Below are 227952 nucleotides of genomic sequence, written 5' to 3' on the forward strand. Positions count from 1 at the left end.
TGGCATTCAGATCATAGACTTTGAACCTGGCGTGGACGAGCTGGTCATCCCCTGGGATTTTGATCCGCTGGATCCGCCCATTGTTGCCATCCAACCCGCCCTGGACGCGCCGGATCAGACAGAGGTACGCGTGGATGACCACCTGGTCGCGACGCTGGCTGCTGGTACCCAGATTGAAATGGCGGATATCATCTTGCAATCCACAACGGCGGGCACGCCACTGACGCAGATCTGAGCAACGCTCTGGGACTTAGCCTTTGCCAAATCCGCAAAATCGGATTATACGCGCCCATCCGCGGGATTCGTTTTGGATCCGGCGGTTTTCTCCATGGGCCTGTGCTGGACGACATCCCGGCCTGCGCCATTCACCTTTAACCCAAAAGGAGACCCCGATGTCGATCACTGCTGAAGAAAAAGCACGCGTCATGAAAGAATTCGGCACCAAGGACGGCGACACCGGTTCGCCTGAAGTCCAGGTTGCCATCCTGACCTCGCGCATCAACACGCTGACCGAACACTTCAAAACCCACAAAAAAGACAACCACGGTCGCCGTGGCCTTTTGAAGATGGTTGCGCAGCGTCGTAAGCTGTTGGACTACCTGAAAGGCAAAGAAGAGGCACGTTACGCTGACCTCATCAAACGCCTGGGCATCCGCCGCTAAGGTATTTTCGACCACAAGTCGAGCAGCCGCGTCCCCCGCATCAAACCGGGGGCGCGGTTTTTTTGTATGGCACATCTGGCGGCTTGAGCTTCGTCACAATATGTGCTTGTTACGATATAACATAGCACACAATGAGAGAAACAATGGCTGATACACGCTTGCCGGTGACAGTCCTGTCCGGATTTCTTGGCGCAGGAAAAACCACGCTGCTGAACCGTATCCTGAACAACCGCGAAGGGTTGCGGGTGGCAGTGATTGTGAACGATATGTCCGACGTCAATATTGATGCCGAACTGGTGCGGGCCGGGGGCGCGGACCTCAGCCGGACCGAAGAGACATTGGTTGAGATGTCCAACGGCTGCATCTGCTGCACCTTGCGCGATGACCTGCTGGATGAAGTCCGCCGTTTGGCCGAGGAAAAGCGGTTTGATTACCTGTTGATCGAATCCACCGGTATCGCCGAGCCGCTGCCGGTTGCCACCACCTTTGAATTCCGCGACGAAGACGGTGACAGCCTGGTTGACGTGGCGCGCCTGGACACCATGGTGACCGTGGTGGATGCGGTGAACTTGCTGCGTGACTTTGCCAGCCATGATCTGCTTGAAGACCGTGGCGAGACATTGGGCCCCGAGGATGACCGGACCCTGGTACATCTGCTGACAGATCAGCTGGAATTTGCGGATGTTGTGGTTTTGAACAAAGTGGATGACGCAGGCCCCACAAACACTGACGCGGCCCGCAAGATCATCCGCAGCCTGAACGCAGACGCCAAGATTATTGAGACGTCTTTTGCCAAGGTTGCGCCAGAAGAGATCCTGAACACCGGTCTCTTTGACTTTGAAAAGGCGCATGAACATCCCATGTGGGCCAAGGAGCTGTATGGCTTTGCTGATCACACGCCGGAAACCGAAGAATACGGCATTCAATCCTTCACATACCGTGCGCGTGCGCCATTTGATCCGGTGCGAATTCATAAGCTGCTGAACAGCCCGCTGGATGGGGTGATCCGCGCCAAAGGCCATTTCTGGGTTGCCACCCGTCCCAAATGGGTGGCCGAATTCTCGCTTGCCGGTGCATTGTCCAGCGTTGCGCCCCTGGGCACCTGGTGGGCCTCAGTATCCGAGGATCGCCGCCCCCCGCAAGCCGCGGAATACCTGGCAAATGTCTGGGAAGAACCATTTGGGGACCGCCGCCAGGAGCTGGTGTTTATTGGCGCGGGCATCGACTGGCCCAAGCTGGAGGCCGAGCTGGACGATTGTCTGATGGCAGAGGTCACGCCCAGCGATCTGGATTCGCTGGCCGATCTGCCGGATCCCTTCCCTGCGTGGCGTACCGCGCACGAAGCGGCGTAAGTGGCGCGGCACGGCAACCGAGGGGACACCGGCCTACGCAGCCGGGTCCGCCCAGGCGATCCCATGGAAGCGTTTGACCGGTTGCCGCCGGAGTTGAGAAAATGGATGACCGGGGCTAATTTGCCCTGGTCTCCGAAATCCTGCGATCGGATCTGGCAAAAGGCCAAAAAAAACGGCCTTCCGGTGGCTGAGCGATTGATCCTGCTGGACCAAATCGAAGCTGCCACCCTGCGCAAAGCCCGCAATTCTGTGGTCTGATCTGCGGGCCCGAAATTAATTTCAAAAAACCTGTCACAGTTCTGGGTACCCCACGCTCTTTATTTATGTCCCGTCGGATAAATCGGCGGTCATTGATATGGAGAGACAAGATGAAAACCTTTGACGTTCAATCTATTGGCATCGAAAAACCCGCCGCCGCTGTGTATGAGTTTATCGCCCGTCCGCAGAACCTGACCCAATGGACCAACGCTTTTGAGCGTGCCGACGAAACCTCGGCTGATCTGGTGACGCCGGCTGGTGCGGTCCCCATTCAGCTGAAGACCGTCGCCAACGCAGAGGCCGGTTCGGTCGACTGGCATATGACCTTCCCTGATGGATCCGTTGGCACCGCTTTTTCCCGCGTGACACCGGATGGCGCAGAAAAATCCATCTATACCTTTGTTTTGATGGCACCGCCTGTGCCGTTGGAAGCATTGGAGGGTGCGCTGCAGGAGCAAATGGGTATTCTGGCCAAGGAATTGGTGGATCTTAAAACACAGCTGGAAGCATGATCGTTTTTGATGAGCAGCAGATCAGAGAAGCGTGCGCGGGAAACCGCGCCGCTTTGGAGGCGATTGTACGCGCGGCCGAACGGCCCATTTTCAATCTGGCGCTGCGGATGCTGGCCAATCGCGCAGACGCCGAGGACGCCACCCAAGAAATCCTGATCAAGATCATCACCCACATCGGGGCTTTGCGTGACATCAATGCTGCCGGAGCCTGGGCAATGCAGATTGCCTGCCGGGATCTGATGGGCCGCCGCAAACGTGGCCGGGTTGAATCCATGCGCCTGACGTTTGAAGGGTTTACTGCCGATCTGGACCACGGGCGTCAGGATCTGGCCGACGGCACCCTGTCGCAGGCGGAAACAACCCTAGCGCTGGAAGAGGTCAAGGTCGGCTGCACCCTGGCGATGTTGACCTGTCTGCAACGGCCCGCCCGCATGGCCTATATCTTGGGCGAGATCTTTGAGATGACCGACCAGGAAGCCGCCCATGCGATGGATATCACCCCGGCTGCCTTTCGCCAGCGGCTGACACGGGCGCGCAAGGCGGTCACCGAATTTGTCACCCAAACCTGTGGGGTGGTGTCCGCTGAAAATCGCTGTCGCTGCGCTTCACGTATTACACCTGCATTGGCGCAGAAGAGGATCCACAAAGGGCAGTCTGAATTCGGATTGGACAAAACCCCGCGCCACACACCCAATCAGATATCGGCATATGTGCGTCAGTTGGAACAGGGGCGCGCGACCGCAGCGCTGATGCGCTCGAACCCGGATTTTCCAACAGAAGTTGGTGCGATGGTGTTGTCCCTGGTGGATGTGCAAGCGTCAGAGGGCAAATCTCTGCGCGCGCCTATATAAAAGGCTTCTTTGCAAATCTTCCAAATTCAGCTAATGACCGAGCATCTGAGACGATGTGCCCGGACCCTGGCACGCGAAAGAAAGATAAATGGGGTCGGCGGCAATGGGGCCGCCACGCAAACGGAAGACCCGGGATACGCCTGGGAGCGCTTCCAATTAGGATACGAAACGTATGTTCGACGTTACCAAAAAATCGATGCAGTGGGGCGAAGACACGCTGACACTGGAAACTGGCAAAATCGCACGTCAGGCCGACGGCACCGTGATCGCCACTTTGGGCGAAACCAGCGTTATGGCCAACGTGACCTTTGCCAAGGCACAAAAGCCCGGTCAGGATTTCTTTCCGCTAACCGTGCACTACCAAGAAAAATACTATGCCGCCGGTAAAGTTCCCGGTGGTTTCTTCAAGCGTGAAGCGCGTCCGACCGAAAAAGAGACGCTGACCGCGCGTCTGATCGACCGTCCGATCCGCCCGCTGTTTGTCCCTGGCTTCAAAAACGAAGTTCTGGTGATGTGTACCGTGCTGTCCCACGATCTGGTCAATGACCCGGATATCGTGGCGATGATCGCAGCTTCTGCCGCGCTGACCATTTCCGGCGCGCCGTTCCGTGGTCCGATTGCCGGTGCACGTGTGGGCTTTGTGGATGGTGAATATGTCCTGAACCCAACCGTGGATGACATGCAGGACCTGCGTCTGAACCCGGAACAGCGTCTGGATCTGGTTGTTGCCGGCACCAAAGACGCCGTGATGATGGTGGAATCGGAAGCTTACGAGCTGACCGAGGACGAAATGCTGGGTGCGGTGACCTTCGCACACGAGCAGCTCCAACCGGTCATCGACCTGATCATTGATCTGGCCGAAGAAAGCGCCAAAGAACCGTTTGAGTTCAAAGCGCCAGACTATTCGGAACTGTTCGAAGTGGTGAAAGCTGCAGGCGAAGAGAAAATGCGCGCAGCTTACGCGATCAGCGACAAGCAAGAGCGTGTTGCAGCGGTTTCTGCTCTGAAAGAAGAGATCATCGCAGGTCTCTCTGAGGAGCAGCAAGAAGACGAAAACCTCGGCTCCGCGCTCAAGAAGCTGGAATCCGGCGTTCTGCGTGGCGACGTTGTGAAAAACGGCCGCCGCATCGACGGTCGTGCCCTGGATCAGGTTCGCGCGATCGAGTGCGAAACCGGCCTGTTGCCGCGGACCCACGGTTCGGCTCTGTTCACACGTGGCGAGACCCAAGGTCTGGTTGTGACCACTTTGGGCACTGGCGACGATGAGCAGTTCATCGACAGCTTGCACGGCAACTTCAAATCGAATTTCCTGCTGCATTACAACTTCCCGCCCTATTCGGTTGGTGAAGTTGGCCGCGTGGGCTCCCCCGGTCGTCGTGAAATCGGTCACGGCAAACTGGCATGGCGTGCGCTGCAGGCTGTTCTGCCGGCACCGACCGACTTCCCTTACACCGTGCGTGTTGTCTCCGAGATCACCGAATCCAACGGCTCTTCCTCGATGGCATCCGTCTGTGGTGGCTCTCTGTCCATGATGGACGCGGGCGTTCCGCTGAAGGCACCGGTTGCTGGTGTTGCAATGGGTCTGGTTCTGGAAGACGACGGCTCATACGGCATTCTGACCGACATCCTGGGTGACGAAGACCACCTGGGCGACATGGACTTCAAAGTTGCGGGTACTGAAGCAGGCATCACCAGCTTGCAGATGGACATCAAGGTTGCAGGCATCACGCCTGAGATCATGAAGTCTGCATTGGCACAGGCGAAAGAAGGCCGGATGCACATCCTGGGTGAAATGGCGAAATCTCTGACCGAAGCGTCCGAGTTCTCCGCTCATGCGCCGCGTATCGAGACCATGAACATCCCGACCGACAAGATCCGTGAAGTCATCGGCTCTGGCGGTAAGGTGATCCGTGAGATCGTTGAAACCTCCGGTGCAAAAGTCGACATCAACGACGACGGCGTGATCAAGATTGCGTCTGCCAACGGCGAAGCGATCCAAAAAGCCTATGACATGATCTATTCGATCGTGGCTGAGCCCGAAGAAGGACAGATCTACACCGGTAAAGTTGTGAAGATCGTCGACTTTGGTGCCTTTGTGAACTTCTTTGGCAAGCGCGATGGTCTGGTGCACGTGTCCCAGATCCTGAACAAACGCCTGAACCACCCGTCCGACGTTCTGAAAGAAGGTCAGGAAGTGAAAGTCAAACTTCTGGGCTTTGACGATCGCGGCAAGGTGCGTCTGTCGATGAAAGTTGTCGATCAGGAAACCGGCGAAGAGATCGTCGAAAAGAAAGACGACGCAGAGTAATCTGCCTCTGCGATCAAGGCGCATCCCTTCTGGGGTGCGCTTCTTCTATTTCTGTCTTTCCGATTTCAGGACATGCGAAGCATTGTCTGGATCAGTGCAGACCGTTTGAAATTAGAATAGGACAGCCAATGAGCCCCTCTTGGTCCCTGTCGGATGTCACCGTCATCAGCGTGAGCTATAACAGCTCTGCTGTTCTGTCAGACATGATTGCATCGCTGCCCAAAGGCGTCAGAACCATCATCGTCGACAACAGCGGTCAGGACGCGAAAGCGTTGCGCCAACTCTGCCACTCGACCGGGGCATCGCTTCTGTCAAACGGAGCCAATTTGGGCTTTGGCGTCGCCTGCAACACAGGGGCAGAGGCGGCCACAACCGAGTTTTTGCTGTTCCAGAATCCCGATACACTTGTGGACCCTGGTGCAATTGAAGCGCTCCTGAAAACCGCAGCCCAGTACGACGAAAAAACCGTGCTCACGCCGCGTATTGCCAACAGCAAGGGGCGGCCGAATTTCAAACGTCGTTCCGTTCTGTTGCCACGCAGCGAATGGTTGCCCAGTGGCTGGCCCGCATCCGAACAAGAAGTGCCTGTGGTTTCAGGGGCTGCGATCTTTGTACGTCGAAGCCTGTTTCAGGACATCGCATTTGATCCCAATATTTTCATGTATCATGAAGACGATGACTGGTCGTTGCGGATCCGTGCCGCCGGAGGTCGTCTGATCTTTGTTCCAGAAGCCCACATGAGCCACCGCTCCGGCCATTCATCAGGGCGCAATCCTGATATTGCCAGGTTCAAAGCCTTCCAATTGGCTAAATCCAAAAGCTACGCTTTGCAAAAACACAACGTCCGCCTGCCCCGGGCCCGTACGATTGTGGAAGCCTATGTGCAGATGTTGAACCCGGTGAATCTGGTTAATGCACGACGTCGCGCCAGATGTCTGGGATTTCTGCACGGTGCGTTACACCCTGAAAAATCCTATGCCTCGCCCAAAGATCTTGTGAACCGTCGGCCACAATAAGCGCAGCTTAATTGGTTGCGCCCGTCGCGGGCGCAAACCTGTTCTTTGCCGCTGTGCTTACTCAGGCGCTTTGGTTTTGCGCAGGTAAGGGAAGATGGTTTCGAACTCGCCAAACTTCGCCTTTGCGTCTTCGTTGGAGACCGCAGGCGGAATGATGACGTCTTCGCCCGGCACCCAGTTGGCTGGAGTTGCAACACCTTTGCCAGACATCTGCAGACCGTCCAAGGCACGTAGGATCTCAGCAAAGTTACGGCCCACGGTCATCGGATAGGTCATCGACAGTTTCAGCTGCTTGTCCGGGCCGATGATGAACACAGACCGTACGGTGGCGCTGTCTGCAGGTGTGCGACCATCGGGCAGGTAAGCTTCGGCAGGCAGCATGTCAAAGGCTTTGGAGACTTCAAGACCCGCATCTGCGATGATCGGAAACGCGGCTGGCGCTTTGCCATAGGCTTCGATATCGCCTTTCCATTTGCGGTGATCTTCGGCGCTGTCGACTGAGACGCCGATCACTTTGGTGCCGCGTTTTTCCCATTCCTCAGACAGTTGTGCCACTGCCGAAAATTCAGTTGTGCAGACCGGGGTGAAGTCTTTTGGATGGCTGAACAGGATCGCCCAGCTGTCACCAATCCAATCGTGAAATGTGATGGTGCCCTGGTCGGTTTCAGCCGTGAAATTCGGGACGGTATCGTTAATGCGCAAGCCCATGTCGGGTCTCCCTTATGCGGAAAGTGCGAGGCGCTGGTCACCCCTCGCTCTTTAATGTTGTTTCCCCGCGCAGAATTGCAATCGCACAGCCGGAATACCAGATGAATTTATAGGAATTTTTGTTCCCTTCACACGGCACACCCAACAATTTGATCAAATCCCAAGAATACAACTTGTCTGGGTGCGGTCCGGATGACAGACTATTGCAAAACAGCGTTGAACCGGGAGTTTTCGACATGCTTGAGAAGCGCGATTTTTATATTAATGGTCAATGGGTTAGCCCGACTGAAGGGCGGGATCATCACGTAATTGACCCCTCTACCGAAGAAGCCTGCGCCGTGATTTCCCTTGGCGGGCAAGCCGATACGGATGCGGCAGTGGCCGCAGCCAAGGCCGCTTTGCCAGGTTGGATGGCGACCCCAGTGGCTGAGCGGATCGCCAAGGTTGAGACGCTGCTTGGCATTTATGAGCGCCGTTCCGAGGAGTTGGCGCAGGCAATGTCATTGGAGATGGGGGCGCCTCTGGATCTGTCACGCGGCTCTCAGGCGGGTGCGGGCAGCTGGCATTTGCAGAACTTTATCACAGCTGCCAAAAATTTCGAATTCGACCACCCGCTGGGGGATCATGCCCCCAATGACCGGATCATCCACGAGGCTGTGGGCGTTGCCGCCTTGATCACGCCCTGGAACTGGCCAATGAATCAGGTCACGCTTAAGGTGGGCGCAGCTGCGATTGCGGGCTGCACCATGGTGTTGAAGCCCTCAGAAGAAAGCCCGCTGAACGCCATTCTCTTTGCGGAGATGATGGATGAAGCAGGTTTCCCACCGGGTGTCTTTAACCTTGTGAACGGCGATGGTGTGGGGGTCGGCACCCAGCTGTCGGTGCATCCGGATGTGGATATGGTCTCTTTCACCGGATCAACCCGCGCGGGCACGGCGATCTCCAAAGCGGCTGCAGATACGCTGAAACGCGTGCATCTGGAGCTGGGTGGCAAGGGCGCCAATCTGCTGTTTGACGACGCAGATGACAAGGCGGTGAAGCGTGGCGTATTGCATATGATGCAGAACACCGGCCAAAGCTGTAATGCTCCAAGCCGTATGCTGGTTCAGCGTGGGATCTATGACCGGGTGGTGGAAGAGGCTGCACAGGTTGCTGAAACCGTCACTGTTGGCCCCGCATCGGAAGCAGGTCGCCACATCGGCCCGGTGGTTAACGAAGTGCAGTGGACCAAGATCCAGGCGCTGATCGAAAAAGGCATTGAAGAAGGCGCGCGGCTGGTTGCTGGTGGTCCGGGCCGTCCCGAGGGGTTTAACAAGGGGTTCTATGTGCGGCCCACCGTTTTTGCCGATGTGAACAACCAAATGACCATCGCGCGCGAAGAGATCTTTGGCCCGGTGCTGTCGATCCTACCCTTTGACACCGAAGAGGAAGCCGTCGCGATTGCCAATGACACGCCTTATGGTCTGACGAACTATGTGCAGACGCAAGACGCGGATCGCGCCAACCGTCTGGCCCGCCAGCTGCGGTCCGGCATGGTGGAGATGAACGGCAAATCCCGCAGCGCCGGTGCGCCCTTTGGCGGTATGAAACAGTCCGGCAATGGTCGTGAAGGTGGCGTCTGGGGGATCGAGGATTTCCTGGAAGTCAAATCCGTCAGCGGCTGGACCCCGGAATAATCCAGATATTGGAACCGCCCCTGATGTGTTTGGGGGCGGTGTCTTCAGAAATCCGCCTTGGCGCGGAAACGCAAGGATGCGCCGCTGTCAGGGTGTTTGATCCGCAGCTCCTCGGAATGGAGCATCATGCGCGGATGCTCCAATGCCGCATCACTGGCATACAACGGATCGCCTAGGATCGGATGCCCCAGTGACAACATATGCACCCGCAGCTGGTGGGATCGCCCTGTCTTGGGCGTAAGCCGCACGCGGGTTTCATCTTCTCCGTATTTTACCACTTTCCAATCGGTGATCGCAGGTTTTCCTGTCTCGTGACACACCATCTGCCGCGGGCGATTGGGCCAATCCACGATCAACGGCAGATCCACCGTGCCCGAACGGGGCTCTAAACAACCCGCCAGCCGCGCCACATAGGTCTTTTTGGTGGTGCGTTTTTCAAATTGCATCGACAGGTGACGCTGGGCATGGGCCGTCAGGCCAAATACCATCACCCCTGAGGTATCGCGGTCCAGCCGATGCACCAGCAGCGCCTCAGGAAAGACCGCCTGAATACGCGCGATCAGACAATCCGCAAGATGCTCCCCCCGCCCCGGCACGCTCAGAAGGCCTGCAGGTTTGTTCACCACCAGGATCTCGGCGTCGTGGTGCAGAATGTCCAAAGGATCCTGTGGCGGGTTATATGCGCTGGAAACTGTCATGGCCGTTGCCTAGCCTGCACCGCCCTCAAGGGCAAGGTTGGGGCTGACAGAATGGTGTCTTGCGTCACCAAGGCAAGCCCTCTCAAATAACACAGAAACCGCCGGAGCCCAGCCATGACCCGTCCCGATATCCATCTGTTTACCGCCGCAACCATGAATGGCTACAAGCCTGTGATTTTTCTGGAAGAGGCTGGGGTGCCTTATGATCTGACGGTGATTGATTTTGCCAAACAGGATCAGAAAACACCCGAGTTTCTGCGCCTGAACCCCAATGGGCGGATCCCGGCGATGGTTGATCGAAGCGCGGATGACTTTGCGGTTTTTGAGAGCGGCGCAATCCTGTGGTATCTGGCTGAGAAATACGATTGCTTCCTGCCCACCGACAGCCGCGCGCGGTCCGAGACCCTGCAATGGCTGATGTTCCAGATGGGTGGGGTGGGGCCGATGATGGGACAAGCCATGTATTTCCAACGCATTGCCGCGCCAAATGGCGAAGACAACCCCTTTGCCATCGCGCGCTATGTCGCCGAAAGCCGCCGCCTGCTGGAGGTGTTGAACACGCGGCTTCGGGGTCGCGAATGGCTGGCTGGGGACTCGATTTCGGTGGCGGATATGGCCATGTACCCCTGGGCGCGTGCCTATCCCTGGGCCAAGGTCTCAATCGACGCGCTGCCCCATCTGCAGGCCTGGTTTGAACGTATGGACGCACGTCCTGCTGTGCAAAAAGCACTGACCATCCCCCACGCCCGCCCGTTTTTCTGGGGTGCAGGTGATGAAGCAGAGTTTGCACGGCAAAACGCCAGCAACTTCTCCCAAGATGTGAAAAAGGGCTGATCCTCAGCCCGACTGCGTCCGCATTTGTCGGACCAAGGACACCGAATAAATCACCAGCGCGGCCCAGATCAGCGGGAACGCGATTTGGCGCGCTCGGTCAAACTCTTCCCCAAAGACCAAGACTGCCGTCAGGAAAATCATCGTGGGTGCGATGTATTGCAAGATGCCGATGGTCGAAAGGCGCAGCTGTTTGGCTCCATTGGCATAGAAAATCAACGGAACCGCTGTGACCACGCCACAGCCCATCAGTAACATCGTATCAGACCATGAAACTGCAAAATGGTTCTCTCCGGTGGCCACCAAATAGCCGAGGTAGCCCAGCGCAAACGGCGTCAACAAAAGCACTTCCATCATGAACCCCTGATTGGGTCCAATGGGCAGCGACTTTTTGAAGTAGGCGTAAAATCCCCAAGACAGAGTCAGCGCGACCGAGACCCAGGGCAATGATCCGGCTTGGATTGTCAGGACAACCACTGCAAAACTCGCAAGCGCAATAGCGATCCCCTGTGCTTTGGTCAGCCGTTCTCCCAGAAGGATGGCCCCCAAGGCGACACTAAACAATGGGTTTATGTAATACCCCAGCGCCGCGTCCAAGGCTTTGCCCGCGCCGATGGACCAGACATAAACGCCCCAATTGAACGAGATCAGCGCCGCCGTGACCATGCCCATTTTGAGGCTGCGGGGCGTGCGAAGAGCTGTCACCAAATCCTGGGTCCGGCGCAGGATCATCAACAGGGCGGCGGCGATCGGCAGGGACCACAGGATTCGATGCACAACAACTTCAGCCGGAGAAATATGCGCAACCAATTTCATATAAAGGGGCAGAAACCCCCAAAGAACATAGGCCGTCACCGCAAAGCCCAGGCCCGCCGGTGTATCCCGGTTATCTGAATTGGTCATATCGCGCTCCTCCAATCTGGGCTTAGATCAGAAGCGAGACGGTGCAAATTCACCGTTTGTGAGGGCGCGCATCACGAAAACTAATTGATGGCTGTGATGCGCGCCCTTGGGGTCAGACCTTTACCCGTTCGGATTTCGGGTCATACATCGGTTTCAACGAAGCTTCGGCGCGCACCCGCGTACCACAGATGTCGATCTCATAGGTTGAGGCCAGAACATCCGTCGCCTTTTCCCCGGCACAGGGCACATAACCAAGGCCCACAGCCGCCCCCAGCGTGTGCCCATAGTTACCAGAGGACAAGTAGCCGACGGTTTTGCCGTCCCGCAAAATCGGTTCATTGTGGAACAGCAAAGGCTCTGCCTCGGTCAGCTTGAACTGAAGCAACCGCGCCTCTGGTCCTGTTTCCTTGCGTTTGATAACAGCCTCCCGACCGATGAAGTCACAACCCTTGTCGACTTTCACCGCAAACCCAAGACCGGCATCCACAACATGGTCTTCGCAAGTGATGTCATGGCCAAAGTGGCGATAGCCCTTCTCGATCCGGCAACTGTCCATCATATGCATACCACAAAGCTTCAGCCCCATGTCCTGCCCTGCCGCATGCAGGGTTTCAAACACATGGCCCGCCATATCCGAGGACATATAGATCTCCCAACCCAGTTCCCCGACATAAGTCACCCGATGCGCACGGGCGAGGCCCATGCCGATCTCGATCTCTTGTGCGGTGCCAAAGGGGTTGGCCTCGTTCGAGAAGTCATTGGGGCTCACGGCCTGCAACAGCTTCCGGGCATTGGGGCCCATGATCGCCAGCGTGCCTTCCCCAGCGGTGACATCAGTGATCACCACGTTGAATGCGCCCTGATGACGCCGCATCCAAGTTTGGTCCGCGAGGCGGGTCGCTGCGGGGGTCACCACTAGATAGGCACATTCCGACAGACGCGTGACGGTGACATCCGCCTCGATCCCGCCGGTGGTGTTCAGGAACTGAGTATAGACAATCTTGCCCACCGGGCAGCTGTAGTCGCCGCCGCCAATGTAGTTCATAAACGCCTCGGCATCAGGCCCTTCGACGCGGATTTTGCCAAAGGACGACATGTCATACATGCCGACGTTTTCCCGGATCGCACGGTGTTCCGCGGCAGAATTTTCAAACCAGTTCTGACGCTTCCAGCTGTAGTGGTACTGCCGCTCTTGCCCTTCGTTGGCAAACCAGTTGGCCCGTTCCCAACCCGCCAATTCACCAAAAACAGCGCCTGCATCCTTGAGATGATGATGGAACGGCGAGCGACGCACGCCGCGCGCTGTGGCCTTTTGCCGATAGGGGAAGTGGTCGGCATACAACAGGCCCAAGGTCTCTTTTGACCGTTCAAACAGGTATTGTTTGTTACCTTGGAACGGCTGCATGCGGGAAATGTCCACATCACCAAGGTCAAAGGGTTTCTCGCCCGTGTCCATCCACTCCGCCAAGGCCTGTCCCGCGCCACCTGCGGATTGAATACCAATCGAGTTGAAGCCAGCCGCGACCCAGACATTGTCCATCTCGGGCGCAAGACCCAGGTGATAGGCGTCATCGGGGGTAAAGCTTTCGGGCCCGTTGAAGAAGGTGTGAATGCCGGCTTCGGCCAACATGGGAACGCGGTTCACAGCCTGTTCCAGGATCGGTTCAAAATGATCGAAATCCTCGGGCAGCTGGTCGAATTCGAAACTGTCCGGGATACCTTCCATGGCCCAGGGCTTGGCATTGGGCTCAAAGGCGCCCAACAGGATCTTGCCTGCGTCTTCTTTGTAATAGGCGCATTCGTCCGGCACACGCAGAACCGGCAACTGGCTGAGGCCGTCGATGTTTTCGGTCACGATATAGAAATGCTCACAGGCATGCAGCGGCACATTGACGCCCGCCATCCGGCCAACCTCGTGCCCCCACATGCCGGCACAATTCACCACCATGTCACATTCGATATGACCCGAGGCAGAGCCATCATCGGCGACCCAATCGACGCCGGTTACAGTGCGACCGGTTTTAGCGATCTCGGTGACCTTCACACGCTCCTGAATGCGCGCGCCACCTTGACGTGCGCCTTTGGCCAGAGCCAGCGCGATATTGGCCGGATCCCCCTGCCCGTCCAACGGAAGATAAACCGCGCCTTTGACATCCTCCAAGTTCACATGCGGATAAAGCTCTTTCACCCGCTCGTTTGAGATCTCTTCAACCTCAACCCCAAAGGCACGCGCCATGGCGGCCTGACGCAGGATCTCTTCGTGACGTTCTTCGGTCAGGGCAACGGTGATGGAACCGTTGCGTTTAAACCCTGTCGCAACGCCGGTTTCTTCTTCCAGTGCGCCATAAAGCTCCTGGCTGTACCGCGCCAGTTTGGTCATGTTCGCCGTGGCGCGCAGCTGCGCAATCAGGCCCGCCGCGTGCCAGGTGGTGCCACTGGTCAGCTGCTTGCGCTCCAACAGAACCACATCTTTCCAGCCCTTCTTGACCAGATGATACGCGACCGAACAGCCGATTACTCCGCCGCCAATAATGACCACGCGCGCTTTTTGGGGCAGATCCACCATATCCGTAACTCCAGTTGTCTTTTTCTTTGAATGCCTGAAAACCGTCAGGCAAAAGGCGTCAAAACCGTCAAAATTCGGGGTTATTCGGCGGCTGCCATACGTTTAGATTTCCGCAACGCGGCCGGGGTAACGCCAAAAAACCCCTTGTATAGAGACGAAAACCCATTGGGGAATCCGCAGGCCATCCCTACGTCGCGCACACACATCGAGGTATTCAACAACAGATTATTGGCCCGATGCATGCGGATCTTCCGGTAAAACTGATTGGGCGAAACACCAAGTCGAGCCTTGAACTTTCGTTCCAGCGAACGGGGTGAGATCCCGATTTGGGCAACCAGATCGGAAATCGGCACCGGCTCTTCGATGTTTTCCTGCATGATCTGGATCGAGTGGTCCAATTCCGGATCCCCCGTGCGCGCAATTGCGCCGCCGTTTACGGGCTGAAGCGTTCCTGGATCACGCACCGTGTCATGCAGAAGGATATTAGCCACGGTTGTCTGTGCGGCGGTTGAGATCAGCCTGCCAATCAGGCCCAACACCACATCGACCGTGGCCTCAAGCCCCGCACAGGTCACCACTTGGCCGGTGTCACTGGCAAATTGGCTCTGGGTTTCAAACACGCCGTGACGTTCGCGTAACAGCGTGGCGTTTTCCCAATGGGTGGTAAAGGTTCCGCTGTCTTCTTCTTGAATAAAACGGGCAGCGGCCTCGGCCAGCAGATAAGTTTTCGTCCCGGCATAGAAATACCGGCTGAGCACCCGACGCAGCGACAAGTCCGGCGCGTCTGGATCGGAATTCCCCAACACAAAGAGGAACTGCGCCGTAGGACGTTCTGGCACCTCTTCCGTCTCGACCATCACATCGCAGGGGTTGCGCCGCAGCCCACCTCCGACCGATAGGAAAGACCAAGTAAAGGCCTCATGCGCCAGGGTTCGATTACAGATCCTCAGCGTATCTGTAATGGCTGAGAGCTCGGACAGGACAAATCCGTCACATAGGATAATGTCAAAATGCCAGCTTTGTTGTGCATTCATAAGCTTCATGTCCGAGCTCCCGTTTGGTTTATGCGCGCAAGCGCTCGTTTTCCGGATCCCACAGTGGCGCGTCTTCTTGCACCACGGCTTTGCAGATCTCACCGAAGATGTTGATTTCCAGCTCGGTGCCGGGAACGGCCAACTCAGGACGCACAACACCCAGCGCGATCGACGCGTTTACCCGATAGCCATAGTTGCCCGACGTGGTTTCACCAACAACTTCGCCATCCTTGGTGATGGTCGACATATAGGGCGCATCCGAAGTGGGTGCGTCGACGATCAGGGTGACAAAAGCTTTCTTGCTGCCCGCGTCGGATTCGGCGGCCAGGGCGGCCTTACCCGGGAAGTCCTGTTCCTTGTTCAGGCGCACAAACCGGCCCAGACCCGCTTCGAACATGGTGTAATCGGTTGACAGGTCGCCTTTCCACGTGCGGTAGCCTTTCTCGATCCGCATGGAGTCTAGCGCGTACATGCCAAATGGGGCTGCACCTGCGTCGCGGATGGCCGTGTAAACCGCAGCCACGTTTTCCGTTGGCACATGAACTTCCCAGCCCAGCTCGCCCACAAACGACACACGTGCCATCAGCGCAGGCTGACCCGCAACCGTTGCGTTTTGCAGCGACAACCAGCCGGCCGACAGATCCGCATCCGAGATGCCAGCGAACAGCTCACGTGACTTTGGACCGGTCACCAGCAAGGTGGTGAAGTCTTTGGACACATCGGTCAGTTCCAGACCTGCAGGCAGGTTGCGCCACAGCAGTTCATAATCGTGCCATTGGGCCACAGCCGCTGTCATCAGGGTAAAGTCGTCGTCACCGTGACGGATACAGGACATCTCGGTTACGACACGACCGCGGCTGTCGGTAAAGTAGACCAGGTTCATGCGGCCAACTTTTGGCAGGGCGCCGGCAACTTGTGTGCGCAGCCATTCCGCAGCCCCTTCACCGCGAAGGGTGAAGCGCGAGAAACCACACATGTCGATGACACCAACGCCGTCGCGCACCGCTTCGACTTCACGCTTCACAGCGGCCGTCCAAGAGCCTTCGCGCGCCCATGTTTCGGTGCCCTCTTCCGAGGTGTCTTCGCCTTCGGCGGCAAACCAGCACGCACGCTCCCAACCGTTGAAAGCACCCATTTGTGCGCCATCTGCAATCATACGCTCGTGGTTGGGCGACAGTTTCTTGTTCCGGCCTGCGGGCCACTGATGGTGCGGGAAGTGCATGGCATATTCGTGGCCATAGGTCTCCAGCGCCTTAGCGTGACAGAAGTCAAAGTCCGCGTGGTCGGTATAGCGGCGGCTGTCCACGGCCCACATATCCCACTCGGTTTCGCCGTCGATGATCCATTCAGCCATACATTTACCGGCACCGCCGGCCTGCACGATACCAAAGGTAAAGCTGTGCGCTTCAAAGGCATTTTTCACACCCGGCATTGGGCCCATCAGCGGCAGACCATCCGGCGCATAGGGGATCGGGCCGTTGATGTTGCGGCCAACACCAGCGGTGCCCAGCTGCGGAACCCGCGCCATTGCGTCTTCGATGTACCATTCCAGGCGGTCCAGATCGTCGGGGTACAGCTGGAACGAGAAGTCATCAGGCATCGGATCGTCTTCGGTGACCCAATGCGCTTTACAATTGCGCTCATAGGGGCCGAGGTTCAGGCCGTGAGTGTCCTGACGCAAATAGTATGAGCTGTCCACGTCGCGCACCATCGGCAGGTGCTTGCCATCGTTGGCTTCGGAGAATTTCGCAACATCTTCGATGCGCTCGGTCAGGAAATACTGGTGCGACATGACAACCATGGGCACGTCACGACCGCCATAGGGCTTGAACCACTCACCAATGCGGGCGGCATAATAACCACCGCAGTTCACAACATATTCGGCGTGGATGTCACCTTTGTCGGTGTGCACGATCCAAGTGTTGTCTTCTTTTTGGGTCACGCCGGTGGCGGGGCAGAAACGCTGGATGTTAGCGCCGAGATCACGTGCGCCTTTGGCCATCGCCTGTGTCAGCTGAGAGGGGTCGATATCCCCATCGAGCGGATCCCACAGAACCGAGTCGAGATCATGGGTTTCCAGGAATGGATAATACTGCTTGGCCGCTTCAGGCTCCAACATGTCCATTTGCAGACCCTGGTAACGCGCCATGGATGCCACGCGTTCAAATTCTTTGGTCCGCTCTTTGGTGTGACCCAGACGCAGCGCACCGGTCACGTGATAATTGATGGGGTAATCAACATCTTCGGCCAGGGTACGGTACATTTCCAGCGAGTAGCGCTGCATGTTCATCACCGCCCAGGACGCCGAGAAGTTCGGACAGTTGCCCGCCGCGTGCCAGGTCGATCCTGCCGTCAGCTCGTTCTTTTCAAGAAGCACACAGTCGCTCCAGCCCGCCTTGGCCAGGTGGAAAAGTGTGGACACACCGATTGCGCCGCCGCCGATGATGACAACCCGGGCGGTTGTTGGAAAACTAGACATGTTCAGATCCCTTGAGGGTTTTGGTTATTTAGGGTGTTGCGGTAATCCGTCGGCGATTTCGTAGTAGTCGCTCTTTTCGTTGACAAAGATGTGCTTCTCGAGCTGGAGGCCGGTGGGTTTGGTCACCGAGCCCAGCGAAAAGCTGATCTGATCCTCGCCTGCGCCGTGCCAAAACAGAAACGAACCGCAGATCGGGCAAAAACCGCGTTTTGCGTGTACTGAGGCCTGAAACCACGTCACCGTACCGTTGATTGTCAACGCATCTTCATGCACCTGGGCTGATGCCCAGACGCCCCCGGATTGTTTGCTGCATTGCGCGCAATGGCACATGCTGGCAGAGGTGGGGGAGGCTTCGGTTTCATAAGTGACCTGGCCACAAAGGCAGCTGCCGGTGATCATCTTCGTCCTCGTTTCTTAGTTGCTTGGCGCATCAGTAGACTGGGGGCGCGATTACCCAAATGGCAACCGCTGGTTCTTCATAAGGGTTCTCCCATTGATAGGTATCGTGGCGAATGCGAAAACTGTCGCCCGGGCCGACATCGAATTCCTGCGCGCCAATGCGCAGTTTCAAACGCCCGGAAATCATATAGCCCACCTCTTGTGTTGGGCGTTTGGCTGGGATCTGCATGCGGGACCGGGGGGCAAAGGTGGAATGCACCATTTCAAAATCATCGGTCAGATCTGGCGACAGCAGCTCTTCGACAAGCCCTTCCTCTCCGGACCCCATAGGCCGCCGCGCCTCGGCGCGTACGATGAACCCCTGTTCATGGGATGGGGCCGCGGAATGGGCAAACAACATCGACACAGGAACGTTCAGGCACTTTGCGATCTGGCGTAGATCCGAAATGCTGGGCTCTGATTTGTCCCGCTCCACCTGGCTGAGCCAGCCCACCGAACGGCCCAGCGCTTCGGCCAAATCGGTGAGTGTCAAACCACGCGCTTTGCGCAACGCCCGAAGGTCGGCACCCAAAGTCTCGCTGGTGGGGGTTAAATCGTTCACTGGACTTCCCATGAAATTTTTCTCTCTTTTTTCACAGAGCCTGAGAGTCGTGAAATTTTCAAGGATTTTTTCACGTGCCAGATTAAAGAAAAGGGCGCGCTCCTTTAGAACGCGCCCAAAATGCACAACTTTTCAGCACCTATAGGACGTCAGACACGTTCAATCGCAATGGCCGTGCCTTCACCACCACCAATGCAAATAGCAGCGATTCCCCGTTTCAGACCGCGTTTTTCCAGCGCATTCAGCAGCGTGACGATGATCCGCGTGCCCGAAGCGCCAATGGGATGCCCCAACGCACAAGCGCCACCGTTCACATTTACACGATCACGCGGGATGCCCATTTCATGCATGAACGCCATAGGCACCACTGCAAAGGCCTCATTTACCTCCCACAGATCCACGTCCTCTTTCGTCCAACCAATGCGTTCCATCAGCTTTTGTGCGGCGGGAACCGGCGCGGTTGTGAACCAACCCGGCGCATGGGCGTGGCTTGCATGGCCGACAATGCGCGCCCGCACGTTCAGTCCCTGCGCCGCAGCCGCTGATTCGGAGGCCAAAACCAAAGCCGCTGCCCCATCCGAGATGGACGATGCATTTGCCGCCGTCACTGTCCCATCCTTGCGAAAGGCCGGGCGCAGTGTTGGAATCTTTTCAGGCCGGGCGCTTTGCGGTTGTTCATCGGTTTCAAAGACGGTTTCGCCCTTGCGGGACGCGACGGTGACGGATGTGATCTCACTGTCAAACGCGCCGTCTTCTTGGGCGCGCAAGGCATTGGACAGCGATTGCAGCGCATATTCGTCCTGCGCTTCGCGGGTAAACTGATATTTTTCAGCGCAATCCTCGGCAAAATGGCCCATGAGCTTACCCTTGTCATAGGCATCTTCCAGTCCATCCAGGAACATGTGGTCCTGGGTCTGCCCATGGCCAATGCGCGCACCACCCCGCATATTGGGCAAAAGATAAGGCGCGTTTGTCATGCTTTCCATACCACCGGCCAAAATGGTTGCAGTGTGCCCCAACGCGATCTGGTCACAGGCCATCATCGTGGCCTTCATACCCGAACCACACATTTTGTTCAGCGTTGTGGCTGGGACCTCCTCTCCCAACCCGCCTTGAAACGCAGCCTGCCGCGCAGGCGCCTGCCCTAAACCTGCAGATAAAACGCAGCCCATCAAAACTTCGTCAACACTTGTCGCTTTAGCATTGTACAAAGCAGCGGTAATCGCTGCGCCACCAAGATCGGGAGCAGAAACATCTGAAAACATGCCCTGAAACCCGCCCATTGGGGTGCGACTTGCACCTGCAATAACTACATTTTCCATTCAATCTCCTCCAATTTTAGGTGAAACTCTTACCCGATAGAAAGAAATGTCGGATAGGTTACACTGCGGAAACTACACTTACCCGGGGAACACAATGACACTCACCAGCACAATGATTGACGGCGCCCAGGTGGTAACTGTCAACGCTGAGCGTATTGATGCAGCAATGGCAATCCAATTTAAAGAGGACATGCGCAGCCAGACGGACAATGGACCTGAGCGTGTGATCCTTGACCTGTCTGAAGTCAAATTTATCGACTCCAGCGGTTTGGGCGCCATCGTCGCTGCGATGAAACAACTGGGCGGCGGCCGCAAGCTTGACCTGGCGGGTTTGACACCTGTGGTCGACAAAGTTTTCCGCCTGACCCGTATGGACACTGTGTTTAGCCTGTATCCCACGCTTGATGAAGCAACGGGTGGCATGACTGCCAACACCTGAACCGGCATTTAGTTTTGTCTCAAAGAGTACAATCAATGGAAGAAACTTTTGCCTTCTCCTTTACGGCCACCGAGTTGGAGGCCCGGACAGGGATCAGTTCAGTGGTTGACCAGTTGCGTGATTGTGGACTTCCCGAAGCGCGCATCGGCGAAGTGCAGATCGCGCTGGCAGAAGCTGTTAACAACGTGGTTGAACATGCCTATGCGGACAACACACCGGGTGATGTGAATATCAGGTGCCAGCTCGAAGATGAAAAGCTTTCCATCTATATTCGAGACGCAGGTGCGCCGCTGCCAAAAGGTCAACTTCCCGCCGGGAGAGCCCAGGCTTTGGATGGTCCGACCGAGGAACTGCCCGAAGGGGGATTCGGCTGGTTCCTTATTCGCGAGTTGACCAGCGACATCAAATACGAACGGAGCGACGGGCAGAATAACCTATTGCTGAGTTTCGAGATTCAGGTCCGCCCCGCATAGTTTAAAACGCCAAACCCACAGCCTTTTCCAAATACCGGGTGCCGAACCACAATAAATCCGCCACGACGCCTGCGGGTCGTACAGTCACACCTACAGATACGTGACCGTTTCAGAGCGCAAAACAACTTGCATATCCAATCCTCGAAATCCACGCTGAGCCCAGGTTTTGAACCTCAACGAGGAGAGGGATAATGCGCGATTTACACCTGCCGGGCCGATCCGCAGTTTGGGCGGAAAACGGCATGTGCGCCACATCTCACCCATTGGCGGCCCAATCTGCAATCGACATTTTGAAACAAGGCGGGAATGCCATGGATGCAGCCATTGCCGGGGCTGTACTGCTTGGCATTTGTGAGCCACAGATGACGGGGATCGGCGGCGATTGCTTTGTGCTTTATTCCCGTCCCGGCGAACAGAAGATCCGCGCGCTCAACGGATCCGGGCGTGCGCCCGCTGCGGCCTCTGCTGCGTCGCTGCGCGACCGCGAACTGTCTCAAGTGCCGCTGCGTGGCCCCGAGGCTGTAACCCTCCCCGGTGCAATGGATGCCTTTTGCCATCTGAGCGCCGCCGAAGGTCGGTTGGGATTGGACACTATCCTGGCCCCCGCGATCCACTATGCCGAGGCAGGTGTTCCCGTTGCCCCCCGCGTCGCCTTTGATTGGGCAAAGGACGCCGATGCCCTTCAGGGCGCGGCGCGGCGTCACTACCTGCTGCAAGGCGCTGTCCCAAAGGTTGGAGACATCTTCCGCGCGCCGGGTCAGGCCGAGGTTTTGCGACGCATTGCACGTGACGGGCGTCAGGCGTTTTATGACGGTGAAATCGCGGAAGATATGATCCAAGCATTGTCCGACCGAGGCGGTGTCCACACGATGGATGACTTTGCCAAAGTGGCCGCGGAAGCGACAATTCCCGTATCTGGCGCCTACCAAGGGGTCGATCTGGTGGAGCATCCGCCAAATGGTCAGGGTGCAACGGCGATTCTGCTGCTCAACATCCTCAAACATTTTGACATCGCCGCCATGGACCCCTGGGGTGCAGAGCGAGTGCATATCGAAGCCGAAGCCAGCAAACTGGCCTATGACGCGCGAGACCGTTTTATTGCCGACCCGGATCATACCAGCCGTCTGGACCATATGCTGGCCCTGGAAACTGCTGCAAAACTGGCAGCGTTGATCGATCCGAAATCCACAATCCCTTTACCTGCCACAGCCAGTGAGGCAGTGCATAAAGATACCGTTTACATCACCGTGGTTGACAAAGATCGCATGGTCGTCTCCCTGATCTATTCGATTTTCCACGGGTTTGGATCCGGGATTGCGTCCGAGAAATTTGGCATTCTGCTGCAAAACCGCGGAGCCGGTTTTTCGTTGCAAGCGGGCCATCCCAATGAGATGGCACCAAACAAACGCCCCATGCACACGATCATTCCAGGAATGCTGCGCAAAAACGGGCAAGTCATTATGCCGTTTGGCGTGATGGGCGGGGCGTATCAGCCCACGGGCCACGCGCGACTGGTCTCGAATCTTTACGACTTTGACCTGGATCCTCAGGCCGCATTGGATGCCCCTCGCGCCTTTGCCGACAAGGGCGTTTTGAAGGTTGAGCGCGGCTATGTCACTGCTGTTATACAACAACTGACAGATCTTGGTCATAAGGTGGAGATCCCCGACACGCCGTTGGGCGGCGGGCAAGCCATTCGCCTGCACGACACCGGTGTTTTGGAAGGGGCAAGTGATCCGCGCAAAGATGGCTGTGCCTTGGGATACTAAGAGAGCTGAAGCAATAAAAAGGGGCGCGCTGCGCCCCGATTGTGATTGCCTATATGTTCCCCAAAGGGGCTTAGTTCATCTGATAATGCAATGCATAAGCCGCGCCATCAAAGTTGCCAAACATGTCAGGCACATCCGGATGTTCCACCGGCTCACCAGAATAATCGGCAATTAGATTTTGCTCCGAAACATAAGCGACATAGAAGCTTTGGTCGTTTTCCGCCAACAAATGGTAGAATGGCTGTTCTTTGGATGGGCGGCTGCCCTCGGGAATCGCTTGATACCATTCTTCGGTGTTTGAAAACTCAGGGTCCACGTCAAACACCACACCTCTGAACGGGTGTTTGCGGTGTCGGACGATCTGTCCCAGACTGTATTTTGCGTGTGTACTCAACATTATTCTCTGCCTATTGCGCACCCGTTCTAACTTAAAAATTAAGTTTTTGTCCAACTTTTGCCACAATGATTCTGGGAAACAGTCTGTGAATGGCTGCAACACAGTACAGTTTTCAGGCCACCTCACAGCGCCGCGACCCGGTTGGAAAGGTGTTTCTATTGCCTGCAGATCCTGTAAAATATGGACCAAACAACAATAGGCAGGCAGATGAGCAGATTGATATGCGCCATGGTTTTGGTGCTGTTGGTGTCGGCGTGCGGCGGCGGCGGAAACACGCCACCGCGAAATTTGGACAACGCATGCAGCATCGTTTCGCAGAAACCAGAGTATTTGAAAGCGTTTAAAGCCACAGAACGCAAATGGGGCGTGCCCGTACACGTCCAGATGGCAACGATTCACCAGGAGAGTCGATTCCGTGCCAAGGCCCGCACCCCGCATCAGTTCATTCTGGGGGTGATTCCGGCTGGTCGGCAGTCCAGCGCTTATGGTTATAGTCAAGCTTTGGATGGCACCTGGGACGACTATCGCGACGCCACGGGGCGCAGATTCGCCCGGCGCGACCGGATTCGCGATGCGACCGATTTCATGGGCTGGTACATGAATCAGACCCAAAAGAAGAACGGCGTCTCTTTGTGGGATACGCGTAACCAGTATCTTGCTTATCACGAGGGTCACAGCGGCTATGCCCGCGGGTCCTACCGCAGCAAGACCTGGCTGTTGCGGGTCGCCAACAGGGTCGATGCCCGCGCGCAGGATTACCAAGCCCAATTGGCCACCTGCCGCCGCTTTCGATAAAACCGAAAAACCCGCCAGACCGGCGGGTTTTTTCTTCCTTGGCTCAGGGGTTAATTGTCGTTGTCCCGTTCAATTCTAAAGAGCTTTGAGCTGAGTTTGACCCCAGTTTCCAGCGCGCCGAGGATCACCGTGGTCTGGCCACCGGCATCATCGTTGACCACCCATTTGCGCAGCTGAACCGGCTCTCCGGTGAACATCATATCGATACTGCCGTATTCCGGATGTTCGGGATCTTGGGCCCGGACAATGGTTGCTGTGCCGTCAAAACTGTGGCGCACCACCATATTGGCGCGGCTCAGGTCCACATTGCGGGCCAGAATGACCGACAAAGGCGTGCGGCGCAGCGGATAGGTTTCGGGGGGCTGATTGGATTTCTTGTCCTGGATCATCACAGCGCCAGCGCCGGCCACCACGACACCCGCACCGGGGCCGTCGTATTCAAACCGCATCCGGCCTGGACGGTGCAGATACAGCTTGCCCGTGGACAGGCTGCCATCGTCGTTCACCTGGGTGAAATCGGCCTCAGCCGTTTTCAAATCATTGAGGTAACCTGAAATCTCATTCAGGCTCAGCTTGTCTGCTGCCCAGGCTGCCGGGGCGCAGGCCGCAAAAAGAAGTGCATATGCAAACTGTTTCATAGCCATAAAGATAAGCCTTAGCGCTGGAATTCAAAGGGGATCGGCTTATTCCTGCTCAGGCACCAGAATGTCTCGTTTGCCCACGTGATTTGCAGGCGTCACCAATCCGTTCTCTTCCATCTGCTCCACCAGGCGCGCGGCTTTGTTGTAGCCAATCGCCAGTTTCCGCTGGATGTATGAGGTCGAGCATTTGCGATCTTTGATCACAATGGCCACCGCCTGATCATAAAGCGCGTCTTCACCCCCAGTGTTGCCACCGGTATTCAGACCCAGAACCGCGTCAATATTGTCCGCTTTTTCGTCGTCAGGACCTTCGACAACACCGCCCACATAATCCGGCGGGCCGAATTGTTTGAGGTGGTTCACAACCTCTTCAACTTCCTCATCCGATACAAACGGACCGTGGCAACGGATGATTTTCGAACCACCCGCCATATAAAGCATATCGCCCATGCCCAAGAGCTGTTCGGCGCCCATTTCACCCAGAATGGTGCGGCTGTCGACTTTGGAGGTCACCTGGAAGGAAATCCGGGTGGGGAAGTTCGCCTTGATCGTGCCGGTAATCACATCAACCGACGGGCGCTGTGTCGCCATCACCAAGTGGATGCCCGAGGCCCGTGCCATCTGGGCCAGACGCTGAATGCAGGCTTCGATTTCCTTGCCCGCCACCATCATCAGGTCCGCCATCTCATCGACGATCACCACGATGTAAGGCAGCTTCTTGGGCTCGAACTCTTCGGTTTCAAACACCGGCTCACCGGTGTCATCGTCAAAACCGGTTTGCACGGTGCGGCTGAACATCTCACCTTTGGACAATGCGTCTTCGACACGGCCGTTAAAGCCCGCAATATTGCGCACACCCATTTTGGACATCTTGCGATAGCGGTCTTCCATCTCACCGACGACCCATTTCAGGGCAACAACCGCTTTTTTCGGATCGGTCACAACGGGGCTGAGCAGATGCGGAATACCGTCATAGACGCTGAGTTCCAGCATCTTGGGGTCGATCATGATCAGGCGGCACTCATCCGGTGTCAGCTTGTACAAGAGCGACAGGATCATTGTGTTGATCGCCACCGACTTACCAGAACCGGTGGTCCCCGCAATCAGCAGGTGGGGCATTTTCGCAAGGTTGGCGACAACTGCGCCACCACCGATATCCTTGCCCAAGGCCAAGGGTAGCGCGTGATTTCCGTCCCCGTAATCCCGGCTGGACAGGATTTCCCGGAAGCTTACCATCTCGCGGTTTTCATTCGGCAGTTCGATCCCAATAACCGAACGTCCCGGCACCGTTGACACACGCGCTGACAACGCCGACATCGAGCGTGCGATGTCATCGGCCAGACCAATCACCCGGCTTGCCTTAAGCCCCGGCGCAGGTTCCAGCTCATACATCGTTACCACAGGCCCCGGACGGACCGAGACGATCTCGCCCTTGACGCCATAATCGTCCAACACCGATTCCAGCATGCGCGCATTTTCTTCCAACGCCTCGTCGCTCAGAACATGGCGTTCAATGCTGGTCGGATTGGTCAAAAGGTTCAGCGGTGGCAGTTCAAAGTCATTGCCTGCCTCGTCAAAGGCCAAGCGCGGTTCGGCTTCAGCTTTGGCGCGGGTCGAGCGTTCGGGCAGTTTGGTGATGGGTTTTTCCACCACAACTTTGCGCGCGGGCTCGGCGCGGGGCAGTTCCACAATCTCGGCGGTTTGTCGGGGTGCCGGAATTTCTTCGATCTCTGGCTCTGGCGACGCGCTGAAAGGCTCATAAGGCACGTCATCCATGGCCAAAGGTTCTGCGAAATCCTCAGGCGCGGGGGGCATCGGCGGTGTGTCTGGCTCAAGCTCTGCCCCGGTGAGCGGCGGCTCAATCCGCGTCTCTGCCCCGCCTTGCGGGCTAAAGATCAAAGGTTCAGGGCGGCGGCCGCGGCCTTTGGTCAAAGGCAGGTTGGGGTCATCCTCAGGTTTAACATTTGCAGCCCGTCGGATCTGTACCGCCTTGGCAATCTTGGCCGAAATCCGTTCGTGGCCCGGCATATCATCCACTTCGACATCCGTCTCATGCTCCACCAATTCCGGTTCGGGCATGTCCATCGGCGGCTCTGATCTGCGGATCAAGCTGGGAACCCGCGAGAACAGACCGCCCTTGGCCGGAGGCTCTTCCACTTCGTCCCAATCATCATCCACATAGGGTTCGTCATCTACCACCGCCTCGGCTGCGGCCATTTCGGCGGCGTAAACATCCGCATCCCGGCTGGCTTTCTGCTCTTTGCGGCGGGTGTTATAGGCCATAGCGGCCTGCACGCTTGAGCTTGCACCACGGCCCAAAAGCGTGGCAACCGCGCCATAGGTCATGATGACGCCAATGACCAGAAAACGGCCCAGGCGACTGATTTCATGTCGTGTGAACCCCATTGTGAACGCTGCCAGAACAACCAGAAAAACAGCAAGGCCAAGCGACAGAAGTTTCACACCGATCATGGGTGCAATCGGCAACAGCAACAGCAGCATCGCCAGGAAGAAGTCACCCAGAAGCCCCCCCAGACCGCTGTCGTGGTTCTGACTCCAAACCGGCCCCGGCGGTAGGGTTGACGCGTAGATCGCCAGCACAATCGGCAACAGCAACGAGATCAGCATCCACGGGATTGCGCGCTCTTCGCCCCGGTGCATCACAAAACGCACGCCCCAGACCAGCGGCGTTGCTGCAATCGCCCAGGTGCCAAACCCCAGACCCAGATACAGGATATGCGCAATAGACGCGCCAAAACTGCCCAGCCAATTGCGGGCCGGTGCATCGGTTGACACATACCAATTCGGATCATCCGGCGTATAAGAGCCGATCATGGCGGCAACCAACAGGCCAAGCCCAATCAGCAACAGGCCAAACAGCTCTTTGCCCCGTTTTTCGACCGCCGCCTGCATATCACTGTCCAACAGCGGGTCCCGGCTTCTCGTTTGAAATGCCATGCCTACCTCGGCTCCTCATCTCTGGTTCTCCTGCTGTATCGCAGGTTTTTCGAACCTTGTTATTTTTATCAGCGCCCCGCCCGTCTTTTTTGCCTGTGTGGCGAACGGGGCGTGTTGTCTTATGTATAGAGACAGTCGCGCAGTCTCTTCAGCGCTTGTTTTGTCTCTTCAGCGGGCGCAACCAACGCCACGCGGATGTATTTCTCGCCAGGGTTCTGGCCTTTTTCACCTTGGGCAAAATACGCGCCGGGCATGACCCGGATCCCCGTCTCTTGCCACAGTTTCAGCGACGCCGCTTCACCATCTGCCACCGGCAGCCACAGGAAAAAGCCCGCCTCGGGCGCGGCATAACCGTCGACACCAGACAGAACCTCATCAGCGATTTTGTACTTTTCCTGATAGAGCCCGCGGTTCTCGACCACATGCGCCTCATCCGCCCAGACCCGTGCGGCTGCAGCCTGCAATGGCTCGGGCAGCGGCGCACCAGCATAAGAGCGCAGTTTTTTCACACGATTGATCGTATCCGGGCCACCCGCAATAAAACCAGACCGTAGCCCCGCTAGGTTCGACCGTTTAGACAGCGAGTTGAACAAGGTCACACGCTCTGGATCAACACCTGCCGCTTCGGCCACTGTCAGCCCGCCCACAGGGGCGGTGTCGCGGTAGATTTCCGAATAACATTCATCGGCAAAGACGCGGAAATCATACTTCTCAGCCAGGGCAAAGAGCTGTTTCCAATATTCTTCGTCCGCCACAGCCCCCTGCGGATTGGCCGGGGAACAGATATATGCCGCAACGGTGCGGTTCAGGATCTCGGGCGGCAGGCTTGCGTAATCCGGCAGATGGCCAGTTTCCTTGGTGGCGGGCACAAACACCGGCTCAGCCCCGATGGCAATCGTAGCCACCATATAGACCTGGTAAAACGGGTTCGGGATCAGAACAACCGGCCGCTCGCCATTTTTCTGTTCGGGGCACAAGGCCATCGTCGCGTTATATAGACCTTCGCGGGTGCCATTCAGCGCCATAACTTGGGTGCTGGGATCCGCCGCAACACCATAGCGGCGCTTGATCCAGTCGCTGATTGCACCACGCAGCGCGTCAGAGCCTTCGTTGGGTGGATAGCCCTGAAATCCAGCGGCGTTTTCCACAATGACATCCGTCACCCAGGCAGGAAAGTCATGCTTGGGCGCGCCAATGGTCATATGCACCACATCACCGCCGGGCGCGTGGTGGTCCAAAAGCTCCCGCAAACGCGGAAACGCATAGGTCGGCAGGTTGGAAAACCGCTCTGGATTAATCATTTCTAAAGGCCTCAGGTCCGGGATCATCTCGCCCCGTTCACGTCTAGGTTACAGAGGCGAGACCAAAAAATCCAGCGCCCATCGTTTCGGCACTGGAGTTGTGACATTCACGCCAGCGCAGCTTCAACCGCCGCCCCAACACGCAACAGCGCTTCTTCGCCATTGGGTTTGCCCAGGATCTGCAGACCACAGCTTGGCACACCTGTCGGCAGCGAAAGGCCGCTGAGCCCAAACAAATTGCCAATCCGCGTGTTGCGCAAGGCGAGAAGGTTCGATCTCACGTAATAGTCATGGTCCGAATTCAACCGCTCCACATTAGGTGGCATTATCGGAGAGGTCGGCATCAGCACGCCATCAAAGCCCGCGACAGTCGCATCCCATTTCCGGCGCAGCTCCCGCAGACGGTTCCAGGCCGCCACATAATCCGCCCCGGAAAACCCAGCCCCGGTACGGAACCGCTCCAGGATTTCCGCATACATCAAATGGGGCGCTGCCTCGATCTTGTCCTTCCACAGACCATACGCCTCAGTTGTGTAGAGGATCGCTGACATCGAGAGCGCTTCGGACACGGCAGGAAATTCAAAGGGCTCGATCACGGCCCCGGCGGCGCGCAGCTTGTCCAGAGCCGCAGCATAGGCGCCGGCCACCTCAGGCGCCATATCATCCTGAGCCACCGACAGAAGATCGGCAAAACGCATACCCGTCAGATCCACACCGTTCAGGTCCGGGATCTGCCCCTGCTCCAACAGCCCAAGAAACAGGCCTGCGTCCTCAACCGAGCGGGCAAGGGGACCGATGGTATCAAATTCGAGACACAGTGGAATAACACCTTCGAGTGTAATGCGCCCTGATGTGGTCTTAAGCCCGACCAGATCATTCCAGGCCGATGGGATCCGCACCGATCCGCCCGTGTCAGAGCCGATGCCGCAGACCGCCAACCCATAGGCCACCGAGGCTGCCGCCCCCGAGGACGAGCCGCCCGGCACCGCGTCAGCGTCGTTGACACAGGGCGGTGTCGCCTTCACCGGATTGAGGCCCAGACCGGAAAAGGCAAGCTCGCTCATATGGGTTTTGCCCAAACACACGCTGCCCAATGCGCTTGCGCGTTGCAACACAACCGCATCCGTTTCCGAGACCCGCCCTTTCAGGAGGTCTGAGCCAGATTCGGTCACATCCCCTGCGCTGTCAAAAAGGTCTTTCCAGCTGATCGGCACCCCATCCAGCGGCGACCGACGCAGACCCAGCTTGGCGCGCCCCTCTGCCGCTTTGGCCTCAGCCAACGCGCGGTCCGCTGTCACAACTGTATAGATCCTGTCGCGCAGCGGATGCGCCGCGATGGCGTCCAGATAGGTCTGCGTCAGGGCCAGCGGCGAAATCTCACCCGTGTCGATCCCACGCCCAAGGGCGCCTGCGGTCATAGTCAGCCAGTCGTTCATGTCATCAGCCTTTTTCTTGTGGGTCTTTCGGGGACGATCCGTCGCAAGCGTCACCATGGCTCATGGACAAATGCGAGAACAAGCGCATATTGCACATCATGACCAAGACAACCGATATCATCATCGTAGGTGGCGGATTAAATGGCCCCGCGTTGGCGTTGGCGCTGGCACAGACCGGCCACAGCGTAACCCTTGTGGATGCATTGCCCCAGGCATTGCGTCAGGATCAAAGTTTTGACGGGCGCGGATATGCTTTGGCGCTCGCCTCAAAAAAACTGTTGGAGCAGATCGGCATCTGGCCGGACGTTGCAAGCCACAGCCAGCCGATGAATGAAATCAAGGTCAGCGATGGCGCACCCGGGCGGGCACCATCGCCGTTTTTCTTGCATTTCGACCATACCGAGATCGAAGAAGGTCCGATGGGCTACATGGTCGAGGATCGGTTCTTGCGCCGCGCCCTGATCTCCGCAACCGAGGCGCATCCGCAAATCACCGTGATGAACGCATGCCGCGTTGTTGCACAGGATGTGACGGCGCAAGGCGTGACCGTTACGCTCGACAATGGTGACACGCTTGCGGCTGAGCTGTTGGTCGGAGCCGATGGGCGCGCGAGCGGCACGTGTCGACGGGCGGGTATCAAACGCACCGGTTGGGATTACGGGCAAACCGCGCTGGTCTGCGCGCTGGAACATGATCTGCCGCACGGGGGCATCGCCCATCAGCATTTCATGCCATCGGGACCTTTGGCCATTCTGCCGCTGCCGGGCAATCAATCCTCCATCGTCTGGAGCGAGAAAACCGCGCGCGCCCATGAGATCCACGCTATGGATGATGTCGGGTTTCTGGCGGCTTTGCGCCCCAGTTTCGGGGATTTTCTGGGTGAGATCCAGCTGGTTGGCCAACGCTTTACCTATCCGCTGAACCTCACAGTGGCGAACAGCTTTGTGGCACCCCGCATAGCGTTGATTGGTGATGCGGCCCATGGGATGCATCCTATTGCGGGTCAGGGTCTGAATGCGGGTTTGCGCGATGTAGGAGCCTTGGCCGAGGTTCTGACCGAAGCCAAACGGCGCGGTGAAAATATCGCAAGCCCGCTCGTACTTGAACGCTATCAACAATGGCGCCGTTTCGACACAGCCACGCTGGTGTCAGCGACAGATGTGTTCAACCGGCTGTTTTCAAATGACAACCCATTGCTGCGGCTGGGACGTGATTTGGGGATGGGACTGGTTAATTCTATGCCCGCTTTGCGCCGTGGATTTATGCGCGAAGCTGCTGGCTTGACCGGAGATCTGCCGCGCCTGTTACAAGGCAAACCTATTTAAAGGGAGGCGGAACCGGCGCGTCCTCACTCCAGCGGGCGCGCCTCATCCACCAGCATCACAGGGATTCCATTGCGGATCGGAAAGGCAAGGCCGGCAGCCTTAGACACCAGCTCTTGGGCTTCGGCGTCAAACTCCAACAACCCTTGCGTCTGCGGACACACCAGAACTTCCAACATACGGCGGTCAAAGGTAGGGGATGTGGTCTCGGTCATTGCAATGTCTCTTCGTGGGATCCGCCCAACAGGGCAAATTCAATCAATGTCGTCAAGGTTTCCCGCCTTGTGGCAAGGCAGGGCGCCTCAAGCAAGGCCTGTTTGTCCTCAAGATCGAAATCCAGCATCATCGACAAAGAGTTCACCAAAAGCTCCTCATCCGCATCTTTCAGCGCATCCCAATCCGCGGACAGGTTTCGGAAGTTTAAAAAACGCTCTAACAAGTCCAGAAACCGGGGGCGATCAAACCGCTCGTCCGGCGCGCAACGGCCCAAATCCTGATGAAAATCACCCCAGGTCACGCGGCAGCGCCGATAGGGAGTGAAACCGCTCACTTCCGCTTCGATGCGAAATCTGGAGACTCCGGACAGGGTGATCATGTATCGCCCATCCTCGGTTTCGGAAAATTGCGTCACCCGCCCGGCGCACCCAATCGTATGGAGCGTTTCACTATCGCCGCGGTGCGGGCAAGGTTGCACCATGCCGATCAGCCGTTCGCTGGTTTTAAGCGCATCATCCAGCATCTGCAGGTAACGCGGTTCGAAAATGTGCAATGGCAGTCGGGCCCGGGGCAGCAACAGCGCCCCGGGCAAAGGAAAGATGGCAAGTGTATCGGGAAGGTCAGCAGCCTGGATCATGATGCCATCAACAGTAGCGCGCCAAAGCGTTTAGGCAAATATCATCGAGCTCAATTTGCGCCGACCATTCAAAACAATCGGGTCATTGGGCTTGAGCGCATCAAAGATCGTGAACAGCTGCGTCTTGGCCGCGCCATCGTTCCAATCGCGATCCTGGCGGAACAATTCCAACAACGCGTCCACGGCTCCCTCGGCATCACCGGCGGCGTGCATGGCCTGGGCCAGGTCAAACCGCGCCTGATGATCTGCGGGATCCGCGTCAACGGCGGCCTGCAATTCGCCCAGTGGGCCAGAGTTTGCAGCCTGGCGCGCCAGCTCGATCTGTGCGCGGGCCGCTTCAATCTCAGCCGCCTCCGAAATCTCAGCTGGGGCGCCGTTCAATACCGCTTCGGCCTGCTCCACGTCGCCCAAGGCAATGTGGGCACGGGCAAGACCGGCATAAGCCGCAGCCGATTTGTCATCTTCGCCAATGACAGCAGCAAAAGTCTGCGCCGCATCTTCGACCGCGCCCTCTTCCAGCATCTGCTCGGCTGCCGCAATGGCATCACCCAGCCCGCCGTCCGCTGACCCGCCAGCTGACTCTGCCAGACGTTTGACAAAGGCTTCGATCTCGGATTGCGGTACAGCCCCTTGGAACATGTCAACCGGGCGGCCTTGGTAAAAGGCGACAACCGTGGGAATAGACTGCAGTGGCAGACCCTGTTGCGCCAACATGGCAGCCAGCTGCTGGTTTTCATCCACGTTGATCTTGGCCATCAAGACCGCGCCGTTTGCCTTGGTGACGGCGGCTTCCAGCATCGGACCCAGCGTCTTGCACGGACCACACCAGGGTGCCCAGAAATCAACAATCACTGGCGTGGCCATCGAGGCGTCAACCACATCCTGCATGAAGGTGGCCTCACCCACGTCCTTGATCAAGTCGGCGGCAGGGGCAGTCGTGCCAAGAATATCCATCATCTGCATGTTCTCCGTTTCGAGCTTGCCCCCTATATGAAAGCAGACGCGCCGGAAACCAAGGGGGAGTTGACCGATGCCGCAAACTTGGTCGAAAATTCTGCGCCTCAGCGCGCAAAGCATGGCAATGACGGATGAAAGCTGGAAACGCCATGCCAATCCTCTCAGCGTTTACAGCCGTATACCCATTCTGGCGCTGATGACCCTTGCAATCTTGTCCCGCCACTGGCTGGGATGGGGCGCGCTGGTTCCCCTTGCATTGGTGCTGTTGTGGACCTGGTGGAACCCACGGGCGTTTTCGGTGCCGACCTCAACCCGAAACTGGGCCTCGCGCGGAACATTTGGCGAGCGGGTGCTGCTCAATCACACCGAAATTCCAGTGCCCGCCCATCACATGGCATGGGCCAAAGCGCTGGGGACTTTGGCTGGGCTGGGCCTTATGCCCTGGATCTATGGCCTGTGGCAATTTGATCTGGGCTTTATTCTCTTCGGCCTCGCCCTCTCCATGGGTGCCAAACTCTGGTTCGTGGACCGGATGGTCTGGCTGTATCAGGATATGCGATCTGCGTCCGAAGAATACGCCGGTTGGGAGTACTGACGCGCCGCGCAGATGCGCGGCGCCTGGCCCAACGGGGGAGGGTGCATTTCAATGCATCCCGACACGGGCGGGAGCCCCTGCTCCCACGCCGTTCAGCTCAGCTCACAGATCAAACGTCGCAAACACCGGCGCATGGTCGCTTGGTTTTTCCCATCCGCGTGCGTCCCGCATGACCCGGCTGGAATGGCCGGCGGCGGCGATGTCCTTGGTGGCCCACACATGGTCCAACCGGCGTCCTTTGTCCGCCGCGTCCCAATCGCGCGCCCGATAGCTCCACCAGGAATACAAGCGCCCCTCGGGGATATCCTGCCGTGTGACATCAATCCATGCGCCTGCGTCCTGAACTTCGGCCAGATGCTCCACCTCGATCGGCGTGTGGCTGACCACTTTCAACAGCTTCTTATGGTCCCAGACATCATCTTCCCGCGGTGCAATGTTCAGATCGCCCACCAGGATCGATTTCTGCGGCGCATCCTTGTGGAACCAGTCGCGCATCTCGGTCAGATAGTCGAGTTTCTGGCCAAACTTCTCATTCTTGTCCCGATTGGGCTCATCCCCACCAGCCGGCACATAGAAGTTATGTATCACAACCCCGTTTTCCAGCTCGCCTGCAATATGGCGCGCATGGCCCAACGCGGCAAAATCCTCGCTGCCCGCTTCCTTAATCGGCAGACGCGACAGGATTGCGACGCCGTTGTATCCCTTTTGCCCCCGCGCCACCATGTGGCCATAGCCAAGGGCTGCGAAATCTTCGAGTGGGATTTTATCAACCGGCGATTTGGTCTCTTGCAAGCACAGCACATCCGGCCCTTCTTCCTGCAAAAGCTTCTGCACAATCGGTGATCTCAAACGGACCGAGTTGATGTTCCAGGTGGCCAGCGTAAATCCCATGACGGTTCCAATTCTCAAACAGATTTTCGCGGGATACTGCCCGCTGTTCGACCGCTGCGCCAGCCAAAGTGGTGAGAGGCACACAATAAAAATTTCGGCGTCAAAAAAAGCCGGGACAAAGCCCGGCCTATCAGTTGTAACGGTTCGCTGGCGTCTGCGTAAAAACGCCCTTTGTGGCCTTATGAGACCAGGCGATACCCACCGGATTCGGTCACCAGAAGGCGCGCATTGGATGGATCCGGCTCGATTTTCTGACGCAGGCGATAGATATGCGTCTCAAGCGTGTGGGTGGTCACACCGGCATTGTACCCCCAAACCTCATGCAAGAGCACATCGCGTGGCACCACACCGTCGGTGGAACGATAGAGGAATTTCAGGATGTTGGTTTCTTTCTCGGTCAGGCGGATCTTACGATCATCCTCGGTCACCAAGAGCTTCATCGCAGGCTTGAATGTATAGGGCCCAAGGACAAAAACCGCGTCCTCGGATTGTTCGTGCTGACGCAATTGTGCACGGATGCGGGCCAGAAGAACCGGGAATTTAAACGGTTTGGTCACATAATCGTTGGCGCCCGCGTCCAGACCCAGAATGGTATCTGCGTCACTGTCGTGACCGGTCAGCATCAGCACCGGAGCCTTGACCCCTTGTTTGCGCATTAGGCGACACAGCTCGCGGCCGTCCGTGTCTGGCAAACCCACGTCCAGAATAATCAAGTCGTACAGCGCTTCTTTGACGCGCTCCATTGCCGACTGACCGGAGTCTGCGTCAAATACGTCAAAGTCTTCAGTCATGATCAATTGTTCGCTCAGCGCCTCGCGCAGATCTTCATCGTCATCGACCAGTAGAATTTTCTTAAGTTGTGCCATTGGCGAACCTCCTTTTCGTTCACACATGCGCAGCTCGCCCGTGATCGGCAAGGTTTCTGTCACCTCTCTCACGTCGACGTGTCCAAGGTATGGGAAATATTTCACTTTCCTTGCAAATCATCGTAAGCACAACCAGCTAAGGATTCACTATTTGAGTACGGAGTAGGCGAATGAGTTTAACGCCAACCATGATCGAACTCGTGGCACGCGCCCGAGTCGATTTGCGCATGGGCCTGCCGATTGTGATCGAAAACGGGTCCGACACTGCGCTAGCGATTGCCGTGGAAAGCCTCTCGGAAGAGCGGCTTGGCGATCTGCGCGAGCTCGGTGACGTGACCCTTGCCCTGACAGCACGCCGTGCAGAAACACTCAAAGCGCGGGTTTATGACACCGATGTATGTCGTGTTCATGTGCCGGATTCTGTCTCTTGGTCGTGGATCCACGCGCTGGCTGATCCGGCGGATGACCTGAATTCCCCCATGAAAGGACCGCTCAGCAGTCTTCGGGGCGGCAATGCGCAATTTGCGCGCCTGGCGATAACACTCACAAAGTCTGCCCGGCTGTTGCCGTCGGCGCTGTTGGTCGACCTGCCAGATGGAGTCCGGTTTGCCGCAGAAAACGGCCTGACCCTAATCAACGACGGTCTGGCCGCGCCTTTGCTGGATCAAAGCTCTCCTTTGCATCCTGTAGCAGCGGCGCGCCTGCCAATCGAAGCCGCCGAAGCCGGTCGTTTGCATATTTTCCGCCCTGATGACGGCAACGAAGAGCACTATGCCATCGAAATTGGGCGACCTAGCCGGGAGGAACCGGTATTGACCCGCCTGCACTCCGCCTGTTTCACCGGCGACGTTCTGGGCTCGCTGAAATGCGATTGTGGCCCGCAGCTGCAGGGCGCGTTGACCCAGATGGGTCAAGAAGGCGCAGGCGTCCTGCTGTATTTAAACCAAGAAGGGCGCGGTATTGGCCTGACCAACAAGATGCGCGCCTACTCACTGCAGGACCAGGGTTTTGACACGGTTGAGGCCAATCACCGTCTTGGCTTTGAGGATGATGAACGTGATTTCCGCCTGGGGTCTTCGATCCTCAAGGAGATGGGGTTTTCTTCGGTTCGCCTGCTGACGAACAACCCAAGGAAGATTTCCATGATGGAGAGCACGGGAATTCAGGTGGCGGAACGCGTGCCGTTGAAGGTTGGTGAAAATCCGTTCAACACACAGTACCTGGCGACCAAGGCGCGCAAATCAGGACACATGCTGTGACCCCGCGCGACCTGGTCCTGACCCCAAAAGGGGTCCGTTTTTGGGGCCGACATTTCCCATGTTCGATTGGAAAGGGTGGGCTTACCAAGGCCAAACGCGAAGGCGACGGAGCCACGCCTGTGGGCGTCCACAACTTGGCTGGCATGCTCTATCGTCCTGATAGAATTGAAAAACCTGCAAACTGGGCAGAACCCATCGGCCCCGTGGATCTGTGGTCCGACGATGTAAACGACCCGCAGTACAATCATCTGGTCAAGGCCCCGCACAGCTTTAGCCACGAAATGATGCGCCGCGCAGATCCGCTTTATGATCTGGTTATTGTCACAGATTGGAATTGGCCATTTGCTGAGCCGGGTCAAGGATCAGCGATCTTTATCCATCAATGGCGCAGGCCAGGTTACGCAACCGAAGGCTGTGTCGCCTTTGCCCGTCAGGACCTGCATTGGATCGCAAAACGGGTGTCTGCAGACAGCCGATTGATCATTCCTCCGGCTTAACACGCGCGCCAAAAATGGCAGATCCGACGCGGACATGGGTTGCCCCCAGCGCGATTGCCTTTTCAAAGTCGCTGCTCATACCCATAGACAAACTGTCCAAGTCATTGCGTTTCGCGAGCTTTGCCAACAGAGCGAAATGCAGGCTGGCTTCCTCTTCGACGGGCGGGATACACATCAACCCTTTGACCGGCAGGTCCAATGCGCGGCACTCGGCGATAAACCCGTCCGCTTCTTTGGGTAAAATGCCAGCCTTTTGAGCCTCTTCTCCGGTATTGACCTGAATAAACAGATCAGGACAGTGACCCATTTCCTGCGCTAGGCGCGCCAGAGTCTTTGCAAGCTTTGGTCGGTCCACGGAATGGATGGCGTGAAACAGCTCCATCGCTTGGCGGGCTTTGTTGGTTTGAAGCGGTCCGATCAGATGCAGGTCGAGATTTTCGAAAGTCTTTGAAAAATCCGGCCACTTTCCTGCCGCTTCCTGCACGCGGTTTTCCCCAAAACAGCGGTGACCTTCTTCTAGCACCGCCTGCACGCGGTCATTGGGCTGAACTTTGGACACCGCAATCAGCTTTACGGATCCAGGCGCGCGGCCTGCGGCAGCCTCAGCGGTTTCGATACGAGATTTGATTTCAGCCAGCGACATCTGCTGCTCCTTGTTGGACCGGTTGCAGACAAACACGGTTTCGCTGGAAAAGAAAAGGGCGAGCTCGAAAGAGCCCGCCCAAATTCATGCGTATCGGTTCGACTTAGAAGTCGAAACGAACACCCAAGTCAGCAATGGTGTTGCCTTCGATGTCCTGACCAGCACCGCCGCGCAGGGAGACGCCGCCGCCCAGCTTGTGACGGAAACCGATGCCGTATGCGTCGTCGTTCGCGTCGTCGCCGCCGAAGGAAGATGCAAAGCGCAGTTCAGTTGCGGACGAGATGTCATAGGACAGGGACAGGCCGTAAACTACGTCATCAACCGCGTCGGAGTCACCAACCAGCAGGTTGTAGCCCAGAGCACCGAATTCGCCGTTGGCGTTAACCGCCCAGTAGCTTTCTTCCGCTGCGTTGTCACGGTCACCGTATGCGGCACCAATGGTGTGATCGCCGAAGGAGTAAGCAGCACCGATTTGGTAGTAGGAGCTATCACCGGTCGAGTCGTTTTCTTCGGTGTAAGACGCTGCAACGGTGAAGTCAGCTACAGAGTAGCGAACTTTTACGATGTTCTGGTCGATCGAATCTTCGCCGAAGCCTTGCTCGTCGATGCCGTTGCTGCCAAATGCGTTGTTGGTTTCAACCAGATCGGTCAGACCGATGCCGTGGCCAAAGATGTCGATAACGTCGCCGGAGTCGAAAACGTCGGATACGTTACCAACGTCCAAGCGGAAGCCGCCAGCGGATACTGCGAAGCCAGCCGCGCCTGGGCCTTCACCTTCTTGACCGCCTGTGGAGTTGTCGTTTGTTTCCAGCTGGAAACGACCTTCGAACTTAACACCAGAGTCGGTGGTTGTGCTTGCGCCAATGTTCAGGCGGAAGCGTGTCTCCAGACGGGTCTCTTTAGCTGTAGCAGAATCGGAGTTGCCTTCGTCATAAACGAGACCAAAACGGCCGTAGCCGCCGAAAGTTACTTCAGCTTCTGCTGCAGCCATACCTGCAGTTGCGATCAGCGCGGATGTCGCGAAGAGAATCTTTTTCATGATTTTCCCTCGGGTTTAGATTTCCTGCTCAAACCCGCACAGAACGCACGACCTTGAGTACGCACCCCGTTTCGCTCTTTTCAGAGGGCGTGCGCAACCGCGGCCTTAACTGACCACATCCATTCCCAAAAACATGATGCATCGATGTCACAGTCCATTACCCCGCGGGGCCAGAAGCCAAGCAGGTCAAAGAAAGATCTCTGTCATAATGAAATGCAGGTGATGAACCCAACTGGGGTTCTACTGTCGCTTAATACCGATTGCTATCAGACATAGCCAAGCGCAGTCGCAAAACCATCAACGCGTTTACTGTCTCTTCTCTCCTCGTCTTCCGAACTCTTCAACCTTCGTCGGCCGAACCTTCATTGAAACATGCAGGCTTTGACCAACGGTTCCTTTCAAAGGCCCCAACTTGCGTCACAACTTCGTGAGCGCAAATGTGGATATGTGAAATAGATTACACTCACTATTTAACACCGACAACTAAAAAGATCACAAACATGTCATAAAAAACAAGAGGCCCCATGCGGGGCCTCTATTTTTAGATTTTCCGTGAGGAAAACTTAGAAGTCGAAGCGAACGCCCAGATCTGCCAGGGTGTCGCCGTCGGTTTCTTGGCCAACACCGCCGCGCAGAGACACGCCGCCGCCCAAGCTGTGCTTGAAGCCGATACCGTAAACGGTGTCGTCTGCGTCAACACCGCTGTCTGCGATAACTGCAGTCAGAGTGGTCGCAGAAGAAATGTCGTAGGAACCGGACAGACCGATTGCAACTTCGTTAACCGCGTCGCTCTCACCAACGGTCAGGTTGTAGCCAACCGGACCCAGGTCGCCGGACAGGCCGATGATCCAGTAAGAAGTTTCAGCCGCGTCGTCACGCTCGCCATATACAACACCAGCTGCAACCGCACCGAAGTCGTAACCGAAGCCGATTTGGTAGTAGGAGTTGTCACCTGTAGAGTCGTTTTCTTCGGTGTAAGAAACCGCACCGGTGAAATCACCAACGCTGTAACGTGCTTTAACAACTTGCTGGTCGGTGTCGCCCGCGCCAAAGCCGTTTGCGTCGAAGCCACCAAATGCGTCAGCTTGTTCAACAAACGCGGTCAGACCAACGCCGTGACCGAAGAAATCAACAACGTCGCCGGAGTCCAGTACGTCAGAAGTCTGACCTACGTCCAGACGGAAGCCGCCGATGGATGCCCAGAACATTGCTGCGCCAGGACCGTCGCCGCCTGCGCCACCGGTGGAGTTTTCGTCAGACTGCAGACGAATACGGCCACCGAACTCAACGCCAGCGTCGGTTTCAGCAGTTGCGGTGATGTTGAAGCGGAAACGCTGCTCCAGGCGAGTTTCTTTTGCGGTGCCGGTTGCGCCTTCATCGTAGAACAGACCAAAACGGCCGTAACCACCAAAGCTAACTTCAGCAGCTGCAACGCCAGCGGTGGCGATCAGCGCGGTCGAAGCGAAGAGAATCTTTTTCATCTTTATCCCTCGAATTTAGATTTCAGATCCCAAACAGCACGTGCCGCGCTTGTCTGAGTACTGCTTTCCTATCGCAGTTTCATTTTTTTCGCACAACTCTGTGATCTAAGATTCAAAATCGAAGGATCCTCATTGGTGCATTGTTGCCACACGTGGTGGTTTGAGAGACACAACCACGGGATGGAATTTCTCATTCTCACAAACCTTCACGAGAAAGTGCTTTGCATCAAGTGTGATTTATAAGTGCGGAAATTGACTCGCACTGATTCCTAAATGGTGCCTCGATCTCATCTTCATTGCGTGTTCGAACGTGCATCAGCCCAAACCACCAGGTGTATGGGTCCGCCGGACAAGGGCATCCACGGCCTGGACCTGCGAACTCATGCTGAGCATGTGCAGGAATATAAAGAATAGGCTTGTTGCGTTGAGCTCTGTTGTCTAGGACTGTTTCGGACCGCAATGAGGAACGGAAACTGCCAAATATGCGTTGGTTTTGGAACATCACTCTGATCACCGCTGTGACTGTCACGGCTGGCTGTGGCGCTTTTGGACGCGGCGCTGATCGCGATACACCTCGTCAGGAACCCTCTGACCTCTTCTTAGATGAAGACCGTCTCGCTGAAGAAGGTCTACCGAGCGCCAACCGAACGACGCTGTTTGATGCGTTTGGGCCGACCAAGACGGAACAGACTGTCCAAGTGAACCGTTATCTGTGGGCCGCATCGCTGGAAGTCCTGGACTTTTTGCCGATTCAATCCGTGGATCCGTTCACTGGCGTTATCCTTACAAACTATGGCACCCCTCCGGGTGGTGGGCAGTCTTATCGCGCGACCGTTCATATTAAGGACCCCGCTTTGGACGCGCGATCGCTGAATGTTGGCCTGCAAACCCGGAACGGGCGTGCGGTCAATCCGGCAACCGCCCGCGCAGTGGAAGACGCAATTTTGTCCCGCGCACGCCAACTGCGGATTGCCGACAAAAAACTCTGACCGACCACGGCCAAGGTCGGCACTGGAAACATCAGAAAAACACACGTATTACAGCGCCGGGTCACGCACCCGGCGTTTTCATGCAAAGGACCGCTCAAGATGTCGCGATACGAAGCCTCGCAAATTGAAGCGAAATGGCAGGAGGCCTGGGAAGCGGCCTCGATCTTTGAAGCCAAGCGCACGGCTGACAAGCCAAAGTATTACGTGCTGGAGATGTTCCCCTATCCGTCGGGCAAGCTGCACATGGGGCACGTGCGCAATTACACCATGGGCGATGTGATCGCGCGGTATAAACTGTCGACCGGGCACAATGTGTTGCACCCGATGGGGTTTGACGCTTTTGGGATGCCTGCTGAAAACGCGGCGATGGCAATTGGCGGTCATCCGAAAGAGTGGACATACAATAACATCGACACGATGGTTGAGCAGATGAAACCTCTGGGGCTCTCGCTCGACTGGTCGCGTATGTTTGCCACCTGTGATCCCGAGTATTACGGTCAGCAGCAGTCGCTGTTTCTCGATTTCCTGGAAAAAGGTCTGGTCTACCGCAAGAACGCCGTTGTGAACTGGGACCCGGTCGACATGACGGTTCTGGCCAACGAGCAGGTCGAAAACGGTCGCGGCTGGCGCTCGGGCGCATTGGTGGAACGGCGCGAGCTGACCCAATGGTTCTTTAAGATCTCCGATTATTCTGAAGAACTGCTGTCGGCGTTGGACAATCTGGAGAACTGGCCGGCCAAGGTACGCTTGATGCAGGAGAACTGGATTGGTAAATCCACCGGCCTTGCCTTTGACTTTACCCTGAAGGGCGCGCCTGAGGGTTTTGATAAATTGCCCATCTACACCACGCGCGCCGATACTATGATGGGACCGACTTTCTCGGCGATTGCGGCAGACCACCCGCTTGCCAAAGCGCTCGAAGCGCAAAACCCTGAAATCGCAGCCTTCTGTACCGAAGCGCGCAAACTCGGCACCTCCGAAGAAGCGATGGAAAAGGCCGAAAAGTTGGGGTTTGACACCGGCATTACAGTGCTCCACCCCGCTGATCCGACGATAGAGCTGCCGCTGTTTATCGCCAACTTTGTGCTGATGGATTATGGCACCGGTGCCGTCATTGGCTGCCCGGCGCATGACCAACGCGATTTGGACTTTGCGCGCAAATATGACCTGCCGGTTATTGACGTGTTCAAACCACTCGACAGTGACGAATCGGTTCAAGACGTAGCCTTTGTCCCTGCCAAGACCGAAAAGGTTCGGTACGTGCATTGGCATGGCGAAGCCGGTACGGAAATCACATGCAAAGAAGCCATGGCACGCACCCTCGCGACCTATGAGAAAAATGGCTGGGGCACCGCGCAGACCCAATATCGTTTGCGCGATTGGGGCCTGTCGCGCCAACGGTATTGGGGTTGCCCGATTCCGGTTGTGCATTGTGACAACTGCGGCGTGGTGCCCGAGAAGAAAGAGAACCTGCCGATCCAGCTGCCGGACGATGTGTCGTTTGACAAGCCCGGCAACCCTTTGGACCGTCACCCGACCTGGCGCGATTGCATCTGCCCCAACTGCGGCAAACCGGCGAAACGCGAAACGGACACGATGGACACATTTGTCGATTCGTCTTGGTATTTTGCCCGTTTCACTGCGCCCCACTCCGAAACCCCAACCGATATGGCCGAAGCCGAATATTGGATGAATGTGGACCAGTACATCGGCGGGATTGAGCACGCGATTCTGCACCTGCTTTATTCGCGCTTCTTTGCCCGCGCGATGCAGATCTGCGGCCACCTGCCTGAAAAATCAATTGAACCGTTTGATGCCCTGTTCACCCAAGGCATGGTGACTCACGCGATCTATGAAAACGCCGAGCGCAAAGATGAGAACGGCCGCACCATCTATCATTACCCCTCCGAGGTCGAAGAACGTGACGGCGGCACCTTTGTCAAAAAGACTGGTGAGGAGATCAAAGTGATCCCCTCGGCCAAGATGTCGAAATCCAAGAACAACGTGGTCGACCCGCTTGCGATCATCTCGGCCTATGGTGCGGATACGGCGCGCTGGTTTGTTCTGTCCGATTCGCCCCCCGAACGGGACGTGGAATGGACCGCATCCGGCGCTGAAGCCGCCCATAAACATCTGTCGCGCGTCTATCGGATTGCATCCGAGGCGGCCGCGATGGACACCGGCGCGGGTAAAGATGACGAAACGCTTTTGCGGGAAATGCACAAGGCCATCCGCGATGTGACCCTGGGGGTGGAGAGCTTTGGCTTTAACGCCTCCATCGCCAAACTGTACGGTTTCACCAATGTTTTGGCGAAATCCAAGGCAGGTGGTGACGCAAAACGACAAGCGGCCAAAGTTCTGGCACAGCTGATGTCACCAATGACCCCGCACCTGTCCGAGGCGATTTGGGACATGCTGGGCGGCGAAGGTCTGATTGCCAACGCGCCTTGGCCTGTCGCCGATGAGGCGATGCTGGTCGAAGACACCGTCACCCTGCCGATCCAGATTAACGGCAAACGGCGCGGCGAATTGGAAGTCTCCAAAGATCTCGAAAAATCTGAGGTTGAAAAACTGGCGCTGGCCCACGAAGCTGTGCTCAAAGCGCTCGATGGTGGAGCGCCGAAAAAGATCATCGTGGTCCCGGGGCGCATCGTCAATGTCGTGGTTTAACCGCCGAACACTTATTGCTTTGCCGCTGGCCCTTGTTATGGGGGCCTGCGGTTTCACACCTGTTCACGCACCAGGCGGCGCAGGTCAAGTGTTGTACGGGAATGTCAGAGTGCAAGCGCCCGAAGAGATCCCCTCCAACAGCGATGTAGCGGCGTTTTTTCTGGTCGACGCGTTGGAACAGGATCTGGGCCGCGGCGAAGGTGGTATTTATGCGCTGGATCTGAGCGTGAAGCAGACGGTCGAAGGTCAAGCGATCACCGCCGACAATGACATCACCCGGTTTTCGGTCCAAGGCACCGCAAATTACACCCTGCGTCGTCTAAGCGATGGCGTGGTTGTGACCAGTGGTGCCGTGGACAATTTCACGGGCTATTCCGCCACCGGCTCGACCGTTGATACGCTGGCCGGAGAACGCGACGCCGAGGAACGGTTGATGCGGATCCTGGCAGATCAGATCGTCACCCGATTGTTCACCACCGCCGATCTTGGTCCGGTTGGATCTGAATGAAACTCTCCACCCGCGAGGCCGAAGGGTATTTTGCCCGACCAGATGCCGACAAGACCGGCCTTTTGATCTATGGCGCGGATGCCATGCGGGTGGCCTTGAAACGTCAACAAATGCTGGCGGCCCTGCTGGGGCCCGCTGCAGAAGAAGAGATGCGCCTGACCCGGCTGGCCGGTGCTGATCTGCGCAAAGACCCGGCGCAAGTGCTGGACGCGATCAAGGCGGTTGGCTTTTTCCCCGGACAACGTGCGGTTTTTGTCGACAGCGCCAATGATTCTGCCACCCCAGCAATTGTCACCGCATTGGAGGACTGGGTGCCGGGCGATGCTCAGATCATTGTGACTGCCGGTCAGCTGAAAGCCTCGTCCAAGTTACGCAAAGCCTTTGAAGGCCACCGTAACGCTTACGCGGTTGGCATCTATGACGACCCACCGTCCCGTAGTGAAATCGAACGTCTACTGGGAGAGGCCGGTATCCGTGATGTGCCCGGCGACAGCATGTCGGCTTTGGTGGATATCGCCAATGACATCGGGCCCGGTGATTTTGCGCGGATGGTGGAAAAACTCTCGCTGTACAAGCACAACGACAACGCTCCGCTCCGCCTTGAGGACATTGATGCGGTTGCCCCGCAATCCACCGAAGCCGCGCTGGATGATCTGCTGAATATTGTCGCCGAAGGGCGCACGACTGAAATCGGACCTGTTCTTGGACGCCTTCAGGCGCAGGGCACCCAAGCTGTCGGCTTGTGTATTGGAGCGACCCGACATTTTCGCAGGCTTTATACTGTCGCGTCTGACCCCGGCGGCCCGGCCCAGGGCATTGGGCGGCTGCGGCCACCTCTTTATGGGAAACGGCGCGATCGAGTGTTGCGGCAGGCGCAGGCCTGGGGCGCAAACCGGCTGGAGACCGCGTTGACCGTGCTGACCGACACCGACCTGCAACTGCGCTCAGCCGGGCAAACGGCCCCTGCCCTTTCTTTGGTTGAGCGGGCCTTGATCCGTCTCGCCATGCTCAGCCGGGCGCGGTGACGCTGCGATCTCCTTGTCACCGCTGAACGGGCACGGCACCATTCCTTCTGAGTTTTATCAGGGGACCATAATGTACAAAGTCATTGGATTTCCACGCACCCGCTGCCTGCGGGTTCTTTGGGCGCTCGAAGAGCTTGGATTGGCGTATGAACTTGAACCGTTTTTGCCTGCATCAGATGAGGTCAAAGCGATCAGCCCGTCCGGCAAGGTCCCGGTTCTGATCGAAGGTGACTTCAAACTGAGCGATTCGGTCGCCATCCTGCATTATTTGGCCGACAAACACGGCGGCCTTTTGGCCCCAGCCGGCACGCAGATGCGCGCCCATCAGGACGCGATGACCTTCCGCCTGCTGGATGAGTTTGACGCGCTGTTGTGGACCAAAGCGCGCCACAGCTTTGTCCTGCCCAAAGAGCAACGTGTGGACGGTGTTTCAGACAGCATTGCCTGGGAGCTGAACCGCAACCTTTATGCTCTGGCGGACACTATGACCGGGCCATTTCTGGTTGGCGACAGCTTCTCGGTTCCGGATATTCTGTTCACCCATTGTGTGGCCTGGGCCAAGACCGCCAATATTGAAATCACGAACCCGACGATCCTGGCCCATGCCAAAGCGATGCGCGAAAGACCGGCGTTTCAGCGGCTGTTGCCATTGCTCAAGTAACGCAAAACGCCTTCTCCGGCCCGACGTCCGGTGGCGAAGCAGGCTGTCAACAAATAGCCACCGGTGGGCGCTTCCCAATCCAGCATCTCTCCGGCGCAGAATGTGCCGGGGCGGGCTTCCAGCATCAGATCACCGTTGACCGCAGCCCGCTGCACCCCGCCCGCGGTTGAGATCGCTTCGTCCAGCGGACGAAGCTGCCAGCCGGTGAGGGGCAGCTGTTTCACCAGGTCGATCCAATCCGTCATCGGCGGCGACCTGTCGGTGATCATTTCATTCACCAAAGCCACTTTGACCGCAGGCAACCGCAGTGTTTTCTTGAGCCATTGGGCAAAACGCGCCTTTTTAGGGTCTTTTGGCAAGGTCTTGGCCAAGACTTCGGACGTGCGATCCGGCACCAGATCCACATGCAATGCCGCCCCAGTCCGCAAGGCGGGCGTCAGCCCGTAAAGACCGCCGCCTTCCAAACCACGCGCGGATAATACAGCCTCTCCCCGGCTTGAAAGATCACCCGCTTGCCAGCGCACCGATTTAAGTGCTGCGCCAAAATGAGGTGCCATAAAATCGCTCCACGACAGCGAAAGGGCGGCATTGGCGGGAGCAAATGGTGAGATGGCAACGCCATCCGCCCCCAAAGTTTCGGCCCAAACCCCGTCAGAGCCAAGCCGCGCCCAACTGCCGCCGCCCAGCGCCAAAACGGTGGTTTTCGCCGTAATCAGATGCGCTCCATCCGGCTTTTCAAACCGCAAGGCATCGCCTTGCCAACCGGTCCAGCGATACCGCACGCGGCGTTCCACACCCAGCGCATCCAATCGCTCGAGCCAGGCCCGCAACAGGGGTGACGCTTTCATGGCTTTTGGAAACACCCGCCTGGTGGAGCCGACAAAGAGCTCTTGGCCCAGATCTGTCGCCCAGCGTTGGACCCAATCCGCGTCGACCTGCGTCAGCATCGGTGTCAGCCAATCCTGTGCGGCGCCATAGTGCGGCAGCAGTTCTTCCAGCGGCTCTGCCTTTGTCAGGTTCAGCCCGGACTTGCCAGCCATCAGGAATTTACGCGCCACAGACGGCTTTGCGTCCAGCAACAGAACCCGATAACCTGCGCGGGCGATCACCTCGGCGGCCATCAACCCGGCGGGGCCTGCACCAATGACCGCAGTGTCCCAATGCTGTTCCATCTGCCCCTCTTGCCAGCTGTGTTGGATCTTGCGTGTAATGGAGACCAGCCAGTTTGACGAGCCCCCAATGGATGACCCGATCTGCCCCCTGTGTGGCCGCCCGATCCCCAAAGGCGTGCCACAAAGCCTGCATCACCTGATCCCAAAGCTCAAAGGCGGCAAAGGTGGACCAACGGTGTTGCTGCACGACATCTGCCACCGCGAGATCCACGCCACCCTGACCGAGGCCGAATTGGCCCGCGATTTTTCAACCGTGGAGACCCTACGCGACCATCCACGACTGGCCAAGTTTTTGGCCTGGGTCGCCAAACGCCCGCCCGGGTTCCGTTCCAAAGTCCCGGGCAAGCGTCGGCTGCGTTAATGACAGCTTTTTAGGATTTGATGGGCGATTGCCGGGTCGGCGGCTAACACATCTGCCATCAGAGCTTTGGCGTCGTCCAACAGTCGCTCGGGCTCCACCACCCGATCCACCAATCCCCAGCTATGGGCCTCATCCGCTGTAATTTTCTGCCCGGCCGCCAGAATCATTTTGGTCCGGGCCGGGCCAATCAGCGCCTTCATCCGAACTACATCCGAGGGCTGCGGCAGATAACCAAGCTTCATCACCGGATAAAAGACTTTGGCCGTGGGCACCGCGATGCGCAGATCACAGGCCAGCGCCATACCGTTTGCGCCCCCCGCAAGCGTGCCGTTCAAGGCAGCAATCGTAAGACCTGGAACGGCCGCAACTGCTGCAGACAGCTCTTCCCACAGGGGAGACACCGCCAGCCCGGCGCGGGCTGCATCCAGATCCGCGCCCGCGCTAAAGACCTTGCCACGTCCCGTCAGGATTACCCCCCGCGCCTCTTGAGCCGCGCCCATCACCGAGATCAACTCAGCCAGCATATCCGCCGTCAGCGCATTGGCCTTATCTGGCCTGTTTAGGGTCACAATCCAAAGGCCCGCGTGATCTTGTTCAACCTCGATCATATCAAACCCACCCGTGCACGAATGCTGTCTTCCCGCAGCGAGACTTCCTGGCCGATATAGTCATCCGCATCGGATGTGCACATCCACACCAACGTCCGGGCCGGCCAGTCGGCCGGGATGTGATCTTCCCAGTCCAGTTCGCTGACGGGGTTTACGCCGCTTGCCTTGATCTCGCGTTGCATCTGGGTGGCGACTGTGCCCGGCGACAGGCCCATGGCGCGAATGCCATTTTCACGCTCCTCCAGATCCAAGGCACGGGTAAACATCGCCGCCCCGGCTTTGGAGGTGCAATAGGCGCTCCACCCTTCCAAGGGGCGATGGGCCGCACCGGATGAAATGGTAATAATCGAACCACCGCCACGCTGTTTCAGAATGGGCAGGACTGCACGTGTGCCGTTGAAAACCCCGGTCACATTCACGTCAATCAAACGCGCCCATGCGGCAGGATCGGCCTGTTCCAGGCGGGCAATTGGATCGATCATTCCGGCGTTGTTGACCAATACATCAACGCCACCAAAGACTTCGCAGGTTTTCGAAACAGCGGCCTCGACTTCGGAAAAATTGGCGACATTACACTCCAATGGCAAAGCTTTGGGACCGATCTCGTCTGCCAAAGCCGCCAATGCCGCGCCATCTCGGGCCAACAGAGCCACACGCGCGCCTTTTTCGGCGAAAACCCGCCCAGCCGCAGCACCAATCCCACGGCTGGCCCCGGTGATGATCACCGTTTTATCGTTGAAATCCATACCCTGCTCCTTCAAATCTCTGATATTAAAATCTGGTAGGCTACCAAAGGGGGAGGGGTCTAGCCTTTGGCACCTTGCGGATCCTACCGTCGTCATAAATCTTGATCATTGAAGGTCAAAAAGAAAGGTTTTCTCATGTCGGCCGCATATTTGCGAAATTGCAGCGTTATGGCGCTTACGATGTTTTCTGCCCCGCAGGCTTGGGCGGATGTTACTGCACAAGACGTCTGGGGGGATTGGAAAACCTATCTGGAAGGCGCAGGCTATGCTGTCAGTGCCAGCGAAGCCCAAAGCGGCGATACGCTGACCGTTTCGGATATCTCCATTGCCACAGACATTCCTGACTCTGACGTGTCATTGGCAGTTACGATGCCAACATTGAGCCTGGTTGAAAATGGCGACGGTTCGGTTAACTTGTCTTTCCCGGCAGCTTCGTCGATCAGTTTTGAAACCAGCAACACCGATGAACCCACAGTGGGTGAGATCACCTTGCGCACAGATGGCGCACCTGTTGTCGTGTCCGGTGATCCCGATGACATGACCTACTCCTACTCCACCGATCTGTTCGAGATGGTGCTGTCATCCCTGACGACAGACGGAGAGACCATCCCATCCGACGTACTGAGCGCCTCTGTCACGCTTCTGGGCTTTAGCAGCGATACCCATATGAAATTGGGTGAGACGCGCGGCTATGAACAGACTTATGACATTTCTAGCGCAAGCTATGCCTTCAGCTTTAAAGATCCTGAGAACGCACAGTCCAGCATGAATATGCAAGGGGACCTGACCAACCTGAAGTTTGCAGGTACCAGCATTCTGCCGCTGGAATTTGATCCTGCCAACTTAAAAGAAATGTTGGTATCTGGGACCGTGTTTGACGGCGTATTTTCCTTTGGCTCCGGCTCTACGCTTCTGTCTGGCCTCGACAATGGAAACGAATTTGAAGTGAAAAGCGCGTCCCAAGGCGGTCGTGCAGACTTCGCAATGAATGCCGAAGAACTGAAATACGACCTGGTACAAAACGAGTCAGAGCTTTCAATCTTTGCCAGCGACATCCCTTTCCCCATTTCACTGTCGGCCGCTGAAATCGGCATGAAGTTACAGACGCCACCAACGGTCTCGGAAGAAGACCGCGATATGGCGCTTGGCATTACCCTGCGTGATTTTTCCATCCCAGAAGAGCTTTGGGCGTTGGGTGATCCCGGCGGCATTCTATCCCACGAGCCGGCATCCATCATTGTAGATCTGACCGCCAAAGGACGTTTGCTGCTGGACATCTTTGATCCCGAAGTTGCGGCACAGGCCGAGCTGGACGAGGAAATTCCGGCTGAAGTTAGCTCGGTCAAGATCAACGAATTGCTGGTACGCGCCGCTGGCGCAGAGCTGACCGGCACCGGTTCGTTCGACATCGACTATAATGATCTCGAGTCCTTTGATGGTATGCCTGCCCCGGTTGGGATTGCGAACCTGTCGCTGATTGGTGCCAACGGACTGTTGGACAACCTGATCAAAATGGGCCTTATCAGTGAATCAGACGCTACCGGCGCGCGCCTCGGCATGGGGCTTTTGACCGTCCCGGGTGACGGCGAAGACAACCTGAAGTCTGAGATCGAGTTTGGCGAAGGTGGCAAGATCATCGCCAACGGCCAGCGCATCAAATAAGCGCCATAGGCCATGACAAACACCGGGGTCGCCATTGCGCGGCCCCTTTTTGCGATCACCACCCTTGCAGCCGACCAAATGGCTGGATAGCTCTGGTAGCGGAACAAAAGTGCAGGACCATATGACCCAGACGCCCGAAACCTTGTGCCACGCCCTGATCGAAGCCGCCCAGAAGGCAGGGGCCGAAGCCGCCGATGCCATAGTGGCTGAAGGGCAGTCTTTGTCGATCGAAGTTCACAATTCCAAATTAGAACATGCGGAACGCTCCGAAGGCATTGATCTGGGTCTCAGGGTTCTGATCGGCAAGCAGCAGGCGTTGGTGTCTTCCTCTGATATGCGTGCGGAAACGATCCAGACCATGGCTGAACGCGCCGTGGCCATGGCCCGTGAAGCGCCCGAGGATCCTTATACCGGCCTGGCAGACGCCGGTGATCTGGTGCAGACCTGGGATCTGGACGCTTTGGAACTGGCGGACCCAAGCCCAGAACCCAGCCCCGAAGCGCTGCAAATCGATGCTTTGGCGGCTGAGGCAGCAGGGCTTGCTATCGACGGGGTAAGCCAGGTGCAGGCAGCCGGTGCCGGATACGGTCGCCACCGGGTACATCTGGCCACCAGTAACGGGTTTTCGGGGGGATACAGCCGCACCAGCCGGTCCCTGTCTTGCACCGCAATTGCGGGTACCGGCACTGAAATGGAGCGTGATTACGACGGTGATACCCGCACCTTCCAGGCCGATCTTCGCAGCGCCGATGAAATCGGCCGCACCGCAGGTGAGCGGGCCGTTGCACAGTTGAACACGCGGCGTCCGGAAACCGGCAGTTTTCCCATTCTGTTTGACGAACGCATTTCATCTTCGCTGATCGGGCATCTCCTTGCCGCTTCCAACGGCGCAGCAATTGCGCGCGGGGCGTCTTGGCTGAAGGACATGATGGGGGAGCAGATCCTGCCCGCATCCTTGTCTGTGATCGAAGATCCATTCCGCCCGCGCATCTCAGGCTCGCGCCCCTTTGACGGTGAAGGTTTGGCGACACAACGGCGCGAGATTATCAAAGACGGCGTTCTGACCGGCTGGACGCTGGATCTGGCATCCGCTCGCAAGCTTGACCTAACCAGCACTGGCAATGCGGCACGCGGCATCGGGTCGGTTCCTTCGCCATCAAACTGGAACATCGCGTTGACGCCGGGCGAACACAGCCAGGCAGATCTGCTGCGGGATATGGGCACCGGGCTGTTGGTGACCTCGATGATCGGATCAACCATCAACCCCAACACCGGCGATTACTCACGCGGGGCGTCTGGGTTCTGGGTGGAAAACGGTGAGGTTCAATATCCGGTCAACGAATGCACCATTGCGGGCAACCTCAAAGACATGCTGCGCAACCTGATCGCAGCCAATGACGGGCGCAGCTACTTGTCCCGCGTAGTGCCCTCGTTGCTGGTAGAGGGGATGACCATTGCCGGCAACTGACCTCGCATTGCTGGTGGAAGCGGCTGAAAAGGCCGGTGACATCGCCTGCAAGTACAACGGACCAGATGCCAAACGCTGGGACAAACCAGATGGCGCAGGCCCCGTAACCGAGGCTGATCTGGAAGTGGATGCGTTTCTGAAAGCGTTTTTGACAAGCGCGCGCCCGGATTATGGCTGGCTTTCTGAAGAGACCGAGGACACATCCGACCGGCTGTCGGATCGCAATGTGTTTATCATTGATCCGATTGATGGCACCCGCAGCTTTGCCGAAGGTTCCCGCACCTGGGCCCATTCACTGGCCATTGCAACGGATGGTGTGGTTACCGCAGCTGCGGTGTTTCTGCCACAACGCGAGATGATGTTTACCGCAGCCCAAGGCGCAGGCGCGCAGCTGAACCAGTCTGCGGTTTACGTTTCCCGTGAAACGGAACTCACATCCGCAACCGTCTTGACCGCACGACCGGCGCTAGATGCGAAACACTGGAAGTCTGGACAACCACCGGCCTTTCGCCGCGAGTATCGCCCGTCACTGGCCTATCGCCTGGCCACCGTGGCCCAGGGACAGTTTGACGCCATGCTGACCCTGCGGCCCAGTTGGGAATGGGACATTGCGGCTGGCGATCTTTTGATCCGCGAAGCCGGTGGACATTGCAGCGACCGCACAGGTCAACCCTTGCGCTTCAACAACGCTACACCGCAGTTGAACGGTGTTCTGGCATCCAATCTGACACTGCACCAAAACCTCTTGGCTCACCTTAATCCGGACGGGCCGGGTCTTGCCCCGCTTTGACTATTCTGCCCGTCGCGCCGGGCAGACCCACACAAGGACCACCTGCGCATGACGCTGCGCCGTATTTCAATCTCGCCGCCGCAGCCGCCGACACGGCCCAAGGGCAAGCTGTTGTGGGTGCACGCCACATCAGCCCACCGGCTGGCCGCCTTGCGCGATGTGGCAGCCCGCCTCAAAAGCCACTATCCCGAGCTGTCGATTATCAGCACCTGGGAGACAAACGTACCCGTCTCTACAGCCACGGTTCAGGATGAAATCGCCGTTGGTGCATTGGCCGAAGACACCCCATCCGAAATGCGCTTGTTTCTGGATCACTGGGCACCTGATCTGTGTATCTGGGCCGGAGGGCAGCTGCGCCGCACATTGACCCGTTATCTGGCGGATGCAGATGTCCCGACGCTTTTGGCGGATATTGAAATGGACGAACTGCCAAGCCGTGCATCCAGGTGGTGGCCGGATCAGCGCGCAAAACTGTTGAACAGTTTCTCGGCCATCTTGCTGCCGGACCAGCACATTTCGGACAGCCTGCAGCGGACCGGCATTCCAGAACATCGCATCACAGTCACCGGCCCCTTGGCGCAATCGACCCTGCCGCCGGGATGTGGGCATGAAGATCTTGCCCAGATGCAAGAGGTTCTGGCCGGTCGCCCCGTTTGGCTGGCAAGCCATGTCAAACTGGAAGAGCTCACCAGCATATTAAATGCCCATCGCAAGGCTCTGAAACTGCTGCACCGTTTGTTGTTGATCGTCTCATTGGACAATTGGGCCGACCTTGAGGCGGCGCGGGCCATCATCCGGGGCAGCGGTCTGACATTTGCGGATTGGGACAATGGTGAAGAACCCGCCGAACCGCACCAAGCGTTGCTGTGTGATCGCGACGACCTGGGCCTTTGGTATCGGCTTGCGCCCGTGACGCTGGTTGCGGGCTCCCTTGAACGGAAGTTCGCTGGCAACTCTCCGCTGGATGCTGCGGCGCTGGGATCTGCCATCCTGTTTGGCAAAGGGATTACGGAACACGCAACGCTTTATCGCAACCTGCAAAAGGTCGGGGCGGCGGTTCAAGTTCGTTCTGTTGGTGAGCTGGCAGAAGAAGTCCTGCGTCTGTCTGCTCCGGATCTGGCCGCAGAAATGGCGCTTGCAGGCTGGGCTTTTGTCACGCAAGGGTCACGCACAACCGATCGCCTATTAGAGATCGCCCAAGATCTGCTGGATATGCCGGACATCAGTGATGAGACCACCTGAATTTTGGAACAAGCCGCCCCGGTCTTTTGACCTGCGTCGGGCTGCACTGTCACCCTTGGGCGCGCTCTATGCCCGCGCGACCCGGCGGCGGTTGGAAAAAACCGATCCGCTGCAGCTCCCCATTCCAGTGATCTGCGTGGGAAACCTGAACGCTGGCGGCACCGGCAAGACGCCAACGGTGATCTGGCTGGTCCAATATCTGCAGTCAATGGGTCATCGCCCCATGGTACTGAGCCGGGGTTATGGCGGATCCATGTCGGGTCCGGTTTTGGTCAACCCCAAAACCCACAGCGCCAATGACGTCGGCGACGAGCCGCTGCTTATCTCGGCGTTTGGTCCGGTCTGCGTGGCCAAGAACCGCGCGGAAGGCGCCCGGCAGATTGTAGACGCCGGTGCCAGCGTGTTGATCATGGACGATGGGTTTCAAAACCCCGAACTGGCCAAAGATCTGTCGATCATCGTTGTGGACGCGGCCAAAGGGTTCGGAAACGGGTGCTGCCTGCCCGCAGGTCCGCTGCGCGAACCGGTTGCCCCCGGTCTCGCACGGGGTGACTTTGTTCTGTCGTTGGGCAGCGCCGCGGCACAGCAGGGTTTCGCCGCATTGTGGGGCGATGACATATCGCTACCGCATCTGACCGGTCATCTGGAACCTTTGCAGACCGGCATGCCCTGGACCGGCACACGGGTTCTGGCCTTTGCCGGCATTGGTCACCCCGAGAAGTTCTTTGCCACATTACGTGGGCTTGGAGCAGAGGTGGTGCGTGGCGAAGCGCTGGATGATCACCAGTCGTTGTCGCAACCGCTGATGACCCGGCTGGAACAAGAAGCCAAAAGCTTGAATGCACAGCTTGTCACCACGGAAAAAGACGCAGTGCGTCTGCCGGTCGCGTTTCGTATGAAGGTCATCACACTGCCGGTGCGCCTTTTGATTGAAAACGCCGACGCATTGCATCAGAAATTGGAAGAGGTTGCGCCGCCCCCAACTTAAGGCGCGGCGCGACAAGTGTCTGAGATCAGCCTTCCAGCTCAGCCTCGATCAGGGCTTTCATATCGTCATAAGGCTGGTTGCGGATCAGGTTGCCGTTCAGAACAAAGCTGGGCGTTGCTTCCACTTTGTCGGCAGTGGCGTTTTCCTGATACCAGGTCACCAATGTCTGCGCCTTGGCACCATCCTGCAGACAGGCATCCAGCGCCTCACCTTCGACACCGGCCAAAAGACCAATTTTGCGCAGCTCAGCCACAATCTCGTTTGGACCACCAGCGCGCGCCCAATCGGACTGGCCTTTGAACAGAAGATCCGTGATGCCAAAGAATTTTTCAGGACCGGCACAACGGGCCATCATCGACGCCCACAGGCCATAACGATCAAAATAGACCTCGCGGTAGACAAATTTTACCTTGCCAGTGTCGATGAACTCTTCTTTGAGCTTTTTGTAACCATCCTCATGGAACCGCGCACAATGCGGGCAGGTATAGGATGCGTATTCGATGATCGTCACCGGCGCATCTTCGGCACCCTGGACCATTTCCACTATGGTCGAGGTGTCGATCTCAGCCGCGTCCTGGGCATAGGCTGCGCTCACCAGCGGCAGAGCTGACGGGCCCGCAACTGTATTGATCCCAAAGGACGCAGCCGCCAAAACGGCCGCCGTCAGGACACGAGACATAAGACGGGTCATATTCACCCTTTCCCTTTTGATTTCTGTTTTGTCAAAAAATTGCGCGCCAAGTTTTCCAAAGCGGCGCGGAGTTCATCGTTCTCGGCCCCAGTGGCCACATCTTCTGCTTGCTCAGCGACCTTTGGATCGATCGCGCGTTGCTCGTGGGATTTGGGCGCGGCGTCAAACACCGCTTGGCCATCGGCAAACCCGGTCGGAGCCGTCTGCGTGATCCGGATCTTGGAAATCGCATTGTAGCCATAGACCGCGTTTACCCGTGCACGCAGCTGCTCTTTTTGCATCTCAAGCATCGGTGCCTGAGCACCCGTCGTTAATACCGTCAGCGTCGCCCCAAAGGATCCGCGCCCATATCCAACGTTCACCGGCCGAGCAATCGCGGCAATGTCGCGGCCCACGGTTTCTTCCCAATGGGTGAGCAGTTTGGACACCGCAAAACCACGGGTCTCCCCCGCTTTTCGGATTTGCTCGCTCAGAACCGAGCCGGTGCGCTTGAAACCGCGCGTTGATGATCGCCTCAATGACATGACAGTGGTTTTGCTTGACCCTCCCCCCTAATGTAAAGAGCCATCAACCAAGAACCACCCTTTCGGCACAACGAGGCATAAACAATGCGTGATGAGATACCGGATCCCCAGACGTTCGGCAGTGTTTTGCTGGATTGGTATGACGATCACGCCCGCAAGATGCCCTGGCGGATCAGCCCCAGTGACCGCAAGGCGGGCGTTATGCCGGACCCCTATCGGGTGTGGATGAGCGAAGTCATGTTGCAGCAGACAACTGTGGCAGCCGTAAAGGATTACTTTCAAAGGTTCACGTTGCGCTGGCCAACCATTGCCGATCTGGCAGCGGCAGAAGATCCAGATGTGATGGCCGAATGGGCCGGCCTTGGCTACTACGCGCGCGCGCGCAACTTGTTGAAATGCGCGCGGGTGGTGACGTCTGAATATGGCGGCCAATTCCCGGATACTTATGATGCGCTGTTGAAACTGCCCGGCATCGGCCCCTATACCGCTGCGGCCATCTCATCAATTGCATTTGACCGGCCTGAAACCGTGTTGGACGGCAATGTCGAGCGTGTGATGGCACGTATGTATGACATTCACGACCCGTTGCCTGGATCAAAACCCGCGCTCAAATCCTTGGCAGGCGTGCTGACCCCAAGCGTGCGTCCCGGGGATTATGCCCAAGCTGTAATGGATCTTGGGGCTACGATCTGCACTCCCAAATCCCCGGCATGCGGGATCTGCCCATGGCGCAGCCCCTGTTTGGCCCGCCAAAACGGCACCGCGGCTGAGTTGCCAAAGAAAACACCAAAAGCACCCAAGCCAACCCGGCACGGCCACGTCTATCTCGCCCAAACAATTGAAGGCGCCTGGCTCTTGGAAAGGCGACCCGACAAGGGGCTTTTGGGCGGAATGCTTGGCTGGCCCGGATCTGACTGGGGGGACGCCCCCGCGCCAAGCCCACCGTTTGAGGCCGATTGGAACTGCTTGGGCGAAGAGGTGCGCCATACCTTCACCCATTTCCACCTGATCCTTAAGATCTACGTGGCATTTGTGCCAGAAGGTTTCAGCCCACAAAACCAAATGCTATTGGTAGACAAACATCAATTTGATCCCGGCGATCTTCCGACGGTGATGGCCAAGGCCTTTAAACTTTGCAGCACCACCAAGGGCTTGGGGTTCTGACAGTTTCGGTCTAGGCTCCGACAAAACGCGCGGCCGAGGTTTTGGAGAGTGATAGATGTCGTCCACTGCCCCCCTGTCTGACTTGTCAGCCTGGCGCTCAGCTTTGCCGTTTTGGCTGTCGTTCCTCTTGGTTCCACTCCTATGGATCGCGGCGATTTATGGCGGGCTCTGGGTGATCCTGCCGCCTTTGGTGACCTGGTATCTTTTTGCCGCACTGGATGCGGTTTTGGGGCTGAACAACGAAAACCCAGATCCCGAAACGCCGGACAGCGCACTGACGTGGTATCGCCGTCTCACCATTGCCTGGGTGCCCGTGCAATTCGTGACACTGTTTGGGGTGATCTATCTGGTCTCAGGGTCCCAAACGCTGAACGGGTGGGAAAAGTTTGGCGTCTTTTTTGGTATGGGGGTCCTGAGCGGTACAATTGGGATCAATTACAGTCACGAGCTGATGCATCAGCGAAACAAAATAGAGCGTTGGCTGGGGGATATACTGCTGGCCATGGTGCTATACTCCCACTTCCGCTCGGAACATCTGTTGGTGCATCACCGCTATGTGGGCACGCCGCGTGATCCGGTTACTGCCCGGTACAACGAAGGATTTCACCGCTTTTATCCGCGCGTCTTGTGGCAGTCTTGGCACTCGTCGTTTCAGGCCGAACGGGATATGCTGGCGCGGAAATCGCGCCCGTGGACAGATCTCAGCAACCCGTTTTTCCGCTATTGGGCGTTGCAGGCCGTGATGTTGGGACTGGCCTTTGGGGTTGGCGGTGCCGCTGGAGTGCTGCTGTTTCTGGTACAAGCAGGTGTTGCGATCTGGCAGCTGGAAGTGATCAACTATGTGGAACATTATGGGCTGACGCGTCGCCACCTTGGCGATGGGCGGTACGAACATGTCAAACCCCATCACTCGTGGAACGCAGCGCACAGGGCCACCAATTGGCTGCTGATCAATCTGCAACGCCATTCCGACCATCATTACAAGCCAGATCGTCGTTTTCCGTTGCTTCAGACCTATGACCCCAATGAGGCGCCGCAACTGCCCTATGGCTATCCGATAATGGCGATGGCCGCGATGGTACCGCCTGTCTGGCGCAGGGTTATGAACCCCAAGGTGCGCGCGTGGCGCAAGCAATATTACCCAGACATCACTGAGTGGACGGATTACAACAAAGCGAGCCATCCGCCGCCGCGCTGAACAGAGTTAGCCAATTGCCTGTCGATTCCCGACAGCACTCTCTTTCAGATACTGTTGCATCGCGCGTTCATGGGCGGCATTTTCGAGCGCGTTTTCCGATTGCTCCGACTTAACGCCTTGTTCGCGTAGATACTGAGCCATGGCTTTCTCATGCGAGGTTTCTGCCGCCGATGATGTCTGAGCTGCTGATTTCAGCTCCTGGTCACGCAGATACTCTTGCATCGCTTTTTCATGGGCCGACATTGCACCAGATGACTGCGACGACCGGGACATTTGCGGATCCGCCGCGTCGACACAGTTGATGCTTTGCTTGAGGGTTGCGACATCTGCAACGACGGCTGACATGTTTTCCGAGACTTGCGTCGCGCGGGAAGCGTTGTCCTGTGTCGCCTTGCCGAGCTGTGCGACGCTGACATCGATTTCCTGCAAACTGAGCGATTGGTCCTCGATTACAGTGTTCACTTCCTGCATCAATGTGGTCATGGCGATAGCGCCTTCGCGAATGCCGCTCAAACTCTCTCCGGTTTCGCGAACCAGATTGCAGCCTTCACGCACTTGCCGTGAACTTTCAGCAATCAAAGACTTTACCTCATTCGCTGATTGTGTTGCCCGCCCGGCCAAAGCACGCACCTCGGACGCAACCACAGCGAATCCACGACCAGCCTCTCCCGCGCGCGCGGCCTCGACACCGGCATTCAAAGCCAGCAAATTCGTCTGAAAACTGATGTCCTCAATCACTTCGACAAATTTCGCGATCTGCTCAGACGATTGTTCGATCAACTCCACCGCATCAATCGCACGTTTCACCACCTCTTCACCGGATTCCGCCTGTTTGCGATTGGTCTCTGAATTCTTTGAAGCGTTTTCTACAATACCGCGAGCTTCGTTTGCCATAGCGGTAACCCGGCTTACCGCGGCCACCGCCTCTTCCAACGTGGCCGCTTGGTCTTCAGCGCGCGACGCCATTTCATGGCTCAGCGTATGGCTTTGCTTGAGGCGTTTATCTAAAGCATCCGATTGGTTTTGTGCATCTGTGATGATGCCCTCCCAATGGTCGATCAAATTATTGAACGACTGACGCAGTGCATCAAACTGCGTCGGAAACCCATCCTGCCCATTGTCCGGGATTTTGCTACTGTTCCCGGTTTCTTCAAATTGGCTGAACCCGTCCGACAACATATCAATGGCGCGTTTTTGATCTGCCTGTTGTGCACGGAAATACGCTTCGACAACGAGGTCACAATCCGCCAACATCAAACGCATCAAAAGCTTTAGATGTTTCTGGACCTTAGTTTTACTGCCGATGCCCGCATTTCGCATCAAAACAGCCATCATTTCTGAACCGGCCAGAGAGTACCCACCGAGATACAGGATAAAAGGCAGGTCAATTTTGTAATGCACCTCACCGACCCGGCGGGCCGAGGCAAAGTAAGCGTTGTCAAAATTGCCCGAGAACAGCAGTGCCCAGTGTTTTTTCTGAGCCGCCTTCGCATGCTGTGCGGTTGATTGATGCGGAAAAAAACGCTTTGTCTCATCGTGGCCAAGCGCCGTTTCGTAAAAGACGTCCAGAATATCGTCGACGTTACGCAAGATGACTTCACCCATCTGTTGCAACGACTTTTTCTGATCCGCACCGAGATCAAACCAAGTTTCCAGCTGCTTCTTAACATTAGCCGACATCTTCACCTACTCCAGCATAAATCCCGGCTAGGTTGAATGAGCCGCTCTTACAAACACCTAATGGTCAAAAATGGAATCGTAATTATTTCACAAAATCAAACGAACACGTCACCCGTTTGCGACGGAACCCGCGATATTAAGACAGGGCCCAGACCGTGATGGGGTGCTGAATGCCCCGCACTTCCTGACGGTCGATACGTGAAAACCCTTGCAACAGATCTTGCGATTCTGCTTCAGATTGACTCTGTCGATACAGATCGTCGCTCATCACAATCTTTGCCTCCAATGCACGCGTCAGCCCTTCGAGACGGGACGCGATATTCACCGCAGTTCCGATCACAGCGTATTCGAGCCGGTTTGCCCCGATGTCGCCCAGCAGAGCTTCACCGTAGTGAACCCCGACACCGATCGAAATCACCGGCTCTCCGCGGCGTTTTCGATCCGTGTTCCACTGATCCATGGATCGCAACATGGCCCGCCCGCAGGCAACCGCGTCACTGGCGTTTCGCTCTCCAGAAACCGGCGTGCCAAAAGTCGCCATCAGCCCGTCGCCCAGATATTTATCGAGCGTCCCATTGTGACGAAACACCTCCCGCTCCATACGGCCATGAAACTCCCGCAAGAGCGTAATCACATCATAGGAGCTCATTTTTTCGGATAGACCCGTAAAGCCAACGATATCGACAAACAGCACCGCAATGTCTTGACGTTTGATCTCTTTCAACGGGTCGTCATTCTGGGACAAGCGCTCCACAACATTGGGCGAAAAATAGCGTGACAGATTGGCCCGTTCCCGTTCCAGCGCCGCGTTGGAAATTAACAGAGCATCAAACCGACGGATCGAAAAACCAAGGATCGCAGCCGACAGCAGAAATACCATCACCTCTTGGATCCTGAGGGAAAACACAAAATTGTTGGGGTCCAGGATCTCCAAAACGCGGGGATAGGCTGCGAGGCTGTCGACAACCACGGCCTGCAGCGTGTCGGATGGTTCGGAAAAAAACCAAGCCAGCGCAAGCGCAAGCAACCAAAGCGCACTTGTCCATGTGCCGATGGCAATAACCGTACGCCAAGAATAAGCCATCGTACCGGCGGCCAGAATGATAAAGAAATATTGGAAGTTATCGAAGCGATAGTTGAAGGCTACCGGCAGATCATCCGTCCCAAACGGATTGGGGAAGACCATAGCAAAGGTCATGATCACCAAATCTGCAAAGATCAACAAAAGCTCGATCCGCGATTGGCCAACACGGCCAAATCGGCGAATGAGCAGGCCGTTCAGGCACAAGATGGCAAGGATCGCATGATAATAAAGGACCCCCCAATCCGGATAGACAAAGAAAATAAAAACAGCTGTGAAACCAAGAGCAATCCAACGCGCCTTGACCGCCAGTTCTAAGCCGGCCCGCTTATGATCTTCCAGGGCCGCGCGCGCATAGGCTTCGCCGCTGCGACCACGCGGGTTGGCAGTTTCGCCAATCTGGCTGTCGGTGTCCTTTAGAAGAGAAAGATCAATCATCTGTGTTCCACTTTTTCGTCCCTCAACTTAACCAAAACGTGACGTAGCGGAACCCCTTGTAAAAAAACCCCGCCAAAGCAGGCGGGGTAAGGTGTGGCGCGCCTAAGAAGGCGCACCGGCGGTATTCTAAGATGTTCTTTGGATCAGTTTTGCAGTTCCGCGCGGATCTGTTGGCGCAGCACATCGATCGGGATCGTCTTGCCTTCGCGTTTGAAACACCAATAGGTCCAGCCATTGCAGCTGGGCGCGTTTTCCAGATGCGCACCAACCTGATGGATCGAGCCTTTTACGTTGTCCCCCACCAATGTGCCGTCAGCGCGGACTTTGGCTTTGTGACGCTGGTTCATCGAATACAGCTCTTCGCCCGGACGCAGCATGCCGCGTTCCACCAACTGGCCAAACGGAACCCGAGGCTCAGCACGTTTGGATGCTGTGACCTGCAACGCGTCGCGGTCAAACTTGCGCACGTTTTCAATGCGCTTTTCCGCCACTTCGCGATAGGCGCTTTCGCGTTCAATGCCGATGAACTCTCGTCCCAGCATCTTGGCCACTGCGCCCGTGGTGCCGGTGCCAAAGAACGGGTCCAGAACCACGTCACCTGGGTTGGTGGCACCGATCAGAATACGGTGCAGCAGGGATTCGGGTTTCTGGGTCGGATGTGCTTTGTCACCGTTTGCGTCTTTCAAACGTTCATGTCCGGTGCAGATGGGTAGAACCCAATCCGACCGCATCTGAATGCCTTCGTTCAACGCCTTCAGCGCTTCATAGTTGAACGTGTATTTGGCACCTTCGTTCTTGGACGCCCAGATCATTGTCTCATGCGCGTTGGTGAACCGTTTGCCGCGAAAGTTCGGCATTGGATTCGACTTCCGCCAGACCACATCATTGAGGATCCAATAGCCCGCGTCCTGCAGGGCAGAGCCCACGCGGAAAATATTGTGATAAGATCCAATCACCCAGATCGAGCCGTTGGGCTTGAGCAAGCGGCGTGCAGCTTTCAGCCACTCTTTGGTGAATTGGTCATAGGCCACAAAGCTTGAGAATTGGTCCCAATGGTCGTCAACCGCGTCAACTTTGCTGTTGTCGGGGCGGTGCAGCTGGCCTTTGAGCTGCAAGTTATAAGGCGGATCTGCAAAAATCAGATCAACCGAATTCGCCGGGAGACCGTTCATTACATCGATACAGTCACCGCCAATAATCGTGTTTAAAGGGAGCGCTGCCGCACCCTTTTCGATGGTATTTGTCATTTTTCTGCCTCAAACCACGGCGCATTTTTGCGCTCATTTTGGTTATCAACAGGATGAGGGATTGGCGGATTCAGGTCAATTCGTTTTTTGATGCAAGGGGTTATGCTTTACTCTTGATACAATATCTTGTGTACGGGCTTAAAACTACGCCGATGATGTGGTGTCACACCCAGTGACTTTAATGCATCACGGTGTTGTTTGGACGGGTAACCTGCGTTCTTCTCCCATCCAAATCCTGGAAACTGCTGGGCCAAATCACGCATGATCCGATCCCGCTCTTCTTTTGCCACAATTGACGCAGCCGCAATCGACAGGGATTTTGCATCCCCTTTGACGACGGCTTCTGCCGGTAAATTCAAGCCATTAGGGATCATGTTGCCATCAATCAGCAGGTAATCTGGCGGAGTCTTTAACCCCTGAACCGCGCGTTCCATCGCCAAATGTGAGGCGCGCAAGATATTCAAATTATCAATTTCGTCGACGGAAGCATGCGCGATAGAGACCTCGGCTTTCTGCAGGATCTCACGTTCGATCAGCTGGCGCCGTTTGGGAGTCAGCTTTTTGGAGTCATTCAACCCCTCGGGCATCGCCGCAATGTCCAACACAACAGCCGCTGCAGTCACCGGGCCTGCCAAGGGGCCGCGCCCCACCTCATCAACGCCGGCAATCCGAAGAAAACCGCGCCTCTGCGCAGCCTCTTCCAAAGTGTAATCAGGATATTCCATATCCCAGCAATGCCGTGGTTTCCAAACAGCCGCAAGGAAAGAGCGGCAAACGCCCGCTCTTTCCCCTGCTCGACCCGCGTGGACAGGCCTCTCCGCTGCCTCAAAAGATCAGCGGTTTACGAGACGATAGCCGTTTTTCTGAAGACACCGGGTTTTGTAGGCTGTGCGTTGCTTGTGACCATTCCAAACCGACAGGCGGCATTGGCCCGGCAGGCTGTTCACGTAGCCATAGTTTTTGGACAGGCAATGATGCGACACAACCGTACGGTTTTGGCTATATTGCGGCACGATTTTCACGCAATGGGCCGGAAGGTCATATTTTGCCACGTGCTTTGGCAGCGGGCGGGGCTGATGTCGATACTCGTCACGATGGCGTCGGCCGTCATCATGGCTGCGTGACCCGTGGGAATAGGTATACACTTCTCGCTTGCGATCCTTGCGGGCATCATTCACAGCCGCGCCGATCAACCCCAGCGCCACAATGCCTGCTAAAAACTTGGCGACATCTTCGTCTGCGCGCGCGGGGGCGGCCGAAAATCCGCTGATGGCCAGAGACAACGCCAAGATCACGGCAACAAACTTGCGATGCGGTTGCGGACGAGGCGGGTGGGTGCGGGGGATCAGTTTCATCGTGTTGGACCTTTCAGGTTGCGGCCAGGGTCAGGTTAAGGCCAGGGCATCTGCCCGGTTGCTGATCTCAACCTGCCGTCGCCCCCGTCAGACAGGCAATATCGCCCCCTTGTTATCCAATATCAGCCCCCTCAAACCGTTGAGGTTATTGAATATCGGCAGCGCTCCGCGCATTGTGACCCTATGTTGCAGAAAACCCTGATTCCCCTGTCCATAGCGCTTGCGCTGACCCTGGCGTCGCCTATATCGGCTGCGGAATGCTATGCTGATTACAAGGCCAAAAAAGACGCCCCCCTGCGGCTCCACTATGGTGTGGTGCAATTGAACGGCCCTTGCCAAAAAGGGCCCGCCAAAAGCGAAGTTGCGACGCGTATCGCGCCCGGAGGCTGGACGTTGTTGAACGTGCTTTCGATTTTCGGCCCAGAGGGTTTGCAACAAAGGAAAGCCAATGCAGGATCCTTCTATCTCCGTTTCTGAGATCCGCAGCGTCGGCAGTCGGATCATTGCCGTGGGCGTGGTCTCTATTGTGGCGCTCTTGGCCATTGCCGGGACGTTGTTGTTGCTGACCCTGCCGGATGCGAACGCGTTTAATGCCCAGGTCGAACGCCTGTTTGTCGAAAGCGACATGACCAGTCAGGCGGAAATCAAACTGTTGGAAATCCTGGCCCAGTCCGGCACCGCCTTTGCCGATACGCTTAGCAGTTATCGGATGGTGATTTTTGTGCTGCTGGTCTTTGCCACCGCGATGATGATTGCCGCACTTGTGGTGCTGGCGATGCTGGTCACGTTAAATCGCCGGATGGCCCAGATCGAGCGTGACGGAATTCAGGTCAGTGAGCTGTTGATCAGCCGAGATGAAAACATGGTCTACCTCAACAATATGGGCTTCAAACTGACACCCGCCGCGATGGAGACATTGGCGGTTCTGGCCGAGGCCCGCCTGGATGGAGACGTGCTGTCCGGGGTTGAGATTGAGGCGATGATTTCCGGTCGTGATACCGCCAATTGCGACGAAGCCGCTGGTGCCACCCGGATCAAACGGCTGCGTGATACGCTTGGAAATCAAATGGTGAGCGAGCTGTTGGTCAAAAACATTGCCAAACGTGGATATGTCCTGGCCATCAGCAAAGACGTCATCCGGATGGTGTGAGACCGACGCATAATCGTAAAAAGTTTCAGCTTCGCACCCCCATCCACTGGAATATCTGATATGGTGTCCCCATATCCCGCCTATTGCGCTGCAGCAAAGGAACCGGTCGATGAATGTGCACGTCCATCCTCAACGGGGCGGCTATGGTATTCTCGTCGAAGACCTGCCCCATCCAGTCTCTATCCGCTACCAAGGGGAACTGCTCGCGCAATGTTCGCGCGCCAAGGTTATGTTTGAAACCCGGCAGAGCCCAGCGATCTACTTCCCAGCAGACGAGCTGAAAGCAGCGTTGATCGCCAAAGACGAACTGCGCACCTTTTGCCCTTTGAAGGGGACGGCGCGCTATTATGACCTCGACACCCGCACCGGCAGCATCGACATGGCGGCATGGGAATACGATTGCCCTTTTCCTGGCGTGGAAGGTATCGAAAGGTTTGTCAGCTTTACACATCACCAGGACCTGGAAATCGATACCGGAGACAATGAAATCCTGTCCCCGGCCTATGGAAATATCTCTGGTCCGCTGGTTGATTGGTTGATGCGCGATGCGTCGTTTATCGACACGCCCGAGGCCTTTACGCGCGCCCTGGCTCATAAGCTGACCAGCCAGGGCATCGCCCTATCCCGTCTGTCGGTTATGGCTTGGTCTCTTCATCCGATGATCGCGGGGAAAAATTTCATCTGGTCCAAAAACCAGGACAAAGTTACGCTCTATACCCCATCTTACGAGCTTTATGACGAGCCCGCCTATCACAACAGCCCGATCCGCCATGTAGCCAAAGGTCTGGGCGGCGTGCGTCATCGGCTGAATGACGGATCCGATATTGACGCCTTCCCAATCCTCGAGGATCTGCAGCGGGATGGTGCTACGGATTACGTGGCCATGCCGCTGCCCTTTACCGATGGGCGGATCAACGTGCTGACGGTGGCATCCGACCATCCGGATGGGTTTTCTACCTCCGATCTGGGTTTGATCTTTGAATGCTCTGCCGTGATCTCGCGCTACTATGAGGTCTTTGCGCAGCGGGACAATGCAAAATCCCTGTTGGAAACCTATGTCGGCAAACGGTCCGGCTCCCGTGTTCTTGGCGGAGAGATTCGTCGCGGGGACGGCGATGAGATCGACGCGGCCATTATGTTCTGCGATCTGCGTCGGTCGACCCGGCTTCAGGAAACACTGGGGCGGGACGCCTATATCACCCTGTTGAACCGGTTTTTCGAAAGCACATCCGACCATGTGCATGAAAACGGCGGCGAAGTGCTGAAGTTTATCGGCGATGCGGTCCTGGCAGTGTTCCCGGCTGGTGATGATCCCGATCAGGCCCGGACCAAAGCGCTGTTGGCGGCGCGCGACAGTGCCCTTGCCCTGACAGACATGCGGGAAGAAACCGGCGTCGCTGACCTTGATTGCGCAATTGGCGTCGCCTACGGCTCCGTCACCTATGGCAACATCGGATCGCGCGAGCGTCTGGACTTCACCGTGATTGGCCAAGCCGCCAATATAGCCGCGCGTCTTGGCGACTATGGCAAAACCATCGGAGCTCAGATCGTCGTCAGTCGCAACAGCCTGTGCTCCAAATGTTCAGCCGAACCCTTGGGCGAACTGGTGTTGCACAACGTGGGTGAGGCGGTAGAGGCCTTCTCGGTTCCCGTGATTGAAGCCAAGTCTTAATCGCAATTCGCGGCCAAATGGCGACCCCGGCAGGATTCGAACCTGCAACCTGCCCCTTAGGAGGGGGCTGCTCTATCCAGTTGAGCCACGGGGCCGCTTAGGATCTGCGTAGTTCACCCCAAGGGGCCAAGTCAATTGGGGATCAGCCAGAGGCCGGAACACATTCAAAACACCATGTGCATTGTGTGGAAGTAACAGGTTAACCCAAGCAAAGATCGACCCATTGTGCAGGCCCCACTGCGTGGAGTAACGTTGTTTCAGAACAAAACAAAAAGGCAGTTTCAGCGTGACGAACGACATCCATCGCCCCCTTACCCTGCGTGACGTATCCGAAGCCACCGGCGTCTCTGAGATGACCGTCAGCCGGGTTCTGCGCAACCGGGGCGATGTGTCTGAAAAAACACGTGAAAAAGTCCTCGCCGCAGCCAAAGAGCTGGGGTATGTGCCAAACAAAATTGCCGGGGCTCTGGCGTCAAGCCGGGTGAACCTGGTTGGGGTGATCATCCCGTCATTGTCCAATATGGTCTTTCCCGAAGTCCTGACCGGGATCAACCGCGTTTTGGAGAACACGGACCTGCAACCGGTTGTGGGCGTCACCGATTACCAGCCTGAAAAGGAAGAAAAAGTCCTGTATGAGATGCTGTCCTGGCGTCCGTCCGGGGTGATCATCGCAGGATTGGAACATTCCGAAGCCAGCAAAGCCATGCTGCAGGCCGCGGGCATCCCTGTGGTTGAGATTATGGACACCGACGGCAAGCCCGTGGACGCAATGGTCGGCATTTCTCATCGCCGCGCTGGTCGTGAAATGGCCAAGGCGATCCTGAAGGCCGGGTTCGAGCACATCGGATTTATGGGCACAAAAATGCCCTTGGACCATCGCGCCCGCAAACGGTTTGAAGGCTTCACCGAAGCCCTCGCCAAAGAGGGGGTCGAAATCGAAGATCGCGCCTTTTACTCGGGCGGATCCGCTTTGGCCAAAGGGCGCGAGATGACACAGGAAATGCTGGAACGCTCCCCAGACCTCGATTTCATCTATTACTCCAACGATATGATCGGCGCGGGCGGTCTGCTGTATCTGTTGGAGCAGAACGTTGATATCCCGCGCGAGATCGGTTTGGCCGGGTTCAACGGTGTTGAACTTTTGGACGGTCTGCCGCGCCGCCTGGCCACAATGGATGCCTGCCGTCAGGAAATTGGCCGCAAAGCAGCAGAGATCATCGCGGCACAGTTGGACAATCCCGAGGCCGAGATTGAAAAGCACGTGACCCTGACGCCAACCATTGACTATGGCGACACGCTGAAGCGTTGGTAATTATTCCATCAAATGATGTGAGATCTGCTCAAGGCCTGTGATCCCGGCATCAATTGTATCGCCGGGCACCACAGGTCCAACACCCGCAGGGGTTCCCGTCATGACGATATCGCCGGGTTCCAGGTGGTAGAAGGTCGACAAATTAGCCAGAAGCTCACCAACCGACCAAACCATATCGTCCAGCTGCCCAGTCTGTCGACGGATGCCATTCACGTCCAGCCAGATCGCCTGACCCTCCGGTCCGTCCCACGTGTGCTGCGGTGTAATGGGACCCAAAACACTGCCATTTTCCAGATCTTTGCCCAGATCCCAGGGGCGTTGTTTCTTGCGCTCCCGGATCTGCAGATCGCGGCGGGTCATATCCAATCCACAGCCATAACCGAACACCGCTTTCATCGCGTGATCTGGGTCTGCGTTCACAAGGGACGCGCCCAGGGCGACGACCAGCTCGACTTCGTGATGAAAATCACGCGTCCCTTGGGGAAATGGAACGCTGTTGCCGCTGCGCACCGCATTTAGTGCGGATTTGGTAAAATAGAACGGTGCCGCGCGATCGACGACACTTCCCATTTCCTCGGCATGGGCGACATAGTTACGACCGACACAAAAAATGCGCCCAACTGGAAACACACTGGTTTGCCCGACAATCGGAAGGGTAAAGGTTTCGGGCTGAGGAAAGGCAAGATCGGCCAAAGGCACACTCCGTTTGAAATTTCCCTCACGCTGCAATGAACTTAGCAAAAGTGCAAATGGTAAACCACCGGGGCCAACGAACAAAAAAGAAAGGCCGATTTCTGGGCCTCTCTTTCACGTCCTTGTTCTGTTGCTTGCGCCGTTAGCGGACAACAAATTCCGCATGTAGCGCGCCAGCCGCTTTGAGGCTTTTGAGGATATCGATCATGTCCCGCGGGGAAACACCCAGTGCATTCAGTCCAGAGACCACTTCGGACAGCGATGTGGTTTCGGGCACCTCTGCAAGCTGAACATTCTCTTCTTCTTCGATGCCGACACCTGTCCGAGGCACCACAACAGGTTGCGCATCGGTAAAGGGGTTCGGCTGCACAACCAACGGTGCTTCCTCGATCCGCAGGGTCAGGTTACCCTGCGCCACCGCAACGCGTGAAATCCGCACGTCGCTGCCCATCACAATAGTTCCTGAGCGTTGATCCACAACAACACGCGCTTTGCGCTGCGGCTCGACCAGAATGTTTTCCATCCGACCGATGGCGTGCGCAGTAGATCGCGCATTTGTGCGGGGGATATCCACCTCAACCGTGCCGGAATCCCGCATCAAGGCCACGTTGCGGCCAAATTCAGCGTTGATGGCCCGTTCAATCCGGTTGGCGGTGGTGAAATCGGCTTCGCGCAGGGCCAATCGCATGGTGGACAGGGAAGACAGATCAAACTCGATCTCGCGTTCAATTCGGCCACCAGATGGAATAACACCCGATGTTGGAACCCCTTGGGTCACGGTGGCGGCTTCGCCTTCGGCAACGGCCCCACCGGCCAGAATGGTCCCTTGCGCCACGGCATAGATCTGTCCGTCGGCCGCATTCAGAGGTGTCATGATCAATGTGCCACCCAGCAGGCTACTGGAATCGCCGATTGCAGAGACCGTCACATCCAAAGTGGACCCGACCCGTGAAAACGGCGGCAGACTGGCTGTAACAAACACAGCGGCCACGTTTTTCGGACGGAATTGTTCACCGGTCACATTGACGCCAAGACGTTCCAGAATGTTCGTCATGATTTCTTCGGTAAAGGGAGAGTTCCGCAGACCATCGCCCGTACCGTTCAAGCCGACCACAAGACCGTATCCGACCAAATCATTCCCACGCACACCGTCAAACTCAACCAGATCCTTCAGCCGAATGGCGTTTGCGTGCGCCGCCATTGGAACCAACAGGAACAGAACCAGGATACGAAGGTATTTCATCATGATATGTATCTCAGAAGCGTCAACTGGAATGATCGTTGTGTTACCACATAAAGGCTTTCCAACTGGTTTTGTGCTTCCTCTAACTTTGCGTATGTCTCATAAGGATCTGCTTCCAACATTTCGTTCTTGGTAATCGAAAGGCTGGTGATTTCCGCTTCATTGCGGGTTCTTGAATTTTCGATCCGCTCTTCGATAAAGCCAACATCTGAGCGGCGATCAATGATCGCGTCATTGGCGGCAAACAAGTCAGTTCCGGTGCGACGAACCAGCTCAATGGACGAGTCAGCAGGCAAGGTCACGCCCGGCTCTACGGTCAATGCCGCCAGCGCAAAGGCTTTGAGAGATTTTTTAAATGCATCGTCTGAAGCCAAGACATCCAGCTGAACCTCGTCACCGTCACCAACATCAATTGGCGCCAATGGCGTCGTGGAGCCTGCGTAGACAACGGAATCAAATCCTGCCGGATCATCGAACCAGTTATCAACGGCGGCGACAACATCATCCACCGTGGCTGCACCGGCCACCTCTGCCGCGAGTGCTGACATCAAGACATCCGCGTTTTCCAATGCGGCTGACTGTGTCGCGGTGCCCGCAAACAGAGCGCGCCCACCCACCGTTGAATTCAGCGTGTCAATTGTGTTTCCCAGCTGCGCACGTGCTTCACCTGCAAGGCGCTCTGCGTCATCACTGGACATCGTCGAGCTGAGGGCCAGAATATCATCCCGCAGGCCTTGAACATTGTTTTCCACATTCTCAAGGCTGGATTGGATGGAAACCGTCAGGACTGTCACCTCGGCCGCGGCCACTTGGTAGCTGTCCAGTTGGCTCAACGTGTGTTCGATCCCAGCCAGATAGGTGAAATCACCGCCCAGGCGTTCGGTCACATTTGTTGTCCGCCCCGTTGTAAGCTCTTGCCCCAGGGTTTGCACTTCCGACTTGAGGGTCGAATTCCGTATCCGCAAAAACGTATATTGGGCGAGGTCTCCGTATGAAGTAGAGATCATCCATCAAATCCTTAGAAGTGTGTCCATAAGTTCATTCACAACCGTAATCACACGCGCGTTGGCCTGGTAAGCCTGTTCGATGATCAATAGGTTTTGCAGTTCCACGTCCGTGTCGACACCTTGGGCTTGCTCCATTTCACTGGTTTCAATGAAGCTTGCGACGGTAAAAGCAACGCGGTTTGTGCTGGTTTCATTGTCCTGCGCAAAACGGGATATAATGTCGGCTGCAAGCGTCGCCGCTGTCACCTCGACAGTGCCAAGCGTTGTTGTCGTAATGGTGCGGGAGGCCTCCAAAGCATCCGTGTAAGACCGTAATAGCGTTGCATCGCCTGCGTCCCCTTGGGTCACCGCGTTCAAACCGTCGCGGAACCGCCACGTCTCAGCATCGCCATCCAATGCCACCCGTTCGTTCAATGAGATCCGGCCAGCCAACCCTTCTTCGTTGGTGGGGTCAAACGCAGATCCATTGTCAGTAAAGATCCCAGCATCTGTTGCAGAAAGCGTAGGGTCGACAGCGGGATCTTGAAAACGTTCAATCAGATCACGCGCCATGGAATCGAGATCTTGTTGTGCCTCGATTGCGTAGTCATCGCGGATCTGAAAGGCCGCAGCCAAGGTCCCGCCACGCAGTCGACCATTGGGATCTGTCGAAATAGGACGCCCGTCAATCTCAAGCCCGGACAACAAACCATTGTCGACGGTCATATAAGGCAGGATATCCCGCTTCGCTTCAAAGCTGAATTGAGACGCGGTGCCTTCCAAAAGGATTTCACCGCCTTCGGAGAACAGAGCGACCTGATTGTTATCACGCTCAACCACTTTGACCGGGACAATTTTGTTGATCTCATCAATGACCTGATCGCGTTGATCCAGCAAGCCCACGGGATCCTGCCCAGATGCCCGCGCCAGAACAATTTTTGCGTTCAAGCGTTCCACGTCTTTGAGACCTTGGTTCAAAGAGTCAACTTGCGCATCAATGCTGTTTTCTGCCGCTACGCGTTGGGCGCGCACAACATCAGATGCCGAATTCAAACCTTCAGCAAGCGCCGCAGCGGAAACAGCCAGCTCGTTTAGGCGCGGTCCCGAATCTGGACGAGAAATTGCCTCCACCAACGCCGAACTGAAGTTTGATTGCAAAGACGCCAAAGAAAACTCATCATCGACGGTCCCTACAGCGTTAGACACGCGTGAGAAAAAACTCGCGCGCTGTTCCGCCGCCTCAAAGTCTGCCTCGGACACGCGGCGCGATGCCAGGATGGCTGGGTCTTTAACCAGTTGTACATCACCGACTCGCACGCCAGGCACGCCAGCTCCGGCACTGGTCACCGAAAGCACGCGCCGCGAATGACCCGGTGTCAACGCATTGGCCAAGTTGTCCGCAACAACATTCGAATTGCGCGACGAGGCATAGATACCCGACATTGCGGCATTGATTGCACTAGACAGAGTCATTCGTCAGCTCGTGTTTTAGGTTAAGGGGTATCAAGCGCTATTAGCGCTTGATGTTAGTGGTTTCCTGCAGCATTTCATCCACGGTTTGGATGACCTTGGCAGACGAGGAGTATGCTCGCTGGGTTGTAATCATCTGCGTGAGCTCAGTCGCGACGTCAGCATTTGATTCTTCCAAGGCAAATGACGCGACATCCCCGACGGGGCCGCTACCTGCATCCCAAAGGAAGAACGAACCACTGTCGGTGGTTGGCAGGAAGGTCTGACGATCCAGGGTTTGCAACCCATTCATGTTTGGCACATCCACCAACGGAACCTGATAAACGGTGCGGGTAATGCCAGAGTCAAAGCTCGCCAGAACAAATCCGTTTTGGTCGATTTGGACATCCACGATGTTGCCGGCTGGTGCGCCATCACGGGAGATGTTCGCAGCCACCCATTCGTCTCCAAGCTGGGTCAACCCGTTGGAACGACCAATCAGCCCAACATCTACTTCAATCGCACCACCGGCAACGTTTACAATCACAGAGCCGGTTGTCGCGTCATAAGCACCGCCAGAGATCGCCGTCACGGATGCAAGGGAACCACCATCCGTCTGACTGTCGTTAAACGTCAATGTGTATTCACCGATCAGCGCACCGCCACTGGCGGAGTCTGTGAGACGCATTGTCCATTCGTTGGATGTACCAGATGCTGGCACGGTTGCTTCAAATTCAACCGTAATACCTTCGGCACGACCAAGGTTGTCATAGTAAGCGATTGTTGTGGTCGTGTCCGCTGGATCCGGGGTGCCGCCTGCTTCGGTGGAGGTTGCGGGCAAGTTAATACCCAAGTTCACTTCCGTCGTCGGCTCGCTGGAAAGTTGGCTGCGGTTCAAGACAATCGGCTCAAGACCACTTGTTGTGTCACGCGGGAAGTTTGGAATAGATCCATCAGGAAGCGCCGGCCACCCCATAAGAACGAGGCCGGATTCGGTTGTCAGCACGCCGTCATCATTGGTGTTGAACGACCCGGTGGAAGTCAGCAACATTGCCGGATTGAGGATTCCGCTCTCTACTTCTGTGATGTTTGCAACGGGCAACATACCTCGACCATTGATAGCCAAGTCAGTTGCGTTGTTTGTACCAACTCGCGAACCCTGCTCATCAATCACACGCGACGATGTGGCCCGAACGCCACCTGCGGTGTAGCCAGAGCCAGAGGAACCGATCACCAATGAGTTGAAATCGGACTGTACTCGCTTGTAGCCAGGGGTCGAGGAATTGGAAATATTGTCGGAAATCGTTGCCAAACGCGCTGCGTTGGCAGTCAAACCGGCTACCCCCGCATTCAACGACGAAGAAATGGTCATGGATACGCCTTTCTGCTGCATCAAAACTCTTCTGCAGTCAGGAGTAACCAATGGGCCTTAATAGCGGGCTAACAGATAAAATCTGAGTTATCCATTAGCCCCAGTGTCGGTAAATGAGCGGGATTCAGGCCTTATTCCCGCAGTAGAATGATCTCGACTCGGTTGTTTTTGACCGACATCGGATTCTGCTGCGACAGTTTTCGGTCCGCATGACCCGTTACACGTTGGATGCGTTTGGCAGACGTTCCACCCGATTCGAGCAGTTTTCGGGTCTCATCCGCCCGCGCATGTGACAGTTGCCAAATCGGATTATTTGCCAGAACCACTGGCTGAGACCGCGTATGGCCGCTGACAGCAATCTCATTGCCAACCACTTTGGTTACCCGAGCGACCATCCGCACCAGATCACGATACAGTTGTGTTGGCGTCGCGCTTTCTGCCTCAAACAAAGGTGCTTCGGTTGTATCGAACAGCTCGATTATCAACCCTTCATCCGAAACGCGGGTTACAATGTGTCGCGCCATCTCGATTGAGACCATGCTTTCGCCGCTGCGCCCGGCCAATGCATCCTGCATTGCCTTGAACTCACGGTCTTCGGCCTCTTTCTCCTGGTCCTGCTTCTCGACGCCAGAGTCACCCTGCGCTTTTTGGGCATCTTCAGGATGTTCCGCACTCGCACCTGTTCCGGTCTGTGGCTTGATCTCTTCGGTGAACATGCTGTCCCCGTTAAAAGCACCGTTGCCACCACCGGACACCCGGCTGAGCGGAATAGAAGGCGAGAAGTAATCCGCCAGACCTTTACGTTGTTTTTCAGTTGTTGCGTTCAAGAGCCACATCAACAAGAAGAATGCCATCATCGCTGTCACAAAGTCAGCATAGGCCACTTTCCAGGCGCCACCATGGTGTCCATGATCGCCGCCGCTTTTTTTCCTCTTGATGATAATGGGCGCCGCATTGCCTTGTGCGCTCATTTTTCACCACCACTATTTTTCACCCATAACTGGGATAACGGGTGGGGTGTAAACGGAGCCTTAACAAATAAACTTGTCAGGAGTTATGAGCGCTCTGCGGTGACTGCGGGTTACCGTTCTCGATTTTCCAGCTCTGTATTTTCAAAGTGGTGCCGCTGATAGGACTCGAACCTACGACCCCATCATTACGAATGACGTGCTCTACCATCTGAGCTACAGCGGCCTGGCGGGGCTGCACTAACAGCACTGCCTGTGAGGCGCGCTGATATCATCGGCGCACCTCAGGGAAAAGGCTTAATTGGCCTCTTTGACCGGTTCCGCTGGCTCATCGGCTGTGGCCTCAACCACTTCATCGGCCTCGGGCTCTACGGCGTCGGATTTGTCTTCCAACGCGCCCACGATCAGCGGCAACATGTAGGCTCCGGTGGCGCTTGCGACCTCGGGCGTGTCCGGCGTCTTCCAGCTGAGCGTGTCAAAACTGCCGCAGTTTTCGCAGACAGGCGTCCATTCGGGCTGGATGTGGTTGCATGTATCGCACACCCACTGAGGACCGCGCGGCGCGCTGAGCGCACGTGCCAGCCAGCCGCGAACCACGCTGTCATCCGCCCCTTCACCCCGTTCAATCGCAGCCATCAGGGTCAAGGCACGGGCATCCGGCGCGCGCTCTGCCAGATCGCCCAACGCACGGCGGGCAGAGGGGAACTCTTCGGCAACGATCTGCAATTCAGCCATCACCAGACGGGTTTCGTCGTGATCCGGGGCCAGACGCGCCAGTTGGTCAAACCGTTTGATACGTGCGGCCGGGGTCTCTTCCGGCTCAATCTCAGCGTATGCATGGGCCAGATCCGGATGCGGCTGTGCTTCCCAGGTCTTTTTCAGAATACGCGTGGCCTGACGTTTCTTGCCCTGCTCGATATAGGCCCGTGCGGCCAAAGCAGCGGCGGGCACCAGATCCGGAGACAGGCGATTCGCCTCGATCGCCTTTTCCTGTTGATCCGTGGTCGCACCTTCGTCCAGCAACGTCTTTGCAGACGACAAAGCCAGAACCGCATCGCGACGCTTATACACATCACGCGGCAACGTGCCGGTCTTGAGCTTGGTAGACAGTGTTTTGCGCGCACCGGCCCAATCCTGGGCCTGCGCTTGCAGTTTCAGGAGCGTATCCTGAACCTCTTCATGTTTGGGACGCAGCGCCAGCGCTTTTTCCGCCAAGGCCAAAGCCGTGCCCTTGTCGCCTTCGGACAGCTTCTGGTTCATAATGCCGCGCACACCAACAAAACGCGTGCTTTGGGTCGACAACAGCTTCTTGTAAGCCTCTGCTGCCTTTTTGGTGTCACCGGCCATTTCAGCCGCTTGCGCGGTGATCAGATTGGTCAGCTCTGGCTTCTCCAGATACCGTTCCGCACGGGCCGCTTTGGCCATGGCCAAACGCCCTTCGCCGGACGCCAGCGCCATCAGACCATCCGCAAGGGCTTGGTATCCTTTGCGCTCGCGCCCTTTGTCAAAGAAGCGCGACAGCGCCGTTTCGTCACCATTGATAAAACGCAAGGTGGCCACCAGCAAAGAGGCCAGTTTTAGGGTCAGCCACAGCACCACCAGCAGCACCGACAAGGCAAGGACTGATTGCAACGCGCCCAAGGTATATTCGGTGCCCGCAACCGTGATCTGCACCCCACCGGAGGTTTCCAGCAAAAGCCCAGCGCCATAGGCCAGCGCCGCAGCCAGCGCTACAAAGATAAGATATTTCGAAAGAGACCAGAGCATGCGGAAAAGTCCTTAGTTGGCGTTCAGGCTTTGGGAGAGGGTTTCAGCAGCAACCAGCGTCTGTTGACGGGCAACCGCGGCATCAACCCAATCTGCCATGGCAGAAGCCGCAGCTTCCGGAAGTGTTGAGGTTTCGGAGATTGCTGTTTCCAGATCCCCTTTGCGCACGGCTGCTTCAGCCCGCGACAGAACCGCATCGGGGTCATCCCCATCACGCGGGGCAACGGACCGCGCGCCCAGGTGGCGGTTCACGTAATCCAACAGCCCAGCGCTGTCTTTGCCTTCGTCACGCACAGCCGCCAAAGCGGCGCGCGCGGCTGGTGCAAAACTTTCGGTCAGCGCAGCCAAGGTTGAAACCCCATCAGTGCCACGGTCCAGCAACGCTTGCGGGACATCCACGCCGAGATCAGACAGCTCAGACGTCATGCCGCCAAAGGGCTGGCCTGCATCAACTGCTGCGCGCAGCCGTGCCAATACGGTTTGTGCACTGGCAATTTTGGCGGCCTCAGCGCTGGCTTGTTCCAGGGCACGGGCCTGATCAAACATCGCCTCGACCTCTTCACGCTGTTTGCTGAAACTGTCTTGCAGTTTTGCGATCTCAGCTTCAAAGGCAGCGGTTGCCTCGGCAGAGGCGCCTTCGGTGACCGGGCGCGCTTGCAATGCAGCAATTTGAGATTGCAGGTCAGCCAGTTTGGTCTCAATCGCGCTCAAATCGACAGACGGTTGTTGCGGAAGATCATTGGCAAAACCTTCCAACGCATCCACGCGCACGGCCAATGGATCCAGATCCGGAATGACCAGAGCGTCAAGACGGGTGGTTACATCGGTCAATTTCTGACCCAGATCGGACTGCGCCGCGGTCAAGCTTTCAATTTCAGCGCCACCTTTACCAAAATAAGGATCCAGAACCTCGGTCTGCGCCAATCCAAAGCCGAGGCCTGCCGCAATAATTCCGCCAATCACCGTTGGGACCACACCACCGCGTTTTTCGATGATCCGTTCGACCTGCACGGGCTGTTCTTCCAACGTTTCAAATGAAACGGTTTCCGCGGGCTCTTGCGCCGCATCAAGGCCTTCGGTCTCGGTCTCGGTCTCGGTCTCGGTCTCGGTCTCGGTCTCGGTCTCGGTCTCGGAAGACAGGGTCTGCGGCGCGTCCTCGGTGTCAACCTCAGGCGTTTCAACCTCTTCTGTCGGAACGCCCTCTGAGGTCTCATCCGCGATGACGGTTGTCTCTTCTACCCCTGGCGTCGGCTCCGCCACGTCCTCCGGGTTCTTTTTATCTGCCACGCCGATCTTCCCTTCGAATCTCAAAATCTAATACTTGAACTCCTGCGCGACCCTACTGTGCGCATTCGTCCGTCTCAAGCTATGCAAGGCGATCTGCGGCAATGCTAACCAGTTTTGCCATCGCATCTGCATCCGGTGCCTGAGATACTTGCAGCTCCATATAGTCCAAAGACTTCAACGGTTCCGCAACAGCTTCGCTCATTGCGATAAAAAAGATGTTGGTTGCCGTGTTACATTCATAGGCAAATTGCTGCGCAGTGCGCGGGGAAAAAAGCGGCACAATGTGTCGTTTTCCGGTCGCCAGACTGGTTTGCGCAGCCTCCGACAGCGGCAGAAGATGTTGATCATAAACGGTGATCCCCTGGCACGACAGGCTGTTCTGCGACAAAGCCGCGCTGACATTCATCCGCTTGTGGCGTCCATGAAGATGCAGCACCGGGCCATCGACAACCTTACACGACAGGGCCGCAACCAGCGCGTCGGCGGTTTGACCCATGTATTGCGCATCCCAACCTTGGGCGCGTGCCGCAGCTGTTGTGCGCTCACCAACACAATAGGCAGGCATTGGACCCGGTACCTGCCCCGCTTGGGCAACCCCATGGGCAGACGTGAAAATCACCGCACGGTATTTTTGGTAGTCCACATCAAACGGCACCGGCTGGATCTCCAGCAAAGGCGACACAATGAGAGTAAGCTGAGCGCGCAGCGCCTCGGGCAACGCCTGCCAAAACCGCTGGGATGCGGCGGCGGGTCGGGTCATCAACAGGCAAACCACGCGCCCCTCCTGGGATTGTTCCAACGCGCCTAAGGTGGTAGCCCCCGGCGCGGATGGATGCAATGGTAACGCTATGACAGAGACTTTAACCGTATTGGGGATCGAAAGCAGCTGCGACGACACGGCGGCAGCTGTTTTACGTGAAACAGTTGAAGGCGGGACCGAGATCTTGTCCTCCATCGTCTTTGGTCAAACCGAATTGCACAGCGCTTTTGGTGGCGTGGTGCCAGAAATTGCAGCGCGCGCCCATGCGGAAAAGCTGGATCTGAGCGTGGCACAGGCCATGCGCGCCGCGAATGTGGATTTTACGGATCTGGATATGGTCGCAGTCACCGCAGGTCCCGGCCTGATTGGCGGTGTAATTTCGGGTGTCATGTGTGCCAAAGGAATCGCAGCCGCCACCGGGCTGCCGCTGGTGGGTGTGAACCATCTGGCGGGCCATGCGCTGACGCCACGGCTGACGGATCAAATCCCATATCCTTATCTGATGCTGCTGGTCTCAGGCGGGCATTGCCAGTTTCTGATCGCACGTGGCCCCGAGGACTTCACCCGCCTGGGTGGCACCATTGACGACGCCCCAGGGGAAGCCTTTGACAAAACCGCGCGACTGCTGGGTTTGCCGCAACCGGGCGGTCCTTCAGTACAGGGCGAAGCGTTAAACGGTGACCCCAAACGGTTCCGCTTTCCCCGGCCTCTGTTGGATCGAAAGGACTGCAACATGTCCTTTTCCGGGTTAAAAACCGCTCTGATGCGGATGCGTGACCAGATTGTCGCGGAAAAAGGCGGCCTGTCCCGGCAGGACCGCGCAGATCTGTGCGCAGGGTTTCAGGCAGCCGTGGTGGATGTGCTGGTTGCCAAAACCAAACGCGCGCTTGAAATTTACAAAGCAGAAGCCCCAGAGGTCGCAACCATTGCGGTTGCTGGTGGTGTCGCAGCAAACACAGCCATTCGCGCCGGGTTGGAACAGCTGTGCGCTGAATTTGACACGCAATTTGTGGCACCACCCCTCAAGCTCTGTACCGATAACGCAGCGATGATCGCCTATGCTGGGCTGGAGCGGTTTAAATCCGGCGCACGGGATGGAATGGACCTGTCGGCCCGACCCCGCTGGCCCCTAGACCAAAGCAGCCCGGCCCTGATCGGCAGCGGCAAAAAGGGAGCCAAAGCGTGAGTGTTTCCGTATTGGGTGCCGGAGCCTTTGGCACCGCGTTGGCGATTAGCCTTGGACGCAGCCAACCTGTCACCCTGTGGGCCCGTGACCCGGATCAAGCCGCCGAAATCGCGACACAACGCATCAATACCCGCCGCCTGCCCGAGGCACCTCTGCCCGAAGCCGTGACGGTGACCTCTGATTTCAATGCCGCCTGTGCCAGCAAAACTCTCCTTCTGGCCGTGCCCATGCAAAGACTGCGCGCGTTTCTGCAACAAGATCCGCTGGCGTTTCGCGGGAAAAATCTGGTCGCCTGCTGCAAAGGCGTAGAGCTTTCAACCGGCCTTGGCCCCGTTGGTGTGATTGCCGAGGTTGTGCCAGATGCACAGGCCGCGCTGTTGACCGGGCCCAGCTTTGCTGCCGATATTGCCCGCGGCCTGCCCACGGCCCTCACACTGGCCTGCGCGGACGCGGTCACAGGGCTGCTTTTGCAACAGGAGCTGACCACCGCAAACCTAAGGCTATATCGCACGACGGACACAATAGGGGCCGAGGTGGGCGGCGCGCTGAAAAATGTTTTTGCCATAGCCTGCGGCGCGGTTATTGGAGCCGAGCTGGGTGACAGCGCACGCGCCGCCCTTATGACCCGTGGGTTTGCCGAGATGCAGCGCATGGCCCAGACCATGGGCGCACGGGCTGAGACATTGGCGGGGCTTTCCGGTTTTGGTGACCTGGCCCTGACCTGCAGCTCGCCGCTATCGCGCAACTTCAGTCTGGGCCTGGCTTTGGGACGCGGAGAATCGTTTGATCCCAGCATCACGGTTGAGGGCGCAGCAACAGCGCGCGCCGTGATGGAAAAGACAAAATCACTTGGTATTGATATGCCAATCACCCAGACTGTGGTCGCTTTGATCGATCAAAGCTTGACGATTGCGGATGCGGCGGCGCAATTACTTACAAGACCATTAAAAGAGGAATAAAATGCTCGTAGCATTGATCGCCCGCGATAAGCCCGAGAACCTGCAAGTGCGCCTGGACAACCGGGATGCGCATCTCGCCTATATCAAAGAGACCGGCGTTGTTGCCCAAGCTGGGCCGTTGATGGATCAAGACGGCAAAATGGTCGGCTCGCTGATCATCCTCGACGTCGAGGACATGGCAGCCGCCCAAGCTTGGGCCGACAGCGACCCCTATGCCAAGGCAGATCTGTTTGAGACGGTGGACCTGATCACCTGGAAGAAAGTCATCGGTTGATGCGGTACTGGCTGTTCAAATCGGAACCTTCCACCTGGAGCTGGGACAATCAGCGCGCCAAAGGTGAGATTGGTGAAGAATGGGACGGCGTCCGCAACTACCAAGCCCGCAATTTTATGCGGGAGATGAAATTGGGCGATCTCGGGTTTTTCTATCATTCACAAAAAGAAAAATCCGTGGTCGGCATCGTCGAGGTTTGCGCAGAATGCCACCCCGACAGCAAAGCGAATGATCCCCGGTGGGAATGCGTCGACATCAAAGCGGTGCGCAGCTTCACCAAGCCGGTCTCCCTTGATGACATCAAACAGCGCGAAGCTCTGGCCGAGATGATATTGGTCAAGAACTCGCGCCTGTCCGTGCAGCCTGTCACCGAACAGGAATGGCGCGAGATCTGCGCCATGGGAGAGACCAGCGCACACAAGTGATAGACCTGTTTTATTGTGACCAGGAGTCGTGTGAGATGGAATTTTTAAATGTTGTTGTCGCCGCAGCTGTTGGATTTGGGCTTGGGGCTGCGTGGTATGGGTTGCTTGCAGGTCCGTGGGTCAAAGCCTCGGGTGTTGAAGTGGACGCCGATGGCAAACCCAAAGGCGGCATGTCGCCCATGATCTTTGCCCTCAGCTTTGTCATTCAGCTGATTGTGGCCGGCATGATGCGCCATATCTTTGCACTGTCCGGAATTGATACCATCGGTGCCGGTCTGATTGCTGGATTGGGTATTGGGCTGTTCTTCATCACGCCCTGGATTGCACTGAACAATATGTATGCGATGCGCCCCAAGCTGCTGACTGTGATCGACGGCGGCTATGCCACCGTGTCCTGTGCCGCGGTTGGTTTGGTGCTAGCGCTGTTTTAAGGCTGCGGTTGGTTTACACGGCGCAAAATTGCAACGGCGCTGCAAACGCGACATGTTCAAAATCAACACGTCCGAAAATAAAAAAGGGAAGGTTCCGGGACGAACAGAACCTTCCCTTCCACCCCGCGTGCTCCGTATCCACCACACGCGTATGAGAAACTTTGGTCTGCCATCCTGGCTGCTCTTAGAAGCTATACCGGGGCACTTTGATTCCGCAAAGCAATTGCCCGGATAATAAGTTTCAAATTCAGCCGATTGGACATCAGCCGCCGACCCGTAGAAAGATCCGCGGCTGAATTCTTTGGAGTTACGCGTAAACCGCTTCTTTGCCGAAGTGCTTGGTCAGCATATAGTAGACAACCGCGCGGTATTTGTTGCGCTCTGATTTGCCATAGGTTTCCACGACGGAATTGATGGCTTCCATCAGTTCCGGGCCATCAGAAAGCCCCAGCTTCTTGATCAGAAAATTGGTCTTTACCGTCTCCAGCTCGCTCTCTTGGCTGGATGCAACCGTTGATGCGTCTGCGTTGTAAATTGCGGGACCACAACCAATCGTGACCTTAGTCAGCAGGTCCATATCCGGATCCATACCGCATTTATTTTTCAGATCATCCGCATATTGCGCAATCAAATCGTCTCTTTTTCCCATAGTTAACTCCCAACCCGGAAACCGTTTTGCCTTGTGGCAATAGGCCGACAGTAGGCGCAATTCAGCGTTCCACAAAGGAAAAGTTTTTCGGCGTTTTCCCCGAAAATTGACTGCACCGGATTTAGTGGATCCCAACAATAAAAACGCCGCCCGTTGCAAAACAACGGACGGCGCAATGTTGGATTTATCCAGCTTAGTAGCGGTAATGCTCGGGCTTGAACGGACCTTCAGGTGTCACGCCGATATAAGAGGCTTGCTCTGAGGTCAGTTTTGTCAGCTTGGCGCCAACGCGCCCCAGGTGCAGAGCGGCAACTTTTTCATCCAGGTGCTTGGGCAGGATGTAGACTTCGTTCTCGTACTGATCACCACGGGTGAACAGTTCGATCTGCGCCAGAACCTGGTTGGTGAACGATGCAGACATCACAAACGACGGGTGGCCTGTTGCGTTGCCAAGGTTCAACAGACGGCCCTCGGACAGCAGGATCATCCGATTGCCGGACGGCATCTCGATCATGTCCACCTGTTCTTTGATGTTGGTCCATTTGTGGTTCTTCAGAGCCGCAACCTGGATTTCATTGTCAAAGTGGCCGATGTTGCCAACAATCGCCATATCCTTCATCTCGCGCATATGCTCGATGCGGATGATGTCTTTGTTGCCGGTGGTGGTGATAAAGATGTCGGCGTCCAGCGCTTCTTCCAGCAAAACAACCTCAAACCCGTCCATAGCAGCCTGCAGCGCACAGATCGGGTCAGCCTCGGTAACCTTGACGCGCGCGCCGGCGCCTTGCAGGGAGGCCGCAGAGCCTTTGCCTACATCGCCGTAACCACAGACCACAGCAACCTTGCCGGCCATCATGGTGTCGGTTGCGCGACGGATGCCATCGACCAGCGATTCCTTACAGCCGTATTTGTTGTCAAACTTCGACTTGGTGACCGAGTCGTTGACGTTGATCGCCGGGAACGGCAGCTGGCCGTTTTTCTGCAGTTCATACAGACGGTGCACGCCAGTGGTGGTTTCCTCGGACACACCCATGATCGCATCGCGGGTCTTGGTGAACCAACCCGGCGAGGCTTCCATGCGCTTTTTGATCTGCGCCTTGATCACCGCTTCTTCTTCGGATTGCGGCACTGGAATGATGTCTTCACCCGCTTCGGCCCGCGCGCCCAGCAGCACATAAAGCGTCGCGTCACCACCATCATCCAGGATCATGTTCGGGCCTTCGTCGAACAGGAAGGATTTGTCGAGGTAATCCCAATGCTCTTCCAACGACTGGCCTTTGATCGCAAAGACCGGGATGTCACCAGCGGCGATTGCGGCCGCTGCGTGGTCTTGGGTCGAAAAGACGTTGCAGGACGCCCAGCGCACATCTGCGCCAAGAGCCACCAGTGTTTCGATCAACACAGCGGTTTGGATGGTCATATGCAGCGAGCCGACAATGCGGGCGCCTTTCAGCGGTTTGCTGTCGCCATATTCCTCGCGCAGGGCCATCAGGCCCGGCATTTCGGTCTCCGCAATATTAAGTTCCTTGCGGCCAAATTCAGCCAGCGCGATGTCCTTGACGATATAGTCCCCGGCCATTGTTAGCTCCATTCTGGTTTCGGGTTTCTCAGGAGGCCCTAACACCCGAATGGTTTACAAGCAACGAACATGGTGGCGCAGAAGGCTAGTTCGCGCCTAACTGGGGGCTCCAAGCGGCATTTTTGCAGGCAGCTCTTCAAAGTAGTCCGTACCTGCCGCAAGCACACAGCTTACGCCGTTCGGATAGGTCACAAGAAGAGTGAAGGTCCCGGTCGCCTTGGAGGTCCAGACCTCCAACAATGTGCTCCCTTGCTGGTCACTGCGTAATCCCCCTGCCGTTAAGTTTTCTTGGTATTTGTCAGACAACCGCTCGACCACCGTCGAACGATCTGCACAATTGGCGGCAAACGCAGGCGGGGCCGTTGCAGCCATTCCAAATACCATACACAGGCTCAACAATCGCTTGAACATAACAAGCTCCTTTCGCTAGAGGTCAGTCTCTAGAGACGGGGCCACGTGAGAGGTTATCTGCCCCCTCTCCATGTATGTATTATGTGTATTTATGATGCATTTTTCAATCACGGCGGCTTCAAAGTCTCGTTTGACGTTGTGTTAAAATGCACTAGGAAAGACATTAAAAAGTTCAGGAAGGCGCAGAAAATGGCATTAGGATCAAGGGCATGGCAAAGGATGCTGTCTGGGCGTCGGCTGGATTTGCTGGATCCGACCCCGGTCGACATCGAGATCGAGGACATCGCGCATGGGCTTGCTTTTGTGGCGCGTTGGAATGGTCAGACCAAAGGGGACTTTGCCTATTCCGTCGCAGAACACTCGCTATTGGTTGAGCAAATCCATGGTCGTCTAAACCCCAAAACACCCGTCAAATGGAAGCTCGCCGCCCTGTTGCATGATGCACCGGAATACGTGATCGGCGACATGATTTCACCGGTGAAAGCCGCCGTGGGCGCGGGCTACGGCGAGCTGGACGCGCGTTTGACGGCGGCGATCCACATTCGTTTTGGCCTGCCCGCGGCCTTGCCAAAAACCGTCAAATCCCAGATCAAACGGGCCGATAAAATCAGCGCCTGGATGGAAGCCGTACAGATCGCCGGGTTTTCAGAAAAGGAAGCGACCAAGTTTTTTGGCCGTCCCAACCCGGACATAATCGCCGATCTCAAAATCGATCTGCGCCCTCCGGTCGCCGTGCGTGAAAGTTTTGTGAAACGTCACGAAGAGCTGCTGGCGAAGCTTTAAGAGGTTTCACCGCGCGCCGCGCGCTCGGCACGTCTGCGTTTTCGGTTGGCACGAATGCGCTTTTGTTTAAATTCCGGCGATTCAACAAAGTTATCGTCCACTCGGATGCCTTTTTGATTGAGCATCATCCGCCTTTTGCGCCCTGTGACCGCCTGCCAATCGGCATCCCGCGATATGAAGCCAGCTTCGGCCAATGCTGCGCCGATGATCTTGTGATCCAGCTCTCCAAAACTCATCCGGCTGGAGCGCTGTTTTGCCATTGGCAGCCATTCGGTACGCAGCGCGTTGATCACAAGCGGGTCGCATTTACAGAAAGCCTGCACATTTCGCACCAGCTGCACATTAGCCCCAGACTGGCGACGCAAAATCATGGCAACTTTTTGATCTGGGCGTCCGACCATCGCATATAGATGCAGCGCAGAGCCATCCGCCGCCACCACTTGCCGCGCCGCTTTGTAACGCGCCAGCTGGACGTCGAGGCTGTGATCTTGCGGATGGAAGATCTCATACCCTTCACGGGTCAGCCGGTCTTCCAGCTCTTCTTCACCGATTAAACCGCCCTTGCCGAGCCCCAGTTTGGAGCGTGACAGGTATATCCGGTCAGGCCCTTCGGGTTTGATATCCCGTGCAAATTTCGAATGGATTGCGTTTCGAAACTTTGCAGTTCCGGTTACGATCTCTCCCAGACCGAACCCCTGACCGGGAACAACCAGTTCTGAAATCTGCGTGGGTTCTGTCACCAGTTTGATTGGCAGGTCCGGCGCGATCTGGTGAATGAAATCCTGCTGAAAGCCACGGATCCCAGCGTCAGAATCCGGCCGTTTGGGAACAAAAACAATCCCATCCACCGGACGATGTAACTCGGCCAAGGCCCAAAGCCGCGCAGTGCTTTCGACCAGAAAATGCCCGAAATGCGCCCACAGGACGCCGCCCCACAACCACCGCCCGTTCAGCACAGGACCCGCGGTTTCAGGTTTGGCCGGCTCGGTGCTGATTGGGCGATAGCGCCGCCACAATGCCCCTTGCTGACAATATGTGCCATCAGCATATAACACGCCCGACGGCTGCACCAACGCGTTGATGGTTGGTGGCACCACATGAGCCTGTGCCAGCGTCACCATCGCCTCGGACCAGCCCCCGCTCGGCGAGGGCTGTTGGGTTGCATCACTCGTACTCAACACCACCTGTTTTATCGCGGACTCCGTTTGGCCAGAATCCGCTGCAAGGTGCGGCGATGCATATTCAAGCGCCGGGCCGTTTCGGACACGTTGCGATCACACAGTTCATAGACGCGTTGGATATGTTCCCAGCGCACCCGGTCCGCGCTCATCGGGTTTTCCGGTGGTGGTGGCAGTTCGTCCCCATTTGCCAGAAGCGCGTTCATAATGTCAGAGGCATCCGCAGGTTTGGACAGGTAATCCGTCGCGCCGATCTTTACCGCAGCAACCGCCGTCGCAATCGCGCCATACCCGGTCAAAACCACAACGCGGCTGTCGGGGCGTTTTTCCCGCAAAACTTCGACCACATCCAACCCATTGCCGTCTTCGAGACGCAGATCCACCACCGCATAGGCGGGCGGGCGGGCTGTTGCAATGGCGGAACCTGCTGCAACAGATCCGGCCGTCTCCACTTCAAATCCGCGCTTTTCCATGGCCTTGGCCAAACGCCGCAAAAACGGCTCGTCATCGTCTACCAACAAAAGTGTCTTATCGGGCCCAATTTCGTCTGGGTCAGTGTCGGCCATGTGCTTTTTTCTCCCAACCGGTCAACCTCGGTCGCTGACCAGAATATGATGCAGGGCTTTCAAAGGTCAAACCGAAGCGAAAGCTTATGCGCTTTCGACAAAGCAGCTGACGCGCTCTGCCATTTTCTCGGCCGTTTCGTCGCGTTTGAAAAACTCGACAAACCCATGTTCGGGCAAAACCAAGTATGTATAGGTCGAGTGGTTGACCAGATAATACTCAGGATCGCCGTCCTGCTTTTGATAAAACGTTTTATACGCCTGACTTGCGGCTTTGACCTGCTCAGGGGATCCTGTCAATCCGACCATTTTCTCATGCAGGTTATACGCAAAATCTCCGACGACCTCGGGTGTGTCGCGTTCCGGATCGATCGAGATAAACACAGGCGTTGTTGACACGCCTTGGTCCGCCAACAAGTCCACAGCCTCTGCATTACGTGCGGTATCTAACGGACAGACATCCGGGCAGAACGTATAGCCAAAATAGATGAGCGTTGGTTCCGTGATCACATCTGTGTCAGTAACCTGCTCACCCTTTGCGTTGACCAGCTCAAACGGGCCGCCAATGGCCCCTGCCCCACCAGCAATCGAGCTGGTTCGGCAATTCGCAAACAGCTCGGTTGTCTGCTGTTGTGTCGTATACCAAGCGGCCGCAAGCCCACCTACTGCTACAGTCGCCGCCAAAATGGCATAAATACGAGTCATAACGCCCTCTTTCGATTTATCGTCACGGGTCGATTGAACGTTTCCCTTGTGAGACCTATCAGTATTTTCAACAGTTTCAAGCGGAGCATGTGGTCACATGTCTGATACAAACATCGGCCTGATGAGCGGTCAGGAGCGCAGCCATTGGATTCGTCTGCGGACGGTGATCATCCTGCGTTGGGTTGCGATCTTTGGTCAGATCACTGCTTTGTTCGCCGCACAGTGGATCCTGGGCCTCAAGTTTCACATCGAGCTGACCTATATTACCGTCTGTGTCTCCGTGCTGAGCAATCTGGTCGCGACGTTTGCCTTTCCGGAAAACAAACGCATGTCCGAGGTGGAAAATCTTCTGATGATCCTCTTTGACCTGCTGCAGCTTGGGATCTTGCTCTATCTGACCGGCGGTCTGAACAACCCCTTTGCCTTGTTGGTCTTGGGACCTGTAACCATCTCCGCCTCGATGATGCGGTTGCGGTCAGCGCTGATTATCGGCGCGGTGGCCATCCTGTTGGTGACGGTCCTGTCGCAGGTTTACCGCCCCCTGGTCACCGAGATTGGCGCTGAACTGCGGATGCCAGGCATCTTCATTTTTGGCAATTGGGCCGCGATTGTGATCGCGATCCTGTTTATCGGCGCCTATTCCTATCGTATCAGCTCAGAGATCCGGTCGATGTCTGACGCATTGGCCGCCACGCATCTGGCCCTGTCTCGGGAACAGAAGCTGACGGATTTGGGTGGTGTCGTTGCCGCCGCGGCCCATGAATTGGGCACGCCATTGGCAACCATCAAGCTGACAAGTGCTGAATTGGTGGATGAGCTCTCTGACAATCCAGACCTGTGTGAGGACGCCCAGCTGATCCGAGAACAAGCGGATCGGTGCCGCGATATTCTGCGTGACATGGGCCGGGCTGGTAAATCTGACCTCCAAATGCGCCAGGCCCCGCTGGTTACGATTATCAACGAAGCGGCAGAGCCGCATTCAAGCCGTGGAAAAACCCTGCATATGGAGGCGGAACCGTTGACTGAAACGGACCTGTTGCATCCGAAGATCATGCGAAAACCCGAAATCATTCACGGTCTGCGCAATCTGGTTCAAAACGGCGTCGATTTCGCTGAAGGTAATGTCTGGATTGACGCCAGTTGGGATGACAAGATTATCCGCGTGACAATCAATGACGACGGGCAAGGGTATCCGTCACATCTGTTGGGGCGGATCGGCGATCCATTTGTACGTCGTCGGCGTCATGAAACCGTCAGCGAGCAACGCCCCGAGTATGAGGGCATGGGTCTTGGCCTCTTTATCGCAAAAACACTGCTGGAACGGACGGGTGCACGGTTGCGGTTTGCCAATGCAGGCGACCCCTATCAGGACCTTCTGGATGAGCCGCAGGGCAGCGGCGCAATCGTAGAGGTCACCTGGCCACGCAGCCGCATCGATTCTGGTCAAGACGGCCCCTCGCGAGGCTTAGGTAAAAATGTACCAATTGAAATTTGACCTATTTATTTTTGGTCAACCAATTAAACTCCTTTTAACCATTATGAACAAGGATGAAACCTAGGTGAACAAGTCGAGGCAGGAATATGCAGGACATCGTTTCGGTTGAATGGCTGGTCCTAGTGGCTCTTTGTGCTGCAACTGCAGCAATTGCGGTTTGGTGGCTGTCCCCCGGGGCCTATGCCAAACGGATGGAACATGATCTTCTGGTTGGCGATGGTCGCACAGATGCCGTGTTTCTTTTCGACGACAACGCGCTGATCGGGTGGTCATCGGGTGCCAGCAAGTTCATCGGTGAAAATGCGGATGGTTTCAGCTGGTCAAACCTCCGGGATCAACTGTCGCGCAGCTATCCTGGCCTGCCGCAATCACCTGCGTTTCTGAAAGACGTGGGGCCGCTGGTCCTATCGGGAACGGCCGGTGCCGACAGCCGGGAAGCCCATTGCGAATGGATCGACGGCATCACACGGGTGCAGCTGCGCCGCAGTACGCTGGAAGAGCAGAATAAATCGCTGGATCAAGAGCTGACAACATTGCGCGCAGCGGTGCACCAGGCCCCCTATCCGGTCTGGTTACAATCCGAGGAAGGCGATGTCACCTGGACCAACTTGGCCTATGACGACCTAAGCCACAAGATCAGAGGCCGCGACGCCGATTTTGCCCAGCCCATGTTTGACGAGCTGGATGAACCCAAAGCCAGCGGCCGCCCCGAACGCATTTCCATTGCTCTGGAAGAAAACGACAAGAAGCTCTGGTATAATGTCTCCACAACCGAGACCGAAGCGGGTTGGCTGTGCCACGCGGTGGATGTCAACGCCGTTGTGGATGCTGAGATTGCCCAGCGCAATTTTGTTCAGACCCTTGCCAAAACCTTTGCGCAGCTCTCCATTGGTCTGGCCATTTTTGATCGCAACCAGCAATTGGTATTGTTTAACCCTGTGTTGATCGATCTGACCGCGCTGCCTGCGAATTTCCTTAGCTCGCGCCCAAACCTGATGACATTCTTTGACCGTCTGCGCGACCAGCGGATGATGCCAGAGCCCAAGAGTTATTCCAGCTGGCGTCACCAAATGGCAGATCTGTTGGAAGCCGCTGCCGAAGGCCGGTACCAGGAAACATGGTCGATGCCTTCTGGCTCTGTCTACTCTGTTTCAGGCCGACCGCATCCGGATGGAGCAATTGCGTTCCTGTTCGAAGACATCACTGCCGAAATCACTTTGACCCGCCAGTTCCGCACCGAACTGGAGGTTGGCCAGTCGATCATGGATCAAATGGACGAGGCGATTGCTGTTTTTAGCAAAGATGGCACCATGTCCTTCTCGAACGAGGCGTATCACGCGCTGTGGAACGTGGACCCTGAAGCGAGCTTTGCCAAAGTTTCGATCAACGATGCATGCCGCAATTGGCAGGAATGCAGTGCCGCGACCTCTGCTTGGGGCGCTGTGCGTGACTTTGTTCTGGGCACCGAAAGCCGGGATCCCTGGTGGTGTTCCGTTGCGATGCGGTCCGGCGAAACCCTGACCTGTCGGATCAGTGCGCTGCCAAACGGCACCACCCTTGTGCGGTTTCATGCCTCTGAACCGGCGTCACTTCCGGCAACACAACAACGATTTTTATCGTCACACCCTTAAGGGTGGCGGAACTGGCTTGCAGCGGGATGTGGACACGGCCATTTTAGCGCCATGACTGGTTTTACATTCTCTGTTGCCATCCAAAGCCCCGACGACATGGCCAATCTGGCCGAGATGATCGCCAGCGATGTATCGGCTGGCGATTGCCTTTTGTTGGAGGGTATCATCGGCGCGGGCAAAAGCCATTTCGCCCGTAGTTTTATCCGATCCCTCCTCACCTCGCCCGAAGACATCCCCTCGCCCACTTTTACGCTGGTGCAGACTTATGACGGGCCGGAGTGTGAGATCTGGCACAGCGATCTGTATCGGCTGAGCACGTTGGATGAAGTGTTTGAACTTGGGTTGGTTGACGCTTTTGACACGGCCATCTCGCTGGTCGAATGGCCGAAAAAACTGGAGGATGTCGCGCCGCAAAACGCGCTGCATCTGACCATTGAATTGTCAGACACCGCCGAGGACGCCCGGACGGTGACTTTTAACTGGAGCGACCCCAAATGGTCACCCCTGATGGAACGGATTACCCATGACTGATCGCAGCGCGCTAAAACGGGCGTTTTTGAATACGACCGACTGGGCCACAGCGCAGATCGAGGCGATGACCGGCGATGCCTCCAACCGGCGGTACGATCGGCTTTATCTGCCAGGTAAAACCGCCATTTTGATGGATGCCGCCCCTGAACGCGGCGAAGATGTACGTCCCTTTATCCGTATTGCGGAACATCTTCTGAACCACGGGTTCAGCGCGCCCAAGATCCTGGCCCGCCAGGTGGAACAGGGGTTTCTAGTGCTTGAGGATCTGGGAAACGACCGCTTTAAAGAGGTGATAGAAGCCACCCCGGCTTGTGAAGGTGAGTTGTACCGCGCGGCGGTCGACGCGCTTGTGACGTTGCATAACTGCCCGCTGCCGGATGATCTGCCGGATTATGGACCGGACACAATGGTAAAGGTGTGTGATCCTGTGTTTTCGGAGTACCGCCAGACCGTGGCACCCGGGCCCGTGGATCAGGCGCAGAACCTTTTTGACCGCGCCTTGACCGACCTGTTGCAACGTTACGTTGGTCCGCCTTCGGTCTTGGCGCAACGCGATTACCATGCCGAGAACCTCTTGTGGTTGCCAGATCGCAACGGCGTTGCTCGGGTTGGGATGCTCGATTTCCAAGACGCGGTCGCAGGGCACCCGGCCTATGATCTAGTGTCGATGCTGCAGGACGCGCGCCGCGATGTAGCACCCGATACCGAAGCGACGATGATCGCGCATTACTTGAATGCCACCGGATTGGACGCGCAGGCTTTTCATGCGGCCTACTGGGCGCTTGGCCTGCAGCGAAACCTGAGAATTGTCGGAGTTTTTGCGCGCTTGGCGACCAAACTCGGTAAACCTCATTATGTGGACTTTATCCCTCGGGTCTGGGCCTATATCGAACGTGGTCTGACCCGGCCTGAATTTACCGAATTCCGGGCCGTTTTGCGCGAGACGGTGCCTACACCAACCGAAGATGTGTTGAGAAAGCTAAAACCATGAGCCTCGCCTGCCCTGTCATGATCTTTGCCGCAGGCTTTGGCACCCGAATGGGTCCTTTGACGATGGATTGCCCCAAACCTTTGGTCCCTGTGGCCGGGCGGCCCATGGTGGATTTTGCGCTGGATCTGATCGCAGATTTTCCCGCCGAACGGGTTGTCGCCAACGCCCATTATCTGGCCGATCAGATCCAGGATTATCTGGAGCCCAAAGGCGTGCTGATCAGCCATGAATTCCCTAACATCCTCGACACCGGGGGTGGGTTGCGCCGCGCATTGCCGCTCATTGACTCGGATACCGTGGTGACGATCAACCCCGACGTGATCTGGCGGGGTCCAAACCCATTGAATATGGTGGCTGAGGCCTGGGACCCTGACAAAATGGATGCGCTGCTGTTGTGCATTCCAAAAGACCAAACCATTGGACGTATCGGTCCCGGTGATTTCACGCTCTCTGACGGTGGCCGCCCAACACGGGGCGGCTCTATGGTGTATGGCGGCGTGCAGATCATCAAAACCTCGACTGTAAAAGACATCGCCGAGGACGTGTTTTCCCTGAACCTGGTCTGGGACAAGCTGAACCATGACAACCGGCTGTATTGCGCGCAATATCCCGGAAAATGGTGCGATGTCGGTCGCGCCGAAAGCATTCCTCTGGCAGAGAATTTGATCGCCACTGATGTTTAAAGACACAACCACCCCACGTCTTTTTGGCGTGCCCTGCGGTGTTGATTTCCCAAAAGCGCTGGTCAATGGGCTGTTGACCCGCAGCACCGGCTTGCCTCCTGACGCTTTGGCACGCTGCGAAGTCATTTTGAACACCACCCGTATGACCCGCCGGGTGCGCCAACTGTTTGACGCGGGGCCGGCTGTGTTGTTGCCTCGTTTGACGTTGCTCGGCGGTCTCACTGCCGGATCACCGCTGCCGCCCGCCATTCCAGCCTTGCGCCGCCGACTGGAGCTGACGCAGCTGGTTAGCAAACTGTTGGACACGCAGCCGGATCTTGCCTCGCGCGCTTCGCTTTATGATCTGGCGGACAGTCTTGCGGGTCTGATGGATGAAATGCAGGGCGAAGGTGTTTCAACCGATGTGATCCGGGACTTGGACGTCACGGACCAATCAGGCCACTGGGCGCGCGCCCAAAGCTTTATTGGCATCGCAGATCAGCTGGTGGCGTTACATGATGACGCCATGGACAAAGAAGCGCGCCAACGTCAGCTTGTCACCGATTTGATCGCCCGTTGGCAGGACACCCCACCCCAACATCCCATCATCCTGGCCGGCTCTACCGGCTCACGCGGCACCACATTGATGCTGATGAAAGCCATCGCACAGTTGCCCCAAGGCGCGGTCATTTTACCGGGCTTTGACTTTGACCAACCAGATGCGGTCTGGGCCGAGCTCGACAATCCCCTCACGTCCGAGGATCACCCGCAGTACCGGTTCCACAAGATCCTGCGCGATCTGGAGATGTCTTCAGGAGATGTAACCCCCTGGTCATCAGACCAACCAGCCGCCCCGGCCCGCAACCGCCTCATTTCGCTGGCACTGCGGCCCGCGCCTGTCACCGATGCTTGGATGCGCGAAGGACCCAAGTTGCAGGACCTGGGAACCGCGACAGAACATCTGACATTGGTAGAGGCCGACGGCCCCCGAGCCGAAGCACTTGCCATTGCTTTGCGTTTGCGCCAAGCAGCCGAAGACGGCCAGACAGCGGCGTTGATCACACCTGATCGGATGCTGACACGTCAGGTCGCCTCAGCCTTGGATCAATGGGACATCCTGCCGGACGACTCGGCGGGTGTGCCCCTGCAGCTTACACCTCCAGGCCGGTTCTTGCGCCATGTGGCCAGGCTGTTTTCGCGGACGCTGACCTCGGACCAACTGCTGACCTTGCTGAAACACCCGCTGACCCACAGCGGCGCAGAGCGGGGCAAACATCTGCTGCACACCCGTGATCTGGAACTACACATCCGCCGAAATGGCCCGCCATTTCCGGATGGTGCAAGTTTCACACGTTTTGGCACCGCACGCGACCTGACTCCCGGCTGGATCGATTGGCTGTCCCATTGTTTTGACGCCCAAGTTGTTGCACATACGTTGCCTTTGTCGGATTGGATGATCCGTCTGCGTATCCTGGCGGAGACCATTGCAGCGGGTCCACAAGCGCCTGATGCAAGCGGCGGGTTGTGGGACCAGAAAGCCGGCCGCGAAGCCCTTCGGATTGTCGAGGAATTGGAGGGTGAGGCCCATCACGGCGGCGATCTGTCGGCCCGTGATTTTGGCGATCTTCTTGGCGCGCTCTTGTCCCAGGATGAAGTGCGCGACCGCGACGCGCCTTATGGATCGATCATGATCTGGGGCACGCTCGAGGCTCGGGTTCAAGGCGCGGATCTTCTGATCCTTGGTGGCTTGAACGAGGGCAGCTGGCCCGAAGCCGCCAGCCCCGATCCCTGGCTCAATCGACAAATGCGCAGCCAGGCAGGTTTGTTGCTACCGGAACGCCGTATCGGCCTGGCCGCCCATGATTTCCAACAGGCCATCGCCGGCGCTGAAGTCTGGCTGACCCGCGCCAAACGCACGGATGAGGCAGACACTGTTCCTTCGCGCTGGCTAAACCGGATGACGAACCTGTTGTCGGGCCTTCCTGAACAACAAGGGCCTGCGCAGCTGGATGCCATGCGCAGGCGGGGTCAAACCTGGCTTGACTGGGCGCGGGCATTGGAGAAACCCACACCAATTGCACCCGCTGGACGCCCCTCCCCCCGTCCTCCTGTTTCTGCGCGACCGCGCAAACTGTCGGTGACAGAAATCCCGCGGCTGATCCGGGATCCTTATGCGATCTACGCCAAACATGTGCTGCGCTTAAAACCGTTGAACCCGTTGGTGCAAGAACCTGACGCCCTGTTACGCGGGATTGTGCTGCACCGGGTGTTTGAGCTGTTTGTGAAACAAACGCTTGCGGATGACACAGCGCTCTCGCCAGAGGTTCTGATCGAAACCGCCCTAAAAGAGCTGGAGGCCCATGTACCCTGGCCCGTCGCCCGCAGCCTGTGGATGTCCCGGATTCGCCGCATTGCGCGGGCCTTTGTTGAGGGCGAACAAAACCGGCAACAGCGCGCCACGCCTGCCTTGTTCGAAGGCGAAGGTCACGCGCGTTTGGATCCCTTGGATTTCACCTTGACCTGCCGCGCCGACCGTATTGACCGTGATGCGCGGGGCATGCTGCATCTGTTTGACTATAAAACCGGGGCTCCACCCACCGTGGCCATGCAAAAGAAATTCGACAAACAACTGCTGATCGAGGCTGCCTTGGTTGAACAAGGTGGCTTTGAAGCCCTTGGCCCCGGTGAGGTTCAAAGCGCTGCCTTCCTGGGTCTTGGCAACACCTTAAAAGAAGTGACCGCCCCGTTGGACAGCGATCCACCAGATCAGGTCTGGGACGAGCTGAAAGAGTTGATCAGTGCTTACTTCGACCCTAACCAAGGGTATTCGAGCCGAAGTATGATGCACAAGGACGACCAATTGGGCGACTACGACCACTTGGCGCGCTATGGTGAATGGGATCGCAGCACCGACCCCACGCCGGAGGATCTGTTATGAGCGCACGCAACGCCGCATCCGAGGCGCAGTTTCGCGCCGCGCGCCCCGATGCCTCCACCTGGCTCTCCGCCAATGCCGGCTCTGGCAAGACCAAAGTGCTGACAGATCGGGTGGCGCGGCTGCTGCTCAAAGGTGTGCAACCGCAACACATCCTTTGCCTGACCTATACCAAAGCCGCCGCCAGCGAGATGCAAAACCGTCTGTTCAAACGTCTGGGTGAATGGGCCATGCTGCCGGATCCGAAACTGATGGATGCGCTGTTGGATCTGGGTGTGGAGCTGATCGACCAAGACCAAGAGCTGGCCCAGGCGCGTACCCTGTTTGCCCGCGCCATCGAAACCCCCGGCGGTTTGAAGATCCAGACGATCCACTCGTTTTGTGCAGCACTTTTGCGACGATTCCCGCTGGAGGCTGGTGTCAGCCCACAGTTTAGCGAGATGGAAGACCGCTCGATCGCCTTGTTGCAGACCGAGATTGTCGAAGATCTGGCCCAAACACAGGGCGAGCTCATCGATGCGCTGGCTTTTCATGTTGCCGACAGTGATTTTGCCACCCTGACCAGCGCGGTTGCGCAACAACGCGAGCATTTTGAAGCGCCTTTGGGGCGCACGGATCTATGCGCGCTGTTTGACCTGCCAGAGGGGTTTGACCACACTGCCCTGCGGGCTTCGGTGTTTCTAGGGGACGAAGGGGATCTGTTGCAGCGCCTGCGGGTGGTCCTGGCGACCGGTGGTGCAAATGATCAGAAAGCCGCGGCCAAGCTGAACAGCATTGGCGATCCTACCCTTGGCGATTTGCCAGTATTGGAATCTGTTTTTTTGACAGGCGCTGCGGCCAAAACGCCATTCTCCGCCAAAATTGGCAGCTTCCCAACCAAGAAACTACAAAAAGACCACCCGGACCTGATGGATCGGATCGAACCGTTTATGCGTCGGGTGGAAGAGGCGCGCGCCAACCGCTTGGCGCTGGACGCAGTTGACAAATCCGCACTTCTACACCGTTTCGCCGCAGTGTTTCTGCCGGAGTATGAGCGCCGCAAACAGTTGCGCGGCTGGCTCGATTTTGATGATCTGGTGCTAAAGGCACGCGGGCTTTTGAACGATCAGGCCGTCGCGGCCTGGGTTTTGTATCGTCTGGACGGCGGCATCGATCATATTCTGGTGGATGAGGCCCAGGATACCAGCCCGGTACAATGGGATGTTGTGGAAAAGCTGGCGCAGGAATTCACCGCCGGCGAAGGCGCGCGGTCCCAGGTCGAACGCACGATTTTTGTCGTCGGCGATATGAAACAGTCGATTTACTCCTTCCAAGGGGCCGATCCAGATGCATTCCTGCGCATGAGGGAAGAGTTCGGAAATCGACTGTCTGAGGTTGGTAACAGGCTCTATACAACATCACTTGAGTATTCGTTCCGCTCATCAGCCGCAATTTTGGGTCTGGTGGATGAGATTTTCAAAGACAGCCCAAACGCAGGATTTCATAAGGATGCGCTGCACCGCGCCTTTAAATCGGATCTTCCGGGGCGCGTGGATATTTGGCCTGCAATCGAAAAGGTTGACGACGAGGACAACCGCCATTGGACCGACCCCGTCGACCGCCCCAGTAAACGCCACCACACGGTTCTGCTGGCTGAGAAAATCGCGCATGAAATAAAGCGCATGATCGACACTGGCGAGACATTGCCCTGTGACGGTCCAGAACGCGGCACCTTCCAACGCAGGCGGGTTCAGCCCGGTGATTTTCTGATCTTGGTGCAGCGTCGATCCGAATTGTTTTCGGAAATCATCCGTGCCTGTAAAGCGGCGCGTTTGCCAATTGCCGGCGCGGACCGGTTAAAAGTCGGCGCGGAGCTGGCCGTCAAGGACATCGCAGCCCTGTTGTCTTTCCTCGCCACGCCAGAGGACTCATTGTCGCTGGCCGCTGCTTTGCGGTCCCCTTTGTTTGGTTGGACCGAACAGGCGTTGTTTGATCTGTCGCACCGGCGCAGTTCACCGCATTTGTGGACCGCTCTGCGAGACCGTGCGGATGCCTTCCCCGAAACCATGGCGGTGTTAAATGACCTGCGGGACAATACCGATTTTCTGCGCCCCTTCGATCTGATCGAACGCATCCTGACGCGGCACAATGGCCGCCGGCAGTTGTTGGGCCGACTCGGGGCTGAGGCCGAAGACGGGATCAACGCCCTTTTGTCGCAAGCTTTGGCCTATGAACGATCCGAAATTCCAAGCCTCACCGGGTTTCTGGTTTGGATGCAGGCCGACGATCTGGAAATCAAACGGCAGATGGGTGCGGCCGGCAATATGATCCGGGTGATGTCAGTGCATGGCTCCAAAGGATTGGAAGCACCAATTGTGATCCTGCCGGACACCGCCAAACGCCGCGCGCCCCGCGATGATGAGATTATCCTGGCGGACGGCACGCCCCTATGGAAACTGCCCAAGGATCAGATGCCGCCCACGATGCTGACGGCCCGCGATCACAAGCTGGAAAAGCTCACCAACGAGCGGTTGCGCCTGCTCTATGTGGCGCTGACGCGGGCTGAAAAATGGCTGATCGTTGCCTCTGCCGGCGATTTAGCAAGCGATGGGGACAGCTGGTATCAAATGATCGAACACGCCGCGCTGGCGCGTGGGGCAGTCAAACGCAATGATCCTGACCTTGGTCTGCGACTGAGCCACGGGGATTGGGACGGGCTTGAGCGGGTTGACGTGGAAATGCCTGTGACGCCCGAGACCGCCCTGCCCCCGGTCTTTACCCGTCCCGCCCCCGAGTATGTCGCACCACCTGCCACGCTCAGCCCATCGGATCTGGGTGGTGCCAAAGCATTGCCAGGTGAGCAAGGTCGCGACGAAGACGCCGCAAAAGCGCGCGGAACACAATTGCATCTGCTGCTTGAGCATTTGCCCCGACATCCCAAATCCAATTGGCATGACATTGCGACAAACCACGGCATCGCCCCGGACAGCGAGATTTATGAAGAGGCCGCACGTGTGATTTCCACCCCGGCGCTTGATTGGATCTTTGCGGATACGACCCTCGCCGAAGTCCCGATCTCGGCCACTTTGGATGAACAACGTTTGCATGGGGTTATCGATCGGCTGATCGTACTGGAGGACCGGATTGTCGCCGTTGATTTCAAATCCAACGTTGTGGTGCCCAGCACGGCACAGGCCTGCCCGCTTGGTCTATTGCGGCAAATGGGGGCCTATGCGCTGGCATTGGCGCAGATCTATCCTGACCGACCCATTCAAACGGGGATCCTGTGGACGGCAACCGCCGAATATATGGAATTGCCACACGATCTTGTGTCACACTCTTACTTCCAGCGTCTGGAACCTTGACGTAGGACACAGCGCTACCTAGGTTCCGAGTCCAGTTGCCAAACACTCAGGAGACAGTTTGATGTCCACCGTTGCCGTAACCGACGCGACCTTTGACGCAGAGGTCAAGAATTCGGACGTACCCGTAGTAGTAGATTTTTGGGCCGAATGGTGCGGCCCGTGTAAGCAGATTGGCCCGGCGCTTGAAGAGCTGGCGGCCGAATATGGCGATAAGGTCAAAATCGCCAAGGTCGATGTCGACAGCAACCCAAATGCAGCAGCTGCAATGGGTGTGCGCGGCATCCCAGCGCTGTTTATCTTCAAAGACGGCCAGGTTGTATCCAACCGCGCTGGCGCGGCTCCCAAAGCGGCACTGCAAAGTTGGATCGACGAAGCGATCTGATCGCTGTCAAACAGACCAATAGAGATTTAAAGGGCGCCGGATGGGCGCCTTTTTTTGAACCCGCTGACCATCAGGCAAAAGAAAAGCCGCCGGAAACCGGCGGCTGCGTCCTTTTTAAAGCGGGAAACCCAGCTTTAGATGTTGTGGACTTCGTAACGGGTCAGACCGATGTCTTCCAATTGCTCATTGGTCAAACGAGACAGCTGGTCACGCGTCATGCGTTTTTCGTTCCAGCGTACAACGGCCTTCTTGGCCGCGAGAATTTGGTCCACCACACGGAGAATAGAGACTGCCCCGAGCGGCGCATGGGTGTTTGCAGTGATTGCCATTGCGCAGATCCTTAAATGAAACAGCCGACCCCATGTCGGTTGTAAGGCTTTACTTATGCCTGCGGTCTGAGTCTCACAATTGCTCATATTTCAGGCCGGATTTGCACGTAGTGCATATCTGATGAGCAGTTTGTAAACTCTTGACATGGAAGCGACACGCAACGTGAGAAAGCGACAAAAACCGGCCACCCTTGTGCCCGCTGTCATGTGAATCCATATAGTGGGCAAGAAGAGTGGAGAGAAAAATGGCTGACACGGAATTTCCAGGCTGGCACGGCACCACGATTATCGGGGTCAAAAAAGGTGATGAGATTGTCATCGCCGGCGACGGTCAGGTGTCGCTGGGACAGACCGTGATCAAAGGCACAGCCCGCAAAGTGCGCCGTTTGTCCCCCGGTGGATATGACGTTGTGGCCGGCTTTGCAGGCTCAACCGCGGATGCATTCACCCTGTTGGAGCGCCTTGAAGCCAAATTGGAAGCCACACCCGGTCAGCTGGCCCGCGCAAGTGTGGAATTGGCCAAGGATTGGCGCACCGACAAATATCTGCAAAAGCTGGAAGCGATGCTGATCGTTACTGACGGTGCGGATCTCTTTGTCATCACAGGTGCTGGTGATGTTTTGGAACCTGAACACAATGTGGCGGCCATTGGATCAGGCGGAAACTATGCATTGGCAGCTGCGCGCGCCATGATGGACAGCGACAAAACCGCCGAAGAGGTCGCCCGCGCGGCAATGGCGATCGCAGCGGACATCTGTGTGTATACAAATGGAAACCTCACGGTCGAAAGTATCCAGAAATGATTGGTCCTGACGACCTTCGCGCAGCCGTTGGCTCTGGTCTGCTCAGTGAAGCACAGGCGGCCTCACTCAAAGCTTTGGCAGAAACCCGAAGCGGCGCACGTCAGGATCTCGCCGCTGGTGACGAACCTTTTGAGCTGTTCAAGGGCTTCAATGAGATTTTCATCGTCATTGGCCTTTGTATCCTTGCGTCGGGCTGGATTGGCGTGAACAGCATTGCCTTGATTGGCCAGATTGGCGACGTCACAGGCCAGGTTATGATTTCGGCAATTCTGGCAGCAGCGGTGTTGTGGGGCCTGTCCGAATATTTCATCCGCAAACGCAGAATGGTAGCACCGGCAATTGCATTGTCGGTTATGTTTGCCGCCAATTCAGGTGCCGGCCTGAACGCGTGGCTGGCGTCGCCGTTTATGGTGGCTCAGCAAGACTACAGCAGCCTGACGCTACCCCTGTTCCTCTCCACTCTGGCAATCTTTGTCTTTTGGCTACGATTCAAAGTGCCGTTTGCCATGGCGCTGATCGCCTTTGGTATCTTCAGCTTGGCCATCCTTTTGGGCGGTATTCAGGCCGGCGTTCCGGCCGAATTCACGGACCTGTTTCTATTGTCCGCCAATGGCCCCTTTGCCTGGATCACCTTGCTGATTGGAGCAGGCGTCTTTGCCGTTGCCATGTGGTTTGACCTCAGCGATCCGCATCGGGTCACCCGCCGTTCGGCCCAAGGGTTTTGGCTGCATGTGGTCGCAGCGCCAGCTTTGGTGAACACAATCGCTTTGTCTCTGCTCGAAGCGGATACGGCGATGTCGAACCTCCTGCTGCTCTGCATTCTCGTTCTTTTTGCGGTAGTGGCCATTGTGATCGACCGGCGATCCTTCCTGATTGCGGCAATTGGGTATATCGTGACCCTAGCCGCTACTGTTTTTGAAGGGCAGGGCGCTGCAACAATCGTGTTGCTGTTGGGTGTGTTTCTCGTTGGTCTTGGCGCGTTTTGGACCGCTATTCGGGCAAAGCTTCTCTCTCTTGTTTCGGGTGTTCTGCCGATCGACCGGCTGCCCCCCTCTTACTGATCAAGGTACATCATGACTGACCTCACGCCTCGGGAAATTGTCTCGGAACTGGATCGTTTTATCATTGGCCAGAAAGAGGCCAAACGGGCCGTCGCCGTTGCTTTGCGCGACCGCTGGCGTCGGAAAATGTTGCCAGATGACATCCGCGATGAAGTGTTTCCCAAAAACATCCTGATGATCGGCCCCACCGGTGTTGGCAAAACCGAAATCTCACGGCGACTGGCGAAACTGGCCCGTGCGCCGTTTATCAAAGTTGAGGCCACCAAGTTTACCGAAGTTGGTTACGTCGGCCGCGATGTGGAACAGATTGTGCGTGATCTTGTCGATGCCGCAATCCTGCAAACCCGCGAACATATGCGCGAAGACGTGCGTACCAAGGCGCATAAAGCAGCCGAAGACCGCGTTCTGGCGGCCATCGCCGGCGAAGGCGCGCGTGAAGCAACGCTAACTATGTTTCGCAAAAAGCTGATCGCGGGCGAGCTGGACGACACCATTATCGAACTGGACGTGGCCGATACGTCCAACCCGATGGGCAACATGTTCGAAATTCCCGGCCAACCGGGTGCCGGCGCAGGTATGATGAACCTGGGCGATCTATTTGGCAAAGCCATGGGTGGACGCACTGTTCGCAAAAAGCTGACAGTCTCTCAAAGCTATGACGTGCTGATCGAGGAAGAGGCCGACAAGCTTTTGGATGATGAAACCGTCACCCGCACCGCGATGGAGTCCGTTGAACAAAACGGCATCGTGTTCCTGGATGAAATCGACAAGGTTTGTGCCCGATCAGATGCCCGCGGGGGCGATGTCAGCCGCGAAGGTGTCCAGCGTGATCTGCTACCATTGATCGAAGGAACAACCGTCAGCACCAAACATGGCCCAATCAAAACGGACCACATCCTGTTTATTGCATCCGGTGCGTTCCACGTGGCCAAACCGTCAGACTTGTTGCCGGAACTGCAAGGCCGACTGCCCATCCGCGTCAACCTGCGTGCCCTCACCGAGGCGGATTTCATCCGTATCCTGACCGAGACGGACAATGCGCTGACCCGGCAATACACAGCGCTGATGAACACCGAAAGCGTTGACGTGAGCTTTACCGAAGACGGCATCGCCGCCTTGGCCAAAATGGCGGCAGAGGTCAATCAATCGGTCGAGAATATCGGCGCGCGCAGGCTTTATACCGTGATGGAGCGGGTGTTTGAGGAGCTGTCCTTTAACGCGCCTGACCGTGGCGGAGAGAAAGTAGTGGTGAACGCGAAGTTTGTCGGCGACAACCTTGCGGATCTTGCAACGTCCGGCGATCTGAGCCGATACGTGCTCTGACAGGGCCAAAGGATTGTTAAAGACTGGACTTTGGCGGCAGCGCGGATAGCCTGTCGCCAAAATACATATTTAAGGTTGGGTGATGCCTAAAGTTCCCGGTGCGCTACTTTCAATTGCGGTTTTGCTCCTTGCCGCCTGTGCCCAAGACCGAAATGCTGCACCCATTGTGCCCGAAGCGGCTGAAATCGGTCACCAAGAGGTGGTGTTTGGCGCAACAACGCGGCGTTTTGACGGAACCAGCTTTGACTTTCATCGATCTCCTGACATCCGCCTTTTAGAGCTTGAAGTTTCGGTTCCAGCGAACCGCCTAAGTGGTACCTTGCCATTGGGTGGCGGTGATCCGAACCCTGAAACGGATTTTGTGCTGACGGGTCAGACCTTTCACAGCCCGCAAAGCTTTGCGCGCAGTATCAAAGACAGCCTAAAGACCGTGCCGCCGTATCAGCGGGAGGTGACGATCTTTGTCCATGGGTTCAACAACACCTTTGGAGAGGCGGCGTTTCGCACAGCGCAGTTGAAACATGACATTGAAATCCCCGGTGCCATGATCTTTTATGCTTGGCCCAGCCGTGGCGCTGCCTTGGGATATGCATATGACGAAGACAGCGCCCTGTTTGCGCGTGATGGTCTGGAACGACTACTGCGAAAGACGCGCGAAGCCACCGGTCGTCCAGTGATCGTGGTCGCGCATTCCTTGGGGACTCAATTGACCATGGAAGCCCTGCGCCAGATCGAAATCGGCACACCGGGATGGAGTGCAAATAACCTGGCAGGCGTGGTGCTGATGTCGCCTGATCTCGACGTGGATGTGTTTCGTCAACAAGTCAGCCGTTTCAAAAAATTGCCGCAGCCCTTTGTGATTTTTGCAAACAGCAGGGACCGGGCTTTGGGGATTTCACAACGTATTCGCGGCACCCGCACGCGCGCGCGACTGGGCAATATCAGCTCCTTGGATCGACTGGAGGACCTGCCCGTGCAGGTCATTGATACATCAGGTCTGAAAAGCAGTCGCGACCTCAACCATTTCCCAGCGGCGAACTCGCCAACGTTGATTTCCCTATTGAAGCGCTTGCAGATAGAGGCGGATTCCATAGAGGAGCGGAGTATAGATCTGGCGCGTCTTTTGCCGGGCAGGTTCTCCCAAGAAGGCGGTGCCGTGCGGGTTCAGTTGGAAGAGGCTCCGGCGCAATAGGTCATTACCGCGTGCGACGCAGATAGACATAATAAGCACCTTCGCCACCATGTGAGATATGCGCTTGGGTGACCTGCAATACGGCCTGTGCCAATGGGGGCAGGGCGAGCCATTGGGGAACCTTGTGGCGCAACACCCCTCGCGGCACCGGCATGGGGCCGGGCTCGTCGCGATCTTTGCCCTTGCCGGTAATCACAAGCACCAGACGTTTTCCCGAAGCCTGTGCAGACAGAATAAATCGGGTCAGGGCAGGGTGGGCGGTATCAATCCGCATTCCATGCAGATCCAGCTTCCCTTCGGGGCGCAGCCGACCGCGTTTCATCCTGCGATAGGCCTTCTCATCCATCTGCACACCGCGATTGGCCAAAGAGCTCCCAATCGAGGGTTTCAGATCATTGGCCCGCGCGCTTGGTTTTGCGTTTGCACCGATCTCGAACGTCTCAGGTCGAAAGGGTACTGGTTTTTTGGGCTTGGGTTTTGGAAGCGGCGTGACATGGCCGTTCTGCACCTTTTCCGGATGCATCCGCTCGGTCTGTTTGACGACCTTTTTCCAAAGGTCGATCTCGTCATCTGTCAGCTTGCGGCGGGTCATCAGAGGTCTTCCGGTAACAGCGCATAGGCCCGTTGGATCGGCAACAACACATACATGCGTCCTGGATCACGCAGCTGGCCTGCAGCCTGACCTGCCGCGTCCCCGGTGCCAAAGAAGATATCGGCCCGTTGCGCACCTTTGATCGCAGATCCCGTATCTTGGGCGATCATCAACTGCCGCATCTGTGAGGCTCCGTCTTTTTCCACCCACACAGGCGCACCCAATGGGGTAAAGGCAGGGTCGACGGCGATACTGCGCATTGGCGTCACGGAGCGGTTCATCGCCCCAAGCGGCCCCTTGGAGGCATGAACTTGGTTCACCTCGCGGAAGAACACATAGGACGGGTTGTGAAACAGCAGCTCGCGTCCGGCGGCCGGGTTTCGACGCACCCAGTTCTTGATCACCTGTGCGCTGACTTGATGGGCGTTGAATACCCCGCGTCGCACCAGCTCTTGGCCAATGGACCGGTATTCATGCCCGTTGGCCCCCCCATACCCCACCCGAATGACCGCGCCATTGGGCAGGCGGATACGACCGGACCCTTGGATCTGAAGGAAAAACAGTTCAACCGGGTCATCCACCCAGGCGATCTCCAGACCGCGCCCGGCCATCACTCCACTGGTCAGGATTTGCCGACGCGGCAACCATTGCCCATTTCCACGCGCCTCTGGCGGCAGGCGATAAACCGGGTAGCGATAGCGATCCGTTGGGTATTTTGACCCGGAAAGCTCTGGTTCAAAATAGCCCGTAAACAGCGCCTTTTTGCCATCTTCAATCATCACCGGGCGGAAGAACAATTCAAAAAACGCCCGTGCTGAGCCTTGGGGCTGGGACTGTGCAAGGGCACAAAGCGAGCTCCAATCCGGGTCATCCAGATCGGGACATGTCTCCATAAAGGCCTGAAAGGCCAGATCATGATCATCCTCTGCCCAGCCATCCAGCTGGTCAAAGGACATCATCGTGACTGTCGTTTCAGATTGGGATGCCGCTCCGCCTGCGCCAAATGCAGCGCAACACAGGGCCGAAAGGCCCAATGCATGTCGGAGCGCAGTCATCATGCGTCTGTGGCGACCAATTGCCAGTTCGGATCATCTGCACCCATGTTGCGGGCAAAGACCCAAGTGTCTTTTTGTTTCTTGACTGTCTTGCTGTCGCCTTCGACGATCTCACCTTCGCTGTTGCGCACAACCGAGGTCAGCTCACCCACAAACCGCATGGTCACTTCAGCGGTCGAGGAGCTTTCGTCATACGTGGCATTCACTAGCGTCGTTTCCCGAACGCCGATAAAGTTGGCTTCGATGGTCAGACCCTGATCTTCGCGTGCGGCAACCGCATCGACAAAGCTGTCATAGATCTCTTCGGTCAGGAACGGCTGGATCTGCGTGAGTTCACCGTTTTCAAATCCCATCAGAATCATCTCATAGGCGCCACGGGCACCTTGGACGAATTCGCTGACGCTGAAACCTGGTTCAACCCGTTTCATGGCTGCCAAAGCCCGTGCCTGGGCGCTGTCAGCTGCCACATGATCGGTGATGTCGCTGTCCGGGCCGCCTTCGATCACTTCCAGATCCTGCGCTGTGCGACGAGTGGTCGGTTCCGGCATCCGTGGTTTTTCAAACCCATCACGGGTCCCCAAAACACTTTTCAAACGCAAAATCAGAAAAATGGCGATACCTGCCAGAATCAAAAGAGAAATCACGGGATTGTCCATTTATACCTCATGCGGGGCGTTCGTGCTTTGTTTGAAACCTTGCGGTTCTGATCTTATGTAGGTGAGCAAGGGAAACAAGTCTACCGTCCCAAGTACGATACAAGGAAACCGTGATGTATCTCTTTTTGGCCTTCGTTCTGGTGCCAATCATCGAAATTGCACTGTTTATACAGGTTGGCAGCGCCATTGGGTTGATACCGACGCTGTTGATTGTGGTTCTGACAGCAATTTTGGGCACTTGGCTGGTTCGCAACCAAGGTCAATTGGCGTTGGGTCAACTGCGCAGTTCGTTCCAGCATCTGTCTGATCCAACAGAACCTTTGGCGCATGGGGCCATGATCCTTTTTGCGGGGGCTTTGCTGCTGACGCCGGGATTTTTTACGGACGCCGTTGGTTTTTCCTTGTTGGTGCCACGCATCCGGATTGCTGTTTTCAACTACCTGCGGGCCCGCGTCATTGTTGCACAGTTCCATATGGGCACTACGCAGCAAACCCACGGTTTCACCCATCCGCGTCAACAAGACCCGTCAGGAGACACCATTGATGGAGAGTTTCACGAGGTAAAACCCAGCAAGCCATCTGACAAACCATCAAAATGGGTGGAGGGGCCAAAGTAACGAATGAATGACAAATTTAGGCAGCCGTTGTGGTAACACGTGCAAGCTGATAAGCACGTCGCGATCATATTTCTAGGAGACTACCCATGGCTGAAAATGGCGCTGCAGAAGCCCCTCAGCAACCGCAGGTCCAAATGAAGATTTTGGGCCAGTTCATCCGCGACATGTCGTTCGAAAACGTTATGGCGCAAAAGGGTGTTGCCGGTGAGGTTCAACCCGACGTGAACGTACAAGTCGCGCTGGACGCCAAAAAGCGTTCCGTGGACAACCAGTTCGAAGTCATCACCAAGCTGACCGTTGAATCCAAGAACAAGGGCGGCGAAGGCATGCTGTTTGTTCTGGAGCTGGAATATGTTGGCATCTTCCACATCGAAGGCATCCCAGAGGATCAACTGCACCCGTTCCTGTTGATCGAATGCCCACGCATGCTGTTCCCGTTCCTGCGTCGCATCGTCTCGGACGTTACGCGCGATGGTGGCTTCCCGCCGCTGAACCTGGACAACATCGATTTTGTTGCAATCTATCGCAACGAGCTGGCGCGCCGTCAGGCCGCGTCCGAAGCTCCGGTTCCGCAAGCCTAAGCGCTTCTGGTCAAGCAATTTGAAACGCCGTCCCCGAGGGGCGGCGTTTTTAGTTCAGCACCTTCCACAAAGCTTCATCCCCCATTTTTTCAACAAAAGCGTCATGCGCTTCTTTTTCAGCCGCTGTCAGCCGTGAGGGTAGGGGATTTGGCCGTGCAGTTGGCCGCCAGTCGTCAGAAATTTGCGTTTCTGAATTGCCTTCGACAGAGGCCAATCCAAAATCCGGTTGCCGCCCTCCGATCAGTTCCAGATAAACGTCTGCCAGAATCTCAGAGTCCAACAGCGCCCCGTGCAAGGTACGGTTTGAGTTATCTATCCCAAACCGACGACACAGGGCATCCAGCGTCGCCGGCGAGCCCGGAAATTTGCGACGCGCCATCGCCAGCGTATCAAGCGCCTGATCATTGGGCAGGGTCGGCAAACCCATCCAACGGAGCTCGGCATTGAGGAACTTCATGTCAAAGCTGGCGTTGTGAATGACCATTTTGCTGTCGCGAACAAAATCCAGAAACTGTTGGCCCACTTTGGCAAAAACAGGTTTGTCGCGCAGGATCACCTGCCCTGGTTCGGGCTGTTGTGGCGGCTCCAACAGGTCGGGACCAATGCCATGAACACCAAAGGCTTCGGCCGGCATCGAGCGTTCCGGGTTGATATAAACGTGAAACGTCTCACCCGTTGGCATATGATTCAACAGCTCAACTGCACCGATTTCAACAATCCGGTCGCCGGATTCAGGGTCAAACCCGGTGGTCTCCGTGTCGAGCACAATCTCACGCATCGCGCATCCTTTTTTGAATCTCTTCCAGGATCTGATCCACCTGCGCGGCGGCATGATCCAATGTATCTGTTTCGATGTGATACTCGGCCCGCGCCAGTTTTTCCGCAATGGGCATCTGTTTCGCAAGGATCTGTTCGAACTGAAGCGGTGTCATGGTTCCACGTTCCAAGACCCGGCGACGTTGCTCCGCAGCATTAACAAAGACACAGGCGACCGCATCCATCTCATCCTCTGCGCCGGTTTCAAATAGCAATGGGATGTCAAAGACCAGAACATCAGCGTTTTCTGTGGCCTTAAACACCGCACGGTCCTGTTGAACCAAGGGATGCACAATGGCTTCGATCCGGGGCAGGGCAGTTGGATCTTTTGCGATCATTTCCCGTAAGGCTGCCCGATCAACAGTGCCGTCCTGAACGGCTTCGGGAAACAGAGCGGTTATGGACGCAACGGCTGCGCCGTCCTTGCCATACAGGCGATGAACCGCGGCATCTGCATTCCAAATGGCGCAGCCCCGGTCGGCAAACATCTGCGCCGTTGTGCTTTTGCCCATCCCAATAGAGCCGGTCAGGCCGAGGTGAAAACTCATGCCAGTATTGCCGCGCGGGTCTCTTCGGTCACTTCGGGTCTTGTGCCGAACCAACGTTCAAACCCCGGAACCGCTTGGTGGATCAACATGCCCAAACCATCAACAGTGGTGCAGCCGACACTGTCCGCATATTTCAACAGATCCGTTTCCAACGGTGTATAGATGAGATCTGTCACAACAGCGTCCGGGCGCAGACCATCCAATGGGATCCGCAACCGGGATTTGCCGGCCATACCCAATGAGGTGGTGTTGACGACCAGCTTGCCCTCTTCCAGCACATTGGGCGCTTGGACCCAATCCACGACGCGCACTTTTTGGCCGAAATCGCTGCGCAATTGTTCGGCCCGATCACGGGTGCGGTTGGTCAGAATAATGTCTTCGACGCCGGCTTCAATGAGCGCGGCGATAACGGCACGACACGCACCACCGGCGCCAAGCACCACAGCCGGCCCGGACGCAGGCTGCCAATCCGGCGCACCCTCTTTGAGGTTATTGATGAAACCATAGCCATCCGTGTTATCCGCCATGATCTTGCCATCGGGACGAAAAATCAGCGTGTTTGCCGCACCCATCAAGGTTGCACGGTCGGTAATCTGATCCGCAATGGCCATCACGGCCTCTTTGTGCGGGATGGTCACATTAGCGCCGACAAACCCCATCTTCGGCATCTGGCGCACAACATTCTCTAAATCAGCAGGTTCGACATGCAGCGGAATATAGTGTCCTGCGATGTCATAGGTCTTGAGCCAGTGGCCATGAAGCTGCGGCGACTTGGAATGCGCAATGGGGCTGCCGATAACGCCGGCCAGGGGTATTTTCGGTAGGCTCATTGTTCGATTGCTCCCTGCAGTCCGAGATAATTGATAAGTTCGATCAATGGCAAACCCAAGACATTAAAGTAGCTGCCCTCGATGTTTGTGAAGAGGCGCACGCCTTCCTCTTCCAATTTGTAAGCACCCACCGCATGCTGAATACTGTCCCAGTTGCGGCTCACATAATCCTCCAGATAAGCGTCCGAGCTCATCCGCATGAACAAGCGCACCTGCCCCACATGACGCCAGATAGGCTCGCCATCGCGGTAGATCACCGCCGCTGACAGCAACATGTGTCGTTTGCCCCGCATACGCTTCAACTGAGCCAGCGCATCTTCTGCCGATTTCGGCTTGGACAGGATCTCTCCGTCAAAGTCGAGAACTTGATCACACCCCAACACAAGGCTTCCGGGATGTTTGCCACTTACTTTGCGCGCTTTCGCTTCTGCCAGCGCATCTGCGATATCGCGCGGTGGTGCACCCTCAGCCAGCAAAGAGACCTTTATTGTGTCCTCATCCACACGAGGTGACACAATATATGGGTCTATCCCCGCATTTCGCAGCAATTGGGCCCGGATTTCAGAGCCGGACGCCAGAATGATGTGGGCAGACATGTGGAAAACCCCCTGAACAAGACGGATATGAATTTCTGATGGTTTGTATGGAATTCCCAGCGCGCCGCAAGTGGTGAATAAAGTCGAAAATCTCACGCTTTTGCCGGCAGATTCGCCCCGCGTGGATGAGGATAACTCAAATCTCGTGGATAAATACGTTGCCGGCGATTCCTCCAGACTTTATCCCCAGTTTAACCTTGGTAAACGGAACCTTAATAACCTTTATTTTAAGGCGTTAAGAAAGGATTCACATCTGGACAACCTGTCACGCTGTCATTTTATCCCAAGTGGGGATAATCCAGTGCGGGACTCGATAATCCACGGAAATTGACCTGCACTACAAAAACATCATCCTTCTTAAATATATAATTATATTTAAGGGGGGTCCGAACCAGGAAAGACGAGACATGGATCTGACTGATCTGATGTTCACCCTCTACCCATATGCCAAGTCGCTTCACATCATGGCAGTGATCAGCTGGATGGCAGGTCTGTTCTATCTTCCCCGTCTGTTTGTGTATCACGTTGAACACGGCGAAACCGTGACAGAATGCAAACCTGTGTTTCTGATCATGGAGGAGAAGCTTCTGAAGGTGATTATGGGCCCTGCAAGCGTTGTGACATGGGTCGCAGGCCTTTTTATGGTGTTCACCCCCGGGATCGTCGATTGGAGCGCTGTATGGCCTTGGACTAAGGGGTTGAGCGTGATTGCAATGACATGGTTCCATCATTGGCTGATGTACCGCCATCGCGACTTTAAAGCTGAGAAGAACACAGTGACTGGCCGACAGTACCGCATGATGAACGAGGTCCCGACGTTGCTGATGGTGGTGATTGTCGTCTCGGTGATCTTTAAATTTTAACAGCCCGTTTGACTCACCTTCGGCAAACGCCTATGTAAGGCGTCGCGGACCCGTCCGGGATTCCGTTTCTTCCATTGACTTCATACGAACGCCCCATCTCACATGGGCACAGAGGCCGTGTATTAATGACCGTGCAAGCTCTTAATCTTTCTGATCTCAAGGCAAAAAGCCCCAAAGCGCTGTTGGCGATGGCCGAAGAGCTAGAGATCGAAAACGCCTCCACCATGCGCAAAGGTGAGATGATGTTCCAGATTCTGCGGGAACGCGCAGATGAAGGCTGGGAGATCGGTGGTGATGGCGTTCTGGAAGTGATGCAGGATGGTTTTGGATTTCTGCGTTCTCCTGAGGCGAACTATCTGCCGGGTCCTGATGACATTTATGTTTCCCCAGACATGATCCGCCAATATTCCCTACGTACCGGCGACACGGTTGAGGGGCAGATCAAAGCGCCGCTGGAAAACGAACGTTACTTTGCTCTGATCAAAGTGACGATGATCAATTTTGAAGAGCCCGAGAAGGCGCGTCATAAGATTGCGTTTGACAACCTGACTCCTCTGTACCCAGACGAACGTCTGAAGATGGAGATCGAGGATCCGACGGTCAAAGATCGCTCTGCCCGTGTGATTGATCTGGTGGCACCGATTGGTAAAGGCCAGCGTTCGCTGATCGTGGCGCCCCCGCGGACCGGTAAGACGGTTCTGCTGCAGAACATCGCGCACTCGATCGAGCAGAACCACCCTGAGTGTTATCTGATCGTTCTGTTGATAGACGAACGCCCGGAAGAGGTGACCGACATGCAGCGTTCCGTAAAGGGTGAGGTTGTGTCCTCCACCTTTGACGAGCCGGCTGCACGCCACGTTGCCGTGTCCGAGATGGTCATCGAAAAAGCCAAACGTCTGGTGGAACATAAGCGAGATGTTGTTATTCTGCTCGACTCTATCACAAGACTTGGTAGAGCCTTCAACACCGTCGTGCCTTCATCTGGTAAAGTTCTGACCGGTGGTGTGGATGCAAACGCCCTGCAACGCCCCAAGCGTTTCTTTGGTGCGGCGCGGAACATCGAAGAGGGCGGCTCGCTCACAATTATCGCAACTGCGTTGATCGACACCGGCTCGCGGATGGATGAAGTCATCTTTGAAGAGTTCAAAGGCACCGGTAACTCTGAGATTGTTCTGGATCGTAAGATCGCAGACAAGCGCGTGTTCCCGGCGATCGACATCCTTAAATCCGGCACCCGCAAAGAGGACCTGTTGGTCGACAAAGGCGATCTGGCCAAGACATTTGTGCTGCGCCGGATCTTGAACCCGATGGGCACCACAGACGCGATTGAATTCCTGTTGTCCAAGCTGAAGCAAACCAAATCCAATGGCGAGTTCTTCGACTCGATGAACACCTAACCACGGGCCGGCAACGGGAGAGGCCGAACAATGGATACGATCTTTGCCCTGGCGTCCGCCCAGGGTAAGGCCGGGGTTGCGGTGATCCGTATCTCCGGCCCTTCTGCTTTTACCGCCTGCCGCGCGTTGTGCGGATCTCTTCCTTTATCAGGGAAGGGGCTTCGGCGTGTGCGCAGCGGCGCCGGCGATGCTCTGGACGACGCATTGATCCTGACCTTTGCTGGCCCCAACAGCTTTACCGGCGAAGATGTGGTTGAACTCCATACCCATGGCAGCACCGCAGTTGTCTCCTCCGTTTTGGATGCCTTGGGTCGGCAAGAAGATTTGCGACTGGCCGAGGCCGGCGAGTTTACCCGCCGTGCATTGGAAAACGGTCGATTGGATCTGACGCAAGTGGAGGGGCTTGCCGATCTGATTGATGCGGAAACCGAAGCGCAGCGCCGACAAGCTCATGCGGTCTTGTCCGGCGGTTTGGGCCAACTGGCAGAACGCTGGCGGACGGATTTGATCCGGGCGGCGTCCTTGATCGAGGTGACAATTGACTTCGCAGATGAAGAAGTTCCGGTGGACGTCACGCCCGAAGTGAGAAGCCTGCTGGCGGCGGTGATCGCTGATATCGAAAAAGAGACAGCCGGCGTGACCATCGCGGAACGTGTACGGCAGGGGTTTGAGGTTGCCATCGTCGGTGCGCCAAATGTTGGTAAGTCCACCTTGCTCAATGCACTGGCCGGCCGCGAAGCTGCGATTACGTCTGAATTTGCCGGGACCACCCGTGACGTGATTGAGGTTCGGATGGATCTTGCCGGCCTGCCCGTGACATTGCTGGACACGGCCGGCTTGCGGCAGACCGATGATCATGTAGAAGGCATCGGAGTAGAACGCGCCATCGCGCGGGCGAGTGAAGCGGATCTCAGGGTTTTTATCGCCGAGGATGAAGAAGTTCTGGATGTGGAGATGCAGTCCGAAGATATTCGTTTGCGCCCCAAAGCAGATCTGCGCCCTGATCCGGTCGGCGCAGTTTCCGGGAAGTCGGGGATTGGTGTTGATGAACTGATATCCCATGTGTCCTCTGTCTTGTCGAAACGAACCCAGGGGATCGGGGTGGCAACGCGCAAACGGCACCAAGAAACCATGGCCTCTGCTTTGGAACGTTTGCGAGCAGCAGTGACAATTCTGGAGTCCGGTCCCGAATTCTATGATATTGTGGCTGAGGACATGCGTTCAGCCATCCGCCATCTTGAAGCGTTGGTTGGGCGCATCGGGGTTGAAAATCTCCTGGATGAGATTTTCTCTAGTTTTTGTCTTGGAAAGTGAGGAGTGTTTCACGTGAAACATTCGGCCTATGATGTACTCGTCGTTGGTGGTGGTCACGCCGGCACCGAAGCCGCTCATGCCGCAGCACGCGCTGGCGCGCGAACGGCTTTGATCACGCTTAAGCAATCCGGGATTGGCGTTATGTCCTGCAACCCAGCCATCGGTGGCCTGGGGAAAGGACATCTCGTCCGCGAGATTGACGCGATGGATGGCGTGATGGGGCAGGTGGCAGACAAAGCGGGTATCCAATTCCGTCTTTTGAACCGCCGAAAAGGGCCGGCCGTGCAGGGGCCTCGGGCGCAATCGGATCGCGCGATTTACCGCACTGAAATGTTGAGACTGACCCAACAGCAGAAAAATCTGGATATCATCGAAGCAGAGGTCACAGGATTTCTTTTGGATGGCAGCCGAGTAACCGGGGTTGAGTTGGCCGATGGTAGCGAAGTCGCCGGCAAATCCGTTGTCCTGACATCTGGGACTTTCTTGCGTGGTGTAATCCATATTGGGGATGTCAGCCGACCCGGCGGCCGTATGGGCGATGCGCCTTCGGTTAAGCTCGCCGAGCAGTTGGCGTCCTTTGAGCTTCCACTTGGTCGATTGAAAACAGGGACGCCGCCTCGTTTGGATGGGCGTACCATCAAATGGGATCTTTTGGATGCCCAACCAGGGGATGAGGATCCAACTTTTTTCTCTTTCCTCACGACCGAGGTTCAAGCCACGCAAGTCAACTGCGGTATTACGCATACCAACGCTGGCACCCATGACATCATTCGCGAAAACTTGAGCCGATCGGCGATGTATGGCGGTCACATTGATGGCGTAGGACCCCGGTATTGCCCATCGATCGAGGATAAAATCGTTCGATTTGCCGACAAGACTTCGCATCAGATCTTTCTGGAACCCGAGGGCGTCAATGATCACACCGTTTATCCAAACGGAATCTCGACCAGTTTGCCGGTGGATGTGCAGGAACGATACGTCCGGTCGATCTTTGGGCTGGAAGAGGCGGTTATTCTGCAGCCGGGTTATGCCATTGAATACGACTATGTGGACCCGCGTGCGTTGACGTTGGATCTTCAATTGCGGGATGTTCAAGGCCTTTATCTCGCAGGCCAGATCAACGGAACCACAGGGTATGAAGAGGCCGCGGCTCAAGGGCTGGTGGCCGGCCTGAATGCGGCGCGTTCTGCTCAAGGGCTGGAGCCTACCTATTTCTCGCGCGCGACCAGCTATATCGGGGTGATGATCGACGATCTGACGACCCACGGCGTTGCTGAACCATATCGGATGTTCACGTCACGGGCAGAGTTCAGATTGTCCCTGCGTGCGGATAACGCTGATCAGCGGTTAACGCCATTGGCAAACGAATTGGGATGTCTCGGAGAAGCACGCAAACGTGCGTTTTCTGAGAAGATGGAGAAGATCGGTTCTGCGCGGGACGTATTGGATCAGCGTACATTCACTCCAAAACAGATTTCGGCCGCAGGGATCGCGGTCAATCAGGATGGAAAGCGGCGCACCGGATTGGATGTCCTGGCGTTCCCAGATGTAAGGTTCCAAGATGTGGTTGCGCTGATGTCTGAGTTGGAAGACACGGAACCTGCCATCCGTGAGCAAATTGAGCGCGATGCTTTGTACGCCAATTACATCGCCCGGCAGGATAAAGAGATTTCGGCAATGAAGCGGGATGAGGGGTATCTGATCCCAGAAAGCTTTGATTATGACGTGTTGGAAGGTTTGTCGAACGAGTTAAAGGCAAAACTCAAAAAGGTTCGCCCGTATAACCTCGCTCAGGCCTCGCGGATTGAAGGTATGACGCCAGCGGCCTTGGCGTTGGTTCTAGCGCATTTGCGTCGTGGTTCGGTAAAAGGGAAAATTGCGTAATGTCCGAAGGTGATCTGCAGGGGCAGGATGTTTCACGTGAAACATTAGATCGGCTAAGGATCTTTGCGGATGTTCTGAAAAAGTGGAACCCCAAGATCAATCTGGTGTCAAAACGCAGCCTAGAAGATCTATGGGTTCGCCATATCGCTGATTCCGTGCAGGTCTTTAAACTGGCTCCTAAGGGAGTGGAGCACTGGCTTGATATCGGATCCGGGGGAGGCTTTCCAGGAGTTATCGCGGCAATTATCGCCGTCGACGAAAGTCCAAAGACCGCCTTTACCTTGATTGAAAGCGATCAGCGCAAGTCGGCCTTTCTGCGCAATGCAGCGCGGGAATGCGGCGTGAATATCCGCGTGATTAGTAAACGGATCGAAGAGGTAGAGGCGCAAAATGCCGATATCCTATCGGCACGCGCGCTGGCGGATCTGAGCGATCTTCTGCGTTTTGCTGAGCTACATCTTGCCAATACCGGCATCGCACTGTTCCCAAAAGGAGAAAACTGGAAAAAAGAAGTGGATAAATCGCTGGACGAATGGCGCTTTGATTTTGATCCAGTTACAAGTCTTACAGAACCAAATGCCGTCATTTTGAAAATCAGGGGAATTATACGTGTCTGATCTCAGCCGCCCTATGGGGCCTCGGATAATCGCGGTTGCCAATCAAAAAGGGGGGGTGGGAAAGACAACAACAACGATCAACCTCGCCGCTGCAATGGTGGAATGTGGTTTGCGAGTTCTTGTTGTTGATTTGGATCCGCAGGGGAACGCGTCAACCGGATTGGGAATTGCAGCGTCCGAACGCGAACTGACATCCTATGATTTGTTGGTCGAGGAAGCGCCTCTCTCAGACGTAATCCGAGCCACAGATATCGAAGATCTTTGCATTATTCCATCAACGGTTGACCTCAGCTCCGCGGACATCGAGCTGTTCACCAATGAAAAGCGGAGCTTTCTTCTGCATGATGGGCTGCGACAGACGGCCATGGATGAATATGATTGGGATTACATCCTGATCGATTGCCCGCCGTCGCTGAACCTGTTGACAGTGAACGCAATGGTCGCGGCTCATTCGGTGTTGATTCCACTGCAGAGTGAGTTCTTTGCGCTGGAGGGTGTGTCTCAGCTGATGATGACAATCCGCGATGTGCGCCAATCTGCGAATCCCGGCCTGCGCATCGAAGGTGTAGTTTTGACGATGTTCGACCGACGCAATAACCTGTCGTTGCAGGTGGAAGAGGACGCCCGTGACAATCTGGGTGATCTCGTATTTGAAACAAAAATCCCGCGAAATGTTCGGGTCAGCGAAGCGCCTTCTTTTGCTTTGCCCGTCCTGAGCTATGATACCAATTCTCTAGGCGCTAGAGCTTACCGTGCGCTGGCAGAAGAGATGTTGGGTAAACATCAAAATGTAGCGGCACAATAAAAGCGGAGGCACAAATAATGGCAAAAGAAAAAGGAAAACCCCGCGGTCTTGGTCGCGGACTATCGGCACTAATGGCAGACGTAAATCCAGAACCTGTGAGCACAGAAACGCAGGCACCCCGGAACGCAGAAATTCTGGTTCCCATTGAAAAAGTAAAAGCCAACCCGGATCAGCCGCGGCGTCAGTTCCTCCAGGAGGATCTGGATGATTTGACGGCCTCGATCAAAGAGAAGGGTGTTCTTCAGCCTCTGATCGTGCGGCCCAAACACGGCGGTTATGAAATCGTTGCGGGCGAACGCCGGTGGCGCGCCGCGCAGGCGGCGCAGTTGCATGAGGTTCCGGTTCTGATCCGGGATTACTCGGATCTTGAGATGATGGAAGTTGCCATCATCGAAAACATCCAACGCGCCGATCTCAACGCGATGGAAGAGGCGCTGAGCTACAAGCAGCTGATGGAAAAATTCGGCCACACGCAGGAGAAAATGGCTGAAGCGCTGGGGAAAAGCCGGAGCTACATCGCCAACCTCGTGCGTTTGTTGCATCTGCCGGATGACGTCCAGCAGCTGGTACATGAACGCCAGCTCTCAGCCGGCCACGCCCGGGCGCTGATTACGACGGACAATGCATCGGACCTTGCGAAGAAGATCGTCAAAGGGGGTCTGTCAGTTCGCGCGACCGAAGCCTTGGTGAAGAAATCCGCCAGTGGAGACAAGCCGGTTGCTGTGCGCAAAACCAAGACATCAGAGGAAAAGGACGCCGATACGCGTGCCTTGGAGGATGATCTGTCTGCGGCGTTGCGGATGAAAGTTTCAATTGATCACAAGCCAGGAGGGGAGGCGGGTTCGATTACCATTGCCTACGGCAACCTCGATCAATTGGATGATCTTTGCAATATGCTCAGCCGTTAGGGCGGGTCCAAATAAACAGCATAACCAGGCTGAGGGTAACGGCTTGGATCGCCAAGATGTGTGGCGCAAGGCCAAAGACCAGAGAAATCAGAAATACAGCGGCCACTGAAACAGTGGCCGCTTTTTTTGCGCCTGGGCGGATGGCACCGCTTTCCTGCCAATCGATGATCATCGGGCCAAATGTATTGTGGCTGAGTATCCAGTCGTGCAGGCGGCTGGAGGACCGGGCAAAAAAGAACGCGGCGAGCAGCAGAAATGGAACGGTTGGGAGGAGGGGAAGGACAACGCCTATGCCCGCTAATCCAACACAGAGCAGCCCCAAAACAGCAAAGACATATCGCATTTTAATCCACCAGAAGTTCGCGAAGCACCGCGTTCAAAACAGCACGACCGGAGTCGGTGGCAATCAGGCGGCCGTCGGTCTCCCTTACCATGCCGATTTCTGAAAGCTGTGCAATGCGGCCTTGTGGCAGAGGTTGGCCGTTTAACTGCGCAAACCGATTGACGTCTATTCCTTCAGCAAGGCGCAAACCCATCATCAGGAACTCGACAGCGCTGTCGGTTGCCAAAAGGGGTGTTTCCTCGCAATACCCAGAACCAAGTTTGACATCCCGTAGCCAGGCGCCAGGAGCACGGGTGCTTTCGGTTGCAACGCGCCGCCCGCTCTGCGTAACCCGCCCATGGGCGCCGGGGCCGATGCCGATGTAGTCGCCATACCGCCAGTAGATCAGATTATGTTTGGATTCCGCACCGGGTTTAGCGTGGTTCGAAATCTCATACCCGGGCATGCCAAAATCGGCACAGATATCCTGTGTCGCCTGGTACATATCGGCGGCGCTGTCATCGCTCGGCAGGTCCCGCAATTTGCCCACGGCATATCGGTCACCAAAGGCAGTGCCGTCTTCGATCGTGAGCTGGTAGAGAGACAGGTGATCAATTGCCATCGATAGGGCATCGCGCAGCTCATCCTGCCAGGCGTCCAAGGTCTGTCCCTGACGCGCATAGATCAGATCAAAACTGACACGATCAAAACAGGCGCGGGCCACGTCAAAGGCCTTGCGTGCTTCTGCAACGGAATGGATGCGACCTAGTCGACGGAGATCTTCGTCGTTCAGGGCCTGTATCCCCATGGAAATCCGGTTCACGCCACCGTCGCGATAGCCGGCAAAACGACCGGCCTCAACCGATCCGGGATTGGCCTCAAGGGTGATTTCGATGTCGTTGGCGAAGGGCCAGATTGTCTTGGCGGTGTCGATCACGCCGGCGACGGTGTCTGGTGTCATCAGGCTGGGAGTGCCGCCACCAAAAAAGATGGAGTTTAAAACGCGACCTTCGGTTCCCACTGAGGCGCGTTTGAGTTCGGCTTGGTAGGCGATTAGCCAATCCGTTTGATTGATGGATTGGCTGACATGGCTGTTGAAATCGCAATAGGGGCATTTGGCCTGGCAGAAGGGCCAATGCACATAAAGACCAAACCCCCCATTCCGCCAATCATCCACCGAAGCACCCTTGGACAAATTGGGCCACCGCACGACCGCGATGGCTGATCTTGTTCTTTTCTTCCTTGGGCATTTCCGCGCAGGTCAACTCACGCCCTTCGGGGACAAACATCGGATCATAACCAAAGCCGGCGTCACCCCGGATCGGCCAGACCAAGGAACCGGGCATCACACCTTCGAACACTTCGTCATGCCCATCGGGCCATGCGATCACTAGGGTGCATCGAAACTGCGCGGTGCGCGGTGCGTCTGGACCTTTGGCGGCGATCTCATTATTGGCGCGGGTCATCGCCATCATGAAGTCGCGCCCATTGCCGGTCTCGGCCCAATCCGCGGTGTAGACACCCGGCGCACCATCCAATGCGTCGATGGTGATACCGCTGTCGTCGGACAATGCGGGCAGGCCGGTTGCCTTAGCCGCTGCATGTGCCTTAATCCGGGCGTTGCCGACAAATGTGTCTTCAGTCTCTTCCGGCTCAGGCAACTCCATCTCGGCAGCACCCACCACGGCAACGCCAAAGGGGGCAAGGATTTCAGAAATCTCGGTCAGTTTGCCTTTGTTATGGGTGGCGACCAGCAAGCGGTCGCCTTGAAACTTGCGGGTCATTTGCAGGCTGCCTTTTGGATCTCGACCAGCTCAGCTGCGCCCTTGGTTGCCAAATCCATCAGCTGGTTCATCTGGTCACGCGAGAACACAGATCCTTCCGCCGACATCTGAACTTCGATCAGCTTGCCGGATCCGGTCATGATGAAATTGCCGTCTACCCCCGCTTCAGAGTCTTCTGGATAGTCTAGGTCAAGCACGGGCTGGCCCGCGTAGATCCCACAGGAGACAGCGGCAACCGGATCAACCAACGGATCGATAGATACGTCGCCAGCTTTCATCAGCTTGTTCACAGCCAGACGCAGGGCAACCCAACCACCGGTGATGGACGCGCAACGGGTGCCGCCATCAGCTTGCAGAACGTCGCAGTCCACGGTGATCTGACGTTCACCCAAAGCAACACGGTCCACTCCTGCACGCAGTGCGCGACCGATCAGACGCTGGATCTCAACCGTGCGGCCGCCCTGTTTGCCGCTGGCAGCTTCGCGGCGCATGCGGGTGTTGGTAGCGCGCGGCAGCATGCCGTATTCCGCTGTGACCCATCCCAAGCCGGAGCCCTTGATAAAAGGGGGCACACGCTCGTCGATTGTGGCGGTGCACAGAACATGGGTATCGCCGACCTTGATCAGGCAGGAGCCTTCGGCATGTTTGGTAAAACCGGTCTCAATTGAGATCGAGCGCATTTCGTCAAGCTGTCGTCCGGAGGGTCGCATGGCATATCCTTTATCTGATGTGGTTGGGATAGCCTTCGCGGGCTAACATTTGCAAGATCGATTGGACTTTTGCTCGGCGCAGGAGATGACAAGCGGGTGCTTTCCGCATATTTGTTTTGGAGAATAAAGGCTGCAACGGTCACAGTGTTTGTATGAACGAAGAACATAACATCCTGTCAGATCTGAACGACCGCTCGCGCGAAGTGTTCCGGACCGTGGTGGAGGCCTATCTGGACAGTGGCGAGCCGGTAGGCAGCCGCACCTTGACGCGGTCTTTGAGCGAGAAGATCAGTGCAGCCACCGTGCGCAACGTGATGCAGGATCTGGAGTATCTGGGCCTTTTGAACAGTCCGCATATCTCAGCAGGGCGGGTGCCGACCCAATTGGGCCTGCGGATGTTTGTGGACGGATTTCTGGAAGTTGGGGCGCTGGGGTCCGATGATCGCGAGAAGATCGATGCCACCTTGTGCAACGATGCATCCGACGTGGATGGGATGCTCGACCGTGTTGGATCGGCTCTGTCAGGCGTGACCCAAGGGGCCTCGCTGGTGCTGACGCCCAAACATGAAGCGGAAGTGCGCCATATCGAATTTGTCTCCCTGGCGCCGGACCGCACTCTGGTGGTTTTGGTGTTCTCGGACGGCCATGTGGAGAACCGCTTGTTCACACCGCCGGCGGGGCAAACACCCAGCTCTATGCGGGAAGCTGCGAATTTCCTGAACGCCCTGATCGAGGGTCGCACTCTCAGCGACATCCGTCGTGACATTCAGGGACAGATTGACACCCGCAAACAGGAAATCGACGTACTGGCGCGCGGCTTGATCGAAAGCGGTTTGGCGCAATGGGACGGCGTCGGCGCAGATAGTGAACGGTTGATTGTGCGCGGTCGTTCGAATCTTTTGGCGGAAGGTGGCGCTGAAGATGAGTTTGAACGTATGCGCAGCCTGTTTGATGATCTGGAACGTAAGCGTGACATTGCCGATTTCCTCAAACTGACCGAGGAAGGCGACGGTGTGCGCATTTTTATCGGTTCTGAGAACAAACTTTTTTCACTTTCGGGTTCCTCTTTGGTGGTGTCTCCCTATATGAACGCGGATCGAAAGATTATTGGCGCGGTGGGGGTCATCGGCCCGACGCGTTTGAACTACGGACGAATTGTGCCGATCGTGGATTACACGGCGCAACTGGTCGGCAAGATCTTGTCCGACCGGAGTTAGAGGTGAAACATGGCAGAGCCGAAGAACGACGACTTTTTGGATGACATCGAAGCCGCCGAAGCGGAAGAGCTGGCGAGTGAAATCGAAGAGATCGATGATCAAGCACTGGAGCTGGACTCGCTACGGGCAGAACGGGATGAGCTGAAAGACCGCTTTATGCGCGCTCTGGCGGATGCGGAAAATGCCCGCAAACGCGGCGACAAAGCCCGCCGTGAGGCAGAGCAATATGGCGGGTCCAAACTGGCGCGGGATCTGCTGCCGGTTTTCGACAATATGAAGCGTGCGGTTGAATCTGCAAGTGACGAGCAGAAAGAGGTTTCAGCTGCTTTGATCGAAGGCGTTGAACTGACCATGCGCGCGCTGTTGGATGTGTTTGGTAAACATGGGGTGCGGGTTGTGTCGCCAGAGGTTGGCGACCGGTTTGATCCGCAGGTTCATGAGGCAATGTTTGAAGCACCCGTGCCGGGCACCAAAGCCGGCGATATCATTCAGGTTTCCGCCGAAGGGTTTATGCTGCACGACCGTCTGCTGCGTCCCGCGCAGGTTGGTGTGTCATCGACACCGGGCTAAATCGGCCCCTTCGGGGCCGATGCCTTCGGCGAGAGTATTTTTGAAAAGATGAAAGGCGGCAGGTTTTCTCCTGCCGTTTTGTTATTAAGAGCTGCTGGCCTCTTTGAGGCGATAAAGCGCTTCGAGAGCTTCCCGTGGAGATAGGTCGTCAGGGTTGAGATCACCAAGCAGGGTTTCCACAGCAGACGGCACGGATGCCATAGGCTGTGGTTGCGGTGGTGGTGCCGCCGCAAAAAGGGGCAAATCGTCAATCTGGATTGAGCTACCGCCACCCTCGCGGCTGCTTCTCTCTAGCATGTCCAACACGTCACGCGCGCGGGCGACAACAGATGCGGGCAGGCCAGCCAATTGTGCTACCTGAACCCCATAGGAGCGGTCTGCCGCGCCTTTGCGTACTTCGTGGAGGAAGATGACCTCGCCTTCCCATTCTTTGACCGACACTGTGGCGTTGCTGACGCCGGGCAGTTTTGCCGCCAATTGAGTCAATTCATGATAGTGGGTGGCAAACAGCGCGCGGGAGCGGTTCACTTCGTGCAGATGTTCCAAAGTGGCCCAAGCGATTGAGAGACCGTCATAAGTGGCAGTGCCGCGTCCGATCTCATCCAGGATCACCAATGCGCGATCATCGGCCTGGTTCAGGATGGCTGCTGTTTCCACCATCTCCACCATAAATGTGGAACGTCCGCGGGCCAGATCATCCGACGCGCCCACGCGGCTGAAAAGTTGGCTGACCAGGCCGACATGGGCGGTTTCGGCCGGCACATAGCTACCCATCTGTGCCAACAGCGCAATCAATGCGTTCTGCCTCAGGAAGGTTGATTTACCCGCCATGTTCGGTCCGGTTAACAGCCAGACGGCGGCACCGTCCGTAGCGGAGAGATCACAGTCATTCGCGACAAAAGGCTCGCCGCCCTGTTGGCGCAGCGCTTGTTCCACCACCGGATGACGCCCGCCGGTCACTGCAAAGGCGCGACTGTTGTCGACCTTGGGACGACACCAGTTTTCCGCGCGTGCCAAATCCGCCAAGGCGGTGATGAGATCCAGCTCGGCAAAGCCGCGGGCTGCTTGGTTCAGGCGGGCCGCGACGTTGAGAATGGCGTTGGAAAGTGTTTGATAGAGCCGTTTTTCTATCTCTAGAGCCAGATTGCCGGCATTCAGGATCTTGGTCTCAAGCTCGCTCAGCTCCACGGTGGTAAATCGGACCTGATTGGCCGTGGTTTGGCGGTGGATGAAGGTCTCAGACAGGGACTGTGACAACATCTTCTCAGCATGGGTGGCGGTTGTTTCGACAAAATAGCCCAGCACATTGTTGTGCTTGATTTTGATGGAAGAGATCCCGGTCAGTTCTGCATATTGCTGCTGCAGTCCGGCAATCACAGACCGCCCCTCGTCCCGAAGGGTGCGGGCCTCATCCAGCTCGGGATTGTACCCTTCGGCAATAAATCCACCATCACGTGCCACCAAGGGTGGCTCTGCTACAAGGCTTGCATCCAACAGATCCAAAAGTGCGTCAAACCCTGCGAGGTTCGCGGCGGCACCTGCCATCAAATGAGGAAGCTCGTAGTTCGCGAGAAAACTGCGAATGGCCTCACCTTGGGTCAGTGCGTTGCGGATAGCCGCCAGATCACGGGGGCCTGCGCGTTCCAAAGCCAGGCGGGACAGCGCGCGGTCCATATCAGGGGTCTTGCGCAGATTGTCCCGGATACTGGTGCCAAGTGTCGGGTCGGAATGAACGCGGTCCAAGGCCTCAAGCCGGGCGGCAATGATATCCAGACTGCGCGACGGGCTGGACAGGCGTTGTTCCAACAGGCGTGCGCCGCCGGGGGTCACAGTTCGATCGATCACCGACAACAGCGAACCGGCCCGCGCCCCAGACAAAGACCGCGTCAGTTCCAGATTTCGGCGGGTCGCGGCATCAATCTGAACCACTCGGTCTTCTGCTTCTTGGACCGGTGGTTGCAGAAGCGGCAGTTTGCCTTTTTGGGTGATCTCAAGATAGTCGATCAACGCACCCATGGCTGAGATTTCAGCGCGTTGAAACGTGCCAAACCCGTCAAGGGCCCCCACGTTGAACAAGGTACAGAGCCGTTTTTCAGAAGCCGTGCTGTCAAAACTGGCCTTACCCAAAGGGGTCAGTGGGATTTTATATTCATCGGCGAGGGGCAGGCAGTGATCGTAAACCGGGCCATCGGCCACGATGAGTTCCGAAGGGGCCAGTCGCGCCAGTTCTGGTGACAGGCGAACCCGCGCGACGGGCATCACGTGAAACGCACCCGTTGAAATATCGGCCCAAGCCAATGCGGCACTGTCGCGCAATTCGCTGTAGGCTACCAGAAAGTTGTGGCGCCGGGCTTCCAGCAGGGAATCTTCGGTCAGGGTGCCGGGCGTGACCAGCCGGACCACGTCACGTTTGACAACCGCTTTGTAACCGCGCTTTTTGGCTTCGGCGGGGCTTTCCATCTGCTCGCCAACGGCGACGCGGAAACCTTTGCGGATCAGGGTGAGCAAGTACCCTTCGGCGGCGTGAACTGGGACGCCACACATGGGGATGTCCTCGCCCTCGTGTTTCCCCCGTTTGGTAAGCGCGATGTCCAGGGCTTCGGCGGCATTGACCGCATCTTCAAAGAACATCTCATAAAAATCACCCATCCGGTAAAACAGAAGGGCGTCAGGGTACTGCGCCTTGATGTCGAGATATTGAGCCATCATCGGCGTCACGGTCATACGGTTGTCCCCCGGAGTTTCTATGCCAGAGATCTACAATGGCATGACTCCGAGGGCAAACCCGTATGTGGCTCTGGGATCAGGGCTTAATAAAGGCCCAGCAATGCCTGTGGCGCTGAATTGGCAATCGACAAGGAATTGTAACCCAGTTGCTGCTGCGCTTGAGACGCCCTCAATTGGACTGCTGCTTCCTCGATATTTGTGTCTATCAAGGCGCTCAGGCCTTCTTTGATGGCGTTAGATTGCGCACCGTTGAAATCCTGCTGTCCCGAAACACGGCTAGCGGAGGCGCCAAGACGGGCAGCGCCATCCACGGCAAATCGCAGGAACCCTTGGATTTCGCTCAGCGCGGTCTGGGCGCTTGCGGGATCGGTCACAGTGGTCCGATTGTCCAGATCAAAACTGGCGCTGCCTTCCAGATCCAGGCTGCCGACATCAATGGTCGAAAGCGTCGATGCATCATTGCCAACGCGGCTCAAAGACGCTCCAACCGTGAGAGTATTAGACCCTGTGCCGTCAATATCGGTCTTCAGAAGGTTCACACCATTGAACTGAGTGGACGAGATGATGGATTTAATCTGATCCGTCTTCTCGGCCAGCTGCGCTTCGATTTTTCCGAAGTCCGCGCCGGTACTGGACCCAAGAATTGCCAGCTGTTTCATCTCCTGCAATGTATCAGAGACGAACTCTGCACCCACGGATGCAACCCGCAATGTCGCCTCGCCAAGGGCAAGGGTGTCATCCAATGCCTCCAGCCCGCTGATGTCGGCCTTTTGCAGTTCGCTGATCGCCCAAAGGGCAGGGTTGTCCTTTGGGCCATTTACCGTTTGGCCGGTGGACACGTTGTTCTGGGTGGTTTCCAAGTCTTGGTTTATTCCACCCAACATCTGCAGCGCGGTCATTGCGCCAGTATTGGTTTGAAAACTGATCACGGCTCTGGTCTCTCCATTTCGGAAGCACGCTAATGAAACCCAGTTAAGGGTCGTTTCCGTATCGTGAGAGCCTTCTGGCTCGGCCTAGTCCCGACAAAAGGTAAGGCGCGGGTTAACTGGTTAACTTACCCATTAAGGATTAATTTCGATTTGGAGCGGTGAGGTGTCGCAAATAGGGCAGCAATGTGGCGAGTATTTCAAATGCATTAATCTTCTTGTTAACGGTAACGCGCGTTGTGAGGCGCGCCGGGATTCTCTAAACCCGATCTAGAAAAGTAAGAGGATGCCGCACGATGCCCAAAGCAAAGATCACGCGCGAAGAAGCGCTTGCCTTCCATCTGGAACCAACTCCTGGCAAATGGGAAGTGCAAGCCACCGTGCCGATGACCACGCAACGTGATCTATCGCTGGCCTACAGCCCCGGCGTTGCGGTCCCCTGTGAGGACATCGCGGAAAACCCGGAACTGGCTTATGATTACACGAACAAGGGGAACCTTGTTGCGGTGATTTCAAACGGCACGGCGGTTCTGGGTCTGGGCAATCTGGGCGCATTGGGTTCCAAACCGGTGATGGAGGGGAAATCGGTTCTCTTCAAACGGTTTGCGGATGTGAACTCGATCGACATCGAATTGGACACCGAAAACCCGGATGAGTTTATCAACGCGGTCAAGCTGATGGGGCCAACCTTTGGCGGCATCAACCTGGAAGACATCAAAGCGCCCGAGTGTTTCATCATTGAGCAAAAGCTCAAGGAAGAAATGGATATTCCGGTCTTCCACGATGACCAGCACGGCACCGCTGTGATTTGCGCTGCGGGCTTGCTCAACGCTCTGCATCTGTCCGGAAAGAAAATCGAAGACGTGAAAATCGTTCTGAACGGTGCTGGCGCCGCCGGGATCGCCTGTATCGAACTGCTCAAATCCATGGGCGCACAGCATCAAAACTGTATCGTCTGCGACACCAAAGGTGTGATCTATCAGGGTCGGACCGAAGGGATGAATCAATGGAAATCGGCCCATGCCGTGACCACCGAACTGCGCACCCTGGAAGAGGCAATGAACGGTGCTGACGTTTTCTTGGGCGTGTCGGTCAAAGGGGCCGTGACCCAGGAGATGGTTAAGTCCATGGCCGACAATCCGGTTATCTTTGCAATGGCGAACCCGGATCCAGAGATCACACCCGAAGAGGCGCATGAGGTTCGCGTAGATGCGATTGTGGCGACCGGGCGTTCGGATTATCCGAACCAGGTGAACAACGTTTTGGGCTTTCCTTACTTGTTCCGTGGAGCCCTGGATATCCATGCCCGCGCGATCAATGACGAGATGAAGATTGCCTGCGCGCATGCATTGGCGAACCTGGCCCGCGAAGACGTTCCGGACGAGGTGGCGCTGGCCTATGGCAAATCGCTGACATTTGGTCGCGACTACATCATCCCGACCCCCTTTGATCCGCGCCTGATCCACCGGATCCCGCCAGCGGTTGCCAGAGCGGGGATTGAAACCGGCGTGTCGCGTCGTCCGATCATTGACATGGACGCTTATGAGTTGAACCTCAAAAGCCGCATGGATCCAACGGCCTCGATCCTGCGCAGCCTGAACGCCCGTGCGCGGACCGCACAATCGCGGATGATCTTTGCCGAAGGGGACGACCCGCGCGTCTTGCGCGCTGCGGTGACCTATCAACGGTCTGGCTTCGGCAAGGCCTTGGTTGTGGGGCGCCCTGAAGACGTCAAAGAGAAGCTGGAGGCAAGCGGTCTGGGCGATGCGGTTCGCGAATTGGAAGTGATCAATGCGGCCAACTCTCCGCATTTTGAGACCTACAAAGATTTCCTGTATGAGCGTTTGCAGCGCAAAGGGTTCGACCAAAAAGACATCCACCGTCTGGCGGGCCGTGATCGGCATGTGTTCTCAGCGCTGATGCTGGCACACGGTCAGGGCGATGGTCTGGTGACCGGCGCAACACGCAAATCCGCCTATATTCTGGATCGGATCAACCATGTGTTTGATGCTGATGGTACCAAAGGTGCGGCCGGTGTAACCGCCTTGTTGCACAAGGGGCGGATTGTTCTGATTGGCGATACGTTGGTGCATGAATGGCCAGACCAGGAAGATCTGGCAAACATCGCCGAACGCGCTGCAGGTGTGGCCCGTCACATGGGTCTGGACCCGCGCGTGGCCTTTGTCAGCTTCTCTACCTTTGGCTATCCGGTGTCGGAACGGGCTGAAAAGATGCACCTGGCGCCGGCGGTTCTGGATCGACGTGGGGTTGATTTCGAATACGAAGGTGAGATGACCGTAGATGTGGCGCTGAACAGTCGTGCCCAGGACGCCTATCCGTTCCAGCGTTTGACCGGGCCTGCAAACATCCTGATCGTACCTGCCCGCCATTCCGCATCGATTTCGGTCAAGCTGATGCAGGAAATGGGCGGTGCCACCGTCATCGGCCCCATCCTGTCGGGGGTGAACAAGCCGATCCAGATCTGTTCAACCACGTCCACGGCCAATGACGTGTTGAACATGGCCATCCTGGCGGCAAGCAACATCGGATAACTACTCCGAATTAGAGAGGGGCGTTAGCCTCTCTCTTTTGGGTTCGCAATTGTCGCCGCAGGGTGAGACCAAGGTTGAGTTCCCGGTTGACCTGGCTATGAGATTGCTCAAATTTACAGCTTTCGCATTGCCACAAGAGGAGAGCTGCGATGGCCATTTGGAACCTCGGGTCTATTAATCTGGATCTGGTTTATTCCCTGTCGCATTTCCCAGCCGCCGGAGAGACATTGGCCGCGCAGGCCTTCCATCGTTACCTGGGGGGGAAGGGCGCAAATATGTCCGTTGCCGGCGCGCGCGCAGGGGCGACGGTACACCACATTGGTGCTGTGGGGACAGATGGCGCGGAGATGGTTGGCAAATTGACCGACACTGGCGTGAAAACCGACCACATTGCCAAGGTTCCGGTGGCAACCGGACATGCTGTGATCTCGGTTGTCGCTGGCACCGATGGTGACGCGGGTGAAAACCAGATCATCCTGTTTCCCGGCGCGAACCAGACCCTGACCAAGGCGCAGGTCGCCCAGGCGCTGGATGGAGCAAAGGCTGGCGATATCTTTGTCACCCAGAATGAAACCAATATGCAGGTCGAAGCCTGCCGGATGGCTGCCGAAAAAGGCCTGCGCGTCTGTTACGCCGCTGCACCCTTTGATGCGGATGCGGTGGCGGCGGTTTTGCCATACCTCGACTTTCTGATCTTGAATGAGGTTGAGGCCGCGCAATTGGCCGAGGCGACCGGACAGCAGCCCGAAGCGCTGGGTGTTCGGGATGTTATCATCACCCTTGGCTCCAAAGGCGCACGGCATATTGATTGCACCACGGGGCAAACTCATGACGTGAAAGCGTTCCGGGTTGAGCCCGTGGACACAACCGGGGCCGGCGATACATTCACCGGATATGTTCTGGCAGGGCTCGATCAAGGGCAGAGCATGGCAGAGGCGATGGAGACCGCCAATCGCGCCGGCGCTGTCATGGTCACCCGGCACGGCACATCAGACGTGATCCCCACCCTGGCCGAGGTCAACGCAGCGGACCTGACCTAAGAAAAGGGGCCAACCGGCCCCATGATCATTTGTGCTGATCGGCAAAGGGCGCAGCGGCACCCCACAGCTGTTTCACCCGCGCATCGCGGCCACAGGCTGCGCGATAGCGTTTGTAAGCCTCGGCCTGACGTTTGGGTCCAAAGCGTGTAAAAATCAGCTTGGTCCCTTTGTAGTAGTCCTGGTGGTATGCATCCGCCGGAAAGAAGGCGCCTTCATCCAAAATGGGCGTCACAACGGTTTGGCCAAGATCTGACTGCGCCTTGGACTTTGCGTCACCGGCCGTTTTGCGCTCTGCCGGGGAGCCGACAAAAACAGCGGTGCGATAGCTGTCGCCGCGGTCACAGAACTGGCCACCGGCATCTGTTGGATCCACGGAGCGAAAGAACATGTCCAGCAAGGAACGACGGCTGATCTGGGCCGGGTCAAAGGTGATCTGAACCGCCTCATAATGACCGGTGCCTCCGGCTGTGACCTGCTTGTAAGTCGGGTTACTTGCTGTCCCGCCGGTAAAGCCAGAAACCACCTCCAGCACGCCGCCGACGCTTTCGAAATCGCTTTCGACGCACCAGAAACACCCACCTGCCACGGTCAATGTTTCGGCTTGTGCGGCTTGTGCTTCACTTACGTCCATGAATGATCCGAGCGCCACTGCAACTGTCAATACAGCCAGTTTGAGTTTTTCAAAAGCAGTCATCGGTGCCTCCTGTTGCCTACAACAAAATGAGCAGCCAGGCGGCAAAACGGCAATTCACAGCGGCGCGATGTCACGGAGTGGTGAAATATGCCGGAAGATGTTACGGTTTTGGCCCAAGATCTACATGTTTCTACAGCGATTTGGTTTGAATTGTTTCAAGACTTCCCGGCCTTGTCGCGCCTCCCGCTAACCTTTCGTTATTTGCGGTGATCGGCCATCTCTTTGATCTGTTTGAGTCTCTCTGCGCTGGATGGATGAGTTGCAAACCAGCTATTTTCTCCATCTGTTTCTTCAACATCTTTGAAAAGGCGTTGCAGCCCTTCCGGGCTAAACCCGCTTTTGTACAACAAATCTACTGCAAACCTATCCGCAGACAGTTCGTGTTTTCGCGAATAAGATAGGGACGCAAGTGTTTGTCCCTCTAACAGGACGTTCTCAAGTATCGGACCAACATCACCGGCGACCAGGGTAATGAGAGCGTAGACAGTAAGGGCTCTGTATAGTTGTTTGAGGCCGTGTTGCTCGACGACATGACCCATTTCATGTGCTAAAACGCCTGCGATAACCGTTGGATCATCGCCATATCTGGTCACAAGCTCATCGCTTACAATGATCGTCCCGCCAGGTAAGGCGGCGGCATTGGCCCCCATGCCAGGCATTTCCCTAAAGATTAGTGTAAACGGTCTGTTCGCATCCACCGATAACATAAGTTGTTTCAAAACGCGTTTTTGATCTTTTTGCTTGTCAGCGCTCAAGTCGCTTTCTTCGAAAACAGTTAAGTCTAGGCTTTTGATGGAAGCTTTGTCGATTTGGCTCAATGCGGCGTGGGGGGTAAGCCAAACTGCCACCGTGACGAGAGCTGGCACGGCCAGTGACCACGCTGCAAATGCGCTTAGCAAGGAAAGGAATATGAAGGCTGCGAGGCGCAACCGAAAAATTTCAAAATGGCGAAGCAGGCGGCTGGGCAATGGCTCTTGCATCAAGATCGAGATCTGGTGATCCTCGGTCTGAAACATCCAACCATCAGCAAAGTAAACATTACGCGGACCCGCACCTGCGGCCTGATCAAGCCGCACGTCAAGGGGAGCGGATTTTGTCAGTAGCAGCCCATCATCTGGATCCGTTAAAAAAATCCAATCAGCGCTGACGTCGAGACGCGCGGATATTCGTTCGGAAGAGCCAGGCCGAAAGGCCCAGCCCGATATTGAAGGGTCATGTGCAGACATTTACACCGGCAATTCCAGCTCAATGCCCTCGATATCAGAGTACGCATCGCCAATTGCATTGGTTTCGGTCAAGACGTCTCCAGTAAAATCATCCAAGGAACCGTTCGGAACCAAGGCGCTGTTTTCCGCAAGGTACCGTTGCATACGAACAGTTGCCCAAGGCAGCATCAGACCAAGTGAGAAAAGCACAACGATAAGGTTCGAAACCGCGATCCATAATAGCGATAGTGGCTTAACGGTGGAGACAAACCCGTGTTTGTTTTCGCCGAGTTTAGTGTGTGCAAATATATGATTACGGATAATCGCTTGGTAAACTACGCTTGCAAAGGCCGCCGCCAGCAAGATTACCAAGTAACTAAGAAATAAATTTAGAAGCAAAATCGGATTGGCGAATAATGCCTCATTGGCAGTGGAAGTGATCTGACCGAAAATCACACCGGCCACCAATGCAACGCCAACAAGGACTATTCCGACTGCAGCAAGGAATGCCATGTAAAATGGTCCGATCTTGGAATCAAAATGAAATGATGTCGTTCCAAGGCGGTGATTGTTTATTCCGTACCGCTGTATAGCGCGCTGAACAAAGGGCCATGTTGTGTAGAGCGTTAGAATTGACAGAACGGGGTAGACGAAGATCAAAAGGTAGAGTTGGCCAAGTTTGCCGACAAAGTCGAACCGTACGTTTGACCAGCTGCTGTTGCGTGCGTCGAATCTTAAGCTTCTGACCAAAAGAACGGGAAATACTGCAACATATGCTATTAGCAATGCTGCAGCGAGAGGCGGTAGAAACTGTGCTGAAAGCGCGAAAACCAGTAGTGCTGCTACTACAATCGCGCGTCCGATGAGAATTTGCTGGCCAGTCGCATGATAGTCAAAGTTTCTGCCAGCAACAAAAGTGTTTTGGTAAAAGTATTTCTTCGAACGTACTTTGGCCCAGGCGGAATAGACGCCCAATGTCACTATCGATAGCAGAAGGTTTACGATCCAGATTCCAAACCACTCGCGTGCGGAACCGCGAAATTCAAATTTCTCATGAGTTTCCATAAAATGTCCATCCAAAATAAACTTTACTTGCGCGAAAAAGCGCAAGTGACGGCGGGAGTGGACTGGATTTTGTTAGTGTTTTCAACGAAAAACCGCCCATAAAATGGGCGGTTTTGATCAATTTTTTGGGTGTTAGCCTTTGATTCGCTTATTTCGCGAAGCTAACAATTTCAACCTTAGCGCGTTCAATTGGATGAAGCCTGCCGCGTCTTTTTGGTCATACGCGCCTGCATCTTCTTCAAAGGTCACATGCGCCTCGGAGTAAAGCGAGTGGTCAGACCAGCGGCCCACGGTTTTGGCCGAGCCTTTGTACAGCTTCAGCTTCACGGTGCCAGATACATGTTCCTGGGATTTGTCGATCAGCGCTTGCAGCATCTCACGCTCGGGCGAGTACCAGAAGCCGTTATAGATCAGCTCAGCATAGCGCGGCATGATCGAATCTTTCAGGTGGCCTGCGCCGGAATCCAGGGTGATCTGTTCGATACCGCGGTGCGCTTCCAGCAGGATGTCACCGCCAGGTGTTTCATAGATGCCGCGGGACTTCATGCCAACGAAACGGTTTTCAACGAAATCCAGACGACCAATGCCGTGCTTGCGACCGTATTCATTCAGCTGGGTCAGAATGGTCGCCGGCGACAGTGCTTTGCCATTGATGGCAACCGCGTCACCTTTTTCAAAAGTGATTTCGATGAACTCGGGCGTATCAGGTGCATCCTCGGGGTTCACGGTCCGCTGATAGACGTAATCCGGTGCCATTTCAGCCGGGTCTTCCAGTACCTTACCTTCGGACGAGGTGTGCAACAGGTTCGCATCAACCGAGAACGGCGCTTCGCCGCGTTTGTCCTTAGCGATCGGAATTTGGTTGGCTTCGGCAAATTCCAGCAGTTTGGTTCGCGAAGACAGGTCCCACTCACGCCACGGTGCGATCACCTTGATATCGGGGTTCAGCGCATAGGCCGACAGCTCGAACCGCACCTGGTCGTTACCCTTGCCGGTGGCACCGTGGGACACGGCGTCAGCACCGGTGGCTTCGGCAATCTCAACCAGACGTTTGGAGATCAACGGACGCGCAATCGAGGTGCCCAGTAGGTACAGCCCTTCGTAGACCGCATTGGCGCGGAACATCGGGAAAACAAAGTCACGCACGAACTCTTCGCGGATGTCTTCGATAAAGATGTTTTCCGGCTTGATGCCCAGCAACTCAGCCTTTTTGCGGGCTGGTTCCAACTCCTCGCCCTGACCAAGGTCAGCGGTGAAGGTGACAACCTCGCAGCCGTATTCGGTCTGCAACCATTTCAGGATGATCGATGTATCAAGGCCGCCAGAGTAGGCCAGCACAACTTTCTTGGGCGCGGACATGGGATTTCCTCTTGATCAGAACGACTGCGCCCTACCGCTTTTTTGAACCAAGGGCAAGGATTTCAGGGTTGGTGGTTTTAACCTTTTGCGTTAAGCCCGCGTCGCATTCTGTTTTTTAAATATGGTATTCACCAATATGACATATAGCTCAACAGCCTGGAATCTATTCACCCATTCGTTTCACATGCTCACCCGAAACGCGGGCACCATGTTGAAAATCCTGGCACTGCCCTTATTGCTCGCGGTCATTCTGTGGATCGCTATCGCAGTGCAGCTGCAAGGTGACGTTATGTTCCAGCTTTACCTGGGCGAATACCAATCGATTGCAGGCCCGCTGTTTATGATCTTTGTATTTTTGGTCGCGATCAATTTGACATTGATCTGGCCGGTGATTGTCTGGCACCGTTTTGTTCTGTTGGAAACACCGGTCGGTTGGGTCAATAAGATCAAAATTGCTAGTATCTTCAGATATTTTTTCACCTACATCGGCATTATGCTGTTGGTCCTTATACCGTCGATGATTGTCATTTTCTCGGTCACCTCCGTGGTTGATGGGCAGACGCCTGGCTTTGCTGGTCTCACCAATTTTGTGGTGTCTCCCATCATTGCATGGATTGTGTATCGGTTGACGCCGGTGCTGCCAGGCATAGCACTTGAGAAAGAAGAAAACGGTATCCTGTCAGCTTGGCGCGCGACGGAGTCCGGTTCTGGAGCTCTATTCGTCTTGGGGCTGATTTTTGGGCTCATTGGGTTTGTGCAATCGATGATATCTTTTGTTTTGCCTGAAACGCTGGCTACAATCGTGAGCGTGCTGATCTCTGTTTTCATCTTGTTGTTACAGGTTAGTGTGGCCACCACAATCTATGGTCACTATGTCGAAGACCGCCCGATTTAAGTATTCTTTTGCATGCTTTGCCTCCGCCCCTTGTCACCGGGGCGGGGTTGCGTCACCAAAGGGTTATGAGTGATTTTCAGTCCAAAGCCCGCGCTGCCACCCAAGCCATGCGAGACGTGTTTCCCGCAACGCCACTCCAACGAAACGTCCTGTTGTCCGAGCGGTTTGGGGCAGAGATCTACCTCAAGCGGGAGGATCTGAGCCCTGTGCGATCATATAAGATCCGGGGCGCTTTGAATGCGATGCGCAAACAACCCGAGCAGGATCTGTTTGTCTGCGCATCCGCCGGCAATCATGCACAGGGCGTGGCCTTTATGTGCAAGCAGATGGAAAAGCGCGGCGTGATCTTTATGCCGGTGACCACACCGCAGCAGAAGATCCAGAAAACCCGGATGTTTGGCGGCGACAATGTCGAGATCCATATGGTCGGCGACTATTTCGACGACACATTGACCGCAGCGCAAGACTGGTGCGCAGCGCAGGGCGGGCATTTTCTGTCCCCCTTTGACGATGACGATGTGATCGAAGGTCAGGCCTCCATCGCGGTAGAGATCGAAGACCAGCTGGGCCGAGTTCCGGATCAGATTATCCTGCCTGTGGGAGGTGGCGGCATGTCTTCTGGTGTGGCCACGTGGTTTGGCGACCGGACCCATTGCTTGTTTGCGGAGCCGTCGGGCGGGGCCTGTCTGAAGGCAGCATTGCAGGCCCGCCGCCCCGTGGCGCTGGACCGGGTGGATACATTTGTGGATGGGGCGGCTGTTGGGCGTATTGGGGCCAAGCCTTTTGCCTTGTTAAAAAACACACCGGTCCCTGACGTCTTGACCCTATCCGAGGATCGGATTTGCACCACGATCCTTGAGATGCTGAATGTGGAAGGGATCGTTTTGGAACCCGCCGGCGCATTGGCGGTCGAGGCGCTGGGCGATGTCATCAGCTGGATCCGTGGCAAAACGGTTGTGTGCGTGACGTCGGGCGGGAATTTCGACTTTGAGCGTCTGCCCGAAGTGAAAGAACGGGCACAACGCTATTCTGGTATCAAAAAGTATCTGCTGTTGCGGTTGCCGCAGCGTCCCGGCGCGCTGAAGGACTTTTTGAATATGCTTGGCCCCGAAGATGATATCGCGCGGTTTGAGTACCTCAAAAAATCAGCGCGGAACTTTGGCACGGTCTTGATCGGGATCGAGACAAAACGCCCCGAGAACTTTCGGGATCTTTTTGATCGCCTGGACGAAAGTGGGCTGGTGTTCACCGATATTACAAACGATGAAACTCTGGCTCAGTTCCTGATTTAAAGGAACCGGCCTGACGGCACCTCAACGATTGGGCAATTCCTGCAGGAACGTCAATTTAGACTGTTCGTACATGGTAACAATCGACGGCAAATCGACGCTGTCGCCCATTCCCTGGGCCGCGGCGCGTTCACCCTCCATGCATTGCATAGAAAATTTACGAAAGCCGAGGTTCAGAGCGCTTCCTTTGAGGAAGTGCAGGTCCTGCTCCAACGCACTGCGATCGTTTGCTCGCAATTTGTCGAGAACACCCTCGACCTCTTCCAAAAAGATCTCGACAACTTCATCGAAGTCTTCGGCGCCGATTTCCTCTCGCAACTCTGATACTCTGGACCAATCAATCATATCCATTTCCCGCTATTCACACTATGACATGAAGCTCGTACCTTGTAGACGGTAAAATTACGGTGAAAGAGATGCGGTTGTTCAAGTTTTAGATTTCACTGACTGTTAAAGATCTATCGGGATAGTACCTAGTGAGAATAACAGATTTATCCCCTTTAACGAGGTATCCTTGGTGCTGCCTGACCGAAACAACGACGATACGGAGCCGGTTCAAATGACTGGAACGATCCGGCGCGTCTTGGTTGTCGACGACAGCCGCTTGCAGCGGCGAATTCTTGTGGCCTCCTTGAAAAAATGGGGGTTCGACGTTGTCGAAGCAGACAGCGGTGCGTCGGCGATGGAGATCTGTCGTGAAGAATCCCCGGATCTGATCCTGAGCGATTGGATGATGCCGGGCATGAACGGGTTGGAATTCTGCCGCAATCTGCGGAAGTTAAATTCCGACAATTATAGCTATTTTATTCTGCTAACTTCCAAGAGTGAAAAGAATGAGGTTGCCGAAGGTTTGCACTCGGGCGCCGATGATTTTCTCACCAAACCGGTCAGCTCGGATGAATTAAGGGCGCGTATTTCGGCGGGTGAGCGGATCTTGCGGATGCAGCGGGAGTTGTCAGAGAAAAACCGGATCGTCTCGGAAACGCTGGATGAGCTGCAGCGGGTGTATGACGCCATCGACAAGGATTTGATGCAGGCGCGGAAAATCCAGGAATCTCTTGTTCCTGAATTTTCTTGTTCCTATGGCGAGTCAAACGTCAGTCTTTTGCTGAAACCTTGTGGCCACATTGGCGGTGACCTTGTTGGAATGTTCTCACCGGGGATTAACCGGCTGGGGTTCTATTCCATCGATGTGTCGGGCCACGGTATTACCTCGGCGATGATGACCGCGCGTCTTGGAGGCTATCTCTCATCCAGCCACTTTGACCAGAACGTCGCGATGGAGCAGCGCTTCAACCGGTATTTTGCGCTGAAGCCGCCAGAGGATGTCGCAAGCCTTTTGAATGCGCGCCTGATCGCGGACACAGGTATCGAAGAATATTTCACAATGGCCTATTGCACGGTCGACCTGCGCAGCGGGTTGTTGAAACTGGTGCAGGCCGGACACCCGCATCCGTTACTGATCCGCAAGGACGGCACGATGGAGTACATCGGCCAAGGTGGCGTTCCGGTAGGTTTGGTCCCTGACATCGCCTACACACGTGAAGAACTAGTGCTGGAACAGGGCGATCGACTGTTGTTATATTCTGACGGGTTCACCGAAGCGCGGCTGGAAAACGGTGAGATGCTTGAGGATGAAGGCCTGATGGATCTGGTGCGCAAATGCGATACCGGTCAAAACGGGCAGGAATTCCTGGATGAGCTTTATTGGAACCTCACCCAGATCATGTCCAAAGAGCACGGTCTGGAAGACGATGTCTCCGCAACCTTGTTTGAATACAACGGTCCCTAAGCCGCTGGTCTAGGCGCGGCGCAGCAATTCGCGCACAAAATAGCGGTCACCCGCATTGCCCAAACCTTCAGCTGCGTCCTCGGGCGACAGCCAAAGGGCTTCGTGCGCCTCCTCGACGGGCGGTCCAAGTCTGCGCACAGGGCGTGCTACATAGATGTGGCACAGTTTCTCAGCCCAAAGGTCATACTCGGGCATAAAAACAAATCGACGAAACACCCCGACTTTGCGCGGCGCGGCGATCGACCATCCGGTTTCTTCATAGACTTCGCGGTGCAAGGCGGGCAGGGGGTTTTCTCCCCGTTCGATGCCACCGCCTGGCAGTTGCAAATCGGGACCCGGATCCAACTGACAGGTCACCAACAGGCGTCCTTCACGCGGCAGGATCGCATAGGCTCCTGGTCGCGCACGATAGCGAATGCCCTTGGACGGGGGATTACCAAAACGGGGGATCATGGGACTGCCCTCTTCACACTTGCGGTGTTAAGCCTATATAGGCTCGATATGCCAAAACCCGGCGTTTAAGGAAACCCCATGACACTCGCTTCTAAAATCGCGTGGGACGATACGGTCCTGCCTTTCCAGCTTGATGCATCCGACATGCGCGGCCGTGTGGCGCGGTTGGACGGCGTGCTGGACGGAATTCTGAAACAGCATGATTATCCGCAGGTCGTTGAAGCGCTTGTGGCCGAAATGGCATTGCTGACCGCCCTGATTGGGCAGACCGTGAAACTGCAGTGGAAACTGTCCTTGCAGGTCCAGTCCAAAGGTGCGGTCCGGATGATTGCCACCGATTACTATGCCCCCGAACGCGAAGGCGAGCCGGCCCGGATCCGGGCCTATGCCAGCTTTGACGCGGATCGCCTCACTGATGGCGCGCCATTTGACCAGGTGGGCGACGGGTATTTCGCGATCATGATAGACCAGGGTGAGGGAATGAAGCCTTATCAGGGGATTACCCCCTTGGCCGGTGGATCGCTGTCGGCCTGTGCCGAAGCCTATTTTGCCCAATCCGAGCAGTTGCCAACCACGTTTAACCTGGAGTTCGGGCTTTCGTCAGAACCAGGCGTTGACGCCCATTGGCGGGCTGGTGGTGTGATGCTGCAGCACATGCCCAAAGCCTCCCCTTTTGTGGCGCAAAACGATGGGTCGGGGGACGTGCTCAGCCCGGCTGATCTGGTCTCAGGCGATGAGGAAGAGAACTGGAACCGCGTCAACATTCTGTTGGATACGGTCGACTCGCTGGAACTGATTGGGCCTTCGGTCACGCCGACCGATCTGCTTTTGCGTCTGTTTCATGAAGAACAACCGCGGGTCTTTGACGCGCAGCAGGTTCGATTTGGGTGCACCTGTTCCGAAGAGCGTGTGCGCCAGAGCCTGTCGATCTATTCGGCAAAGGACATCGAAAAGATGACCAACGAACACGGGCGCGTCACAGCGGATTGCCAATTCTGCAGCGCGCATTACGATCTGGATCCCAAGACTTTGGGATTTGATGCGGAAAAGCCAACAGGTGCATGAGCTGATCAAAAACCTGGCTTTGGCCTTGGGACGTGCCGGTGACGGCTCGTCCGATTTCGATTTGAACCCGGATGTTCAACTGCCACCAAGCCGCAAACTTCGCCCCGCAGGTGTTTTGATCCCCATTATCGCACATCCGGATGGGCCGCGTGTTATTCTGACGAAACGCTCTTCGGCGCTGAAACACCATCCGGGCCAGATCGCCTTTCCCGGCGGCAAAGTGGATGAAGGTGACGCTGGCGTGGTGGCCGCTGCTCTGCGCGAAGCGCATGAGGAAATCGGCCTGCCGCCCAATGTGGTGCGGGTGATCGGTGAGCTGCCGAACCACGAAACGGTCACCGGGTTTCAGGTGACGCCTGTTGTAGCGATTGTCGAACAGGCATTTGAAGTGCGGCCCGAACCGGGTGAGGTCGCCGAGGTCTTCACCGTGCCTTTGGCGCATGTTTCAGATCCCGCCAATTTTGTGGTGCAAGGTCGCCGGTGGCGCGGCCAGCGACGGTATTACTATACGGTGCCTTACGGCCCCTATTACATCTGGGGGGCTTCGGCCCGGATGTTGCGCAGCCTTGCGGACCGGATGACAGAATGACTCGCATCGACCAACCCTGGCTGACAGCCACCAGCAGCCAAACCGTGTGCCAGGCGCTGACGGCACAGGGCGCGCAGGTGTTTTTTGTCGGGGGCTGTGTGCGCAACGCGTTGTTGGGCGCGCCTGTCTCGGACCTTGATATCTGCACGGATGCGCGGCCCAATACGGTTGTGGAACTGGCCAAAACTGCCGGGATCAAGGCTATTCCCACCGGGATCGACCACGGCACGGTTACTTTGGTCCAGGAGGGCGTGCCGTTTGAGGTCACGACCTTTCGCAAGGATGTCGCAACGGATGGTCGCCGCGCTGTTGTTGCTTTTGCCGACACCATCGACGCGGATGCGCGCCGCCGCGATTTCACAATGAACGCGCTTTATGCGGATCCTCAGGGGCGTGTGTTTGACCCGCTTGGCGGGCTGAAGGATCTGGTAAATCGTCGTGTACGCTTTATCGGAACCGCCCAGAACCGCATTCGCGAGGATTTTCTGCGCACGCTTCGCTATTTCCGGTTTCACGCCTGGTATGGTGACGCCGCGGCCGGGATGGATCCAGAGGCTTTGGCTGCAATTGCAGAAAACCTGGACGGTCTGCCACAATTGTCGCGGGAACGTGTGACCCATGAGGTGCTGAAACTGCTGTCGGCGCCAGATCCAGCGCCTGCGGTGGCTGCTATGCGCCAGACAGGTGTTCTGGCAACCGTGTTGCCCGGAACGGATGATCGGGCGCTGTCGCTGTTGATCCATTTCGAAGAGCAATCCGCGCCCTGCGATCCGATCGCACGCCTTGCTGCGCTGGGCGAGGCGAAGATCATTGGCGAAAGCCTTCGACTCAGTAAAGCGCAGGACAGACATCTGGCAGAGCTGCGTGCAGCGGCAATCGGAACCGCAGGGCCAGGTGAACTAGCTTATCGGCTTGGCCGTCAGGATGCACTGGCAGCTTGCCAATTGCGGGCAGCTTTGTTGGAAACACCTCTTGCACCGGATCTTCAAGCGGAACTTGCCGCAGGATCTGCAGCGGTGTTTCCCGTCACCGCGCGTGATTTGATGCCCGGCAAAACTGGCGCGGCGCTGGGCGCGGCTCTTAAAAAACTGGAGGCGGCCTGGATCTCCAGCCAGTTTACCCTCAGTCGAACTGAGCTGCTAGACCAGCTGGATTGAGCCGCGATTGTATCAATCGCCGCGCTTTTGGTGACCTGCGCGGGGCTTTGCATTACATGTTCCACTGACCCAAGCATGCAGCCTTATTGTTAACTGCATGCGATAGGCTTGTTTTTGATCCCGTGCGCACGTTTTTCGGAGACAGTTATGTTTCGCCTGTTTGAAAATCTGGTTGATCCCTACGTCGACTACGACGAGACCGCCCAACCGCCCCAGACCTTGGCTGCGTTCTTTCGGTACTATTCGGTGCCGTTTCGTAGGCTGTTCTGGGCGACCGCCATTATGTCTGTTGTTGTGGCCGCGATTGAGATCGGGCTGATCTATTACATGGGCCGGGTCGTCGACATTCTGGTGGGGGATCCAGCAGAAGTCTGGGATCAATATGGCAATGAATTGCTGTGGGTTGCAGCGTTTATCCTGCTGTTGCGCCCGTTGATTCAGATGCTGGATGTCTTGTTTCTCAACAACGCAATCATCCCGAATTACGGCACGATCATTCGCTGGCGGGCGCATAAACATGTGCTGCGCCAATCCGTGGGTTGGTTTGAAAATGACTTTGCTGGACGGATTGCCAACCGGATCATGCAAACCCCTCCTGCGGCGGGTGAAGTGGTGTTTCAGGCCTTTGACGCGATCACCTTTGCCACGGCCTATCTGGTTGGCGCGGCCATTATGCTGTGGTCTGCGGATCCGCGCCTGTTGCTGCCATTGGCGGTCTGGGCGCTGCTTTATGCAGGACTAATGCGCTGGACGCTGAAACGGGTTGGTCCCGCCAGCGAAGCCGCGTCCAACGCTCGGTCTGTTGTCACCGGTCGCGTCGTGGACAGCTATTCCAACATTCACTCGGTCAAGATGTTCGCCCATCATGATCGGGAACTGGATTATGCAAAAGAAGCGATCGAGGATACGCGCACCACGGTGCAGGCTGAAATGCGGATCTATACCACAATGGATGCCGTTTTGGTGTCCTTGAACGGTCTGTTGATCGTCGGCGTTGTCGGTTGGGGAATAGCGCTGTGGTTGCAGGGCAATGCCTCGGCCGGTGTGGTTGCGGCGGCCACGGCTTTGACATTGCGCCTGAATGCTATGACTGGCTGGATCATGTGGGCGTTGACCACGTTTTTCCGCCAGTTGGGTGTGGTTTCTGAGGGGATGGAGACGATCTCGCAACCGATTGATCTGCAGGATGCGCCGGATGCTCAGCCCTTGATCCTGGACCAAGGACGGATCGAGATCATGGAACTCAGCCACCACTATGGGCGTGGGCAGGGGGGATTGGACCGGATCTCCTTGTCGATCCAACCAGGTGAAAAGATTGGTTTGGTCGGGCGTTCCGGGGCGGGTAAATCCACCTTGGTCAAACTGCTCTTGCGGTTTTATGAGGCCGAAGGCGGCAGTATTCAGATCGATGGCCAAGACATTCGTCAGGTGACGCAGGACAGCCTGCGGCGCAATATTGGCATGGTGCAACAGGATTCATCCCTGCTGCACCGTTCGGTTCGGGACAATATCCTTTATGGACGTCCAGAAGCGAGTGAGGCTGAGATGCTGGCCGCGGCCAAACAGGCCGAAGCGGATGGTTTCATTGCAGATCTTCAAGATCCCAAGGGCCGCGGTGGCTTTGACGCTCATGTTGGCGAACGGGGTGTGAAACTGTCGGGTGGGCAACGCCAACGGGTGACTCTGGCCCGTGTGATCCTGAAAGACGCGCCAATTCTTGTGCTGGATGAAGCAACATCAGCGCTGGATTCTGAGGTCGAAGCGGCCATTCAGAACACGCTTTATGGGATGATGGAAGGCAAGACCGTGATTGCCATTGCCCACCGTCTGTCCACCATTGCCCAGATGGATCGCATTCTGGTTTTGGATGACGGAAAAATCGTCGAAGAGGGCACACACTCTGAGCTTTTGCACAAAGAAGGCCTATATGCACAGTTCTGGTCCCGACAATCGGGTGGGTTCCTGAACCTTGAGGCAGCGGAATGATTATCGACAAACTCATAAACCCCTTTAAACCGGCTAACGGCCCGCCACCGCGGACGCTTGGGGCCTTTATGAGATGGTGCTTGTCGGGGGCTTGGCTGGCGCTGGGCCTTGCAACCCTGTTTTCGGCCCTTGCTGGTGCAGTAGAGGCGGGGACCGCATTTATCCTGGGTATGGTGATCGACCGCGCGATTGCCAGCGGACCGGATCAGTTTTTCAACGCCGCCAATATTGCTGCATTAATGGCCGCGCTCGGGTTTTTCCTATTGGTACGGCCGGTGCTGTTTGGGCTGTCGTCGGCGTCGAACTCGATCATTGTGATGCCCAATATCAATCCGCTGGTCCTGTCGCGCCTGAACCGTTGGACGCTGGGTCAGTCGGTTGGCTATTTCGACGATGATTTTGCAGGGCGCATTGCTCAAAAACAGATGCAGACGGCCACCGCTGTGACCAATGTGACATCGGAAATGATCAATGTGGTCGCCTTTGCGCTGGCTTCGCTTGCCGGCGCCATGATCCTGTTGGGGACCGTGGATCTGCGCATTACGGTTTTGTTTCTGGTCTGGCTGGTTGGCTATTTTGCGCTGATCCGGTGGTTTATGCCGCGCATCCGCAAACGATCGGCAGCGCGTGCCGGGGCACGCGCTACGGTGTCGGGGCAGGTGGTGGATACGCTGACCAATATCCGCACCGTCAAACTGTTTGCGCATGACCAGTTTGAAGAACACAGCGCGCTGGATGCGATGGTCAACTTTCGCAAAAAGGCGCTGCAATTTGGGTATCTTTCTGCCGGTTTCCGGTTCTCGCTGATGGCGTTGGCCGGTGTACTGCCGGTGATGTTGATTGGCGCGACGCTGTATCTGTGGCGCATCGGTGTCGCAAGCGAAGGTGACATTGTGGCCGCTGGTGCCGTCTCTATTCGGATTGCACAGATGACCGGTTGGGTCAGCTTTACGCTGATGGGCATCTATTCCAACGTGGGAGAGATCGAAAACGGCATGTCGACCCTTGCTGTGCAGAACCGCATTGCAGATCAAAGCGACAAACAGCTTAAGGTGCACGACGGGGCGATCACGTTTGACAAGGCCAGCTTCTCCTATGGGCGGGACATCGGCGGCGTGCGTGGGCTCGATTTTCAGGCCAAAGCCGGTGAAAAATTGGGTATTGTTGGCGCATCGGGGGCCGGGAAATCAACGCTCGTGTCCTTGTTGCTGCGCTTGTACGAGGCCGAGGCCGGTCGGATCTTGATTGATGATCAGGACATTTCAGAGGTCACTCAGGATTCCTTGCGGCGTCACATTGGAATGGTCACGCAAGAGACTGCGATGTTCAACCGCTCGGCGCGCGACAACATCCTGTATGGTCGCCCCGACGCCAGCGAAGACGACATGATTGCCGCCGCCAAAAAGGCCGAAGCCCATGGGTTTATCCAAGATCTGCGGGACGGGCAGGGGCGTACCGGGTATGATGCGCATCTGGGAGATCGCGGTGTGAAACTGTCCGGTGGTCAGCGACAGCGGATCGCCTTGGCCCGCGCCATTTTGAAAGACGCGCCCATTTTGGTTCTGGATGAAGCCACATCCGCCCTGGATTCCGAAGTTGAGGCCGCAATCCAATCCGCGCTGAGCCGTGTGATGGAGGGTAAAACCGTTCTGGCGATTGCGCACCGCTTGTCGACGCTCAGCGAAATGGACCGGATCATTGTTCTGGACCAAGGGCAGATTGTCGAATCCGGCAGCCATGATGCGCTGTTGGCCCAAGGCGGGCGCTATGCGAAATTCTGGAGCCGCCAATCAGGTGGGTTCATCGACATGGAACAGATCAACGCCGCGGAATAGTGCTTTTGTGATTGCTCTGGCTTCGTTATCACGCGGCTATGACAGATACAGACAGACTTCAGTTCACGATCAATCGCCTTGGCCATCAGGGTGATGGCGTTGCCGATGGCCCGATCTTTGCCCGCCGCACCCTGCCGGGCGAGGTGGTCAGCGGTGTGGTGAATGGCCAGACCCTGACAGATATCCGGATTGAAATGCCAAGCGATAACCGGGTGCAGGCCCCGTGCCGTCATTACAAGGCCTGTGGCGGCTGCAGCCTGCAGCATGCAACGCCAGAATTTGTGGCGGGTTGGAAGCTTGATTTTGTCCGCAATGCGCTGTTGGCCCAGGGGATCAAGGCTGACTTCCGTCCCGTCCACACCTCGCCAGAGCGGTCGCGTCGTCGCGCGACCTTTGCCGCGCGCCGCACCAAAAAGGGCGCACAGGTTGGGTTCCATGGCGCGGCCTCGGACGTGATCACCGAAATCCCGGATTGTATCCTTCTGGATCCCGGATTGATCGCTGCCCTGCCGCTGGTCGCGGAATTGGCCAAATTGGGTGCCAGCCGAAAAACCGCGCTGGCGGTGACGGTGACGCTGTCGGCCATCGGTCTGGACGTTCTGGTGCGCAATGGCAAACCGCTGGACACAGATCTTCGGATTGGTCTGGCACAGCTGGTCGGCACATTTGGCGTCGCGCGTCTGGCGTGGGAGGATGAGCTGATTGCAATGGAACAGCCGCCGACCCAGGCCTTTGGCGATGCGCTGGTCTGCCCGCCGCCGGGTGCGTTTCTGCAAGCAACCAAAGACGGCGAACACGCCTTGCTGGAGGCGGTGTCAGAAATCACCCAAGGTGCCAAGCGGATCATCGATCTGTTTGCGGGTTGCGGGACCTTCTCCCTGCCGTTGGCCAAACAAGCCGAGGTCCACGCGGTCGAAGGTGAAGATACCATGATTGCGGCCCTTGATGCTGGGTGGCGCAAGGCGCAAGGCCTGCACACCGTGACCTCAGAGGTGCGCGACCTGTTTCGGCGTCCGATCCTGCCGGATGAGCTGGCCCCCTTTGATCATGCGTTTGACGCGGCGGTGATTGACCCGCCACGTGCCGGGGCCGAAGCCCAGACCCGCGAATTGGCCGCCGCCCGTGTGCCGATTGTTGCCTATGTCTCTTGCAATCCGGTCACATTTGCCCGTGATGCCAAGCTTTTGGTGGATGCAGGGTATCGGCTCAACTGGGTTCAGGTGGTAGATCAATTCCGATGGGCGGCCCACGCAGAGCTGGTTGCCTCTTTCACGCTGAAATCTTGAGTTAACTGGGAAGCAAGACCTGATGCCTCTTCAACGTTTGTCCAACATCCTTGATAGCGTTGCCTTTGGCCGCTTTATCACCGCTGTGATCCTGGTGAATGCTGTGACCTTGGGGATGGAGACCTCCCCCCGGATCATGGCGGGTTTTGGGGAGCTCATTCACTGGCTCGACAATCTGTGCCTTGTGATTTTTGTGGCTGAGATTGCGGCCAAACTGGTGGTGCGCCGGTTGCGGTTCTTCCTGAACGGTTGGAGCGTGTTTGATTTCGTCATCGTAGGCATCGCGCTTGTTCCGGGCGCTCAAGGGCTGTCTGTGCTGCGGGCCTTGCGGATTTTGAGGGTTTTGCGCGTCATCTCGGTTGCGCCACGCCTGCGCCGTGTGGTCGAGGGGTTCATCAACGCGCTGCCCGGCATGGCCTCGGTTTTTTTGCTGATGGCGATTATCTTCTACATCGGCTCTGTCATCGCGACCAAACTGTTTGCCTCGGCGTTTCCGGATTGGTTCGGCAACCTTGGGCTTTCGGCCTATTCACTGTTCCAGATCATGACGCTGGAAAGCTGGTCCATGGGAATCGTGCGCCCGGTGATGGTGGTTTACCCCTATGCTTGGGTGTTCTTTGTCCCCTTTATCATGGTGACAACTTTTGCCGTGGTTAACCTTTTGGTAGGTCTGATTGTGAACTCTATGCAGGACGCGCATGGCGAAGAGGAAACCCAGCTGACCGATGCTTACCGCGACGATGTTTTGACGCGACTGGAACGTATCGAACAGGCTCTGGCAGCCGTTTCCGACCAAAATGCAAAGAAGTGATTTGGGTTTGGCCTCAAATTCAGCTATCGGCAGGAAGAGGCAATAAAAACGAGCAGTACGATGGACAGACGTGCATTTGCAGCAAGCGCCGCGGCAAGCCTTGCCCTGGCAGGGTGCTCAGCGCCAAGCAATAAGTTTCAGAACTACTATGGTCCCCGCGTGACATCTGTTGTGGTGAACAAAGGGGCGCGACACATGTATTTGCTGAATGAGAATGACGTTCTGCGCAAATACAAGGTGGATCTGGGTTTTGCGCCTTTGGGGCACAAGCGGATCGAAGGCGACGGGAAAACGCCTGAAGGCACCTATTGGATCAACCGCCGCAATCCCAACAGCGCGTTTCACCTGTCGCTGGGGATCTCATATCCAAATGCGCAGGATATCGCACGGGCGCGCGCCTTGGGCAAAAGCCCAGGTGGAGAGATCTTTATCCACGGTCAGCCCAATATCTTGCGAGATCGCAGTCGCGCCGAACGGCTCAGCGATTGGACAGCGGGCTGCATCGCTGTGAAAAACGGTGAGATGGAAGAGATCTATGCCATGGTTCAAAACGGTACGCCGATCTTTTTGAACGCATGAGATATCGCTTGCGGGCGCGTTTGCGCCCGCAGCAGGCCTTAGCTGCCCATTACCAAAGTCCACCACAGTTTGCCGTTGGGCTCTTGGAACCAGAAGAAACCCATATTGGCGGCGTTGGGATCCAGCACAACAGAACGGGTTGCGGGATCTTCCATCCACGCCGTAAGGGTTTGGACTTCGCTTTCATAGGTTTCTGAAATCGCTTCACCAACCAGATCGCCGGTGTATCCGGTACGCGCGATCCGGTCCAAAGGTGAGGATCCGTCTGAGCCAAAATGCCAGGGCCGATTCTGGACCGACATATCGCGCGAGTGAGTAGCGGCGGCAGCGTTTAGCTCAGCGTTAAGCTGAACCGGTGCTCGACCGGCCGCCTCACGCAAGGCATTGACCGAATCCAGCATCCGGAATTGCACTTTGTCCGCATTGCGAATGCGATACACGCCGCTGTTTGCGGTGTCGATCGGAGTGGACGTCGTACAGGCTGCGGCAACTAACGTAGAACACAGCGCAAAGATTAAGAGAATTCGGGACATTTCGCACCTTGGGTAATCTGCACATATTGCCTTTACCCCTCCTGTGGCGAATGCGCAAATAGGCTGGCGGTATAATGCCTGTCACAGTTTTGTTTGATTTGCGACTGAGGCAAGAGAGCCATATTATGAGCAATAACCTTGTCCCATTCATTCGGGTATCGATCTCATGAGCAAATCTATTTTTGGCCAGTTAAACCGGCGCCGGTTTTTGACTTCAGCTGCGGCCATGGTGGCAACACCCACTTTGGCGCAAGAGGCGGATCCCATTGCGGAAACCGCATATGATCCGTTGCGTCCACCCCCAGAACCCGAACCCCCTGTGACGCGCAATATTTCCGCCTTCCGGGCCAAGAGCTGGCAGCCCTATTTCGACAATCTGCGTAACGGAGCGATTCTCGTCGATATCGACAGCCGGGCGCTTCATTACTGGGCAGACGACGGGGAAACTTACAAATTATTCCCCTCTTCGGTGCCATTGTCCGAGGATTTGACCCGTCGCGGTCGAACGCAGGTCATTCGAAAGGTTAACGGACCCAGCTGGTCACCGACCCCAAACATGCGGAAACGGAACCCAGAATGGCCTGCATACATCCCGCCAGGCCCTGATAATCCCTTGGGAACACACGCTTTGTACCTAAGTTGGCAATATTATCGGATCCACGGCACCCACGACACGCGTAAAATCGGCAGAAGATCATCCAATGGGTGTATTGGTCTTTACAATGAACATATCGCAGAGCTGTTTTCATTGACCAAGGTAGGCACGCAAGTGTTGCTTATTTGACGACATGCGAATTAGGCTAGGAAACGTGGGCGCAACAAGTGTTTGCAATTCTTTGGCTGTGGTGATTATTAGAAAATCACGAGGCAAGTCTTGGCCGCGCACGTTATTACTGTGCGCATTTACTGGAGGTTAACATGAAAAAACTCGTTCTCGCTGCTGCTCTGACCGTTGTTGCTGGCGCTGCCGTTGCTGGTGGTCTGGCAGAGCCGATCGTAGAGCCGCCGGTTGTTGTTGAAGCCGCAGAAGGTTCGTCTTCGGGCATCCTGCTGCCGCTGCTGCTGCTGGTTCTGGTTGGTGCTGCTGTTGCATCGAACTAAGTTCGACTTGATACAAGCTTAAAAAGGCGGTGGTCTCTCCACCGCCTTTTTTATTTGCTGAGGTTAATGGCCTGTTAATCCAGCCAGCCTTTGAGGTTGTCTTCGATCACAGTTGCGAGAGCTGCAATGTGATCCGAGTCATCATTCAGGCAAGGGATATACACAAACTCCTCGCCACCTGCGTGCTCAAAGCTTTCACAGATCTCTTCGTTGATCTCTTCCAAAGTTTCGATGCAGTCCGCAGAAAATGCCGGCGCAATCACGGCGATGTTTTTCTTACCTTGCCGGGCCAGATCTGCGACGTGTTCCACAGTATAGGGCCGCAGCCATTCTTCGGGGCCAAAGACCGATTGAAAGGTTGTCGTGATCTGCGTTTCATCCCAACCCAGCCGTTCCCGCAACAGCCGTGTCGTTTTCTGACACTGGCAGTGATAGGGGTCGCCTTCCATCAAATAGCGTTTGGGCATCCCGTGATAGGACACCACCAAAATGTCGGGGCGTTTTTCCGCTTTGGCGTAGGCTTCCTCAACCGAGCGGGCAAGCGCCTCGATGTAGGCAGGTTGATCAAAATAGGGCGCGATGGTGCGCGCCGCGGGCTGCCATTTCTCATCCATCAGGGCGCGGAAGAACTGATCATTTGCCGTGCCTGAGGTCGCACCGGCATATTGTGGATAAAGCGGCACAAACAGGATCTTTTGGCAGCCTGCGGCAACCATTTCGCGGACTATGGATTTGGTCGAGGGGTTGCCATAGCGCATGCAGAAATCAACGATCACCTGATCGCCATAACGCTCTTCCATCGCAGCGGCCATTTTGGCGGTCTGGTCCTTGGTGATGGTCATCAAAGGGCTTTCGCCTTTGTCATGGTTCCAGATCGATTTATAGGCCTCGCCCGAGCTGAACGGGCGTTTGCTCAGAATGATCAGCTGCAGCAATGGCTGCCATTTCCATCTGGGATAATCGATGACCCGTTTGTCCGACAGGAATTCGTTCAAATATCGGCGCATCGGCCAATAGGAATAATCATCCGGCGTTCCCAGATTGGCCAAAAGAATCCCGACCTTCTCCGCCTTGATCTTGGGGTGGTCTGCAGGCGCATGGGCGGGGCAGGTGGCGGTTGTGGTCTTGTCCAACATAGTCATTGTCCTGTGGAGGGCCCAAGGCGGCCGCAAGTGTTTCAGCTCGTACTAAAAACCATACTGTCTGAAAAACCAATTGGATCACATTGGCGCAGTATTGGTTGCTTAATCTTTTGGGAGTGGTTTTTCCGGGACCTTCAACGCCTCGGCCAGACGCATTTTTGCCGATCCCGGACGCAGCGGTTGTTGCTGACTGTCAGAGGGCGACCATCCGGTCAGGCAGATCAGTTCAAACGTCGCAGGCAAGCGGTCCGCGTCATTGGCAAAATGCGCGCGATAAAGCCGGTCCGCCTCGGCAAACACAGTGCGTGGCGTGGGGCGTTTCAAACGTGCGGTCAGCGCGTTCCCTTCCCCCATGTCACGCAGATCTCTGCCCAAATGCCAAATGTCCCGGTACTCTGCGGTCAACGGCACAACATCAGCAACCGGCAAGGCAAAGCCTGCCCGCTGCAACAGCCCACCTAAGTCGCGGACCTCGGCCATTGGTGCAATTCGCGGTGAAAGACCACCCAGAACGCGGGTCTCGGCCTCGGCCAAGACTGCGCGCAGCTCGTGTAGGGTACGACCGCCCAAAAGGGTGACCAGCAAAAGCCCATCCTCTTTCAGGGCGCGGCGGCATTGGATCAGCTGACCAACCGGATCATTCGCCCAATGCAGCGCCATGTTGTGGATCACCAGGTCATGGGACGCCGGTTTTAGGTCCAGCACCTCCTCATCCGCAACGATTGTGGCGTTTTTAGCAAAATTTTCCCAAATTTCGCCAAAACCACTAACAATCGCCGGCGCCGTAAAGGTTCTGTTAACCATAGACAGCCGATCTTCGATCTCATCTCGGGCGAGGTGATGCAGGAACATGGCATCTGGTTTTGTCCGGGCCCGATGGGCATCCAGAGCACGGCGATCAAACAGATTGGGCTGGTTTTGCGATGTCTCACTCATAAGGGATGTTTAGGATGTTGCACGCCCAGATACAAACGGCTGTTTCGCTGGTTTATCCTCCACAGTGTTCCAGCTGTGATGCGCTGGTTGAGAGCGATGCGGGTCTGTGCGGCGCGTGCTGGAAGGAAATGCACTTTCTTTCGGGTACCGTCTGTGACAGCTGTGGCTGTGCACTGCCCGGAGAGCGTGATGGCTTTCGTCTGGAGTGCGACAGCTGCCTGGGGCAGACCCACCCGTGGAGCCAGGGCCGCGCCGCGTTGGAATATAAGGGCAAGGCCAAAGATCTGGTAATGGGGCTTAAATACGGGGACCGCACAGATACCGCCCGCATGGCTGCAGGTTGGATGCTGCGCGCTTCGGCCCCCTTGTTGCGCGACAATCCGATTGTGACACCTGTTCCGCTGCATTGGACACGGACTTTGCGCCGTAAATACAATCAATCCGCGCTTTTGGCCGAAGCCTTTGCTGAACATGGGCGATTGGATTACTGGCCTGATCTTCTGAAACGGACCAAGATCACGCCATCCCTGGACCATAAGTCCAAGGAACAGCGATTTCGAACCCTGAACAACGCGATTGCACCCCACCCACGCCACAAGGAATTGATGCAGGGCCGGGTGGTTTTGTTGATTGACGATGTGATGACGTCAGGGGCGACTTTGTCTGCCTGTGCGGATGCCTGCCTGCGCGCCGGCGCCGCAGATGTGCGCGTTTCGGTACTGGCGCGTGTCACGCAAGAGTGATCAAATCATTTTGCATCTAGATTTTAGAAGGCGCGCATCCCAGATTGTCCGGTGACCCAAGCCATATCCAATTTGGAGCCCCTTTATGAAACCGGTTGAAATCTATACCTCGCCTCTGTGCGGTTACTGCCACCAAGCCAAGCGCCTGCTGAAGCAGAAGGGTGTGAAATTCTCGGAAGTTGACGTTCTGACCAGCCCCAAGCGCAAACAAGAGATGATCAAGCGCGCCAATGGCGGTCGGACTGTGCCGCAGATCTTCATTGGTGGCACTCATGTCGGCGGTTGCGACGACCTTTATGCGTTGGAGCGTGAAGGCAAGCTGGACCCGATCCTGGCCGCCTAAGGTTAATTGATGATGCGCGCTGCCCTTTTGCAAATGACCTCCTCGGATCAGCCAGAGGAAAATCTCCAGACCGTTTTGGAGATGATCCGCGCTGCTGTGGCGGGCGGCGCGCACTATGTCTTGACGCCTGAGGTAACAAATTGCCTGTCCGGCAGCCGCACCCATCAGCGGGACGTTCTGCGCACTCAGGACGAAGATGTGACACTACCGGCACTATGTGAGGCGGCCGCTCAACATGGCATTTGGCTGACGATCGGCTCATTGGGGCTCAAGACGACGGATCCGGACGGTCGTTTTGCAAACCGGCAGTTTCTGATCTCACCTGCGGGAGAGATTGTGGATCACTATGACAAGATCCATATGTTTGACGTGAACGTCTCGCCCGAGGAGACATATCGCGAATCAGATGGGTATCGTCCCGGAACCCGCGCGGTTGTCGCTGATGCCGGGTTTGCCCGGATTGGCATGACAATCTGTTACGATGTGCGTTTTCCTTATTTGCATCGCGCTTTGGCTCATGGTGGTGCGCAGATCCTGACGGCGCCTGCGGCCTTTTCCCATGTGACCGGCGCGGCCCATTGGCACGCGTTGTTACAAGCCCGCGCCATTGAAACCGGATGTTTTGTTTTGGCCCCGGCGCAAACCGGACATCACGCAACCTCACGCGGGCCTCGGCGCAGAACATTTGGTCATTCCTTGGCCATCGCGCCCTGGGGTGAGATTTTGTTGGATGCGGGTGTTGAACCCGGTGTGAGTTTCGTTGATCTCGACATGGAAAAAGTAGAAGAAGCACGCAGGCGCGTGCCATCCTTGACCCATGATAGAGAGTTCGACGGACCCTGATGGAAGAAACAACCCCTTTGGCGGTCGCGCTTTTTAGCGAGATCCTTATGGCCGATCAATTGGCACGGGCGCGGTTAAGCCGAGCCTTGCCCAAAGGGATGGAACTGTCGCATTTTTCCGTTCTGAACCATCTGGCGGGAGTCGGAATGGAGCGCACGCCTGCGCAATTGGCCAAATTGTTTCACGTGACACGCGGCGCCATGACCAACACGTTGAACAAGCTCGAAGTGGCAGGTTACATCCACATTCGCCCGGATTGGGACGATGCGCGCCGCAAATTTGTGGATATCAGCCCCGCGGGGCGCCGCGCACGGGATTCCGCCCTGGCAGGAATTTTGCCGATCATTTCCGAAGTGGTGAATGAGCTGGGTGATGAACGGGTCCGCGCGACCTTGCCGATTTTACGGGAGCTGCGCACCAAATTGGACGCCGCGTCCTGACCTGTCAAAAAAGCGACGGCCCCGTGTTCTCCCATCCTGAACACGAGGCCGCTTGGTCTTGCGAGTGGTGGTTTGGAAACTTCAAACCGTAATACCAGACTAATCTTTTTAAGCTTTGAAGAAAATGCCACAGAAGGCGTGGCAGCCCTATCCAAAAGGATAGGGAAAACCGTATATGTGCCGCAGTGCTTTGATCGCAAACGGGTTTACGTGGATGCGCCCTTTGTACTTGCCGTCGCGTAATTCACGCTCAGATCTCTGTCTGACAGGCTCCAGCTCCAGAGTATGGGATTAAAAACAAAGCCTTTGCGGTCAACCGGCGACATTCCGGACTGTGAAAGTAGATCAAACAGCTCATCTGGGGTGATGAATTTTGACCATTCATGGGTGCCGCGCGGCAGCCAGCGCATGATCACTTCGGCCCCGACAATTGCCATCGCATAGCTTTTGGGATTGCGGTTGATGGTCGAGCAAATCTGCAGGCCGCCGGGACGCAAAAGGGTGTGGATCGCGGTCAAATAGCTGAGCGGGTCCGCCACATGTTCGACGACCTCCATGTTCAGAACAACATCGAACTGCTCGCCTGCTTCGGCCAGGGCTTCGGCGGTTGTGTGACGGTAATCAATGTCCAATCCGGATTGTTCGGCATGTAGGCGGGCAATCGGTAGGTTCTTCTCGGCAGCATCCGCGCCAACGACGGTGGCACCCAGCCGCGCGACAGGCTCGCTCAGAAGGCCACCACCGCAGCCGATATCCAGGATGCGCAGGCCTTCGAAAGGGTTCGAACTGTTGAGATCGCGATCAAATTCAGCAGCAATTTGACCGGTGATGTAATCCAATCGACAGGGGTTAAGCATATGAAGAGGCATGAATTTTCCATTTGGATCCCACCATTCGGCAGCCATGGCCTCAAATTTTGCGATCTCAGACGGATCAACCGTGGTGTGAGGCGCTTGCATTCCTGTCTCCGTATGTTCTTTTACCTATAAGACGTTATATAGGCCTGTAATGGACAAATACCCTGACCAAAAGCGCGCAGTGCAATTTCTTTACCCGCCGATCGAACCCTTTGATCAGCGCATGCTGGATGTTGGTCAGGGCCACCGGGTTTATTTTGAGCAATCCGGCAATCCTGATGGCATCCCCGTCATCGTCTGTCACGGCGGCCCCGGTGGCGGCAGCAGCCCGGCGATGCGGCGGTATTTCGACCCGCAGGTTTACCGCGTAATTCTGTTTGATCAACGGGGCTGTGGACGGTCGCGGCCCTATGCATCCTGCGAATCCAACACGACCTGGCATCTGGTCGAAGATATGGAAGCGATCCGGCGCACGCTTGGGATCGAGAAATGGATCCTGTTTGGTGGCAGCTGGGGAGCCACATTGGCGCTGGTCTATTCGCAGTCACATCCCGGTCGGGTGACCCATATTGTTCTGCGTGGCGTTTTCCTGATGACGCAGACGGAATTGGACTGGTTCTACAGCGGTGGGGCAGGGCGGTTCTGGCCGGAAACATGGGCGCGTTTTATCAGCCTGGTGCCCGAGGATGAGCGCGATGACATCATTGCCGCCTATCACCGGCGTTTGTTTTCCGGCAACCGCAGCGAAGAAATCCGATTTGGCCGGGCATGGTCTGCATGGGAAAACGCACTGGCCTCGATCGCATCAAACGGCGTATCGGGAGAGCCGCCCAGCGAATACGCGCGGGCCTTTGCCCGGCTGGAAAACCACTACTTTATGAACAAAGGGTTTCTGGATTTCGATGGTCAGATCCTCGCCAATATGAGCCTGATCTCTCATATCCCCGGCAAAATCATTCAGGGGCGCTATGATATGATCTGCCCGCCGCAAGCGGCCTGGCGGCTGAGCGAACTGTGGCCAAACGCCGATCTTGTGATGGTGCGCGATGCCGGTCATGCTCTGTCAGAGCCGGGAATCAGCAAAGAGCTGGTCCGGGCCATGGACAGTATCGCTGAGGAAGACCTGGAATGAACCGCCTGGACCGCCGTGCGCTTTTTACATCGGGTGCCGCTGCTGCCTTGTTGGCCGCAACGGGCACATCGGTGCATGGAGCGCCGAAATCCGGCGGGACGCTGCGGCTTGCCCTGCCACGGGACGGTGGCATGATGGCGGATCTTGCGCGCTGGGCCAGCCACGATGCTTTGGTTGAAATCGGGCCCGACGGTGTTTTGCGCGGTGAACTTGCTGCAGCCTGGCGCAGCGATGCAACCGCACGGCAATGGTGGTTCGACCTGCGACGCGATGCGCAATTCCTCTCGGGGCGCGATGTGTCCGTGTCGGATGTGGTGGCGTCGCTCAAGCGGGGGCTTGATGGTGTTGCGGCGGTGGAGGCTGAAGGCGCGGCCCGCATTGCCATCACGCTTTGCATTGCCAATCCGCATTTCCCTTATTTGCTGGCATCCGCCGATTTTGCCATCACCGAAGGCGGTGTGGATCTGGCGGCGCTGGATCAGCGCACCGGCAGCGGGTGTTATCAGATCACCCGTGCCAATGCAGATCGGGACTTCCGGGCCGAACGGCGCCGGGACCATTACAAGGACGCGCAATCCGGTTGGTTTGATGCGGTCGAAGTGACGGTGATACCGGATCCCAAAATCCGGGCGGAGGCCCTGCGTGATGGGTTTGTCGATGTAGCAGCCTTTCCGGCCGCACAAATGTTGCGGGACCGTCGCGACCTGACCTTTCACCCCTCGGTCGAGGATATGCAGCTGGTCGCCCATCACGGCGTTGGCGTCCCCCGAGTCATCGGTCGCGCCGCAGCTTTGGATGATGCGCGCCTGCTTGAACGTTGGTGGATGGTCTGACCTCGCCAGATTCGCCAATACACTTGGTGGGTTAGGCGGATAATCTGCCAAAGCAGAGGTTTTCCTTGCAGACTCGGGGGGAAACCCCTATATCACGTCTCAACAGCGGCACGTCGGGCTTAGGTTCGAAGTACCACCGGTAAAGACAGACGGGCCGCGCGCCCGTTTTTTTGTGTTTGGACACCCTATGACCAATGATCTGATTGCCAAAGCCGCCATTGATCGGCGCCTGGCCGAAATCATCTCTCCGGTGATTGAGGACCTGGGGTATGAGCTGGTGCGTATTCGCCTAATGTCAGGCAAGACAACAATCCTTCAGGTGATGGCAGACAAGCCTGAAGGTGGTATCGAAGTGGACGATTGCGCGGAGATTTCCAATGCAATCAGCGCCACAATGGATGTCGAAGACCCGATCCTGGATGCCTATACGCTTGAAGTTTCAAGCCCCGGTATCGACCGCCCGCTGACCCGCCTGAAGGACTTTGACATGTTTGAAGGCTATGAGGCAAAGCTGGAAACCACCGAGCTGATTGATGGCCGTCGTCGGTTCAAAGGCGAGTTGGCCGGGATCGAAGGAAATGAGGTGCTGATCAATATTCCGGAACATGGTGAGACGGTCACCATTGGTCTGGAGTTTGATTGGCTGAGCGATGCCAAACTGGTGCTGACCGATGATTTGATCTCGGAAATGCTGCGCCAGCGCAAGGCGGCAGGAACTTTGAACGAAGACGCATTCGACGAAATTGAGACCGAAGAAGGGTCCGAAGAGGAGACGAAGTAATGGCGATTACCTCTGCAAACCAGCTCGAGCTGTTGCAAACCGCCGAGGCCGTGGCGCGTGAGAAAATGATCGACCCCGGTCTGGTGGTTGAGGCCATGGAAGAGAGCCTCGCCCGGGCGGCCAAAAGCCGTTACGGCTCTGAGATGGACATCCGCGTCTCGATCGACCGCAAAACCGGTCGCGCCACCTTTACCCGTGTGCGCACCGTTGTGGATCCTGAAGAGCTGGAAAACTACCAGTCGGAAATGACGCCAGAGCAGGCCAAGCAATATATGTCCGACCCGCAGGTTGGTGACACTTTTGTTGAGGAAATCCCGCCGGTTGAGATGGGCCGGATCGCGGCGCAGTCTGCGAAACAGGTGATCCTGCAGAAGGTGCGCGAAGCCGAGCGTGACCGTCAGTACAATGAATTCAAAGATCGCGCTGGCACTATCATCAATGGACTGGTGAAACGTGAAGAATATGGCAATGTAATCGTGGACGTAGGTGCCGGCGAAGCCATCCTGCGCCGCAACGAAAAGATCGGTCGCGAAGCATATCGCCCGAACGACCGTATCCGCTGCTTTATCAAAGACGTGCGCCGCGAACAGCGTGGCCCGCAGATCTTCCTGAGCCGCACCGCGCCGGAATTTATGGCTGAGCTGTTCAAGATGGAAGTGCCGGAAATCTATGACGGTGTGATTGAGATCAAAGCTGTCGCTCGTGACCCCGGTTCGCGTGCCAAGATCGCGGTTCTGTCTTTTGACGGCTCCATTGATCCGGTAGGTGCCTGTGTGGGTATGCGTGGTTCGCGCGTGCAGGCCGTTGTGAACGAGCTGCAGGGTGAAAAGATCGACATCATCCCGTGGAACGAAGATCAACCGACTTTCTTGGTGAACGCGCTGCAACCGGCCGAAGTGTCCAAAGTTGTTCTGGACGACGAAGCGGGCAAAATCGAGGTTGTGGTTCCCGAAGAACAGCTGAGCCTGGCCATTGGCCGCCGCGGTCAAAACGTGCGTCTGGCGTCGCAGCTGACCGGTCTGGACATCGACATCATGACTGAGGCGGAAGAATCCGCCCGCCGTCAGAAAGAGTTCGAAGCCCGCACCGCGCTGTTTATGGACACGCTGGATCTGGACGAATTCTTTGCGCAGCTTCTGGTATCAGAAGGCTTCACCAACCTGGAAGAAGTTGCCTATGTCGAGCTGGACGAACTGTTGGTCATCGATGGTGTGGATGAAGGCACCGCCGAAGAGCTGCAGGCCCGTGCGCGCGATTATCTGGAAGCCCAGGCCAAAGCCGCACTGGATGCGGCTCGTGCCATGGGTGTCGAAGACAGCCTTATTGAATTTGACGGTCTGACACCCCAAATGGTGGAAGCCCTGGCCAAGGACGGCGTAAAATCGCTTGAAGATTTTGCCACCTGTGCCGACTGGGAACTGGCCGGCGGCTGGACCACAGTGGACGGTCAGCGGGTCAAAGACGACGGTATTCTGGAACCTTTCAACGTCAGCCTCGAAGATGCGCAGGATCTGGTTATGACCGCCCGCGTGATGCTGGGTTGGGTCGATCCGGCTGAGCTGGAAGCGGCGGACGAAGACGCCGAAGATACTGAAATTGAAGAGGGTGAAGCCTGATATCCAGGCTTTGGGAGTGTATTGAATGGGTCGCGCAGGCGTCAAAAAAGAACAGGTCGACGGGGGCGAACGTAAATGTTTGGCTACCGGAGAGGTCCAGCCCAAACAGGGTCTGATCCGCTTTGTTCTGAGCCCGGATATGGAAGTTTTCCCGGATGTTCTGGGGAAACTGCCGGGCCGTGGCGTCTATGTCTCGGCCCATCGTCCCGCGCTGGAAACGGCGATCAAAAAGAAACTCTTTGCACGGGGCTTTAAGTCTCAGGTAAAGATGCGCGATGACCTTATTGCTGAGGTCGACACGCAAGTTGCACGGCGTTTGGTTGATCTGATCAGCCTCGCACGTAAGTCCGGTCAGGCGATCTCGGGGTACGAGAAGGTCAAAGACTGGCTGATGAAAGAAGAAGCAAGGATCCTGTTGCAAGCGTCTGACGGGTCTGCGCGTGGAAAGTCCAAACTGAGCACACCTTATAAGGGAAAGTTTGTCGGTTGCTTAACGGCAAATGAGCTTGGGATGGCATTTGGACGCGAAACTGTCATACACGCGGCCCTCGCCTCTGGTGGACTCAGCAAACGTGTTGTAGAGGAAGCGCAACGACTGCAAGGGTTGCGCGAAGCGAAGGGCGGCACGGGCCGCACGGAAGGATAAAGAGCTTTATGAGCGATAATGACGGCAAAAAGACATTGGGTTTGCGTGGTTCTCGTCCTGGGAACGTGAAACAGAGTTTCAGCCACGGGCGGACCAAGAATGTCGTGGTGGAAACCAAACGCAAGCGCGTCGTGGTTCCCAAGCCGGGCGCCGGAAAGTCAGGTGGTGGTGTTGGCGGCTCGGGTGATGCATCGCGTCGCCCCGCAGGCATTTCTGATGCAGAAATGGCACGCCGTCTAAAAGCTCTGCAAGCGGCAAAAGCCCGCGAAGCAGAAGAAGCCGCACAGCGCGCAGCCGAAGAAAAAGCCCGCGCCGAAGAGCGTGAGCGTCGCCGTGCCGAGGCCGAGGCGAAAGAACGCGAACAGCGTGAAGCTGAAGAGCGTGCCCGCCAGAAGGCGGAAGAGGAAGAGCGCAAGCGTGCCGAAGCTGCCGAGGCTCAGAAACGCGCCGCCGCGCAGGCCGCCGCTGCTGCTGAGAAGAAAAAGGCCGAACCCGCAGCCGCTGCTGGTGCAGGTGCCGCGCGCCCAAGCCCGGCCTCAAAACCGGCTGGTGCTGCAACTCCGCGCAAGTCTGATCGCGAACGCGAAGAGCGTGGCCGCGGCAAAGGTCGCGACGAAGGCCGCCGTTCCGGTAAGCTGACGCTGAGCCAGGCGACAGGTGGCGAAGGCGGACGTCAGCGTTCGGTTGCATCCATGCGCCGCAAGCAGGAACGCGCCCGTCAAAAGGCAATGGGAACGGTTGAGCGTGAAAAGGTTGTTCGTGACGTTCAGCTGCCCGAGGCAATTGTCGTGTCCGAGCTTGCCAACCGTATGGCAGAGCGCGTTGCAGATGTCGTGAAATCGCTCATGAACATGGGCATGATGGTTACGCAGAACCAAACCATTGACGCTGACACCGCTGAGCTGATCATCGAAGAATTCGGCCACAAGGTTGTCCGCGTGTCTGATGCCGACGTTGAAGATGTGATCCAAGACGTTGATGACACAGACGAGGATCTGCAGGACCGTCCGCCAGTGATCACCATCATGGGCCACGTTGACCACGGTAAAACCTCGCTTCTGGACGCAATCCGCAACGCCAAAGTTGTGGCTGGTGAAGCTGGCGGCATTACCCAGCACATCGGCGCCTATCAGGTGAAAACCGATGATGGCGTGACACTGTCGTTCCTGGATACTCCGGGCCACGCGGCCTTCACCTCGATGCGCTCTCGTGGCGCGCAGGTGACGGATATTGTTGTGCTGGTTGTGGCAGCCGATGACTCGGTCATGCCGCAAACGGTCGAGGCGATTGCCCACGCCAAGGCGGCGGGTGTTCCGATGATCGTTGCGATCAACAAAATCGACAAACCGGCTGCGGATCCAAACAAAGTGCGCGCAGAACTGCTGCAGCACGAAGTGATCGTGGAACAGATGTCTGGCGACGTTCAAGACGTTGAAGTGTCTGCACACACCGGCCAAGGTCTAGATGCTCTGCTGGAAGCAATTGCGTTGCAAGCGGAAATTCTGGAACTGAAAGCCAACCCCGATCGCGCGGCCCAAGGTGCCGTGATCGAGGCACAGCTGGATGTGGGCCGTGGTCCTGTGGCTACCGTTCTGGTCCAAAAAGGCACACTGCGCCAAGGCGATATCTTTGTTGTCGGTGAGCAATACGGTAAGGTCCGTGCGCTGATCAACGATAAGGGTGAACGCGTCAAAGAGGCGGGCCCATCGGTTCCGGTTGAGGTTCTGGGTCTCAATGGCACGCCTGAGGCGGGTGACGTTCTGAACGTGACCGCAACCGAAGCGCAGGCGCGTGAGATCGCGGAATACCGCGAACAGGCCGCCAAGGATAAGCGCGCCGCAGCCGGTGCAGCGACCACGCTGGAGCAGCTGATGCAGAAGGCAAAAGACGACGAGAACGTCTCGGAGCTGCCGATCCTGGTTAAGGCGGACGTTCAAGGTTCTGCTGAAGCGATCGTTCAGGCGATGGAGAAGATCGGCAACGACGAGGTGCGCGTGCGCGTTCTACACTCGGGCGTTGGTGCGATCACCGAAACCGACATTGGTCTGGCCGAAGCCTCCGGTGCACCGGTTATGGGCTTTAACGTCCGTGCCAACGCATCCGCGCGGAACACCGCCAACCAAAAGGGTGTTGAGATCCGTTATTACTCGGTGATCTATGACCTGGTGGACGACGTAAAAGCGGCTGCCTCTGGTCTGCTGTCTGCCGAGATCAAAGAGAACTTTATCGGTTACGCGACGATCAAGGACGTGTTCAAAGTATCCAACGTCGGCAAGGTTGCCGGCTGTCTGGTTACCGAAGGTGTGGCGCGCCGCTCTGCTGGTGTGCGCCTACTGCGCGACAACGTTGTGATCCACGAAGGCACGCTGAAAACCCTGAAGCGCTTCAAAGACGAAGTGGCCGAAGTTCAGTCTGGTCAGGAATGTGGTATGGCGTTTGAGAACTACGATGACATTCGCGCCAACGACGTGATCGAGATCTTTGAGCGCGAAGAAGTCAAGCGGACGTTGGACTGATCTGAACAGCATTAGGAAGTGATGAACCCGGCCCTCAGTGCCGGGTTTTTCTTTGGGCTCAGGAACTGTGAAAAAACCATAAAAAAAGAAGGCGACCAACGGCCGCCTTCCTTAATCAGTGTGAGTGGTGGTCTTCAAACCAGTTAGACTGGTTTGCCTTCGTAAACTTTTTGGCCCACTTTTACAGCGATCTTGCCATTTGGCAGCGCCCGCAAAAATACACCCTGAACAGACACATAAGTACCCATTGTGATAGTCCGGATCATGAAACGCCCTCCCGTTAAGATCCAAAATCGAGAAGTATGGTCTTGCAGAACCATGCTTTAGGATAGAGATTAACAAAAAGTTCACAAACTAAGCCAGAAAAACTTGTTTCCGATTAAGAAAAAGTCACTTTGAAAACGTAACCTTCCCGTGAATCCGGAAACAAAAACCTATAGCCAGTCGCGCAGTATAGGAATCAGTGGAATATCGGCCGGGGGCATGTCGTAATTTCGCAGATCACGGGGAATCACCCATTTGAGCGTCTGCCCTTCTTTGCCTTGCGGGATGCCCTCCCACTTGCGGCAGGCAAACAACGGCATAAGCAGGTGGAAATCATCATAAGTGTGGCTGGCAAACGTCAATGGTGCCAGACAGGACGACCATGTGTTGATCCCCAGCTCTTCTTGCAGTTCCCGGATCAAGGCCGCCTCAGGGGTTTCGCCAGGCTCAACCTTGCCGCCCGGAAATTCCCACATGCCAGCCATGGATTTCCCCTCAGGTCGTTGGGCCAGCAAAACACGCCCGTCCACATCAACCAGCGCGACCGCTGATACCAATACCGTTTTCATGAGCGATAATCCGCGTTGATCGAAATATATTGATGCGTCAGGTCGCAGGTCCAGACGGTCGATGTCCCGGACCCAAGTCCCAGATCGATGGAGATCAGGATCTCTGCTTTCTTCATCTCAGCCGCGCCAAGCTCTTCGCGGTAGTTGTCGCTGACCCACCCTTTTTCAGCGACCAGAACCTCGCCAAAGGAGATCGACAAAAGATCCCGGTCTGCTTCTGCGCCGGATTTGCCGATGGCCATGACTACACGACCCCAGTTGGGATCTTCACCTGCGATGGCGGTTTTAACAAGCGGTGAGTTTGCGACAGACATCCCGTGTACTTTGGCCTCGGCATCCGAAACAGCGCCGGTTACGCGAATTTCCACAAACTTGGTCGCACCCTCGCCGTCGCGCACCACCTGATGGGCCAATTTCTTCATCACCACATGAAGCGCACGTTCAAAGGATTCATTGTCGGTGGCGTCCACTCCGGCAGCCCCTGTTGCGGCGACAAGCAGGCTGTCCGAGGTTGAGGTGTCGCTGTCCACGGTGATGCTGTTGAACGTCTTATCGGTCAAACGAGCCAACATGTCCTGCAACGCGAACTGATCATAGGCTGCATCGGTGAAGATATAGACCAGCATGGTCGCCATATCCGGGGCAATCATACCTGAACCTTTGGCGATGCCCGCGATTGATACGGTCTTACCCGCAATCTCCACGGTTGCCTCGGCCCCTTTGGCAAAAGTGTCTGTGGTCATAATGGCGCCGGCGGCGGCCTCGATCCCAAAGGGGGATTGCGCCTGTGCCAGCGCTTCCAGCTGGGCGGTAATCTTGTCATGCGGCAAGGGTTCGCCAATCACCCCGGTCGATGAGGTGAACACCCGGTTTTGCGGCACATGGGTCGCTTGCGATACGGCGGCAGTGATTTCTTCAACCGATGCCTGGCCGTAATGCCCGGTAAAGGCATTGGCATTCCCAGAGTTCACCAGGATCGCTGCGCCTTGGTCAGAAGGTTCCCCCAGTTTCGCCTGACAATCCAGAACCGGCGCTGCACGGGTTTTGGACGTCGTAAAGACCCCGGCGACGGCGGTGCCAGGCTGCAAGACAGCCAGCATCACATCATCGCGGTCTTTGTATTTCACGCCAGAAGCTGCCGTGGCAAATGTGACGCCCTTAATCACCGGAAGCTTGGGGAAGCTTTCCGGTGCCAAAGGGGAAACTGGAAGTGAACCACCCATGTGTTTAGTTCCTTATGAGGCTCAGGTCTTTGATGATCTCTGGTGAGAGATCTTCGATTTCAGGACGCAGGATGTCCGCTTTTGTGGTCAGCGCGTCAACATGGCTTTCGACGGCGGACTGGCGCAATGCATTGGAAATCTGTTCGCGCACCACTTCATATTCCGGCGCTTCGGTTTTGCGACGTTCGGTCAGCAGAATGACATGCCAGCCAAATTGGGTTTGAACAGGCTCGGACACCTCACCATTGCTGAGGTCCAGAACAGCGGTTTCAAATTCCGGCACCATCTGACCCAGGCCAAACCAGCCCAATTCACCACCGTTGGGACCGGACGGGCCGGTTGAACGCGCCTTGGCGAGGGTTGCAAAATCCGCCCCTGCATCTAGCTCTTTTTTGATTTCGGCTGCTTCTGCCTCGCTTTCCACAAGAATGTGAGAAGCGTTGAATTCATCGCTACCTTCGCCGGTGGCGTAGGTTTCGTCATACGTTGCGCGGATCTTTTCTTCGGTTGCGGCTTTTTCCATGACGTTCTGAACAACTTCCTGCGCCAGAAGCGTGCGCATTTCATTGTCGACCGTCAGCTGCACATGGGCGGGAACTTCGCCATGCAGCTCTTGTTTCAATGCGGTCTGCTGGATCAACTGGTCCAGAATCGCCTTGTACAGCACATCGGGCGGCAGTTGTTTATACTGCTGTGGCAGGGCTTCATGGGCGATAATCATATGGCCCAAAGTGATGTCTTCGCCGTTTACGGTCGCAACAACGGAATTGGCATGTGGAGCTGCGTTGACAACGCCCGGCAGCGCGAGTGCGGCTGCCAGAGCAATTGCTGGCAGAAAAGTGAGGCCTTTGCGCATTGAAATCTTCCTATTCTGTTCGGACCACGGGCCGTGGCGTTGACACTGAAATATCTGACCCTTACATCGCCTAGAGGCCGATGGCGGGACCGTCTTATCCACCTTTGTTTATGGGTTGCGAGCTGAGCGGGCAAGTCCGGCTTTTGACACGGCCAATGACAGACACGTTGGAGAACACATGCTGGGTATCGGAACTCTCGCCAAAAAGGTTTTCGGCACACCGAACGACCGGAAGATCAAGGCGACGCGGCCGTTGATTGCACAGATCAACGCGCTGGAACCCGAGTTTGAGAAGCTCAGTGACCAGGGCCTGATTGACAAGACCGAAGAGCTGCGCAAGCGGGCGTTGGAGGGCGAAAGCCTGGACAATATCCTGCCTGACGCCTTTGCAAACGTACGCGAAGCGGCCAAGCGGGCTTTGGGTCTGCGCGCCTTTGACACGCAGCTGATGGGCGGCGTCTTCCTGCATCAGGGCAATATCTCGGAAATGAAAACCGGTGAGGGTAAGACCCTGGTGGCAACTTTCCCGGCCTATCTGAATGCGCTGACCGGCAAAGGGGTGCATGTGGTTACGGTGAACGAATACCTGGCCAAACGCGACAGCGAATGGATGGGTAAGGTTTTTGCGGCTCTTGGCATGACCACCGGTGTCATCTGGTCCGGCCAGCCCGATGATCAGAAACAGGCGGCCTATGGGTCGGATGTGACCTATGCCACCAACAACGAGCTGGGGTTTGATTATCTGCGCGATAACATGAAGCCAAGCTTGGATCAGGTGTTCCAGAAATACCATAATTTTGCGATTGTGGACGAGGTCGACTCGATCCTGATCGATGAGGCGCGGACACCGTTGATCATTTCGGGCCCTGCCGAAGACCGGTCCGATCTGTACACCACCATCGACCAGCTGATCCCCGAGCTGAACGACGATCATTATGAGATTGACGAAAAGACGCGCGGTGTGACCTTCACCGAAGAGGGCAACGAAGCGCTGGAACAGATCCTGCGGCAACGGGGCCTGTTGGACGCGGAGGCGTCGCTTTATGATCCCGAAAGCACCACAATTGTTCACCACGTGAACCAGGCGCTGCGGGCCCACAAGCTGTTTGCCAAAGACAAGGAATATATTGTCCGCGACGGCGAAGTTATCCTGATCGATGAATTCACGGGTCGTATGATGCCGGGGCGTCGCCTATCCGAAGGCTTGCATCAGGCGCTGGAGGCCAAAGAAGGCGTTAGCATCCAGCCGGAAAACACCACGCTCGCCTCGGTCACTTTCCAAAACTACTTCCGTCTTTATGACACGCTGTCCGGCATGACCGGTACCGCGATGACCGAAGCGGAAGAGTTTATGGAGATCTACGGCCTTGGCGTGGTTGAAGTTCCGACCAACAAGCCGATTGCCCGTAAGGATGAGGACGACCAGGTTTACCGGACCGCCGGTGAGAAATATCAGGCCATGATCAATGACGCCAAAGCGGCGCATGAAAAAGGCCAGCCGGTTCTGCTGGGCACCACCTCGATCGAGAAATCCGAACTGCTGAGCCAGATGCTGCAAAAGGAAGGCATCGAACATAACGTTCTGAACGCCCGCCATCACGAGCAGGAAGCGCAGATCGTGGGGGATGCGGGCCGTTTGGGTGCGGTGACCATCGCAACCAATATGGCGGGTCGCGGTACTGACATTCAGCTGGGTGGCAACGTCGAGATCAAGGTGATGACGGCGCTGGAAGCCAACCCAGACGCCGACCCTGTTGAGCTGCGTGCTGCAGAAGAGGCGAAACATGCAACCGAGAAAGAGAAAGTTCTGTCGGTTGGCGGCCTGTGTGTGCTGGCGTCCGAACGCCACGAAAGCCGCCGCATCGACAACCAGCTGCGTGGCCGTTCTGGTCGTCAGGGGGATCCAGGTCTGACCCGTTTCTACCTCAGCCTCGAAGACGATCTGATGCGTATCTTTGGGTCCGAGCGTTTGGACAAGATGCTGTCGACCCTTGGCATGAAAGAGGGTGAGGCGATTGTGCACCCTTGGGTCAATAAATCGCTGGAGCGCGCGCAGGCAAAGGTCGAAGGCCGCAACTTTGACATGCGGAAAAACGTTCTGAAGTTCGACGACGTGATGAACGACCAGCGTAAGGTGATCTTTAATCAACGCCGCGAGATCATGGCCGCCGACAATCTGGCGGATGTTGTCTCTGATATGCGGGACGAAGTCGTGGACGATCTGCTGGACGTGCATATGCCGCCCAAGACCTATGCCGACCAATGGGACATGGATGGGTTGCATGAAGCCGTGAAGGAAAAGCTGGGCCTGGATGTCCCAGTTCAGGACTGGGCCGCCGAGGAAGGCGTGGATGACGAACAGATCCGCGAACGCCTGATCGAAGCGTCGGATGCCAAAATGGCTGAAAAGGTTGACTCCTTTGGCGACGAAGGCATGCGCAACATTGAAAAACAGGTGCTGCTGCAGACCATCGATGCCAAGTGGCGTGAGCATCTTCTGACCCTTGAACATCTGCGTTCGGTTGTTGGTTTCCGGGGCTACGCCCAGCGGGATCCGCTGAACGAATACAAAAACGAAGGGTTCCAGCTGTTTGAAAACATGCTCGACAGCCTGCGTGAAGATGTGACCAAGCAGATCAGCCACGTGCGTCCGATCACCGAAGAAGAGCAGCGCCAGATGTTGATGGAGATGGCCGCGCGTCAGGCTGCCATGCAACAGCCTGTGGCCGCTCCGGTCGAGTTGGTGGAAGAACCTCTGGAAGGGTTTGACGAAAACGATCCAACCACATGGGGCAACCCGTCGCGCAACGACAAATGCCCCTGCGGGTCCGGCAAAAAGTTCAAACATTGCCACGGTCGCCACAGCTGACCGCTTGGGTTTAACTAAAACCTACAAGATTTCGTCGAAAGGTGGCCACGAGTTGGCCACCTTTTTTGTCCATGCTTCCTTAACCCAATGAGTCCAGGAGGCCGGGATGGTGAAACCACGCGTAATGATGTTGGCAGGTGCAACGCTCTGCGCTGCCTTGTCCATCGGTTTGTCGATGCAGCCGCAGGTTCTGTTCCAAATTCTGGAGAAAACACTCCCTTCTACCAGCACGTCTGTTGCCGCTGCACAGGATCCCAGCCCATTGCCGGATGATCCTGAGGTTCCCTTGGTTCTGGAAAACATCACGCTGACAGCGGCACCACATGTGGTTGAGGTCGCGCCGGAAGCGTCGCGTGACGTTCTACCAACCTGTGAGATCACTCTGGACACGCAGCCATCGGTCAATGCGATGGTTGAACTGGCGATGTCCGCTCCCTGTTCGAGCAATCAGGGCGTAACCGTTCATCACAGCGGCATGATTTTCAAAATCGCCTTGGACGTTGAGGGACGCGCAACCGTGGTCTTACCCGCGCTCAAGGAACGCGCGGTCTTTCTGGTTGAAACGTCAGATGGTCATAGCGCCAGCGCGGTTGAGACGATTGCTGACTTTTCAGCATTTGACCGGGTGGTTCTGCAGTGGGGCGGAACCGGCGGGTTTGAGCTGCACGCGCGTGAATTTGGTGCATCCTACGGCGAAACGGGCCATGTCTGGTCCGGGGCTGCATCTAACGGTGCGGGGGCTGTTTACCTGTTGGGCGACGCATCCCTGCACAGCCCGTTAATGGCCGAAGTCTATAGTTTGCCGAAAGGGATAACGGCTTCCGGACCCGTTGAATTGACCGTCGAAGCAGAGATCACCGATCTGAACTGCGACCAAACTCTGGCGGCGCAGACACTGGATCTGCGCGATGGAACCCTGCGCAGCCGTGACCTTGTGCTCAACATGCCAAGTTGCGATGCCAACGGTGACTTTCTGGTGTTGAATAATCTTGTCGAAAACCTGACAATCGCGGCGAATTAAAACGCGATTTTATCAGGGCTTCTCATGGCAATCCTTCGTGCGGTGGTTTCCGCCGCACTCTTTCTCTTGATCCATTTAAATTCCGCAGCCGCGCAGGATGTCACGCTCTCCTCCCCTGATGGCGCTGTGGAGATCACTGGCAATCTGCTTGGCTTTGACGGCGAATTTTATCGGGTGGATACCCAATTTGGCGAACTGACCGTCGACGGATCCGGGGTCAGCTGTGACGGTCCCGGGTGCCCCAGCCTGTCAGATTTTGTTGCCGAGATTACACTGTCTGGATCTGCGGCCATGGCTGAAATTCTATTGCCTGCGCTGATCGAAGGATATGCGTTGCGCAACGGCTATCAGACGCACCGCAATAGGCTGCGTGACGATAATTTTGAATATCTCCTGCGCCGCCCCGGAGGCACAACGGCAGCCCGGTTTGTCTTTGCGGTTGCCAATACGGATCGTGGCTTTGCTGATTTGCTGGATGATGCCGCTGATATCGTCATGGCCCAGCGAGAGATCCGACCAAGCGAGCTGGACCGGGCGCAAAGCCTGGGAATGGGTGACCTTAGCGTTCCGTCGCGCAGCCGGGTATTGGCGCTGGATGCTTTGGTGCCAATGGTCGCGCCGGATAATCCGGTTCAGGACATCGATCTGTCGCAACTGGCGGCTGTGCTCAATGGGACGGTCACCAATTGGTCCGTGTTGGGTGGCCCGGATGCGCCCATCTCGCTGCATCTGCCGCTAAGCGGTGTTGGTATCGCCCAATCGATCGAGGATCAGTTCGGCTTGTCCGTCGATGTTCTGTCCACTGCACAGCAGCATGAACGGATGGATGCGTTGGCGCGGTTTGTGTCCATCGACAGTTTTGCCCTTGGTGTTGGGCTTTTTTCCCAGACCGGCTCTGCGCGCCCTCTGCGGTTGACCGGACCCTGTGGTTTTGCGCTTGAAGTCGGACGGCGCGCGATCAAGACCGAGGATTACCCGGTCACCGCTCCTTTGTTCCTGTATCTGCCTGCCCGCCGCCTGCCCAAAATCGGGCGTGAGTTTCTGTCCTATGTCCGGGGTCCTGCGGCGCAGATCGTAATCCGTCGCGCGGGTTTTGTCGACCAAGCGCCAGAGCATATCGCGTTAAACCGTCAAGGTGTGCGGCTTGCCAATGCCATTTCCGCTGCCGGATCCGAGGTTGGATTGCCTGAGCTTTCGCGCATGGTCGACGCCTTGCAGGGGATGGACCGGTTGACGACCACCTTTCGGTTTGAAACGGGATCGACGCGGCCCGATGCGCAGTCGCGTGGCAATATCGAACAGCTTGCGCGAGATCTGGCCGCAGGTGTCTATGATGGGCGCAATATCACCTTTGTCGGCTTCTCTGATGGCGAAGGGCCCGCCGCCGGAAACCGCGATATCGCGCTGAGGCGTGCGACGGCGGTGCGGGATGCTGTGATCCAAACCGGTGAGACGATCGATCTGTCCCTAGTGAATGTGTCTGTCGAAGCCTTTGGCGAAGCGATGCCGATGGCCTGCGACAGCAGCGATTGGGGCCGCAAAGTGAACCGCCGGGTGGAGGTCTGGGTGCGCTGACCCTCACAGGTAACCGTGGCTGCGAAAGCTCAGCTCCTGTGACTTTCCAATGATCAGGTGATCATGCACCGTGATCCCCAGCGGGGTCAGCGCAGCGGCAATCTGTTCGGTCATCGCGATATCGCTGTCGGAGGGGGTTGGGTCACCTGAGGGGTGATTATGGACCAAGATTATGGCGCTGGCATTGTGTTCCAATGCGCGTTTGGCAACCTCACGCGGATAGACCGGAACATGATCCACGGTGCCGCGCGCCTGCTCTTCATCAGCGATCAGGACGTTTTTGCGATCCAAGTATAAAACGCGAAACTGTTCCGTTTCCAGATGCGCCATGCTGGTGTGGCAATAATCCAAAAGCGCATCCCAGCTGGAGATCACCTGCCGCTGCATGATCCGCGCCCGTGCCAGCCGTTGGGCTGTGGCCGCCAGAATCTTGAAATCGGTGATAACGCCGTCGCCGACCTCGGGCACCTGGGCCAGACGTTCGGGGGGTGCAGTGATGACCCGGTTGATGTCGCCGAACTGATCAAGCAGCCGCCGCGCCAAGGGTTTGACATCTTTGCGCGGGATGGAGCGGAACAACACCAGCTCCAAAAGCTCATAATCCGGCATTGCCGCCGCACCGCCGCGCATGAACCGTTCCCGCAGCCGGGCCCGATGATCGCGGATATAGGATGGAAGTTTGCCCGCAACGGGGGGCGGCCGGTCTGGCTGTTGACCGTCCCCAAACAACGGGAGTGGTTTGTCCTGAAATCCGCGGGGCTGTTTCATGTGGCCAAGGTTTCGCCATAAGCCTTGCCACGGGGTTAACGCGACGACGACCCCAGTTGGTTTGACGCAGATTTACCGGCAGTCCGAAACGAAGAACGCCCCCCGAAGGGAGCGTCATCCTTGTTAGCCTTTCATCCCGTCCCAGAAGCCCTTCACCGAAGAGAAGAAGCTGCGGCTTTCGGGATTGTTGTTCTCTTCCGAGATTTCCTCAAACTCCCGCAGCAGTTCTTTTTGCCGAGGGGTGAGGTTGACAGGCGTTTCAACCGCCAGCTCGATGAACATATCGCCGACACCGCCGCCGCGCAGGGCGGGCATGCCCTTGCCGCGCAGGCGCATTTGACGACCTGATTGGCTGCCTTCGGGGATTTGAACCCGACCACGTCCACCGTCGATGGTTGGCACTTCGATGGCACCGCCCAAGGACGCTTTGGCCATCGAGACCGGAACCCGGCAGTACAGATTGTCGGCTTCACGCTCGAACAAATCATGTGCTGCGACTTCAACAAAGATATAAAGGTCACCCGGAGGGCCACCCCGCAGACCGGCTTCGCCTTCGCCAGCCAGGCGAATACGTGTACCGGTTTCGACACCTGCCGGAATGTTCACGGACAGCGCGCGTTCTTTCTCAACGCGGCCATGACCGTGACAGGTCTTACAGGGGTTCTTGATGATCTGGCCGAGGCCGGAACAGGTGGGGCAGGTGCGCTCCACCGTAAAAAACCCTTGTTGCGCGCGAACCTTGCCCATGCCGGAACAGGTCGGACATGTGGTGGGCTCAGCGCCGCCTTCGGACCCCGTGCCGTCACAAGACGAACAGGGCACCGAAGTGGGCACCTTGATGGTTTTTTGGATACCCGCAAAAGCATCTTCCAGCGTCACCCGCAGATTATAGCGCAGATCGGCGCCACGGGATGCGCGTTGACGTCCGCCACCGGCACCGCCGCCACGTCCGCCGCCCATAAAGTCGCCGAACAGGTCATCAAACACATCCGAGAAGGCCGAAGAGAAGTCGCCGCCCTGGCCGCCAAAGCCTTGGCCACCACCACGCGGGCCGCCGCCCATACCTTGCTCAAAGGCTGCATGACCAAAGCGGTCATAAGCGGCCTTCTTCTCGGCGTCCTTCAGAACTTCATAGGCTTCGTTGACCTCTTTGAACTGGGCTTCCGCATCCGGGTTGTCAGCATTCCGGTCGGGGTGCAGTTCTTTGGCCTTCTTGCGAAACCCTTTCTTGATCTCATCCGCGCTGGACCCTTTGGCCACGCCGAGAGTTTCGTAATAGTCACGTTTTGACATCGGTCTACCCCTACTGCCTCAACGAAAGCGGGCCGGTCCGGGGTCCGGACCGGCCCGTCTTGGCCAAAACCAAGATTAGCGCTTATCGTCGTCCAGGTCTTCGAATTCAGCGTCGACGATATCGTCAGCGCCCGGACCGGCAGCTTCATCTGCTGCTGCGGGCTCTGCTTCGCCTGCTTCTTCGGCCTGTGACTTATAGATCGCTTCGCCCAGCTTCATGGCTGCTTCGGTCACGTTCTGGATGCCGCCTTTGATCTTCTCAGCGGTGGATTTCTCGTTCTCCAGATCGTCTTTCAGAGCGGCTACGGCCAGTTCGATCGCCTCAACAGTGGACGGGTCCACTTTGTCGCCATGCTCTTCGATCGACTTCTCGGTCGAATGCACCAGGCTTTCGGCTTGGTTCTTGGCTTCGATCAGCTCGCGACGTTCCTTGTCCGCCTCGGCATTGTCTTCTGCATCTTTTACCATCTTTTCGATGTCGTCATCCGACAGACCGCCAGACGCCTGGATCGTGATCTGCTGCTCTTTGCCGGTTGCCTTGTCTTTGGCGCCGACAGACACGATGCCGTTGGCGTCGATGTCAAAGGTCACTTCGATCTGCGGCATACCGCGCGGTGCGGGCGGGATTTCTTCGAGGTTGAACTGGCCCAGGATCTTGTTGTCCGCAGCCATTTCACGCTCACCCTGGAACACGCGGATGGTTACGGCGTTCTGGTTGTCTTCGGCGGTCGAGAAGACCTGAGACTTTTTGGTCGGGATCGTGGTGTTGCGGTCGATCAGGCGGGTGAACACGCCACCCAGGGTTTCAATTCCCAAGGACAGCGGTGTCACGTCCAGAAGAACAACGTCTTTGACGTCGCCTTGCAGAACACCGGCCTGAATTGCGGCGCCCATGGCCACCACTTCATCCGGGTTCACGCCTTTGTGGGGCTCTTTGCCAAAGAACTTGGTCACCTCTTCGATAACCTTCGGCATACGGGTCATACCGCCAACCAAAACCACTTCGTCCACGTCAGAGGCGGACAGGCCCGCGTCTTTCAACGCTGCGGCGCAAGGCTTCATGGAGTTCTTGATCAGGTCGTTGACCAGGCTTTCCAGCTTGGCACGGGTCAGTTTGATGACCATGTGCAGCGGTTGGCCGGTGCCCGGATCCATCGAGATAAACGGTTGGTTGATCTCAGTCTGGCTGGCTGAAGACAGTTCGATCTTGGCTTTTTCAGCGGCTTCTTTCAGACGCTGCAGAGCCATCTTGTCTTTGGTCAGGTCGACGCCGTTCTCTTTTTTGAACTCATCCGCCAGGTAGGACACGATGCGCATGTCAAAGTCTTCACCACCCAGGAAGGTGTCACCGTTGGTGGACTTGACTTCAAACAGGCCGTCGTCGATTTCCAGGATGGTCACGTCGAAGGTACCACCGCCAAGGTCATAAACCGCGATGGTTTGGGTGTCTTCTTTGTCCAGACCATAGGCCAGCGCGGCTGCGGTTGGTTCGTTGATGATCCGCAGAACTTCCAGACCGGCAATTTTACCGGCGTCTTTGGTCGCCTGACGCTGGGCGTCGTTAAAATAGGCCGGAACTGTGATAACCGCTTGGGTCACATCTTCGCCGAGGTAGGATTCGGCGGTCTCTTTCATCTTGCCCAGAATGAAGGCAGAGATTTGCGACGGGGAGTATTTCTCACCCTTGGCTTCAACCCATGCGTCGCCATTGCCGCCATTGATGACGGAGAACGGCAGGTGTTTTTTATCCTTGGCCAGATCCGCGTCATCTGCGCGGCGGCCGATCAGACGCTTCACACCAAAAATTGTGTTGTCCGGGTTGGTCACGGCCTGACGTTTTGCAGGTTGACCCACCAGACGCTCTTCGTCGGTAAACGCTACGATCGACGGGGTGGTACGTGCGCCCTCGGCGTTTTCAATAACGCGGGGCTGCGAGCCGTCCATGATGGCCACACAAGAGTTCGTTGTACCCAGGTCGATCCCGATAACTTTGCTCATCTTCGATCCCTTTTTTCCTTTAAGGCGATTACGCGAGGCCCGAACCCGTTGTGGCATCCTGACCCCGATCACGGCGTGTTTGGCTTAAACCATGCCGCGTCGAAGCGTATATAAGGAGCACAATTCGTCCCTGCAACCGCCTCAGCACGCCGCATGTCGCCGTTCTGCACGGTTTTTGCAAGGGATATGGTTAAGAATGGAATAAGACTGATGCCTTTGCTCCGCCTTCGGGGGTTTGAAATCCACAAAAACAGCCTGTCACCGACTGAGCAGAGTGAAATTGTGGAGGCTTTGCGCCCGGTGTTGAAAGCCGCGCCCTTGTTTTCTCCAAAGGTGCCGACGGGCGGGCAAATGTCGGTGCGGATGACATCGGCGGGTCAGTTCGGCTGGTTTTCAGACGCGACCGGTTACCGATACGTCGACAGCCACCCAAAGGGGCAAGCTTGGCCCGATATCCCAGCTGTTCTGTTGAATCTGTGGCGCAAGCACGTTTCTGCCGAACGCCTGCCGGAATGCTGTTTGGTGAATTACTACGGCGAATCTGCGCGGATGGGGATGCATCAGGACAAAGATGAGGCGGATTTCACCTTCCCGGTTCTGTCGGTGAGCCTGGGGGATGATGCCTTGTTTCGGATCGGCAATGCCACCCGCGGCGGTAAGACAGAATCGATCTGGCTGAGCTCGGGTGATGTTGTGGTTATGGGGGGCGAGGCGCGATTGACCTACCACGGGGTGGATCGGATTCGGTTCAAATCTTCGCGTCTGTTGCCCAAAGGGGGGCGTATCAACCTGACAATGCGCGTGGTGACCTGAGGTCTTAGCGCCGCGCACTCCAGCTGAGCGACACTTTGCGGCGGGTGTAAAACTCACCCATGAGCCCGATAACCAACAGAACAAGGGCCACGGTCAACGCATACTCCCAGCTGCTGAAATGCGGGTTATAGTTCTTGAACGTATAGCCCCGCACCTGGTCGATACAGTGAAACAGCGGGTTCCAATCAAACATAACCAGCATGGATGACGGCAGCGTATTGGCGAGGAACATTTTACCAGAGGCGATCATGTTGGCGCGCTGATAGATCGTGGAGAAGATCCCAACCAGGGAAGGGGCCCAGGGTTTCATAATCAACAAAACCAGCCCGACACAGGAACCGGTCAGCCAGGCCAGCAACATCATCGCATAGGCGGAAATCGGATCCTCGATCACCACGGGCGTAAACGCGACGTGATAGCCGAACAGGATGATAAACAACGATAAGGTTTGCAGATATAGGGACCCGATGGCGGCCGATAAGATGGCGACAATTGTGTTCATCGGCGCGTGTTGCATCATCGGGCTGCTTGGCCCTTCGGCTCCGGCCACGGCGCTCACGGCTTTGGTGTGGGTTAGAAACAGGAACACCCCGGTCATGACATACACAAGGAAATCCCCGCGGATTGCAGACCCACGCACGCCCAAGATCTGAAACATCGCAAAGAAGATAACGACAAACATAACCGCCTGAAAAATCGTAGTTCCCAGCGCCATCAGTGCGTTGTTGTGTTTGGATCGCACGCTGCGCACGATGGCGTGAAACACCACCTCGGTCATCTGAAGGAGACCAAAGAACAAAGAGGGTTTAGTTGGGCGTTGCTGAAACATTGGAACCAATTGGGCTGATTGCTGCTTAATATGACACGGAATTCTTGCTGTTCCGTTGCCTGAGTACCATAAGAGGCTTTGAGAAAGTTTTCAAATTTGTACCGTTAGGCGGAGAATTAGTGTGACTTATGACGAACTGATCCCAGTTATTCGCAAGCTGGCGATCGAAGCCGGTGCCAAAATCATGGAGATCTACAACTCTGATGATTTTGAGGTGAAAGTTAAATCTGACGAGAGCCCTGTCACCGTTGCTGACGAAGCAGCAGATGCGTTGATATCGGATGGTTTGCGGGCTGCATTTCCAGACATGATGCTGGTCACCGAAGAACAGTCTGCATCGCACAAAGAACGTGGCGAGACCTTTTTGATTGTTGACCCGCTGGATGGCACCAAAGAATTCATCAACCGTCGTGGCGATTTTACTGTGAACATCGCTTTGGTCGAAAAAGGCGTGCCAACGCGCGGCGTGGTCTATGCACCGGCGCGGAACCGGATGTTCTTTACCTTGGCTGATGGCACAACGGTTGAAGAAACCGGCATCTTTGACCCGGACACAATTGGTGAAACCAAAGTGTTGAAGGTTGCCGATAGCGACAACGATGCGCTGATGGTTGTGGCATCTAAATCCCACCGCGATCAAGCCACCGACGACTACATCAACAAGTATAACGTGAAAGACAGCAAAAGTGCTGGGTCTTCGCTCAAGTTCTGCCTGGTGGCGACCGGTGAAGCGGATATTTACCCGCGTGTTGGCCGCACCATGGAGTGGGACACCGCCGCTGGACATGCCGTTCTGTTGGGCGCGGGTGGTAAGGTTGTGCGTTTTGACAATCACGAACCCCTTGAATACGGCAAAGAGGGTTACGCAAATCCCTTCTTTATCGCATATGCACCCGGTGTTGAGCTGAAAGAAGCTTAATCAGCCATGCTGTGTCCCAAGGTTTGTCAGAATAAACTTTGGGACACAGAATCAATAGACGTTAAAGGGGGGATTCTTGCCGATCCGGCTTTGACGCAGCCCGCCGACATGTATCTGTTGTACACGAACTCTAAAGAGTGTGCGGACTTGACCGTTAATGTATCAGAAGCGGGAATAGTTTGCCGAGAAGTTTAACCAATACCCACATGGTTAGGTACAAATAGTTCGAAGTTACTGTACCGTTAACAGTGGGATGACTGGTCAGCCGATTGATTTCTCCTCCTAAGCCATCGGGCTTGTCGGAAGGCCAAAGTGAAGAACCGACCCCTTGTCCTCTACTGTGACAGCGGTCATTGTGTATGAAAAAGAGAGCGAGTTATGCGTAAGAAAGTTACAAAAGCTATTTTCCCAGTTGCTGGTCTTGGCACTCGGTTCCTGCCCGCAACCAAATCCGTTCCAAAAGAAATCATGACTTTGGTGGACCGCCCCTTGGTCCAATACGCCATCGATGAAGCGCGCGCTGCTGGGATCAAAGAATTTATCTTTGTGACATCTCGCGGCAAAAGCGCTCTGGAAGACTATTTCGACCATTCGCCGATCCTTGAGCAGGAGCTGCGTAAAAAAGGCAAAGATGCGCTGTTGGAAACGCTGAAGCAGACCAACATGGATTCCGGCGCGATTGCTTATATCCGTCAGCACCAGGCGCTGGGTCTGGGTCACGCGGTATGGTGTGCTCGCCGTCTGATCGCAAACGAACCCTTTGCGGTAATTTTGCCTGATGACGTGATTGCAGCAGAAACGCCATGCCTGAAGCAAATGATCGAAGCCTATGAAGAGACCGGCGGCAACATGGTTGCAGCGATGGAAGTCGCACCGGAAAAAGCCTCGGCTTATGGTGTTCTGGACGTCAAAAACGACATGGGGTCCGTGGTCGAAGCCCGCGGCATGGTTGAGAAGCCAAAACCGGATGAAGCACCGTCCAACTTGGCCGTTATCGGTCGCTACGTTCTGTCCCCGACCGTGATGAGAAACCTGAACAAGAAAAAGCAGGGCGCCGGTGGTGAGATCCAGCTGACAGATGCGATTGCAGACGACATCGCAAACGATGTTCCGGTTTATGGCTATCGCTTCCGTGGTCAGCGGTTTGACTGTGGCTCCAAAGCTGGCTTCCTGCAGGCGACCGTTGCCTTTGCTCTGGCGCGCGATGAGCTGCGTGAAGAGCTGATGGGCTATATCCAGGAAGTTGCTCAAATGGATAAGGCGGCGCAATAAGCGCCACCTTTTCATCTGACAGACTTTGACGGACAAAGGACCAACGGTGTGAAAACTGTTCTTGTAACTGGCGGTGCGGGCTATATTGGCTCGCACGCCTGCAAAGCGCTCAAAGCGGCGGGTTATACGCCCGTTACTTATGATAATCTCGTAACGGGTTGGCAGGATGCCGTTAAATTTGGCCCGTTTGAACAAGGTGATTTGACGGATCGCGCTCGGCTGGATGAGGTTTTTGCCAAGCATAAACCAATTGCTGTGATGCATTTTGCCGCGCTGAGCCAGGTTGGCGAAGCCATGTCGCAGCCTGGCAAATATTGGGCCAATAATGTGGGTGGCTCACTCAATCTGATCGAGGCGGCAGTGGCGGCAGGCTGTATGGACTTTGTGTTCTCTTCCACCTGCGCGACCTATGGCGAACACGACAACGTTGTGTTGGATGAAAACACGCCCCAAGAGCCGCTGAATGCCTATGGTGCCAGCAAGCGCGCAGTCGAAGACATCCTCAAGGATTTTGAGGCGGCTTATGGTTTGCGCTCTGTCATCTTCCGCTATTTCAACGTGGCAGGCGCAGATCCAGAGGCAGAGGTCGGAGAGTTCCATCAGCCCGAGACCCATCTGATCCCGCTGATGATCCAGGCGATCAAAGGCGAACGAGATGCGTTGACCGTCTTTGGCACCGATTACGACACGCCGGATGGCACCTGTATTCGTGATTACGTCCACGTTTGCGATCTGGTCGACGCGCATGTTCTGGGTTTGAAATGGCTGGAAGACGGCAAGGGCAGCCAGGTGTTTAACCTTGGCACCGGGTCCGGGTTCTCTGTCATGGAGGTGATTGAACATTCTCGTTCGGTGACCAACCAAGAGGTGCCTTATAACACAGGTGATCGCCGCGCCGGGGATTGTACCAAACTGGTGTCGGGCTCGACCCGCGCGATCAAGGATTTGGGATGGGAGCCGTCACGCTCTACCTTGAATGAAATGATCGCAGATGCGTGGCGTTGGCATCAAAGCGGCCACTACGATCAGTAATGAACAAGGCGGGCTCTGACCTGTCGATGCCGCGTGTCTCTTGGCGCGCGGCTTATCGTTTGCGGCTCAAGCGAAAGCGCCTGCTGTGGCGTGCTTTTCGTGCGCGGCACCAGTTGCATCCGGTTCAGTTGCGACTGCGCACCTTTGCGCCGGACGCGGTGATTGTTGTCACCGTGCTGCGCAATGAACGCAGCCGATTGCCCTATTTCCTCGATTACTACCGCAAGCTTGGCGCTGCACATTTTCTGATGATCGACAACGGCAGCGCGGACGGCAGCGCAGCCTATCTTCAGACACAACAGGACGTCTCTGTGTGGCAGTGCACGGCGGGGTATCGCGCGGCGCGCTTTGGTTTGGATTGGAGCACTTGGCTGCAGCGCAAGTATTGCCACGATCGCTGGTCTTTGACGGTGGATGTGGATGAGCTGTTGGTGTTTGATAGCTGCGCCCAGAAGGGATTGCCGGATCTGACCCGATGGTTGGATCAGCAGGGGATCCAAGGATTTGGTGCCATGATGCTGGATCTTTACCCCAAGGGACGCCTGTCCCATCAAATCTACCAACCGGGTCAAGATCCAACAGAGGTGTTGGACTGGTTTGACACGGGGCCTTATCGGGCAGAGCGGCAAGCGCCATTGGGGAACCTTTGGCTGCAAGGAGGCGCGCGCGAGCGGGTGTTTTTTGCAGATCGCCCCGAACGATCTCCGACATTGAACAAAATCCCATTGGTCAAATGGGATCGCGCGTATGCTTATGTGAATTCCACGCACTCCATTCTGCCGCGCGATTTGAATGCAATTTACGACGGCCCCGGCACCTCACAGCCCTCTGGCGTCTTGTTGCACACGAAATTCCTGCCAGAGATCGTTTCCAAGTCGGAAACCGAAAAGGCGCGGCAACAGCATTTTCATACACCGTCGGATTTTGACGGCTATTACGTTCAACTGATGGCAGCTCCAGATTTATGGCAGCCGCAGTCGCAGAAATATACCGGTCCCAGCCAATTGGTCGATCTGGGATTGATGTCGAGAATCGCGTGGCGTGATTGATCAAACACGTAAAATCAGAAGTTTTGTAACGCTTTCTAAATGCATTGAAACCCATGGTTTAACCGTGACATATTGGCGAAAAGCAGAGGATCTGGTCCGCGCAGCAGGCTGGGATCGCATTTTTGCAAAAGTGGGCGGACAATTGGGGCTTTGGGATTCTTATCGCATGCGATTGCGGCGCAAACGCCGGATTGTCCGGTCCATGCGCAAATCCCGTGATCTGTCAGCCCTTCAGGACAATACAAAAAACATTCGCAAAGGGGACATTTTGTTGGTCTCCACCATGCGGAATGAACAGGTTCGACTGCCCTACTTCCTGCGGTATTACCGAAATCTCGGCGTGAATCATTTCCTTTTTGTGGACAATGGTTCGGAAGATGGGACGTCCGAATATCTGTCGGGGATGGCAGACGTGTCAGTCTGGCGAACTACCGCCAGTTACAAACGGGCGACCTTTGGTGTGGATTGGATGAACCACTTGAAACGGCGCTATGCCCATGGGCATTGGGTGCTGGTGGTCGACCCGGATGAGCTGTTTGTCTATCCGTTCTGCGACACGCGACCGTTGCGGGCGTTGACGGACTGGCTGGATGATGCATCGATCCGCAGCTTTTCTGCCATGCTGCTTGATGTGTACCCCAAGGGGGCGATCAATGCAGAACCTTATGAGCCGGGCCAGGATCCCTTGGAGATCGCGCATTGGTTCGACAGCGGCAATTACTCGGTCAAGCGCAACCCTACTTATGGCAACCTATGGATCCAGGGCGGTGTGCGGTCGCGCGTCTTCTTCCCGGATCAACCGAAAAAAGCACCGGCGCTGAACAAGATCCCATTGGTCAAATGGGACCGTAGATATGCCTATGTCAGTTCCACGCATATGTTGCTGCCGCGTGGCCTTAACCAGGTCTATGACAGCGGCGGTGGTGAGAAAGCCAGTGGCGTCCTGCTGCATACAAAATTCCTCGACACTTTTGCAGCCAAAGCCAACGAAGAGCAAACGCGTGGCCAGCACTATGCCCATTCCGTAGAATACCAAGCCTATGTACGTGAGTTGGAACGCCAACCGCAGCTGTGGTGTAAATGGAGTGAGCGATACATCAATTGGCGCCAGTTGGAAATTCTGGGTCTGATGTCCAAAGGAAACTGGGCATGAGCGCGGTGGGCATCGTCATGATGGTGCACACAGCTTTGTCGCGTGCGGCGCAGGTGGCACGCCATTGGGCGGCGGCCGGTTGCCCGGTTGTAATCCATGTGGACTCGCAAGTGTCAAAACATGCCAATTCAGAATTCACAGCCGCATTGAAATCGCAGCCGTTGATCAGTTTTTCCAAACGGCATCGGTGTGAATGGGGCACTTGGGGCATTGTAGCTGCGTCCCAAGCCGCGTCCGAGCAGATGTTGCGGATGCACCCTGAGGTCAATCATGTGTATTTGACCTCAGGCTCTTGCCTGCCGTTGCGCCCTGTTAGCGAGCTGCAGGATTATCTGTCGGAACGTCCGACCACAGATTTCATCGAAAGCGCGACAACGGCGGATGTGCCGTGGATTGTCGGTGGGCTGAGCGTTGAGCGGTTCACCTTGCGGTTTCCTTTTTCCTGGAAACGGCAGCGCGCCTTGTTTGATGGCTATGTGCGGTTGCAGCGCAAAATCCGTTTGAAACGTCGGATCCCACCGGGGCTTGTTCCACATATGGGCAGCCAATGGTGGTGCCTTACGCGGAAAACGTTGACTGCGATTTTGAATGATCCAGAACGCGGAACCTATGATCAGTACTTCCGCCGGGTCTGGATTCCGGATGAAAGCTATTATCAGACGTTGGTGCGCCAGCACGCGCGCCGGATCGAAAGCCGATCGCTGACATTGTCGAAATTCGACTATCAGGGCAAACCGCATGTCTTCTACGATGATCACCTGCATTTGCTGCGCCGGTCCGATTGTTTTGTGGCACGCAAAATCTGGCCCCATGCGGATCGCCTGTATCATGCGTTTTTGAATCCACCTGAAAGCCACGCCAATAGAACAGAGCCAAACCCACGCAAAATCGACCGGATTTTCTCCAAAGCCGTGGAGCGCAGAACACGGGGACGGGCTGGGCTCTATATGCAGAGCCGTCTGCCAAGGTACGGTTTGGAAAACGGGGTTACGTCCGGGGAGTATTCTGTCTTTCAAGGGTTCAGCGAACTGTTTGAGGACTTTGAAACCTGGTTGTTCAAAGCCACCGAGGCCCGCGTGCATGGGCATCTGTTTGCACCCGACCGGGTGGGTTTTGTGGATGGCCAGAGCTCTTACAACGGGGCACTCAGCGACAATGCGAAGCTGCGCGATTACAATCCTGAACGGTTTTTGACAAACTTCATATGGAACACGCGTGGCGAGCGGCAGTGTTTTCAATTTGGCCCGATGGATTCACAAGGGGCCATGGAACTGATGGCGCGGGATACCAATGCACAGATTTCGGTGATTTCCGGCGCTTGGGCGGTGCCTTTGTTTAAATCCGGCAAAGGGTTCACCGAATTGCGCCGGGACGCTGCCCGCCTGCAACAGATCGAGGCGGAGCAGCTGCGCGTTTTGCGCTCTCAATGGGCCAATGCACGCATCCGGATCTGGACCATGGCTGAATTTATTGAATCGCCCATGGAATCCTTGCAGGTCATTGTGGATGAGATCACCAAAGGGCATCATCGCCATCTCACCGAAGCACCGCAGATGGTCAATTTGGACGGCTTTGGCCAGTTCCTGCAAAACCTGAAAAACCAGGGCATGCATCCTTATTTGATGGGGGATTTCCCCTTGGAAGCCGGTCCAGCCCAAACGCCGTCTTTGCCGCGTAAACCCTATTTGGTCCGCTGATATGCCCGCAGATTTTGATTACTTTGTGATCTTTGCCGAAATGCGCACAGGTTCGAATTTCCTGGAAAGCAACCTCAACTCGATTGAGGGTGTGACAAGTTTTGGGGAGGCGTTTAACCCGCATTTTATTGGCTATCCAAATTCGGATGACGTCTTGGGCGTCACGTTGGATGCGCGTGAAAACGATCCGATGGAAATAATCAGCCGGATCAAAGCCCACCAAGGGTTCGGTGGGTTTCGCTATTTCCATGAACATGATCCGCGCGTGTTAGAGCCGGTTTTGGATGATGCGCGCTGTGCAAAAATCATCCTGACCCGCAATCCGCTTGACAGCTATATCTCGTTGAAGATTGCCAAAGAGACGGGGCAGTGGAAGCTGACAAATGTCAAACAGCGCAAAGATGCGCTGGTCGATTTTGATATGGCTGAGTTCACCAAACATCTGGATCGGCTGCAGGGGTTTCAGCTTCGCCTGCAGGAGGGGTTGCAAAGGCGGGGGCAAACGCCATTTTATGTCGCGTATGAGGATCTGCAAAGCGTTGGCGTTTTAAATGGACTGGCGCATTGGCTGGGTCTGCCAAATGGCATTGACGGGTTGGATGACAAACTGAAACGTCAAAATCCGTCACCGGCTTTGTCCAAAGTCTCTAACCCAGAGGAAATGATCCAAGCGCTGGCGACAATTGACACGTTCAACCTGTCGCGTACCCCTTGTTTTGAACCCCGCCGTGGGCCCAACGTGCGCAGCTATTTGGCTGCGCCGACATGTCCGCTGCTGTTTATGCCGATGCCTGGTGCCCCAAGAGCCGAGGTGTGCAAATGGATGGCAGCGCTGGACGGTGCACCCCAGCCGTTGCTGGAGATTGGTGGACAGAAAGATCTGCGCCAATGGATGAATGCACATCCGGGTCATCGACGGTTTACGGTGCTGCGTCACCCCTTGGCCCGGGCCCATGCGGCCTTTGTCGAGGTTGTGGTACACGGCCAAAGCCAGCTGTCCAAAAAGCTGCGTCAATCGCTGCGCCAGCAGGGACATGAGGTGCAGCCAAATCTGATACAGAAGGACCGCGAAAACCACGCTGCGGTCTTCTCTGGCTTCTTGGATTTCTTAAAGCAAAACCTCAATGGGCAGACATCTGTTCGGGTGGATGCACGATGGGCAAGCCAATCGCAAATCTTGTCCGGGTTTGAGGAATTCTGCGCCCCTGATCTGGTGCTGCGCGAAGAGGATCTGGCGGAGGATCTTCCCCATTTGGCGCGCAAAGTGACACAAAACTCTGCACCGACCCTGCAGTTCACGGGGGAAGAAACGTTGCGACTGGCCGATATCTATACGCGCGCCTTGGAAGACAAGGCGCGTGCCGCGTATCGGCGGGATTACATGATGTTTGGGTTTAGAGACTGGGTTGCGCCAAACGGCTGAAAGAAGCGCAGTTATGCAGCTTGCACCGATTGGTTTTCCGTCAGAATGGTATAAAGCGTGCTCGGATCCGGGTTTGAGCGCAGCTTGGTGCAATAGCTCTGTTCGCGCAGGGTCCGCGACACAAGCGCCAGCGCCTTCAGATGATCGACACCCGCGCTTTCGGGTGCAAACAGCGCAAAGACGATATCGACCGGCTGGCGATCAACGGCACCAAAATCCAACGGTTTTTCCAGAACGATAAAAACGCCGACCACCTCTTCGAGGTGATCCAGACGTGCATGGGGCAGCGCAACGCCATGGCCCACACCGGTGGGACCAAGGCTCTCTCGCTCCAAGAGAGCCTCAACCGTTTTTTCTGGAGCAAGACCATGGATTCCATGCGCAATATCCGCGATCTCCTGAAACAGGCGCTTCTTGCTGGAGGCAGAGCTAATAACACGCACTGCCTCTTGCTTGAGGATCTTGGAAATCTGCATTTACTTGCTCCGCTCGGGTGCCATTTCGGCCCGTTATCAGCCTATTACGGGTCGATCCAACCGATATTGCCGTCTTCGCGGCGGTACACAACGTTTAGACCATCTTTGTTTTCATTTCGGAAAACCAACACGGGAGAGCCTGCAAGTTCCATCTGCATGACCGCCTCCCCAACAGAAAGCGAGGGGATCTTGGTCTCCATTTCGGCGACGATAATGGGTTGCAGCGATTCCGGCTCGTTTTCATGCTCGGTCGATTCCGAAGCCAAGATATAAGATGCGGCCCCCAAAAGTTCAACCGGTTCGCTTCTGTCGCGATGGTGGTCCTTCAGGCGGCGCTTGTACCGGCGCAGCTGTTTCTCCATCTTTTCATTGCAGCCGTCAAAAGCGGCATAGATTTCAGTAGCATGCGCCTTGGCCTGCGCGGTCAAACCTGTCGACAGGTGAACGGTGGCCTCACATACGTATTCATGCGCAGAACGCGAAAAAACCACAGTCGCGTCCGTAGGTCGCTCAGCATATTTTGCAACAACTTCACCCAATTCGGATTGTACGTGAAATTGTAGAGCTTCGCCGATGTCGATCTGTTTTCCGCTGATTTTGTAACGCATGGGATCTCCTTGCTCTTTGCTCATCTGAACAGCCCGGTCGCAACAGCGACCAGAAAATTTAGAACTGGATTCAGATAGGTGTAACAGGCAGAGATATCGGTTGCAGGGCACCGGGCCTTGCGATCAAGGCTGTCCGATTTGCTGCAAAGGATTGCATCTGTGCCATGAAACAATTCGATGACAAACCAGCGGGAGAGTCAATGGCAAACCTAAAATTGGCAGGACCTCGCCGCTGGGAACAGGGGCAATTGCGACGATTTGTCGAGGCGTTTGCGTTTTAGGATATGCGGAAACTGTCGCCAAGATAGACACGGCGCACGTTTTCGTTTTGCACCACTTCTTCCGGGCTGCCGGACATTAAAACCTGCCCATCGTGCAAGATATAGGCCCGGTCCACAATTTCCAAAGTCTCGCGTACGTTGTGATCGGTGATTAACACACCGATACCGCGTTTTTTGAGGTCCGCGACCAAATGGCGAATATCGCCAACGCTGATCGGGTCGACGCCTGCAAAAGGTTCGTCCAACAGCAAATAGCTGGGGTTCGCAGCCAGACAGCGGGCAATTTCAACACGGCGACGTTCCCCACCTGACAGCGCTAGGGCCGGGGCGCGACGCAAATGCTCAACCGAGAAATCAGACAACAGCTCTTCGAGACGTTCGCGACGCTTATGCGCATGTTTTTCCGAGATATCGAGCACGGCCATGATGTTGTCTTCGACCGAAAGACCCCGGAATATCGACATCTCTTGTGGCAGATAGCCAATACCCAACCGCGCGCGGCGATACATGGGCAGGGACGTTACATTCTGCCCGTCAATCGAAACAGCGCCACCTTCGGGGAAAACTAGGCCGGCAATGGAGTAAAACGTCGTAGTCTTGCCCGAGCCATTTGGGCCCAGCAACGCAACAACTTCGCCCCGGTTCAACGACAGGGTGACGTCGCGGATGACCACACGATTGCGGTAGGATTTCCGCAGTTTCTCGATACGCAGCCCGGATGAACCTTCGGTGACAGAGAGTTGGGGGCGTGCCATTAGTTACCGTTCGGATTGAGAATAGTTTTGACCCGACCTGACATCTGGGCAGTTCCACTGTTCAGATTAACGGTCATCTGGCTTGATGTTAAAACAGCGTCGCCTTGGCTTAACAGCACATTGCCGCGCATGATTATCGTGCCGGAGTCGATATTGTATTCGGCCTCTTCGGCCTCGGCCGCGTCATCCCCGTTTACCAGGATCACCTGCCCCGTCGCGCGCATGCTTTGAATTCCGGTTTTTTGTTGATCGTCGCCGGTTTTGTAAGTCACCCGCACGGTGTCAGCCGAAAGCCGCATGAGGCCTTGGACAATAACAACATCCCCAGAGAATTGTGCAGTGCCGTCTGTTTGGTTGACTTCTAAGTTTTCGGCAGAGACTTCGACCGGCGCGTTAGGATCCGTTTTTACAGACCCAAACGCGATTGTCCCCTGTGCTGCCGCAAGAGCAGGAACACAAAAGGTGTAGAAGGCAATAAGGAGCGCACGCAGGAACATATCGCTTTATCTTTCTGGACTTTATGGTTGATATACCAATTTAACGCCGTTGTTGAACAGTATTTGGACTGAGTTTCCTTGAGATTCTGTTGTTATCGACATGGATCCGGCGGTAAGTTGACCCAATGGGCTGGTTGCACGGATCGTTCCCGGTGCTTTGGCATTTATTTCATTCAGATGCGTATCGAGACGTTCGGTTTCAACCCGCATTCCATCGTCGGTTTGCAAAACCACTTGGCCTTTGAACTGCGCAACTTCCATATCTGAGCCCAAGGAGCCACTGTCTGCACTTAATGTGACAGAGCCGCCTGAAACGAAACGAATGGTCGCCTGCAACGCTGTTGCGGTGGCCTCGCCGGAGGTTTGTGTAAATCGTGTATTCTCGGCACTGACCACGATCTCATCACCATCCGCAGTGCTGCCCGCGAAAAAAGGACCAGTGACCTGTTGCCCGCGCATACGCTCTTCGATCTCGGTCTGGGCAAAGGGAATTGCGGCCTCTTGATCACTGCCGCGAGAGATCAAAAAAACTGTTGATAACAACACAAGCGCTGCCAGTGGCAAAACCACTTTGAGCAGGGCAATCATGCGAGAGTAACGGTCCATTGCGGGCTTTTATCGTTCAGGAATGTGCAAAGATATCAATATCCGGCCAGCCTGCCAAATCCAGTTTGGCGCGCGTGGGCAGAAATTGGAAACAGGCGGCGGCGATCTCACTCCGGCCCTCGCGTGCAAGCCTTTGATCCAGAACCGCGCGCAGTCTGTGGAGATGCAGCACATCCGACGCGGCATAGTCCAACTGTGCGGCTGTCAGTTTTGGCGCGCCCCAGTCGCTCATCTGCTGTTGTTTGGATATATCCAGCCCCAGCAATTCCTGCGTTAGATTCTTAAGCCCATGGCGATCCGTATAGGTCCGAGTCAGGCGGCTTGCGATCTTGGTACAATAGACCGGAGCGGCCAGCGCGCCAAAGCTGTGATAAAGCGCGGCAATGTCAAAGCGGCCGTAATGGAACAGTTTCAGCACGTTTGGATCAACAAGAAGCGCAACAAGGTTCGGCGCATCGGTCTGCCCCTTTTGGATCTGAACAAGATGTGCATTGCCGTCGCCTGCGGACAATTGAACCACGCAAAGGCGATCGCGATGCGGGTTGAGCCCCATGGTTTCACAGTCGATGGCGACAACGGATCCAAGGTCTAAACCATCCGGCAGGTCATTTTGATAAAGATGGTTCGCCACCAGATTCGTCCCCTTGTCCCATTGGCTGTGCCGCAGCACCAAGGGCCGCTGATCCTGCAAAGCGACATAGGTGTTTTGTCGATCCGACTCAACAGTCAGAGGCGATAGATCAGCTCTATTGGGGGGGATGGTGCCCAGAAGAGGACTCGAACCTCCACGTCCATACGGACACTAGCACCTGAAGCTAGCGCGTCTACCAATTCCGCCATCTGGGCACAGATGTCGTGAGGAGGGCGTATAAGCGGGTTTTCAGAAGGCCGCAAGTGCAAAATGAGGTGGGGTGCACAATAATTGGCTTGGAAAATCACGACGTGAAAACAAGATGTTAATCCAATACGCAGCCGTTTAAGCGCTTGGTTGCACTGCCATCTTTGGGGGGATTGAAGTTTTGGGGAAGATGGTGCCCAGAAGAGGACTCGAACCTCCACGTCCATACGGACACTAGCACCTGAAGCTAGCGCGTCTACCAATTCCGCCATCTGGGCACAGATGTCGTGAAGCGGGCGTATAAGGGGAGTCGCTGGGGACGTCAAACGATATTTTGACGTTTTTGCAAAATAATATACTTCACAGGCTTGGGATGTGGGCTTTGCTGCAACGCGCGGATTTGACTTCAATCAACATCGTTTTGCGCCTTGTTCGGCACCCCTGACGGCGATAAATCAGGTCCATAGCTAATTTTAGGAGCCAACAGATGTCCAAACTGGTCACGATCTATGGTGGGTCCGGCTTTGTGGGGCGCTATATTGCGCGGCGCATGGCCAAGGAAGGCTGGCGGGTGCGCGTTGCGGTGCGTCGTCCCAACGAGGCAATGTATGTCAAACCCTATGGCGTGCCGGGTCAGGTTGAGCCGGTTCTGTGCAATATCCGCGATGACGCTTCGGTGGCGTCGGTCATGGAAGGTGCTGATGCGGTTGTGAACTGCGTGGGCGTTCTGAATGGCATTGGTAAGAACACGTTTGAAGCAGTGCATGCCAACGGGGCGGAGCGCATCGCGCGGATCTCTGCGCTGCAGGACATTCCTCAGATTGTTCACATCTCGGCCATTGGCGCGGATGCTGAAAGCGACAGCGCCTATGCGCGGACCAAAGCCGCCGGCGAAGCGGCAGTTTTGGAACATCGCGCGGATGCGATCATTCTGCGCCCCTCGGTCATCTTTGGCACCGAAGACGCGTTCTTTAACCGATTTGGCGCGATGGCGCGTATGGCTCCGGTTCTGCCGATCGCGGGCGGCAACACCAAGTTCCAGCCCGTGTTTGTGGATGACGTAGCCAAGGCCGCCGTTCTGGGCGCGCTGGGTCAGGCTGCGGCGGGCACCTATGAGCTGGGCGGGCCCGAGGTTAAAACTTTCCGCGCTTTGATGGAACAAATGCTGGAGGTGATCCACCGCCGTGCGATCATTGTCTCGTTGCCGGGCATGGCCGCCGGCTTGATGGCATTTGGCTTTGACATGGTTCAGAAGTTCTCTGGCGGTCTGATCGAGAATAAGACATTGACCGTGGATCAGCTGCGGAACCTGAAGGTTGACAATGTGGTCTCAGACGCGGCCAAGGGGTTTGCCGATCTGGGTATCCGCCCGGTGTCGCTGGCTTCAGTTCTTTCGGATTACCTGTGGAAATTCCGCCCCTCTGGCCAATATGACGAGATGGTTGGATCCGCCCGCAATCTGCGTGGCGATCTCTAAGGGCGCTCCCTCAGTTCAAATGACAAAAGGCGCCCTTGGGCGCCTTTTCCTTTTTTGGGATGTTCCATCAGGCTGAGTAGGCAATGATCAGCAGAATGACACCCAGGATCACTCGGTAGATTACATAAGGCGTAAAGCTGACGCTGCGCAAAAGCCGCATCATCAGCACCAACGCCACCAGCGCCGAGGCAAAGGCCAGCGCCGCCGCAATGGCCGCGTCGCGGATAATGGCGGCATTGGCTTCGACGGCCATTTCCATGCCCAGCAGCAGGCCCGATGCGATGATTGTCGGGATCGACATCAACATGGCAATTTTGGCCCCGTCTTCGCGGGTATACCCCAATTGGCGCGCACCGGTGATGGTGATGCCAGACCGGGATGTCCCGGGGATCAGTGCCAGCATCTGCCACAGGCCCATAATCACGGCATCTTTGACGCCCCAGTCTCCCAGCTCTTTGCGGGTTGGGCCCCATTGGTCGGCGACATAAAGAACAATCCCAAACCCGAGCATGGTCCACCCAATTACGGCCATGGAGCGCAGCGCGTCGCTGAGGCCAGTAAAATGCAGGAAGGCTCCAAACAGAACGGTTGGGATTGTGGCGATGATCAGACCCAGCGCAAGCCGTGCGCCCGGCGTATCCGTGCGCCCACGTGCAAGTGTTGCAAGCCCCACCAAGCCGTCGCGGACGTCGCTCCAGAAATACATAACAACTGCAAATAATGTGCCGACATGTACAGCGACATCAATAAGCTGGCCTTGATCATCCATGCCGGTGAGTTCCGGCAGCAGAATCAGATGTCCAGAGGACGAGATGGGAAGAAATTCGGTAATCCCCTGGATAACCGCGACAATAAAGAGGTGAAACAAAGACATGGGGGTTTCCGTCGGAGATAAACTGATACGAGTTCTATGGACTGTGTATAAGTCACTGGGATGAAAAGGAAGTCTCTCAATTGAGTCCGAATCGGACCTAAAACTTCTGTACATCCTCGTGAATCTGGGTATGACCAAGGTAACGAACGACCTAAAAGGTCAGCAAGGTTTACCAATAATCGCTACGCTCTGAGATATCCGGTTTTGGAGCTAGCCAAGAAGGAGTTCTTAGCTGTGGCCAAGCAACCGATGCTCAAATTCGTGCAGATCGACCGCGACATGCCCGAAAAGCGAACCGCTGAAGAACGCAGAGAAGATTTCGACGAGATCTATGCAGAGTTTGCTGCAGCCAAAGCAGAAGAGCAGGCCAGCCGCTGCAGCCAATGCGGTGTGCCTTATTGCCAGTCGCACTGCCCGTTGCACAATAATATCCCAGATTGGCTGCGTTTGACCGCAACAGGCCGTCTGGAAGAGGCTTATGTCACCAGCCAGTCCACCAATACCTTCCCAGAGATCTGTGGCCGCATTTGCCCGCAGGACCGTTTGTGCGAAGGCAATTGTGTGATCGAACAGTCCGGCCACGGCACTGTCACCATTGGCGCGGTTGAAAAATACATCACCGACACGGCCTGGGAAAAAGGATGGGTCAAGCCTGCGGCTCCTCTGGCAGAACGCTCAGAATCCGTTGGTATCATCGGCGCGGGTCCTGGTGGTCTGGCCGCAGCGGATATGCTGCGCAAAGCAGGCGTACAGGTCACGGTTTATGACCGTTATGACCGTGCTGGCGGTTTGCTGACTTATGGCATTCCGGGCTTTAAACTGGAAAAAGACGTGGTCATGCGCCGCAACAAGCTGTTGGAAGACGGCGGCGTAACCTTTGTGATGAACTGCAACATCGGTGAGGATATCTCGTTCGAGGAGATCCGCGCAAAGCATGATGCCGTGGTTATCGCCACCGGCGTGTATAAATCCCGCGATCTGGCGATGCCGGGTTCTGGCGCGACAGGGATCGTCAAGGCGATCGATTTCCTGACCGTGTCGAACAAGGCTTCAAACTTTGGCGACAGCATTCCGGAATTCGAAGATGGCACGCTGAACGCCGAAGGTAAGAAGGTCGTCGTGATCGGTGGTGGTGACACAGCCATGGATTGCGTACGTACATCGATCCGTCAGGGCGCGACCTCGGTCAAATGTCTCTATCGCCGGGACAAGGCCAATATGCCGGGTTCGCAACGCGAAGTGCAAAATGCCGAAGAAGAAGGCGTGATCTTTGAATGGCTTTCGGCTCCCAAAGGGTTCACCGATGCCGACGGCAAGGTTGCAGGCGTGATGGTGCAGCGGATGCGTTTGGGGCAACCTGATGCCTCTGGCCGTCAGGCCCCTGAGGTGATCGAAGGCGCGGATTACGTCGAAGAGGCGGATCTGGTGATCAAAGCGCTGGGTTTTGAACCCGAAGAGCTGCCGACCCTGTGGAACCAGCCGGACCTGCCAGTCACGCGTTGGGGCACAATCAAAGCCGAATTCCTGACCGGTGCGACCGAGATGGACGGCGTCTATGCCGTTGGTGACATCGTACGCGGTGCATCGCTGGTGGTCTGGGCGATCAAGGACGGGCGTGATTGCGCCAATGCGATCCTGGAACGTTTCGGCGCTGCCACAGCCGTTGCGGCCGAGTAATCCAAACAACATCCCAACCAGCGGCATGTGCGCCCCCAAACGGGTGAGGCGCCGCCGCCTGACAGAGGTACAGATATATGACCAAATATGATGCAGAATGGGTCCGCGCCGAAGAAGCCAAGCGCAAGTGGATGGCGGAGAACGGTCTTTACGCTGAAGCAGAAGAGCATTCTTCCTGTGGTGTGGGCCTTGTGGTGTCCATCGATGGCAAGAAAAGCCGCAAGGTGGTTGAGGCCGGGATCGAAGCGCTCAAGGCGATCTGGCATCGCGGTGCGGTGGACGCAGATGGTAAAACCGGCGACGGCGCTGGCATCCACGTTCAGATCCCGGAAGAGTTCTTTTACGATCAGATCAAACGCACAGGCCACGAGCCGCGCACCGATGAACGTGTGGCCGTCGGTCAGGTCTTTTTGCCGCGGACGGATTTTGGGGCTCAGGAAACCTGCCGGACCATCGTCGAAAGCGAAGTTCTGCGCATGGGTTACTACATCTATGGCTGGCGCCATGTGCCGGTGGATGTCAGCTGCCTGGGTGAAAAAGCAAACGCCACCCGTCCCGAGATTGAGCAGATCCTGATCTCAAACTCTAAAGGAGTGGATGAGGAAACCTTTGAGCGTGAGCTTTATGTAATCCGCCGTCGCATCGAAAAGGCGGCCGCAGCTGCCCAAGTGGGTGAGCTGTATATCGCCTCGCTGTCTTGCCGCTCGATCATCTACAAAGGCATGATGCTGGCGGAGCAGGTTGCGGTCTTCTACCCCGATCTGATGGATGAGCGGTTTGAATCCGCTTTTGCGCTGTATCACCAGCGGTATTCCACCAACACCTTCCCGCAGTGGTGGCTTGCGCAGCCGTTCCGCATGTTGGCCCACAACGGTGAGATCAACACGCTGAAAGGCAACCTAAACTGGATGAAAAGCCATGAGATCCGCATGGCATCTGCATCCTTTGGCGACCATGCGGAAGATATCAAGCCGATTGTGGCCTCTGGCTCTTCTGACTCTGCTGCGTTGGATTCGGTGTTTGAGGTTCTGGTGCGTGCAGGCCGCTCGGCTCCAATGGCAAAAACCATGCTGGTGCCCGAAAGCTGGTCGAAGCAGGCGCTGGAGCTGCCGCAAGCCTGGCGTGACATGTATTCCTACTGCAACTCGGTCATGGAACCCTGGGATGGCCCGGCCGCGCTGGCGATGACCGACGGCCGCTGGGTCTGCGCGGGTCTGGACCGCAACGGTCTGCGTCCGATGCGTTATGTGGTGACGGGCGATGGTCTGGTGATCGCAGGTTCTGAGACCGGTATGGTGTCGATAGATGAAGCCCACGTCGTCGAAAAGGGCGCGCTGGGCCCCGGTCAGATGTTGGCCGTGGATATGAAAAAGGGCAAGCTGTTCCACGACACTGAGATCAAGAACAAGCTGTCGCGCGCGCTGCCGTTTGGCGAGTGGGTTGAAAAGATCAACGATGTGGATGCGTCGCTGGCAGAGGTGACGGAACAGCCGCTGTTCCAAGGCGAGGAGCTGCGCCGCCGTCAGGTCGCGGCAGGCTATACCATCGAAGAGCTGGAACAGATCCTGTCGCCGATGGCCGAAGATGGCAAGGAATCGCTGGCCTCTATGGGGGATGACACCCCGTCTGCGGTTCTGTCGAAAATGTATCGCCCGCTCAGCCATTTCTTTCGCCAGAACTTTAGCCAGGTCACCAACCCACCAATCGACAGTTTGCGCGAATACCGGGTGATGTCCTTGAAAACTCGGTTCGGTAACCTCAAGAACGTGCTGGACGAAGACAGCTCGCAGACCGAGATCATCGTGCTCGAAAGCCCGTTTGTGGGCAACGCGCAGTGGGCCAAGTTGGTAGAGCAGTTTAACGCGCCGCTGGTTGAGATCGACTGTACCTTTGAACCCGGCCAAGCGGCGCTGAACGCGGGTCTGGCGCGTATTCGTGCTGAGGCCGAAGAGGCCGTGCGCTCTGGTGCGGGACATATCGTTCTGACGGATCAGCATTCCAACGGCGACAAAATTGCGATGCCGATGATCCTTGCCACCTCGGCGGTGCACTCGCATCTGACCCGCAAGGGGCTGCGCACCTTCTGCTCGCTCAACGTGCGGTCTGCGGAGTGTATCGACCCGCATTACTTTGCGGTTCTGATCGGCTGTGGCGCGACCGTTGTGAATGCCTATCTTGCCGAGGATTCGCTGGCAGATCGTATCGAACGCGGCCTGCTGGACGGCTCTTTGACCGAAAACGTTGCCCGCTTCCGCGAGGCTGTGGATCAGGGTCTGTTGAAGATCATGGCCAAGATGGGGATTTCGGTGATTTCCTCTTATCGTGGTGGTCTGAACTTTGAGGCCGTGGGCCTCAGCCGTGCGATGGTTGCCGAATACTTCCCGGGCATGACTTCGCGGATTTCCGGCATCGGTATCCACGGCATCCAGAAAAAAGCTGAAGAGATCCATGCAAAGGGTTGGACTTCGGCAGAAGGCGTGCTGCCAATTGGTGGTTTCTACAAGGCGCGCAAATCCGGTGAGACCCACGCTTGGGAGGCCACGTCAATGCATATGATGCAGATGGCGTGTAACCGCGCGTCGTTTGAGATGTGGAAGCAATACTCGGCCAAGATGCAATCCAATCCGCCGATCCATTTGCGGGACCTGTTGGACATCAAAGCCATCGGCAAGCCTGTGCCGCTGGAAGAAGTGGAATCGATCACCTCAATCCGGAAGCGGTTTGTGACACCAGGCATGTCGCTGGGGGCACTCAGCCCCGAAGCGCACAAGACCCTGAACGTTGCGATGAACCGGATTGGCGCCAAGTCTGACTCAGGCGAAGGCGGCGAAGATCCAGCGCACTTCCACCCAGAGCCCAATGGCGACAATCCGTCGGCCAAGATCAAACAGGTGGCGTCGGGCCGTTTTGGTGTAACCGCGGAATATCTGAACCAGTGTGAAGAGCTGGAGATCAAAGTCGCCCAGGGTGCAAAACCGGGTGAAGGTGGCCAGCTGCCGGGCATGAAGGTCACCGATTTGATTGCACGTCTGCGTCACTCCACCAAAGGTGTGACCCTGATCTCGCCGCCGCCGCACCACGATATCTACTCTATCGAGGATCTGGCGCAGCTGATCTATGACCTGAAGCAGATCAACCCGCGTTGTAAGGTGACCGTGAAACTGGTGGCGTCCTCGGGTGTTGGCACCATCGCAGCAGGTGTGGCCAAGGCCAAGGCAGACGTCATCCTGATCTCGGGCCACAATGGTGGCACCGGTGCGTCGCCTGCGACTTCGATCAAATATGCTGGTCTGCCATGGGAAATGGGTCTGACCGAGGCGCATCAGGTTCTGTCGATGAACAACCTGCGTGGCCGTGTGACCCTGCGGACCGACGGTGGTTTGCGCACAGGCCGTGACATCGTGATGGCAGCCATGCTTGGGGCCGAAGAGTACGGCATCGGTACTGCCGCCTTGATCGCGATGGGCTGTATCATGGTGCGCCAGTGTCAGTCGAACACCTGCCCGGTGGGTGTCTGCACCCAGGACGAAGCGCTGCGCGGTAAGTTCACCGGCAACGCCGACAAAGTTGTGAACCTCATCACTTTCTACGCACAAGAAGTGCGGGAAATCCTTGCCTCGATCGGTGCGCGGTCGCTGGACGAGGTGATCGGTCGTGCGGATCTGTTGGCGCAGGTTTCACGTGGATCAGCGCATCTGGATGATTTGGACCTCAATCCGATGCTGATCACCGTCGATGGGGCGCACAACATCGTCTACAACCGCGACAAGGACCGTAACGCGGTTCCGGATACGCTGGATGCGGAAATCGTCCAGGATGCTGCGCGCTTCCTCAAAGAAGGCGAAAAGATGCAGCTGTCCTATGCGGTTCAGAACACCCACCGCACCGTCGGCACCCGCACCTCAAGCCACATTGTCCAAAACTTTGGCATGCGCAATACGCTGCAGCCCGATCACCTGACTGTGAAACTGCAAGGGTCTGCCGGTCAGTCTCTGGGAGCCTTTGCGGCACCTGGCCTGAAACTGGAAGTTTCCGGTGACGCCAATGACTATGTGGGCAAAGGTCTTTCAGGTGGCATCATCACTGTGCGCCCGCCGCAGATCAGCCCGCTGACGGCAAGTGAGAACACAATTGTCGGAAACACTGTGCTTTACGGTGCAACGGACGGGTATCTTTTCGCAGCGGGTCGCGCAGGTGAACGATTTGCCGTGCGGAACTCTGGCGCAAAGGTTGTTGTCGAAGGTTGCGGATCCAACGGTTGTGAATACATGACTGGCGGGGTTGCCGTGATCCTGGGGTCCATCGGTGCCAATTTTGGTGCCGGTATGACCGGGGGGATGGCTTACCTCTATGATCCAGAGGCTCAGGCCGAAGCGCTGATGAACATGGAATCGCTTGTTCTGTGCCAGGTGACTGTTGCCCACTGGGAAGCAGAACTGAAGACACTGGTCGAACAGCATTTAAAGGAAACCGGAAGCCGAAAAGCAGCAGAAATATTGCAAAACTGGGACAATGAAAAATTTAACTTCCTCCAGGTTTGCCCCAAAGAGATGCTGAACAAGCTGCCCCATCCGCTATCGCTGGAGGATGCGGTCATCCCGGCCGAATAAAAGAGATCAAAGAATCCCCAACTGGACCCGCAGGCAAAAAACCTGCGGGTTATTTTTTCTCCTGAAACAGCCCTTGGACCCTTGGCGTTCACTGTTTTATAGATTGAGCATGGCAGTTCAGGCACGTCGCAAGCAGAAATCATCCAAAGCCACGAGACGTCGGTTCCAGCCGATCGCCTGGTTGCGACGTTGGCTGTTGCGTCTGGTGTTTGGAAGTATTGTAGCAACCGTTGCGTTGGTTCTGCTGTATTCCGTAGTCAACCCGCCCATAACCCATACGATTTGGTCCGAGAAACGCCGCCTGGGTGATGTGGATCGTGAATGGGTTCCCATTGAACATATCAGCCCGGTGCTTGTGCGGTCTGTTGTGGCTGCAGAAGACGCCAATTACTGCCAGCATTGGGGCTTTGACCTGAAGGCGATCCAGTCTGCTCTGCAGGACGGCGGCCAGCGCGGGGGATCCAGCCTGTCGCAACAAGTCGTCAAAAACGTGTTCCTGTGGCAGCATCGCAGCTGGTTTCGCAAAGCAGTTGAAACGTTGCTGACGCCTCTGGTTGAGGCGACCTGGAGCAAACGGCGGATTTTGGAAGTTTATTTGAATGTTGCTGAAACCGACGAAGGTGTTTTTGGCGTTGAAGCGGGCGCGCGCAAGTATTTTGGCAAAGGCCCAGATGAGCTGTCGGCGCGTGAAGCTGCGCTTTTGGCGGCTGTTTTACCCAATCCCAAGGCACGCTCTGCGGCGCGGCCAAGCGCATCCTTGCAGCGTCGTGCGGAACGGATTGCCGATGGGGCCGCCACGATCCGCGCAGATGGTCGATCTGCGTGTTTCGAGGATTGAATCTTTTGCCCGATTTGGGCATCTGTGCAAAGGTTCTCACATCGCATATTTGGAGTTTGCTTAGGTGGCCCGCCTTTATCACGTTCCGCTCTCACCTTTCTGTCGAAAGGTCCGACTGTCGCTGGCAGAAAAAAAGATCGAAGTTGAGCTGATCGAGGAACGCTATTGGGAGCAGGATCCCGATTTTTTGCGTCGCAACCCAGCGGGCAAAGTGCCGGTGCTGCGGCTGGATGGTATGATCTTGACCGAAAGTGCAGCAATCTGCGAATACATTGAAGAGACCCGACCGGAGCCTTCCCTGATGCCAAAGGACGCTGAAACCCGTGCGGAAATCCGGCGTTTGGTAGGATGGTTTGATGACAAGTTCCATCAAGAGGTCACCTCGAAACTGCTGTATGAGCGGGTGAACAAGAAGGTGACGGGTGAAGGATACCCGGACAGTAAAAATGTCAAAGCCGGTGCAAAGGCGATCAAGTATCATTTGGATTACATGGCCTGGTTGCTGGATCATCGCCGGTGGCTTGCGGGAGACCAGATGACGTTGGCGGATTTTGCGGCTGCCGCGCATCTGTCCTGTTTGGATTACATTTCGGATGTGGACTGGAATCGCTCGGCCGCGGTCAAGGATTGGTACGCCAAGATCAAGTCACGCCCGGCGTTCCGTTCGATCCTGGCGGATCAGATTGCGGGCTTCCGCCCACCGCCCCATTACGCCGATCTCGATTTCTGATAGGGTATTTGGGGGCTGTCTGCCCCCTCTTGGCTGGCGGCCAATTCACCCCCGAAAGTATTTTTGAAAAGATGAATGATCCGGCAGATTTGAAAGCCCGTTTGGTGGCCCAGGCGCATACCGAAGGCTTTGTGTCTTGTAGGGTGTGCAGGCCCTGGGATGTGCCCGAGGTGGCCGCGCGGTTGGCGGAGTTTGTTGAGAGGGGGTTTCACGGCCAGATGGGCTGGATGGGAGAGCGTCAGAATTGGCGTGCAGACCCGGCACAACTGTGGCCTGAGGCACGGTCGGTTATCATGTTGGCCGAAAGCTACACGCCGGATGAAGACCCGATGGCGGCGGTGGCGCGAGCTGATTGTGGCGCGGTGTCCGTCTACGCGCGCAACAAGGATTATCATGATCTGGTCAAAAAGCGCCTGAAACGCCTGGCGCGGTGGTTGATTGCGGAAGCTGGGGCCGAGATCGAGGTGAAGGTTTTTGTGGATACAGCTCCGGTGCCCGAAAAACCTTTGGCGCAGGCCGCGGGATTGGGATGGCAAGGGAAACACACCAATCTGGTGAGCCGGGATTTTGGCAATTGGGCTTTTTTAGGCTCTGTTTTTACTACATTGGATTTGCCGGTTGATGCGGCAGAGCCGGATCATTGCGGGTCTTGCCGTGCCTGTCTGACAGCCTGTCCGACAGATGCGTTTATCGCGCCCTATCAGATGGATGCGCGCAAGTGCATTTCTTACCTTACGATTGAGCACAAGGGCCCGGTGACGCCGGAACTGCGCCCCAAACTGGGCAATCGCATCTATGGCTGTGATGATTGTCTGGCGGCCTGTCCGTGGAACAAATTTGCGGTTGCGGCCAGCGATTTGCGTTATGAGGCGCGCCCTGAGTTGCGCGCGCCTAAATTGGCGGAGCTGGCCCAGCTTGATGATGCTGGGTTTCGCGCGTTTTTCTCAGGCTCTCCGATCAAGCGGATTGGGCGCGACCGGTTTGTGCGCAACGTGCTGTATGCCATTGGCAACAGCGGTCAGATGGATCTGCTGCCCGTGGCACGTGCCATGTGCGATGATCCTGATCCCACCGTGGCTGACGCCGCCGCCTGGGCAGTGGCGCAGCTGAACGGGTGATCTGTTACACCGCTGCTTCGACCGTGCGTTTGGGCAGAACCCAATCGGGACGTGGGAAATGGCAGGTATAGCCATTGGGCAGCCGTTGCAGGTAATCCTGATGCTCGGGCTCGGCCTCCCAAAAATCGCCTACAGGCTCGACTTCGGTAACGACTTTTCCGGGCCAAAGACCAGAAGCTTCGACGTCTGCGATCGTCTCTAACGCAGTTGCTTTTTGTGAGTCATCGACAAAATAGATTGCGGAGCGATAGCTCATCCCGATGTCATTGCCCTGACGGTCAACCGTGGTAGGATCGTGGATCTGAAAGAAGAACTCAAGCAATCTGCGAAAGCTTGTCTGGGTTGGGTCGAACTGGATTTCGATGCCTTCCGCATGGGTGCCATGATTGCGATACGTCGCATTGGCTACATCGCCGCCAGTATAACCCACCCGTGTGGAGATCACACCAGGCAGCGCACGGATCAGCTCTTGCATGCCCCAAAAGCAGCCCCCAGCGAGAACGGCACGTTCGGAATGTTTCATGTCTTAACCCTCCACTTGGTTTAAGTAAGCACCATAACCCTGCGCCTCCATCTCGTCGCGGTGAATGAACCGCAGTGACGCTGAATTGATGCAATAACGCAGACCGCCCCGGTCGCGGGGGCCATCGGGGAAGACGTGACCCAGATGGCTGTCGCCATGGGTGGATCGGACCTCGGTCCGGATCATACCGTGGCTTTTGTCTTCCTGCTCTTGCACGTGGGCCGGTTCAATCGGCTTGGTAAAGCTGGGCCAGCCGCAGCCGGATTCATATTTGTCGCCAGAGGCAAACAAGGGTTCGCCTGACACGATGTCGACGTAAATGCCGGGGTCTTTGTTGTACAAAAGCTTGCCGGTCCCCGGACGTTCGGTGCCGGATTGCTGTGTGACAAAGAACTCTTCTTCGGACAGCTGAGCAATTGCGTCATCGGATTTGGAATACTGTGTCATGGCGTCCCTTTTTGCTTTTGTCTTGCCCTCAAAATGGGGCGTTTGCGGATGGTTTCAAAGGGGGGAATTGCGGCTTGTAGAGGTTCGGTTGTTTTCTCACAAAAAAAGGGCCGCTGAACCAGCGACCCTTGGATCTTTGAACAGGGAAGTGGCGATTACTCGTCGCCGTTCACGCTGTCTTTCAGAGCCTTGGCAATGGTCATTTTCACAACCTTGTCGGCTTCCTTCATGAATTTCTCACCGGTGGCCGGGTTGCGCACTTCGCGCTCGGGACGCTCGCGGCAGTAGATCTTGCCAACGCCGGGCAGGGTTACAGCGCCACCGCCGGACACTTCGCGGGTGATCAGGCTGCAAACGGCTTCCAGCGCCGAGCCTGCGGTTTTCTTGTCACTGCCCATTTCGTCGGCCAGCGCGGCGACCAGCTGTGTTTTGGTCATCGGTTTGGACATTTTTTTGCTCTCCTTTGACTGCCCGATGTTTAGGGCCTCATCGCGCGATATTATCGGTATGTTGTGGTCGAACACAACGCATAGCGGGCGCAAACAAAAGGGTTTCGGCGATTTTTCGTTGATTTTCGAGGTTTTTACAGCGCTACAAGAACGCGGTTTCATCAAATGAGCGCAATTTACGACTGTGGAGCCGTTCAAGTGGCATGCTGCGCAGATCTTCCATGGCTTTGATGCCGATTTGCAGATGGCGCGAAACCTGGGTTCGGTAAAAGTCCGAAGCCATGCCAGGAAGCTTTAATTCCCCATGAAGCGGCTTGTCAGACACACATAAGAGCGTGCCATAAGGCACTCGAAACCGGTAGCCATTGGCGGCAATTGTGGCGCTTTCCATGTCCAGAGCGACGGCACGCGATTGGCTCAGGCGTTGAACGGGTCCGGATTGGTCACGCAACTCCCAGTTGCGGTTGTCGATGGTGGCGACGGTTCCTGTGCGCATGATACGTTTTAGGTCGTATCCTTCCAATTCGGTCACATCGGCAACGGCTTTTTCCAGCGCGACCTGGATCTCGGCCAGGGCTGGGATTGGGGTCCAGATGGGAAGATCATCATCCAACACGTGATCTTCGCGCAGGTAAGCATGGGCGAGGACAAAGTCTCCCAAAGACTGCGTGTTGCGCAGGCCTGCGCAGTGGCCGACCATCAACCAAGCATGGGGGCGCAGAACCGCGATATGGTCCGTGGCGGTTTTGGCGTTCGAGGGACCAACACCGATGTTCACCAGCGTAATCCCGTTCCCATCCGGCCGTTTCAGGTGATAGGTCGGCATTTGTGGCATCTTGGCGGTGGTTGCGATATCCGCCTGTGCATCCGTAATCTCGTGATTGCCGGTGCTGACAAAGCTGGTGTAGCCCGACGCAGGATCGGCAAGCATGTCGCGGGCATAGGCTTCAAACTCGGAGACATAGAACTGGTAGTTGGTGAACAACACGTGGTTCTGGAAATGCTCCGCATCTGTGGCGGTGTAATGGGACAGGCGTGCCAACGAATAATCCACGCGCTGCGCCGTAAACAGGGCCAGGGGGCCGACGCCGTCAGTGGGTTGATAGGTTCCGTTGACGATATCGTCATTGGTGGTGGCCAGATCCGGCACGTCAAATAGGTCCCGCAGAACAAAGCCCGCAGCACCTTCTTGGGGAACCGTGACGTCGCTGCGGTTGGCGACGGCGAAATGGACCGGAATGGGCGTATCCGAAGCCCCGATTGCCACCGGCTGGCCATGGTTGCGGATAAGAAGGGCGATTTGTTGTTCCAGATAGTGGCGGAACAAATCAGGACGCGTGATCGTGCTGACATAGGTGCCGGGCTCTGACACATGGCCAAAGCTCAAGCGGCTGTCCACCTGGGTGTAGGACGGATTCACAAAACGAATTTCCGGGTAGAACGCGCGATACCGGACCCCATCCTGGGTTCCGTTTTGCATCACACTTTCAAATGCCGTGCTCAGAAAATCAGTGGCGGTCTCATAAAGCTCGATCAGGCGCGCAACGGCAGCTTCGGCGTCGGTAAACTGCTCGGGGGCCGGGACCTTTGGGGTCATCAGGGTCATGGGGTGCTTTCTATAACCGGAATCTTTTTAAACTGGGTCACGTCAACAAGGCCAAGGTCCGAGATGCGCAGCTCGGGGATGACAACAAGTGCCAGCAGCGAATGTTGCATATAGGCGTTGTTCAGCGTGCAGCCGCAGGCCACCATCGCTTCGACCATTTTTTGGGCTTTGGCGGCAACTTCGGTCGCCGGTTGGTCAGACATCAAACCGGCGATGGGCAGTTCGACCAGCGCTAGCTCCTGACCGTCCCGGAAGATGGTCACCCCGCCGCCGACTTCAGCCAGACGGTTGGCGGCCAACGCCATCTGCGCCCGATCCGTGCCAACAACAATCATATGGTGGCTGTCATGTGCCACGGTTGACGCCATCGCCATCGGGCCGGAATAGCCAAAGCCTGAGACAAAGGCGTTGGTCACACCGCCCGTGCCCCGGTGGCGTTCCACCAGCGCAATCTGGCAGATGTCGCCGTGACCTTCGACCAGCCCGTCCTGCACCGGCAGCTCGGCCTTTAACGCTTTGGTTGGGGCCTGGTTTTCCACCACGCCAATGACATTTGCAGTGACCGTGTTAGCGCCAGTGGGGGCCGCAATCTCAAAATCGCTTTGCGACAATGCGTGACCCAGGTGAACGGTGCCACGGGCATGATCAGGCCACGCCAGATGCGGGCAATCCACCTTGATAGAGCCTGATTCAGCGACGATTTTACCCCGCGCAACAACCAGTTCAATCGGCAGATCAGTCAGGTCCGAGGTCAGGATCACATCGGCGCGCCGACCGGGTGTCAGCGACCCCAACTCACGTTCCAGCCCAAAATGGGTGGCGGTGTTGATCGTGGCCATCTGCAGCGCCACCAGCGGATCACAACCGCAAGCGATGGCGTGGCGCACAACGCGGTTCATGTGGCCGTCGTTGACCAATGTGCCGGAATGACAGTCATCCGTACACAGGATGAAATTGCGTGAGTCCAACCCTTTTTCAGTCACAGCCGTGATCTGGCTTTCTATGTCATACCAGGCCGAACCCAACCGCATCATTGATCGCATGCCTTGACGGGTGCGGGCAATGGCGTCGGCTTCGCAGGTGCCTTCGTGGTCATCCGCCGGGCCGCCAGCCACATAGGCCGCAAACTCAGGCCCCAAATCCGGAGAGGCATAATGCCCGCCAACGGTCTTGTGGGCGCGTTGTGCCGCGGCAATCTCGGCCAGCATCTTGGGGTCGCCATTGGCCACGCCGGGGAAGTTCATCATTTCACCCAATCCGATGATACCGGGCCAGGACATCGCCTCGGCGACATCTTCGGGTGAAATCTCATAGCCTGTTGTCTCTAACCCAGGGGCCGAGGGGGCGCAGCTCGGCATCTGGGTATAGATATTGACCGGCTGCATCAGCGCTTCGTCATGCATCAGCCGCACGCCTTCAAGGCCCAGAACATTGGCGATTTCATGCGGGTCGGTGAACATGGTGGTGGTGCCATGAGGGATGACCGCGCGGGCAAATTCCGCAGGCGTCAGCATGCCGGATTCAATGTGCATATGGGCATCGCACAGGCCGGGGATCATATAGCGCCCCTTGGCTTCGATCACCGCGGTCTCAGGTCCGGTGCAATAGGATGCATCCGGCCCCACAAAGGCGATGCGGCCACTGTGGATTGCGATATCGTGATTTGGCAGGATCTCACGGGTGTGGACATTCACCCATGTACCACCTCGGATCACAGTTTCGGCGGGACGGCGGCCTGCTGCAACTTCGATCAGATGGGGGGCGACGTCGGGCCAACTCGGGAACAGGTTCTGGGTCATGATTTATGTTCCACCGTTTGAACCGGGAAATTCAAGCGCAACTTGGCCTGTTTCATCAAAAGGTCATGCAAAAATAGGAAGACAATCGCATGGATATCGTCATTCACCACAACCCCGCATGTGGCACATCTCGCAATGTGCTGAAACTGATCCAAGACGCTGGTTATGCACCAACTGTTGTTGAATACATTGACACAGGTTGGACCCGACCGCAGCTGCAGGCTTTGTTTGCCGCCGCCGGTCTCACACCACGGCAGGCTCTGCGCACCAGCAAATCACCGGCCGAAGAGCTGGGTCTGCTGGATCCTTCCGTGACGGATGAGGTGTTGCTGGATCACATGTTGGAGCACCCGGTTCTGGTCAACCGCCCGATTGTGGCCTGCAAGAACGGCGTCAAGCTGTGCCGCCCCTCTGGTGCGGTGTTGGATCTGTTGGACAATTGGCCCCAAGGGCCCTGGGCCAAGGAAGACGGCGCTGCGCTGATCGACGCGGACGGCAATCGCTTGCCCGAGTGATGCGGTCGCCCGTGTTCTGATTGCGGATCTGGGCAAAGGGTTGATCCTGTGCCAAGGTGACACTCCATCTCCCACCACATGAGGTTCGCGATGTCAGATCCGGCAAAGCCCGTTGTCACAATCTCTTATTGTATCGGCTGCAATTGGCTGCTGCGCGCGTCCTGGATGGGGCAGGAGCTGTTGTCGACGTTCCATGGTCAATTGGGCGGCGTAACCTTGGTGCCGTCAGAGATCGGCGGCACCTTTGCAATCCAGATCGGTGAAACGGTGATCTGGGAGCGCAAGCGCGACGGCGGGTTCCCGGATGTAAAGGCGCTGAAATCCCGTGTGCGCGACCAGATCGCGCCAGACAAAGATCTGGGCCATCTGGATGGCCACAAGGCGCAATAAGCCGCAACCTGCATTTCCACGCTTGTCACCAAGCCAGGTCGCACGCATCTATGGGCCATGGAAAACACTCTACTTTGTCTTGGCTTTGGATATTCCGCACAGGCTCTGGCGCGGCGCTTGAAGCCGCAGGGCTGGCGCGTTTTTGGCACCACGCGGGATGGGCAGCTGATTGAGGGCGTGCAGACCGTGCAATGGCCCGGAAGCCCTCTGCCATTGCATGGGGTGACGCATGTCTTGTCCTCTATCGCCCCTACGGCGGATGGGGATCCGGTTTTGGCAAGTGTGTTGGAACAGTTGGATGGGCGGGATCTGAGTTGGGCCGGTTACCTGTCGACCACCGCTGTTTATGGTGATCATGGTGGTGCTTGGGTGGATGAGGACACTACCCTTGCGCCCAGTACCCGCCGGGGACACTGGCGCGTCGCTGCCGAAGAGGCTTGGTTCAACAGCGGCCTTCCCGTGCATGTGTTTCGCTTGGCCGGGATCTATGGACCCGGACGCGGCCCGTTTTCCAAGGTTAAATCAGGCCAAGCCCGCCGGATTGTGAAAACGGGACAAGTGTTCTCCCGGATCCATGTCGACGACATCGCCCAAGTGCTTGAGGCTTCGATTGCACAGCCAGATCCCGGCGCTGCGTATAACGTCTGTGATGATGAACCGGCGCCGCCACAGGATGTCATCGGCTATGCGGCTGAGCTTCTTGGCCTGCCCATGCCGCCCAGCGTGGATTTTGAGACGGCTGATATGAGCGCCATGGCACGCAGCTTTTACGCAGAGAACAAGCGGGTGAAAAACGACCGGATCAAAACGGAACTGGGTGTTCGGTTGAAGTATCCGGATTACCGCAGCGGCCTCAAGGCATTGGCGGGGCAGGGGACATAGTGGCGGGTCAATTCACAACATCGTAACCTATCTAATACCTTTTTACAGGTTACACTTTGATTTTCACACCCTAAGTTTGCTCTGTCGGGTGCAGTGCTGGTATTTGGGTCTCGGTGCTGTGCCTGACGTTCACATGAGCTAAATGTCAGGTAGAAACATGCCCCTAATCGAAGTCAAAGTGTTCAAAGATGAGCTGAGCGACGGTCAGTCCGAAGAGCTGATCGCAAAAATCACCGATGCCGTCACCGAAGTCACCAGCGAGAAGCTGCGCGATGTGACTTGGGTTGTCATCGAAGAAGTCAAAGATGGCCAATGGGGTGTCGGCGGCAAGGCGCTGGGCCTGCCGGACGTCAAAGCTCTGATGGCGAGCTAATACTTATCTCCCCTGCGCAACGTGGGCAGGGGAGGTTTCACCCCCGCCGTGCGGCCAGATCCACAACGCCCACAGTTTCCAGAACTTTGGCTTCGATCTGTTCCGCGTTCATGGCAGCAACCGCATACATATCCTTGGGGCTGGCCTGATCGATAAAGGTGTCGGGCAGAACCATAGACCGGTATTTAAAGCCGTGATCCAGCGCGCCTTCATCCAGCAACAGCTGCGCCACATGTGAGCCAAAGCCACCCACGGCACCCTCTTCGATGGAAATCATGGCGTCATGGTTGGCCACCAGATCGAGGATCAGATCGCGGTCCAGAGGTTTGGCAAAGCGCGCATCGGCAATTGTTGGGGTGATCCCTTTGGCCGACAGCGCTTCGGCAGCTTTTTGAACCTCGGACAGGCGGGTACCAAATGACAGAATCGCAACGCGCGCGCCGTCCTGAATGATCCGGCCTTTGCCGATCTCCAAGACCTGCGGCTCTTCGGACAGCTCAACACCTACACCTTCGCCGCGCGGATACCGAAAGGCGATGGGCCCCGCGTCATAGGCAGCAGCGGTCTTGACCATATGGGCCAATTCCGCCTCATCCGCGGCGGCCATGACCACCATGCCGGGCAAGTTGGTCATAAATGAGATGTCAAAAGATCCAGCATGGGTCGCGCCGTCCGCACCAACCAGCCCCGCACGATCGATGGCAAAGCGGACCGGCAGGCGCTGGATCGCCACGTCATGGACAACCTGATCATAGCCGCGCTGCAGGAACGTCGAATACATCGCGCAAAATGGCTTCATCCCGCCTGCGGCCAGCGCGGCTGAAAACGTTACCCCGTGCTGCTCTGCAATACCCACGTCAAAGGTCCGGGACGGGTAGCGTTCGGCCATGAGGTTCAAGCCGGTGCCATCCGGCATCGCAGCAGTCACAGCGCAGATCTTGTCGTCCTGAGCAGCCAGCTTGACCAATGTATCGCCAAAGACAGACGTATAAGACGGCGCATTAGACGGCGCTTTTTTCTGTTTGCCGGTCACCACATCGAATTTAGCGGTGGCGTGACCCTTGTCGCGTGCGGCTTCTGCGGGCGCATAGCCTTTGCCCTTTTTGGTCAGAACATGGATCAACACCGGCCCCGTGGCCCGTGCCTTGACGGTGCGCAGAACCGGCAACAGCTGGTCCATATCGTGGCCGTCAATCGGGCCGAGATAAGAAAACCCCAAAGCTTCAAACATCGTGCCGCCGACGGTCATTCCTTTGAGCATGTCTTTGGCGCGTTTGGCCCCTTCGCGGAAGGGTTCCGGCAACAGCGACACCGCGCCCTTGGCCACGGCTTTCAGATCCTGGAACGGCTCTTCGGCATAGATGCGGGACAAATAGGACGACAGCGCCCCAACCGGCGGGGCAATCGACATTTCATTGTCGTTCAGGATCACAAACAAACGTTTGCCCAAATGGCCTGCGTTGTTCATCGCTTCAAACGCCATGCCGGCAGACATGGATCCATCCCCGATGACGGCGATCGCATCACCATTGCCTTCGGGGATCACACCGCCCAGATCGCGGGCCACGGCAAAACCAAGTGCCGCCGAAATCGATGTAGAGCTATGTGCGGCCCCAAAGGGATCATAAGGGCTTTCACTGCGTTTGGTAAAACCGGACAGCCCGTCTTTCATCCGCAGGGTGCGAATGCGGTCCCGGCGTTCGGTCAGGATTTTGTGCGGATAGCATTGGTGGGACACATCCCAGATCAGCTTGTCCTTGGGCGTGTCAAACACCGCGTGCAGGGCCACGGTCAACTCCACCACGCCAAGACCTGCGCCCAAATGGCCGCCGGTTTCGGAGACCGCAGAAATCGTCTCTGATCGCAGCTCCTGAGAGACCTGTGTCAGCTGGGCATCGCTCAACCGCTTCAGATCGGCCGGGCGAGTGATCTGATCCAAGAGCGGGGTGTTCGGGCGGTCCGACATAACGGGCATGGCTCCTCAGGGGTGGTGTTAATTATCGCGCGAGATAACGAAGCGCGCTGCTTGCTTCAAGGTTTCGGCGTCATCCCCATAAGGATGTAGGGCTTCGCAGGCCTCTTCCACCAGATCTGACGCGCGTTTTTTTGCCGCATCCAGCCCCAACAGGGATACGAATGTCGCCTTGCCGGCGTCTTCATCCTTGCGCAGCGCTTTGCCGACCTTGTTCATGTCGCCTTCGACATCGAGGATGTCATCGGCAATCTGAAAGGCGAGGCCAAGGGCGCGGGCATAGGTCGCCAGCGGTGCGGGATCCGCGCCTGTCAAAACCGCTCCGGCAGTGGCGGACCATTCGATCAAACAGCCGGTTTTGCGTTGCTGCAGGCGGGTGATCTGGTCCAGATTCAGCGGTGTCTCGGCGCTTTCGGCAGCTATGTCCAGCATCTGCCCAGAGACCATGCCGTCCTTACCAGCCGATTGGGCCAATGTGCGCAGTGCAGCCAAAGCATGGGGGCCGACGACCGGTTCTGCCATCAGTTCAAAGGCAAAGGTCTGCAGGCTGTCACCGGCCAGAACAGCCATGGCGTCATCCCATTTGCGGTGCACGGTGGGCTGGCCCCGGCGCATATCATCATCGTCCATACAGGGCAGATCATCATGCACCAGCGAATAGGCGTGCACGCATTCAATGGCCAAGGCTGCGTTCATCGCAGCATCAGGTGCAAGCCCATGCAGACGTCCGCTCTCCAGAACCAGAAAGCCGCGTAGCATCTTGCCGCCGACCATGGCGTAACGCATGGCGGCGTGCAGATCATCAGCGCCGGTCAAGCGACTGTGCGCATAGTCGGTGATCCGCGCCTGAGCTGCGCGCAGGGCTACATCAAAAGAAGCCGGGGCGGTCATCGGGTTATCCTGCATCCAACGGTTGGGTGCCGGTGGCTGTGCCATTGGCGTCCAGGGTGATGGCCGCAACTTTCTCCTCGGCGCGCTTCAATTCGTCCTCGCAACGTTTTTTCAACGCCGCACCGCGTTCATAGAGCGCAATCGAAGCATCCAGCGCAACGTCACCCCGTTCCAATTGGTCGACCACAGTTTCCAGCTCACGCATGGCCTGTTCAAAGCTTAACTCTTCGACGGGGGTCTGGGTCATGATCCTGCCTTTATCAATTCGTCAACATGGGCCGCAGTGGCGGCGGTCAGCGCGTTCAGATCATATCCGCCCTCCAAAGTCGAGACGATACGACCACCGCAAACCTCTTGGGCAATGGCGCAAAGTGCGGCTGTGAGCCAGGCAAAATCTGATGTGGTCCAGTTGAGGCTGGCCAACGGGTCATCCTGATGCGCGTCAAAGCCCGCCGAGAGGATCAAAAGCTCGGGTTCAAAGGCCCGAATGCGCGGAAATGCCAATGTTTCATAGGCCTCGCGCATGGCATCTCCACCCGTTTCTGGGGCGAGCGGAATATTGACCATCTGGCCATGTGCGCCGTCTTCATCCGGCCGGCCTGAGCCCGGCCACAGCGGCATCTGTTGGGACGAGATAAACAAGGCGCGTGGTTCGTCCCACAAAAGGTCCTGGGTGCCGTTGCCGTGATGCACATCAAAATCAACCACCGCGACGCGTTTCAACCCGTGATGATCCAGCGCGTGTTTGGCGGCCAAGGCGGCGTTTCCAAACAGGCAGAAGCCCATTGATGTCTCGGTCTCAGTATGATGGCCCGGCGGGCGAATGGCGGCAAAGGCGTTTTGCACGCGTCCCGACAGCACCAGATCAACGGCCCGCACGGCCGCACCAGCCCCACGAAACGCCGCGTCCAGCGACCCCGGCGACAGGAACGTGTCCCCGTCCAGCTGGATGAAGCCCGCGTCAGGCCGCGCCTCTCGCAGGTCTTCGATGTAAGATTTGGGGTGAATGCGCAGCAGGTCGTCTTCAGCGGCCAAAGGTGCGGTGAACCGCTCCAGCGTTTTGCCTTCGAGCCCGTGCAAAACATGTTCCAAACGCGCCACACGTTCGGGATGACCGTCCGGTGTCACATGGGTCAGGCAGTCGGCATGGGTAATCAATGCGGTGGTCACGGGGCAGCTCTCCGACAATTGGGTCAGATCGCATCGTAAAAGCCTGTTTGCCCCAATCACAAGAGCCCGCAGCCTATGCTGGCGAAATCGTCAGAAGCTGCGGTGGCGGCGTATCAGTCGGGGGCCAGCATGTAACCGGCACCGCGAACGGTCTGAAGATACTGCGGCTGTTTCGGGTTGGGTTCGATTTTACGGCGCAGGCGGGTGATTTGAACATCAACGGCGCGTTCTTGGGCCTGTCCCCGGTCACGTCCCAGATCCTCAACCAGTTTGGCACGGCTTACCGGTTCGTTGGGCTGCGCTGAAAAGATCTTCATCAGCTGGCTTTCGGTGCTGGTCAAACGCACCAGATCCTGACCCTGCCACATCTCGCCGCGTTCGATGTCATATCGAATGTCGCCCAGGTGCAGCACCTTTGGAATGGTGTCTTCGGGTTTGGCTTCGGGCATGCGCCGCAAAATGGCGTTGATCCGCAACAGCAGTTCCTTGGGTTCAAACGGTTTGGCAAGATAATCATCTGCCCCGGCTTCGAGCCCCGCAATCCGGTTTTCCGTCTCCCCCTGTGCGGTCAGCAACAGAATAGGTGTTGTATGTGTCTCGCGCAGCGCTTTGGTCAGGGAAATCCCGTCTTCGCCCGGCATCATCACATCCAGAACGATCAGATCGAAATCCAGCCCCGACAGCACCCGGCGCGCGTGTTGGGCGTCGCGTGCGGCGGTGACCAGAAAGCCCGAGCGCATCAAAAACTTCTTGAGCAGTTCGCGGATCCGCTCGTCATCATCCACAATTAAAAGGTGGGCATCGCAATTCATGAACTGGTTTCCCGAAGTTTGGTATAGGCGCGGCGCATATCTGCATCCATCATCGCTTCTAGCACCTTTCTAAATCCTTGTACCGCCTCTGGCCCGGCTTCTTTGTAAGCGGCGCGCATTCGCGCGCGCTGGGCGTTGGACAGCTCCGCTTCCAGCGTTTGTCCGGCTTCTGTCAGGAAAAGGTGACGTTCTCGTTTATCTGCAGTGCCAACACGGCTTTCGACCAGACCATCTTCAATCAGAGCACGCAGAACACGGTTTAGAGATTGTTTGGTGACCCCAAGGATCGACAGCAGGTTGTTGACCGTTGTGCCCGGCGCGCGGTTGATAAAGTGGATCGCCCGGTGATGTGCCCGCCCATAGGCCAGTTTTGCCAGAATGCGATCCGGATCAGCGGTAAACCCACGATAAGCAAAGAACATTGCTTCGATGCCCTGGCGCAATTGCTCATCCGTCAAAAACAGCAGGCTTTCACCGCTGTTAAATTGACCACTTCGCCCGTCTGACATGGTATGCCTCGTAAATCTTTTGTTTGCAGCAGCTTAAGTCAGCGTTGTTGACATTCCAAGGGTGAAGATGTATCGAATCGCAGATTTGGCGCAATGAAATGTCCAAGACTCAGGTTGCGCACGCAATAAATGGAATAACCAAGACCCTCGGGAGGGTGCAGGATGACAGCATATGATGACCGCGATGGTCTGATTTGGATGGATGGGGAGCTGATCGAGTGGCGCGACGCCAAGGTTCATATCCTGACCCATGCCATGCACTATGCCTCTTCGGTATTCGAAGGGGAACGTGCCTATAATGGTAAGATCTTCAAAAGCCGGGAACATTCCGAACGGTTGATTGCCTCGGCTGAGGCGCTGGATATCCCGCTGAGCTATTCGGTGGATCAGATCGAAGCCGCCAAGGAAGAGGCGCTGAAAGCCTCTGGTCTTCAGGACGCTTACGTTCGCGCACTGGTTTGGCGCGGTTCTGGTGAAGACATGGGTGTCGCGTCCGCCAAGAACCCGGTGCATCTGGCCATCGCGATCTGGGGTTGGGGTGCCTATTACGGTGATGCCAAGATGCAGGGCGCCAAGCTCGACATCGCGGAATACAAACGCCCAAGCCCTGACACGATCCCGGTCCATGCCAAGGCGGCGGGTCTGTATATGATCTGCACCATCTCCAAGCATAAGGCTGAGGCCAAAGGCTGTTCCGACGCGCTGTTTATGGATTACCGCGGGTATGTGGCGGAGGCGACAGGCGCAAACATCTTCTTTGTCAAAGACGGCGAAGTTCACACGCCGCTGGCGGATTGCTTCCTGAACGGGATCACCCGGCAGACCGTGATCCAGATGCTGAAAGATAAAGGCATCACCGTCTATGAGCGTCACATCATGCCCGAAGAGATGGAAGGTTTTGAACAGTGCTGGCTGACAGGGACCGCTGCTGAGGTGACCCCGGTGGGTGAGATCGGCCCCTACACGTTTGAGGTTGGTGCGCTGACACGCGAAATCGCCGAGGATTACGAGGCGTTGGTCCGCGCCTAATCCGACTGTGTCGTGATGAACTAGACGGAGCGCAAGGGAAGCCCTTGCGCTCTTTTTTTGTTACAGAAGCCCGGTGGTCACGTCGACATTGCCGCGCTCGGCGTTCGAATAGGGGCAGATCCCATGCGCGACCTAGGTCAGGCGCTTAGCTGCCTCTACTTCGACACCCGGCAACAGGACTTCGAGGTGGACTTGAAGGCCAAACCCGCCGCAAAAAGCTGTTCCGGGTTTGCGCCATTGCCCTTTCCATCCATTTCGGCGGGCACAGCCAACGTCGCCCAGAGGATGAGCCCTCTTTGAAAGCGCTGCGCGAACAGCTGAAGGCCCTGGCCGAGAGTTTGCGCGCATAACGCACAGCCGATTTACCCCCCTTTGGGATCCATCAATGGTTTGGCCTTGCCCCGCTGGACGCCTAGTTTCCGCTCCCGCAGGATGACGATGACATTTGCCAGAATCACCAGGCTGGCCCCGGCAAGCACAACCAAGCTGGGCCATTCATCAAACCAGAGATAGCCGATAATCAGCGCAAAGATCATGGACACATAATCAACCGGTGCCAGAACGGAAGCAGGGGCAAACCGATAAGATGCGGTCACCAGAATTTGCGCAACGCCGCCAATAAGCCCACTGCCCACCAGCAACAAAAGCGTATGCATAGGCGGGACAACCCAGCCAAAAGGCAGGGTCAGCAGTGACAGCGCCGATGCGGTGAGCGAGAAGTAGAATACAATCGCCGCCGTGTTTTCCACCTGCGCCATCTTGCGCAAATGGATCTGCACAAAGCCGCGCGCGGCCGAGGCTGCCAGAATACACAGGCTGCCGATCAGCGCGGTGTCCTGCAGCGATTGATCCTGCCCCAACTGTGGTGACAGCATGATCACAACGCCCAACAGACCCACAGTCACAGCTGAGATACGGATCAAACGGATTCGCTCCCCCAACAAAAGCGCTGCCAGGATGAGTGTGAAAATTGGGGTCACATAGCTCAGCGCTGTGGCCTCGGGTAGGGACAAGAGGCCCAAGCCAACGAAATTGAACCCCATTGCAGTGCTGCCAACCAGACCGCGCCATACGTGCAGGCCCGGGTTCTTGGTGCGCAATCCACCCCGCAATTCGCCCCGGATCGCGAGCCACAAAAGGATAACCGGCAGGGCGCAGAAGCTTCGGAAAAACACAGTCTCGCCAACAGGGACCGTCTGCACCACCTCTTTGATCAGGCCCGCCATAACCGTAAACAGCCCAATCGCAACGGCTTTCAGTAAAATACCCTTGCCGGGGCTATGTGCTGTTTTGGAAGAGCCCGCCGAAGGCTGCGTCAATTTGGCCATGGCCGCACTCTGGCCACAACAGTGGGAGATTACAATGGCTCGCGGTGTGTCAGCACATTGTTTCTGTGCACAGAGCCCTGCGGTTCCAGTTACCCGATCTGGCCTTGGTTCTCACCAATTTGACCGCGGTGCAGCAACAGGTGGTCCAGGATCACACAGGCCATCATAGCCTCGGCCACGGGCACCGCGCGGATGCCGACACAGGGGTCGTGGCGGCCTTTGGTCACCACTTCGACGGAAGAGCCGTCTTTGCGGATCGATTGGCGCGGGGTCAGGATGGACGATGTGGGTTTAACGGCAAAGCGCACAACTACATCTTGGCCGGTGGAAATCCCACCCAGAATGCCGCCGGCGTGGTTGGACGAATAGACAGGCGCGCCATCATTGCCCAGGAAGATCTCATCCGCGTTTTCCGACCCTTTGAGCCGGGCCGCGTTCATGCCTTCGCCGATTTCAACGGCTTTGACGGCGTTGATCGACATCATCGCTGCAGCCAGATCCGTGTCGAGCTTACCATAGACCGGAGCGCCAATACCGGCGGGGACACCTTTGGCAACTACCTCGATCACCGCACCGACAGAATCATGGGCTTTGCGCAGGCCTTGCAGGTAATCTTCCCAGTCCTGAACGGCGGCCGCATCAGGGATCCAAAAATCATTTTGATCAATCGCGTCCCAGTCAAAGCGGCTGCGATCGATCTCCATCTCGCCCATCTGGGTCATGTAACCCTTGATCTCGAGCCCGGGCACCAAGGCTTTGATTGCTTCCCGTGCCACACCGCCCGCCGCCACGCGCGCCGCTGTTTCGCGCGCCGATGAGCGCCCACCGCCGCGATAGTCACGATTGCCGTATTTCTGGAAATACGTGATATCCGCATGGCCCGGACGGAAGGTCTGAGAAATCTCACCATAGTCGCGGCTGCGCTGATCGGTGTTTTCGATCATCAGCTGGATGGGGGTTCCGGTGGACATGCCATCAAACACGCCCGACAGGATCTTGACCGCGTCGGGCTCATTGCGCTGGGTTGTGTTTTTGTTTTGACCGGGACGGCGTTTGTCCAGCCAGACCTGCAGCATCTCGGGCGTGATCGCAACATTTGGCGGGCAGCCATCGACGGTCGCGCCAAGTGCGGGACCGTGGCTTTCACCCCAGGTGGTGACTCGGAAGAGGTGGCCAAAGCTGTTCATCGACATGAGGTGCGGTCTCCTTTGCGGATTGTGCTTACCCTCGCACGTCTCTGGCCTCAAGGGGGAAGGGGCGCATCGGTGCGCCCCATGCCATCGTCTTATTCGGCCGCAATTGCCAGATCGTGGGCAATTTTTGCGCGGGTTTCGGTCACCATCAGTGCAGCGCGAGCGGCTTCTTGGCCTTTCAGGACAAAATGTTCGCGGTAGATCGCATTGTGGTGGTCGGTTTCCTGATACTGATGCGGCGTCAGGGATACGGACAGGACCGGAACACCTGTATCCTGGCTGGCGCGCATCAGGCCGTCGACAACGGCTTGCGCAACAAAGTCATGCCGGTAGATACCACCGTCCACCACAAAGGCAGCGCAGGCAATGGCGGCGTATTTGCCGGTTTTGGCCAGATCCTGTGCAATCAACGGCATCTCAAACGCGCCGGGGACGTCAAATACGTCGACCTGTTCGGCGGGAATGAGCTCCAAAAAGCCCTTTAGGGCCTGATCAACGATGTCAGAATGCCAGTTGGCTTTGACAAATGCATATCGGGTGTGTGTCATCGATATCTCCTTTGGTTTGACACGTCACCCAAGGCGATAACGAACACCAGGACACACCGGTGGCGTGACCCTGCTGTACGTTCTCTTTCATCCGGACTTTAACCGTCGGCTCTGGCCTCTCACCAGATCTGCTGACACTTGAACCTGTGGTTCAAGCCGCTCGCGGGCTTACGGGTCATGCCCGCATACCGCCGGTGGGGAATTTCACCCCGCCCTGAGAACGGCGAGACCCTGCCAAGCTTTGGGTCAAATTGCAAGAGATATCCGGATGTTTGACTGTGCTATCACTGAAACGCGATGTGCAGAAACAGGCGGTGGTTGTTTTTGTGGCGACGCCTAACCTAGGGCCACCGAATCAGGAGGTTTACACATGCGTCTCTACTACGCGTCGGCGTCGCCCTATGTACGCAAGGTCAATGTTGTCTTGCAGGAAACCGGTCAAATGGAGGAGGTTGAGCGCGTCACGGTTATGACCACGCCATTAAACCCAGCCGAAGTGCTGCAGGCCGCGAATCCCATTTCCAAGATCCCCGCTTTGGAGCGCCCGGATGGGCCGACATTGTATGACAGCCGCGTCATTTGTGAGTTTTTGAACGAACGTGCCGCAGCGTCGCTTTATGCGCGGGGTTGGGAGAGCAAGATTCTGGAAGCCACGGGCGATGCCATCTCGGACGCCGCTGTGTTGATGTCCTATGAAAAACGCATGCGTCCCGAGGAAAAAGTCTGGGATGGCTGGCTTGGCGCACAATCGGCCAAAATACTTGACGTCAGTGCTGCGTTGACTGCGCGCTGGATGAGCCATCTGCAAGGGCCTTTGGATATTGGGCAAATTGCTGTTGGCTGCGCATTGGACTATGTGGACTTCCGTCATCCCGAAGTGGATTGGCGCAGCGGAAATGACCAGCTGGCGGCGTGGCATGCTCAATTTTTGGAAAAGCCTAGCATGGCAGCGACGAAACCAGCCTAATCAGCGAAAAAAAAGCGTTTTGGGGGTTGAAGTGGCATTAAAGACTCATCAAATAGGCGACGTGACTTCGTCTGTCTGTGAATGAAACGCCACATTGCGCCCCCTGCGCGGGTTTGACCGCTAGACGAATAGCCTTCTCCAATATAGACACCCGCTGAGGCACTGCCTTAAGTGGTGGTGTGCGCGCATGTTTGCCCTAAGCGGGCGCTTGAATTGGAGAAGCCTCGTGTCCCACGCAGAAGATACCGAAGGAACCCGCAGAGATTTCCTCTATTATGCCACCGCAGGTGCTGGTGCCGTTACGGCCGGCGCTGCGATTTGGCCCTTGGTTAACCAGATGAACCCTTCGGCCGACGTTCAGGCCCTGTCCTCGATTTTCGTGGATATCAGTGGTGTAGAGGTCGGAACCCAGATTTCCGTTATGTTCCTGGGCAAGCCGGTGTTTATTCGCCGCCGTACCCAAGAAGAGATCGACGAAGCCCGGGCCGTTGACCTGGCTGAGCTGCCCGATGGCGTTGCGCGCAATGCCAACAAGGGTGAAGTGGACGCGTCCGACGAAAACCGTTCCATGGACGAGGCCGGTGAATGGCTGGTGATGATGGGCGTGTGCACCCACCTGGGTTGCGTACCCTTGGGAGATGCCGGTGATTTCCACGGTTGGTTCTGCCCCTGCCACGGGTCGCACTACGACACGGCTGGCCGGATCCGCAAAGGCCCCGCGCCCGAGAACCTGCCGGTGCCTGTCGCCGAGTTCATCGACGCAAACACTCTCAAGCTCGGTTAAAGGAGGAGGTCGCTAGATGTCTGGTATCCCGCACGACCATTACGAGCCGAAATCTGGAGCAGAAAAGTGGCTGCACAGCCGCCTGCCCATCGTCGGCCTGATCTATGACACCATCATGATCCCCACCCCAAAAAACCTGAATTGGTGGTGGATCTGGGGCATCGTTCTGGCATTCTGCCTGGTGCTGCAAATTGTCACCGGTATCATCCTGGTGATGCACTATACCCCGCATGTTGACATGGCCTTTGCCAGCATCGAACACATCATGCGCAATGTGAACGGCGGTCATATGATCCGCTATGTCCACATGAACGGCGCATCCTTGTTCTTTGTGGCCGTTTACATTCACATTTTCCGTGGCCTTTTCTACGGCTCTTACAAGGCACCGCGTGAGATCACGTGGATTGTCGGCATGCTGATCTATCTCTTGATGATGGGCACCGCGTTTATGGGCTACGTTCTGCCCTGGGGTCAGATGTCCTTCTGGGGCGCGACCGTGATCACCGGTCTGTTTGGCGCGATCCCGTTCATTGGTGAGCCGATCCAAACCCTGCTGTTGGGTGGTCCTGCGGTGGATAACGCCACGCTGAACCGCTTCTTCTCGCTGCACTACCTGCTGCCGTTTGTGATTGCTGCACTGGTCATCGTCCACATCTGGGCGTTCCATACCACCGGCAACAACAACCCAACCGGTGTTGATGTGCGCAAAGGGTCCAAGGAAGAAGCGGAAAAAGACACGCTGCCGTTCTGGCCGTATTTTGTGATCAAGGATTTCCTGGGTCTGGCCGTTGTTCTGGTTGTCTTCTGGGCCATCGTTGGCTTTATGCCGAACTACCTGGGCCACCCGGACAACTATATCGAAGCAAACCCGCTGGTCACACCGGCGCACATCGTTCCGGAATGGTACTTCCTGCCGTTTTACGCGATCCTGCGTGCCTTTACGGGTGAAGTCTGGGTGGTGCAATTTGCCTCCTTCATCACCGGCGGCATTGTAGATGCCAAGTTCTTTGGTGTGCTTGCGATGTTTGGCGCAATCATCGCCATGGCGCTGGCCCCTTGGCTGGACACCTCAATGGTGCGTTCGGGCAAGTATCGTCCGCAGTTCAAATGGTGGTTCCTGCTGCTGGTCATCGACTTCTTTGCCCTGATGTGGCTGGGGGCGATGCCTGCAGAAGAGCCCTATGCCTCGCTGTCGCTGATCGCATCGGCCTATTGGTTCGGCTACTTCTTTGTCATCCTGCCGCTTCTGGGCGTGATCGAGAAACCCGAGGCCCAGCCCGCCACAATCGAAGAAGATTTCGACGCCCACTATGGCAAGAAATCCGAAGCTACTCCTGCTGAGTAAGAAGAAGGACAGCTACCTATGTTGAAGAAACTTGCAACCGGTGCTGCTTTTGCCTTGGCACTCATCCCTGCTGCTGCCTTTGCAGCAGGCGGTGGGGAGCAGCATATCGAGGATTTCTCCTTCTCGTTTGAGGGTCCGTTTGGCTCCTATGATCAAAACCAGCTGCAGCGTGGTCTGCAGATCTACACCGAGGTCTGCTCTGCCTGCCACGGTTTGAAACTGGTTCCGATCCGTACCCTGGCGGACGAGGGCGGCCCAAATCTGCCGGATGATCAGGTTCGCGCTTATGCGGCTGAGAATTTCTCGGTCTATGATGCGGAGCTGGACGAAGACCGCCCGGCCAAGCCTACCGATAATTTCCCGGTCAATGACGCGCTTGGCGCGCCTGATCTGAGCTTGATGGCCAAAGCTCGCGCAGGCTTCCACGGTCCTTATGGGCTTGGTCTGAACCAGCTGTTCAAAGGCATGGGCGGGGCGGAATACATCGCCTCGCTGATGACCGGCTACACAGGGAAGACCAAGGAAGAGGCGGGCACGACGTTCTATGAGAACACCGCTTTCCCGGGTGGTTGGATCTCTATGGCGCCGCCGTTGGATGACGAACAGGTTGAGTTCATCGATGGTCATGCCAATGACGTGCATCACCTGGCTGAAGATGTCTCAGCGTTTCTGATGTGGACTGCAGAACCCAAGATGATGGCGCGTAAACAGGCTGGTCTGACCGGCGTGTTGTTCCTGACTATCTTGTCGGTCCTGCTGTACCTGACGAACAAGCGTTTGTGGGCACCGCATAAAGGTAAAAAGACCTCTTAATGCCTCTTGTTTTAGAGTTATAAAAACAAGCCCCCGCGAGCATCGCTCGCGGGGGTTTTCGTTCTATTGAGGTCGTTCTTGACCAGAAAGTTAGGCAGATGTTGCGTGGTGTTAGACGATGATCAGGTCGTCGGCCAGGTCCGCTGTGCTGTCCAAATTTTCCAAGATCAACTCATTGTCGCCAAAATCTAGGACCAGCTGTCCGTCCCGCACAGTTCCAAACATATCGACAACTTCTTGTGCAGTTAGATCACCTTCCCAGAGATCATCATCCAGTACAATTTTATCTGCACCCAGTTCAAAATCGGTGATGGTATCTTGACCATATCCATCAGAGAAGATGAATTCGTCCGAGCCGTTGCCACCGGTCAGGATATCATTGCCGCGTCCACCATCCAATGTGTCGCGTGCAACGCCGCCGTCGAGCATGTCGTTGCCTCTGCCGCCGCTGAGGTCATCACGCCCGCGCTGGCCGTTCAGAATATCGTCTCCGACTCCACCGCGCAGAGCATCATTCCCCGAGTTCCCGAACAGTTGGTCGTCGCCGCCGCCGCCGCGTATCGTGTCACGCCCACTTCCAGCCCGAACGATGTCATCCCCTGCGCCAGTAAAGGCAACATCATTGCCCCCACCGAGATTGAATGTGTCGTTCCCGGAAAAATCTAAGGCACCTCCCCTGCGGATAAGGTCCGCCTGATCACTGCCGTTGATTGTGAAATCTTCGTCCGACAGCGCTTCGATCACTTTTTCTGGTGTCAGAACGGCAACTCCGGGGTTTCCCGAGGCGAGTAATATAGCCTGTTCGTAAAGGCTAGAAATGTCGATATCCAGGTCACTGAAATGCAGCGCTTCCCCCGTAAAGGATGTTCCGTCGTTTGTTTGTATCTCTGTTAAGGATATGTCGCTGATGGTTCCGACAACAGGTGTTACGATCCCTTCTCCAAAGTCTGTACCGGTCAAAACTGTGGATTCAAGGGAGCCCTGGGGTATAATGGTGCCTTCGTTAAAGACAACCAGCCCTCCTGTCAGGTCGTCAACGATCCGAGAGAAAAGTCTATTAAAGTTGCCACTTAGGTCAATCGTCGGCATGAAAAATCTCCGATATAGAAAACAAAATAATATCCTATATACAAAGCTTTGCCGATAAAATGGGCAAATAAACTAATTGTGATGTTTGGAAGTGATCTAAAAAAATTTCACGCAGTTTGCGGTCTTTAATAATTTGCTATCTTAAGTGGAAAAATCAAAATAGATTTTATGCAGTAAATTCAAATTATAAGGTTGCCTTGCTGAAACCAACAAAGAGCTTTGAACGTTTCGCGCAAAATTTTGGTCAAAGTGACGGCTTCCATGCGCTTCTCTCGCGCAGGATGCTGGTCGAGAGTTAAAGCAATGTACGTTTCGCCAGGAGGCATAAATCGGTTGCCAACATTGATCTGCCGCCGGTTGAAGCCTCACGAAGAAAGGGTGTCTGTGCCGACGGAGACGTTTTACCGTGTCACACGGTCAATTGCTTTCCATCGGTGCCGGTAATCTTTGCTTGAACCACCGCACCTTCAGTTTGAGACTTGGTAAACCTCACCTCTGTGAATTGCTCCGTGCGGCCCATATGAGAGTTTTCCATCAAAATAGAATGGGTGCGTCCTATTTGGTTCTGCAAGTGCAGTCGGACCTGCGCCTCTCCGATCTCACGCAGGCGCGCAGCGCGTTTCTTGATCACTGTTCCATCCACCTGATTGGGGATCTTGGCTGCGGGCGTTCCCTCGCGTTTGGAATAGGGGAAAACATGCAGCCAAGTGAGGTCGCATTCCGTTACCAGTTTCAACGCGTTCTCAAAATGGGCATCCGTCTCGGTCGGGAAGCCTGCGATGATATCCGCGCCAAAGGTCATGTCAGGGCGCAGCCGGCGGGCGTCTTCGCAGAAGCGGATGGCATCATCGCGGAGGTGACGGCGGGCCATGCGTTTGAGAATCAGGTCGTCGCCATGTTGCAGCGACAGATGCAGATGCGGCATCAGGCGGGGTTCGGTTGCGATCGCTTGCATCAGATTCTCATCCACTTCGATTGAATCGATGGATGAGATCCGCAGACGCGGCAGGTCTGGCACCAGCTTGAGGATACGCATCACCAGATCGCCCAATTTGGGCTGTGCTGGCAGGTCCGCGCCCCAGGAGGTGAGATCCACACCGGTTAAGACCACCTCGTTAAAGCCTTTGTCTACCAGGCGCTTGATTTGATCCACCACAACACCTGCGGGGACCGAGCGGGAATTGCCGCGGCCGTAGGGGATAATGCAGAAGGTGCAGCGGTGATCACACCCGTTTTGCACCTGCACATAGGCCCGGCTGCGGGTGCCAAAGCCGTCAATCAGATGGCTGGCGGTTTCCGTCACCGACATGATGTCATTGACCTGCACCTTTTCGGTGGTGCCAATAAAATCGGTGGCCATGTTCTGCCAGGTTTCCGGCTGCATCTTCTCGGTATTGCCGATGACCTTGTCGACCTCACCCATTTGGGCAAAGGTCTCGGGCTCTGTCTGTGCTGCGCAGCCGGTGACGATGATCTGCGCATCTGGGTTTTCGCGGCGCAGTTTGCGAATCTCTTGCCGTGCTTTGCGCACGGCTTCGGCTGTGACAGCGCAGGTGTTCACAATCACCGCATTGTCGAGGCCCGCGGCCTGGCTCAGCTCCTTCATCGCCTCGGTCTCATAGGCGTTGAGGCGGCAGCCCAACGTAGTGAATTTCGGCGCGCTCATGCGAGACTGTCCAAGAAGTCTTGGGTGAAAGTGCCGTTGCAGACATGCATGGTTTCGCCCGTCATCCAGACGCCATCGTCGCGCCAGTCAATCCACAGGGTGCCGCCGTCCAGATCGATCTGAACCTTGTGCCCGGTCAGACCCCGGCGTGCCGCCGCAACAGCGGTGGCACAGGAGGAGGAACCTGAGGACAGCGTCACGCCCACGCCTCGTTCCCAGACCCGCATACGAATGTGATCGGGTCCGACGATATGGGCAATCTGCACATTGGTGCGTTCGGGGTACAAAGGGTGATGCTCGTAGCGCGGGCCAAACTCTTCAAGCGGGATACGGTCTGCGTCTTCGACAAAGAAGGTACAATGAGGATTGCCCATGCCTGTGGCGGTGGGTGAACCTTCAATCGGCAGTTCCAGCGTATCGATGTCTTCGGCCAGCGGGATTTCATCCCAATTGAGCTGCGGTGGGCCCATATTGACGGATGTCAGCCCGGTGCCTGCCGCAACTGCATAAAGGTCGCCGCGTTCGGTAGTCAGATGCAGACGGTCTGTGTCCAGGTCATCCATCAGATAGCGCGCAACACAGCGCGTGGCATTGCCACAGGCACCAGAGGTCGAGCCGTCTGCGTTATAAAAGGTCAGATGCGCGTCACCTTGCCCCTGGGAGATCACGGCAAGCTGGTCAAAGCCGATGCCAAACCGGCGGTGGCCGATTCCCTTCGCCATGGCCGGGGTAATGGGGAGATGCTGGTGGCGGGCGTCCACGACGACAAAATCATTGCCGAGCCCGTGCATCTTCATAAAGGGAAACTGGGTGTGTGCTACGCTGTTCATAAGCGGCATATAACGGGGCCAAACAGAGGAATCCAGCCTTTGGCAAAAAAGTTGAAAAAAAGGGGTTGACCCTATCCTGCATTATCCGTAGATACGCCGCCTATCGGGACAGCGCGGCTGACTAAGCCACACCGTCCCAGCGCAAATTAAGTGGTTGAACTCCTTGGAGAAAACACTTAGACGAAGCGCACAGCAGCGATGCTAAACAAAGAGAGTGGGCCGTTAGCTCAGTTGGTAGAGCAACTGACTTTTAATCAGTGGGTCGCAGGTTCGAATCCTGCACGGCTCACCACTCCTTCAAAAATAATGGCAGTAATCTGCCTAGGAAATTGAGATCGCAGATCGATCCGATTTCCACAATTTCCGGGCACAGAGTGCCGCGGTCTGTTGCGGTACAACTTCCTGGTTTTGTTGATTTCAGGGCCGGGTTTTGTGTTCCGTCTCTCAGGAGGAAAGTCATCGCTTTCTAAGCAGCGTGGCGGGCGCAGCGGGTTCTGTTGCAAAGCTTCGATAATTCTTCAAAAATCTATATAATAAAAATTGAATTTATTTGGTCAGGAAATCATTACCCTCATGGCGGTATCAATTTATTGTTAGAGACACATTCAATGGTTAAGGTCACTGCTGAATGGTTGGCGTCTAATGGTCGAAGCTCTTTGATCCGATAGTGTACTGAAAAGTAATGGTTTTGTTGTTGCCGCGATTAGGGACCCGTTTCTATTTCGGGAATCACGCCAATTCTTAAACCTTCTCTTCTTTGAATACGTTGCCAATCAGCAGTTACGAAGGCGCTTTTGCGCAACGAATTTGACGAATTGATTGTTTGGGAGTGGTAAAAGATGGCTATTTTTCGGGGTAACCGGCGGCATGATGTTCTGCGTGGAACGGGTGACGATGATCGGTTGATTGGGATGGGTGGCCGCGACCGCTTGTTTGGTAACAATGGCGATGATGTCCTTCTGGGGGGCGTTGGTCGGGATCGTTTGTTCGGAGGTCGGGGTTCTGACACTCTTGACGGGGGACGCGGCAATGATCGTCTTGTGGGCGGCGCTGGTGCAGATGATCTGAATGGCGGTGTCGGGCGCGACCGGCTGATTGCTGGCACTGGCGCTGACACGCTGGCTGGTGGACGCGGCAATGATACTCTGACAGGTGGGCGCGGCGCAGACCAATTCAATTACGCGGAAGGCTGGGGCGACGACACGATCACTGACTTTAACGTCGGCGCGGGCGATGTTCTGGATTTTTCCGACACGGATCTGTCTTTCTCTGATCTCACCATTGCAGCACAAGGCGATGATGTCCTTGTTTCAGTCGGCAATGACAGCATCTTGCTGCGTAATGTGTCGCTGGACGAAGTGACCGAGGCCGCGTTTGAGTTCGACAAGGTAGACACCGATAACTCAGAGGATGAAGGTAAGGTCGAAACCACCGGCGGGCAGGGCGAACTTTCGACACTGTCCAACGAGGGTCGCGACATCATCGGCCTGGATCAGTATCAAAATGACGCGCGTTTCTCTGGTTTTGACGGCAGCGGTCAGACTGTTGTGGTGATCGACACCGGTATCGATCTGAACCATTCGGCCTTTGGCCCGGATGCCAATGGTGACGGTATTTCGGATCGCATCATCTATACCGAAGACTTCAGCCGGGATGGTGACGGTACCGCCAATGACATTCAGGGGCACGGCACAAATGTCGCCTCCATTGTTGGATCGTCAAACGCGTCCTATTTGGGCGTCGCGCCGGGTGTGAATATCATCGCGCTGCAGGGCTTGGGCAACAATGGGTCCGGCACCAACTCCGATATCGAACGGGCGCTTCAGTGGGTTGTCGACAATGCCGCAGCTTACAATATTGTTGCGGTGAACCTGTCGCTTGGCGCGGGCGATAACGTCAATACTGTAAGCCCCCACTACACATATGGTGACGAATTTGCGGCGCTGGCCTCGCAAAACGTGATTACTGTGGCGGCCGCAGGGAATGATTATTACCGCTATCAAACGCCAGGGGCGTCCTCGATTGCGG

General features: G+C 56.3%; 218 protein-coding genes, 5 tRNA genes and 1 riboswitch (2 of these 224 cut by a window edge). Of the genes, 117 read left to right on the forward strand and 106 right to left on the reverse strand.

What is annotated here, in order from left to right; genetic code table 11:
• The 8 genes from GFB49_RS06535 to GFB49_RS06570 all read left to right on the forward strand — a co-directional run.
• Positions 1 to 235, forward strand: partial view of a calcium-binding protein gene (locus tag GFB49_RS06535; RefSeq protein ID WP_194269281.1) — the 3' end only. 764 nt of this gene lie to the left of the window's left edge; 235 of the gene's 999 nt are visible here — the last part of the coding sequence; its start codon lies beyond the left edge, outside the window; it ends in the stop codon at positions 233 to 235.
• 157 nt (positions 236 to 392) lie between these two features.
• Positions 393 to 662, forward strand: a complete 270-nt coding sequence (rpsO, locus tag GFB49_RS06540; protein ID WP_153215058.1) for a 30S ribosomal protein S15 — start codon at positions 393 to 395, stop codon at positions 660 to 662.
• Between the two features lie 143 nt (positions 663 to 805).
• Entirely contained in the window at positions 806 to 2014 is a 1209-nt protein-coding gene (locus tag GFB49_RS06545) for a GTP-binding protein (RefSeq protein WP_153215059.1), read from the forward strand.
• On the forward strand, positions 2015 to 2272 hold the full coding sequence (locus tag GFB49_RS06550) for a DUF6525 family protein (protein WP_343032495.1): 258 nt from the start codon (positions 2015 to 2017) through the stop codon (positions 2270 to 2272).
• Positions 2273 to 2382: 110 nt separating this feature from the next.
• Positions 2383 to 2784 carry an SRPBCC family protein gene (locus GFB49_RS06555; protein WP_153215061.1) on the forward strand — a complete coding sequence of 134 codons (402 nt, stop codon included), beginning with the start codon at positions 2383 to 2385 and terminating at the stop codon, positions 2782 to 2784.
• Positions 2781 to 3635, forward strand: a complete 855-nt coding sequence (locus GFB49_RS06560) for an RNA polymerase sigma factor (protein WP_153215062.1) — start codon at positions 2781 to 2783, stop codon at positions 3633 to 3635. The genes GFB49_RS06555 and GFB49_RS06560 overlap by 4 nt, the downstream gene beginning before the upstream one ends.
• Positions 3636 to 3807: 172 nt before the next feature.
• The gene (gene pnp / locus GFB49_RS06565; RefSeq protein ID WP_153215063.1) at positions 3808 to 5943 is read left to right on the forward strand and encodes a polyribonucleotide nucleotidyltransferase; all 2136 of its coding nucleotides are present in this window, start codon (positions 3808 to 3810) and stop codon (positions 5941 to 5943) included.
• Positions 5944 to 6071: 128 nt separating this feature from the next.
• On the forward strand, positions 6072 to 6959 hold the full coding sequence (locus GFB49_RS06570; protein WP_153215064.1) for a glycosyltransferase family 2 protein: 888 nt from the start codon (positions 6072 to 6074) through the stop codon (positions 6957 to 6959).
• Between the two features lie 57 nt (positions 6960 to 7016).
• Here the strand turns inward: GFB49_RS06570 and GFB49_RS06575 are convergent, their stop codons facing one another.
• Positions 7017 to 7667, reverse strand: coding sequence for a peroxiredoxin (locus tag GFB49_RS06575; RefSeq protein ID WP_153215065.1), 651 nt, complete (start codon positions 7665 to 7667; stop codon positions 7017 to 7019).
• 236 nt (positions 7668 to 7903) lie between these two features.
• Between GFB49_RS06575 and GFB49_RS06580 the strand changes: the two genes are divergently transcribed.
• Positions 7904 to 9343, forward strand: a complete 1440-nt coding sequence (locus tag GFB49_RS06580) for an aldehyde dehydrogenase family protein (protein WP_153215066.1) — start codon at positions 7904 to 7906, stop codon at positions 9341 to 9343.
• Between the two features lie 44 nt (positions 9344 to 9387).
• On the opposite strand, the gene GFB49_RS06585 is transcribed toward GFB49_RS06580, so the two are convergent.
• Positions 9388 to 10041 carry an RluA family pseudouridine synthase gene (locus GFB49_RS06585; RefSeq protein ID WP_153215067.1) on the reverse strand — a complete coding sequence of 218 codons (654 nt, stop codon included), beginning with the start codon at positions 10039 to 10041 and terminating at the stop codon, positions 9388 to 9390.
• Between the two features lie 114 nt (positions 10042 to 10155).
• Here GFB49_RS06585 and GFB49_RS06590 point away from each other — a divergent pair, with 114 nt between their 5' ends.
• Positions 10156 to 10875, forward strand: a complete 720-nt coding sequence (locus tag GFB49_RS06590) for a glutathione S-transferase family protein (protein WP_153215068.1) — start codon at positions 10156 to 10158, stop codon at positions 10873 to 10875.
• 3 nt (positions 10876 to 10878) lie between these two features.
• Here GFB49_RS06590 and rarD read toward each other — a convergent pair whose 3' ends face one another.
• From rarD to GFB49_RS06625, 7 genes are all read right to left on the reverse strand, one after another.
• Positions 10879 to 11775 carry an EamA family transporter RarD gene (rarD, locus tag GFB49_RS06595; protein ID WP_153215069.1) on the reverse strand — a complete coding sequence of 299 codons (897 nt, stop codon included), beginning with the start codon at positions 11773 to 11775 and terminating at the stop codon, positions 10879 to 10881.
• A 112-nt stretch (positions 11776 to 11887) separates the two neighbouring features.
• Positions 11888 to 14341 (reverse strand): GcvT family protein, encoded by a 2454-nt coding sequence (locus tag GFB49_RS06600; protein ID WP_153215070.1) that lies wholly within the window; start codon positions 14339 to 14341, stop codon positions 11888 to 11890.
• Positions 14342 to 14421: 80 nt separating this feature from the next.
• A complete protein-coding gene (locus tag GFB49_RS06605) occupies positions 14422 to 15384 on the reverse strand; it encodes a GlxA family transcriptional regulator (protein WP_153215071.1) in 963 nt (320 codons plus the stop codon).
• Positions 15385 to 15403: 19 nt separating this feature from the next.
• Complete coding sequence (locus GFB49_RS06610) at positions 15404 to 17854, reverse strand: GcvT family protein (RefSeq protein ID WP_153215072.1); 2451 nt, start codon at positions 17852 to 17854, stop codon at positions 15404 to 15406.
• Between the two features lie 24 nt (positions 17855 to 17878).
• Entirely contained in the window at positions 17879 to 18253 is a 375-nt protein-coding gene (locus GFB49_RS06615; protein ID WP_153215073.1) for a GFA family protein, read from the reverse strand.
• A 31-nt stretch (positions 18254 to 18284) separates the two neighbouring features.
• Positions 18285 to 18866 carry a helix-turn-helix domain-containing protein gene (locus GFB49_RS06620; protein ID WP_153215074.1) on the reverse strand — a complete coding sequence of 194 codons (582 nt, stop codon included), beginning with the start codon at positions 18864 to 18866 and terminating at the stop codon, positions 18285 to 18287.
• A gap of 137 nt (positions 18867 to 19003) precedes the next feature.
• Positions 19004 to 20176: a thiolase family protein gene (locus tag GFB49_RS06625; protein ID WP_153215075.1), complete on the reverse strand. Its 1173-nt coding sequence runs from the start codon at positions 20174 to 20176 to the stop codon at positions 19004 to 19006.
• A gap of 94 nt (positions 20177 to 20270) precedes the next feature.
• On the opposite strand from GFB49_RS06625, the gene GFB49_RS06630 reads away from it, so the two are divergent.
• From GFB49_RS06630 to GFB49_RS06640, 3 genes are all read left to right on the forward strand, one after another.
• On the forward strand, positions 20271 to 20615 hold the full coding sequence (locus GFB49_RS06630) for an STAS domain-containing protein (protein WP_153215076.1): 345 nt from the start codon (positions 20271 to 20273) through the stop codon (positions 20613 to 20615).
• 35 nt (positions 20616 to 20650) lie between these two features.
• Entirely contained in the window at positions 20651 to 21088 is a 438-nt protein-coding gene (locus tag GFB49_RS06635) for an ATP-binding protein (RefSeq protein ID WP_153215077.1), read from the forward strand.
• A 191-nt stretch (positions 21089 to 21279) separates the two neighbouring features.
• On the forward strand, positions 21280 to 22857 hold the full coding sequence (locus GFB49_RS06640; protein ID WP_153215078.1) for a gamma-glutamyltransferase family protein: 1578 nt from the start codon (positions 21280 to 21282) through the stop codon (positions 22855 to 22857).
• Between the two features lie 70 nt (positions 22858 to 22927).
• On the opposite strand, the gene hspQ is transcribed toward GFB49_RS06640, so the two are convergent.
• Positions 22928 to 23254, reverse strand: a complete 327-nt coding sequence (gene hspQ, locus GFB49_RS06645; protein ID WP_153215079.1) for a heat shock protein HspQ — start codon at positions 23252 to 23254, stop codon at positions 22928 to 22930.
• A gap of 207 nt (positions 23255 to 23461) precedes the next feature.
• Between hspQ and GFB49_RS06650 the strand changes: the two genes are divergently transcribed.
• Positions 23462 to 24049 (forward strand): transglycosylase SLT domain-containing protein, encoded by a 588-nt coding sequence (locus GFB49_RS06650; protein ID WP_153215080.1) that lies wholly within the window; start codon positions 23462 to 23464, stop codon positions 24047 to 24049.
• 50 nt (positions 24050 to 24099) lie between these two features.
• On the opposite strand, the gene GFB49_RS06655 is transcribed toward GFB49_RS06650, so the two are convergent.
• The 4 genes from GFB49_RS06655 to GFB49_RS06670 all read right to left on the reverse strand — a co-directional run bounded on the left by GFB49_RS06655 (position 24100) and on the right by GFB49_RS06670 (position 30385).
• On the reverse strand, positions 24100 to 24687 hold the full coding sequence (locus tag GFB49_RS06655) for a LolA family protein (protein WP_153215081.1): 588 nt from the start codon (positions 24685 to 24687) through the stop codon (positions 24100 to 24102).
• A 45-nt stretch (positions 24688 to 24732) separates the two neighbouring features.
• On the reverse strand, positions 24733 to 27648 hold the full coding sequence (locus GFB49_RS06660) for a DNA translocase FtsK (protein WP_153215082.1): 2916 nt from the start codon (positions 27646 to 27648) through the stop codon (positions 24733 to 24735).
• Between the two features lie 119 nt (positions 27649 to 27767).
• Positions 27768 to 28949, reverse strand: coding sequence for an aminotransferase class I/II-fold pyridoxal phosphate-dependent enzyme (locus tag GFB49_RS06665; RefSeq protein ID WP_153215083.1), 1182 nt, complete (start codon positions 28947 to 28949; stop codon positions 27768 to 27770).
• 107 nt (positions 28950 to 29056) lie between these two features.
• Positions 29057 to 30385: an amidase gene (locus GFB49_RS06670; protein ID WP_153215304.1), complete on the reverse strand. Its 1329-nt coding sequence runs from the start codon at positions 30383 to 30385 to the stop codon at positions 29057 to 29059.
• Between the two features lie 98 nt (positions 30386 to 30483).
• On the opposite strand from GFB49_RS06670, the gene GFB49_RS06675 reads away from it, so the two are divergent.
• Positions 30484 to 31710 (forward strand): UbiH/UbiF/VisC/COQ6 family ubiquinone biosynthesis hydroxylase, encoded by a 1227-nt coding sequence (locus GFB49_RS06675; protein WP_153215084.1) that lies wholly within the window; start codon positions 30484 to 30486, stop codon positions 31708 to 31710.
• Positions 31711 to 31733: 23 nt separating this feature from the next.
• Here GFB49_RS06675 and GFB49_RS06680 read toward each other — a convergent pair whose 3' ends face one another.
• Genes GFB49_RS06680 through GFB49_RS06690 form a run of 3 tightly spaced genes read right to left on the reverse strand, consistent with a single transcriptional unit; the run spans position 31734 to position 33517 of the window.
• A complete protein-coding gene (locus GFB49_RS06680) occupies positions 31734 to 31922 on the reverse strand; it encodes a Trm112 family protein (protein ID WP_153215085.1) in 189 nt (62 codons plus the stop codon).
• Positions 31919 to 32560 (reverse strand): LON peptidase substrate-binding domain-containing protein, encoded by a 642-nt coding sequence (locus GFB49_RS06685; RefSeq protein WP_153215086.1) that lies wholly within the window; start codon positions 32558 to 32560, stop codon positions 31919 to 31921. The genes GFB49_RS06680 and GFB49_RS06685 overlap by 4 nt, the downstream gene beginning before the upstream one ends.
• A 30-nt stretch (positions 32561 to 32590) precedes the next feature.
• Positions 32591 to 33517: a tetratricopeptide repeat protein gene (locus GFB49_RS06690; RefSeq protein WP_153215087.1), complete on the reverse strand. Its 927-nt coding sequence runs from the start codon at positions 33515 to 33517 to the stop codon at positions 32591 to 32593.
• A 73-nt stretch (positions 33518 to 33590) separates the two neighbouring features.
• Between GFB49_RS06690 and GFB49_RS06695 the strand changes: the two genes are divergently transcribed.
• Complete coding sequence (locus tag GFB49_RS06695; RefSeq protein ID WP_153215088.1) at positions 33591 to 34112, forward strand: DUF6653 family protein; 522 nt, start codon at positions 33591 to 33593, stop codon at positions 34110 to 34112.
• Positions 34113 to 34214: 102 nt separating this feature from the next.
• Here GFB49_RS06695 and GFB49_RS06700 read toward each other — a convergent pair whose 3' ends face one another.
• Positions 34215 to 35003 carry an exodeoxyribonuclease III gene (locus GFB49_RS06700; protein ID WP_153215089.1) on the reverse strand — a complete coding sequence of 263 codons (789 nt, stop codon included), beginning with the start codon at positions 35001 to 35003 and terminating at the stop codon, positions 34215 to 34217.
• 179 nt (positions 35004 to 35182) lie between these two features.
• A complete protein-coding gene (locus tag GFB49_RS06705) occupies positions 35183 to 35869 on the reverse strand; it encodes a response regulator transcription factor (RefSeq protein WP_153215090.1) in 687 nt (228 codons plus the stop codon).
• A gap of 170 nt (positions 35870 to 36039) precedes the next feature.
• On the opposite strand from GFB49_RS06705, the gene ribA reads away from it, so the two are divergent.
• Positions 36040 to 37128, forward strand: a complete 1089-nt coding sequence (ribA, locus tag GFB49_RS06710) for a GTP cyclohydrolase II (RefSeq protein ID WP_153215091.1) — start codon at positions 36040 to 36042, stop codon at positions 37126 to 37128.
• Positions 37125 to 37625: a L,D-transpeptidase family protein gene (locus GFB49_RS06715; protein ID WP_343032497.1), complete on the forward strand. Its 501-nt coding sequence runs from the start codon at positions 37125 to 37127 to the stop codon at positions 37623 to 37625. The genes ribA and GFB49_RS06715 overlap by 4 nt, the downstream gene beginning before the upstream one ends.
• On the opposite strand, the gene GFB49_RS06720 is transcribed toward GFB49_RS06715, so the two are convergent.
• The 3 genes from GFB49_RS06720 to GFB49_RS06730 all read right to left on the reverse strand — a co-directional run bounded on the left by GFB49_RS06720 (position 37609) and on the right by GFB49_RS06730 (position 40788).
• The gene (locus tag GFB49_RS06720) at positions 37609 to 38268 is read right to left on the reverse strand and encodes a YggS family pyridoxal phosphate-dependent enzyme (protein ID WP_153215092.1); all 660 of its coding nucleotides are present in this window, start codon (positions 38266 to 38268) and stop codon (positions 37609 to 37611) included. The two genes, GFB49_RS06715 and GFB49_RS06720, sit on opposite strands and share 17 nt — an antisense overlap.
• Positions 38269 to 38371: 103 nt before the next feature.
• The gene (locus GFB49_RS06725) at positions 38372 to 39307 is read right to left on the reverse strand and encodes a porin (protein WP_153215093.1); all 936 of its coding nucleotides are present in this window, start codon (positions 39305 to 39307) and stop codon (positions 38372 to 38374) included.
• 563 nt (positions 39308 to 39870) lie between these two features.
• Positions 39871 to 40788, reverse strand: a complete 918-nt coding sequence (locus GFB49_RS06730; protein ID WP_153215094.1) for a porin — start codon at positions 40786 to 40788, stop codon at positions 39871 to 39873.
• Positions 40789 to 41270: 482 nt separating this feature from the next.
• Between GFB49_RS06730 and GFB49_RS06735 the strand changes: the two genes are divergently transcribed.
• The 5 genes from GFB49_RS06735 (at position 41271) to GFB49_RS06755 (ending at position 46641) form a co-directional block, all read left to right on the forward strand.
• Positions 41271 to 41777, forward strand: a complete 507-nt coding sequence (locus GFB49_RS06735) for a DUF3576 domain-containing protein (RefSeq protein WP_153215095.1) — start codon at positions 41271 to 41273, stop codon at positions 41775 to 41777.
• 99 nt (positions 41778 to 41876) lie between these two features.
• Positions 41877 to 44447: a leucine--tRNA ligase gene (gene leuS, locus GFB49_RS06740; protein ID WP_153215096.1), complete on the forward strand. Its 2571-nt coding sequence runs from the start codon at positions 41877 to 41879 to the stop codon at positions 44445 to 44447.
• A 109-nt stretch (positions 44448 to 44556) separates the two neighbouring features.
• Positions 44557 to 44955 (forward strand): LPS assembly lipoprotein LptE, encoded by a 399-nt coding sequence (gene lptE / locus GFB49_RS06745; protein WP_343032498.1) that lies wholly within the window; start codon positions 44557 to 44559, stop codon positions 44953 to 44955.
• Positions 44952 to 45980: a DNA polymerase III subunit delta gene (gene holA, locus GFB49_RS06750; RefSeq protein ID WP_153215098.1), complete on the forward strand. Its 1029-nt coding sequence runs from the start codon at positions 44952 to 44954 to the stop codon at positions 45978 to 45980. The genes lptE and holA overlap by 4 nt, the downstream gene beginning before the upstream one ends.
• A gap of 70 nt (positions 45981 to 46050) precedes the next feature.
• On the forward strand, positions 46051 to 46641 hold the full coding sequence (locus tag GFB49_RS06755; protein ID WP_153215099.1) for a glutathione S-transferase family protein: 591 nt from the start codon (positions 46051 to 46053) through the stop codon (positions 46639 to 46641).
• On the opposite strand, the gene GFB49_RS06760 is transcribed toward GFB49_RS06755, so the two are convergent.
• Entirely contained in the window at positions 46614 to 47813 is a 1200-nt protein-coding gene (locus tag GFB49_RS06760; RefSeq protein ID WP_153215100.1) for a TIGR03862 family flavoprotein, read from the reverse strand. The two genes, GFB49_RS06755 and GFB49_RS06760, sit on opposite strands and share 28 nt — an antisense overlap.
• A 67-nt stretch (positions 47814 to 47880) precedes the next feature.
• On the opposite strand from GFB49_RS06760, the gene GFB49_RS06765 reads away from it, so the two are divergent.
• Positions 47881 to 48174 carry an HNH endonuclease gene (locus GFB49_RS06765; RefSeq protein WP_153215306.1) on the forward strand — a complete coding sequence of 98 codons (294 nt, stop codon included), beginning with the start codon at positions 47881 to 47883 and terminating at the stop codon, positions 48172 to 48174.
• On the opposite strand, the gene GFB49_RS06770 is transcribed toward GFB49_RS06765, so the two are convergent.
• On the reverse strand, positions 48171 to 48782 hold the full coding sequence (locus GFB49_RS06770) for an enoyl-CoA hydratase/isomerase family protein (RefSeq protein WP_153215101.1): 612 nt from the start codon (positions 48780 to 48782) through the stop codon (positions 48171 to 48173). The genes GFB49_RS06765 and GFB49_RS06770 overlap by 4 nt on opposite strands.
• Positions 48779 to 49528 (reverse strand): SDR family oxidoreductase, encoded by a 750-nt coding sequence (locus GFB49_RS06775; protein WP_153215102.1) that lies wholly within the window; start codon positions 49526 to 49528, stop codon positions 48779 to 48781. Before GFB49_RS06775 ends, GFB49_RS06770 begins: the two co-directional genes overlap by 4 nt.
• Positions 49529 to 49708: 180 nt before the next feature.
• Between GFB49_RS06775 and GFB49_RS06780 the strand changes: the two genes are divergently transcribed.
• The 5 genes from GFB49_RS06780 to lpxK all read left to right on the forward strand — a co-directional run bounded on the left by GFB49_RS06780 (position 49709) and on the right by lpxK (position 55678).
• On the forward strand, positions 49709 to 51190 hold the full coding sequence (locus tag GFB49_RS06780) for a DUF2125 domain-containing protein (protein ID WP_194269282.1): 1482 nt from the start codon (positions 49709 to 49711) through the stop codon (positions 51188 to 51190).
• 121 nt (positions 51191 to 51311) lie between these two features.
• Positions 51312 to 52658, forward strand: a complete 1347-nt coding sequence (locus tag GFB49_RS06785) for a TldD/PmbA family protein (protein WP_153215104.1) — start codon at positions 51312 to 51314, stop codon at positions 52656 to 52658.
• Entirely contained in the window at positions 52645 to 53448 is an 804-nt protein-coding gene (locus GFB49_RS06790) for a 3'(2'),5'-bisphosphate nucleotidase CysQ (protein ID WP_153215105.1), read from the forward strand. Before GFB49_RS06785 ends, GFB49_RS06790 begins: the two co-directional genes overlap by 14 nt.
• Before the next feature lie 48 nt (positions 53449 to 53496).
• A complete protein-coding gene (locus tag GFB49_RS06795) occupies positions 53497 to 54690 on the forward strand; it encodes a 3-deoxy-D-manno-octulosonic acid transferase (protein ID WP_153215106.1) in 1194 nt (397 codons plus the stop codon).
• Positions 54677 to 55678 carry a tetraacyldisaccharide 4'-kinase gene (lpxK, locus tag GFB49_RS06800; protein ID WP_153215107.1) on the forward strand — a complete coding sequence of 334 codons (1002 nt, stop codon included), beginning with the start codon at positions 54677 to 54679 and terminating at the stop codon, positions 55676 to 55678. The genes GFB49_RS06795 and lpxK overlap by 14 nt, the downstream gene beginning before the upstream one ends.
• A 25-nt stretch (positions 55679 to 55703) precedes the next feature.
• Here the strand turns inward: lpxK and GFB49_RS06805 are convergent, their stop codons facing one another.
• Together GFB49_RS06805 and GFB49_RS06810 are read right to left on the reverse strand one after the other, a co-directional pair.
• Positions 55704 to 56369, reverse strand: a complete 666-nt coding sequence (locus GFB49_RS06805; protein WP_153215108.1) for a DsbA family protein — start codon at positions 56367 to 56369, stop codon at positions 55704 to 55706.
• Between the two features lie 2 nt (positions 56370 to 56371).
• Positions 56372 to 56893: a DUF721 domain-containing protein gene (locus GFB49_RS06810; protein ID WP_153215109.1), complete on the reverse strand. Its 522-nt coding sequence runs from the start codon at positions 56891 to 56893 to the stop codon at positions 56372 to 56374.
• An 84-nt stretch (positions 56894 to 56977) separates the two neighbouring features.
• Here GFB49_RS06810 and mutY point away from each other — a divergent pair, with 84 nt between their 5' ends.
• Positions 56978 to 58057, forward strand: a complete 1080-nt coding sequence (gene mutY / locus GFB49_RS06815; RefSeq protein WP_153215110.1) for an A/G-specific adenine glycosylase — start codon at positions 56978 to 56980, stop codon at positions 58055 to 58057.
• Positions 58058 to 58112: 55 nt separating this feature from the next.
• Positions 58113 to 59255: an alkane 1-monooxygenase gene (locus GFB49_RS06820; RefSeq protein ID WP_153215111.1), complete on the forward strand. Its 1143-nt coding sequence runs from the start codon at positions 58113 to 58115 to the stop codon at positions 59253 to 59255.
• Between the two features lie 6 nt (positions 59256 to 59261).
• Here GFB49_RS06820 and GFB49_RS06825 read toward each other — a convergent pair whose 3' ends face one another.
• The 5 genes from GFB49_RS06825 to GFB49_RS06845 form a co-directional block, all read right to left on the reverse strand.
• Positions 59262 to 60935 (reverse strand): globin-coupled sensor protein, encoded by a 1674-nt coding sequence (locus GFB49_RS06825; RefSeq protein WP_153215112.1) that lies wholly within the window; start codon positions 60933 to 60935, stop codon positions 59262 to 59264.
• A 136-nt stretch (positions 60936 to 61071) separates the two neighbouring features.
• Positions 61072 to 62454, reverse strand: a complete 1383-nt coding sequence (locus tag GFB49_RS06830) for an adenylate/guanylate cyclase domain-containing protein (RefSeq protein ID WP_153215113.1) — start codon at positions 62452 to 62454, stop codon at positions 61072 to 61074.
• Between the two features lie 143 nt (positions 62455 to 62597).
• Positions 62598 to 63701 (reverse strand): site-specific DNA-methyltransferase, encoded by a 1104-nt coding sequence (locus GFB49_RS06835; protein WP_153215114.1) that lies wholly within the window; start codon positions 63699 to 63701, stop codon positions 62598 to 62600.
• Positions 63702 to 63808: 107 nt separating this feature from the next.
• Positions 63809 to 64426, reverse strand: coding sequence for a ribonuclease HII (locus tag GFB49_RS06840; RefSeq protein WP_153215115.1), 618 nt, complete (start codon positions 64424 to 64426; stop codon positions 63809 to 63811).
• A 108-nt stretch (positions 64427 to 64534) separates the two neighbouring features.
• Positions 64535 to 65056, reverse strand: coding sequence for a hypothetical protein (locus GFB49_RS06845; protein WP_153215116.1), 522 nt, complete (start codon positions 65054 to 65056; stop codon positions 64535 to 64537).
• A gap of 183 nt (positions 65057 to 65239) precedes the next feature.
• On the opposite strand from GFB49_RS06845, the gene GFB49_RS21210 reads away from it, so the two are divergent.
• From GFB49_RS21210 to GFB49_RS06855, 3 genes are all read left to right on the forward strand, one after another.
• A complete protein-coding gene (locus GFB49_RS21210) occupies positions 65240 to 65533 on the forward strand; it encodes a hypothetical protein (RefSeq protein WP_246149643.1) in 294 nt (97 codons plus the stop codon).
• Positions 65505 to 66206 carry a winged helix-turn-helix domain-containing protein gene (locus GFB49_RS06850; protein ID WP_153215117.1) on the forward strand — a complete coding sequence of 234 codons (702 nt, stop codon included), beginning with the start codon at positions 65505 to 65507 and terminating at the stop codon, positions 66204 to 66206. The genes GFB49_RS21210 and GFB49_RS06850 overlap by 29 nt, the downstream gene beginning before the upstream one ends.
• A 109-nt stretch (positions 66207 to 66315) precedes the next feature.
• Positions 66316 to 67878 carry a DUF427 domain-containing protein gene (locus GFB49_RS06855; protein ID WP_153215118.1) on the forward strand — a complete coding sequence of 521 codons (1563 nt, stop codon included), beginning with the start codon at positions 66316 to 66318 and terminating at the stop codon, positions 67876 to 67878.
• Between the two features lie 18 nt (positions 67879 to 67896).
• Here GFB49_RS06855 and GFB49_RS06860 read toward each other — a convergent pair.
• Positions 67897 to 67973: transfer RNA gene (locus GFB49_RS06860), tRNA-Arg, on the reverse strand.
• A 191-nt stretch (positions 67974 to 68164) separates the two neighbouring features.
• Here GFB49_RS06860 and GFB49_RS06865 point away from each other — a divergent pair.
• Entirely contained in the window at positions 68165 to 69190 is a 1026-nt protein-coding gene (locus GFB49_RS06865; protein ID WP_343032499.1) for a LacI family DNA-binding transcriptional regulator, read from the forward strand.
• Here the strand turns inward: GFB49_RS06865 and GFB49_RS06870 are convergent, their stop codons facing one another.
• The 10 genes from GFB49_RS06870 to GFB49_RS06915 form a co-directional block, all read right to left on the reverse strand.
• Positions 69191 to 69883 (reverse strand): fumarylacetoacetate hydrolase family protein, encoded by a 693-nt coding sequence (locus GFB49_RS06870; RefSeq protein WP_153215119.1) that lies wholly within the window; start codon positions 69881 to 69883, stop codon positions 69191 to 69193.
• Between the two features lie 142 nt (positions 69884 to 70025).
• Positions 70026 to 71129 (reverse strand): flagellar basal body P-ring protein FlgI, encoded by a 1104-nt coding sequence (locus tag GFB49_RS06875; protein WP_153215120.1) that lies wholly within the window; start codon positions 71127 to 71129, stop codon positions 70026 to 70028.
• Positions 71126 to 72133, reverse strand: a complete 1008-nt coding sequence (locus tag GFB49_RS06880; RefSeq protein ID WP_153215121.1) for a flagellin — start codon at positions 72131 to 72133, stop codon at positions 71126 to 71128. Before GFB49_RS06880 ends, GFB49_RS06875 begins: the two co-directional genes overlap by 4 nt.
• 3 nt (positions 72134 to 72136) lie before the next feature.
• Entirely contained in the window at positions 72137 to 73585 is a 1449-nt protein-coding gene (gene flgK / locus GFB49_RS06885) for a flagellar hook-associated protein FlgK (protein WP_153215122.1), read from the reverse strand.
• Between the two features lie 40 nt (positions 73586 to 73625).
• On the reverse strand, positions 73626 to 74954 hold the full coding sequence (locus GFB49_RS06890) for a flagellar hook protein FlgE (RefSeq protein ID WP_246149644.1): 1329 nt from the start codon (positions 74952 to 74954) through the stop codon (positions 73626 to 73628).
• A gap of 110 nt (positions 74955 to 75064) precedes the next feature.
• On the reverse strand, positions 75065 to 75904 hold the full coding sequence (locus tag GFB49_RS06895; RefSeq protein WP_153215123.1) for a flagellar motor protein MotB: 840 nt from the start codon (positions 75902 to 75904) through the stop codon (positions 75065 to 75067).
• Between the two features lie 147 nt (positions 75905 to 76051).
• Positions 76052 to 76127: transfer RNA gene (locus GFB49_RS06900), tRNA-Thr, on the reverse strand.
• Positions 76128 to 76198: 71 nt separating this feature from the next.
• Positions 76199 to 77668: a heme biosynthesis protein HemY gene (locus tag GFB49_RS06905; protein WP_153215124.1), complete on the reverse strand. Its 1470-nt coding sequence runs from the start codon at positions 77666 to 77668 to the stop codon at positions 76199 to 76201.
• 12 nt (positions 77669 to 77680) lie between these two features.
• A complete protein-coding gene (locus GFB49_RS06910; RefSeq protein ID WP_153215125.1) occupies positions 77681 to 78955 on the reverse strand; it encodes a COG4223 family protein in 1275 nt (424 codons plus the stop codon).
• A gap of 79 nt (positions 78956 to 79034) precedes the next feature.
• Positions 79035 to 79715: a uroporphyrinogen-III synthase gene (locus GFB49_RS06915; RefSeq protein ID WP_153215126.1), complete on the reverse strand. Its 681-nt coding sequence runs from the start codon at positions 79713 to 79715 to the stop codon at positions 79035 to 79037.
• Between the two features lie 88 nt (positions 79716 to 79803).
• Here GFB49_RS06915 and tsaD point away from each other — a divergent pair, with 88 nt between their 5' ends.
• From tsaD to GFB49_RS06940, 5 genes are read left to right on the forward strand one after another with little or no spacing between them, the layout of a single operon-like run.
• The gene (gene tsaD, locus GFB49_RS06920) at positions 79804 to 80901 is read left to right on the forward strand and encodes a tRNA (adenosine(37)-N6)-threonylcarbamoyltransferase complex transferase subunit TsaD (RefSeq protein ID WP_153215127.1); all 1098 of its coding nucleotides are present in this window, start codon (positions 79804 to 79806) and stop codon (positions 80899 to 80901) included.
• A complete protein-coding gene (locus GFB49_RS06925) occupies positions 80898 to 81860 on the forward strand; it encodes an NAD(P)H-dependent glycerol-3-phosphate dehydrogenase (protein WP_343032500.1) in 963 nt (320 codons plus the stop codon). The genes tsaD and GFB49_RS06925 overlap by 4 nt, the downstream gene beginning before the upstream one ends.
• Position 81861: 1 nt before the next feature.
• Positions 81862 to 82134: a YciI family protein gene (locus tag GFB49_RS06930; RefSeq protein ID WP_153215129.1), complete on the forward strand. Its 273-nt coding sequence runs from the start codon at positions 81862 to 81864 to the stop codon at positions 82132 to 82134.
• A complete protein-coding gene (locus GFB49_RS06935; RefSeq protein WP_153215130.1) occupies positions 82134 to 82559 on the forward strand; it encodes an EVE domain-containing protein in 426 nt (141 codons plus the stop codon). The genes GFB49_RS06930 and GFB49_RS06935 overlap by 1 nt, the downstream gene beginning before the upstream one ends.
• A 35-nt stretch (positions 82560 to 82594) precedes the next feature.
• Positions 82595 to 82990: a DUF1761 domain-containing protein gene (locus tag GFB49_RS06940; RefSeq protein WP_153215131.1), complete on the forward strand. Its 396-nt coding sequence runs from the start codon at positions 82595 to 82597 to the stop codon at positions 82988 to 82990.
• Positions 82991 to 83297: 307 nt separating this feature from the next.
• On the opposite strand, the gene GFB49_RS06945 is transcribed toward GFB49_RS06940, so the two are convergent.
• The 3 genes from GFB49_RS06945 to GFB49_RS06955 all read right to left on the reverse strand — a co-directional run bounded on the left by GFB49_RS06945 (position 83298) and on the right by GFB49_RS06955 (position 85629).
• Positions 83298 to 83639, reverse strand: coding sequence for a DUF2853 family protein (locus GFB49_RS06945; protein ID WP_153215132.1), 342 nt, complete (start codon positions 83637 to 83639; stop codon positions 83298 to 83300).
• Positions 83640 to 83832: 193 nt separating this feature from the next.
• The gene (gene ahcY, locus GFB49_RS06950; protein WP_153215133.1) at positions 83833 to 85218 is read right to left on the reverse strand and encodes an adenosylhomocysteinase; all 1386 of its coding nucleotides are present in this window, start codon (positions 85216 to 85218) and stop codon (positions 83833 to 83835) included.
• A gap of 96 nt (positions 85219 to 85314) precedes the next feature.
• Positions 85315 to 85629 (reverse strand): hypothetical protein, encoded by a 315-nt coding sequence (locus tag GFB49_RS06955; RefSeq protein WP_153215134.1) that lies wholly within the window; start codon positions 85627 to 85629, stop codon positions 85315 to 85317.
• 189 nt (positions 85630 to 85818) lie between these two features.
• On the opposite strand from GFB49_RS06955, the gene GFB49_RS06960 reads away from it, so the two are divergent.
• Positions 85819 to 86412, forward strand: coding sequence for an HD domain-containing protein (locus tag GFB49_RS06960; protein ID WP_153215135.1), 594 nt, complete (start codon positions 85819 to 85821; stop codon positions 86410 to 86412).
• Here GFB49_RS06960 and GFB49_RS06965 read toward each other — a convergent pair.
• The 3 genes from GFB49_RS06965 to GFB49_RS06975 all read right to left on the reverse strand — a co-directional run bounded on the left by GFB49_RS06965 (position 86409) and on the right by GFB49_RS06975 (position 88858).
• The gene (locus tag GFB49_RS06965; protein ID WP_246149645.1) at positions 86409 to 87590 is read right to left on the reverse strand and encodes a glycosyltransferase 61 family protein; all 1182 of its coding nucleotides are present in this window, start codon (positions 87588 to 87590) and stop codon (positions 86409 to 86411) included. The genes GFB49_RS06960 and GFB49_RS06965 overlap by 4 nt on opposite strands.
• An 11-nt stretch (positions 87591 to 87601) precedes the next feature.
• The gene (locus GFB49_RS06970) at positions 87602 to 88156 is read right to left on the reverse strand and encodes an ActR/PrrA/RegA family redox response regulator transcription factor (RefSeq protein ID WP_153215136.1); all 555 of its coding nucleotides are present in this window, start codon (positions 88154 to 88156) and stop codon (positions 87602 to 87604) included.
• Positions 88157 to 88240: 84 nt separating this feature from the next.
• Positions 88241 to 88858: an SCO family protein gene (locus tag GFB49_RS06975; protein WP_153215137.1), complete on the reverse strand. Its 618-nt coding sequence runs from the start codon at positions 88856 to 88858 to the stop codon at positions 88241 to 88243.
• A 97-nt stretch (positions 88859 to 88955) separates the two neighbouring features.
• Between GFB49_RS06975 and regB the strand changes: the two genes are divergently transcribed.
• The 8 genes from regB to trxA all read left to right on the forward strand — a co-directional run bounded on the left by regB (position 88956) and on the right by trxA (position 100829).
• A complete protein-coding gene (gene regB / locus GFB49_RS06980; protein WP_153215138.1) occupies positions 88956 to 90353 on the forward strand; it encodes a sensor histidine kinase RegB in 1398 nt (465 codons plus the stop codon).
• Between the two features lie 86 nt (positions 90354 to 90439).
• Complete coding sequence (locus GFB49_RS06985) at positions 90440 to 91984, forward strand: PAS-domain containing protein (RefSeq protein WP_153215139.1); 1545 nt, start codon at positions 90440 to 90442, stop codon at positions 91982 to 91984.
• A gap of 51 nt (positions 91985 to 92035) precedes the next feature.
• Entirely contained in the window at positions 92036 to 92515 is a 480-nt protein-coding gene (gene tsaE / locus GFB49_RS06990; RefSeq protein ID WP_153215140.1) for a tRNA (adenosine(37)-N6)-threonylcarbamoyltransferase complex ATPase subunit type 1 TsaE, read from the forward strand.
• Positions 92508 to 93506: an aminoglycoside phosphotransferase family protein gene (locus tag GFB49_RS06995; RefSeq protein ID WP_153215141.1), complete on the forward strand. Its 999-nt coding sequence runs from the start codon at positions 92508 to 92510 to the stop codon at positions 93504 to 93506. Before tsaE ends, GFB49_RS06995 begins: the two co-directional genes overlap by 8 nt.
• Positions 93503 to 94189 carry a nucleotidyltransferase family protein gene (locus GFB49_RS07000; RefSeq protein ID WP_246149646.1) on the forward strand — a complete coding sequence of 229 codons (687 nt, stop codon included), beginning with the start codon at positions 93503 to 93505 and terminating at the stop codon, positions 94187 to 94189. The genes GFB49_RS06995 and GFB49_RS07000 overlap by 4 nt, the downstream gene beginning before the upstream one ends.
• Positions 94182 to 97106 (forward strand): double-strand break repair protein AddB, encoded by a 2925-nt coding sequence (addB, locus tag GFB49_RS07005; RefSeq protein WP_153215142.1) that lies wholly within the window; start codon positions 94182 to 94184, stop codon positions 97104 to 97106. The genes GFB49_RS07000 and addB overlap by 8 nt, the downstream gene beginning before the upstream one ends.
• Positions 97103 to 100447 carry a double-strand break repair helicase AddA gene (gene addA / locus GFB49_RS07010; protein WP_153215143.1) on the forward strand — a complete coding sequence of 1115 codons (3345 nt, stop codon included), beginning with the start codon at positions 97103 to 97105 and terminating at the stop codon, positions 100445 to 100447. Before addB ends, addA begins: the two co-directional genes overlap by 4 nt.
• Before the next feature lie 61 nt (positions 100448 to 100508).
• Entirely contained in the window at positions 100509 to 100829 is a 321-nt protein-coding gene (gene trxA, locus GFB49_RS07015) for a thioredoxin (protein WP_153215144.1), read from the forward strand.
• A 134-nt stretch (positions 100830 to 100963) separates the two neighbouring features.
• Here trxA and GFB49_RS07020 read toward each other — a convergent pair whose 3' ends face one another.
• Positions 100964 to 101158 (reverse strand): DUF1127 domain-containing protein, encoded by a 195-nt coding sequence (locus GFB49_RS07020; protein ID WP_153215145.1) that lies wholly within the window; start codon positions 101156 to 101158, stop codon positions 100964 to 100966.
• A 245-nt stretch (positions 101159 to 101403) separates the two neighbouring features.
• Here GFB49_RS07020 and hslV point away from each other — a divergent pair, with 245 nt between their 5' ends.
• From hslV to GFB49_RS07040, 4 genes are all read left to right on the forward strand, one after another.
• Positions 101404 to 101961 carry an ATP-dependent protease subunit HslV gene (gene hslV / locus GFB49_RS07025; RefSeq protein WP_153215146.1) on the forward strand — a complete coding sequence of 186 codons (558 nt, stop codon included), beginning with the start codon at positions 101404 to 101406 and terminating at the stop codon, positions 101959 to 101961.
• Positions 101958 to 103022, forward strand: a complete 1065-nt coding sequence (locus GFB49_RS07030) for a hypothetical protein (protein ID WP_153215147.1) — start codon at positions 101958 to 101960, stop codon at positions 103020 to 103022. The genes hslV and GFB49_RS07030 overlap by 4 nt, the downstream gene beginning before the upstream one ends.
• Before the next feature lie 12 nt (positions 103023 to 103034).
• Positions 103035 to 104345: an ATP-dependent protease ATPase subunit HslU gene (hslU, locus tag GFB49_RS07035; protein WP_153215148.1), complete on the forward strand. Its 1311-nt coding sequence runs from the start codon at positions 103035 to 103037 to the stop codon at positions 104343 to 104345.
• An 82-nt stretch (positions 104346 to 104427) separates the two neighbouring features.
• On the forward strand, positions 104428 to 105537 hold the full coding sequence (locus GFB49_RS07040; RefSeq protein WP_153215149.1) for an alpha/beta hydrolase: 1110 nt from the start codon (positions 104428 to 104430) through the stop codon (positions 105535 to 105537).
• Between the two features lie 4 nt (positions 105538 to 105541).
• On the opposite strand, the gene GFB49_RS07045 is transcribed toward GFB49_RS07040, so the two are convergent.
• Genes GFB49_RS07045 through GFB49_RS07055 form a run of 3 tightly spaced genes read right to left on the reverse strand, consistent with a single transcriptional unit; the run spans position 105542 to position 107840 of the window.
• Positions 105542 to 106129, reverse strand: coding sequence for a Smr/MutS family protein (locus tag GFB49_RS07045; RefSeq protein ID WP_153215150.1), 588 nt, complete (start codon positions 106127 to 106129; stop codon positions 105542 to 105544).
• The gene (gene mltA / locus GFB49_RS07050; protein ID WP_153215151.1) at positions 106129 to 107187 is read right to left on the reverse strand and encodes a murein transglycosylase A; all 1059 of its coding nucleotides are present in this window, start codon (positions 107185 to 107187) and stop codon (positions 106129 to 106131) included. The genes GFB49_RS07045 and mltA overlap by 1 nt, the downstream gene beginning before the upstream one ends.
• Positions 107184 to 107840, reverse strand: a complete 657-nt coding sequence (locus tag GFB49_RS07055; protein ID WP_153215152.1) for a Tim44/TimA family putative adaptor protein — start codon at positions 107838 to 107840, stop codon at positions 107184 to 107186. Before GFB49_RS07055 ends, mltA begins: the two co-directional genes overlap by 4 nt.
• A gap of 113 nt (positions 107841 to 107953) precedes the next feature.
• Between GFB49_RS07055 and GFB49_RS07060 the strand changes: the two genes are divergently transcribed.
• Positions 107954 to 108457 carry an FxsA family protein gene (locus GFB49_RS07060; protein ID WP_153215153.1) on the forward strand — a complete coding sequence of 168 codons (504 nt, stop codon included), beginning with the start codon at positions 107954 to 107956 and terminating at the stop codon, positions 108455 to 108457.
• A gap of 86 nt (positions 108458 to 108543) precedes the next feature.
• On the forward strand, positions 108544 to 109038 hold the full coding sequence (gene secB / locus GFB49_RS07065) for a protein-export chaperone SecB (RefSeq protein WP_153215154.1): 495 nt from the start codon (positions 108544 to 108546) through the stop codon (positions 109036 to 109038).
• Positions 109039 to 109087: 49 nt separating this feature from the next.
• On the opposite strand, the gene dnaQ is transcribed toward secB, so the two are convergent.
• Genes dnaQ through GFB49_RS07085 form a run of 4 tightly spaced genes read right to left on the reverse strand, consistent with a single transcriptional unit; the run spans position 109088 to position 111828 of the window.
• Positions 109088 to 109816: a DNA polymerase III subunit epsilon gene (dnaQ, locus tag GFB49_RS07070; protein WP_153215155.1), complete on the reverse strand. Its 729-nt coding sequence runs from the start codon at positions 109814 to 109816 to the stop codon at positions 109088 to 109090.
• Complete coding sequence (coaE, locus tag GFB49_RS07075) at positions 109809 to 110402, reverse strand: dephospho-CoA kinase (RefSeq protein WP_153215156.1); 594 nt, start codon at positions 110400 to 110402, stop codon at positions 109809 to 109811. The genes dnaQ and coaE overlap by 8 nt, the downstream gene beginning before the upstream one ends.
• Complete coding sequence (locus GFB49_RS07080; RefSeq protein ID WP_153215157.1) at positions 110399 to 111232, reverse strand: shikimate dehydrogenase; 834 nt, start codon at positions 111230 to 111232, stop codon at positions 110399 to 110401. The genes coaE and GFB49_RS07080 overlap by 4 nt, the downstream gene beginning before the upstream one ends.
• Positions 111229 to 111828 (reverse strand): Maf family protein, encoded by a 600-nt coding sequence (locus tag GFB49_RS07085; protein ID WP_153215158.1) that lies wholly within the window; start codon positions 111826 to 111828, stop codon positions 111229 to 111231. The genes GFB49_RS07080 and GFB49_RS07085 overlap by 4 nt, the downstream gene beginning before the upstream one ends.
• A gap of 407 nt (positions 111829 to 112235) precedes the next feature.
• On the opposite strand from GFB49_RS07085, the gene GFB49_RS07090 reads away from it, so the two are divergent.
• The 7 genes from GFB49_RS07090 (at position 112236) to GFB49_RS07120 (ending at position 119616) form a co-directional block, all read left to right on the forward strand.
• A complete protein-coding gene (locus GFB49_RS07090) occupies positions 112236 to 112691 on the forward strand; it encodes a CopD family protein (RefSeq protein WP_153215159.1) in 456 nt (151 codons plus the stop codon).
• 125 nt (positions 112692 to 112816) lie between these two features.
• On the forward strand, positions 112817 to 114088 hold the full coding sequence (gene rho, locus GFB49_RS07095; RefSeq protein ID WP_153215160.1) for a transcription termination factor Rho: 1272 nt from the start codon (positions 112817 to 112819) through the stop codon (positions 114086 to 114088).
• Between the two features lie 30 nt (positions 114089 to 114118).
• Complete coding sequence (gene mnmE / locus GFB49_RS07100) at positions 114119 to 115402, forward strand: tRNA uridine-5-carboxymethylaminomethyl(34) synthesis GTPase MnmE (RefSeq protein ID WP_153215161.1); 1284 nt, start codon at positions 114119 to 114121, stop codon at positions 115400 to 115402.
• Between the two features lie 12 nt (positions 115403 to 115414).
• The gene (mnmG, locus tag GFB49_RS07105) at positions 115415 to 117286 is read left to right on the forward strand and encodes a tRNA uridine-5-carboxymethylaminomethyl(34) synthesis enzyme MnmG (RefSeq protein WP_343032502.1); all 1872 of its coding nucleotides are present in this window, start codon (positions 115415 to 115417) and stop codon (positions 117284 to 117286) included.
• Positions 117286 to 117903, forward strand: coding sequence for a 16S rRNA (guanine(527)-N(7))-methyltransferase RsmG (gene rsmG / locus GFB49_RS07110; protein ID WP_153215162.1), 618 nt, complete (start codon positions 117286 to 117288; stop codon positions 117901 to 117903). The genes mnmG and rsmG overlap by 1 nt, the downstream gene beginning before the upstream one ends.
• Entirely contained in the window at positions 117896 to 118708 is an 813-nt protein-coding gene (locus GFB49_RS07115) for a ParA family protein (RefSeq protein ID WP_343032503.1), read from the forward strand. The genes rsmG and GFB49_RS07115 overlap by 8 nt, the downstream gene beginning before the upstream one ends.
• Before the next feature lie 17 nt (positions 118709 to 118725).
• Positions 118726 to 119616, forward strand: coding sequence for a ParB/RepB/Spo0J family partition protein (locus GFB49_RS07120; protein ID WP_153215163.1), 891 nt, complete (start codon positions 118726 to 118728; stop codon positions 119614 to 119616).
• On the opposite strand, the gene GFB49_RS07125 is transcribed toward GFB49_RS07120, so the two are convergent.
• Genes GFB49_RS07125 through rph form a run of 4 tightly spaced genes read right to left on the reverse strand, consistent with a single transcriptional unit; the run spans position 119606 to position 122432 of the window.
• Entirely contained in the window at positions 119606 to 119959 is a 354-nt protein-coding gene (locus tag GFB49_RS07125) for a YbaN family protein (RefSeq protein ID WP_153215164.1), read from the reverse strand. The two genes, GFB49_RS07120 and GFB49_RS07125, sit on opposite strands and share 11 nt — an antisense overlap.
• A 1-nt stretch (position 119960) precedes the next feature.
• Positions 119961 to 121115 carry a radical SAM family heme chaperone HemW gene (gene hemW, locus GFB49_RS07130; RefSeq protein ID WP_343032504.1) on the reverse strand — a complete coding sequence of 385 codons (1155 nt, stop codon included), beginning with the start codon at positions 121113 to 121115 and terminating at the stop codon, positions 119961 to 119963.
• Positions 121108 to 121722: an RdgB/HAM1 family non-canonical purine NTP pyrophosphatase gene (gene rdgB, locus GFB49_RS07135; protein WP_153215166.1), complete on the reverse strand. Its 615-nt coding sequence runs from the start codon at positions 121720 to 121722 to the stop codon at positions 121108 to 121110. Before rdgB ends, hemW begins: the two co-directional genes overlap by 8 nt.
• Complete coding sequence (gene rph, locus GFB49_RS07140; RefSeq protein WP_153215167.1) at positions 121719 to 122432, reverse strand: ribonuclease PH; 714 nt, start codon at positions 122430 to 122432, stop codon at positions 121719 to 121721. The genes rdgB and rph overlap by 4 nt, the downstream gene beginning before the upstream one ends.
• A 152-nt stretch (positions 122433 to 122584) precedes the next feature.
• Between rph and hrcA the strand changes: the two genes are divergently transcribed.
• Complete coding sequence (gene hrcA / locus GFB49_RS07145; RefSeq protein WP_153215168.1) at positions 122585 to 123649, forward strand: heat-inducible transcriptional repressor HrcA; 1065 nt, start codon at positions 122585 to 122587, stop codon at positions 123647 to 123649.
• Positions 123650 to 123658: 9 nt separating this feature from the next.
• On the forward strand, positions 123659 to 124219 hold the full coding sequence (locus GFB49_RS07150) for a nucleotide exchange factor GrpE (protein ID WP_153215169.1): 561 nt from the start codon (positions 123659 to 123661) through the stop codon (positions 124217 to 124219).
• Positions 124220 to 124303: 84 nt separating this feature from the next.
• On the opposite strand, the gene mutS is transcribed toward GFB49_RS07150, so the two are convergent.
• Positions 124304 to 126943: a DNA mismatch repair protein MutS gene (mutS, locus tag GFB49_RS07155; protein ID WP_153215170.1), complete on the reverse strand. Its 2640-nt coding sequence runs from the start codon at positions 126941 to 126943 to the stop codon at positions 124304 to 124306.
• Positions 126944 to 127029: 86 nt separating this feature from the next.
• Complete coding sequence (locus tag GFB49_RS21405; protein WP_343032505.1) at positions 127030 to 127875, reverse strand: flagellin N-terminal helical domain-containing protein; 846 nt, start codon at positions 127873 to 127875, stop codon at positions 127030 to 127032.
• Positions 127876 to 128168: 293 nt separating this feature from the next.
• Here GFB49_RS21405 and GFB49_RS07165 point away from each other — a divergent pair, with 293 nt between their 5' ends.
• Both GFB49_RS07165 and GFB49_RS07170 read left to right on the forward strand, forming a co-directional pair.
• Entirely contained in the window at positions 128169 to 130424 is a 2256-nt protein-coding gene (locus GFB49_RS07165; RefSeq protein ID WP_153215171.1) for an NADP-dependent malic enzyme, read from the forward strand.
• 149 nt (positions 130425 to 130573) lie between these two features.
• Positions 130574 to 131464 carry a ribokinase gene (locus tag GFB49_RS07170; RefSeq protein WP_153215172.1) on the forward strand — a complete coding sequence of 297 codons (891 nt, stop codon included), beginning with the start codon at positions 130574 to 130576 and terminating at the stop codon, positions 131462 to 131464.
• Positions 131465 to 131489: 25 nt separating this feature from the next.
• Here GFB49_RS07170 and msrA (GFB49_RS07175) read toward each other — a convergent pair whose 3' ends face one another.
• From msrA (GFB49_RS07175) to GFB49_RS07190, 4 genes are all read right to left on the reverse strand, one after another.
• The gene (msrA, locus tag GFB49_RS07175; RefSeq protein ID WP_153215173.1) at positions 131490 to 132158 is read right to left on the reverse strand and encodes a peptide-methionine (S)-S-oxide reductase MsrA; all 669 of its coding nucleotides are present in this window, start codon (positions 132156 to 132158) and stop codon (positions 131490 to 131492) included.
• A gap of 197 nt (positions 132159 to 132355) precedes the next feature.
• Positions 132356 to 133384, reverse strand: coding sequence for a M48 family metallopeptidase (locus GFB49_RS07180; RefSeq protein ID WP_153215174.1), 1029 nt, complete (start codon positions 133382 to 133384; stop codon positions 132356 to 132358).
• Complete coding sequence (locus GFB49_RS07185; RefSeq protein WP_153215175.1) at positions 133385 to 134428, reverse strand: YjgN family protein; 1044 nt, start codon at positions 134426 to 134428, stop codon at positions 133385 to 133387.
• 132 nt (positions 134429 to 134560) lie between these two features.
• Entirely contained in the window at positions 134561 to 135787 is a 1227-nt protein-coding gene (locus GFB49_RS07190; RefSeq protein ID WP_153215176.1) for an argininosuccinate synthase, read from the reverse strand.
• Positions 135788 to 135995: 208 nt separating this feature from the next.
• On the opposite strand from GFB49_RS07190, the gene GFB49_RS07195 reads away from it, so the two are divergent.
• A complete protein-coding gene (locus GFB49_RS07195) occupies positions 135996 to 136682 on the forward strand; it encodes a hypothetical protein (protein ID WP_194269284.1) in 687 nt (228 codons plus the stop codon).
• A gap of 65 nt (positions 136683 to 136747) precedes the next feature.
• A complete protein-coding gene (gene ilvA, locus GFB49_RS07200) occupies positions 136748 to 137974 on the forward strand; it encodes a threonine ammonia-lyase IlvA (protein WP_153215178.1) in 1227 nt (408 codons plus the stop codon).
• Positions 137975 to 137995: 21 nt separating this feature from the next.
• Here ilvA and GFB49_RS07205 read toward each other — a convergent pair whose 3' ends face one another.
• Entirely contained in the window at positions 137996 to 138316 is a 321-nt protein-coding gene (locus GFB49_RS07205; RefSeq protein WP_153215313.1) for an Hpt domain-containing protein, read from the reverse strand.
• A 214-nt stretch (positions 138317 to 138530) separates the two neighbouring features.
• Between GFB49_RS07205 and GFB49_RS07210 the strand changes: the two genes are divergently transcribed.
• Entirely contained in the window at positions 138531 to 139763 is a 1233-nt protein-coding gene (locus GFB49_RS07210) for a PP2C family protein-serine/threonine phosphatase (protein WP_153215179.1), read from the forward strand.
• A gap of 9 nt (positions 139764 to 139772) precedes the next feature.
• Here GFB49_RS07210 and GFB49_RS07215 read toward each other — a convergent pair whose 3' ends face one another.
• Positions 139773 to 140216, reverse strand: a complete 444-nt coding sequence (locus tag GFB49_RS07215) for an NUDIX hydrolase (RefSeq protein ID WP_153215180.1) — start codon at positions 140214 to 140216, stop codon at positions 139773 to 139775.
• 78 nt (positions 140217 to 140294) lie between these two features.
• On the opposite strand from GFB49_RS07215, the gene hslO reads away from it, so the two are divergent.
• The 8 genes from hslO (at position 140295) to GFB49_RS07255 (ending at position 149524) form a co-directional block, all read left to right on the forward strand.
• Positions 140295 to 141281: an Hsp33 family molecular chaperone HslO gene (gene hslO, locus GFB49_RS07220; RefSeq protein ID WP_153215181.1), complete on the forward strand. Its 987-nt coding sequence runs from the start codon at positions 140295 to 140297 to the stop codon at positions 141279 to 141281.
• Positions 141256 to 141870 carry a CoA pyrophosphatase gene (locus GFB49_RS07225; protein ID WP_153215182.1) on the forward strand — a complete coding sequence of 205 codons (615 nt, stop codon included), beginning with the start codon at positions 141256 to 141258 and terminating at the stop codon, positions 141868 to 141870. The genes hslO and GFB49_RS07225 overlap by 26 nt, the downstream gene beginning before the upstream one ends.
• Entirely contained in the window at positions 141867 to 143027 is a 1161-nt protein-coding gene (locus tag GFB49_RS07230) for a CCA tRNA nucleotidyltransferase (RefSeq protein ID WP_153215183.1), read from the forward strand. The genes GFB49_RS07225 and GFB49_RS07230 overlap by 4 nt, the downstream gene beginning before the upstream one ends.
• 147 nt (positions 143028 to 143174) lie before the next feature.
• The gene (locus GFB49_RS07235) at positions 143175 to 145013 is read left to right on the forward strand and encodes an ABC transporter ATP-binding protein (protein ID WP_153215184.1); all 1839 of its coding nucleotides are present in this window, start codon (positions 143175 to 143177) and stop codon (positions 145011 to 145013) included.
• Positions 145010 to 146848 (forward strand): ABC transporter ATP-binding protein, encoded by a 1839-nt coding sequence (locus GFB49_RS07240; protein WP_153215185.1) that lies wholly within the window; start codon positions 145010 to 145012, stop codon positions 146846 to 146848. Before GFB49_RS07235 ends, GFB49_RS07240 begins: the two co-directional genes overlap by 4 nt.
• A 38-nt stretch (positions 146849 to 146886) precedes the next feature.
• Positions 146887 to 148134 carry a class I SAM-dependent RNA methyltransferase gene (locus tag GFB49_RS07245; protein ID WP_153215186.1) on the forward strand — a complete coding sequence of 416 codons (1248 nt, stop codon included), beginning with the start codon at positions 146887 to 146889 and terminating at the stop codon, positions 148132 to 148134.
• Positions 148135 to 148156: 22 nt separating this feature from the next.
• A complete protein-coding gene (locus GFB49_RS07250; protein WP_153215187.1) occupies positions 148157 to 148945 on the forward strand; it encodes an ion transporter in 789 nt (262 codons plus the stop codon).
• A 60-nt stretch (positions 148946 to 149005) separates the two neighbouring features.
• Positions 149006 to 149524 carry a L,D-transpeptidase family protein gene (locus GFB49_RS07255; protein WP_153215188.1) on the forward strand — a complete coding sequence of 173 codons (519 nt, stop codon included), beginning with the start codon at positions 149006 to 149008 and terminating at the stop codon, positions 149522 to 149524.
• Between the two features lie 38 nt (positions 149525 to 149562).
• Here GFB49_RS07255 and dalA read toward each other — a convergent pair whose 3' ends face one another.
• Complete coding sequence (gene dalA / locus GFB49_RS07260) at positions 149563 to 150057, reverse strand: divisome-associated lipoprotein DalA (protein ID WP_153215189.1); 495 nt, start codon at positions 150055 to 150057, stop codon at positions 149563 to 149565.
• Positions 150058 to 150223: 166 nt separating this feature from the next.
• Here dalA and GFB49_RS07265 point away from each other — a divergent pair, with 166 nt between their 5' ends.
• A complete protein-coding gene (locus GFB49_RS07265) occupies positions 150224 to 150841 on the forward strand; it encodes a L,D-transpeptidase (RefSeq protein WP_153215190.1) in 618 nt (205 codons plus the stop codon).
• 134 nt (positions 150842 to 150975) lie between these two features.
• Positions 150976 to 151158 (forward strand): hypothetical protein, encoded by a 183-nt coding sequence (locus GFB49_RS07270; RefSeq protein WP_153215191.1) that lies wholly within the window; start codon positions 150976 to 150978, stop codon positions 151156 to 151158.
• 74 nt (positions 151159 to 151232) lie between these two features.
• On the opposite strand, the gene hemH is transcribed toward GFB49_RS07270, so the two are convergent.
• Together hemH and GFB49_RS07280 are read right to left on the reverse strand one after the other, a co-directional pair.
• Positions 151233 to 152294, reverse strand: a complete 1062-nt coding sequence (gene hemH / locus GFB49_RS07275; RefSeq protein WP_153215192.1) for a ferrochelatase — start codon at positions 152292 to 152294, stop codon at positions 151233 to 151235.
• 108 nt (positions 152295 to 152402) lie between these two features.
• Complete coding sequence (locus tag GFB49_RS07280) at positions 152403 to 153236, reverse strand: methyltransferase domain-containing protein (RefSeq protein WP_153215193.1); 834 nt, start codon at positions 153234 to 153236, stop codon at positions 152403 to 152405.
• A gap of 14 nt (positions 153237 to 153250) precedes the next feature.
• Here GFB49_RS07280 and GFB49_RS07285 point away from each other — a divergent pair, with 14 nt between their 5' ends.
• From GFB49_RS07285 to GFB49_RS07300, 4 genes are all read left to right on the forward strand, one after another.
• A complete protein-coding gene (locus GFB49_RS07285; RefSeq protein WP_153215194.1) occupies positions 153251 to 153979 on the forward strand; it encodes a ComF family protein in 729 nt (242 codons plus the stop codon).
• Positions 153980 to 154064: 85 nt separating this feature from the next.
• Positions 154065 to 154322 (forward strand): glutaredoxin 3, encoded by a 258-nt coding sequence (gene grxC, locus GFB49_RS07290; RefSeq protein ID WP_153215195.1) that lies wholly within the window; start codon positions 154065 to 154067, stop codon positions 154320 to 154322.
• A 12-nt stretch (positions 154323 to 154334) separates the two neighbouring features.
• Positions 154335 to 155165, forward strand: coding sequence for a carbon-nitrogen hydrolase family protein (locus GFB49_RS07295; protein ID WP_153215196.1), 831 nt, complete (start codon positions 154335 to 154337; stop codon positions 155163 to 155165).
• Entirely contained in the window at positions 155165 to 155605 is a 441-nt protein-coding gene (locus GFB49_RS07300; protein ID WP_153215197.1) for a MarR family winged helix-turn-helix transcriptional regulator, read from the forward strand. The genes GFB49_RS07295 and GFB49_RS07300 overlap by 1 nt, the downstream gene beginning before the upstream one ends.
• 206 nt (positions 155606 to 155811) lie before the next feature.
• Here the strand turns inward: GFB49_RS07300 and ubiG are convergent, their stop codons facing one another.
• Positions 155812 to 156564, reverse strand: a complete 753-nt coding sequence (ubiG, locus tag GFB49_RS07305) for a bifunctional 2-polyprenyl-6-hydroxyphenol methylase/3-demethylubiquinol 3-O-methyltransferase UbiG (RefSeq protein WP_153215198.1) — start codon at positions 156562 to 156564, stop codon at positions 155812 to 155814.
• A 49-nt stretch (positions 156565 to 156613) separates the two neighbouring features.
• On the opposite strand from ubiG, the gene pip reads away from it, so the two are divergent.
• The 6 genes from pip (at position 156614) to infB (ending at position 163986) form a co-directional block, all read left to right on the forward strand.
• Positions 156614 to 157594, forward strand: a complete 981-nt coding sequence (gene pip, locus GFB49_RS07310; protein WP_153215199.1) for a prolyl aminopeptidase — start codon at positions 156614 to 156616, stop codon at positions 157592 to 157594.
• Positions 157591 to 158427 (forward strand): ABC transporter substrate-binding protein, encoded by an 837-nt coding sequence (locus tag GFB49_RS07315; protein WP_153215200.1) that lies wholly within the window; start codon positions 157591 to 157593, stop codon positions 158425 to 158427. The genes pip and GFB49_RS07315 overlap by 4 nt, the downstream gene beginning before the upstream one ends.
• Positions 158428 to 158614: 187 nt before the next feature.
• Entirely contained in the window at positions 158615 to 159208 is a 594-nt protein-coding gene (rimP, locus tag GFB49_RS07320; protein WP_153215201.1) for a ribosome maturation factor RimP, read from the forward strand.
• Positions 159208 to 160824, forward strand: a complete 1617-nt coding sequence (gene nusA, locus GFB49_RS07325) for a transcription termination factor NusA (protein ID WP_153215202.1) — start codon at positions 159208 to 159210, stop codon at positions 160822 to 160824. The genes rimP and nusA overlap by 1 nt, the downstream gene beginning before the upstream one ends.
• Before the next feature lie 25 nt (positions 160825 to 160849).
• Positions 160850 to 161470 carry an RNA-binding protein gene (locus GFB49_RS07330; protein WP_153215203.1) on the forward strand — a complete coding sequence of 207 codons (621 nt, stop codon included), beginning with the start codon at positions 160850 to 160852 and terminating at the stop codon, positions 161468 to 161470.
• 8 nt (positions 161471 to 161478) lie between these two features.
• Positions 161479 to 163986 (forward strand): translation initiation factor IF-2, encoded by a 2508-nt coding sequence (gene infB / locus GFB49_RS07335; protein WP_153215204.1) that lies wholly within the window; start codon positions 161479 to 161481, stop codon positions 163984 to 163986.
• Between the two features lie 434 nt (positions 163987 to 164420).
• Here the strand turns inward: infB and mutT are convergent, their stop codons facing one another.
• From mutT to GFB49_RS07350, 3 genes are read right to left on the reverse strand one after another with little or no spacing between them, the layout of a single operon-like run.
• On the reverse strand, positions 164421 to 164819 hold the full coding sequence (gene mutT / locus GFB49_RS07340; RefSeq protein WP_153215205.1) for an 8-oxo-dGTP diphosphatase MutT: 399 nt from the start codon (positions 164817 to 164819) through the stop codon (positions 164421 to 164423).
• Positions 164816 to 166042 (reverse strand): bifunctional glutamate N-acetyltransferase/amino-acid acetyltransferase ArgJ, encoded by a 1227-nt coding sequence (gene argJ, locus GFB49_RS07345; protein WP_153215206.1) that lies wholly within the window; start codon positions 166040 to 166042, stop codon positions 164816 to 164818. The genes mutT and argJ overlap by 4 nt, the downstream gene beginning before the upstream one ends.
• 4 nt (positions 166043 to 166046) lie before the next feature.
• Positions 166047 to 166898: a peptidylprolyl isomerase gene (locus GFB49_RS07350; RefSeq protein ID WP_153215207.1), complete on the reverse strand. Its 852-nt coding sequence runs from the start codon at positions 166896 to 166898 to the stop codon at positions 166047 to 166049.
• Positions 166899 to 167076: 178 nt separating this feature from the next.
• Here GFB49_RS07350 and secA point away from each other — a divergent pair, with 178 nt between their 5' ends.
• The 3 genes from secA (at position 167077) to GFB49_RS07365 (ending at position 172363) form a co-directional block, all read left to right on the forward strand.
• Complete coding sequence (gene secA / locus GFB49_RS07355; RefSeq protein ID WP_153215208.1) at positions 167077 to 169767, forward strand: preprotein translocase subunit SecA; 2691 nt, start codon at positions 167077 to 167079, stop codon at positions 169765 to 169767.
• Between the two features lie 106 nt (positions 169768 to 169873).
• Positions 169874 to 170788 (forward strand): hypothetical protein, encoded by a 915-nt coding sequence (locus GFB49_RS07360; RefSeq protein ID WP_153215209.1) that lies wholly within the window; start codon positions 169874 to 169876, stop codon positions 170786 to 170788.
• 24 nt (positions 170789 to 170812) lie between these two features.
• Positions 170813 to 172363 carry a phosphate ABC transporter substrate-binding/OmpA family protein gene (locus GFB49_RS07365; protein ID WP_153215210.1) on the forward strand — a complete coding sequence of 517 codons (1551 nt, stop codon included), beginning with the start codon at positions 170813 to 170815 and terminating at the stop codon, positions 172361 to 172363.
• A gap of 3 nt (positions 172364 to 172366) precedes the next feature.
• Here the strand turns inward: GFB49_RS07365 and radC are convergent, their stop codons facing one another.
• From radC to dnaK, 3 genes are all read right to left on the reverse strand, one after another.
• On the reverse strand, positions 172367 to 173131 hold the full coding sequence (radC, locus tag GFB49_RS07370; protein ID WP_153215211.1) for a RadC family protein: 765 nt from the start codon (positions 173129 to 173131) through the stop codon (positions 172367 to 172369).
• A gap of 123 nt (positions 173132 to 173254) precedes the next feature.
• Positions 173255 to 174424, reverse strand: coding sequence for a molecular chaperone DnaJ (gene dnaJ, locus GFB49_RS07375; protein ID WP_153215212.1), 1170 nt, complete (start codon positions 174422 to 174424; stop codon positions 173255 to 173257).
• Between the two features lie 75 nt (positions 174425 to 174499).
• Positions 174500 to 176422 carry a molecular chaperone DnaK gene (dnaK, locus tag GFB49_RS07380; RefSeq protein ID WP_153215213.1) on the reverse strand — a complete coding sequence of 641 codons (1923 nt, stop codon included), beginning with the start codon at positions 176420 to 176422 and terminating at the stop codon, positions 174500 to 174502.
• A gap of 210 nt (positions 176423 to 176632) precedes the next feature.
• Here dnaK and GFB49_RS07385 point away from each other — a divergent pair, with 210 nt between their 5' ends.
• The gene (locus GFB49_RS07385; RefSeq protein ID WP_153215214.1) at positions 176633 to 177235 is read left to right on the forward strand and encodes an alpha-ketoglutarate-dependent dioxygenase AlkB family protein; all 603 of its coding nucleotides are present in this window, start codon (positions 176633 to 176635) and stop codon (positions 177233 to 177235) included.
• 4 nt (positions 177236 to 177239) lie between these two features.
• Here GFB49_RS07385 and GFB49_RS07390 read toward each other — a convergent pair whose 3' ends face one another.
• Positions 177240 to 178064, reverse strand: a complete 825-nt coding sequence (locus GFB49_RS07390) for an ABC transporter permease (protein WP_153215215.1) — start codon at positions 178062 to 178064, stop codon at positions 177240 to 177242.
• A 121-nt stretch (positions 178065 to 178185) separates the two neighbouring features.
• Here GFB49_RS07390 and cysQ point away from each other — a divergent pair, with 121 nt between their 5' ends.
• The 7 genes from cysQ to GFB49_RS07425 all read left to right on the forward strand — a co-directional run bounded on the left by cysQ (position 178186) and on the right by GFB49_RS07425 (position 186609).
• Positions 178186 to 178983 carry a 3'(2'),5'-bisphosphate nucleotidase CysQ gene (cysQ, locus tag GFB49_RS07395; RefSeq protein ID WP_343032507.1) on the forward strand — a complete coding sequence of 266 codons (798 nt, stop codon included), beginning with the start codon at positions 178186 to 178188 and terminating at the stop codon, positions 178981 to 178983.
• A 378-nt stretch (positions 178984 to 179361) separates the two neighbouring features.
• A complete protein-coding gene (gene galU, locus GFB49_RS07400) occupies positions 179362 to 180255 on the forward strand; it encodes a UTP--glucose-1-phosphate uridylyltransferase GalU (protein ID WP_153215216.1) in 894 nt (297 codons plus the stop codon).
• 48 nt (positions 180256 to 180303) lie between these two features.
• A complete protein-coding gene (galE, locus tag GFB49_RS07405; protein WP_343032508.1) occupies positions 180304 to 181287 on the forward strand; it encodes a UDP-glucose 4-epimerase GalE in 984 nt (327 codons plus the stop codon).
• A complete protein-coding gene (locus GFB49_RS07410) occupies positions 181287 to 182336 on the forward strand; it encodes a glycosyltransferase family 2 protein (protein WP_246149647.1) in 1050 nt (349 codons plus the stop codon). Before galE ends, GFB49_RS07410 begins: the two co-directional genes overlap by 1 nt.
• A gap of 166 nt (positions 182337 to 182502) precedes the next feature.
• Positions 182503 to 183489, forward strand: coding sequence for a glycosyltransferase family 2 protein (locus GFB49_RS07415; RefSeq protein WP_153215316.1), 987 nt, complete (start codon positions 182503 to 182505; stop codon positions 183487 to 183489).
• Positions 183486 to 185186, forward strand: a complete 1701-nt coding sequence (locus tag GFB49_RS07420; protein ID WP_153215218.1) for a DUF5927 domain-containing protein — start codon at positions 183486 to 183488, stop codon at positions 185184 to 185186. The genes GFB49_RS07415 and GFB49_RS07420 overlap by 4 nt, the downstream gene beginning before the upstream one ends.
• Before the next feature lies 1 nt (position 185187).
• Positions 185188 to 186609 (forward strand): sulfotransferase family 2 domain-containing protein, encoded by a 1422-nt coding sequence (locus tag GFB49_RS07425; RefSeq protein ID WP_153215219.1) that lies wholly within the window; start codon positions 185188 to 185190, stop codon positions 186607 to 186609.
• 11 nt (positions 186610 to 186620) lie between these two features.
• On the opposite strand, the gene GFB49_RS07430 is transcribed toward GFB49_RS07425, so the two are convergent.
• The 8 genes from GFB49_RS07430 to GFB49_RS07465 form a co-directional block, all read right to left on the reverse strand.
• Entirely contained in the window at positions 186621 to 187085 is a 465-nt protein-coding gene (locus GFB49_RS07430; protein ID WP_153215220.1) for a PTS sugar transporter subunit IIA, read from the reverse strand.
• Between the two features lie 44 nt (positions 187086 to 187129).
• Positions 187130 to 187693: a ribosome hibernation-promoting factor, HPF/YfiA family gene (gene hpf, locus GFB49_RS07435; protein ID WP_153215221.1), complete on the reverse strand. Its 564-nt coding sequence runs from the start codon at positions 187691 to 187693 to the stop codon at positions 187130 to 187132.
• A 277-nt stretch (positions 187694 to 187970) separates the two neighbouring features.
• Positions 187971 to 188729, reverse strand: a complete 759-nt coding sequence (gene lptB / locus GFB49_RS07440) for an LPS export ABC transporter ATP-binding protein (RefSeq protein WP_153215222.1) — start codon at positions 188727 to 188729, stop codon at positions 187971 to 187973.
• Positions 188729 to 189226, reverse strand: coding sequence for a lipopolysaccharide transport periplasmic protein LptA (lptA, locus tag GFB49_RS07445; RefSeq protein WP_153215223.1), 498 nt, complete (start codon positions 189224 to 189226; stop codon positions 188729 to 188731). The genes lptB and lptA overlap by 1 nt, the downstream gene beginning before the upstream one ends.
• Before the next feature lie 21 nt (positions 189227 to 189247).
• Entirely contained in the window at positions 189248 to 189832 is a 585-nt protein-coding gene (locus GFB49_RS07450; RefSeq protein ID WP_153215224.1) for a hypothetical protein, read from the reverse strand.
• A 16-nt stretch (positions 189833 to 189848) separates the two neighbouring features.
• A complete protein-coding gene (locus GFB49_RS07455; RefSeq protein ID WP_343032509.1) occupies positions 189849 to 190463 on the reverse strand; it encodes a ribonuclease D in 615 nt (204 codons plus the stop codon).
• Positions 190464 to 190591: 128 nt separating this feature from the next.
• Positions 190592 to 190678: transfer RNA gene (locus tag GFB49_RS07460), tRNA-Leu, on the reverse strand.
• A 183-nt stretch (positions 190679 to 190861) separates the two neighbouring features.
• Positions 190862 to 190948 (reverse strand) — tRNA-Leu (locus tag GFB49_RS07465).
• A 209-nt stretch (positions 190949 to 191157) separates the two neighbouring features.
• Between GFB49_RS07465 and GFB49_RS07470 the strand changes: the two genes are divergently transcribed.
• Entirely contained in the window at positions 191158 to 192147 is a 990-nt protein-coding gene (locus GFB49_RS07470; RefSeq protein WP_153215225.1) for a complex I NDUFA9 subunit family protein, read from the forward strand.
• Between the two features lie 67 nt (positions 192148 to 192214).
• On the opposite strand, the gene GFB49_RS07475 is transcribed toward GFB49_RS07470, so the two are convergent.
• The gene (locus GFB49_RS07475; RefSeq protein WP_153215226.1) at positions 192215 to 193021 is read right to left on the reverse strand and encodes an undecaprenyl-diphosphate phosphatase; all 807 of its coding nucleotides are present in this window, start codon (positions 193019 to 193021) and stop codon (positions 192215 to 192217) included.
• A 234-nt stretch (positions 193022 to 193255) separates the two neighbouring features.
• On the opposite strand from GFB49_RS07475, the gene GFB49_RS07480 reads away from it, so the two are divergent.
• The 5 genes from GFB49_RS07480 to queG all read left to right on the forward strand — a co-directional run bounded on the left by GFB49_RS07480 (position 193256) and on the right by queG (position 201994).
• On the forward strand, positions 193256 to 194698 hold the full coding sequence (locus tag GFB49_RS07480; RefSeq protein ID WP_343032510.1) for an NAD(P)-dependent oxidoreductase: 1443 nt from the start codon (positions 193256 to 193258) through the stop codon (positions 194696 to 194698).
• Between the two features lie 77 nt (positions 194699 to 194775).
• Positions 194776 to 199308: a glutamate synthase large subunit gene (gene gltB / locus GFB49_RS07485; protein WP_153215227.1), complete on the forward strand. Its 4533-nt coding sequence runs from the start codon at positions 194776 to 194778 to the stop codon at positions 199306 to 199308.
• Between the two features lie 109 nt (positions 199309 to 199417).
• The gene (gene mtgA, locus GFB49_RS07490) at positions 199418 to 200146 is read left to right on the forward strand and encodes a monofunctional biosynthetic peptidoglycan transglycosylase (RefSeq protein ID WP_153215228.1); all 729 of its coding nucleotides are present in this window, start codon (positions 199418 to 199420) and stop codon (positions 200144 to 200146) included.
• A gap of 64 nt (positions 200147 to 200210) precedes the next feature.
• Positions 200211 to 200876 (forward strand): FtsZ-binding protein FzlA, encoded by a 666-nt coding sequence (fzlA, locus tag GFB49_RS07495; protein ID WP_343032511.1) that lies wholly within the window; start codon positions 200211 to 200213, stop codon positions 200874 to 200876.
• A 71-nt stretch (positions 200877 to 200947) separates the two neighbouring features.
• Positions 200948 to 201994 carry a tRNA epoxyqueuosine(34) reductase QueG gene (queG, locus tag GFB49_RS07500; RefSeq protein ID WP_153215229.1) on the forward strand — a complete coding sequence of 349 codons (1047 nt, stop codon included), beginning with the start codon at positions 200948 to 200950 and terminating at the stop codon, positions 201992 to 201994.
• 4 nt (positions 201995 to 201998) lie between these two features.
• On the opposite strand, the gene msrA (GFB49_RS07505) is transcribed toward queG, so the two are convergent.
• From msrA (GFB49_RS07505) to ade, 5 genes are all read right to left on the reverse strand, one after another.
• Positions 201999 to 202517: a peptide-methionine (S)-S-oxide reductase MsrA gene (gene msrA, locus GFB49_RS07505; protein ID WP_153215230.1), complete on the reverse strand. Its 519-nt coding sequence runs from the start codon at positions 202515 to 202517 to the stop codon at positions 201999 to 202001.
• A 3-nt stretch (positions 202518 to 202520) separates the two neighbouring features.
• Entirely contained in the window at positions 202521 to 202964 is a 444-nt protein-coding gene (gene msrB, locus GFB49_RS07510) for a peptide-methionine (R)-S-oxide reductase MsrB (protein WP_153215231.1), read from the reverse strand.
• A 155-nt stretch (positions 202965 to 203119) separates the two neighbouring features.
• A complete protein-coding gene (locus tag GFB49_RS07515) occupies positions 203120 to 203413 on the reverse strand; it encodes an HU family DNA-binding protein (RefSeq protein ID WP_153215232.1) in 294 nt (97 codons plus the stop codon).
• 142 nt (positions 203414 to 203555) lie between these two features.
• Positions 203556 to 205019: an AMP nucleosidase gene (locus tag GFB49_RS07520; protein WP_153215233.1), complete on the reverse strand. Its 1464-nt coding sequence runs from the start codon at positions 205017 to 205019 to the stop codon at positions 203556 to 203558.
• Complete coding sequence (ade, locus tag GFB49_RS07525) at positions 205016 to 206818, reverse strand: adenine deaminase (RefSeq protein WP_153215234.1); 1803 nt, start codon at positions 206816 to 206818, stop codon at positions 205016 to 205018. Before ade ends, GFB49_RS07520 begins: the two co-directional genes overlap by 4 nt.
• Positions 206819 to 206907: 89 nt before the next feature.
• Here ade and arsC point away from each other — a divergent pair, with 89 nt between their 5' ends.
• The 4 genes from arsC to GFB49_RS07545 all read left to right on the forward strand — a co-directional run bounded on the left by arsC (position 206908) and on the right by GFB49_RS07545 (position 208978).
• On the forward strand, positions 206908 to 207333 hold the full coding sequence (arsC, locus tag GFB49_RS07530; RefSeq protein ID WP_153215235.1) for an arsenate reductase (glutaredoxin): 426 nt from the start codon (positions 206908 to 206910) through the stop codon (positions 207331 to 207333).
• A 90-nt stretch (positions 207334 to 207423) separates the two neighbouring features.
• Positions 207424 to 207723, forward strand: a complete 300-nt coding sequence (locus GFB49_RS07535; protein WP_153215236.1) for an Rdx family protein — start codon at positions 207424 to 207426, stop codon at positions 207721 to 207723.
• A gap of 57 nt (positions 207724 to 207780) precedes the next feature.
• Entirely contained in the window at positions 207781 to 208605 is an 825-nt protein-coding gene (locus GFB49_RS07540) for an SDR family oxidoreductase (protein ID WP_153215237.1), read from the forward strand.
• A gap of 157 nt (positions 208606 to 208762) precedes the next feature.
• Positions 208763 to 208978 (forward strand): tautomerase family protein, encoded by a 216-nt coding sequence (locus GFB49_RS07545; protein ID WP_153215238.1) that lies wholly within the window; start codon positions 208763 to 208765, stop codon positions 208976 to 208978.
• 37 nt (positions 208979 to 209015) lie between these two features.
• On the opposite strand, the gene dxs is transcribed toward GFB49_RS07545, so the two are convergent.
• The 6 genes from dxs to GFB49_RS07575 all read right to left on the reverse strand — a co-directional run bounded on the left by dxs (position 209016) and on the right by GFB49_RS07575 (position 214332).
• Positions 209016 to 210944, reverse strand: a complete 1929-nt coding sequence (gene dxs / locus GFB49_RS07550) for a 1-deoxy-D-xylulose-5-phosphate synthase (protein WP_153215239.1) — start codon at positions 210942 to 210944, stop codon at positions 209016 to 209018.
• Between the two features lie 27 nt (positions 210945 to 210971).
• A complete protein-coding gene (locus GFB49_RS07555) occupies positions 210972 to 211841 on the reverse strand; it encodes a polyprenyl synthetase family protein (RefSeq protein ID WP_194269285.1) in 870 nt (289 codons plus the stop codon).
• Positions 211842 to 211845: 4 nt separating this feature from the next.
• On the reverse strand, positions 211846 to 212088 hold the full coding sequence (locus tag GFB49_RS07560) for an exodeoxyribonuclease VII small subunit (protein ID WP_153215241.1): 243 nt from the start codon (positions 212086 to 212088) through the stop codon (positions 211846 to 211848).
• Positions 212085 to 213011, reverse strand: coding sequence for a histone deacetylase family protein (locus GFB49_RS07565; RefSeq protein ID WP_343032512.1), 927 nt, complete (start codon positions 213009 to 213011; stop codon positions 212085 to 212087). The genes GFB49_RS07560 and GFB49_RS07565 overlap by 4 nt, the downstream gene beginning before the upstream one ends.
• Positions 213012 to 213124: 113 nt before the next feature.
• Positions 213125 to 213823, reverse strand: a complete 699-nt coding sequence (locus GFB49_RS07570; protein ID WP_153215243.1) for a response regulator — start codon at positions 213821 to 213823, stop codon at positions 213125 to 213127.
• A complete protein-coding gene (locus GFB49_RS07575; protein ID WP_153215244.1) occupies positions 213820 to 214332 on the reverse strand; it encodes a MarR family winged helix-turn-helix transcriptional regulator in 513 nt (170 codons plus the stop codon). The genes GFB49_RS07570 and GFB49_RS07575 overlap by 4 nt, the downstream gene beginning before the upstream one ends.
• Before the next feature lie 162 nt (positions 214333 to 214494).
• Here GFB49_RS07575 and GFB49_RS07580 point away from each other — a divergent pair, with 162 nt between their 5' ends.
• Positions 214495 to 215361, forward strand: coding sequence for a branched-chain amino acid aminotransferase (locus GFB49_RS07580; protein WP_153215245.1), 867 nt, complete (start codon positions 214495 to 214497; stop codon positions 215359 to 215361).
• Positions 215362 to 215723: 362 nt separating this feature from the next.
• Here the strand turns inward: GFB49_RS07580 and GFB49_RS07585 are convergent, their stop codons facing one another.
• The 3 genes from GFB49_RS07585 to GFB49_RS07595 all read right to left on the reverse strand — a co-directional run bounded on the left by GFB49_RS07585 (position 215724) and on the right by GFB49_RS07595 (position 218430).
• The gene (locus GFB49_RS07585; protein WP_153215246.1) at positions 215724 to 216689 is read right to left on the reverse strand and encodes a DMT family transporter; all 966 of its coding nucleotides are present in this window, start codon (positions 216687 to 216689) and stop codon (positions 215724 to 215726) included.
• 89 nt (positions 216690 to 216778) lie between these two features.
• Entirely contained in the window at positions 216779 to 217882 is a 1104-nt protein-coding gene (gene aroC / locus GFB49_RS07590) for a chorismate synthase (protein WP_153215247.1), read from the reverse strand.
• A gap of 92 nt (positions 217883 to 217974) precedes the next feature.
• Positions 217975 to 218430, reverse strand: a complete 456-nt coding sequence (locus GFB49_RS07595) for a 6,7-dimethyl-8-ribityllumazine synthase (protein ID WP_153215248.1) — start codon at positions 218428 to 218430, stop codon at positions 217975 to 217977.
• A gap of 75 nt (positions 218431 to 218505) precedes the next feature.
• Positions 218506 to 218656: riboswitch (FMN riboswitch) on the reverse strand.
• Positions 218657 to 218800: 144 nt separating this feature from the next.
• Here GFB49_RS07595 and GFB49_RS07600 point away from each other — a divergent pair.
• The 4 genes from GFB49_RS07600 to GFB49_RS07615 all read left to right on the forward strand — a co-directional run bounded on the left by GFB49_RS07600 (position 218801) and on the right by GFB49_RS07615 (position 222339).
• A complete protein-coding gene (locus GFB49_RS07600) occupies positions 218801 to 219397 on the forward strand; it encodes a glutathione S-transferase (RefSeq protein ID WP_153215249.1) in 597 nt (198 codons plus the stop codon).
• Between the two features lie 226 nt (positions 219398 to 219623).
• A complete protein-coding gene (gene petA, locus GFB49_RS07605) occupies positions 219624 to 220181 on the forward strand; it encodes a ubiquinol-cytochrome c reductase iron-sulfur subunit (protein ID WP_343032513.1) in 558 nt (185 codons plus the stop codon).
• Positions 220182 to 220197: 16 nt separating this feature from the next.
• The gene (gene petB, locus GFB49_RS07610) at positions 220198 to 221526 is read left to right on the forward strand and encodes a cytochrome b (protein ID WP_153215251.1); all 1329 of its coding nucleotides are present in this window, start codon (positions 220198 to 220200) and stop codon (positions 221524 to 221526) included.
• A gap of 18 nt (positions 221527 to 221544) precedes the next feature.
• Positions 221545 to 222339 carry a cytochrome c1 gene (locus GFB49_RS07615; RefSeq protein WP_153215252.1) on the forward strand — a complete coding sequence of 265 codons (795 nt, stop codon included), beginning with the start codon at positions 221545 to 221547 and terminating at the stop codon, positions 222337 to 222339.
• 111 nt (positions 222340 to 222450) lie between these two features.
• Here the strand turns inward: GFB49_RS07615 and GFB49_RS07620 are convergent, their stop codons facing one another.
• The 3 genes from GFB49_RS07620 to dapF all read right to left on the reverse strand — a co-directional run bounded on the left by GFB49_RS07620 (position 222451) and on the right by dapF (position 225933).
• Positions 222451 to 223428 carry a calcium-binding protein gene (locus GFB49_RS07620; protein WP_153215253.1) on the reverse strand — a complete coding sequence of 326 codons (978 nt, stop codon included), beginning with the start codon at positions 223426 to 223428 and terminating at the stop codon, positions 222451 to 222453.
• Between the two features lie 409 nt (positions 223429 to 223837).
• Positions 223838 to 225094, reverse strand: coding sequence for a tRNA (N(6)-L-threonylcarbamoyladenosine(37)-C(2))-methylthiotransferase MtaB (gene mtaB, locus GFB49_RS07625; RefSeq protein WP_153215254.1), 1257 nt, complete (start codon positions 225092 to 225094; stop codon positions 223838 to 223840).
• Positions 225091 to 225933, reverse strand: coding sequence for a diaminopimelate epimerase (gene dapF, locus GFB49_RS07630; RefSeq protein ID WP_153215255.1), 843 nt, complete (start codon positions 225931 to 225933; stop codon positions 225091 to 225093). Before dapF ends, mtaB begins: the two co-directional genes overlap by 4 nt.
• 207 nt (positions 225934 to 226140) lie before the next feature.
• On the opposite strand from dapF, the gene GFB49_RS07635 reads away from it, so the two are divergent.
• A tRNA-Lys gene (locus GFB49_RS07635) sits at positions 226141 to 226216 on the forward strand.
• A gap of 547 nt (positions 226217 to 226763) precedes the next feature.
• A protein-coding gene (locus GFB49_RS07640; RefSeq protein ID WP_153215256.1) for a S8 family serine peptidase crosses the window boundary here: on the forward strand, positions 226764 to 227952 show its start. Its footprint extends 2996 nt past the window's final position; the window shows 1189 of its 4185 coding nt (coding positions 1-1189); it begins with the start codon at positions 226764 to 226766; its stop codon lies beyond the right edge, outside the window.

It is taken from the genome of Tritonibacter litoralis (genome assembly GCF_009496005.1).
Lineage (GTDB): Bacteria > Pseudomonadota > Alphaproteobacteria > Rhodobacterales > Rhodobacteraceae > Epibacterium > Epibacterium litoralis.

What these genes read in the sequence shown, in the direction of transcription:
- GFB49_RS06760 (WP_153215100.1), bottom strand. Translation starts at nt 47,813, where the DNA reads ATGGAACAGCATTGGGACACTGCGGTCATTGGTGCAGGCCCCGCCGGG.
- pip (WP_153215199.1), top strand. Translation starts at nt 156,614, where the DNA reads ATGGACAAATACCCTGACCAAAAGCGCGCAGTGCAATTTCTTTACCCG.
- dalA (WP_153215189.1), bottom strand. Translation starts at nt 150,057, where the DNA reads ATGTCCCGAATTCTCTTAATCTTTGCGCTGTGTTCTACGTTAGTTGCC.
- GFB49_RS07165 (WP_153215171.1), top strand. Translation starts at nt 128,169, where the DNA reads ATGCCCAAAGCAAAGATCACGCGCGAAGAAGCGCTTGCCTTCCATCTG.
- rho (WP_153215160.1), top strand. Translation starts at nt 112,817, where the DNA reads ATGACCGTGCAAGCTCTTAATCTTTCTGATCTCAAGGCAAAAAGCCCC.
- GFB49_RS06705 (WP_153215090.1), bottom strand. Translation starts at nt 35,869, where the DNA reads ATGGCACAACTTAAGAAAATTCTACTGGTCGATGACGATGAAGATCTG.
- secA (WP_153215208.1), top strand. Translation starts at nt 167,077, where the DNA reads ATGCTGGGTATCGGAACTCTCGCCAAAAAGGTTTTCGGCACACCGAAC.
- GFB49_RS06825 (WP_153215112.1), bottom strand. Translation starts at nt 60,935, where the DNA reads ATGTCGGCTAATGTTAAGAAGCAGCTGGAAACTTGGTTTGATCTCGGT.
- GFB49_RS07450 (WP_153215224.1), bottom strand. Translation starts at nt 189,832, where the DNA reads ATGGACCGTTACTCTCGCATGATTGCCCTGCTCAAAGTGGTTTTGCCA.
- GFB49_RS07030 (WP_153215147.1), top strand. Translation starts at nt 101,958, where the DNA reads ATGATTGGTCCTGACGACCTTCGCGCAGCCGTTGGCTCTGGTCTGCTC.
- GFB49_RS07560 (WP_153215241.1), bottom strand. Translation starts at nt 212,088, where the DNA reads ATGACCCAGACCCCCGTCGAAGAGTTAAGCTTTGAACAGGCCATGCGT.
- GFB49_RS07535 (WP_153215236.1), top strand. Translation starts at nt 207,424, where the DNA reads ATGTCAGATCCGGCAAAGCCCGTTGTCACAATCTCTTATTGTATCGGC.
- tsaD (WP_153215127.1), top strand. Translation starts at nt 79,804, where the DNA reads ATGACAGAGACTTTAACCGTATTGGGGATCGAAAGCAGCTGCGACGAC.
- GFB49_RS06615 (WP_153215073.1), bottom strand. Translation starts at nt 18,253, where the DNA reads ATGATCACCGGCAGCTGCCTTTGTGGCCAGGTCACTTATGAAACCGAA.
- nusA (WP_153215202.1), top strand. Translation starts at nt 159,208, where the DNA reads ATGGCGATTACCTCTGCAAACCAGCTCGAGCTGTTGCAAACCGCCGAG.
- mtaB (WP_153215254.1), bottom strand. Translation starts at nt 225,094, where the DNA reads ATGAGCGCGCCGAAATTCACTACGTTGGGCTGCCGCCTCAACGCCTAT.
- GFB49_RS07020 (WP_153215145.1), bottom strand. Translation starts at nt 101,158, where the DNA reads ATGGCAATCACTGCAAACACCCATGCGCCGCTCGGGGCAGTCTCTATT.
- GFB49_RS06560 (WP_153215062.1), top strand. Translation starts at nt 2,781, where the DNA reads ATGATCGTTTTTGATGAGCAGCAGATCAGAGAAGCGTGCGCGGGAAAC.
- GFB49_RS06725 (WP_153215093.1), bottom strand. Translation starts at nt 39,307, where the DNA reads ATGAAAAAGATTCTCTTCGCGACATCCGCGCTGATCGCAACTGCAGGT.
- GFB49_RS07090 (WP_153215159.1), top strand. Translation starts at nt 112,236, where the DNA reads ATGGATCTGACTGATCTGATGTTCACCCTCTACCCATATGCCAAGTCG.
- GFB49_RS07295 (WP_153215196.1), top strand. Translation starts at nt 154,335, where the DNA reads ATGCGCGCTGCCCTTTTGCAAATGACCTCCTCGGATCAGCCAGAGGAA.
- GFB49_RS07240 (WP_153215185.1), top strand. Translation starts at nt 145,010, where the DNA reads ATGATTATCGACAAACTCATAAACCCCTTTAAACCGGCTAACGGCCCG.
- trxA (WP_153215144.1), top strand. Translation starts at nt 100,509, where the DNA reads ATGTCCACCGTTGCCGTAACCGACGCGACCTTTGACGCAGAGGTCAAG.
- GFB49_RS06680 (WP_153215085.1), bottom strand. Translation starts at nt 31,922, where the DNA reads ATGACCGAGACCACATCCCCTACCTTTGACCGCCGTATGTTGGAAGTT.
- rimP (WP_153215201.1), top strand. Translation starts at nt 158,615, where the DNA reads ATGACCAATGATCTGATTGCCAAAGCCGCCATTGATCGGCGCCTGGCC.
- GFB49_RS07575 (WP_153215244.1), bottom strand. Translation starts at nt 214,332, where the DNA reads ATGTCAGACGGGCGAAGTGGTCAATTTAACAGCGGTGAAAGCCTGCTG.
- GFB49_RS07620 (WP_153215253.1), bottom strand. Translation starts at nt 223,428, where the DNA reads ATGCCGACGATTGACCTAAGTGGCAACTTTAATAGACTTTTCTCTCGG.
- GFB49_RS06935 (WP_153215130.1), top strand. Translation starts at nt 82,134, where the DNA reads ATGCGGTACTGGCTGTTCAAATCGGAACCTTCCACCTGGAGCTGGGAC.
- GFB49_RS06555 (WP_153215061.1), top strand. Translation starts at nt 2,383, where the DNA reads ATGAAAACCTTTGACGTTCAATCTATTGGCATCGAAAAACCCGCCGCC.
- queG (WP_153215229.1), top strand. Translation starts at nt 200,948, where the DNA reads ATGAATGATCCGGCAGATTTGAAAGCCCGTTTGGTGGCCCAGGCGCAT.
- GFB49_RS07430 (WP_153215220.1), bottom strand. Translation starts at nt 187,085, where the DNA reads ATGCAGATTTCCAAGATCCTCAAGCAAGAGGCAGTGCGTGTTATTAGC.
- GFB49_RS06995 (WP_153215141.1), top strand. Translation starts at nt 92,508, where the DNA reads ATGACTGATCGCAGCGCGCTAAAACGGGCGTTTTTGAATACGACCGAC.
- lptA (WP_153215223.1), bottom strand. Translation starts at nt 189,226, where the DNA reads ATGTTCCTGCGTGCGCTCCTTATTGCCTTCTACACCTTTTGTGTTCCT.
- GFB49_RS06835 (WP_153215114.1), bottom strand. Translation starts at nt 63,701, where the DNA reads ATGACAAATACCATCGAAAAGGGTGCGGCAGCGCTCCCTTTAAACACG.
- GFB49_RS07515 (WP_153215232.1), bottom strand. Translation starts at nt 203,413, where the DNA reads ATGTCCAAACCGATGACCAAAACACAGCTGGTCGCCGCGCTGGCCGAC.
- GFB49_RS07185 (WP_153215175.1), bottom strand. Translation starts at nt 134,428, where the DNA reads ATGGAAACTCATGAGAAATTTGAATTTCGCGGTTCCGCACGCGAGTGG.
- GFB49_RS06880 (WP_153215121.1), bottom strand. Translation starts at nt 72,133, where the DNA reads ATGATCTCTACTTCATACGGAGACCTCGCCCAATATACGTTTTTGCGG.
- GFB49_RS07180 (WP_153215174.1), bottom strand. Translation starts at nt 133,384, where the DNA reads ATGTCTGCACATGACCCTTCAATATCGGGCTGGGCCTTTCGGCCTGGC.
- mltA (WP_153215151.1), bottom strand. Translation starts at nt 107,187, where the DNA reads ATGATGACTGCGCTCCGACATGCATTGGGCCTTTCGGCCCTGTGTTGC.
- GFB49_RS07205 (WP_153215313.1), bottom strand. Translation starts at nt 138,316, where the DNA reads ATGATTGATTGGTCCAGAGTATCAGAGTTGCGAGAGGAAATCGGCGCC.
- GFB49_RS06755 (WP_153215099.1), top strand. Translation starts at nt 46,051, where the DNA reads ATGTACAAAGTCATTGGATTTCCACGCACCCGCTGCCTGCGGGTTCTT.
- GFB49_RS06695 (WP_153215088.1), top strand. Translation starts at nt 33,591, where the DNA reads ATGCCGCAAACTTGGTCGAAAATTCTGCGCCTCAGCGCGCAAAGCATG.
- GFB49_RS06875 (WP_153215120.1), bottom strand. Translation starts at nt 71,129, where the DNA reads ATGATGAAATACCTTCGTATCCTGGTTCTGTTCCTGTTGGTTCCAATG.
- GFB49_RS07315 (WP_153215200.1), top strand. Translation starts at nt 157,591, where the DNA reads ATGAACCGCCTGGACCGCCGTGCGCTTTTTACATCGGGTGCCGCTGCT.
- GFB49_RS07060 (WP_153215153.1), top strand. Translation starts at nt 107,954, where the DNA reads ATGTATCTCTTTTTGGCCTTCGTTCTGGTGCCAATCATCGAAATTGCA.
- GFB49_RS07285 (WP_153215194.1), top strand. Translation starts at nt 153,251, where the DNA reads ATGTTGCACGCCCAGATACAAACGGCTGTTTCGCTGGTTTATCCTCCA.
- GFB49_RS06675 (WP_153215084.1), top strand. Translation starts at nt 30,484, where the DNA reads ATGACCAAGACAACCGATATCATCATCGTAGGTGGCGGATTAAATGGC.
- tsaE (WP_153215140.1), top strand. Translation starts at nt 92,036, where the DNA reads ATGACTGGTTTTACATTCTCTGTTGCCATCCAAAGCCCCGACGACATG.
- GFB49_RS06960 (WP_153215135.1), top strand. Translation starts at nt 85,819, where the DNA reads ATGGCATTAGGATCAAGGGCATGGCAAAGGATGCTGTCTGGGCGTCGG.
- GFB49_RS06765 (WP_153215306.1), top strand. Translation starts at nt 47,881, where the DNA reads ATGGATGACCCGATCTGCCCCCTGTGTGGCCGCCCGATCCCCAAAGGC.
- GFB49_RS06820 (WP_153215111.1), top strand. Translation starts at nt 58,113, where the DNA reads ATGTCGTCCACTGCCCCCCTGTCTGACTTGTCAGCCTGGCGCTCAGCT.
- dnaQ (WP_153215155.1), bottom strand. Translation starts at nt 109,816, where the DNA reads ATGCGTGAGATTGTGCTCGACACGGAGACCACCGGGTTTGACCCTGAA.
- GFB49_RS07580 (WP_153215245.1), top strand. Translation starts at nt 214,495, where the DNA reads ATGACAGCATATGATGACCGCGATGGTCTGATTTGGATGGATGGGGAG.
- GFB49_RS06840 (WP_153215115.1), bottom strand. Translation starts at nt 64,426, where the DNA reads ATGGAATATCCTGATTACACTTTGGAAGAGGCTGCGCAGAGGCGCGGT.
- GFB49_RS06545 (WP_153215059.1), top strand. Translation starts at nt 806, where the DNA reads ATGGCTGATACACGCTTGCCGGTGACAGTCCTGTCCGGATTTCTTGGC.
- aroC (WP_153215247.1), bottom strand. Translation starts at nt 217,882, where the DNA reads ATGTCGATGAACAGCTTTGGCCACCTCTTCCGAGTCACCACCTGGGGT.
- GFB49_RS07420 (WP_153215218.1), top strand. Translation starts at nt 183,486, where the DNA reads ATGAGCGCGGTGGGCATCGTCATGATGGTGCACACAGCTTTGTCGCGT.
- GFB49_RS06985 (WP_153215139.1), top strand. Translation starts at nt 90,440, where the DNA reads ATGCAGGACATCGTTTCGGTTGAATGGCTGGTCCTAGTGGCTCTTTGT.
- GFB49_RS07300 (WP_153215197.1), top strand. Translation starts at nt 155,165, where the DNA reads ATGGAAGAAACAACCCCTTTGGCGGTCGCGCTTTTTAGCGAGATCCTT.
- GFB49_RS07475 (WP_153215226.1), bottom strand. Translation starts at nt 193,021, where the DNA reads ATGTCTTTGTTTCACCTCTTTATTGTCGCGGTTATCCAGGGGATTACC.
- GFB49_RS07055 (WP_153215152.1), bottom strand. Translation starts at nt 107,840, where the DNA reads ATGGACAATCCCGTGATTTCTCTTTTGATTCTGGCAGGTATCGCCATT.
- ribA (WP_153215091.1), top strand. Translation starts at nt 36,040, where the DNA reads ATGAGTTTAACGCCAACCATGATCGAACTCGTGGCACGCGCCCGAGTC.
- GFB49_RS06625 (WP_153215075.1), bottom strand. Translation starts at nt 20,176, where the DNA reads ATGGAAAATGTAGTTATTGCAGGTGCAAGTCGCACCCCAATGGGCGGG.
- GFB49_RS06605 (WP_153215071.1), bottom strand. Translation starts at nt 15,384, where the DNA reads ATGAAGCTTATGAATGCACAACAAAGCTGGCATTTTGACATTATCCTA.
- GFB49_RS07585 (WP_153215246.1), bottom strand. Translation starts at nt 216,689, where the DNA reads ATGGCCAAATTGACGCAGCCTTCGGCGGGCTCTTCCAAAACAGCACAT.
- GFB49_RS06585 (WP_153215067.1), bottom strand. Translation starts at nt 10,041, where the DNA reads ATGACAGTTTCCAGCGCATATAACCCGCCACAGGATCCTTTGGACATT.
- GFB49_RS06775 (WP_153215102.1), bottom strand. Translation starts at nt 49,528, where the DNA reads ATGGATTTCAACGATAAAACGGTGATCATCACCGGGGCCAGCCGTGGG.
- lptB (WP_153215222.1), bottom strand. Translation starts at nt 188,729, where the DNA reads ATGGCACGCCCCCAACTCTCTGTCACCGAAGGTTCATCCGGGCTGCGT.
- hspQ (WP_153215079.1), bottom strand. Translation starts at nt 23,254, where the DNA reads ATGTTGAGTACACACGCAAAATACAGTCTGGGACAGATCGTCCGACAC.
- coaE (WP_153215156.1), bottom strand. Translation starts at nt 110,402, where the DNA reads ATGAGTTTTCACCTCGGCCTGACCGGCTCTATTGGGATGGGCAAAAGC.
- mutT (WP_153215205.1), bottom strand. Translation starts at nt 164,819, where the DNA reads ATGAAAACGGTATTGGTATCAGCGGTCGCGCTGGTTGATGTGGACGGG.
- holA (WP_153215098.1), top strand. Translation starts at nt 44,952, where the DNA reads ATGAAACTCTCCACCCGCGAGGCCGAAGGGTATTTTGCCCGACCAGAT.
- radC (WP_153215211.1), bottom strand. Translation starts at nt 173,131, where the DNA reads ATGAAACAGCCCCGCGGATTTCAGGACAAACCACTCCCGTTGTTTGGG.
- GFB49_RS07190 (WP_153215176.1), bottom strand. Translation starts at nt 135,787, where the DNA reads ATGTCCGCGCCCAAGAAAGTTGTGCTGGCCTACTCTGGCGGCCTTGAT.
- lpxK (WP_153215107.1), top strand. Translation starts at nt 54,677, where the DNA reads ATGAGACCACCTGAATTTTGGAACAAGCCGCCCCGGTCTTTTGACCTG.
- GFB49_RS06665 (WP_153215083.1), bottom strand. Translation starts at nt 28,949, where the DNA reads ATGATTAATCCAGAGCGGTTTTCCAACCTGCCGACCTATGCGTTTCCG.
- rarD (WP_153215069.1), bottom strand. Translation starts at nt 11,775, where the DNA reads ATGACCAATTCAGATAACCGGGATACACCGGCGGGCCTGGGCTTTGCG.
- GFB49_RS06690 (WP_153215087.1), bottom strand. Translation starts at nt 33,517, where the DNA reads ATGATGGATATTCTTGGCACGACTGCCCCTGCCGCCGACTTGATCAAG.
- GFB49_RS06805 (WP_153215108.1), bottom strand. Translation starts at nt 56,369, where the DNA reads ATGACCCGTCTTATGTCTCGTGTCCTGACGGCGGCCGTTTTGGCGGCT.
- GFB49_RS07360 (WP_153215209.1), top strand. Translation starts at nt 169,874, where the DNA reads ATGGTGAAACCACGCGTAATGATGTTGGCAGGTGCAACGCTCTGCGCT.
- GFB49_RS06930 (WP_153215129.1), top strand. Translation starts at nt 81,862, where the DNA reads ATGCTCGTAGCATTGATCGCCCGCGATAAGCCCGAGAACCTGCAAGTG.
- GFB49_RS06640 (WP_153215078.1), top strand. Translation starts at nt 21,280, where the DNA reads ATGCGCGATTTACACCTGCCGGGCCGATCCGCAGTTTGGGCGGAAAAC.
- regB (WP_153215138.1), top strand. Translation starts at nt 88,956, where the DNA reads ATGTCTGATACAAACATCGGCCTGATGAGCGGTCAGGAGCGCAGCCAT.
- GFB49_RS07520 (WP_153215233.1), bottom strand. Translation starts at nt 205,019, where the DNA reads ATGACCCTGATGACCCCAAAGGTCCCGGCCCCCGAGCAGTTTACCGAC.
- GFB49_RS07225 (WP_153215182.1), top strand. Translation starts at nt 141,256, where the DNA reads ATGCGGAAAAGCCAACAGGTGCATGAGCTGATCAAAAACCTGGCTTTG.
- mnmE (WP_153215161.1), top strand. Translation starts at nt 114,119, where the DNA reads ATGGATACGATCTTTGCCCTGGCGTCCGCCCAGGGTAAGGCCGGGGTT.
- GFB49_RS06780 (WP_194269282.1), top strand. Translation starts at nt 49,709, where the DNA reads ATGTTTTCTGCCCCGCAGGCTTGGGCGGATGTTACTGCACAAGACGTC.
- GFB49_RS06795 (WP_153215106.1), top strand. Translation starts at nt 53,497, where the DNA reads ATGACGCTGCGCCGTATTTCAATCTCGCCGCCGCAGCCGCCGACACGG.
- rdgB (WP_153215166.1), bottom strand. Translation starts at nt 121,722, where the DNA reads ATGACCCGCAAGTTTCAAGGCGACCGCTTGCTGGTCGCCACCCATAAC.
- GFB49_RS07230 (WP_153215183.1), top strand. Translation starts at nt 141,867, where the DNA reads ATGACTCGCATCGACCAACCCTGGCTGACAGCCACCAGCAGCCAAACC.
- GFB49_RS07570 (WP_153215243.1), bottom strand. Translation starts at nt 213,823, where the DNA reads ATGAATTGCGATGCCCACCTTTTAATTGTGGATGATGACGAGCGGATC.
- GFB49_RS07410 (WP_246149647.1), top strand. Translation starts at nt 181,287, where the DNA reads ATGAACAAGGCGGGCTCTGACCTGTCGATGCCGCGTGTCTCTTGGCGC.
- GFB49_RS06945 (WP_153215132.1), bottom strand. Translation starts at nt 83,639, where the DNA reads ATGGGAAAAAGAGACGATTTGATTGCGCAATATGCGGATGATCTGAAA.
- GFB49_RS06685 (WP_153215086.1), bottom strand. Translation starts at nt 32,560, where the DNA reads ATGATCCAGGCTGCTGACCTTCCCGATACACTTGCCATCTTTCCTTTG.
- GFB49_RS07235 (WP_153215184.1), top strand. Translation starts at nt 143,175, where the DNA reads ATGTTTCGCCTGTTTGAAAATCTGGTTGATCCCTACGTCGACTACGAC.
- mutY (WP_153215110.1), top strand. Translation starts at nt 56,978, where the DNA reads ATGCGTGATGAGATACCGGATCCCCAGACGTTCGGCAGTGTTTTGCTG.
- GFB49_RS06590 (WP_153215068.1), top strand. Translation starts at nt 10,156, where the DNA reads ATGACCCGTCCCGATATCCATCTGTTTACCGCCGCAACCATGAATGGC.
- msrA (WP_153215230.1), bottom strand. Translation starts at nt 202,517, where the DNA reads ATGAAACATTCCGAACGTGCCGTTCTCGCTGGGGGCTGCTTTTGGGGC.
- GFB49_RS06610 (WP_153215072.1), bottom strand. Translation starts at nt 17,854, where the DNA reads ATGTCTAGTTTTCCAACAACCGCCCGGGTTGTCATCATCGGCGGCGGC.
- GFB49_RS21210 (WP_246149643.1), top strand. Translation starts at nt 65,240, where the DNA reads ATGTTGCAGAAAACCCTGATTCCCCTGTCCATAGCGCTTGCGCTGACC.
- gltB (WP_153215227.1), top strand. Translation starts at nt 194,776, where the DNA reads ATGACCAAATATGATGCAGAATGGGTCCGCGCCGAAGAAGCCAAGCGC.
- GFB49_RS07350 (WP_153215207.1), bottom strand. Translation starts at nt 166,898, where the DNA reads ATGCGCAAAGGCCTCACTTTTCTGCCAGCAATTGCTCTGGCAGCCGCA.
- GFB49_RS06660 (WP_153215082.1), bottom strand. Translation starts at nt 27,648, where the DNA reads ATGGCATTTCAAACGAGAAGCCGGGACCCGCTGTTGGACAGTGATATG.
- GFB49_RS06895 (WP_153215123.1), bottom strand. Translation starts at nt 75,904, where the DNA reads ATGAGCGCACAAGGCAATGCGGCGCCCATTATCATCAAGAGGAAAAAA.
- GFB49_RS06735 (WP_153215095.1), top strand. Translation starts at nt 41,271, where the DNA reads ATGCGTTGGTTTTGGAACATCACTCTGATCACCGCTGTGACTGTCACG.
- petB (WP_153215251.1), top strand. Translation starts at nt 220,198, where the DNA reads ATGTCTGGTATCCCGCACGACCATTACGAGCCGAAATCTGGAGCAGAA.
- pnp (WP_153215063.1), top strand. Translation starts at nt 3,808, where the DNA reads ATGTTCGACGTTACCAAAAAATCGATGCAGTGGGGCGAAGACACGCTG.
- GFB49_RS06915 (WP_153215126.1), bottom strand. Translation starts at nt 79,715, where the DNA reads ATGACCCGACCCGCCGCCGCATCCCAGCGGTTTTGGCAGGCGTTGCCC.
- GFB49_RS06845 (WP_153215116.1), bottom strand. Translation starts at nt 65,056, where the DNA reads ATGAAACTGATCCCCCGCACCCACCCGCCTCGTCCGCAACCGCATCGC.
- mtgA (WP_153215228.1), top strand. Translation starts at nt 199,418, where the DNA reads ATGGCAGTTCAGGCACGTCGCAAGCAGAAATCATCCAAAGCCACGAGA.
- msrA (WP_153215173.1), bottom strand. Translation starts at nt 132,158, where the DNA reads ATGACTGCTTTTGAAAAACTCAAACTGGCTGTATTGACAGTTGCAGTG.
- dapF (WP_153215255.1), bottom strand. Translation starts at nt 225,933, where the DNA reads ATGCCGCTTATGAACAGCGTAGCACACACCCAGTTTCCCTTTATGAAG.
- dxs (WP_153215239.1), bottom strand. Translation starts at nt 210,944, where the DNA reads ATGTCGGACCGCCCGAACACCCCGCTCTTGGATCAGATCACTCGCCCG.
- GFB49_RS07045 (WP_153215150.1), bottom strand. Translation starts at nt 106,129, where the DNA reads ATGACCCGCCGCAAGCTGACAGATGACGAGATCGACCTTTGGAAAAAG.
- GFB49_RS06580 (WP_153215066.1), top strand. Translation starts at nt 7,904, where the DNA reads ATGCTTGAGAAGCGCGATTTTTATATTAATGGTCAATGGGTTAGCCCG.
- flgK (WP_153215122.1), bottom strand. Translation starts at nt 73,585, where the DNA reads ATGACTCTGTCTAGTGCAATCAATGCCGCAATGTCGGGTATCTATGCC.
- argJ (WP_153215206.1), bottom strand. Translation starts at nt 166,042, where the DNA reads ATGGGTGGTTCACTTCCAGTTTCCCCTTTGGCACCGGAAAGCTTCCCC.
- GFB49_RS07265 (WP_153215190.1), top strand. Translation starts at nt 150,224, where the DNA reads ATGAGCAAATCTATTTTTGGCCAGTTAAACCGGCGCCGGTTTTTGACT.
- ade (WP_153215234.1), bottom strand. Translation starts at nt 206,818, where the DNA reads ATGACCCAGAACCTGTTCCCGAGTTGGCCCGACGTCGCCCCCCATCTG.
- msrB (WP_153215231.1), bottom strand. Translation starts at nt 202,964, where the DNA reads ATGACACAGTATTCCAAATCCGATGACGCAATTGCTCAGCTGTCCGAA.
- GFB49_RS06635 (WP_153215077.1), top strand. Translation starts at nt 20,651, where the DNA reads ATGGAAGAAACTTTTGCCTTCTCCTTTACGGCCACCGAGTTGGAGGCC.
- GFB49_RS07415 (WP_153215316.1), top strand. Translation starts at nt 182,503, where the DNA reads ATGCGATTGCGGCGCAAACGCCGGATTGTCCGGTCCATGCGCAAATCC.
- GFB49_RS07595 (WP_153215248.1), bottom strand. Translation starts at nt 218,430, where the DNA reads ATGACACACACCCGATATGCATTTGTCAAAGCCAACTGGCATTCTGAC.
- rpsO (WP_153215058.1), top strand. Translation starts at nt 393, where the DNA reads ATGTCGATCACTGCTGAAGAAAAAGCACGCGTCATGAAAGAATTCGGC.
- hpf (WP_153215221.1), bottom strand. Translation starts at nt 187,693, where the DNA reads ATGCGTTACAAAATCAGCGGAAAACAGATCGACATCGGCGAAGCTCTA.
- GFB49_RS07250 (WP_153215187.1), top strand. Translation starts at nt 148,157, where the DNA reads ATGCCTCTTCAACGTTTGTCCAACATCCTTGATAGCGTTGCCTTTGGC.
- GFB49_RS07150 (WP_153215169.1), top strand. Translation starts at nt 123,659, where the DNA reads ATGGCAGAGCCGAAGAACGACGACTTTTTGGATGACATCGAAGCCGCC.
- galU (WP_153215216.1), top strand. Translation starts at nt 179,362, where the DNA reads ATGCGTAAGAAAGTTACAAAAGCTATTTTCCCAGTTGCTGGTCTTGGC.
- GFB49_RS06850 (WP_153215117.1), top strand. Translation starts at nt 65,505, where the DNA reads ATGCAGGATCCTTCTATCTCCGTTTCTGAGATCCGCAGCGTCGGCAGT.
- GFB49_RS06940 (WP_153215131.1), top strand. Translation starts at nt 82,595, where the DNA reads ATGGAATTTTTAAATGTTGTTGTCGCCGCAGCTGTTGGATTTGGGCTT.
- GFB49_RS07385 (WP_153215214.1), top strand. Translation starts at nt 176,633, where the DNA reads ATGCCTTTGCTCCGCCTTCGGGGGTTTGAAATCCACAAAAACAGCCTG.
- GFB49_RS06600 (WP_153215070.1), bottom strand. Translation starts at nt 14,341, where the DNA reads ATGGTGGATCTGCCCCAAAAAGCGCGCGTGGTCATTATTGGCGGCGGA.
- addB (WP_153215142.1), top strand. Translation starts at nt 94,182, where the DNA reads ATGTTTAAAGACACAACCACCCCACGTCTTTTTGGCGTGCCCTGCGGT.
- addA (WP_153215143.1), top strand. Translation starts at nt 97,103, where the DNA reads ATGAGCGCACGCAACGCCGCATCCGAGGCGCAGTTTCGCGCCGCGCGC.
- hemH (WP_153215192.1), bottom strand. Translation starts at nt 152,294, where the DNA reads ATGTTGGACAAGACCACAACCGCCACCTGCCCCGCCCATGCGCCTGCA.
- GFB49_RS07085 (WP_153215158.1), bottom strand. Translation starts at nt 111,828, where the DNA reads ATGTCTGCCCACATCATTCTGGCGTCCGGCTCTGAAATCCGGGCCCAA.
- GFB49_RS06905 (WP_153215124.1), bottom strand. Translation starts at nt 77,668, where the DNA reads ATGCTCTGGTCTCTTTCGAAATATCTTATCTTTGTAGCGCTGGCTGCG.
- GFB49_RS07330 (WP_153215203.1), top strand. Translation starts at nt 160,850, where the DNA reads ATGGGTCGCGCAGGCGTCAAAAAAGAACAGGTCGACGGGGGCGAACGT.
- GFB49_RS07425 (WP_153215219.1), top strand. Translation starts at nt 185,188, where the DNA reads ATGCCCGCAGATTTTGATTACTTTGTGATCTTTGCCGAAATGCGCACA.
- GFB49_RS06720 (WP_153215092.1), bottom strand. Translation starts at nt 38,268, where the DNA reads ATGTCGCTGGCTGAAATCAAATCTCGTATCGAAACCGCTGAGGCTGCC.
- hrcA (WP_153215168.1), top strand. Translation starts at nt 122,585, where the DNA reads ATGAACGAAGAACATAACATCCTGTCAGATCTGAACGACCGCTCGCGC.
- GFB49_RS06770 (WP_153215101.1), bottom strand. Translation starts at nt 48,782, where the DNA reads ATGATCGAGGTTGAACAAGATCACGCGGGCCTTTGGATTGTGACCCTA.
- GFB49_RS07040 (WP_153215149.1), top strand. Translation starts at nt 104,428, where the DNA reads ATGCCTAAAGTTCCCGGTGCGCTACTTTCAATTGCGGTTTTGCTCCTT.
- GFB49_RS07545 (WP_153215238.1), top strand. Translation starts at nt 208,763, where the DNA reads ATGCCCCTAATCGAAGTCAAAGTGTTCAAAGATGAGCTGAGCGACGGT.
- GFB49_RS07080 (WP_153215157.1), bottom strand. Translation starts at nt 111,232, where the DNA reads ATGAGCCTACCGAAAATACCCCTGGCCGGCGTTATCGGCAGCCCCATT.
- GFB49_RS07195 (WP_194269284.1), top strand. Translation starts at nt 135,996, where the DNA reads ATGTTGAAAATCCTGGCACTGCCCTTATTGCTCGCGGTCATTCTGTGG.
- GFB49_RS06970 (WP_153215136.1), bottom strand. Translation starts at nt 88,156, where the DNA reads ATGGCCGACACTGACCCAGACGAAATTGGGCCCGATAAGACACTTTTG.
- ilvA (WP_153215178.1), top strand. Translation starts at nt 136,748, where the DNA reads ATGAGTGATTTTCAGTCCAAAGCCCGCGCTGCCACCCAAGCCATGCGA.
- hslV (WP_153215146.1), top strand. Translation starts at nt 101,404, where the DNA reads ATGGCTGACACGGAATTTCCAGGCTGGCACGGCACCACGATTATCGGG.
- GFB49_RS06570 (WP_153215064.1), top strand. Translation starts at nt 6,072, where the DNA reads ATGAGCCCCTCTTGGTCCCTGTCGGATGTCACCGTCATCAGCGTGAGC.
- GFB49_RS07210 (WP_153215179.1), top strand. Translation starts at nt 138,531, where the DNA reads ATGACTGGAACGATCCGGCGCGTCTTGGTTGTCGACGACAGCCGCTTG.
- hslU (WP_153215148.1), top strand. Translation starts at nt 103,035, where the DNA reads ATGACTGACCTCACGCCTCGGGAAATTGTCTCGGAACTGGATCGTTTT.
- dnaK (WP_153215213.1), bottom strand. Translation starts at nt 176,422, where the DNA reads ATGAGCAAAGTTATCGGGATCGACCTGGGTACAACGAACTCTTGTGTG.
- hslO (WP_153215181.1), top strand. Translation starts at nt 140,295, where the DNA reads ATGACACTCGCTTCTAAAATCGCGTGGGACGATACGGTCCTGCCTTTC.
- GFB49_RS07125 (WP_153215164.1), bottom strand. Translation starts at nt 119,959, where the DNA reads ATGCGATATGTCTTTGCTGTTTTGGGGCTGCTCTGTGTTGGATTAGCG.
- GFB49_RS07170 (WP_153215172.1), top strand. Translation starts at nt 130,574, where the DNA reads ATGGCCATTTGGAACCTCGGGTCTATTAATCTGGATCTGGTTTATTCC.
- GFB49_RS06730 (WP_153215094.1), bottom strand. Translation starts at nt 40,788, where the DNA reads ATGAAAAAGATTCTCTTCGCTTCGACCGCGCTGATCGCCACCGCTGGC.
- GFB49_RS06855 (WP_153215118.1), top strand. Translation starts at nt 66,316, where the DNA reads ATGAATGTGCACGTCCATCCTCAACGGGGCGGCTATGGTATTCTCGTC.
- ahcY (WP_153215133.1), bottom strand. Translation starts at nt 85,218, where the DNA reads ATGGCCGGGGACTATATCGTCAAGGACATCGCGCTGGCTGAATTTGGC.
- leuS (WP_153215096.1), top strand. Translation starts at nt 41,877, where the DNA reads ATGTCGCGATACGAAGCCTCGCAAATTGAAGCGAAATGGCAGGAGGCC.
- GFB49_RS06575 (WP_153215065.1), bottom strand. Translation starts at nt 7,667, where the DNA reads ATGGGCTTGCGCATTAACGATACCGTCCCGAATTTCACGGCTGAAACC.
- GFB49_RS07555 (WP_194269285.1), bottom strand. Translation starts at nt 211,841, where the DNA reads ATGACCGCCCCGGCTTCTTTTGATGTAGCCCTGCGCGCAGCTCAGGCG.
- GFB49_RS06655 (WP_153215081.1), bottom strand. Translation starts at nt 24,687, where the DNA reads ATGAAACAGTTTGCATATGCACTTCTTTTTGCGGCCTGCGCCCCGGCA.
- GFB49_RS06785 (WP_153215104.1), top strand. Translation starts at nt 51,312, where the DNA reads ATGACCCAGACGCCCGAAACCTTGTGCCACGCCCTGATCGAAGCCGCC.
- mutS (WP_153215170.1), bottom strand. Translation starts at nt 126,943, where the DNA reads ATGACCGTGACGCCGATGATGGCTCAATATCTCGACATCAAGGCGCAG.
- dnaJ (WP_153215212.1), bottom strand. Translation starts at nt 174,424, where the DNA reads ATGTCAAAACGTGACTATTACGAAACTCTCGGCGTGGCCAAAGGGTCC.
- GFB49_RS07365 (WP_153215210.1), top strand. Translation starts at nt 170,813, where the DNA reads ATGGCAATCCTTCGTGCGGTGGTTTCCGCCGCACTCTTTCTCTTGATC.
- infB (WP_153215204.1), top strand. Translation starts at nt 161,479, where the DNA reads ATGAGCGATAATGACGGCAAAAAGACATTGGGTTTGCGTGGTTCTCGT.
- GFB49_RS06830 (WP_153215113.1), bottom strand. Translation starts at nt 62,454, where the DNA reads ATGATTGATCTTTCTCTTCTAAAGGACACCGACAGCCAGATTGGCGAA.
- GFB49_RS07215 (WP_153215180.1), bottom strand. Translation starts at nt 140,216, where the DNA reads ATGATCCCCCGTTTTGGTAATCCCCCGTCCAAGGGCATTCGCTATCGT.
- GFB49_RS07540 (WP_153215237.1), top strand. Translation starts at nt 207,781, where the DNA reads ATGGAAAACACTCTACTTTGTCTTGGCTTTGGATATTCCGCACAGGCT.
- GFB49_RS07245 (WP_153215186.1), top strand. Translation starts at nt 146,887, where the DNA reads ATGACAGATACAGACAGACTTCAGTTCACGATCAATCGCCTTGGCCAT.
- GFB49_RS06890 (WP_246149644.1), bottom strand. Translation starts at nt 74,954, where the DNA reads ATGCAGCAGAAAGGCGTATCCATGACCATTTCTTCGTCGTTGAATGCG.
- GFB49_RS06975 (WP_153215137.1), bottom strand. Translation starts at nt 88,858, where the DNA reads ATGACTCGTATTTATGCCATTTTGGCGGCGACTGTAGCAGTAGGTGGG.
- GFB49_RS07615 (WP_153215252.1), top strand. Translation starts at nt 221,545, where the DNA reads ATGTTGAAGAAACTTGCAACCGGTGCTGCTTTTGCCTTGGCACTCATC.
- GFB49_RS07255 (WP_153215188.1), top strand. Translation starts at nt 149,006, where the DNA reads ATGGACAGACGTGCATTTGCAGCAAGCGCCGCGGCAAGCCTTGCCCTG.
- GFB49_RS07470 (WP_153215225.1), top strand. Translation starts at nt 191,158, where the DNA reads ATGTCCAAACTGGTCACGATCTATGGTGGGTCCGGCTTTGTGGGGCGC.
- arsC (WP_153215235.1), top strand. Translation starts at nt 206,908, where the DNA reads ATGGATATCGTCATTCACCACAACCCCGCATGTGGCACATCTCGCAAT.
- GFB49_RS06810 (WP_153215109.1), bottom strand. Translation starts at nt 56,893, where the DNA reads ATGTCATTGAGGCGATCATCAACGCGCGGTTTCAAGCGCACCGGCTCG.
- GFB49_RS06630 (WP_153215076.1), top strand. Translation starts at nt 20,271, where the DNA reads ATGACACTCACCAGCACAATGATTGACGGCGCCCAGGTGGTAACTGTC.
- GFB49_RS07390 (WP_153215215.1), bottom strand. Translation starts at nt 178,064, where the DNA reads ATGTTTCAGCAACGCCCAACTAAACCCTCTTTGTTCTTTGGTCTCCTT.
- GFB49_RS06650 (WP_153215080.1), top strand. Translation starts at nt 23,462, where the DNA reads ATGAGCAGATTGATATGCGCCATGGTTTTGGTGCTGTTGGTGTCGGCG.
- GFB49_RS06955 (WP_153215134.1), bottom strand. Translation starts at nt 85,629, where the DNA reads ATGTTCAAGCGATTGTTGAGCCTGTGTATGGTATTTGGAATGGCTGCA.
- GFB49_RS07270 (WP_153215191.1), top strand. Translation starts at nt 150,976, where the DNA reads ATGAAAAAACTCGTTCTCGCTGCTGCTCTGACCGTTGTTGCTGGCGCT.
- GFB49_RS06620 (WP_153215074.1), bottom strand. Translation starts at nt 18,866, where the DNA reads ATGGGAAGTCCAGTGAACGATTTAACCCCCACCAGCGAGACTTTGGGT.
- GFB49_RS07600 (WP_153215249.1), top strand. Translation starts at nt 218,801, where the DNA reads ATGCGTCTCTACTACGCGTCGGCGTCGCCCTATGTACGCAAGGTCAAT.
- GFB49_RS07000 (WP_246149646.1), top strand. Translation starts at nt 93,503, where the DNA reads ATGAGCCTCGCCTGCCCTGTCATGATCTTTGCCGCAGGCTTTGGCACC.
- GFB49_RS06700 (WP_153215089.1), bottom strand. Translation starts at nt 35,003, where the DNA reads ATGGGATTTACGCTGGCCACCTGGAACATCAACTCGGTCCGTTTGAGA.
- grxC (WP_153215195.1), top strand. Translation starts at nt 154,065, where the DNA reads ATGAAACCGGTTGAAATCTATACCTCGCCTCTGTGCGGTTACTGCCAC.
- GFB49_RS07280 (WP_153215193.1), bottom strand. Translation starts at nt 153,236, where the DNA reads ATGAGTGAGACATCGCAAAACCAGCCCAATCTGTTTGATCGCCGTGCT.
- ubiG (WP_153215198.1), bottom strand. Translation starts at nt 156,564, where the DNA reads ATGCAAGCGCCTCACACCACGGTTGATCCGTCTGAGATCGCAAAATTT.
- GFB49_RS06670 (WP_153215304.1), bottom strand. Translation starts at nt 30,385, where the DNA reads ATGAACGACTGGCTGACTATGACCGCAGGCGCCCTTGGGCGTGGGATC.
- secB (WP_153215154.1), top strand. Translation starts at nt 108,544, where the DNA reads ATGGCTGAAAATGGCGCTGCAGAAGCCCCTCAGCAACCGCAGGTCCAA.
- GFB49_RS07120 (WP_153215163.1), top strand. Translation starts at nt 118,726, where the DNA reads ATGGCAAAAGAAAAAGGAAAACCCCGCGGTCTTGGTCGCGGACTATCG.
- rph (WP_153215167.1), bottom strand. Translation starts at nt 122,432, where the DNA reads ATGCGACCCTCCGGACGACAGCTTGACGAAATGCGCTCGATCTCAATT.
- rsmG (WP_153215162.1), top strand. Translation starts at nt 117,286, where the DNA reads ATGTCCGAAGGTGATCTGCAGGGGCAGGATGTTTCACGTGAAACATTA.